Source organism: Pseudomonas sp. LS2P72 (assembly GCF_054897865.1).
This window is the reverse complement of record NZ_CM142708.1, coordinates 1251591-1478549: the sequence shown is the minus strand read 5'-3', so window position 1 is coordinate 1478549 and position 226959 is coordinate 1251591. Positions and strand designations below refer to the sequence as shown.

Here is a 226959-nt window from a genome sequence, read left to right as displayed (position 1 = left end):
TTTGAAATGAATACCCCTGTGGAAAAACCCTGGATTCTCGGCCTGACCGGCGGCATCGGCAGCGGCAAAAGCGCGGCTGCCCAGCACTTCATCGACCTGGGCGTGCACGTGGTGGACGCCGACCATGCGGCACGTTGGGTGGTGGAGCCGGGGCGTCCGGCGCTGGCCAAAATAGCCGAACACTTCGGCCCCGGCGTATTGCAAGCCGACGGACAGCTGGATCGCGCGGCGCTGCGCAAACTGATCTTCGAAGTGCCAGACGAACGCCGCTGGCTCGAAGCGTTGCTGCATCCGCTGATCGCCAAGGAAATCGCCGATCATCTGGCCAAGGCACAATCGCCTTACGCGATTCTGGTTTCGCCGCTGCTGATCGAGTCCGGGCAGTACGCCATGACCCAACGGGTTCTGGTGATCGATGCCCCGGAACAACTACAGATTGAGCGCACCCTGCAGCGTGATCAGACCAGCGAGCAACAGGTCCAGGCGATCCTCAAGGCCCAGTCCAGCCGACAGGACCGCGTGAGCCATGCCGACGATGTGGTGGTCAACGACCGCGACCTCGCCTGGCTGCACAGCGAGGTCGAACGCCTGCATCACTTTTACCTTACTTTGCGTGGAGGCCAGTCATGAGCCAAATCCCGACCGTCGATTGCCCAACCTGCGGCGCCCCTGTTGAATGGAGCCCGGAAAGCAGATTCCGGCCATTCTGTTCGGACCGTTGCAAGCTGATTGACCTGGGCGCCTGGGCCTCGGAAGAACACAAGATTCCAGTCAGCCCGGATGCCGAAGACGACCTGTTCAGCGAAGACTTCGAGCCGCGTCACTGATCTTCAAGGCCGCATAAAACCGTAGTCCTGGTCGTCATCGAGGTTTTCCGCAAGAAAACGCAACTCATCGGCCAGGTCTTCGGCGCTGCGCACTGCCTTGCTCTGTTGCACCACTGCACTGAGCAAGGCGCGCAGGCTCAATCCCGGATCAAAGCCCACTTCCTGCGCCCCATTCAGACTTTGACGCAACTCCTGCCTTGCCCATTCGTAGACACTCATTTCGATGCTCCTGAAGATTTTCCAGAGCATGAATTCGTGAGCGATTTTTGCCTTTGATGTGGATCAAGATTTGGGATCGTCGTCTTTCCAGGGTGCCGAAAGGTAGCGCGTGCGATTGAACGTCTCCAGCCACTCGGGGCAAAACACCACCAGCGCACTGACCACCATGCCGTTGATGAACGCTTCGGGGAAAATCAGCAGCCACAGATATCCGACAAAATCTTCCAGCCAATAGGGCATGGCAAAACGTTCGTTGAACCACAGCAACCACAGCGCCAGCAGCAGACACAACAACGCCGACAGCGCCGCTGCAAAAAATCCGGACACGAAGATATACACAAAGGGATTACGCGGTTGCGCTCGCTCCACCAGGATCGCGCAACACTCGGTGACCAGCACCGGCAGCAGAATCAGCAGCGCGCCGTTGACCCCCATCGCCGCCAGATCCTGCCGCCCGAGCAGCACGAGTCCCACTTGCGCGACCAACCCGCCGACAATCGCCAGCGGCCAGTCGAGCAGCAGGGTCACCGCGGTCATGCCGATAAAGTGGTAGGACACGCCGGTGTCGAAGTCTTGTCGCACCAGCCAGAGCATGAACAGCGCGAACACCGTGCCGAACAACAGATGCTGGCGGCGACTGTCGCTGAACAATTCGACCCACGGTGCTCGCGCAACGGCCCAGATCAGCACCGGCACATAGATCAACCACCCCGCCGTGAGGGTTTCAGGTGACAGCAGTTCGGCGCCAATCATGGCCGTGCCTTCTTCGGCGCCAGGGCCCATATAAGCGCAAGACTACACAGCAACACTGTTCTATATTTCACGCGTGTCTCCCGTGGTGATAGCTCTCAGTCTATACCGGCGTCTCTGACTGGCTGCGTCGCGCGTCTACCCCGGCGAATAGAGAACCCGAGGGAACGAAAAAAGTTACGCAAACTTTACGAGACAAAATGACAAGCCGATCGATACTGCGCGGCGCTAACAAGACAGGCGTTGTTTATGTCCTTTGCGGTACTGCGGCTTATCGGTTTCATCCTGGGTATTTTTTTGATCACATTGGCAGTGAGCATGGCGATACCCATGCTCACGCTGGTGATCTATGAACGCAACGATGATATGTCGGCCTTTCTGTGGTCGAGTCTGATCACGGCGGTGTCCGGACTGCTGTTGATTAACAAGGGACGTCCTGAGGACGCTCAGTTGCGCCCCCGCGATATGTACATGCTGACGACCGCCAGTTGGGTAGTCGTCTGCATGTTCGCCGCATTGCCCATGGTCCTGATCCAGCACATCAGCTACACCGACGCGTTTTTTGAAACGATGTCCGGCATCACCACCACCGGATCGACCATCCTGACCGGCCTGGATACCGCCTCTCCCGGATTGCTGATCTGGCGTTCAATGCTGCATTGGCTGGGCGGGATCGGCTTCATCGGCATGGCCGTGGCCATCCTGCCGCTATTGCGGGTCGGGGGCATGCGGCTGTTTCAGACCGAATCATCCGATTGGTCAGAGAAGGTCACACCACGCTCCCACGTCGCCGCCAAATATATTCTTGGGCTGTATATCGGGCTTACCGGTCTCTCCACGCTGGCCCTGTGGATAGCCGGGATGACGCCGTTCGAAGCCGTTAACCATGCAATGTCATTGATTTCCACGGGAGGTTTTTCGACCTCCGATGCTTCTCTGGCCCACTGGCCACAACCGGCCATTCATTGGGTGGCGGTGGTTGTCATGATTCTCGGCAGCCTGCCTTTTACGCTGTATGTGAGCACGTTGCGCGGGAATAAACGGGCCTTGCTCAACGATCACCAGGTACGCGGGTTCATTGGCTTTTTGCTCATTACCTCGCTGCTGGTCGGCACCTGGTTGTGCTTGCACAGCCAGTACGGCTGGTGGGAGGCGTTTCGGATCGTGGCGGTCAACGTGACTTCGGTGGTCACGACGACCGGTGTGGCGCTGGGGGATTACACGTTATGGGGCAGTTTTTCCGTGTTGCTGTTTTTTTATCTGACCTTTGTCGGCGGCTGCTCCGGCTCCACCGCTGGCGGTCTTAAAATCTTCCGTTTTCAAGTGGCGGGCGCCCTGCTCATGGGCAGCCTGAAACAATTGATTCATCCTCGCGCCGTCATCCAGAAAAAATACAACAACCACCCCATCGACGAAGATATCGCCCGTTCGCTCCTGACGTTTTCTTTCTTTTTCACCATCACCATCGGGGCGATCGCCATGGGCTTGGCGCTCATCGGCCTGGACTGGACCACGGCATTGAGTGGCGCGGCCACCGCCGTCTGTAACGTGGGACCTGGCGTTGGCTCGATCATTGGCCCGGCAGGTAACTTCTCGACACTGCCCGATGCCGCCAAATGGCTGCTGACCATTGGCATGCTGCTGGGAAGACTGGAGATCCTCACCGTTCTGGTGCTGTTCATCCCGGTTTTCTGGAAATACTAGTCCCAACGACCAATGGTGATTCATTGCCTGGACTCCGCTTGTCCACCGCGTTTGCGCACTTGCGCTGGGTGCGTCGAGCCCGGTAAGCCGAACACCCGCAAGTTATTGAGCAGATCCCTAATCACTGGCACGCTGCAGGACTCACACGATCATTCGTTTCGCCTGTTTTTTTTCAGGGTTCATAGCAGCGTCCATGTGTAGCTGAGGATCAAGCGGTTCTCGTCGATATCACTGCGGTAGTTGGAGCGAGCCATCGCGTTGCGCACGCGGATCCCGAGGCCTTTGAGGCTGCCGCTCTGCAGCACATAGCCGATGTCCAGATCACGCTCGCGGTCCTTGCCCTCGAACCCTTTGCCGGTATCGACATTGTTGCCGGTGATGTAGCGCACGGTGCTGGTCAGCCCCGGCACGCCGAGGGCCGCAAAATCGTAGTCGTAACGCGCCTGCCAAGAGCGCTCATCGGTGAAGGCGAACTCGTAGGTCGGCACCTCGTTACCCAGTGGGCTGATGTTGGCAAACACTCGCGGGAAGGCGCTGTCGCCGAACATGCCCTGATAGCCGACATAGAACGTGTGACCGCCGCGCTTGGCCGACAGCAAGGAGAAGAACGCCTGGTTGTCGATGTTGCCCAGCAGTTTTTTACCGTCTTCGCGCGAATCGTAATACCCAAGGTTGGCGCCCAGAATCCAGTTACCGAGTGGCTCGCTGTGCTTGAGGCCGAGAAATCGCTGGTTGTAAATATTTTCCAGTTGCCCGAACCAGGCGCTGACCGAGCTGCGTTTATCGTTGAAAGCGTAATCGGCGCCGGCAAAGTTGAAGCCATCGCTGCTGACCTGACGCTGCGGTACATGACCGAGCATGGCTTGCATCTTTTCGTCGCCAGCCTCGTTGCGCAGGCTGGTCGAATTCAAGTGACCACCTTGCAACGTCAGGCCATTGATCTCGTTCGAGCTGATGCTCGCGCCCTGATAGCTGGGCGGCAGCAAACGGATATCGCTGAAGGCCAGCACCGGCAGGTTGGGTTGCAGCTCACCCACCTTCAATTCGGTTTTGGAGAAACGCACCTTCAACGCGCCTTCCAGTCGGCTGTAATCATTCGCCGCGCGCCCGTCATCCTGCACCGGAAGCAAACCGGTATTGACCCGGTCCGGGCTGCTGTCGAGTTTGAGGCCGAGCAGGCCAATGACATCCACACCAAAACCGATGGGACCCTGGGTGTAACCGGATTTGACGTTGAGAATGAAGCCCTGCGCCCACTCTTCAGCCTTCGATTGTTGGTTGGCCCCGACGATGTCGGAAAAGTCCCGGCTGAAGTAGTAATTGCGCGCTTGCAAGGTGGCGGTGGTGCCTTCGATGAAGCCACTCTCGGCCGCCATCGCACCGGCGGAGAAACTCGAGACGACAGCCATGGACAACACTGAACCGGTTGTTGGAAGAATCTGTTTCATCGTTTTATCTCTTATTTTTATTGATCGACAGGTTGAAGTGCTTCAGCCACAGCGGATTCGCGGCGGGGAACGGGACGACGGGCGTTTAACAACACGTGCGTGACCATGCCGAAAATCAGCCCCCAAAAAGCAGCGGACAAACCCAGCAACGACATGCCCGACGCGGTGGTCAGAAAAGTCACCAACGCGGCTTCGCGATCATTCGGCACGGCCATTGCGCCAGCCAACGCCCCGGCAATCGCAGCAAACAGCGCCAGCCCGGCCAAGGCCGCGATCAGTTCTTTGGGGAACGCCGAAAACAGTGAAACCAGGGTGGCGCCGAAGATCCCCAGCACCAGGTAACACAGCCCGCCCACAACCCCGGCCACATAGCGTTTGCCGGGGTCTTCATGGGCCTCGCGCCCGGTACAAATCGCCGCGGTGATGGCGGCCAGATTCAGTCCATGGCAACCGAACGGCGCCAACAGCGCCGTGCCCACCGCACTGCTGGCGATGATCGGGCCGGCCGGTGTTGCGTAACCGCTGGCGCGCAGCACTGCCATGCCGGGAACGAACTGGCCGGTCAGCGCCACCATCACCAGCGGCAAGGCGATATTCAGGGTCGCGCTCAGGCTGAACGCGGGCGTGATCCACACCGGCGTGGCCAACCCGATCACCAACGCCTCGCGGTGCAAATCACCGGCGAGAAAAGCCATCGAGCAGCCCACCAGCAGCACCATCAACACCGCATACCGCGGCATCACCCGCTTGCAGATCAGGTACGTGGCGAACATCGCCAGCACCAGCAGCGGCTTGCCCTGCAACGAGACGAATAACCCGGTACCGAAGCTGAACAGAATCCCCGCCAGCATCGCTGCCGCAATCGCCGCCGGCAGTTTTCCGATGATCCGGTCAAACGCCCCCGACACGCCGACCAGAAAGATAATCAGGCTGCTGACCAGATACGCGCCGACCGCTTCCGGCATGGAGATTCCCGGCAACAGCGCCACCAGCAACGCCGAGCCTGGTGCTGACCACGCGATGATCACCGGGACGCGGTAACGCAGGCTCAGACCAATGCCGAGCACGGCACTGCCGATGGAAATCGCCCAGACCCAGGAAGACAGCACCTCCCGCGAGAGGTGTGCGGCCTCGGCGGCCTGAAAGATGATCACCAACGGGCCTGCGTAGGAAATCACCGTGGCGATAAATCCGGCGACTGCCGCAGACAGGGAAAAGTCCCGGACGAACGCTCTCATGAAACGTCGCCAACAGACCCGTCGAGCGAACCGTGGCGCAGGCCCGACAGCGCTTGTTTAGCATTGCGCCGACTGCTGATGGCGAACACGGTCATGGCGATGGCGGCCACCGCACCGGGCAAGGCAAAGGCCATGAAGTTCAGTTGCAGCGGCAGGCTGATCCCGAGCAACGCACCGCCCAGCAGCGGTCCGACGATGGCACCGTTGCGCCCGATACCCGAGGCCCAACCCAAACCGGTGGAGCGAATGGTCATGGAGTAGAACTGCGCGGCGCAGGCGTACAACAGGATCTGCGAGCCGATGGTGGTGGCGCCGGCAATGGCGATCAGCAAGTACAACAGCGGCATCGGGCTGTTGAAACCCAGCAAGGTGATCGACACCGCAGCCACGGCGAAGAACACCGCCAACACCCGTGGCAGGTTGAGTTTGTCTCCCAGCACCCCGCCGCCAACCGCACCGAAAATGGCGCCGAAGTTGAGCACCAGCAGGAACGACAGACTCGAGCCCAGGCTGTAACCGGCGTTGGCCATCAGTTTCGGCAGCCAGGAACTCAAGGCGTAGACCATCAGCAAGCAGCAGAAAAACGCCAGCCACAACATCAGCGTGCGCAGCGCACGACCTTCGCGAAACAGTTGCAACACCGGGGTGCCGGTGCCCTTCACCTCGCTCATGTGCAGCTGATCGCCGGTTTGCGCGACGTAAGCCGGGTCAACCCGCTGCAGGATGTTGCGCGCCTCTACATTGCGCCCCTGACGCAGCATGAAACCCACCGACTCGGGCAGGAAGTACATGATCAGCGGCAGCAACAGCAACGGCAGCACCGCCACGTAAAACACCGACTGCCAGCCAAAGCTCGGGATCAGCACGATACCGAGCCCCGCCGAGAGCATGCCGCCCACCGAGTAGCCGCTGAACATGATCGCCACCAGCGTGCTGCGGATTTTCTTGGGCGCGTACTCGTTCATCAGCGCCACGACGTTGGGCATCACCCCGCCAATGCCAAGCCCGGCAATGAACCGGCACAGACCAAACTCGGTGGGGTTGCGGGCAAAACCATTGAGCACGGTAAAACCGCTGAACAGCATCACGCAGATCGTGATGGCTTTTTTGCGGCCGATCCTGTCCGACAGCGGGCCGAAAAACAGCGCGCCGAACATCATTCCGAACAGTGCATAACTGCCCAGTGCGCCCGCTTGCAGGGGACTGAGCCCCCACTCTTTCATCAGCATCGGCAGCACCACGCCGTAGATCACCAAATCGTAACCGTCGAAAATGATGATCAGGGCACACCAGAACAGCACCATCCAGTGAAAGCGGTTGAATCGTGCGTTGTCGATAACCTCATGTACGTCGATCTTGCGCATGGCATTTATCTCTTGTTGTTATTTTTTAAGAGCGTCGGCAACACGGCTAACGTCCGTACAGCCGAGGGTAAAGGCGACAGGCACGGGGCAATATCCGCTTTGCGCAGATCGCTATCCGTTTTGTGCAATGCCCTGAACCGGGCGTGGGATGAGGAGTGTTGCGGGGATGGCAGACCGCAGATCCGGCAGGTCTGACCCTCTCCGATAAAACTGTCTTCTTTGCGACCGCATTTGAACGCTAAGCTTGGGCTTATGGATGACTCAGATTATTTACGCCTGCTGACCATCGCGGCCGAGCAAGCCAACGCGTTCCTGTCCAATGCCCGCAAATGGGAGCGTGAGCGTTGGGTCTGCCAGCGCCTGCTGCAAGGCCTGAACATTCCCTATCGCGCCGACGAATTCGCCCCGGCCGGGGAGCCGCCGGACGTGCTGTTTCGTGACGCCAGTTTCGAAGTGTTTTTCGTGCTAGATGAAGGCCGGCGCCTCAACGACGAATGGCGCGATGAACTGCAACGCCGGCGCAGCGCGTTTTCCCTGAGTTCGCTGGTGCGCCGCGAGGCCAAGCCCCGGCGCATTCCTGCCAATGAATTCTTGATGAGGCTGGCACCGACTTTGCGCAAAAAAGCCCACAACTACAAAGAACGCGGCATGGACCTGGGCGAACTGGACATCATCGCCTTCGCCAGTCTCAAGCGCGAAGTGCTGGACCTCAACAGCCACTTCCCGCCGCCGACCGAATACCTGCGTCAGGGCTGGCGCTCGTTGTCGCTGGTCGGTCCGACCTTCGCCCGTGTGCTGTTCGCGCACCCGGACGCACCGGATTTCCTGCGCAGCAACCTGGGTCGCAGCATTGTTTTCGACGTCGGGATCAGCCTGTGAGTCCATTGCAGGAGCTGATTGCCGAAGTGCCGCAAACCGGTCGCGTTCGCTGGATCGGCGTGCGGCCACAGTCACGTTCTCAAATGATCGAACTCGATGCCGTGGAGGCGAGGCTTGAAGCCGGTTTGACCGGCGATCACGCGCGTCCCGGCATACGCAACGCGCGGCAGGTCACGCTGATTCAATGGGAGCATCTGGCGGTGATCAATTCACTGATGGGCCGGCCGGAAGATAAACCGGTATTGCCTAATGATTTGCGACGCAACCTCGTTATCAGCGGTATCAACCTGTTCAGCCTCAAGGGCCGTCGCTTCAGGATTGGCCAGGCGATTTTCGAAACCACCGGCTGGTGCCAACCCTGCGCCCGCCTCGAGAACAACCTCGGCCCCGGGACCTTTCAGGCCGTTCGCGGACATGGCGGAATCACTGCCCGGGTGTTACAAAGTGGAATCATTCGCCTGGACGATACGGTGAGCGTCGAGCCCATTCCTGCCAGCGGCTATGCTCCGTTCAATGTGGGCTAACGTGTTGCACAGCAGCCTGCTTGTAGCTTCTACACATTTAGCAACGTCTACCCCTGACGAGGCCCAATATGACCAGCCGCCTGAACCCCGACGACCAAAAGCATGTCGAAGAGTACCTGCAACTGTCCCAGCACCAAGTCGAGCGCCGGCCTTTTCGGCCGTGGATGCTCCTGGTGGTGGTGTTGGCAGTGACCATTGGTTTAGGCCTGTTGAGCCGATTTATCAGTTACCTGACGCTATGAGCTGCATCGCGCTCGCTCGGGTAATTGCACCGATTTCTTTTAGCCTTGCGAGATATCCCCATGACTCATCGTATTGTCATCGTTGGCGGCGGCGCCGGCGGTCTGGAGTTGGCTACCCGTCTGGGTAAGACTCTGGGCAAGCGCGGCACGGCCAGTGTGATGCTGGTCGACGCGAACCTGACCCACATCTGGAAACCGCTGTTGCATGAAGTGGCGGCAGGTTCCCTGAACTCTTCCGAAGACGAACTCAACTATGTTGCCCAGGCAAAATGGAACCACTTCGAGTTCCAGCTGGGGCGCATGAGCGGGCTTGATCGCGCACAGAAAAAAATCCAGCTGGCCGCCACCTACGACGAAGCGGGCATTGAATTGGTCCCGGCGCGCGAAGTCGGTTACGACTCGCTGGTGATCGCGGTCGGCAGCACCACCAACGATTTCGGCACACAGGGCGCGGCGCAACACTGCCTGTTCCTCGACACCCGCAAACAGGCTGAGCGCTTCCACCAGCAATTGCTCAACCACTACCTGCGCGCCCATGCCGGGCAGACCGACAAAGTCGAACAGATCAGCGTGGCGATCGTCGGCGCGGGTGCTACCGGGGTCGAGCTGGCCGCAGAACTGCACAACGCCGCGCATGAATTGGCCGCTTATGGTCTTGACCGGATCAAACCGGAAAACATGCACATCACGCTGATCGAAGCCGGGCCACGGGTGCTGCCCGCCCTGCCGGAACGTATCGGCGGGCCTGTGCATAAAACCCTGGAGAAACTCGGGGTCAACGTCATGACCAATGCCGCCGTCAGTGAAGTGACGGCCGACAGCCTGATTACCGCCGATGGCAAAGTCATCAACGCCAGCCTGAAAGTCTGGGCCGCCGGGATTCGTGCACCGGGTTTCCTCAAGGACATCGATGGCCTGGAGACCAACCGGATCAATCAATTGCAAGTGCTGCCGACCCTGCAAACCACCCGCGACGAGAACATCTTCGCCTTCGGTGACTGCGCGGCCTGCCCGCAGCCGGGCACCGATCGCAATGTGCCGCCGCGCGCGCAGGCGGCTCATCAGCAGGCTTCGTTGCTGGCCAAATCGCTGAAACTGCGGATCGAAGGCAAACCTCTGCCTGCGTACAAATACACCGACTACGGCTCGCTGATCTCGCTCTCGCGTTTTTCGGCTGTGGGTAACTTGATGGGCAACCTCACCGGCAGCGTGATGCTTGAAGGCTGGCTGGCGCGGATGTTTTACGTGTCGCTGTATCGCATGCACCAGATGGCACTGTATGGCGCGTTCCGTACGGCGATGTTGATGTTGGGGAGCAAGATCGGGCGCGGGACTGAGCCGCGACTGAAGCTTCACTAACACCCAATCCCCTGTGGGAGCGAGCCTGCTCGCGATAGCGGCATGACATTCAGCGTATGTGTTGAATGTTAGTGCCAATCGCGAGCAGGCTCACTCCCACAGTTGATCTCCATTGATTTGGAGATCTGTGTCTCACTGTATCTCCCCCGCCGTTTCATCCCCTTCGCTTACAAACTCCCCCTTGCGCGACACAGTAGCGATACACCACGCCCGCTAAATGGCCACACCCGAGCAAGGCACCCCGCCCGCTACGGTTGTCGCCGCACTTACGTGGCGTCCTTTATCGAACGGTTGTGTCGTGCAACCCAGGAGTATTGAAATGTCCCGTACCACCAAAAACACTATCGGTTTGCTCGGCGCTGTTTTGGCCGGTGGCATGATGTTGTCCGGCTCTGTGTTCGCCGCGCAACCTCTGACTCAGGGCTATCTGTTGGCCTCGGCCGAACAGGTCGTGAAGACGCCTGAAGGTAAATGTGGCGAAGGCAAGTGTGGCGATGCGTCGATGGCTAAAACCGACACCGATGACGACGGCAAGGTCTCCCGTGCGGAATTCCTGAAAGTGGCGCCCAAGGCCAACTTCGACAAGATCGACACCAACCATGACGGCCAAATTGACGAACAAGAGGCTTTTGATAACGTGAAAGCCAACTACGAAAGCAATGGCAAAAAAATGCCGAAGGGCTTGTTCGAGCACCTGAAAGACAATAGCTAAGTTGCTGTAGTCCAGGCCCTGCTTCTTCATCGAGAAGCGGGGCTTTTTTTATTTCGCCAGCCCGTCGCCTCGTTATCGGCAAGATTTCTCGAAGACAAAAAAAATCCCCGTATCTTTCGATACGAGGATTTTTAATATGGTCGGGGTAAGGGGATTCGAACTCCTGACATCCTGCTCCCAAAGCAGGCGCGCTACCGGACTGCGCTATACCCCGGTAATAAAAAGGCGACTTTTAAAAAGTCGCCTTCTTCGATCAGTGCTTTTGGCCTCTGATCTTAAGATCTGATCCCAGCGTGAACTGGTTTCAAAAATGGTGGGTCGTGTGGGATTCGAACCTACGACCAATTGGTTAAAAGCCAACTGCTCTACCAACTGAGCTAACGACCCAAAAATGGTCGGGGTAAGGGGATTCGAACTCCTGACATCCTGCTCCCAAAGCAGGCGCGCTACCGGACTGCGCTATACCCCGGCTTGAAATTGGCTCCGTGACCAGGACTCGAACCTGGGACCCAATGATTAACAGTCATTTGCTCTACCGACTGAGCTATCACGGAACTACATATTTCAATTTACAACGATGAAGCTTTACTGCGTTCTCTTCGACTCGTTCGCATCGCTGCGTTCGTGTGTCTGAGGCGCGCTATTCTACAATCTTAAGCACCTCTGTCAACCCCCTAAATTGCTTTCAAGTTAATGATTTGCAACTTATTTCAGATTCCTGCTTGGGGAGCTGGAACCCTTCAGGGCGACTTACTGCGGGGCGCACTTTACAAGCCTTTTCCTTTCAGTTCAACAGCCTGGCGAAAAAAAGGCCTCGCAATGCGAGGCCTTCTTTTATTGCACTGCCGCCGAGCGTCAGACGAAAACGATTTCGTCGTTTTCCACGGTGCCCTTGGCGGTATCGCCCGGCATGAAACGACCGGACAGAATCAGCTGCGCCAGCGGGTTCTCGATCCAGCGCTGGATCGCTCGTTTGAGCGGCCGTGCGCCGTAAACCGGGTCGTAACCCACCGCGATCAGCTTATCCATGGCCTCAGGACTGAGATCAAGCTTCAACTCGCGCTCGGTCAGGCGACTGCGCAGGCGACCCAACTGGATCTCGGTAATGCCCGCGATCTGATCCCTAGCCAACGGCTCGAAGATCACCACTTCGTCGACCCGGTTGATGAACTCCGGCCGGAAGTGCGTGGAAATCGCATCCATTACCGCCGCACGCTGCGCCTCGCGATCACCGACCAGTTCCTGGATCTGCACCGAACCCAGGTTGGAGGTCATGACAATCACGGTGTTCTTGAAATCCACCGTGCGGCCATGACTGTCGGTCAGTCGGCCATCTTCCAGCACTTGCAGCAAGATGTTGAAGACGTCCGGGTGGGCCTTCTCGACCTCGTCCAGGAGGATCACCGAATACGGCTTGCGACGCACCGCCTCGGTCAGGTAACCGCCCTCTTCATAGCCTACGTAGCCTGGTGGCGCCCCGATCAGACGAGCCACGGAATGTTTTTCCATGAACTCGGACATGTCGATCCGCACCATCGCCTCTTCCGTATCAAAGAGGAACTCGGCCAGCGCCTTGCACAGCTCGGTTTTACCGACACCGGTCGGGCCGAGGAACATGAACGAGCCGCTCGGGCGATTCGGATCGGACAACCCGGCACGGGAACGCCGCACGGCATTGGAAACGGCAATCACCGCTTCGTCCTGGCCGATCACACGTTGGTGCAACAGGCTTTCCATCTTCATCAGCTTGTCGCGCTCGCCTTCGAGCATTTTCGACACCGGAATGCCGGTCCACTTGGACACGACTTCAGCGATCTCTTCTTCAGTCACCTTGCTGCGCAGCAACTGGTTTTCAGTTTTGCCGTGCTGGTCGACCATTTGCAGGCTGCGCTCCAGGTCCGGGATGATCCCGTACTGCAACTCGGCCATGCGGTTCAAGTCGCCTTTGCGGCGCGCGGCTTCCAGTTCCTGACGGGACTGTTCGATTTTCTGCTGGATCTGCGCAGAGCCCTGTACTTCGGCTTTTTCCGCGCTCCAGATTTCTTCGAGGTCCGAGTACTCACGTTCGAGGCGGACGATTTCTTCCTGGAGTTTTTCCAGACGTTTTATCGCGGCTTCGTCGCTTTCTTTCTTCAGCGCCTGGGATTCCACCTTCAACTGAATCAGACGACGCTCCAGACGATCGAGCACTTCCGGCTTGGAGTCGATCTCCATGCGGATGCGGCTGGCCGCTTCGTCGATCAGGTCGATGGCTTTGTCCGGCAGCTGACGGTCCGTGATGTAGCGATGACTGAGCTTGGCCGCTGCGATGATCGCGCCGTCGGTGATCGCCACCTTGTGGTGAACCTCGTAGCGCTCTTTCAGGCCACGCAGAATCGCGATGGTGTCTTCTTCGCTCGGCTCGTCCACCAGCACTTTCTGGAAGCGCCGTTCGAGGGCGGCATCCTTCTCTATATATTGGCGGTACTCGTTGAGCGTGGTCGCGCCGACGCAGTGCAACTCACCGCGCGCCAACGCCGGCTTGAGCATGTTGCCCGCGTCCATCGAGCCTTCGCCCTTACCGGCGCCGACCATGGTGTGCAGTTCGTCGATGAACAGAATGATCTGCCCTTCCTGCTTCGACAGTTCGTTGAGCAGGGATTTGAGGCGTTCTTCGAACTCGCCACGGTACTTGGCACCGGCAATCAGCGATCCCATGTCCAGGGACAGCAGGCGTTTGCCTTTCAGTCCATCCGGTACTTCGCCGTTGATGATGCGCTGGGCCAGTCCTTCGGCGATGGCGGTCTTACCCACGCCAGGCTCACCGATCAGCACCGGGTTGTTCTTGGTGCGGCGCTGCAGGACCTGAATGGTCCGGCGAATTTCGTCATCACGGCCGATCACCGGATCGAGCTTGCCTTCTTCGGCACGCTTGGTCAGGTCGACGGTGTATTTATCCAGTGCCTGGCGCGACTCTTCGTGGTTGGCGTCATTGACGGCCTCACCACCGCGCAGGTTGTTGATCGCGTTTTCCAGGGCTTTTTTGCTCACACCCTGGCCGAGCAACAATTTGCCGAGCTTGCTGTTCTCGTCCATGGCGGCGAGCAACACCAGCTCGCTGGAGATGAACTGGTCGCCCTTCTGCTGGGCCAGGCGATCGGCCTGATTGAGAAGGCGCGCCAGATCCTGCGACATGTTGACGTCGCCGGTCGGGTTCTGGATCTTTGGTAGTTGGTCGAGCTCTTTGGTCAGCTCTTTGCGCAGGCTGTTGACGTCGAAGCCCACCTGCATCAACAGGGGTTTGATCGAACCACCCTGCTGTTCAAGCATGGCTTGCATCAAGTGCGCCGGTTCAATGCCCGGATGATCGAGGCCGACGGCCAGGGATTGGGCGTCGGACAAGGCTAACTGCAACTTGCTGGTTAAACGGTCTATACGCATGGGTCACCTTCCTTTTGAGCAGGCCGGACCTATAAAACATCCTGAATGAAGAAACCTGCCAGATACCGTTATAGATGCGGTCGATTCTGGAAGATTCAAGCGTCAGACAGTTGATGCAGATCAGCGAAGTCTAGCGTTCGTGCCCGGTCTCACGAATACGTTCCTCTTTTGACGAGTGGCTGTTGTCGTCAGGCAAGGCGCCGCGACGAGTCATAGCTCGCTATGGCGAGGAGCGGCAACGCAGCATGACGGCAACAGATGCCGTCAAAAAGGAACAGTATTCGTGAGACCGGGCACTACAGCCAGATCAGGGAGGCAAACCGGCCGGTGCGTGGGCTGCGGCGGTAAGAAAAGAAGCGAGGATCGGTCACGGTGCAGAAACCGCCACCATAAACAGCGGTGACATCTCGAGCCGCCAGACGCAAGCGCGCCAGCTCGTAAATGTCGGCCATGAATCTGCCAGCATTGGCACTGGGCACAAAGGCTTTGGCGGCTTCGGGCAATTGCTCGACGAAGGTTTCGCGCACTTCCGGACCGACTTCAAAGGCATGTGGGCCAATGGCCGGACCGAGCCAGACCAGCACTTCGTCTGATGGCACGGCCAGCGTGTCTAGAGTCGCTTCCAGCACACCCGCCGCCAACCCGCGCCAACCGGCATGGGCTGCCGCGACGCGAGTGCCGGCACGGTCGCAAAACAATGCCGGCAGGCAATCCGCGGTCATCGCCGTGCAGGCGATACCGGGCGTTGCCGTCCAGCTGGCATCGGCAGTGGCCGTCAGGCTTGGGTCTGCGTGGGCCACAGCAATGCCGTGAACCTGCTTTAACCAGGCCGGCTGAATAGAAAAATGATCGGTGAGGCGACGGCGGTTTTCGGCAACAGCTTCGGGGCTGTCATCGACGTGATCGCCGAGGTTGAGGCTGTCGAACGGCGCCAGACTGACGCCGCCCGCACGGGTGGTCACACAGGCTTTCACCCCGGCAGGCGCAGGCCAGTCGGGAATCAGCCAGTCACTCATCCGATGAACGCCTCGCGGTCTTGCTTGAGCAGCGTCAGCAACCAGACGAAATCGTCCGGCAGTGGCGATTCCCAGCTCATGCGTTTACCGGTCGTCGGGTGATCCAGCTCCAGGAACCGCGCATGCAACGCCTGACGTGGAAACGCCTTCAACGATTCGATCATGGTCACACTGGCTGCCGGCGGAATACGGAAACGACCGCCGTAGGCAGGATCTCCGACCAACGGGAAGTTGATGTGAGCCATATGCACACGAATCTGGTGCGTACGACCGGTTTCCAGCTTCACCCGCACGTGGGTGTGGGAGCGGAAACGCTCGAGCACGCGGTAATGGCTGACGGCTTGCTTGCCACCTTCCATCACGGCCATGCGCTGGCGTTGCTGACCGTGACGACCGATCGGCGCGTTGATCTTGCCGCCGGCAGTCACCACACCGATCACGATGCACTCGTAGATCCGGCTTACGCTGCGGCTCTGCAATTGCGTGACAAGCTGTGTCTGCGCCTGAATGGTCTTGGCCACCACCATCAGACCGGTGGTGTCTTTGTCCAGGCGATGCACGATACCGGCGCGGGGCACATTGATGATGTCCGGCACGTGGTGCAGCAAGGCGTTGAGCAAGGTGCCATCAGCGTGACCGGCGGCAGGATGCACCACCAGACCCGCGGGTTTGTTGATCACCAGGATGTCGTCGTCTTCATAGACGATGTCCAGCTCGATGTCTTGAGCGATCCATTCGCCCTGAGCTTCCTGCTCGGCAGTGAGTTCAAGAATGGCACCACCGTGAACAATGTCTCGCGGGCGGATAACCGCCCCATCCACAGTCAGGCGGCCGTCTTTGATCCAGGCGGAAAGGCGCGAGCGCGAGTGCTCAGCGAATAATTGTGCGGCGACTTGATCGAGGCGTTGGCCGCCCAATTCGGACGGCACCTCTGCGCGAAGTTCAATTTTATCGGACATGCTCAGACTAGGCGTCGGCACAGCCTTTGGTTTCGGCTGCGCGCTTGTGGTTAAATACGGCGTCTTTTGCCCCGAGGCTATTCAACGGGGCGCTCATCATAACAGGACGGCCCCGCCCAAGACAGCGGCCGTCATAGGGACGCAAGCCGCCATGCAAGTGAAACACCTGCTGCTGATCGCCATCCTCGCATTGACCGCTGCTTGCTCATCGAAGGAAGTCGTAGACGAAAACCTGAGCGAGGTCGAGCTGTACCAGCAGGCTCAGCACGATCTGGACAACAATAGCTACACCGCCGCCACAGCCAAGCTGAAGGCGCTGGAGTCGCGTTATCCGTTCGGTCGCTACGCCGATCAGGCTCAACTCGAGCTCATCTATGCCAACTACAAAAATACCGAGCCTGAAGCTGCGAAGTCCGCCGCCGAGCGCTTCATTCGCCTGCACCCGCAGCACCCGAACGTGGATTACGCGTATTACCTCAAGGGTCTGACTTCTTTCGACCAGGACGTCGGCCTGTTATCGCGCTTCCTGCCGTTGGACATGACCAAGCGTGACCCGGGCGCCGCTCGCGACTCCTACAACGAGTTCGCCCAGCTGACCAGCCGCTTCCCCAACAGCCGCTACTCGCCGGACGCCAAGCAGCGCATGATCTACCTGCGCAACCTGCTGGCGGCCTACGAGATTCACGTTGCCGACTACTACCTGACCCGTCAGGCCTATGTCGCCGCCGCGAACCGTGGTCGCTACGTTGTGGAAAACTTCCAGGAAACCCCTTCGGTCGGTGATGGCCTGGCGGTGATGACAGAGGCTTACCAGCGTCTGCACCTGGACGACCTGGCAGCCACCAGCCTCGAAACCCTGAAGCTCAACTACCCGAACCATCCAAGCCTTGAAGACGGTCAGTTCAAGCCTTCGGTGGCCGAAGCTGACAACCGTTCGTGGTTGAGCAAAGCCACCTTGGGCCTGATCGAATCCCGTCCACCGCTGCCGCCGGGCGAAACCCGCGCCAACCAGGACGTGCAGAGGCAGTTCCGGGACGCCAAGGACGCGATTCCGAACGATCTCAAGCCTAAAGATGAAAATGGTGACGTGATCGAAGAAGAGGAACACGAGTCCGAAGCCAATAACAGCGACCGCTCGTGGTTCAGCTACATGACCTTCGGCGTGTTTGATTGACACATCGGGTTGTACAAAAAGGAGCCTTTCGAGGCTCCTTTTTTGTGGGCTCGATTATTACGCTGTGCGCTGGTCATGTCCTTGGCTAAACTGGCTCATCACTCGTCGAATAGCTGCTCATCATGCTTCGTTTACTGTTCTGGATCGCCCTGATTGCCGCTGCGGTATGGTTCTGGCGCAAGTTCAAGGGCCAGGCTTCCGTGCCCAAGTCTTCTGCCGAGCTAGAAGCGGCCCCCATGGTCCGCTGCGCCCATTGCGGCGTACACCTGCCACGCGACCGCGCGCTGAGCCTTCAACAACAGTGGTATTGCAGCCAGGCTCATCTTGAGCAAGGCCCGGGTTCCAGTGATCGCTGAGACCTCCCGTCCCGGCAGCAAACAGGCCCAGCGACTGCTGCGCCTCTATCACCTTTACCGTTTGAGCATCGGCATCACCCTGGTGCTGTTGATCTCCAGCAACATGGACAACCAGTTGCTGACGTTCAGCAATGAGGACCTGCTGCGCAGTGGCAGCTGGTTTTACCTGGTGCTGAATATCCTGCTGGTGGTATTTCTCGGGAACACCCGGCGCCCGGCGCAACTGTTCAGCCTGGCGCTGACCGACGTCCTGCTGCTGTGCGGTCTGTTCTACGCCGCCGGCGGTGTGGCCAGCGCCATCGGCAACTTGCTGATCGTATCGGTAGCCATCAGTAACACCTTGTTGCGAGGGCGCATCGGCCTGCTGATTGCCGCCGTTGGCGCGCTTGGCATCGTCGGGCTGAGCTTCCTCCTGAGTTTCAGCCATCCCGCCACCCCCAACGACTATCTGCAAGTCGGCACGCTCGGCGCCCTGTGTTTTGCTGCGGCATTGCTGGTGCAAGGGCTGAGCCGACGCCTGGAGGTCAGCGAAACCCTCGCCGAACAACGGGCCAGCGAAGTCGTCGGCCTGGAAGCCCTCAACGCCCTGATCCTGCAACGCATGCGTACCGGCATCCTGGTACTCGACGACAAGCGGCAGGTTCAACTGGCCAACCACAGCGCCTTGAACCTGTTAGGCAGGGAAGATCTTGCAGGCCAGCTGATCGACGACTACCTGCCCAGCCTGGTCGAACGCCTGCAACTGTGGCTCAACAATCCGACGCTGCGCCCCCAGAGCCTGAAAGTCGCCAGTAGCGGTCTGGAGCTGCAACCGAGCTTCATTGCCCTGGACCAAAGCCCTCACCACCAGACCCTGGTCTTTCTCGAAGACCTCGCGCAAATCGCTCAACAAGCCCAGCAATTGAAGCTCGCCGCCCTCGGTCGCCTGACCGCCGGTATCGCCCATGAAATCCGCAATCCACTGGGCGCCGTTAGTCATGCCGCGCAGCTATTGCAGGAATCAGAGGAACTGAACCGCGCGGATCGACGTCTGACACAGATTATTCAAGACCACTCTCAGCGAATGAATCGGGTAATCGAAAACGTCCTGCAACTGTCACGCCGCCAGCAAACCGTAGCGCAACGGCTTGATCTGAAGCCGTGGCTGGAACGGTTCGTCAACGAAACCCGCGAGGGGGCGACCGAGCATCAGCAGATTCATTTGCGCATCGGTTCAGGAGACTTCAAAACCCTGATGGACCCAGTTCAGCTGACCCAGATCCTCGACAATCTGTTGCGCAATGCCTGGCGCCATAGCGCCTTGAATCACGACTTGGCGCAGGTCTGGCTTGAGTTGTTCGTCGACCCGGACAGCCAGCTGCCAGTACTCGATATCCTCGACGATGGCCCTGGTGTGGCACCGGAGCATCACGTGCATTTGTTCGAACCGTTCTTCACCACTAGCCCCCAAGGCACCGGCCTGGGGCTTTATCTGTCCCGTGAGCTGTGCGAAAGCAACCAGGCCCGCCTAGACTTCAAACCACGCCAAGGCGGCGGCTGCTTTCGTATCACTTTTGCTCACGGACGGAAACAAAGTTGAACATGAGCCCACGGCAAAAAGTCCTGATCGTCGACGACGAACCGGATATCCGCGAACTCCTGGAAATCACCCTGGGACGGATGAAACTCGACACCTTCAGTGCCCGCAACCTCGGCGAAGCCCAGGCCATGCTCTCGCGAGAGACGTTCGACCTGTGCCTGACCGACATGCGCTTGCCGGACGGCACCGGCCTTGAGCTGGTGCAACACATCCAGCAACGCTACCCGAACGTACCGGTGGCGATGATCACCGCTTATGGCAGCCTGGAAACGGCGATCAACGCCCTCAAGGCCGGCGCCTTCGATTTCCTGACCAAACCGGTGGACCTCACTCGCCTGCGGGAACTGGTCAGCAGCGCGCTTCGGTTGCCTGCGCCGGGCGGCACCGGCATCGCCATCGATCGCCGGCTGCTGGGTGATTCGCCACCCATGCGCGCCTTGCGCAAACACATCGACAAACTGGCCCGCAGCCAGGCGCCGGTGTACATCAGCGGCGAATCCGGCAGCGGCAAGGAATTGGTCGCGCGACTGATCCATGAGCAAGGACCGCGCGCCAGCCAACCGTTTATCCCGGTCAATTGCGGGGCGATTCCGTCTGAATTGATGGAGAGCGAATTTTTCGGGCATCGCAAAGGCAGCTTCAGCGGTGCTATCGAAGACAAACCCGGACTGTTCCAGGCGGCCCATGGCGGCACCCTGTTCCTCGACGAAGTGGCTGATTTGCCGCTGGCGATGCAGGTCAAACTGCTTCGGGCAATACAGGAAAAAGCCGTTCGCGGTGTCGGCGAGCAACAGGAGACCGTGGTCGATGTGCGTATCCTTTGCGCCACCCACAAAGACCTCGACGCCGAAGTCTCCGCCGAACGTTTTCGCCAGGATTTGTACTACCGGTTGAACGTGATCGAACTACGGGTGCCGCCCTTGCGCGAACGCCGTGACGACATCGAATCCCTCGCCAGCCACGTGCTCAAACGCCTGGCCATCAGCACTGGCCAGCCCGCTGCAAAACTCCACCCTCAAGCCCTCGACGCGCTGAAAAGCTATCGCTTCCCCGGCAATGTGCGGGAACTGGAGAATGTGCTCGAACGGGCGCACACGTTGTGCGAAAACAAACAAATTGAAGCCAGCGACCTGCGACTGGCCGAAGGCAACTGCAACCCGGAAGGCGGTGTGCCGGACCTGACGCAGATCGACAACCTGGAAGACTACCTGGAAAACGTCGAACGCAACCTTATCCTCCAGGCCTTGGAAGAAACCCGCTGGAACCGCACGGCGGCGGCTCAGCGGTTGAATCTTTCATTCCGGTCGATGCGCTACAGGCTCAAGAAATTGGGACTCGATTGAGTCTCAGATCCGTCCAGCCGGTGCATACGGCGCCGGATCAATGATCGGCTCACGCCCCAGCATCACATCCGCAAACAACTGACACGACGCCGGCGCCAGCACCAAACCATTACGGTAATGCCCGCAATTGAGCCAAAGTCCTTCGAACCCTGGCACCCGACCGATGTAGGGAATGCCTTCCGGTGAGCCCGGTCGCAACCCGGCCCAGTGCCCCACGACCTCGGCATCCGCCAGTGCAGGAATCAACTCCACCGCCGACGCCTTCAGGCTCTCCAGGGCAGATGCGGTCGGCGTCTTGTCGAAGCCTTGATGCTCCAGCGTACTGCCGATCAAAATGTGCCCATCGCGCCGAGGAATCGCATAACGCCCCTTGGCCAGGACCATGCTCGGCAGGAAATCCGCTGCGCATTTGTAGAGAATCATCTGCCCTTTCACCGGCTCGACCGGCAGGTCCAGGCCCAGGCTTCTGAGTAAATCACCGCTCCAGGCGCCCGCGGTCAGCACCACCTGATCGCTATGAATCGCTCCCGCCGAGGTCTGCACCCCGACCACCGTAACGCCTTCACGGATAAACCCGTTGACTTCACACTGCTCATGAATCGTCACGTTCGGCAGCGCCAGCAATGCAGCCTTGAGGGACTTCACCAGCCGCGGATTTCGCACATTGGCCACATCGGCCATGTAGATCGCCCGGGAAAAACCGCTCCCCAAAACCGGCACCGCGTCGTGAGCCGCCGAGATATCCACAGCCCGCAACGGACGGTTTTCCCGCTCAGCCCAGGCCAGCGCTTCGGCCTCATCATCCAGGTCCAGCCAGTACAACCCGGTGGTATGCACCTCGGGATCGACACCGGTGGCGGCAAACAGTCGCTCACCCAGCTGTGGATAAAAATCCTGTGACCAATGCGCCAACGCGGTGACTGCCGGGCTGTAGCGCCACGGGTAGAGCGGCGAAACAATGCCGCCACCTGCCCAGGACGACTCCTGACCGACGTTCGAACGATCCAGCAGCACAACGCTTTGCACTTCTGACGCGAGATTGAACGCCGTCAGCAGGCCAATCACCCCGCCGCCGACAATCACCACTTGCTGTTGCCTGGTCATGTTCTGATCCAACCGTTAAATAGCCAGAGGACGCAAAAGGCGCCCGAAAAAGGAACTCAGCGACCCCAGCAATCCTTGGTCGTGGCCGTTGCATTGACCATGCTTCTGACGCCAGTGTTGGTGATGGTGAAATCACCGCACTTGTCAGCCGCCATGGCCTTGCCGGGCTTGCGCACCGCCGTCAGCAGGAAGGTCTGATCGGTCAGTGTCTGGGTAATGGTGTAGAAGTCATTGCCTGGGCTCAGGCCAGCAACGCCGGTGTAAACATTTTTCTGCGAATAAAAACGTTCGAGGATCTGCGCCTGCTCGGAGAGCAGGCCGGCGACTTCAGTGCGGCGGCCCTTATTCACATACTCGGTGAGGCTCGGGTAGCCAATGGTGATTACGATCCCGATGATCGCAATCACGATCATGATTTCGATCAGGGTAAAACCTCGGTTGGATCTGCGCATTCCTCAACTCTCACTTACTGTATTTGTCGCCACATGATGCGACGGCTGCCGCCACCGCCCTTTTCGTCCAGTTTGGTCACCGCGCCACTGGTATCGCCCACGAACTTTTTGGTTCCACCGTCGACGATGGCGTTCAAAATCGGAATTCCACCCGTCATGATCACACCACTGGAAATAGAGTCCTTGCTATCGATCAGGCCATCGCTCGTGGTATCGAGCACCGCGTAGTTGAGCATCTTACCGCTGAACGCATCCAGTTCGACCAGTTTGCCAGTGCCGAAACTGGCGCAAGGATCCGTGGTATCCACAACGGCCGTGGTAAATACGATTCGCCCCAGCACCAGCGCCGCCTGGTTAATCACCCGCTCACCGGTTAACACGTTGTTGTATACCAGCGGCAGGTACCAGCCTTTTTTCGCCGGATAGGTCACGTCGTTCTGGCTGGTGGTGATGAATTGCCCACTGCTACCCGAGAACACCCCAGTCACCGACTGTGCCTGCAAACTGGATGTTGTGATTCGTCCTGAGCCACCTTCCGCATCCCACACGGCATAGAAAGCCTGAAGGTCTTTGTTGGTCTTGTCGGCCGTCTCATTGAATTTACCGGTACCGAAAAACACCTCCTTCCCTCCCAACGAATTGTCCGCCAGCAATGGTTGCGCGGTAATCGGCTGGGTGATGCCACCTGCGGTGGTAAACAGCGGATTGCGGGAAAACGCCAGATCCCACGACTCCGGGGCGGTGGCGCTCAAATCAAACTTCCACAGCCTCCCCTTCAAATCACCGCCGTAAGCGGCCTGCACCACATTCTGCGAGTTGACCCGAAGTTTTACCGACGACAGGCCGTTGGTCGTCTCGGTGCCGTCGACCACGATTTTCTTGATCAGCGTGCCGTCGCGAATGTCGACCACGTACAACGCTGCCACCCCGGAGTTGCTGCCATAACCGTTAGAGATGAATGCCGCCCATCGACCGTCGGCCAAGCGTGCCACTTCCGGGCGCGCATAGGCATAACCCAGATCATTGAAAACGTTCGCCGTGTTTGCTGTGGCCGGAGCGCTGATCTCCCACAAGGCCTTCGTTACGTTACCGGCCGATGCGTCGAACAGTTGCAGCGCATAGAAGGTCCGCCCTCCCGCCCCTGTCCCGCCCAATACAAGGGTTTTCCAGGCGCTGTTGAGCTGGGCATCGAACACGCCCACCTGGCCATCCACCAGAAACTTGTGGCTCACCCCGTTTATGTAAGTGGGGTCGGCGATGTAGCGCAGTGACGGCAACACGCTGGACGGCATAAAAGCGTAACGTCGTGTGCCGTTGGCCGTGCTGATGACATTTACAAAGCCGTCGTTGGCGTTCACCACGAGGCTGGCGTTCATGCTTGCCGCTTTGGTTGCCAGATAGGTGCTGTAAGTGGTGTCGCCTGACAGATCGGAGGCGGTTTTATCCGTGGGCGATGCCAGGGCCAACGGCGAATTGATGATGTCGCCAAGCAGCACACTGCGCACCTTCAGGCCGGCCTTGTTGGCGCCCTTGCTCCACTCCACCAGATCGCTGCCGGTGATGCCGGTGGGTAAACTTTGGCTGAGGGATGTTTGCTGGGCAGGGGAAAAATTGGCGTAGGCCAGCGTCACGGCCGCATTGGTGAGTGTGTTCCAGGATTGATAGGTCGGCGCCGTGGCACCGGGCACGATGGCGGTATCGGTTGTCCATAACACCGAGGCGGTGTTGACCGCACCACTGGAGGTAAATCCGTAGGACTTGATCGTGCCGCGCCAATCCTTGGGATCGAAACTGGTCTGAAAGTAACTCGAACCGCTGGTCAGAGTGGTCCCGCTGGTGACGCCACTGCCACCGGAGCCGGCCTTGGAGGTGATATCGCTCAGGGCGGACGAGAGTGCACTGTTGAGGCCTGCACTGTCGGTCGCCTGATAATACTTGCCCTGCCCGTAAGTCGCCGCGTCCGACAACATCTGGTTCGCAACGGCGAACCCCACGGTGTAGGTGTTCATGTTCTGTTTGGGAAAATCCACTGCGTCCCAGTTTTTGCCCGCAGCATCAGTGCCGGTCGTGCGCATGTCGATGTCGAAGGCGAACTTGGCGATGTCATCCAGGTACAGGGTGTCGCCCTCATCGTCGCCGGAGAGTTTGGCGCCATCGTTGCTGCTGATCCCGTCCCAGTTCGGTAACCGGCTGCCACCCAGCGGATCGTTGGCCGGAAAGGTTCGGTCGTAGGTCGGCAGACCATCGGTAATCACCACCCCGTAATTTTTCTGGCAACGGTACTGAATCGGACTGGTATAGGTGGTGGGCGTCGAGTTGTTGTAGGGCGCCATGCCACGGAAATAGCGGGTGATTTCGTAATAGGCTTCTGCCAGCGGTGTATTGGCTTTCGCGCTCAGTTCATTGATCGCGTCGATCAGTGCGTTGTAGTTGGTATTGGCCTGAGCCTGGGTCACGGTGCCGCTGACCGCCGACATATCACTGACCGAACGGGCAATGTAACCGCCGTCATTCTTGTGGTTGCCGACCGCCAGATTGAACGTCGACAGGCCGATGCGCAACGCGCGGTTGCTGGCCACCAACATCTTGGAAACGTTGCGCGCCACATTCATCCGGTAATCATTGGGGATCGAGCCATCGGTGTAATCCCGGTCGGAATGGTTGGCCAGGCTTATCAGATACGACAAATATTTCGCTGTATATCGCGTGTCCTCGCCCCCCACCGGATCGGGAAGCTTGAGGCAAAGCGAATCCAGATCGGAAGAACTGTTGTTATAAAAACCGTACCAATCTTTCAAGCATGTTCCTCGAGTCAAACTCGACAACGCAATATTGGTGTCGGTCATATTAAGCTCGCGGCCTTTCTTGCACGTACCATTGGAGAGGCAAATAGTCACCGGAGTACGCGCGATCGTCGGGTCGAAGCCTGCCGCCCAGATAATGTTGTTCATACTCCCCGAGTCATCGAGTAACAACATCACATTGGGGGCCACGGCGGCGGCGTTCAACAGCGGCGAATCCGAGGGCGTGAAGGCGTAAGTCGGCGCTGCCAGATAAAGGCTCAACGCCGCGCCGCAGAACAACTGCAACAACCAACGGTGCCAGCCTGTGCGGGTCTCAGTACTTCGCATAGATACTCTCCACCACACTGCGCGAGTTGCCCGCGATGCCGACTGCGGTCACCCGGTACAGCGTTGTCGAGGTGTTGCTCGGCACATTCACGGCGGTCAAGGTGGTGCCGATGTTCTGCACCCCGTAAAAACCGCTGCCGGAGGCGATCCAGGTTACCCCCGAGGTGGAATGGAAGCCGGCGCCGGTGACTGTCGACGACTCGGCGGGTGGCGCGCATTGGGCGGTGCCGCTGCAAACCGGCAACGAAAAGGTCTCCAGTTGCACCGCGCTTTCACCTACGCGCAACGCCGACTCGGCGCCCTGGAACGACTGATTGCGCAAGGTCACGCTGGCAGCCATTTTTTCCTGCAGGGTGGCGTTTTGCATCGATGAAAGACCGATCAGTGTCAACAACAGAAGAAACACCAGGCTAACCAGCAGCGCCATGCCACGCTGCGCATGAGGGCTCACGGGAGAAATACTCATCGGCCATCCCCTCATTGCAAGCGGTTGCGCAGAGCGGCAACCACGTTGAAGGTTTGATTGCCTACCCGGTTGTTCGGGTCGGTGAGGGTCAACGTCAGGCGAACACTACGGATGCGCGCCGGATCAGAGGGGTTGCTGCTGTAACTGGAGGCGGCCACATCAGTGGCCGAACTGGCGAGGCCGAAGCTCACGTTGAAGGCACCGACGTTGTTCACCAGCACCGCCTGAGCCGGCGTGCCGGTGCCGACACCCATTTTCAGTTGATCGTTGCTGAAACTGTAGATCAAGCGCCGGATCGGAAACGCCAGCTCGCCCGACGCCGGAACTCGGACGCCCATGTGGGCCGTTGCATTGTTCCGACAATCGGAAACCACCGTCCAGGTCGGTACTCCGCCACTGCCGCCGACATCCGCAGTCACCAGAGTCAGTTTTTGGTTTTCGTTGTCCCAACTGATGGGCGTTGTCTGGCTGGCATTGAAGTCCACCGTCGAGCTCGAATCGGTGATCGTCCCCAAACATCCGAACATGCCAACCATGCGGATTTCCTGAATCATCTTGCTCAGCACGAAACGCGCATCTTCCTGCATGGCGGCAGCGATGTTCTGGCTGACATAGGTGTTCTTGGCCGCGATGAAAATCTGCGCCACGCCCAGCACCACGACCAGACTCAATGCCAGGGCGATCAGTAACTCGATCAGGCCGAAACCTCTGTTGGCCTGGTTCATGGCGTCGACACCGGATCAACGGTGGCGCGACTGGTCAGGACGAAACTGCGCCGCGAATTGGCGATGTTTGCAGCTCGCGAGTCATCCCAGGTGATGGTGATGGTGTACACCCGCTGATTGAGCGTAACGCTGCCAGTAGCCGTGGCGCCGCCGAAATTGACAATGTTGGTGGTGAAGTCGTAGAGGTCCTGATCCCGGGCGACGCTCAGGTTGCCTGAGGTCGGAGGCGTGACGGTGTAGTCGGCACCGGAGTTGGCGCGAATGCGGTCCATCATGTCGTAGGCAATAAAACTCGCCTGGCTGGTCATCCGCGCGCTGTCAGTGTACTTCAGCGCATTGAGCTGAATCGCCGCAGCCCCCAACAGCCCCACCGTCAGAATCAATAACGCAACCAAGACTTCGATCAGCGTCATGCCCTCCTGTGCACGCTTGGTCCATCCCCTCATCCGCAACTTCCACCCAATAGAATTCGTCCGTTCAAACACACATTCAGCGTTCTGCTTTGCGCTCCCCGTACGTAGCTGATCACCACCGCCGTGGACGGTGCCGACAACCCGCCAAGGTTGTTGAAATCGATGGCGGTCACTCCTGAGGTTAGCGTCAGAGTCGCGCCGCTGCTCATCGCTGGAACAACCCGCAATACATTGGCCGGATTGCCAGTACCGTCAAAGACCGTTAATTCTCCGTTCCATACGCTGCCGCCGGCCGTCGGGCGCAGCCGGGTGGTGACACCACGGTCGATGGCCTCCAGTCGGGCGAAATTGAGTCCGCGTTGCAGATCGCCGATTTCGGTGTCGGCCTTGGTGATTTGCACCGAACGGGTAAACGCCGGTACGGCCAGAGTGATCAGGGCCAGAAACACCGCGAGCGCGATCAGCAACTCGATCAGCGTGAAACCTTTTGTACGATGATCCATCGGTGCCCTCCGTTGCCGTCGGCTATACCTGCTTCTACACGCTAGAACATTCGACCGTCAGGTGTTCGGTTGTTTTGCCATTACTCGCGCAGGGATCGCGTGGGCCGCAGCACTCCAGGGAGGGAGATGACATGCATCAGCGAGGTTTCAGCCTGATCGAACTGCTTATGGGACTGACAATTGTCGGGATTGTTCTGCTGTTGGTCAGTCCGGCGTTCGCGGCACTCACCGAATCGAACCATCGCGAGGAGGCCGCGCAATCGCTGATCAGTGGGATACGTAACGCCAGAACCGTTGCCATCACACGCAACCAGAGCGTTGTGATTCACGGAATCAACGACGACTGGAGTCAGGGCTGGCGAATCATTCTGGATATCAGTGGCAAAGGCGCGGAGGACAACAGCAATCCGCTACTGGTTGAGCGCGCGAGTGGCACTCGGGTGCCGATTGTCGGCAACGGGCCGGTCAGGCGATACATACGTTTCAACAGTATTGGCGAGCCACAGATGCCCGGACGGGCCTTTCAAGCCGGGACATTGCACATTTGCGCAGCCCGCGAACCGGTCACTCAGCTCCAGGTGGTGCTGGCCGCGACCGGCCGCGTCAGCCTGCGCAGCCATAAGGCTGAGCAGGCGCTGTGCCCTGGGGGCAAAAGCGTTAAAGCAGTGAACGCACGCGCAACTCTTTAGGCATGGAGAAGGTGATGTTCTCCTCGCGACCGGCCAGTTCATCGGCGCCGGTAGCGCCCCACGCCTGCAGCTGCTGGATCACGCCACGCACCAGCACTTCCGGTGCGGAGGCGCCAGCGGTGATGCCGATTCGCTCGACACCGTCAAACCAGCTCTTTTGCAGGTCTTCGGCGCCGTCGATCAGGTAGGCCGGGGTGGCCATGCGTTCGGCCAGTTCACGCAGGCGATTGGAGTTGGAGCTGTTCGGGCTGCCGACCACCAAAACCACGTCGCATTCGTCGGCGAGTTGCTTGACCGCGTCCTGACGGTTTTGCGTGGCGTAGCAGATGTCGTCCTTGCGCGGGCCACCGATCGCCGGGAAGCGCGTACGCAGGGCGTCGATGACGCGGCTGGTATCGTCCATGGACAGGGTGGTCTGGGTCACGAACGCCAGTTTTTCAGGGTTGTTCACCTGCAAGGCGGCGACGTCTTTCTCGTCTTCGACCAGATAAATCGCGCCACCATTGCTGCCATCGTACTGGCCCATGGTGCCTTCGACTTCCGGGTGACCGGCGTGGCCAATGAGGATGCATTCACGGCCGTCGCGGCTGTAGCGTGCCACTTCGATGTGTACCTTGGTCACCAGCGGACAGGTAGCGTCGAACACCTTCAGGCCACGACCGGCAGCTTCGGTGCGCACGGCCTGGGAAACTCCGTGGGCGCTGAAGATCACAATGACGTCGTCCGGCACCTGATCCAGTTCTTCGACGAAAATCGCCCCGCGAGCACGCAGGTCTTCGACGACAAATTTGTTGTGGACCACTTCGTGGCGCACGTAGATCGGCGGCCCGAAAACTTCCAGGGCGCGGTTGACGATTTCGATCGCCCGGTCCACACCGGCGCAGAAGCCACGGGGGTTGGCGAGTTTGATTTGCATGCTGTGCCTCGTGTCTTGCGCGCAAGAAATAGCGAAAACAGTGAAAAACCTATTGTGGGAGCGAGCCTGCTCGCGAAAGCGGTGCGTCAGTCAACATTGATGTTGATGTGATGACGCCATCGCGAGCAAGCTCAGCTCCTACAAGTTACAGCGATTTGACGTTGATGATCTCGACGTCAAAGGTCAATGTCTTGCCGGCCAGTGGGTGGTTGAAGTCGATGGTCACTTGCTCGTCATCGAATACCTTCACCACACCGGGCAACTCAGTATTGGCCGCATCGTTAAAGATCACCAGCAAGCCCGGCGACAGTTCCATGTCCTTGAATTGCGAGCGCGGGATGATCTGTACGTTCTGCGGGTTGGGTTGGCCAAAAGCGTTTTCCGGCTGAATCGTCAGCGTACGCTTGTCGCCAGCCTTGAAGCCGAACAGCGCTGCTTCGAACCCTGGCAACAGGTTGCCGTCACCGACCTTGAAGGTCGCCGGAGCTTTGTCGAAGGTGCTGTCGACGGTGTCGCCGTTCTCCAGGCGCAGTGCAAAGTGCAAAGTGACTTCCGTGTTCTGGCGGATGCGTTGCTCAGCCAATACCTGTTCAGTCATGAACGGCTTCTCCGGTCTTTTTACTTTTGAACATGTCCAGCGCAAGCATTACGGCACCGACAGTGATCGCACTGTCGGCAATGTTGAACGCCGGGAAATACCAGCGGTTCTGCCAATGCACCAGAATAAAATCGATCACATGGCCCAGGGCAATGCGGTCATACAGATTGCCCAGCGCGCCACCCAACACCAGCGCCAAAGCGACGGCCAGCCAGGTTTCGTTGCGCCCCAGACGCTTGAGCCACACCACCAGCACCGCACTGACCCCGACCGCGATCAGGGCAAACAACCAGCGTTGCCAGCCGGAGCTGTCGGCCAGGAAGCTGAACGCCGCGCCCGTGTTGTAGGCCAGGGTCCAGCTGAACAAATCGGGGATCACCACGATTTGCTGGTACATCTCGAGCTTGCCTTCGAAGTAGAACTTGCTGGCCTGGTCGATGACCAGGACCAGCAAACTCAACCAGAGCCAGCTCAGCCGTCCGAAACGGCCAGCCGCGTTAGGCATAGTGACGAACCTCGCCAGCGCCGCTGATGTTGTCGACGCAACGACCGCAGATTTCCGGATGCTCCGGGTTCACGCCGACGTCTTCACGGCAGTGCCAGCAACGGGCGCACTTGGCATGACTCGACTTGACCACTTGCAGTTTCAAACCGGTGACTTCGGTGACTACCGCATCCGCCGGTGCCTGAACGAACGGTGCAACGGTAGCGGTCGAGGTGATCAGTACGAAGCGCAGTTCGTTGCTCAGCTTCGCCAGATCGGCGCTCAGCGCGTCTTCGGCGAACAGCGTCACTTCGGCTTGCAGGTTGCCACCCACGGCCTTGGCCGCGCGCTGGATTTCCATTTCCTTGTTGACCGCAACCTTCACCGCCATGATCCGCTCCCAATAGGCGCGGTCCAGCTCGACGTTTTCCGGCAGCTCGGTCAGGCCTTCGTACCAGGTGTTGAGCATTACCGACTCGTTACGCTCGCCCGGCAGGTATTCCCACAGTTCGTCAGCGGTGAACGCGAGGATCGGCGCGATCCAGCGCACCAGCGCTTCGGAGATGTGGTACAGCGCAGTTTGCGCCGAACGGCGGGCCTTGCTGTTGGCGCCAGTGGTGTACTGACGGTCCTTGATGATGTCGAGGTAGAAACCGCCCAATTCCTGCACGCAGAAGTTGTGGATCTTGGAGTAGACGTTCCAGAAGCGGTATTCACTGTAGTGTTCTTGCAGCTCGCGTTGCAGCAGCAGGGTACGGTCCACCGCCCAACGGTCAAGCGCCAGCATTTCTTCGGCCGGCAGGATGTCGGTGGCCGGGTTGAAGCCGGTCAGGTTGGAGAGCAGGAAACGCGCGGTGTTACGGATACGCCGGTAGGCGTCCGCACTGCGCTGCAGGATCTGCTCGGAAACCGCCATTTCACCCGAGTAATCGGTGGAAGCGACCCACAGACGCATGATGTCGGCGCCCAGGGTGTCGTTGACCTTTTGCGGCGCGATCACGTTGCCCAGGGACTTGGACATCTTGCGACCGGACTCGTCGACGGTGAAGCCGTGAGTCAGCAGCTCGCGGTATGGCGCGTGATTGTCGATGGCGCAACCGGTCAGCAACGACGAGTGGAACCAGCCACGGTGCTGGTCCGAACCTTCCAGGTACAGGTCGGCACGGGGACCGGTTTCGTGGCCCATCGGGTGCGAACCGCGCAGAACGTGCCAGTGCGTGGTGCCCGAATCGAACCAGACGTCCAGGGTGTCGCTGATCTTGTCGTATTGCGGCGCTTCGTCACCGAGCAACTCGGCGGCGTCCATCTTGAACCAGGCTTCGATGCCTTCGACTTCGACGCGCTTGGCGACTTCTTCCATCAATTCAGCGGTACGTGGGTGCAGCTCGCCGCTTTCCTTGTTCAGGAAGAACGGGATCGGCACGCCCCAGTTGCGCTGACGGGAGATGCACCAGTCCGGACGGTTGGCAATCATCGAGTGCAGGCGCGCCTGGCCCCAGGCCGGAACGAACCTGGTCTCTTCGATGGCTTTGATCGCCCGCTTGCGCAGGGTGTCGCCGGTCACAGGTTCTTTGTCCATGCCGATGAACCACTGCGCGGTCGCACGGTAGATCAGCGGGGTCTTGTGACGCCAGCAGTGCATGTAGCTGTGTTCGATGATGCTGGTATGCAGCAGCGCACCCACTTCGGTCAACTTGTCGACGATGGCCGGGTTGGCTTTCCAGATGAACTGGCCGCCAAAGAACTCCAGCGACGTCGCGTAAACGCCGTTGCTCTGTACCGGGTTGAGGATGTCGTCGTTGACCATGCCGTACTTCTTGCAGGTCACGAAGTCGTCTACGCCATAGGCTGGCGAGGAGTGAACCACGCCGGTGCCAGCGCCCAGTTCAACGTACTCAGCGAGGTAAACCGGCGACAGACGGTCGTAGAACGGGTGACGGAAGGTGATCAGCTCCAGCTCTTTACCTGTGGTGGTCGCAATGACCGAGCCTTCCAGGCTGTAACGGGCCAGGCACGACTCGACCAGCTCTTCAGCCAGCACCAGCAGTTTGTCGCCGACGTCGACCAGGGCGTAGTTGAATTCCGGGTGAACGTTCAACGCCTGGTTGGCCGGGATGGTCCACGGGGTGGTGGTCCAGATCACGATCGAGGCAGGTTTGCCCAGCGACGGCAGGCCGAAAGCGGCCGCCAGCTTGGCTTCGTCGGCAATCGGGAACGCTACGTCGATGGTCGAAGACTTTTTGTTCTCGTACTCGACTTCTGCTTCAGCCAGGGCCGAACCGCAGTCGAAGCACCAGTTCACAGGCTTCAGGCCCTTGAACACGAAACCGCCCTTGACGATTTCTGCCAAGGCACGGATTTCACCGGCCTCGTTTTTGAAATCCATGGTTTTGTACGGGTTGGCGAAATCGCCCAACACGCCCAGACGGATGAATTCGGACTTCTGGCCTTCGATCTGCTCGGTGGCGTAGGCACGGCACAGTTCGCGGGTCTTGTCCGCGCCCAGGTTTTTACCGTGGGTCACTTCGACTTTGTGCTCGATCGGCAGACCGTGGCAGTCCCAGCCCGGAACATAAGGCGCGTCGAAACCCGACAGGGTTTTCGAACGGATAATCATGTCCTTGAGAATCTTGTTCAGCGCATGACCGATGTGAATCGTGCCGTTGGCGTACGGAGGACCGTCGTGAAGTACGAACTTCGGACGATCCTTGCCAATCTCGCGCAACTTACCGTACAGGCCAATGCTGTCCCAGCGCTGCAGAATCTGCGGTTCGCGCTGAGGCAGGCCGGCCTTCATTGGGAAGGCGGTGTCCGGAAGGTTTAGCGTGGCTTTATAGTCGGTCATTTAAGGCTCTTCATTAGCGATTGGCGCTAGGTGCGACAGGGCACGGGCGGCGGCAACATCCGCATTGATCGCCGTCTTAAGCGCCTCCAGAGAGGCGAAACGCTGCTCTTCACGCAGCTTGTGGTGGAAAACCACCGTCAAACGCCGGTCATACAGATCGCCGGCAAAATCTAAAAGATGCACTTCGAGGTGGGCTTTGCCATCACCTTGAACGGTTGGCCGCACGCCAATGTTGGCGACGCCTGGCCAGGTCTTGCCGTCGATATCGACGTTGACCAGGTAAACCCCGGTCAGCGGCACGCGACGACGCTTGAGCTGTATGTTGGCCGTGGGCGTACCCAACTGGCGTGCCAGCTTCTGGCCATGCAGGACCCGCCCGGCAATCCGGAACGGACGCCCGAGCAGTCGCTCGGCCAGGGCAAAATCGGCAGCGGCCAGGGCATTGCGAACCTGCGTACTGCTGACGCGAATACCATCCAGCTCGACGGTTTGCGCCGCTTCGACGGTAAAGCCTTGCAGGACGCCGGCCTGTTGCAGGAAATCGAAATCCCCTACCCGGTCGCAGCCGAAACGGAAATCGTCACCGACCTCAAGGTGTTGTACACCGAGGCCGTCCACCAGAATGGTGTCGACGAATTCGGCGGCACTGAGCTTGCTCAAGCGCTGGTTGAAGGCCAGGCACAGGACCCGGTCGACACCTTCCTCGGCCAGCAGCTGCAGTTTATCCCGCAGCCGGGCCAGACGGGCCGGTGCCGTGTCCGGCGCGAAGAACTCTCGCGGCTGCGGCTCAAAAATCACCACGCAGCTGGGCACGCCCAACTCGAGCGCACGCTCACGGAGCCTCGCCAGGATAGCCTGGTGGCCACGGTGAACACCGTCAAAGTTGCCAATAGTGGCGACACAGCCCCGATGCTGGGGGCGCAAGTTGTGGAGGCCTCGAACCAGCTGCATAACGCGCTTCTTGCTCATAAAGTGGTCGATTATAACCACACCCGGCGGCCGACGACAGGCAACACCGTAACCCAAAGTGATCGAGCCGACAAAACCGTCGATTCGCCCGTGTTTATCGAGGTCATGACCTCAGCTCAGCGCTTTGCGATTGAAGTCTCGCAAACGGAAGCCCATCAACAGCAACATGCCGAAATAAGCCACCACACCGGCAATGACCAATGCGCCCAGACGCAGGAACCGCTCCAGCATATGCCCCTGATCCCAGGCTGGCATGAAATGCATTCCGACCAGCAACACAGCAGACATCACCAACACTGCAATCACTAGCTTGAAACCGAACTTCGCCCAACCCGGTTGCGGCTCATACATCTGCTGCTTGCGCAGCTGATAGAACAGCAGGCCGGCGTTAATGCACGCGCCGATGCTGATGGCCAGCGCCAGACCGGCGTGGGCCAGCGGGCCGATCAACACCAGGTTGAACAATTGGGTAACGATCAGGGTGAAAATCGCGATTTTTACCGGCGTACGTATGTTCTGTTGCGCATAAAAGCCCGGCGCCAGCACTTTGATCACGATAATCCCGAGCAAACCGACCGAATAAGCGATCAGCGCCCGCTGGGTCATGGAGGCGTCAAACGCGCTGAACTGGCCGTACTGAAACAAAGAAACCGTCAACGGCTCGGCGAGAATCCCCAACGCCAGGGAGCACGGCAACACCAGCATGAAACACAGGCGCAGCCCCCAATCGAGGATCCGCGAGTATTCCTGGCGATCCTTGCTGGCGTAGGTCTTGGCCAGGGTCGGCAGGAGAATCGTACCCAGCGCCACACCCAGAACACCGGACGGTAATTCCATCAAACGGTCGGCGTAGTACATCCATGACACGGAACCCGCGACCAGAAACGAGGCGAAAATGGTGTTGATGATCAGCGAAATCTGGCTCACGGACACACCGAGAATCGCCGGCAGCATTTGTTTCATGACCCTCCAGACGCCGCTGTCACGCAGGTTCAGTCGCGGCAACACCAGCAGGCCGATCTTTTTCAGGTGCGGCAGCTGATAGAGCAATTGCGCCAGACCACCCACCAGCACTGCCCAGCCCAGCGCCATGACCGGCGGATCGAAGTACGGCGTCAGGAACACCGAAAAGATGATCATGCTGACGTTGAGCAGGGTAGGCACGAAGGCCGGAACCGAAAAGCGGTTATAGGTATTGAGGATCGCCCCGGCCAATGAAGACAGGGAGATCAGCAATATATAAGGAAAGGTTACGCGCAACAGGCTGGCCGTCAGCTCGAATTTTTCCGGCGTATCGGTGAAACCCGGCGCGGTCGCCCAGATGACCCACGGCGCAGCGATCATGCCCAAAGCGGTGACCAACGCCAGCACCAGCGTCAGCAGGCCCGAGACGTAGGCAATGAAGGTTCGCGTCGCCTCCTCGCCCTTCTGGTTTTTGTATTCAGCAAGAATCGGCACGAATGCCTGGGAAAAAGCCCCCTCGGCAAAGATCCGCCGCAGCAGATTGGGCAATTTGAAGGCGATAAAGAAGGCGTCAGTCGCCATCCCGGCGCCAAATGTGCGCGCAATGAGAGTGTCACGAACGAACCCCAGAATCCGGGAAAGCATCGTGATAGAGCTGACGGCGGCCAACGATTTGAGCAGATTCATTGAAAGAGTTTGTGCCTGTCGATAAACAGCAGGCGAACAAAGCGCCTACTTATGCGATACTCCGCGCCGCAGCAGCACAGAGCCAAAGCTCGCGAGTTTACAGGTCAAGCGCCGGAAATAAATATCCCGCCTCTTTATACCTACCACTTAGCGGAACGTCTCAACCGCCCTTGACAAGACATCAACTCATCGGCATGATTCGCGGCCTATTTTGTTTGCTATTTCCTAAAAAGTCTTTCGAGGAGCTCGACGGTGGCCAACACACCTTCCGCCAAAAAACGTGCAAAACAGGCTGAGAAGCGTCGCAGCCACAACGCCAGCCTGCGTTCCATGGTTCGTACCTACATCAAGAATGTAGTTAAAGCCATCGACGCAAAAGACGCTGAAAAAGCTCAAGCTGCTTACGTTCTGGCCGTGCCAGTTATCGACCGTATGGCCGATAAAGGCATCATCCACAAGAACAAGGCTGCTCGTCATAAGAGCCGCCTGAACGGTCACGTCAAGGCTCTGAACCTTGCTGTTGCCGCATAAGCGATAAGCTTGTTAAAAAACCGACCCTAGGGTCGGTTTTTTATTGCCTGCGATTCAGTAAATCCAGCGCAAAAAAAATGGGAAGGGGCAGCCCCTTCCCACACCTTTGATCTTCTTTAGATCACTGAGCCTGCGCCCACGGCAAAATCGGAATCGCCGTCACCGCATTCTGCGGACTACCCTCGATCACACGATCGCTATAGACCAGGTACACCAGCGTATTGCGCTTCTTGTCGAGGAATCGCACCACCTGCATGGTCTTGAATACCAACGACGTGCGCTCCTTGAACACCTCGTCGCCATCCTTCAACTCGCCTTTGAAGCTGATCGGCCCGACCTGACGACAAGCGATAGACGCTTCTGCGCGATCTTCAGCCAACCCCAAACTACCCTTTACGCCACCCGTCTTGGCCCGCGACAGGTAGCAGGTCACACCCTCAACCTTTGGATCATCAAACGCTTCGACGACGATGCGGTCGTTCGGACCGACAAACTTGAACACCGTCGACACCTGACCAATCTCCTCGGCCGAGGCCAGCAGCGGCATCGCCAACAGCAGACCCAACAATCCTTTTGCCACGCGCATTCAGGTATTCCTTCAGACCAGGATCAGGTTATCGCGGTGAACCAGTTCCGGCTCCGCCATGTAACCCAACAGACCGACAATCGCCTCAGACGACTGACCGATGATTTTTTGTGCTTCCAGCGCGCTGTAATTGGCCAGGCCCCGGGCGATTTCACGACCGTCCGGCGCCACGCAAACCACCATCTCACCACGACGGAAGCTGCCCTGGACCAGCTTGACACCCACAGGCAGCAAACTTTTGTTGCCTTTGGACAGCGCCGTCACCGCACCGGCATCCAGCACAAGCGTGCCGCGGGTTTGCAGGTGCCCGGCCAGCCATTGCTTGCGCGCTGCCAACAAGCCGCGCTCAGGCGACAGCAAAGTGCCGATGCGCTCGCCCGCCTTGAGGCGATCCAGCACACGGTCAATACGCCCGCCAACGATGATGGTATGCGCACCGGAACGAGCCGCCAGCCGCGCAGCACGCAATTTGGTCTGCATGCCGCCACGACCCAGCGCACCACCCGTACCGCCCGCCACCGCATCCAGCGCCGGATCATCGGCGCGCGCTTCGTAAATCAGGTTGGCGTCAGGGTTGTTGCGCGGATCGGCGTCGAACATGCCATCGCGATCGGTAAGGATTACCAGCAAGTCAGCTTCGACCAGGTTGGCCACCAGCGCCGCGAGCGTGTCGTTGTCACCGAAACGAATTTCATCAGTGACCACGGTGTCGTTTTCGTTGATCACCGGAATAACGTTCAACTCAACCAACGCGCGCAAGGTGCTACGGGCGTTCAGGTAGCGCTTGCGGTCGGACAAGTCGTCGTGGGTCAGGAGAATCTGTGCGGTATGCCGGCCATGCTCGGCAAAGCTCGACTCCCAGGCCTGCACCAACCCCATCTGACCGATGGCGGCAGCAGCTTGCAACTCGTGCATCGCACTGGGTCGTACGGTCCAGCCCAAGCGGCTCATGCCGGCCGCCACTGCCCCGGAGGACACCAGCACCAACTCGACGCCAGCCTCATGCAAAGCCACCATTTGCTCGACCCAAACACCCATTGCCGCGCGATCGAGGCCCTTGCCGTCCGCCGTCAGCAAAGCGCTGCCGATCTTCACGACCCAACGCTGCGCACCTGTCACCTTGCTCCGCATCATCTTCAACCTTAGCTTGAGGACAGCGCGACCTGGCACTGCCCGTAACGTTATTCGTGGTTATTCGTGACCAACTACCGATTTCCAGATACCAAAACGCCGCTCGATTGAGCGGCGTTTAAGTTTACTGCAACGAATCAGTCACGCACGTAAATGATTTCCGGACCGTCTTCGTCATCCACATCTTCTTCGTCCCAATCATCGTCGCCGATGTCGTGGACCGACTTCACGCCGCTACGGCGCAGGGCACGCTGGTCATCCAGGGCTTGCAACTGAGCACGGGCTTCGTCTTCGATGCGCTGATCGAGTTCGGCCAATTCTTCTTTGTAAACCGGGTCGTTAGCCAGGCGATCAGCGCGGTCTTCCATGTAACGCATGATGTCGTGGCAAAGACGCTCGGTGCCCAGCTTGGAGATGGCCGAGATCACGTAGACCGGACCGGTCCATTCCAGGCGATCAACGATTTCCTTGACGCGAGCATCGTGCTCTTCCTCAAGGATCTGGTCGCACTTGTTCAGCACCAACCAACGATCACGCTCAGCCAGGGACGGGCTGAACTTGGTCAGCTCGCTGACGATCACTTCCGCAGCATCCGGGGCGCTGGCGTCATCGAGCGGCGCCATGTCCACGAGGTGCAACAGCAGACGCGTACGCGACAAGTGCTTGAGGAAACGAATCCCCAGGCCCGCGCCATCGGAAGCACCTTCGATCAGACCCGGAATGTCCGCGACCACGAAGCTTTTCCAGCGATCGACACTGACCACACCCAGGTTCGGCACCAGCGTGGTGAACGGGTAGTCGGCGACTTTCGGCTTGGCGGCCGACACCGAACGAATGAAGGTACTTTTGCCAGCGTTCGGCAAGCCCAGCAGGCCGACATCAGCCAACACCTTCATTTCCAGCTTCAGATCACGCGCCTCACCCGGCTTGCCCGGAGTGGTCTGACGCGGAGCACGGTTGGTACTGGACTTGAATCGGGTGTTACCCAGACCGTGCCAGCCGCCGTGAGCCACCAGCAGTTTCTGGCCAGCCTTGGTCAGGTCGCCAATCACTTCCTGAGTCGCGGAGTCGATAACCGTAGTGCCGACCGGAACACGCAGGACCAGCTCCTCACCTTTCTTGCCGGTGCAGTCGGTGCTGCCGCCGTTGGAACCACGCTCGGCATCAAAGTGCCGGGTGTAACGGTAATCCACCAAAGTGTTGAGGTTTTCGTCGGCGATCATGTAGACCGAGCCGCCATCACCACCGTCACCGCCGTTCGGGCCGCCGTTTTCAATGAATTTTTCGCGACGGAAGCTCATGCAACCGTTGCCGCCGTCGCCGGCCTTTACTCGAATAGATACTTCATCAACAAACTTCATAACAAAACGCCTCTCGTCATACGGACGAGCCGAAAAACACTAAGACATAAGACTCTTGCAAAAATGAGCGTAGCGACCTCAAGCAACTACCGCAATTCCAGCTGCTTTCGCCCATCACAAACAGCTTTGCAAGAGACTCACCCCACAAACGAAAAAGCCCCGTCGCGAGACAGGGCTTTTCCAGCAACTACGTAATTATGCCGCGACGACTTCAGTCTTCGGGACAATGCTTACGTAACGGCGGTTGAAAGCGCCTTTTACTTCAAACTTGATCACGCCGTCGATTTTAGCGAACAGAGTGTGATCTTTACCCATGCCAACACCGTAACCGGCGTGGAATTGGGTGCCGCGCTGACGCACGATGATGTTGCCCGGAATGATAACCTGGCCGCCATACATCTTCACGCCAAGGCGTTTGGCTTCTGAGTCGCGACCGTTACGGGTACTACCACCAGCTTTTTTGTGTGCCATGAGTCAATTCTCCTAGTGAGGAATTAGGCTGAAATTAAGCCTGAATACCGGTGATTTTGATCTCGGTGTACCACTGGCGGTGGCCCATACGCTTCATGTGGTGCTTACGACGACGGAACTTGATGATGCGGACTTTATCGTGACGACCTTGGGAGATCACTTCAGCCACAACGGTAGCGCCGGCAACAACTGGAGCGCCGATGTTCACGTCATCGCCATTGGCGACCAACAGAACGCGATCAAAAGTAACGGATTCGCCGGTAGCGATTTCCAGTTTTTCGATCTTCAGGTATTCACCTGGGGCGACCTTGTATTGCTTGCCACCAGTAACAATTACTGCGTACGACATGGTATTTCTCCGATAATCCTGCTCACCCAGCTCTTTATAAGAAGAGGTATTGGCTGGCATGGCTGCATTGGGCTGGAAGGCCTGTTTGCAATTGCGTAAGGCAGGTGCTGCCCAGGAAGTTCAGGGTGCGCGATTGTACGCAAGCTGCCGGGGCGATGCAAGAGGCCGTCCATCGTACCTTGACACCCGCCGACGTGGGTCCTAGCATGCCGCGCAACCCTTCTGGAGCAACTGTCGCTGATGCAACCCCAAGCTTTCTACCGCGCGGTGGCGGACGATTTTAGCGCCGTCGACGGCATCATCAAGAAGCAACTGACTTCCCGAGTGCCGTTGGTATCGAAAATCGGCGATTACATTACCTCGGCTGGCGGTAAACGCCTGCGCCCTCTATTAGTGTTGCTGTGTGGCAAGGCTCTGGGTCGCGAAGGCGATGACCTGCGCCTGCTGGCCGCGACCATCGAGTTCCTGCACACCGCCACCTTGCTGCATGACGACGTGGTCGACATGTCCGGCATGCGCCGTGGCCGCTCGACGGCCAACGCCATGTGGGGCAACGCCCCTAGCGTGCTGGTGGGCGACTTCCTGTATTCGCGGTCCTTCGAAATGATGGTCGAACTGGGCTCCATGCCGGTGATGAAAATCCTTTCGCAAGCCACGCGCATCATCGCCGAAGGCGAAGTGTTGCAGCTGTCCAAGGTTCGTGACGCCAGCACCACTGAAGAAACCTACATGGAAGTCATCCGCGGCAAGACCGCGATGCTCTTCGAAGCCTCGACACACAGTGCTGCAGCGCTCTGCGAAGCGACATCGGAACAGTCAGAAGCCCTGCGTACATTCGGCGATCATCTGGGCGTGGCGTTCCAATTGGTCGACGACCTGCTGGATTACAAAGGCGACGCCGAAACCCTGGGCAAGAACGTCGGTGACGATCTGGCTGAAGGCAAACCGACCCTGCCGCTGATCTACACCATGCGCGAAGGCACGCCGGAGCAGGCTGCACTGGTGCGCAAGGCGATCCAGAAAGGCGGTATCGAAGACCTGGAAAGCATCCGCGAAGCCGTGGAAGCGTCTGGTTCGCTGGATTACACCGCGAAACTGGCCCGTGACTACGTGGCCCGCGCGATCAAGTGCCTCGACGCGCTGCCCGCCAGCGAATACCGCGATGCTCTGGTCGAATTGAGCGAATTTGCGGTCGCCCGTACGCACTAACACGCCCCCTGTAGGAGCAGAGCTTGCTCGCGAAGGCGATCTACCAGTCGACACCCATCTGACTGATAGATCGCCTTCGCGGGCAAGTCGGGACGCCGCACCGCTCGCTCCTACAAATCATGCGTCGCCCCTCGCCCGCCTAAAACCCTATATAATGTGCGACTTTTAGCGGTCCTCAATCCAAGGAGCTTTAGTGAGCACGTTGCCACCCTGCCCAAAATGCAATTCCGAATACACCTACGAAGACGGCGCCCAACTGATCTGCCCTGAGTGCGCCCACGAGTGGTCCGCCAGCGGCGAAGCCGAAGCAGTGTCCGATGACACCGTGAAAAAGGATTCGGTCGGCAACGTCCTGCAGGACGGCGACACCATCACCGTGATCAAGGATCTCAAGGTCAAAGGCACGTCGCTGGTGGTCAAGGTCGGCACCAAGGTCAAGAACATCCGCCTGTGCGATGGCGATCATGACATCGACTGCAAGATCGACGGCATCGGCCCGATGAAGCTCAAATCCGAGTTTGTCAGAAAAGTCTGAGCCTGCTGTATTCCATCCCGCGTCCTGCGTGGGAGGGTGCTTCACCCTCCCCCGCTTCGCCCAACAATCCCTCGCAATAGCCAAACGCCAGCCGTTTTGACCTTATGCAACCTTTACCCTTAAAAAAGCACAAACCGCCAATAGGTCCTTGCTATTTGATGAATAAGAATTATTCTCATTGAACCCTTCAATGGAGATGAGACCCATGACTTATTTGATCGACGCCTGGCTGGACCGCCCACACCCTTACCTCAGGATCCTGCATCGGGAAACCGGGGAAGTCTGTGCGGTGCTTGAAGAAGAAGCCTTGAACGAGCTGCAGGATCAGGGTGATCTGGACGTCAACGGCTTAAGTTCCAGCGAGCCGGTGGTGCTCAAGGAACTGGTGCGTAATCTGTTTCTGTTCTGCTATGCCCGGGCATTGCGCCCGACGAGCGAACTGCACCACAAGATCGAAATATGAAAATCAGCGCAAAAAACTGTGGGAGCTAGCCTGCTGGCGATTGCGATCTGACAGCCAACATTGCTGCTGACTGACACGCCGCTATCGCGAGCAGGCTCGCTCCCACATTAGCCCGATGTGATATCGGGGTCTTACAGAACGTCGAGCAGTTCGACGTCGAATACCAGTACGCTGTGCGGCGGAATGCTGCCAACGCCTTGAGCGCCGTAAGCCAGTTCGCTCGGCACGTACAGGCGCCATTTGCTGCCGGCGTTCATCAGTTGCAGGGCTTCGGTCCAGCCAGCGATCACGCCGCCAACCGGGAATTCTGCAGGTTGACCACGATCGTAGGAGCTGTCGAACACAGTGCCGTCGATCAGAGTGCCGTGGTAGTGGGTGCGCACTTGATCTTCACGGGTTGGCTTGGCGCCTTCACCTTGAGTCAGCACTTCGAATTGCAGGCCGGAAGCCAGGGTGGTGATGCCGTCACGCTTGGCGTTTTCAGCCAGGAATGCCAGGCCTTCGCCAGCAGCGGCTTCAGCTTTGGCAGCCGCTTCAGCTTGCATGATTTCGCGAATGACCTTGAAGCTCGCGGACATTTCTTCCTGACCCACACGGCTTTCCTTGCCGGCGAAAGCGTCGGTCAGACCTGCCAGGATTGCGTCCAGGCTAACGCCCGGTGGCGGGTTGTCGCGCAGTTGGTCGCCCAGCTGACGGCCAATACCGTAGCTGACGCGGGTTTCGTCGGTGGACAGATTTACTTCGGACATGACACTGCTCCGCTGTGCGGACGGCCCTGGAACTTGCCGTGCGTACACAGCGCGCCCCGGAGCGCCCGGAACCAAAAGGGCCAGCAGACTAGCACAGATGCCATTGTGTGATGAGGGGCGTCAGTGTTGACACCCGATCGGGACCTTCAGACTCTCTTCGGTGCTCCCCCCCAACCCGCACATTTCATCATGAACCGAGGTGTGCACAAGGTTGAATGGCAAGTTGGGGAAGGAATGAAGCAATTCACGCGCATGCTCGATCGATCGCAGATGAAACGTCTGGCCGTGGGTATCACTCAGCGGATACGCCGCGCCGTGCATCCGTGCTTCCAGCAGGTAGATCCCGCCTTCCATCGAGATCAGGTTGAGCTCATCGATCTTCCCGGCGATGGCATAGGCATTCAACTCTTGCAGGTTCATGAACACACCTCACACAGTGGCGAGCCAAGATCCTTACAGGCATAAGCCTCGGCGCATCAAAGTACAAGCCACAAACGACACCGCCCGTCTGTTTACCACCCGACTGTAGGAGCAAAGCTTGCTCGCGATGACATCACCGCGGTTACCTACAAACCGCAGTGATGCCATCGCGAGCAAGCTTTGCTCCCACAGGGGTTGTGCGAATCAGTGCTTGGTCAGCTTATCCAGATAACCCATGGCAAACGCCGAAATCACGAAGGTCATGTGGATGATCACGTACCACTTCAAATGCTCGGGATCGATGTTCTTGGCGTCCATGAAAACCCGCAGCAGGTGGATGGACGAAATCGCCACGATGGAAGCGGCCACCTTCATCTTCAATGAAGAGGAATCCATGGTGCCCAACCAGTTGAGCTTCTCCTTGCCTTCGTCGATATCCAGTTGGGAAACGAAGTTCTCGTACCCGGAGATCATCACCATCACCAGCAGGCCGCCCACCAGCGCCATGTCGATCAGCGACAGCAGCACCAAAATCAGATCCGACTCTGCCATCGAGAACACGTTAGGGATGACGTGGAAGACTTCCTGGAAGAATTTCAGCGCCAGGGCCAGCAGCCCGAGGGACAGACCGAAGTAGATCGGCGCCAGCAGCCAGCGGCTGGCGTACATTGCATTTTCGATAAAGCGTTCCATTGACTCTCACACGTGGGGTTGAAAATGGCTGCGAGTATACCAGCCGCCTGTCTGTACCCAGAAGCAGCCAGAAACCGTCGGGAAATCCGCAACCTGCGTGTGTGTGACAAGGTTTTTCTGCTAGTGTCCAAAGCATCAAAAGCTCAGCGACATCGGACAGGAAGACGGGAAATGGATGTGCGATTGCCTTTAACGAGCGCCGGCATTTGCCTGGCTTTGCTGATGAGCGCCTGCTCACCCAGCGATGAGAAGCGCCAGGTCAGCCTCGAGGAAAAGACTGCACAGTTCGAGAAGTCCCTGGATGCGATTCAGGACCCAAAACTCAAGGATGCCGTGGCTGAACTCGGCGGCTCACTGTTGTTGCTCGAGCGTGCGCAACTCAAGCTCGACAGCAAACCGGTGGAAACAGAATATGGCGAAGACGCCCTCGCCGTCCTCAAGCACTATCCGACGCCCCAGGCTTTGGTCGACACGTACATCAACGGTCTGTTCGTGCTGCACAAGGATTCCAGTTCCGACTATCTGACCGATCTGCAACCGGTGTTCCCCTTCAACTTCAACATCCCGATCGCGTTTCTCTTCCCCCATAGTCTTGAATGGCAATCGGTGACTTTGAGCAACAAACGCGTCATCCCGTTTCAGCCGGAATGGTCAGAAACCGATCCTGGAATTCAACTGAGCCCATCGAGCTCAAACCTGACCAACCCCGACGACCTGACGGTGACCTACCCCTTCATCGATGGCCTGGGGGTCGAAAACATGAACCAGCCACAACCGGTGAGCCTGCAAGGCAAGGTGGAAGTGATCGCGCCAGGCCGGCTCTACAGCTTCGACCTGACGAAAAAAGATGTCGGCCAGACTCGCATCAACGACAACCTCAGCGTCACCCTGCTGAACCTTGCAAACAACTACGCCGAAATCGAGTTCAACAACAGCGCGCCACCCGCCCCCGAAGTCGGCGAAACACCGCTGAACCCGCTGATCGTCCAGGCCAAGGACAGCACCGGGCAATTTCTCTCGCGCGCAGGCTCGATCAACGAAAACGCCGCACAAATAGCCTTCTATCAAAAGCAACTGGCGAAAATGCAACAGCAGAAAGCCTGGAGCGAGAGTTTCGAAAAACAGTTCGAGGAAGAGCAGCGCGCCTTCGAGAAGCAACAGAGCCACCATTATTCCAAGGTGTACTTCAACGGGCCGATCGAAACGCTTGAGGTCAGCGTACTGGACTTTTCAACCGCCACGGTGACCCGCAAAGACCTGAACTTGCCAGTCCGTCGCTTCGACCCACACACCACGGAAAAAACCATCCAGCCACTGACGTTGCCGGTGGTGGTGTATGACGACCAGGCCCCGGCATGGCTCAAAGGCGCAACGCTTGGCGAGGGACAACTGAAAAAGACAGTCCGCATCAGTCAGTCGGTCGAAGACCCCAGTGCCGCGCGTATCGAGTTCGATCACCTGAAAAGCTTCAATGATGAACTGCTCGGCACCTCCTTCAACCCTGGTGAAAGCCCGGTCAGCTTCTTTACCGAGGACGGTAACGGCAAACGCGATGAGCCGATCGAATTGCCGCCAGAGGCTTACCAGGTCGACCCCCTGCGCGGCACCATCACCTACGACTTGAACCTGTTTCCAGAAACCCCGGCTTACGCGGTGGGCTCCATGCCGCTGTTTCTCGCCACCGTCGAAAAGAAAACCATCGACGCCCACCAGTTGCCCAAAGGGCTGGTACTCAAAGGCAATGCGCTGGTGGTTGATCTGAAGCAGTTTCCCGCCCAGGACTGGCGTTTCTTCGCCAAGGACGACAGCGGCAATTATCTGAAGGAGATTGTTTCGGTCAGCCACGATGCGAGCGCAGAAGGCCCGGCATTATTGGGGGTGCATTACTTCTACGGGCAGCCAACCCGTCTGGAAACCTATCAACGAACCGACCTCTCCACCGTGCAATATGGCTTCGAGGTCAAACTCGACAAGGCGGACACGTCCAACCTTGTTCAATAGCCTGTTCAGTGCTCGGGCCGAAACTCGAAACCTCCAGGGTTGCGGCAGCGGCCACCATTGATTTCCCGCAGCTGAGCTTGCAGGTGCAGGCACCAGATTTGCGGATCATCGGCCAGCTCATAGCCGTGCAGGGTGAGACTTTCAACGATGGTGTCGAGGATCGACTCAGCCACAAAGGGACCATGGAACGGGCCCTGGGCTTTGATGGCAGAAGGTTGTTCGCCGGCCATTCCAGCGGCGAAGAGTAAGGTCCACATGCCCGTATCCCCCGCCAATGGGCGGATGGCACACTCGATACGGGTCACAAGGCCCAGGCATTGACGGGTGAGGCAGAGGTTGCGCGACATGGCGGCGACCCTCGGTAGATCCGGTGTTCAGCCCCCACGGGAGGGCTGTCTCGATCCAGTGATTACTGTCGATATCCTTGACCTGAGAATAGAAGAAAAGTCTGACTAGCACGTCAAGTGAGACCAGAAGGCGCCGAATGGTCACTGTGTGAATATTGACGCCAGACTGATGGCACTTTTTCGGAGTGCACCGGATACAAATGTGGGAGCGAGCCTGCTCGCGAAAGCAGTGTGTCTGGCGACATTGATGTCAACTGACACTCCCTCTTCGCGAGCAAGCTCGCTCCCACAGTGGATCTATGTGATCCTCAAATTGTTTCTGTATCAGGCAGGCTTGGTTTCCACCAAGGCTTCCTGCGCCATCTCTTTCTCGGCTTCCTTGAGGTCTTCTTCGCTGATCATTTCTGCGATGACCCGCAAGCGCTCCACCACCCGCGCGTTAACGCTGCCTTCAGGGAACTGGCCATCGGCGTCCGGCGCACCGGCCGGCTCGCCGACCAACAGGCTCAGGGCTTCATCAGCCTGGCGCACAGCGTAGACGTGGAACTGCCCCGCGCGCACCGCCGTCAGCACTTTCTCGTCGAGCATCAGCGTGGCAACGTTGGCGTGGGGAATGATTGCGCCCTGCTCCCCGGTCAACCCGCGGGCTTCGCAGAGCCGGAAGAAGCCTTCGATCTTCTCGTTGACCCCACCCACCGCCTGCACTTCACCGAACTGGTTGATCGAACCGGTGATCGCAAAACACTGCTTGAGCGGGGTTTTCGACAGCGCCGAAATCAGCGTGCAAGCCTCGCCCAACGATGCACTATCACCATCGACGTAACCGTAGGACTGCTCCAGGGCGATACTCGCGGAAATCGCCAGCGGGAATTCCTGGGCGTATCGGCTGCCCAGATACCCCGTGAGGATCATCACGCCTTTGGAGTGAATCGGCTGACCGAGGTTGACCTCGCGCTCGATGTCGACGATGCCGCTACCGCCCGGATAAACCGTGGCGGAAATCCGCGCCGGCACACCGAATGCCGAGTCGCCGACCTCCAGCACTGTCAGCCCGTTGCATTTGCCCACCGCCGCGCCGTCCGTGTCGATCAGGATGATCCCGGCCAGCATGTCATCGAGAATCCGCGCCGAGACGCGCCCGGTACGCGTGGCCTTGGCCTTGAGCGCACGTTCGATGTGCCCGGCGTCGGTCATTTCGTCACTGGCCAGTTGGCGAATGAAATCCGCCTCGCTGACCAACTGGAACAGATCACCGATCCGCGCCGACAAACGCCCCTGGTGCTCAGCCAGGCGAGCACTGTAAGTCGCCAGACGCGCCACCGCATCAGCGGTCAATGGCGCCATGCCTTCCTCGGAGGTGCGGGTCTTGAGCAACTGGGCGAACTGCTCCAGGCTTTCGTCGACCATCGGGATGTCTTCGTCGAAGTCCACCAGGACGCGGAACATCTCCTGGAAGTCCGGATCGAGGTCCTGCAGCGTGTAGTAGAGCTGCCTGGCGCCGATGATGACGACTTTGACCTGCAACGGAATGTGTTGCGGTGTCAGGGTCACCGTGGCGAAACGGCCCATCTCGCCCAGCGGCGATTCCATTTTCAACTTGCGCGATTGCAGCGCGCGTTTGAGCGCATCCCACACGAACGGCTCGCTGAGCATTTTTTCCGCTTCAAGAATCAGGAAGCCGCCGTTGGCGCGGTGCAGCGCACCCGGACGCAACTGTCGATACGTGGTGTAGAGCGCGCCCTGATCGGTGGTGTACTCAATGCGGCCGAACAGGTTTTCGTAAGTCGGGTGCGGCTCAAAGACCACTGGCGCACCGCCGCTGAATGGATGACCGACCACCAGGCTCGGCGCGTATTGCTCTTCCAGCAGCTTGCGGGCGATGGCGTCTGCCTTGCTGTCGTCCACCAGTTGCTCGACCACGGTCTTGAGCAGATACACCTGCATCGCTTGCAGGTAACCGCAAACACCGGCGTTTTCCGCGTACTTTTCCGACAGCGGCGCGAGCAAGGGTTGCAAGGCCAGGGTGATGGTTTCTTCGTTGAGCTGGCGCAGTTGATTGCTCGACTCACGCTTCCATTGCGGCAGGCTGGCGAGCTCTTCGTTCAGCCGCTCTTCCAGCCACGAAATATCCTCGTGAAAACGCTCGCGATCGACTTCCGGCAACTGGGCAAATTCGGCTTCGTCCACAGCCTTGCCTTCGCTCATCGGCGTGAAGGCGATATTGGTGCTGTCGCGGTACAGCGCAACGTCCTTCTCCAGCGCCAGGCGCTCGATCACATCCAGCGCCTTGTCGTAACGCTGGTTGAAGGCGCGGTCGATGGCGCTTTTCTTCTGCTGGTAGGACGGGTGCTCGAACACGGCCGGAAAAGTCGCCAGCAGGTTGTCGATCAAACCGTTGATGGCATCGATAAAGGCGCCGGCGGTGCCCGACGGCAACTCCAGTGCACGAGGTTCGCGAGGATCCTCGAAATTGTTGACGTAGACCCAGTCCGCCGGGGTCTGCAGGCGTTTGCCTTCGGCTTTCAGGTAGCGTTTGACGAACGAAAACCGGCCGGTGCCGGGCTCGCCCATGACGAAGACGTTGTAACCGGGGCGTGGCATTGCCACACCGAACTGCAAGGCTTCGACCGCACGTTCCTGGCCAAGCACACCGCGGAAGGGCTCCAAATCATTGGTGGTAGAGAAGCTGAACTGTTCAGCGGAAAACGGACGGGTCAGCGCTTCGGGCGCTAGACGCAAGCTGGCAGCAACAGGATCAGGCATCGGGCTTCCTTACATCAGGCGGGGCAGATAGCGGCATTCTGGCGCTGCCCATACCTCACTTGCAAGGCGCGCCTCTAGCCAAAGTTCAGACAAAGCGTCAGCCCCGGGCCGAGAGGGTCAAAATCAGTGTTTTCAAGGAATGTTTCGCAAAAGATTACGAAACCCCAGGAACATGCCTAAACTCCAAACTGCGCGGCTGGAACAATAACCGGCCCACTGGCGCCAGATCGGGCCAGACCCCTGTCCATTGGTATGCACTTAAAGAGAACAAAGCTATGAAACGGATTCTTCTCGGTACTCTCTTCACCGCTGTATCCATCAACGCCATGGCACAGGCGCCAGGCGGCCCGGATTGCGGTTGGGGCAACATGCTGTTCGAAGGTCAGCGTGGCACCCCGGCTCACTTCCTGGCATCCACCACAAACGGCACTTCCGGCAACGCAACGTTCGGTATGACCTCGGGTACCAACGGTTGCTCCACCAATGCGTCGCTGACCTATGGCGGCAAATCCTGGATTGCCATGAATGGCATGATGAACGAGCTCTCTGAAGACATGGCTAAAGGTCAGGGCGAAGCGCTGACCACTTACGCCGTGGTACTGGGCGTGGCGCCGGAAGACCGTGCGCATTTCGCCGCCGTCACTCATCAGCACTTCCAGCAGATCTTCAGCAAGGCTGACGTGACCGCTGACGATGTGCATACCAACACCCTGGCCGTTCTGAAGAGCGATCCTCGTCTGGCCAAGTACGTTACTCAAGCTTAAGCTCGACCCGCCCGCTCCTCTTGGGGAGCGGGTTTTATTTTTTGGACCTGTCCCTCTTTGGGTCTTTGTTTCTTTCGACTTAAGTTGCTCACTATGCTCAAACGCCTTGTCTGGCTGGCGCTCTGTGTCTGCGCCCCGCTGTCTGCCACGCCCAAAATCGACAATCAACGTTTGCAGCAATTGGCCAATGACCCCTTCTGGATTTCCCTGGGTCACTACGAAACCGCCAAACTCGGCGGCTGGCGCAGCTATGTCAGCGACAGGAAATTCTTCCTCGCCGCCGACGGCAATGAACATCCTGACCGTGAACTGGGGGCGACCGTGCAAGCGCTGTACGCCCCGGCCAGTGCTGGCGAAAAGCATGCGCAATGCGTCTACCCGGCCCGCACTCGCTGGCTCAAAGCACAGCTCAACCTGAGCGATCTGCCGACGCTTCCCTGCACTGAATTCAAGCAATGGTTCAAGGATGTTTCGCCCCACAGTGCGGTGATGATTTTCCCGGCGGCGTATCTGAACAGTCCGTCATCGATGTTCGGCCACACATTGCTGCGCATCGACCAGGCCAATGTACAAAGCGATCAAACTGCCCTGCTCAGTTATGCGATCAACTTCGGCGCGTACATCGAAGGCTCGGACAACAGCATCCTGTATGCCTGGAAAGGCTTGATGGGCGGCTATCCCGGTTTGTTTGCGCTGGTGCCTTATCAGGAAAAACTCTCGGAGTACCGCAGTCTCGAGAACCGCGATCTGTGGGAATACCGCCTGAACCTGACTCAGGCAGAAACCGAACGCATGGTCGAGCACGTCTGGGAGCTCAAGCAGATCCAGTTCGACTATTTTTTCTTCGACGAAAACTGCTCTTATCGTCTGTTGGAACTGCTGCAAGTCGCCCGCCCGAGCCTGCGATTGACCGAACAGTTCCCGCTGACCGCGATTCCTACCGACACTGTCAAAGCAGTGAAAGAAGCCGGACTGGTGGAGTCCATTCAGTATCGACCGTCTCGCGAACGTGAATTGCTGAGCCGCGCCGAGCCGTTGACCCATGAAGAACAGGAGTGGGTGCTGAAAGTCAGCGCCGACCAGAAGCAATTGCAGGAACCGGCGTTCAAGGCTCAGCCCAAGGAGCGTCAGGCGCTGATCATCGACGCGGCCTATCGCCTGGAGCGCTACCGCGCCAACGGCCAGGAACGCGACCCGCAACGGGCGCAGCGCAGCTTCGAATTGCTGCGGGCGATCAACCAGAATCCCGCGCCGGAGCTGGACATCCCGCAACCCGGCTTGCCCGAGGACGGCCATGAATCGCGCACTTGGCAGGCCGGCATCGGCACTCGGGGCGACAAGGCCTTTGGCGAATATGGCCTGCGCATGGCGTATCACGACCTCAACGACAACGCCGAGAGCTTTCCCCTCGGTGCGCAAATTGAAATCCTGCAAATGAAACTGCGCCAGTACGAAGGCAATCACTGGCAGTTGCAGCAATTTGACCTGGCGACCATCCGCTCCCTGACCCCGCGCAATGAGTTGCTGCAACCGCTCTCGTGGCAAGTCACCGGCGGCCTGGAGCGCGTGCCGGGCAAGCATGACGACGAAACCCTGGTCAGTCACGTCAATGGCGGTGGCGGCGGAACCTGGCAACTGGGCGACGACATGCTCGGCTTTGCTTTGGGCACCGTGCGCGTTGAACACAACAACGACTTTGCCGGCTTCATCGCGCCGGCGGCAGGCTTCAACAGCGGCATGCTGTGGAAAAACCCGCTGGGCAACTTCAGCCTGGAAGCCAAGGGCGACTTCTTCACCAACGGCGAAGTGCGCCGTAGCGTGAGTCTGAATCAGCAGTGGGAATTGTCGCGCAACCTGGGTTTACGCCTGAGTGCCCAGCGCGAATTCAGCCACCTGGCGTCGCCCGAAAACGAAGTGATGCTTGAGCTGAAGTGGTATCACTACTAACCGCCCCGCTTCACCTGTAGGAGCACAGCTTGCTGGCGATGGTATCGACGCGGTTATTCGGATAGAACGAGGTGATGCCATCGCCAGCGAGCTGTGCTCCTACAGGGCTGCGATCTTTTGATCTTTCTTTCACATCCCGCTCACGACTCCACTCCTAGACTTCTCCCATAGGCCGTTGACGGTCGGGAGTCTGAGATGTGGCGTTGCGTGGGTGTGGTGGGTTTGCTGATGTTGATCGCGGGGTGGTAGACGACCTGCTTTTCGCTCGCAATCAGTCGCCCACAGACATCTGTGGAAACTAAAAGCCTGCGACCATGGCCCAAACCCTATAACGGGAGAAAACCATGAGTCGCGCCTTCGTCAATGAAGATAACGCCGCCGCGCAAGCCGATCAGCCTGTCGAACGGCAGGTCAGTGCGCAGCCCAATTACGTCACGCCCACGGGACTGACCCAGTTGCAGGTGAAAGTCGCCGAATTGCAACACCTGCACAGCGAGCAATCGGCCAAAGGAGAGCACGCCGACAAGCAGCGCCTGGCCGACCTTGAACGGGATTTGCGGTATTTCAAGCAACGCCTGCAAAGCGCTCAGGTCGTGACCGCCGCCACCTCAACGCAAAAAGTGCAGATCGGCAGCCGTGTGACCTTCGCCGACGAACACAGCACCGAGCAAACCGTGCAACTGGTCGGTGAAGATCAGGCCGACGCTTCTGCGGGCCTGATCAATTGGGGTTCACCGCTGGGCCGGGCGCTACTCGGGGCGCAACTCGGCGACGAGGTGCTGTGGCAACGTCCGGCTGGCGATCATCTGATCGAGATCATCCGTATCGAACCGGGTTAAACAACGCCTTGGGCGAGCATCGCGTCGGCAACCTTGACGAAGCCGGCGATGTTCGCGCCTTTGACGTAGTTGATCCGGCCATTCTCTTCGCCGTAATGCACGCAAGCGTGGTGGATCGACTGCATGATCGCGTGGAGTTTGCTGTCCACTTCACCACCGGTCCACAGCAGGCGCATGGCGTTCTGCGACATCTCCAACCCGCTCACCGCGACCCCGCCCGCGTTAGACGCCTTGCCCGGCGCGAACAGAATCCCCGCCTCGATAAAAAGGTCTACAGCTTCAAGGGTGGTCGGCATGTTCGCGCCTTCCGCCACGCAGATGCAGCCGTTGCGCAGTAACGTGCGGGCCGCCTCGGCATCCAGTTCGTTTTGTGTCGCGCAGGGCAGCGCGATGTCGCAACTCAGCGCCCACGGGTGCTGGCCAGCCTTGAACTCCAGGCCAAAACGGCCGGCCAGTTCACTGATGCGCCCGCGCTGGACGTTTTTCAGCTCCAGCACCGCCAGCCACTGTTCTTCGCTCAAACCGCTTTCGCAGTACAGCGTGCCTTCGGAGTCGGACAAGGAAATCACTTTGCCACCCAGGTCCATGACCTTGCGCGCCGCGTATTGCGCCACGTTGCCGGAACCGGAGATGGCCACGCGTTTGCCTTCGACGGTTTCACCGCTGCGCTTGAGCATTTCTTCAGCGAAGTACACACAGCCGAAACCGGTAGCTTCCGGGCGAATCAGGCTGCCGCCATAGCTCGGGCCCTTGCCGGTCAACACGCTGGTGAACTGGTTGCTCAGGCGCTTGTATTGGCCGAACAGGAAACCGATCTCGCGGGCACCGACGCCGATATCACCGGCCGGAACATCAACGTCGGCACCGATGTGACGATACAACTCGCTCATGAAGGCCTGGCAGAACCGCATGACTTCAGCATCGCTTTTGCCTTTTGGATCGAAATCCGAACCGCCCTTGCCACCGCCCATCGGCAACGAAGTCAGCGAGTTTTTGAAGGTCTGCTCGAAGGCAAGGAACTTCAACACGCCAAGGTTCACCGAAGGATGGAAACGCAGCCCACCCTTGTACGGACCGATGGCGCTGTTCATCTGGATGCGGAATCCGCGATTGACCTGCACTTTGCCTTGATCGTCGACCCAGGAAACCCTGAAAACGATCGCACGCTCCGGCTCGCAAATCCGCTCCAGAATGCCCGAAGTCAGGTAGTGCGGATTGGCTTCAAGAAACGGCCACAGGCTACGCAGGACTTCCTCCACGGCCTGATGGAATTCAGGCTGGTCAGGGTCACGTTTTTTCAGGCGGGCAAGGAAGGATTCAACGGATTCGATCATGGAAAAGTCTCGGCAAATTTATTGTCGTTGGAAGAGATTGGGCCGGACTTTAGCAAACTGATTGCGCACCACGACAGCGCAAAATGTCGCACTTATGAAAATAAATGGTGCGCTGGATATAAATTCATCGGCTTTTTGCGAGTTTTTTGCACCCGAACAGGGATTTGTATCTGGAGTCTTGCACCACAAGGTAAACCGCCATCGCGAGCAGGCTCGCTCCCACAATAGACCGGGTTTTACCTGCTGACACTGCCCCCCTGTGGGAGTGAGCCTGCTCGCGAAGGCCGCGCTACGGCCTATCTGAAACCCCATAAAAAACGGAGCCCGAAGGCTCCGTTCTTTCATGCAACCCACCTGAAATCAGGCCAGTTTCTTGTGCCGTACACGGTGCGGCTGAGCAGCCGCTTCGCCGAGGCGTTTGCGGCGATCGGCTTCGTACTCTGTGTAGTTGCCTTCGAAGAACACCGCTTGCGAGTCGTCTTCGTACGCCAGGATGTGAGTCGCGACGCGGTCAAGGAACCACCGATCGTGAGAGATCACAATGGCGGCGCCCGGGAAGTCCAGCAGGGCTTCTTCCAGGGAACGCAGGGTTTCAACGTCGAGGTCGTTGGACGGTTCGTCGAGCAGCAGGACGTTGCCGCCCTCTTTCAAGGTCAGTGCCAGGTGCAAGCGACCGCGCTCACCACCGGACAAGTCCTTGACGAACTTCTGCTGATCGCCACCCTTGAAGTTGAAACGACCGACGTAGGTGCGCGACGGGATCTCGTAGTTGCCGATGCGGATCTGATCCGAACCGTCGGAGATTTGCTGGAACACAGTCTTGCTGCCGTCCAGGTCGTCGCGGCTCTGATCGACGCACGCCAGTTGCACGGTTTCGCCGACTTCGATGCTGCCCGAATCCGGTGTTTCCTTGCCCATCAGCATGCGGAACAGGGTCGATTTACCCGCGCCGTTACCGCCGATCACGCCAACGATGGCGCCTTTAGGCATGGAGAACGACAGGTTGTCGATCAGCACGCGATCGCCATAGCCCTTGGAAACGTTCTTGAATTCGATGACCTTGTCGCCCAGCCGTGGACCGGCCGGGATGTAGATCTCGTTGGTTTCGCTGCGCTTCTGGAATTCCTGCGATTGCATTTCTTCGAAGCGTTGCAGACGAGCCTTGGATTTGGACTGACGGGCCTTGGCGCCTTTGCGCACCCACTCCAGTTCTTCCTTCATGGCTTTTTCGTGGGCCGACTGCTGCTTGGATTCGGCAGCCAGACGATCGGACTTGGCTTCAAGCCAACCCGAATAGTTGCCCTCGTACGGGATACCGGCGCCGCGGTCGAGTTCGAGGATCCAGCCGGCAACGTTGTCCAGGAAGTAACGGTCGTGCGTGATCGCGACCACGGTGCCCGGGAAATCGTGCAGGAAGTGCTCCAGCCAGGCGACGGAATCGGCGTCCAGGTGGTTGGTCGGTTCGTCGAGCAGCAGCATGTCGGGTGCGGACAGCAGCAGGCGGCACAGGGCCACACGACGCTTCTCACCACCGGACAGGAATTCGACTTTGGCATCCCAGGCCGGCAGACGCAGCGCATCGGCGGCGACTTCCAGTTGGCGATCCAGGTTGTGACCGTCGCTGGCCTGCAGGATGGCTTCGAGCTTGGCCTGTTCAGCGGCCAGTTTGTCGAAGTCGGCATCTTCATCAGCGTAAGCCGCGTAGACCTCGTCCAGGCGCGCCTGGGCGTTCTTGATCACGCTGACCGCCTCCTCGACCACTTCACGCACGGTCTTGGTCGGGTCCAGGATCGGTTCTTGCGGCAGGTAGCCGATGTTCAGCTCCGGCATCGGACGGGCTTCACCCTCGAACTCGGTGTCGACGCCGGCCATGATTTTCAACAGCGTGGACTTACCCGAACCGTTGAGGCCGAGTACGCCAATCTTGGCGCCCGGGAAGAACGACAGCGAAATGTTTTTCAGGATTTCCCGCTTCGGCGGAACAACTTTACCCAGCCGATGCATGGTGAATACGTATTGAGCCATGGAGAACCTAGGGTCAGTGAACGATGAATGATTGGGGCGCGGGCGATGCCCGGCCAGGCCGTGCGCGTCGTCCGATTGATAGCTATCAATACGTGCGCGCTGAAAAAGCCTGATTCTAGGAGCTGGAACGCTCCCGCGTAACCGGCAAAGCTACCTGATTGACGGAAGGCAGTCCAGCCGAGCGGGACTGGCACTTTGCCACAACTCAGGGCATGCTAGCCGCCCTCCGGGCGTCCGGCTTATAGTGCACGTCGCGCCAGTCCAGCCAAACCGCAGGATTACAGTTTGTCTAATGTCACTCCCTCATCTTCCGTGAGCGCACTCAATCCTGCGACCGGCTCACCCCTGCGTGGGTCCTTGAAGGGCACGCTGGCGGCGCTCGCCCTGTTGTTGCTCGCGCTGCTGTTCTGGCAGTTGCTGGATCAGCTTCGCGATGCCCAACAACACCAGCGTCAGTACACCATCGACTACACCGCCGATCTGGCCTCGCAAGTCAGCCTGAACATGGCGCTCAACGCCCAGATCGCCCTCAACCTGCTACCGATCGTCGAACAACCGCAAAGCGCCGACGAACAGCAGGCGCTGCTGCGCAAACTGCAAAAATCCTTGCCCGACGTGCGCAGCCTCGCGTTGCTCAGCCCTTCCGGGAAAGTCCTCACCGACAGCGCCGACAACAGCGATGACGCCGACTACCTGAGCGAACTGGTCCGTCGCAGTCACGCCCAGGCCCATTATTTCAGCAACGCCAATGACGGTTCGGTGGTGCATCTGCTGCTGCATCAAGCCAGCGGCAGCACCCGCGGCTACTGGGTTCTGCGCCTGACGCCGACATTTTCCTCGTCGCTGACCAAACCAAACGAAACCGCTATTCGCCCGCTGTGGGTGGTGGAAAACCGCGTCAATCACCAGATCATCAGCCGCGACGATGCGCAGCCCTCAGCCACTCCGACGGTGTTGACCGCGGATGAGCTGGCCAACAGCGTGCTGACCGTGCCCCTGAGCAGCAGCGACTGGCAACTGCGCGGGTTGTTCGACCGACAACAGGTGATCGAACAGCTACTGCCGGCGTTCATCGGCAAATGCCTTCTGGGCCTGGCCTTCTCGTTGCTGCCGTTCATCGCGCTGCTGAACATGCGCCGCCGCCAGCGCCAGGTGCACGAAGGCCGTCGACGCTACCAGGACATTTTCGAAGGCACCGGCGTCGCCTTGTGTGTACTCGATGTGTCCGGGCTCAAAAGCGTCTTCGACAAGGCTCAACTGCACAGCAGCGAACACCTGAAGGCCTGGCTGGATACACCGCAACAACGCCAGCACCTGCTGCAGGAACTGCGCATCACCGAGGTCAACCTGGTCGCCCTGCAATTGCTCAACGTCAACACCTGCGAGCAAGCCTGGAAACTGCTGATCGACGGTAACCCGCAGGACGGCACCGCAATCGGCGATCAAGTGCTCGACGCGGTGCTCAACCAGCAGAAACAGCTGGAACTGGAAATCAAACTGCAAGACGCCAATGGTCGCGACCAGCACGTGTGGCTGGTCCTGCGTCTGCCGGAAGACCAGGACGACTATAAAGCGGTGATCCTGAGCATCACCGATATCACCAGTCGCAAGCTTGTCGAACTGTCGCTATTGGAGCGTGAAGGATTCTGGTCTGACGTGGTGCGCACCGTGCCGGATCATCTTTACGTGCAAGACGTGATCAGCCAGCGAATGATTTTCAGCAACCACCACCTGGGCCAGACGCTCGGTTACAACCGTACCGAACTGCACCAGATGGGCGAGTACTTCTGGGAAATTCTGCTGAACCCCGAAGATGCCGATTTCTACCACCGCTCACGCCAAACCCAGCGCCAGGCCGGTTACAGACAATTGATGCAATGCCAGCTGCGCTTCCGCCACCGGGACGGTAAATGGCGGCGTTTCGACATCCGCGAACAGGCGCTGGCGCGGGACAAGCACGATCAGGTGACGCGAATCATCGGCGTGGCCAAGGACATCACTGATCAGATTGAAGCCAGTGAGTCCCTGCGCGACAGCGAGCAACGCTACCGGATGCTCGCCGAAAGCATCAGCGACGTGATTTTCTCGACCGACAGCAAGATGGCCCTCAACTACGTCAGCCCGTCGGTGCAAGCCGTGCTGGGCTACGACGCCGACTGGATTTTCCAGAACGGCTGGCAATCGACCATCGCCAACCCGCAACAGCTAGCCGGCATTTACAGCCTGATGGACCGGGTCAGCAAAGCGCTGAACAAACCCGAGCAACTGGCGCAATTGCGCAGCCAAGTGCAGACCCAACTGTTTTTGTTCGATTGCCTGCGGGCCGACGGGCGCAAGATTCCTATCGAACTGCGGCTGGTGCTGGTTTGGGACGAACACGGTGCATTCGAGGGCGTGCTGGGCGTCGGTCGCGACATCAGCCAGCAACGCCGGGCCGAAAAAGACCTGCGCATGGCCGCGACCGTATTTGAGCACTCGACCTCGGCGATCCTGATCACCGACCCTGCCGGCTATATCGTTCAGGCCAACGAAGCCTTCAGCCGTGTCAGCGGTTATGCGGTGGAGCAGGTGCTCGACCAGTTGCCGAACATGCTGACCGTCGACGAACAGCAGGAAGCGCATTTGCGTTACGTGCTCAAGCAATTGCATCAGCACAGCACATGGGAAGGCGAAGTCTGGCTCAAACGACGCAATGGCGAGCATTACCCGGCCTGGGTCGGGATCACGGCAGTGCTGGATGACGAAGGCGATCTGGCCAGCTACGTGTGCTTCTTCAGCGACATCAGCGAACGCAAGGCCAGTGAGCAGCGGATTCACCGCCTCGCCTATTACGACGCCCTGACCCACTTGCCCAACCGCACGCTGTTCCAGGATCGCCTGCACACGGCGCTGCAATCGGCTGAACGGCAGAAGTCCTGGGTGGTGCTGATGTTCCTCGACCTGGACCGATTCAAACCAATCAACGATTCCCTGGGCCACGCCGCCGGCGATCGCATGCTCAAGGAGATGGCCACGCGCCTGCTCGGCTGTGTCGATGATGACGACACCGTGGCGCGCATGGGCGGCGATGAGTTCACCTTGCTGCTGCAACCGCGCGCCAACCGTGAAATTGCCTTGAACCGGGCGATTCATGTGGCCGAACAGATTCTCGCCAGCCTGGTGAAACCGTTCGTGCTTGAAGGCCGCGAGTTCTTCGTCACCGCCAGTATCGGCATCGCCCTGAGCCCTCAGGACGGTAACGAACTCAGCCAACTGATGAAAAACGCCGACACCGCGATGTATCACGCCAAGGAGCGTGGCAAGAACAACTTCCAGTTCTATCAGGCCGACATGAACGCCAGTGCCCTGGAGCGTCTGGAGCTGGAAAGCGACTTGCGTCATGCCTTGGAGCAAGACGAATTTGTGCTGTATTACCAACCGCAGTTCAGCGGCGACGGCAAACGCCTGACCGGCGCTGAAGCCTTGTTGCGCTGGCGCCATCCGCGACGCGGTCTGGTGCCGCCGGGAGATTTCATTCCGGTGCTCGAAGAGCTCGGCCTGGTGGTGGATGTCGGCGACTGGGTGATCAGCGAGGCCTGCCGTCAACTCAAGACCTGGCATCAGGCCAAGGTCCGGGTGCCGAAGGTGTCGGTGAACATTTCGGCCCGGCAATTCTCCGACGGCCAACTCGGGACGCGGATCGCCACCATCCTCAGGGAAACCGGCCTGCCGCCGGCATGCCTGGAGCTGGAACTGACCGAAAGTATTCTGATGCGCGAAGTCAGCGAAGCGATGCAGATTCTCGCCGGGCTGAAAAATCTCGGCCTGAGCATTGCGGTCGACGACTTCGGCACCGGTTACTCATCGCTCAACTACCTCAAGCAGTTCCCGATCGACGTGCTGAAAATCGACCGCACCTTCGTCGACGGCCTGCCGTCGGGTGAGCAGGATGCGCAGATCGCCCGCGCGATCATCGCCATGGCCCACAGCCTCAATCTGGCCGTTATCGCCGAGGGCGTGGAGACCCACGAGCAACTCGACTTCCTGCGTGAGCATGGTTGCGACGAGGTTCAGGGGTATCTGTTCGGTCGGCCGATGCCGGCGAACCGGTTTGAAGCGCAGTTCAGCAATGATGCGCTCTTCATGTTCGACTGAGATTTTGTGGGGAGGCCATCGCCAGCAGGCTGGCTCCCACAAGATTTTATGTCGGTCAGGGAATTTGCAGGCTATCGCAATTACTGTGGGAGCCAGCCTGCTGGCGATTGGGCCAGCACGATCACCGCTGATCCCGTCATGAAGCCCACTTGTCTGCGACATGATGTCCTTTCATATGCCATCTAAAACCCATTGGGTTAGAATGCCCCCCTTTTCTGCCCCGATCCTTGAGGACCGCCATGTTCAGCCGTGATTTGACTATTGCCAAGTACGACGCCGATCTCTTTGCCGCCATGGAGCAAGAAGCTCAGCGCCAGGAAGAACACATCGAGCTGATCGCTTCGGAAAACTACACCAGCCCTGCGGTCATGGAAGCTCAAGGCTCGGTACTGACCAACAAGTACGCCGAAGGCTACCCGGGCAAGCGCTACTACGGTGGTTGCGAGTTCGTCGACGTGGTCGAGCAACTGGCCATCGACCGTGCAAAAGAACTGTTCGGCGCTGATTACGCCAACGTTCAACCGCACGCCGGTTCGCAAGCCAACAGCGCCGTTTACCTGGCTCTGCTGCAAGCGGGCGACACCATCCTGGGCATGAGCCTGGCGCACGGCGGTCACCTGACCCACGGTGCCAGCGTTTCCTCCTCTGGCAAGCTGTACAACGCCGTTCAGTACGGTATCGACGGCAACGGCCTGATCGACTACGACGAAGTCGAGCGTCTGGCGGTTGAACACAAGCCGAAAATGATCGTGGCCGGTTTCTCTGCCTACTCGCAGATCCTCGACTTCCCGCGTTTCCGCGAAATCGCTGACAAGGTTGGCGCTTACCTGTTCGTTGACATGGCCCACGTGGCCGGTCTGGTCGCCGCTGGCGTCTACCCGAACCCGGTGCCTTTCGCTGACGTCGTGACCACCACCACGCACAAGACCCTGCGCGGTCCACGTGGCGGCCTGATCCTGGCTCGCGCCAACGCCGACATCGAGAAGAAACTGAACTCCGCAGTATTCCCGGGTGCCCAGGGTGGCCCGCTGGAGCACGTGATCGCCGCTAAAGCGATCTGCTTCAAGGAAGCGCTGCAACCTGAGTTCAAGACCTACCAGCAACAAGTGGTGAAAAACGCCCAGGCCATGGCCGGCGTGTTCATCGAGCGCGGTTACGACGTGGTGTCGGGCGGTACTCAGAACCACCTGTTCCTGCTGTCGCTGATCAAGCAGGAAATCTCCGGTAAAGACGCTGACGCCGCTCTGGGCAAAGCGTTCATCACCGTGAACAAGAACTCCGTGCCAAACGATCCACGCTCCCCGTTCGTCACCTCCGGCCTGCGCTTCGGTACTCCGGCTGTGACCACTCGTGGTTTCAAGGAAGCAGAGTGCAAAGAACTGGCCGGCTGGATCTGCGACATCCTGGCGGACCTTTCCAACGAAGCGGTGATCGACGCCGTTCGTGAGAAGGTCAAGGCCATCTGCAAGAAGCTGCCGGTATACGGCGCTTAATCAGCCCGCTAAACCGCAGCAATGAAAAACCGGCCAGTGATGGCCGGTTTTTTTTCGTCCGCAATTTTTTCAAACCGCGAAAAGGCTCAAGGTCGGGGGGTTGCGTCCAACTGGTAAGACCGGACATGCCAATTTTTCAAAATACACTTGCGATCACCCAAAAACAGCGCCTAGACTGCGCCTGCACTGGACATACCGGTAAGACCACAATAATTAAGTCCTGAATCTGATGCGCGAAGCGCACGGCAGCCAGGACACCGACCAGGATTCCTCCCATGCTCAGATGGTGCTCGCGTTCAATCTTCCTCCAAGTGGTTCTCGGACTGGTGCTCGGTATCGTCTGTGGGCTGACCCTTCCTGAATACTCCGCCCAGCTCAAACCGCTCGGCGATGGCTTCATCAAACTGATCAAGATGCTCATCGGTCTGATCGTGTTCTGCGTAGTGGTCAGCGGCATCAGCGGTGCCGGCGACCTGAAGAAGGTCGGACGCATCGGCCTGAAATCGGTGATCTACTTCGAAATCCTGACCACCATCGCCTTGGTGATTGGTCTGGTGTTCGCTTTCACCACCGGCATCGGCAGCGGCGCGAACATTCATCTGGATCAGCTTTCCGCTGCCGACATGGGCGACATCGCCCAGCGCGGTCAGCACATGCAAACCACCTCCCAGTTCCTGATGAACCTGATCCCGACCTCGGTGATCGGCGCCTTCGCGGAGAACAACATTCTGCAAGTGCTGCTGTTTTCAGTGCTGTTCGGCAGTGCGCTGAACCTGGTGGGCGAAGCAGCGTCGGGTATTTCCCGGCTGATCAATGAGCTGAGCCACGTGATCTTCCGCATCATGGGCATGATCGTGCGTCTGGCGCCGATCGGCGTGTTCGGCGCCATCGCTTTCACTACCAGCAAATATGGCCTGGATTCGCTGCAGCACCTGGGCAGCCTGGTTGGCCTGTTTTACCTGACCTGCGTGGCGTTTGTAACATTGATTCTCGGCCTGGTGATGCGCCTTTCGGGCCTGAAGATGTGGCCGTTGCTCAAGTACCTGCGCGAAGAACTGCTGATCGTCATGGGCACCGCCTCCTCCGACGCCGTGCTGCCGCAAATCATGCGCAAGCTTGAGCATCTGGGCATCGGCAGTTCGACAGTCGGGCTGGTCATTCCTACCGGTTACTCGTTCAACCTGGACGGTTTCTCGATCTACCTGACCCTCGCCATCGTGTTCATCGCCAATGCCACCGGCACGCCGCTGGCCATGACCGACCTGCTGACCATTCTGCTGGTGTCGTTGATCACCTCCAAAGGTGCCCACGGGATTCCCGGCTCGGCGCTGGTGATTCTCGCGGCGACACTGACGGCGATCCCGGCGATTCCGGTGGTCGGCCTGGTGCTGGTGTTGGCAGTGGACTGGTTCATGGGCATCGGCCGGGCGCTGACCAACCTGATTGGCAACTGCGTCGCCACCGTGGCCATCGCGCGCTGGGAAAAGGACATCGATATTCAACGGGCGAACAAAGTACTTTCTGGCCAGGTGGGTTATACCTTCCAGCCGAGAAAGCCTGTCGGCCCTGCACATCAGCAGGAATTCTGAATAATCGCCGTGTCTGCCCACGGGCAGGCACGGTCATCAATCATTTTGGATGCTCATGGAGCGAACAGTGATCACCTCGTCAACCGTCGTCAATTCAGTCGTAGAGAAACTCCGGGCCGCTTTGGCCCGTGGTCAGTGGCGCTCCGGCGAAATGCTGCCGGGGCAGCGTGAGCTGGCCGAACAACTGGGCATCAGCCGCCCGAGCCTGCGCGAAGCCGTCATCGTCCTGGAAACCCTCGGGCTGGTGCGCTCCATGCCGGGTAAAGGCGTGGTGGTGCTGGAGGCCAATCTCAGCGACAGCCAAAGCCACGACAGCGCAGTCGCCGGTGCGAGCCTGGAAGACGTGCTGCAACTGCGCTACACGCTGGAACCGTTCATTGTCGGCCTGGTGGCGCAGTCGATCAGCAGCAAGGAAGTCGGGCAACTGCGCCTGACCCTGATGGACATGCGTGAAGCGCTGGAAGCCAACGACAGCGAAGCCGGCGTGAACGCCTACATCGCGTTCCACGAAGAGCTGTTCACGCTGACCTCGAACCCGATCTTCCAGAGTGTGGTGCAACAGACCAGCAACGCCCTCAAGCAAAGCGCCGACGTGCTGCGCAACTCCCCGGAGCATTTGGCTGAGCGCCTTGAGGAGAACGAAGCCGTGGTGCGCGCTATTCGCAGCAAAAACAGCGCCCAGGCCAGCGCCGAGATGCGTCGGCACATCCTTCGGGAAGGCCAGCGGATGGGCATCGAATTGAACATTCCGGACGACAACCTCGCCAGTTGAGTCCGCTTCGCACTGGAGACAAGCCATGAACAGCTTCGCCTCACCGCAAACCCTCACTGCCCTGCCCTTCCCGCGAGCGAACACCGGGAAGCCGTCGGCGGATGATCTCTACTCACGGATATTCGATGCCATTCTCGAACAGCGCATCCATGCAGCCAGTCGCTTTACTGAAGACAGCCTGGCGCAGATGTTCAGCGCTCGACGCAGTGACATTCGTAGCGCGCTAACGCAGCTGTCCCATCAGCAGATCATTATCCTTCGGACCCACCATCGTCCCCGGGTCGCCGCGGCAGATGTCGAGCAGACTCGGCAGACGCTTCACGCCCGGCGACTGACCGAGCTCACGCTGGTACGGCTGGCCTGTCAGCAGCCTCGCCCGCAAGACTTCAATCGTCTGCGCGACTTGATCGATAGCGAGCGCCGGTGTCTGGAGCGCGATCAGCGTGGCCCAGCGATTCGGTTGTCCGGGGAGTTTCATTTGCAGTTGGCCGAAATGGCGGGGAATGCACCTTTGGCGCATTTTCTTGGCAGTCTGGTGCCGCTGACGTCATTGGCGATTGCGCAGTTCGATGCGCAGGCGGAGGGTTATTGCGTGTGGCAGGCGCATGAGGGGCTTCTCGATGCAGTTGAGCGTGGGGATGCTCGGAAGGCCGAGACGCTACTGAGCCGGCATTTGGATCTGCTGGAGGAAACATTGCTAAACACTGTTTCGGTTTCTAGCCAAAATCGTGTTGCCGGTTAAATCGCCATCGCGAGCAGGCTCGCTCCCACAGTTGATCCGCGGCGTGCACATACTCTGTGTCCACAGGAGATCCAATGTGGGAGCGAGCCTGCTCGCGATGGGGCCATAACAGACGCCGCCAATGCTTCAGGTTGCAGCCACCCGCGCAAACCCCTCACGGATTTTCTCTTCCGGCAAATCGTCGGCAATGAACACGATCACGCTTTCGCGCGTTTCATCGTCTGCCCATTCCGTGTCCCAATCGAATCCGTACAACTTCAACACCCCCTGAAACACCATGCGCCGCGGCTCGCCAAGGATGTTCAACACGCCTTTGTAGCGCAGCAATTGCTTGCCATGGTCTTCCAGCAGTTCGTTCATGAACTCGCTGAGTTTGTCGATATCCAGCGGCTTGTCGGTGCGCAGCACCAGGCTGGAAATGCGGTCGATGGACGGTGCTTTGCTCACCGGGCGCAGGCTGACGCCGCCACCCAGGTCGGCATTGAGATTGAAACCGCGCACGTCGAGCAATTCGGCCAAGTCGATCTTGCCGTGCTCGACCACACGGATCGGTGCGCGACGGTTGATGCGGGTCAGGCGCTCGCTCAGCGCGGTAAAGGTCGCCTCATCCACCAGATCGCGCTTGCTCACCAGCAAGCGGTCAGCGAAACCGATCTGCGCCTGGGCAATGGTTTGAGTCAGGTGAGTGTCGGCGTGCGCCGCATCGACCAGGGTAATGATGCCGTCGAGGATGTAGCGATCGCGCAGCTCTTCATCGATGAAAAAGGTTTGGGCCACAGGTGCCGGGTCGGCCAGGCCGGTGCATTCGATCACCAGACGGTCGAAGGCGATTTCGCCGTTGTCCAGCCGTTCGAGCAGCAGGTACAAAGCCTTGGTCAGGTCGGTGTGGATGGTGCAGCAGACGCAGCCGTTGGACAGCGTCATCACTTGCACCGGTTCGTCGCCCAACAGCTGGGTGTCGATACCGGCGTCGCTGAATTCGTTCTCGATCACGGCGATTTTCAGGCCGTGTTCGGCTTTTAGCAGGTGGCGCAACAGCGTGGTCTTGCCGGCGCCGAGGAAGCCGCTGAGGATTGTTACCGGGATAGGGGGTAGCAAAAGAAGGTCTCCCATACACTGAAAAAACTGTAGGAGCCTGGCTTGCCAGCGATGGCGTCTTCAAGATCGCTATCGCCGGCAAGCCGTGCTCCTACAGTGGTGTGTTACCTAAGCCTCGTGCTTCAACAGCACTTCGGCCCACCCTTGCCACCGTAACGAGCCTCTTGGCGTTCCCGGAAGAACATCTCGTAAGTCATCACCGGTTTGTCCGGGTGTTTGGTTTGCATATGCTCGACGTAATTGTCGTAGTCGGGCATCCCGACCATCAGGCGCGCGGCCTGACCGAGGTATTTACCGAGGCGACTCAGGTCATTGAACATGCTGCAATCCTCGATTACGCATCCGGCAGAGCCTGGAATGGCGCTTCTTTATCCGTACGTTCCTTGCTGCCCCAGGCGGAGATACCGACCTTGAGTGCATAGAACAGGATACTGAATACCACGAACAGGAACAGCGCGGTCAGCGTTGCGTTGGTGTAGGCGTTGAAGATCACGTGCTGCATTTGCGTAATGTCCTTGGCCGGGGCGAGGATCTGACCGTTGGCCAGCGCATCGCTGTATTTCTTGGCCAGCGACAGGAAGCCGATCGCCGGGTTGGCGTCGAACAGCTTGATGAAGCCGGCGGTGGTGGTGCAGATCAGCAGCCAAACGGCGGGCAGCATGGTCACCCAGACGTAGCGCTGGCGTTTCATTTTGATCAGCACAACGGTCGCCAGCATCAGCGCGATACCGGCCAGCATCTGGTTGGAGATACCGAACAGCGGCCACAAGGTGTTAATGCCGCCCAGCGGATCGATCACGCCCTGGTACAGCAACCAACCCCACATCGCCACGCAACCGGCGGTTGCGATCAGGTTGGCGGTCCAGGATTCAGTGCGTTTCAGCGCTGGCACGAAGGAACCGAGCAAGTCCTGCAGCATGAAACGCCCGGCACGGGTACCGGCGTCGACGGCGGTCAGGATGAACAGCGCTTCGAACAGAATCGCGAAGTGGTACCAGAACGCCATGGTGTTTTCACCCGGCAAGACACTGTGCAGGATCTGTGCAATACCGACCGCCAGGGTCGGCGCACCGCCGGCACGGGCCAGGATGGTGGTTTCACCGATGTCCTTGGCCACCGCTTGCAACGCTTCCGGGGTAATTGCAAAGCCCCAGCTGCTGACGGTTTGAGCCACAGCCACCACGTCACTGCCGACGACTGCCGCCGGGCTGTTCATGGCGAAGTACACGCCTGGTTCGATCACCGAAGCCGCCACCATCGCCATGATGGCGACGAAGGATTCCATCAGCATGCCGCCGTAACCGATGTAACGGGCGTTGACTTCGTTATCCAGCAGTTTCGGCGTGGTGCCGGAGGAGATCAGCGCGTGGAAACCGGAGACCGCGCCACAGGCGATGGTGATGAACAGGAACGGGAACAGACCGCCCTTCCACACCGGCCCCGTGCCGTCGATAAACTGGGTGAGTGCCGGCATTTTCAGCTCAGGCATGGTGATCAGGATGCCGATCGCCAACGCCACGATGGTGCCGATTTTCAGGAAGGTCGACAGGTAGTCACGCGGCGCCAGAATCAGCCAGACCGGTAACGAGGCGGCCACGAAACCGTAACCGACCAGCATCCACGTAATCTGCACGCCAGTGAAGCTGAACGCCTTGGCCCAGACCGGATCAGCGGCAATCTGCCCGCCAAGCCAGATCGAACCCAGCAGCAACAGCACGCCGACAACGGAGATTTCACCGATGCGGCCCGGGCGGATGTAGCGCATGTAAATGCCCATGAACATCGCGATCGGGATAGTCGCCATCACCGTGAAAATCCCCCACGGGCTCTCGGCCAGGGCCTTGACCACGATCAGCGCCAGCACCGCGAGGATGATGATCATGATCAGGAAGCAGCCAAACAGCGCGATGGTGCCGGGGATGCGGCCCATTTCCTCACGGACCATGTCGCCGAGGGAACGGCCGTTGCGGCGGGTGGACATGAACAGGACCATGAAGTCCTGAACGGCACCCGCCAGCACCACGCCGGCAATCAGCCACAGCGTGCCAGGCAGGTAACCCATCTGCGCCGCCAGGACCGGGCCGACCAGCGGCCCCGCGCCAGCGATGGCCGCGAAGTGGTGACCGAAGAGGATGTGTTTGTTGGTGGGGACGTAGTCCAGACCGTCATTATTGAGCACGGCGGGGGTGGCCCGTCGCGGGTCGAGTTGCATCACGTTATTAGCGATGAACAGACTGTAGTAACGATACGCAACCAGATAGATGGCCACAGCGGCGACCACAATCCACAAGGCGTTGATCGCCTCGCCTCGGCGCAATGCCACTACACCAAGGGCGCACGCCCCTACGATTGCCAGCAGCAGCCAGGGTAGGTGGCGTAGCAGGCTATTATTATTTTTCATTTTATGATTCCAGCCAGGGTGGACAAGAAAGACAGCCATCCCGAGTTTAGCGCTAACGGCCGCAAAGGCCATCCCCGACATGGGTTGAGCCATCACTTTGCTGGCAGCCTTTGACAATGCGGGTCTATAGTCAGCGAACATTTACGAGGATTGCGCCATGAGCGAGCACCCTGCCGATCGCCGCCGCTTCAAACGTATTGCGTTCGATGCCCGAACCGAGCTGAGCCAAGGGGAATTCATCTGGCCGGTGAAGTTGATCGACCTGTCCCTCAAGGGACTGTTGATCGAAAAGCCCGAACCGTGGCTGGGAAATCGGGAGTGGCATTTCCTGGTCGATATTCATCTCAACGAGGACGTCGCCATCAAGATGGATGTGCAACTGACCCACGATGATCATGGTCAGCTTGGGTTCGTCTGCCGACATATCAGCCTGGAATCCATCGAACGCTTGCGGCGATTGGTTGAACTCAACCTTGGCGACCCGCAAGAGCTCGAACGGGAGCTGGGGGCGCTGATCGAAATCTGAAGGCCAATCCCCGTACCCATGTGGGAGCGAGCCTGCTCGCGAATGCGATCTGACATTCAACATTTAAGTCGACTGACATACTGCTATCGCGAGCAGGCTCGCTCCCACAGGTTTTGTATCGACCTGAAAGTTACTCGAAGAGGGCATCCAGCGCCTGTTCCAGACGCGTTACGGCAATAATCTGCAACCCCGGCGGCGCTTCTTTAGGCGCATTGCCCTTGGGCACGATGGCGCGCTTGAAGCCGTGCTTGGCGGCTTCTTTCAAGCGCTCCTGGCCACTCGGCACCGGGCGTACTTCGCCGGAAAGCCCGACTTCGCCGAACACCAGCAGATCGTGGGGCAGTGGCCGGTTGCGCAAACTGGACATGACCGCCGCCATCAGCGCCAGATCGGAGGCCGTTTCCAGCACTTTCACCCCGCCAACCACGTTGAGAAACACATCCTGATCGTGGGTCGGAATGCCGCCGTGACGGTGCAGCACCGCCAACAACATCGCCAGTCGATTCTGGTCCAGCCCCAGCGTTACCCGACGTGGATTGGCCAGATGGCTGTCATCCACCAGTGCCTGGACTTCCACCAGCATCGGCCGCGTCCCTTCCCACGTCGCCATGACCACACTGCCCGGCACTTCTTCCTGCGCACGGGTGAGAAAAATCGCCGAAGGGTTGGAGACTTCTTTCAGCCCCTTGTCGGTCATACCGAATACGCCCAGTTCGTTGACGGCGCCGAAACGGTTTTTCACCGCTCGCAGCAAACGCAAACGCCCATCGGATTCGCCTTCGAAATACAGCACCGTGTCGACCATGTGCTCCAGCACTCGTGGCCCCGCCAATGCACCTTCTTTCGTCACGTGACCGACCAGGAAAATAGCCGTGCCGCTCTGCTTCGCATAGCGCACCAGCAACGCCGCGCTTTCCCTGACCTGGGACACGCCGCCCGGTGCCGATTGCAGTTGCTCGGTGAAGATCGTCTGGATCGAGTCGATCACCATCACCTTGGGTTTTTCCTGCCGGGCCGTGGCGATGATGGTCTCGATGCAGGTTTCGGTCATCACCCGCAGTTGATCCTGGGGCAAGCCGAGACGGCGAGCGCGCATGGCCACTTGCTGCTGGGATTCTTCGCCGGTGACGTACAGTGCCGGCATGACTTTGGCGAGGTTGCACAAGGTTTGCAGCAGAATGGTCGATTTGCCGATGCCCGGATCACCGCCGATCAACACCACCGAGCCGTCCACCAGGCCGCCACCCAACACCCGATCCAGCTCGCTGGACGCTGTGGAAAAACGCGGGATTTCTTCGACGCTGACTTCGGCCAGGGTCTTGATCTGTGCCTGTTGGCCGGTCCAGCCGGTGCGACCGCTGGGGGCTGCGGCGCCACCGCTCTCCACCATGGTTTCGGTCAGGGTGTTCCAGGCCCCGCACTCACCGCACTGGCCAGCCCACTTGGGGAAGGTTGAGCCGCACTCGGTGCAGCCGTACATGCGCTTGGCCTTGGCCATCTGAACTCCCGACAAAAACCGCGATGATAGCTCAGCTGGTGCGGATCAGCGCGGCGAAGTTACCCAGCGGATCTTCGGTAGCAACTTGTTCAGTCCCTGGAATATATCCACCGCACTACCAATCATAAAAACTTGTACAACTTATCACCCCAACATACCCAACCAAATACTGTTCTTGCCCAATGAAACAAAAATCGAAACCTGTACAAACCCTTATCACTTAGAACTTGAACGTACAATCCAACTGTTAAGCCAATTTTACAATACGAACAACCAAGCTAATTGCAATGTAATGGCATTCTCCACATCGAACACAAGGAGTTTGTTTGAGTGCGAGTCCGTACACCCTGTAAACCATTAACATAAAACTTCATATACGGCACATTGCCCTGCATCAACCCAGTGGTGCTAAAGCCCCTACTTTCTATGTTTTTTATCCTGCACCTCCCTCCACTCAGCAGAGATAAGCGATCGATGGGTAAAATGTCCTGCGGGCACGCTGGAGGCCCTACGTTAAAGCGGCCACCCCGAGCAAGAGTGATAGCATTCTCAAACTTTTTACCGCTGAGAAGGTCGGTAGCAGGCAAGCTCTGTAAGCAGTTGTTTCGAGCGCGATGCATCATGCTGATTTACACTGCGCGCACCAACCTCATCTGTAACAAGGAAATAACCTATGGGCGTGATAACTGAGTTCAAGGCCTTCGCGGTCAAAGGTAACGTGGTCGACATGGCCGTCGGTATCATCATCGGCGCCGCCTTCGGCAAGATCGTTTCATCGTTTGTCGGCGACGTGGTGATGCCACCCATTGGCCTGCTGATCGGGGGGGTGGACTTCAGTGACCTGGCCGTCACGCTCAAAGCAGCCAACGGCGATATCCCGGCGGTAATGCTGGCGTACGGTAAATTCATCCAGAGCCTGATTGACTTCATCATCGTCGCCTTCGCGATCTTCATGGGCGTCAAAGCCATCAACCGCCTGAAACGCGAAGAGGCCGTTGCGCCAACGCTGCCGCCGGTTCCGACCAAGGAAGAAGAGCTGCTGGAAGAGATCCGCGATCTGCTAAAGGCTCAGAACAATCGGCCTTGAACGCGTTAGTGAAATAAGAAACGGCGCCCTTGAGGCGCCGTTTTTTTACCAGTAGTTTTCCACCGCCACTTGCCCGGGTCGGCGACTGAGGCTCAAGTGCATGTGGCGCTGTTTGAGTAATTTGCGCGTGTCATCGATCATCTGCGGATTGCCGCAGAGCATGACTCTTGAATACTCGGCCGTCAGCGCCAGGCCTGCCGCCCGCTCCAGTTCGCCATTTTCGATCAGCGTAGTGATCCGGCCGCTCAGAGCGCCATGATGCTGCTCGCGCGTGACCGTGGTGATGAACTGCAGCTTGTGCGCAAACTCCGCTAAATAGTCGCGCTGGGCCAACCCGCTGACGAGGTCCTGATAAGCCAGTTCCCGGGCTTCGCGCACACTGTAGACCAGGATGATTCGTTCGAATTTCTCCCAGACCTCGAAGTCCTGCAGGATCGACAGAAACGGCGCCAGGCCGGTGCCTGTGGATAACAACCAGAGATCACGGCCGTCGACAAAGCGATCCAGCGTCAGGTAACCAAAGGCCTGACGCTCGACCAGCAGCGTATCGCCGACTCCCAGCCGACTGAGCTCACTGGTGAACTCCCCCCCCGGCACCACAATGGAGAAGAATTCGAGGAACTCGTCATAGGGCGACGACACCATGGAATAGGCCCGCCATACGGTGCTGCCGTCAGCCTTGGTAACGCCCAGCCGGGCGAATTGACCTGCGCGAAAACGAAAACCCGGATCCCGGGTGGTCCGCAGGGTGAACAGACTGGGGGTCAGCGATTGGACGTCGAGCAAGGTCTGGCGAGTGAATTTTTCTGCACTGGCGGTCATGGGGTGCTCCATTCAACAGATAGCCACAGTGTCCCGCAAACTGGAGGGCTTAAACACCGTTGATTTGTAGTGGTTTTAGCCAGGGCCTCATTCGCATTAACTTCACAGTACGACTTAACATTAACCACCCAGTTAACACACAAATCCAAGCCTGATTGTAATAAACCCGATATGTCGTTATCTACGCCAGTACTCCCTGACGTTAGAACCAGATACTTGCTTAAAAATCGCAAACAAAGCCAAAAATTCTCACACGAACACAGGAAACATCCTACACTCGGCTCGTGCCAGATCATTGGATCCAAAAAAGCACCCAAGTAACGTCACACCTGGAGAGACACAATGGAGAGGTGGAAGGAATCACAACTCAACCAATTATCGCGAACAACGGAGATTGATATTGCCTACCGGATATCACTGGGTTTCGCAAAAAATATAGGCTTTAAATTTTTCGCCTTTTCAACAACATACCCAATAAAAACTGACCACTTTAATACAGTCCAGCTCAACAACTACCCTACGGACTGGAACATTGAATATGAACAAAAAAATTTCAGCGCAATAGACCCGGTAGTGGCTCACTGCAATCACTCCAGATTGCCTGTCCTTTGGAGCGAAGAACTTTTTTCCAAGACCCCGTGCTTGTGGGATGCGCTTGAGAAACAAGGATTGCAGCACGGCTGGTCACAATCGGTCCATGACGAGGACAGTGGTGTTTGCAGCATTCTGAGCCTGGCCAGAAGCCATTGCCCGATCACTGCGTTTGAGCTGTATGAAAATCTCGGTTTTTCAGTGTTCATAGGGCGCCACCTGCATGCGTTGATCGCACAGACACTGCCCAGGAAATCGACCAAGCCATCCGTGCCGCATTTGTCCCCCCGCGAAATCGATGTATTAAAACTGGCGGCTGATGGCAAGACGGCGTATGAGAGTGCCATGATCCTCAACCTCAGCGCACGCACGGTCAATTTCCATGTGCAAAGCGCAATTCTGAAACTGGGGATCAATAACAAGATTTCGGCAGTCATCGCCGCCACCAAGGACGGAATTCTCAACAGCAGTGCGATACGCTGACCCAAAAAACCTGCAAGTAATCCAAAAGAAAAAAACGTACCATTTGCGGTCCTTCTTGAGTGTTGACGTGAGAACCTTCACGACGCAGTGCACTCGGACGGTCTCGCCCGCTACAACGCCCTTGGGCCGCGGGACACCTGTTGATGACCCCGTTGATTACCCAGAGCCCCGCCTCATGCCCTTGCTCGAAACACCCTTCGCCCGACTCGACCTGATCCGTCAGCCCGAACAGCAGAACGAACCGCTGCAGGCATTTGATGCCGCAGACGAATACCTGCTCACCCATCTGGCTGACCAACAGCCCTCGGCCGACACTCGGGTTCTGGTGCTCAACGACAGCTTTGGCGCATTGGCCGCCAGCCTGGTCGGCAAGGTTCAAGTGATCAGCAGCGGTGACTCGTTCCTGGCCTTTCAGGGACTGGAAAAAAATCTGATCCGTAATGGCCAGGCGTTTGATGCGGTGCCAAGCGTACCTGCCAGTGAGGTTTTTTCAGGCCCCTTTGACCGGGTACTGATCCGGGTCCCGAAAACCCTCGCCTTGCTGGAAGAGCAATTGATTCGTTTGCAGGGTCAACTGGCGCCGGGGGCTCAGGTGATTGCTGCAGCGATGATCAAGCATTTGCCCCGAGCCGCGGGCGATCTGCTGGAACGCTATATCGGCCCGGTGCAAGCGTCGTTAGCGGTGAAGAAGGCTCGGCTATTGATCGCGACCGCTGAAGTCAAAGCGCCCGTTGTGTCCCCCTACCCGACCCGCTATCAACTCGACACCCCTGAGATCGAACTGCTGAATCACGCCAATGTGTTCTGCCGCGAAGGCCTGGATATCGGCACGCGAGCGTTTTTGCCGCACCTGCCAAAGAACCTCGGCTCCGCGCGGGTTACCGATCTGGGATGTGGCAACGGGGTTTTGGCCATCGCCAGCGCCCTGCAAAATCCCGAGGCCCACTACACGCTCGTGGACGAGTCGTTCATGGCCGTGCAATCGGCGGCCGAAAACTGGCGCGCGGCGCTCGGTGATCGGGAAGTGATCGTACGGGCTGACGATGGTTTGGCAGGTCAGGAACCTCAGTCTCTGGACGTGGTGTTGTGCAACCCACCGTTTCACCAACAACAAGTCGTTGGCGACTTCCTGGCCTGGCGCATGTTCCAGCAGGCCCGAGAGGCTCTGGTCGTCGGCGGTGCGCTGTACATCGTCGGCAACCGTCATCTGGGTTATCACAGCAAGCTTGCGCGGTTGTTTCGCGGCGTCGAGCAAGTGGCGGCCACACCCAAGTTCGTGATCCTTAAAGCCCGAAAATAATCCCAGACAAAAAAAACCTCCAGCACAGGAGGGTTGTAAATCCGTGCCGCAAGGCAACGGGATGGGATCAGGCGCAAAAAATCAGTGGGTCGTCAGGCCCGCGGCATTCATGAACATGCGCATCAGGCTGGCCACGATGAACAGCGCCACAACGCTGCCGGTCCAGATCATCACCAACCAGCCGAGTCGCTGCCAGAGCGGCTTTTTCTCTGCTGCTTCGATTTCCTGCAAGGAATGTTTACCCGTCTTCATCGCAATCTCCTCTGAAGAAATGACGCAGGTATCAGCCCTGCGCCACTGTCGCGCGTTCTAGTGATAGCCATCTTCGTGGGTGACCTTGCCGCGGAACACGTAGTAGCTCCAGAAGGTGTAACCCAGGATGAACGGGATGATGAACAGCGTGCCCACCAGCATGAAGCCCTGGCTTTGCGGCGGTGCGGCGGCGTCCCAGATCGAGATCGACGGCGGCACGATGTTCGGCCACAGGCTGATGCCCAAACCGCTATAGCCGAGGAAGATCAGCACCAGGGTCAGCAGGAATGGCGTGTAGTTCGCATTGCGAGCCACCGCGCGGATCAGACCGTACATGGTCACCAGCACCAGAATCGGCACCGGCAGGAACCAGAACAGGTTTGGCAGGGTGAACCAGCGGGCGGCAATCTCGGCATGGGCCAGCGGGGTCCAGATGCTGACAATACCGATCACGGCCAACACCACGAAAGCCAGCGGTCGAGCCAGGTCATGCATCTGTTCTTGCAACTTGCCTTCGGTCTTCATGATCAGCCACGTGCAACCGAGCAGCGCATAAGCCACCACCAACGCTGCGCCGCAGAACAGGGTGAACGGCGTCAACCAGTCCAGTGAGCCACCGGCAAATTGGCGATTGACCACCGGCAACCCATCAATGAACGCACCCAACGCAACGCCCTGGAAAAAGGTGGCGGCGATCGAGCCACCGATGAATGCCTTGTCCCAGAGATGGCGCTTGTCGTCCTTGGCCTTGAAGCGGAACTCGAAGGCCACGCCACGGAAGATCAACCCGATCAGCATAAAAATCAACGGCAGGTACAACGCCGAAAGCACCACCGAATAAGCCAGCGGGAAGGCGCCGAACAACGCCGCGCCCCCCAGCACCAGCCAGGTTTCGTTACCGTCCCAGACCGGTGCGACGGTGTTCATCATCACGTCACGATCGGTCTTGCCCGGAATGAACGGGAAGAGAATCCCGATCCCCAGGTCGAAACCGTCCATGACCACGTACATCATGATGCCGAAGATGATGATCACGGCCCAGATCAGCGGAAGATCAATACCCATGAGTCAAATCTCCTTGGTCAGGCTGGGGCTGTGGTCGCTGTCACCGTTGTCATCGGCGGCGGACAGCGGACGGGCCGGCGTGCGTTTCTGGCCAGGCCCACCCTCGTTGGTTTCCTTGCCTTCGTCGATCTTCGGCCCTTTACGCACCAGGCGCATCATGTAGCCCAGACCGGCACCGAACAGCGCGAAATACACCACGACGAACAGGACCAGCGTGATGCTCATCTGCATGAAGCTGTGATTGGAGGACGCGTCTGCCGTGCGCATCAGGCCGTAGATCACCCACGGCTGACGGCCGATTTCAGTGGTGAACCAACCCGCGAGGATCGCGATCAGACCGGACGGCCCCATCCACAACGCCAGATACAGAAACGGTCGCGAGGTATACAGCTTGTCGCGTTTGCGCAGCCACAGGCTCCACAAACCGGTGAAGATCATCAGGAAGCCGAGCCCGACCATGATCCGGAACGACCAGAACACGATGGTCGAATTCGGTCGGTCTTCAGGCGGGAATTCCTTGAGCGCCGGGACCTGTTTGTCCAACGAGTGCGTGAGGATCAGGCTGCCCAGATACGGGATCTCTACCGCGAATTTGGTCCGTTCTTCTTTCATGTCCGGCCAGCCGAACAGGATCAGCGGGGTCGGCTCATCGCCGTGGTTTTCCCAGTGACCTTCGATCGCGGCGATTTTCGCCGGCTGATGCTTGAGCGTGTTGAGGCCGTGGAAGTCACCGATGACCGCCTGAATCGGCGCCACGATCAAGGCCATCCACATGGCCATCGAGAGCATGGTGCGGATCGCCGGATTGTCCTTGCCGCGCAGCAAATGCCAGGCCGCCGAAGAACCGACAAAGAAGGCAGTTGCGACAAACGCCGCCGTCGACATGTGTAACAGACGGTAAGGGAACGACGGGTTGAAAATCACCGCCAGCCAGTCCACCGGAATCACCTGGCCATTGACGATTTCGTAGCCTTGCGGTGTTTGCATCCAGCTGTTGGAAGCGAGAATCCAGAAGGTCGATATCAATGTGCCGATGGCGACCATGACCGTGGAAAAGAAGTGCAGATTGCGCCCGACCTTGTTCCAGCCGAACAGCATGACCCCGAGGAAGCCGGCTTCGAGGAAGAAAGCGGTGAGTACTTCGTATGTCAGCAGCGGCCCGGTCACGGAGCCGGCGAAGTCCGAGAAGCGGCTCCAGTTGGTGCCGAACTGATAGGCCATGACCAGCCCGGAGACCACGCCCATGCCGAAGTTGACCGCAAAGATCTTCGACCAGAAGTGGTACAGGTCGCGGTACGTGTCGTTATGGGTTTTCAGCCACAGACCTTCGAGCACCGCCAGGTAACTCGCCAGGCCAATGGTGATGGCGGGAAATAGAATGTGAAACGAAATGGTGAACGCGAACTGAATCCGGGCGAGATCAAGTGCCTCCAAACCGAACATAAGTCTTCCTCTGTCAGGTAATACCGGCTGAAGGCTTGTGGCCTACACCCACTGCCCCCACGGATATGGAGTGTGGCGAATTTGAATTCGTTCTTTTTTTACAAACATCACAACGTAGGGAGTCTGGCCATCTGGCCGCCGGATCAATTCCACGAGCGGTCTTGATCTGGATCAAGCAACGCTAAAAGAGTAGTCCCATTTTTGACGATGGACGGTGTGGTCTTTTGCCGCGTGACAGGTTGCCTCATACCGTCGCCGACAGCCCTGTAATTGAATGGACTCGCCCACGCCGAGGCGTCAATGCGCCACGGTGGCAGTCTAAACAGCCAACGACAGCGAGGGCGAGTCCATGAAAAAGCATACTTCGATTGATCAATCCTTGTCTTCTGCCGATTTATCGGCCTGCACTACCGTGGCGGTCGACCTGGCCAAGCATGTTTTCCAGCTCGCCGGCGAAGACGCCCTCGGCAAGGTGCATTATGAGCAGCGGATCAAGTCGCGCGAGGCGTTCTATGAGTTTCTCCGCCAGCTGCCGCCTCATGTCGTGGTCCTGATGGAGACCGGCCCGGGCGCTCAAGCTTGGGCCCGGCAGCTGCAGGATCAAGGCAACCTGGCGCGGATCCTTCCTGCCGGTCTGGTGGCCAAGCATCGCAGCGGCCCTAAAAATGATCGTAACGATGCGCTGGCAATCCTGCGTGCCGGTCGCGACGAAAAGATCTGCGCAGTGCCGGTCAAAAGTGTCGCAGCGCTGGCCATGCAGGCACTGCATCGCGCTCGTCAAGGTTACGTGCGTCGCCGCACCGCCGTGAGTAATCAGATGCGCGGCCTGCTGCTGGAGCACGGGATTGCGCTGGCACAGGGCGACGTCGCGATCAGCCAGAGAATCCCGCGGATATTGGAGGATGCCACCCAGCCGGTGCCTGCCCTGTTGCGCGAGCTGATCGACGAACTGCTGGCCGAGTGGCGCCATTTGGGCGAGCGCATCAACGTCCTGACGGGACGCCTGGAAGTGGCCGCGAACGCCGACAATACAGCCAAACGGTTGATGACCGTGCGCGGTATCGGCCCCATCACCGCTACGGCGCTGGTGGCCAAGGAAACCAAGCCGGAGCGCTTTGCCGATGCTCGCATGTTCGCCGCGTACTTCGGCATGGTCCCTGATCAGCACAGCAGCGGGAAGACGATTCAACTGGGGGACATGACCAAGCGAGGCGATAGCTATTTGCGCAGCCTGATGATCCAGGGTGCCCACGCGGTATTGCAGCAGTTGCGACCTGATTCCCAACAGCCCGACGACCGCCGTTTGTTGCGCTGGATGAGCCGATTGGGCCGCAAGGACGCGGCGGTCAGGTTGGCCAATCGCAACCTGCGCATCGTCTGGGTGCTGTTACAGAATGACCAGACTTATCGTCGCCAGCCCGCCGACGGCCAGCAAGCGACGATGAGCCACTGATCCACCGAGTTCTGCCACCGAGGTACCTACTGACCAACCTGTTGCTGAAAAAACATTGACCCCTGGTAAGACCGGCGTGGATAGATGCCTAAGCTGCTAGTGGCCTTCGAGGCCTGACTGTAATCGGCATGCCACGAGCTCTTCCAATTTTGGCCAGAAGCCGACGACGGCTTCCTCGAGTAGGCCTAATACATAGATGCAACGGGGCGGCAGTTTTTTTAAAAGCGGGTAGACAGTGGGGGCGAGTCCATACATAGCAGCTGCCGAAGGCTGCGTTCGGTTCGGGCCGCGTTCGGACGCAGCAGTCGCAAACCCGGCTGGCTCGAATTAACTGATACACCCACCGCGCCTGATTTCACGACTGCTGCGCAGCCGAACGCAGCCTTCGGCAGCTGCTACAAGGCTTATGAGCCCCGATCGGTGTCTAGCTAACGAAATTTCCCAGCCCTGCAACTTTTGGTTACAGCTTGGTGATAATCTCGCCCCACCCCTCGCTCAAGACCGGCCCTCAGATGCCCAGCCAAGCGCCCTTGCTGTTACGTCATCACCGCCCATTTATCGCGTTTTGGCTGGCTCGGGTGTTTACCGCCAGCGGTTTCCAGATGCTCACGGTGGCCATTGGCTGGAACCTCTACCAACTGACCGGCAATGTGCTCGATCTGGGTTTGGTCGGTCTGGTGGAGTTCGCCCCGCGGGTGCTGTTCATGCTGCACACCGGGCATGTCGCGGACCGCTATGACCGGCGCAAGGTCGCGGCTATTTGTCAGTCCCTGCAAGCATTGATTGCCCTGTCGCTGGCCATCGGCAGCGCGACCGACAATGTCACCCGGGAGATGATCTTCATCCTCGCGTTCCTGCTCGGTGCCGCCCGCTCCTTCGAGATGCCGACCACTCAGGCCCTGTTGCCGAGCATCGTGCCCAGCGCGCTGTTTCCCCGCGCCGTCGCCGCCGCCCAATCCGCACAGCAATCGGCGACTATCGTTGCCCCGGCCCTCGGTGGGTTGCTTTACGCCTTCGGCAGCGTCTGGGTCTACGGCCCGACGGTGATCCTCTACATCATCGCCTGCGTGCTGATGCTCAACCTGCCTGCACGGCAGACACCGCTGAGCAAGGGCAAGGCAACCCTGGATTCGCTGCTGGCGGGCATCCGTTTCATTCGCAGTCGTCCGGACATTCTCGGGGCGATTTCTCTGGATCTGTTTGCGGTACTGCTCGGTGGCGCGACGGCGTTGCTGCCGGTGTTCGCCAAGGACATTCTGCTGACCGGCCCTTGGGGCCTTGGCCTGCTCCGTTCAGCGCCGGCAGTCGGTGCGCTGCTGATGTCGCTGTACCTGGCGAGATTTGCCGTAGAGCGCAAAGTCGGACGGGTCATGTTCACCGCGGTGGGTGTCTTCGGCGTCGCGACCATTGCGTTCGGCCTGTCGACCTCGTTCTGGTTTTCCCTGGCGGTGTTGGTGGTGTTGGGCGCGGCGGACATGATCAGCATGGTGATCCGCGCCTCCTTCGTGCAACTGGAAACCCCGGATGAAATGCGCGGCCGGGTCAGTGCCGTGAACGGTCTGTTCATCGGCGCTTCGAACCAGTTGGGCGAGTTTGAATCAGGCTTGACCGCCCATTGGTTCGGCACCGTGCCAGCGGTGGTCATGGGCGGTATTGGTACGTTGGTGGTGACCGGAGCGTGGATCAAACTGTTCCCGACCCTGGCTAACCGCGACCGCATGCATGTGCCGGTGGAAGAAGTGAAGGTATAGAGCAGTTGCCAATCACACTTTTGCCGAGCGGGTGCAATACATAGATAGTGCAGCTGGTGTAATGTATCGCCTTACACTTATCCCATGATCAAATCCTTTCAGCACAAAGGCCTTCGTGGCTTCTATGAAACAGGTTCGACTCGTGGGATCCGCGCAGACCATGCGAAGCGTCTGTCTCGAATGCTTCAGTTCATGGACCGCGCAACGCTACCTGGCGATCTGGACCTTCCGGGATGGCGATTACACCCACTCAAGGGAGAGATGAGCAAATATTGGTCACTGAGCGTTTCGGGGAACTGGCGAGTTATTTTTCGTTTCATCGGTTCAGACATCGAACTGGTCGACTATCTGGACTACCACTGACAGGAGGCAGGACATGCCCATGCACAACCCGCCACACCCTGGCGAAACCCTTTTGATGGATGTATTGCCTGAACTTGGTATCAGCGTCACAGAGCTGGCCCGGCACCTGCGATTTGCGCGCCCGCATCTATCGCGAGTGCTGCATGGCCACGCGCCGATCAGTCCTGATTTGGCGGTGCGCCTGGAGCGGGCCGGAATTGGCAAGGCCAGAATGTGGCTAGGTGTTCAGACTGACTACGATCTCTGGCAAGCAGAGCAGCGAGAGCAACCGGTCATCGAACCCATTGCCGTCCACGCCTGACACTCTCTAGACCACCATCTCCCCCGCCACCGCCGCTCGCGTGGCTTTGCCGCAGAGTTGTTCCACCAGTGTCAGGGCGAATTGCAACGCCGCCCCGGAACCCTGCGCGGTGATGCAGTTGCCATCGACCACCACCGGTTGATCGACGAAGTTGCACCCCAACAGTTGATGGCTGGCCGAGGGCAGGCAAGTCATGCGTCGCTGACGCAGTACGCCAAAGGCTTGCAGCGCCAGCGCCGGGGCCTCGGCGATGCCGGCGAACAGGCGCCCGGCCGCCACCTGGTCCTTGATCAATTGTTGCAGGGGTTGATGCGCAGCCAGATGTTGCGCCCCTACGTCACCACCGGGCAGGACGATCAGATCGAACGGCTGGGCCAGCACGTCTACCAGCATCGCATCGGACGTCACTCGGGTGCCGCGCGCGCAGGTGAGCATGCGCCGCCCTTCGATGCTGGCCACCACCACTTCAACCTTGGCACGGCGCAGCACATCGATCAGGGTCATTGCTTGCAGGTCATCGATGCCCTCGGCGAGGGTAATCAGAGCTCTAAAGGTCATGGGCGCAGTCCACAGGATGATCTTTAAAGCGTAGTCAGCTTTCCTGCGCCTTGTTCGAACCGGCCGTTACTTGATGTAAAGCTGCGTCGACAGCGTATTGCCGGGCGCGTTGATCGAGGTGTTACTGAAGGTGAACGTGCCTTCCTGTTTACCCGTCAGATCGAAGACATACAGATAGCCGACGGTTTTTTTCCCGACTGTGCACTCAGTCAGGTTGCCATTATCAAAAGCACAGACCGGGGTCCGAGTGCCGTTCACCTCAAAACCATCCAGCCCGACATGCGCGCTACGACCGTAACCGACTTCCAGCACGTAGACCTTGATGTTCGGTCCGCTGTGATTGCAGCGGGTCTGCGCCTGCCCCTCGGCAATATCTTCAAAACCACAGCCCGGCGATTCGACCTTGAGTACCTTCACCTGACTCAACGGCGCCGCCGATGCAGCCGAAGCGGTGTGTGCCCCCAGGAACAAGGCGATCGCCATTGCGAATACGGCAATCAGGCGTTTATTCATGCAATACATAAGTACCCCCCAAAACCAGCGCGCAGTATGGCGCACTTGGCTTTACCGCAAAACATCGACGACGATCGCAGCCATAAGCAGCCATAGCCCCACGCTGCTGGTATGATGCGCGGCTTTTTCCGACCTACAGAAATTACCAGGCGCCTGCAGCGGTCTGTGCTTTGCTGTTGAGGTCGATACATTCACGGCGCCTGGCGCGCCACGGGGAGCAGACATGCTGGAAAGGCTGTTTCAACTCAAGGCACATAACACCAACGTGCGGACCGAGATTCTGGCGGGCTTCACGACCTTTTTGGCCATGGCCTACATTCTGTTCGTCAACCCGAGCATCCTCGGCGAGACCGGCATGGACAAGGGCGCGGTGTTTGTCGCCACGTGTCTGGCAGCTGCCATCGGCTCCACGGTAATGGGCCTGATCGCCAACTACCCGATCGCTCTCGCGCCGGGCATGGGCTTGAATGCCTTCTTTACCTACACCGTGGTCCTGCACATGGGCCACACCTGGCAAGTAGCACTGGGTGCGGTGTTCATCTCGGCGGTGATGTTTTTTCTGTTGTCGATCTTCCGCATCCGCGAATGGATCATCAACAGCATTCCGCTGGCGCTGCGCTCGGCGATTGCCGCCGGTATCGGCCTGTTCCTGGCCCTGATTGCCCTGCACAACGCCGGCATCGTGGTGAGCAACCCGGCAACCATGGTCGGTCTCGGCGATTTGAAACAACCCGCCCCGATCCTCGCGACCCTCGGCTTTGCCCTGATTGTGGCGCTCGAAGCGCTTAAAGTGCGCGGCGCGGTACTGATCGGCATTCTGGCCGTGACCATCGCTTCGATCGTGATGGGCTTCACCCCCTTCGCCGGCGTAATGTCGATGCCACCGTCCCTGGCCCCGACCTTCCTGCAACTGGACATTATGGGCGCCCTGGACATCGGTCTGGTCAGCGTGATCTTCGCTTTCCTGTTCGTCGACCTGTTCGACAACTCCGGCACCCTGATCGGCGTCGCCAAGCGCGCCGGCCTGATGGGCAAGGACGGCCACATGCCGAAAATGGGCCGCGCCCTGATCGCCGACAGTACCGCGGCCATGGCCGGTTCGCTGCTGGGCACCTCGACCACCACCAGCTACATCGAATCCGCAGCTGGCGTGAGTGCCGGTGGCCGCACCGGCCTGACCGCCGTTGTCGTAGCGATTCTGTTCCTGTTGGCGCTGTTTTTCTCGCCATTGGCGGCCAGTGTTCCAGCCTTCGCTACCGCACCTGCACTGCTGTTCGTCGCGGTATTAATGACATCCGGCCTGGCCGAAATAGACTGGGACGACATCACCGTCGCCGCACCGGTCGTGGTCACTGCTCTGGCCATGCCGTTCACTTATTCCATCGCCAACGGCATCGCCTTCGGTTTCATCTCCTGGACCGCAATCAAGTTGCTGTCCGGCCGCGGCCGTGAGCTGAACTCGGCACTGGTGATTCTGTCGATTCTGTTTGTGATCAAGTTGGGTTGGTTCAACGCATGACTTTTGATTCCCAGGCTTACGCCGTTCAGCTCGAAGAGAAGGTCACGCGCCTGCGTGACCTGTTGGCCCCGTTCGGTGCGCCAGAACCTGCGGTATTCGACTCGCCGCTGAAAAACTTCCGCCTGCGCGCCGAGTTCCGCCTTTGGCGCGAAGCCGGTGAGCGTCACTACGCGATGTTTTCCCAGGAAGACAAACGCACGCCGATCCTGATCGAAGAATTCCCGATTGCCAGCCTGCGCATCAACGAGTTGATGCCGCAGCTGAAAGCGGCATGGCAAGCCAGTGCGGCCCTGAGCCACAAGCTGTTCCAGGTGGAGTTCCTGACCACCCTGGCCGGCGATGCGATGATCACGCTGTGCTATCACCGCCCGCTGGACGAGCACTGGCACGTGGCGGCGTCGAAACTGGCAGCTGACCTGAACGTCAGCGTCATCGGCCGCTCCAAGGGCAAACGCGAAGTGATCGGCCTCGATTACGTGGTCGAGCAGATGGACGTCGGCGGTCGCACCTTCAGCTATCGCCAGCCGGAAGGCGCGTTCACCCAGCCCAACGGCACCGTGAACCAGAAGATGCTCAACTGGGCTTACGACTCACTCGGCGATCGCTCCGACGATTTGCTGGAGCTGTATTGCGGCAACGGCAACTTCACCTTGCCGCTCGCGACGCGCGTGCGCAAAGTGCTGGCCACCGAAATCAGCAAGGCGTCGGTCAACGCCGCGCTGAGCAACCTCAGCGAAAATGCGGTGGATAACGTCACCCTGGTGCGCTTGTCCGCCGAGGAGCTGACCGAAGCCCTGAACGAAGTTCGTCCTTTCCGTCGTCTGCACGGTATCGATCTGAAGAGCTACGAGTTCGGTAGCGTCTTCGTCGATCCGCCTCGTGCTGGCATGGATCCGGATACCTGCGAGCTGACCCGTCGCTTCGACAACATCCTCTATATCTCCTGCAACCCGGAAACCCTGGCGGCCAACATCGCCCAGTTGCACGACACCCACCGCATCACCCGATGCGCAATGTTCGACCAGTTCCCGTGGACCCACCACATGGAATCCGGGGTGTTGTTGACCCGCCGGTAATTGCCGACGCCAGATACAAATCAGCCGTCATCACGACGGCTTTTTTGTGCGTGCTTAAACGGTGATATCTGTCTTGCGCGGACGCCCGCCCTTACGGCCATTCGCCCGCGCAGCCTCTGCTTTGGCGGCGCTGCTTTGGCGACCATTACGCGAGGCGATGACCGACGCGGCCATATCCATCAGCGGCTTGCTGGCCGAAACCATCCCGGCGATGGAGACCTGCAGATCCTTGCCCTCGTGGCAAAGGGCTGTCCCGGAAAAGCCGACTTTCAGGTCTGCGAAATCCTCGACGTCGAAATCATCGAACTCCGGATAGTGCTGCACGGGCAACAGCACGCCACTGCCATCAATGAAATTGACCGCCAGGCACGGTTCCACAAAGGTCACCGAAGTCGCCCGCAAACCACCTTTGTGGCGCACTTGGCCACGTTGGATGGCTTCATCCAGCGCGGCTTCGGTTACGGGCCGATCCACCAACATTTTTGCTGTTATCGTTTTCATAGTTCGATCTCCACGCCCTCCGGAACGCCCATCAGCGCCAGTAGGGTCTTGTTCGTCTCGGGCTCATAGCAAGCCGAGCCAATCATGCAGCTCGTACTGGCGACCCTTTTTACCACCACGACTTCGCTGGTTTGCCAGTCCCATATCTGATGATCGAGGCAGACCGTGTGCAGCTTGTCCCACCAGATACACCGAGCGCGGCGCAAATGAGCGGGTTGTCCGAGCGCGTGACGCAACCCTTCCAGCTCCGCCACAGGTGGCCTGCGAGAATGAGGAACCACGTCCCACAGCTCGACACTGTTGTGCCAGAAGCTGAATTTGAAGCGCGCACTCCAGGTTCCGGCATCCACATGTGCATGCGGCGGGCAGTGCTCATCGCGCAACATGATCACCATTGAAAACCCTTTGTAGCTGAATAATCTCATGCTAACCCATCCGTTAGGTTAATGAGCCCGAAGACCCGACATTCCCTGGAAAATCCGATAACTGGCGCTGTGAATTATCACTGCGACTTTTGAGACTAGCGCCAAGGTTCAGCTCGGGCCGGCGGATAACACCGCAAAATGGTAAGCAATCCTTTCCTCGCGTCTAAAAAAAAGCCGTCCCGAGGACGGCTGTCCTGGCTTGTCAGGAAATCAACCCGACTGGTTTTTTCGATACTCGGTGGTGGTGATGCCCGCATACCCCCAGTTATCCGTGTCGACTTCCTCGATCACAATGTGGGTCAGCTCCGGAGGCTTACCGAGGACGCGCTTCAAGGTGTCGGTGATTTCGGCGATGACCTGGGCCTTCTGCTCCCGGGTTACACCATCGCGAGTAATACGTACGCTGACGAAAGGCATGCTGGTTCTCCTGCTTGCTGGTTAAGAAAGGTTTAGTGCTTGCCGCTGCTCATCACGAACTCACTGTATCTGTGTGCATGCATCTGATAAATACGACTCACACACTTCATTTGATCCCCGGTGTCATCAATCATGCAGCGACAATTCGACGATCTTCAACTGGGCAGCATCGAACTGTTTTGTCTGGCAGCCGAAGCTGGCAGCTTTACCGCCGCCGCGCTGGTGGCTGGCGTGACGCCGGCAGCCGTGAGTCGCTCGGTGTCGCGCATGGAGGAACGCCTGGGCGTGCGGTTGTTCGCCCGCACCACCCGCAGCGTCAAACTGACCGACAGTGGTCGGCGGTATTACGAGGAATGTCGCCAGGCGCTGGCGCAACTGGTCGAGGCCCAGCGAGAGGTTATGGGCCAGCAGCAACAGCCGTCCGGCACCTTGCGCATCAGCATTCCCACCACCTATGCCCATCACCGGATTCTGCCGTTGTTGCCGGCATTTCGGGCTCGCTTTCCGGCGGTGAAGGTCGAGTCGCACATCAGCAATCGCAACATCGATTTCGTCGGCGAAGGCTATGACATGGCGATCCGCGTGCGGGCGATTCCGGATTCCGGCCTGATCGCCCGACACTTGGAAGACGCCGCGCTGGTGATGATTGCCAGTCCTGACTACCTCAAGCATGCGGGCATTCCACAGACGCTCGATGATCTCAAACAGCACGAGTGCATCCAGTACGAATTGCCCAGCAGCGGTCGGCGGATTGCCTGGCTGTTCAACGACAATGGCGAGCATCGGGAGATTCTGGCCGAGGGCAATCTCAGTTGTTCCGACGACGTGCTGGGCGGCGTGACCCTGGCCAAACACGGGGCGGGACTGTTTCAGACCTATCGCTTCATCGTCGAAAACGAACTGGCCGATGGCTCGCTGGTGGAAGTGCTCAAGCCTTATGGCGGACGCTCGCGACCGTTCACCCTGCTCTACCCGCAAACTCGCCATATGCCGCTGCGATTAAGGGCATTCATCGATTTTCTGGTGGAGCATCTGCCTCGCTGAAAAGCCGAAACTGTCCGATCACCGCACACATTAACCCTGAGAACCGCCTCTTCAATTGACCAAATTAACCAGCTAGTACAATTTATCTCCACCGGCTGAAACCCTCGGCCAATGCCAAAAACAAAAAGTGGAGAAACTCCGATGCCCCCTATCGTTCTGGTGCTCAACGGCCCGAATCTGAACCTGCTCGGCACCCGTGAACCGGCGACTTACGGCCACGAAACCCTGGCCGACATCTCAGCGATGTGCGGTCGTGCCGCCGAAGAGTTCGGCCTGGCGGTTGAGTTTCGCCAGACCAACCATGAAGGCGAACTGCTCGACTGGATTCACGCCGCGCGCGGCCGTTGCGCCGGGATCGTCATCAACCCGGCCGCCTGGACCCACACCTCGGTCGCGATCCGCGATGCGTTGGTCGCCAGCGAATTGCCGGTGATCGAAGTCCACCTGTCCAACGTTCATGCCCGCGAGCCCTTCCGCCACCACTCTTTTGTGTCGGCCATTGCCACGGCGGTGATGGCCGGATTCGGCAGCCACGGCTATCGCCTGGCACTGGAGCATTTCAGCCAACGTTTGAAGGGGTGAACACCGTGACTCAGACCAAAGCTGTACTGGCAGGGCTGATCGGTGCCGGCATCCAGGCTTCTCGCACCCCGGCCTTGCACGAGCATGAAGGCGATGCACAGGGTTTGCGCTACCTCTATCGTCTGATCGATCTGGACCCGTTGAAACTCGACAGCGACGCCCTGCCCGACCTGTTGATGGCCGCCGAGCGGATGAACTTCACCGGACTGAATATCACCTTTCCGTGCAAGCAGACGATCATCCCGCTGCTCGACGAGTTGTCACCAGAATCCCGAGGCATTGGGGCGGTGAACACGGTCGTGCTGAAGGACGGCAAACGCATCGGCCACAACACCGATTGCCTGGGTTTCGCTGAGGGCTTTCGTCGTGGCTTGAAGGGCGTTGCCCTTGAGCGCGTCGTACAAATGGGCGCTGGTGGCGCTGGCGCGGCAGTGGCCCATGCCCTATTGAGTGAAGGCGTACACCAACTGAGCATTTTCGATGTGGAAATCAGCCGCGCCCAGAGCCTGGCGGACAATCTCAATCAACATTTCGGCGTCGGCCGGGCTGTGGCGGGCCATGACTTGCCGAGCACCCTGGCCCAGGCTGACGGTCTGGTAAACACCACTCCGATGGGCATGAAAAAACTGCCGGGCATGCCAGTGCCGGTGGAGCTGCTGAGAGGTGAATTGTGGGTGGCGGAGATCGTTTACTTCCCGCTGGAAACCGAACTGCTGCGCAATGCCCGCGCGTTGGGTTGCCGAACGCTGGATGGCGGCAACATGGCTGTGTTTCAGGCGGTGAAGGCGTTTGAATTGTTCAGCGGCGTGGTGCCTGATGCGCAGCGGATGCTCGAGCATTTTCAGAGCATGAATGGTTAAACATCAAAAGATTGAATCAGGCCTGCAGATATCGCAAAACCGACTCGCAAATCATCTCGCGATGACGCTGCTTGATGCTATCGCTCGGCAAGTCGACCTGAAAGATCTCACCGAGGGTATGGCGGTTCGACACGCGATAGAAGCAGAACGAACTAATTAACAGATGCACATCCAATGGCTCGAGCCCCGCGCGGAACACGCCCTCCTCAGCACCGCGACGCAAAATCTCGCCCAGTGAATCGAGGATGGTGTTGTTCATCGCCTTGATCGCACCGGAGCGCTTCACGTATTCAGCGTTGTGAATGTTCTCGATGCTGACAATCCGCACAAAGTCGACATTGTGATCATGGTGGTCGAAAGTGAATTCCACCAGCCGCCGAATCGCTTCCACCGGTGCCAGCTCAGTCAGATGCAGACGGTTTTCGGTGCTGCGGATATCGCCGTAGAGTTTCTCCAGCACCTCGACATAGAGCTGTTCCTTACTGCCGAAGTAGTAATAGATCATGCGTTTTGAGGTGTGGATGCGCTCGGCAATCGCATCGACGCGAGCGCCCGAAAGCCCCTGCTGGACGAACTCGACTATCGCCTCTTGAAGGATATTCTCGCGGGTCTTTTCCGGGTTGTTCTTGCGACTCTTGCGCGGCTCGACAATCGGCTCGTCGGGCGCTGCGGAGAGATCTGAAGTTATCGTCATTGCGGGCTCACGGCCATCACTGCACAGGTTGGCGATTATGGGCCGCGCCGCACAGTGAAGGAAGCCGCGCGGCGGCGGTTTGTACCCGTGTTTACGATTTTCCTACAACTTTGCCTGACGTACGGCGCCGCTTCGAGACTTGGCCATGGCCGCCAGTCGCACCGCGACGTTGGCGGCGCCGTAACCTGCGTAACCGTTCTTGCGCTGGATAATTTCAAAGAAGAACCGCCCTTCAAACGGCTCGGTGTACACGTGAAACAGCTCGCCACCCTGGGCATCACGGTCGTAGAGCACGTTGTAATAGGCCAGTTCACTGAGGAACTCGTCGTCGAAATCGAACCGCGCGGCGAGGTCATCGTAGTAATTGAGCGGGATATCCAGCAGCGGTACGCCCGCCTCTTTGGCCCGGCTGACTTCGGCAAAGATGTCGTCGCAATCAAAGGCGATGTGATGCACGCCGGAACCGCGATAACTCGACAATGCATGTGAGATCGCGGTGTTGCGGTTCTCGGAAATGTTCAGCGGCAAGCGGATCGAACTGTCCCGGCTGCGCAGCGCCCGACTCTTTACCAGACCGTACGGGTCAGGCAGCACCACTTCATCGTCGGCTTCGAAATCCAGCAGGCTTTTATAGAACAGCACCCAACTGTCGAGGCTGTCGGCCGGCAGCGCCATGGCCATGTGGTCGATGCGCTTGAGGCCGCCGCTGGCCGCGGCGGCGGGTTGCAGATTGAAGTCGGTGCCGTAGACGTCGGCGTCCTGGTCCACCAGATAAATCAGACTGCCATCCGGCGCGCGCACGGCAGCGAGCTCCAGCTCATTGGGGCCGACCAGCCCGCGATACGGCTGACCTTTATAGGCCACGGCCCGGGCCAGCGCACTGGCGCTGTCCTTGACCCGCACGGCGGTGGCGCACAGCGAGGGGCCGTGAGCTTCGAAAAAACTGTGGGCGAACGAGTAAGGCTCGGAGTTGAGGATCAGGTTGATATCACCCTGCCGCAGCAGGCTGACGCTCTTGGAACGATGTTGTCCTGCTTTGACGAAACCCAGCCGCTCCAGCCAATGCGACAGCTTGGCGCCAAGGCTCTCGTCCACGGCGAACTCGAGAAATTCAATGCCGTTGTACTCGCTGGCCGGGGGCGTCTCGAACAGAATGTCGACAGTGGCCGGTGGCGTGGCTTCTTGCGCCAGACGCTCGCGGGTTTTCTCTTCCAGGTACAGCAACGAGCGCAAACCGTCGGCGGCATTGGCCCGTGGCGGCGCGGCGCGGAAGCCGTCGTTGAAGATCTCCAGCGACAACGGCCCGGTGTAACCGCTCTTGATGATCGGCGCGAGGAAACCCGGCAGATCGAATTCGCCCTGGCCCGGGAAACAGCGGAAATGCCGGCTCCACTCCAGCACGTCCATGGCCAGGATCGGCGCGTCGGCCATTTGCACGAAGAAAATCTTGTCGCCGGGAATCTCGGCAATCGCGCTCGGATCACCCTTGAGGGACAGCGTGTGGAAGCTGTCCAGCAACACGCCGAGGTTGGGGTGATCGGCCTGACGGACGATGTTCCATACCTGTTGATAAGTGTTCACGTGGCGGCCCCAGGCCAGCGCTTCATAGCCGATCCGCAAACCACGGGTACCGGCGTGTTCGGCCAGCAGGCGCAAGTCGTCGATCAGAATCTGTTCGTCACCGATGGCGTCGGCCGAGGCGTTGCTGCACACCAGCACCAGGTTCGTGCCCAGTTCCTGCATCAGGTCGAACTTGCGCTCGGCCCGCTCCAGGTTGCGCGGCAGGCGGTCGCGGCGGCAGCCCTCAAAATCACGGAAGGGTTGAAACAGCGTGATCGCGATCCCGAGATCGGCGCACATCTGTTTGATTTCCCGCGGACTGCCGTCGTAGTAGAGAAGGTCATTCTCGAAAATCTCCACCCCGTCGAAACCGGCGGCGGCGATGGCTTCAAGTTTTTCCGGCAGGGTACCGCTCAAGGAAACGGTGGCAATGGAACGCTGCATATTTCGACTCCCGGTGGTGGAGACAATCTTGTTATCGACATCGCACGCTTCGTGTAGGAGCACGGCTTGCCGGCGATGGCGATCTCGAGGGCGCCATCGCCGGCAAGCCGTGCTCCTACAGGGACCGCGTTTTTGTTGAAGTGAATTATTGGCTGCAAGATCCCGCACAGCAATCCAAAGTGTACTATCCGGTTAGTTTTGCGTGCGATTATCGAACACAATGGCCCTTGGCGAATTGACGATTTTTCGTCCACTGCGCAACATCGACACCACATTGGGTCCCGTCATCAACCACGGGCCTCGGTTACCAAAGACCCAGAACACCACATAAAAATAATCGGTGGCCTACATGACTCCTTCTCAAAGCTCTCCCGTGGAGCGCTCCTCCATGACTCCTGCCACTGGCGGCATCGGCGACAAGATCCGCGGCGCGATGGCGGTCGGCAAAACCCGTTGGGGCATGCTGGCGCTGGTGTTCTTCGCCACCACCCTGAACTACATCGACCGCGCCGCACTGGGCGTGATGCAGCCTATCCTCGCCAAGGAAATGAGCTGGACGGCGATGGACTACGCCAACATCAACTTCTGGTTCCAGGTCGGCTACGCCATCGGTTTCGTGCTGCAAGGCCGGTTGATCGACCGGGTCGGCGTCAAGCGCGTGTTCTTCTTCGCCGTGCTGCTCTGGAGCCTGGCGACCGGCGCCCATGGCCTGGCCACTTCGGCCGTCGGCTTCATGGTCTGCCGATTCATTCTGGGGCTGACGGAAGCCGCCAACTACCCGGCATGCGTGAAGACCACCCGGTTGTGGTTCCCGGCCGGCGAACGCGCCGTGGCCACCGGGATCTTCAACGCCGGGACCAACGTCGGTGCGATGTTCACCCCTATGTTGTTGCCGCTGATCCTGCATGTCTGGGGCTGGCAGGCCGCGTTCCTGTGCATGGCGTCACTGGGCGGGATCTGGTTGCTGTTCTGGGGTTTGAAGTACTTCAACCCGGAAGATCACCCGAGCGTTAAACAATCGGAACTGGATTACATCCAGCAGGAAGTAGAGCCGGAACAATCCCGCGTACCGTTCTTTAAAATCCTGCGCATGCGTGGCACCTGGGCCTTCGCCCTGGCTTACTCGATCACCGCGCCGGTGTTCTGGTTCTACCTCTACTGGCTGCCGCCGTTCCTCAATCAGCAATACAACCTTGGAATCAACGTGACCCAGATGGGTATCCCGCTGATCATCATCTACCTCACAGCCGATTTCGGCAGCGTCGGCGGCGGGATCCTGTCCTCGTTCCTGATCGGCCGCGGGGTCAACCCGATCAAGGCGCGGCTGATGTCCATGTTCCTGTTCGCCTGCTGCATCATCGGCGTGATCATGGCTGCCGGATCAAGCAACCTGTGGGTCGCCGTGTTCGCCATCTCCCTGGCCATCGGTGCGCACCAGGCCTGGACCGCGAACATCTGGAGCCTGGTGATGGACTACACGCCTAAACACATGATGAGTACGGTGTTTGGCTTCGGTGGCATGTGCGCGGCCATCGGCGGGATGTTCATGACCCAGTTGGTCGGCCACATTCTGACGATCACCAATAACAACTACACCGTGCTGTTCACCATGATTCCGGCGATGTACTTCATCGCGTTGATCTGGATGTACTTCATGGCACCGCGCAAGATTCCGACCGTCACCCCGTAACCCCCCTCCCCCGGCAGGCCTGATTCCAGGCCTGCCCTGCTGCTCTCACCGACGACTCTGCTGCCAGGCGGCTGCCAACCCGCTGCAACAAATCACCGCGATCCCGACCACCGTGGTCAGGGTCGGCGTGTGAGAAAACAGCAACCAGCCCAGCAAACCGGCAAAGACAATCTGGCAATAACCGAACGGCGCCAACAACGCGGGGGCGGCGTGGCGGAAGGCTTGCGTCAGAAACAGGTGAGCCGTCATCCCGCAGGCACCCAGCGCCACCATCATGAATCCATGGCCCAGGCTGGGGACTTGCCAGAAGAAAGGCACCAGCGCACTCATCACCAACGTGTTGCACAGGCCGGCGAAGAAGTTGCTGGTGGTCGGGCTGTCGATGTTGCTGAGCTTGCGGGTGAGCAACTGATAGAAGCAGAAAAACAGCGCCGAGCAGAGCGGCAGCAACACTGCTGGGGTAAAGAGCTCCCCCCCGGGATGGACGATGGTCAACACCCCGATGAATCCGCAAATCACCGCAATCCACTGGCCACGCGTGACGTGCTCGCGCAGCAGTGGCACCGACAGCGCAGTCACCAGAACCGGCGCGAGAAAGTTGACCGCCGTGGCTTCGGCCAAGGGGATGTACTGCAAGCCAGTGGTGAAAAACAGACTGGTGCCCAACAGACACAACGCCCGCAGCAGCTGAAGTAACGGCCGTTTGGTTCGTAGGACACCCAGCCCGGATTGCGGCAGAAAAATCCCGGCCATCAGTAAGGTATGAACCACATACCGAGCCCAGACCACCATGACGATCGGGTAGAAGCCAGAGAGGTATTTCGACAAGGCGTCGTGACTGGAAAACAGAAAGGTCGCAACGACGATCAGCAGAATCCCTTTGAAGGGTTGGTTTACGCCGGAGAGCGGAGTGCTGACGGTCATTTGATATCCCTTGTGTTTTGCATCAACTACTACGTCGCTCGTTACGGGCCTGGCGCAGAATCGCGGCCATGTCCATCGGTCGAGGCCCGGCAACGTCGCACAGCTGGACATACCGTAACCGTGACGGGGCAACTCTGGCCAGAGCTTCCAGCCGTAAACCCGAACGGTCGAAGTGAGAACGCTGATCGCCGGTTTGCCCAAGCGCGAGCGCCAGGTCAATCCAGACTTTGCGCCAGTGTGGGATGCGTTCGACCGGTGATTCCCTCGAAGCAGGCCGTCGCCTGTTCGATAAAAACCCGTCGCCTGAAGGAATTAGATGGGTTGTCCGTGTTCAATACGAGTCAGGAAGACTCCCGGCCGGCCACCACAGGTTGCCGGGAAGGCTGCTGTGCGTAACAAAAGATGGACGACCGGACTGGCGCCGCTCCCACTCAGCAGCAACACTCATCCCCACGGACAATCAGAGGATTCCCACATGCTATGGAAAAAAGGCCGACGCAGCGACAACGTGGTCGATGCCCGTGGTGATAGTGTCGGCGGCGGTGGCGGAATGCGCTTTGGTGGCGGCAAGGGCCTGAGCCTGACGGCGATTATCTTGATCGTCGGGATCGGCTGGATCACCGGCCAGGACCCGCTGCAAATCCTCGGGCAACTGACCGGTCAGATGAGCGAGCAGACGGCACCGGCACCGACTCAAACTCGCAAGGCACCGCCGGCCACTGATGAAGGAGCCGAGTTCGTGCGCTCGATCCTCGGCGATACCGAAGACACCTGGCGTCAGATTTTCCAGCAGGCCAGTCGTCAATATAAGGACCCGACCCTGGTGCTGTTCAGCAACCGCGTCAATTCGGCTTGCGGCCTGGCGACATCGGCGACCGGTCCGTTCTATTGCCCGGCGGACCAGAAGGTCTACCTGGACATGAGTTTCTTCCAGGAAATGTCCCAACGTTTTTCCGCCGCAGGCGACTTCGCTCAGGCCTACGTGATCGCTCACGAAATCGGACACCATGTGCAGACCTTGCTCGGTGTTTCGGCGAAGATTCAGACCGCCCGCCAACAGGGCCGTCAGATGGAAGGCGACAGTGGTTTGCTGGTACGCCAGGAACTGCAGGCCGATTGCCTGGCCGGAGTCTGGGCCAACAATGCGCAGAAACGGCTGAACTGGCTGGAACCCGGTGACATCGAAGAAGCCTTGAACGCCGCCAATGCCATCGGCGATGACCGCTTGCAACAGCAGGGTCAGGGACGCGTGGTGCCGGACTCGTTTACTCATGGTACGTCGGCGCAAAGGGTGCGCTGGTTCAAAATCGGATTCGCGCAAGGCCAGGTCGGCCAGTGCGATACCTTTGCAGCGAAAAACCTATAAATGAACAAGTGGCTGTTAGCTCTACTGATTACCTGCGCAAGCGCCCAGGCTGCCGAGCATGCGGTCAAGGAAGTCAGCCCCGGACGCCTGCTGCTGACCGCAGGTGAAATCGCGGTGGGCATCGGTCCGGCGCCGAAAAAAATCGAACGCGTGCTGATCATCATCCATGGTCGATTGCGCAATGCCGACACCTATCGCCAGAGCGCCATGCACGCGGCCGAACAGGCCGGGCAAAGCGCGAGCACCTTGGTGCTCGCCCCACAATTTCTCAATGAAACCGACGTCGCGGCCCATCCCGTGGCTGACAGCGTATTGCGCTGGCAGGGCAATGACTGGATGGCGGGCGGTTTATCCACCGCTCCGTTTTCCATGAGCTCCTACGCGGCGCTCGACGAAATCATCACCCGAATCGGCGATCGAAAACAGTTTCCGGATGTGAAGCAGATTGTCATCGCCGGCCATTCCGGTGGCGCTCAGGTGGTGCAGCGATACGCGTTGCTGGGCCACGATCAGCCAGCGCTCAAGGCCGCCGACATTCAGGTGCGTTACGTCATTGCCAACCCGTCGTCTTATGCGTACTTCGATGAACGACGGCCAGTGGCGTTCAGCCACGCCGGTTGCCCGAATTTCAATCGCTGGAAATATGGACTGGCGAATTTGCCCGCCTATGCCGAAGGGCAAACCGCCAAGCAGTTGAAGGAAAACTACGTCAGACGCGATGTCGTTTACCTACTCGGGCAGCAGGACAACGACCCGAAGCAGCCGGCGCTGGATAAAAGCTGTGAGGCCCAAGCACAGGGAACCAATCGATTGGCTCGAGGGCGCTATTATTTTGCTTATCTGAAGCGGCTGCAGCCTCAAGGTTTGAATCAGCAACTGATTGAAGTGCCCGGGGTCGGGCATGACGGGGATGGGATGTTTAACTCGCCGCAGGGGCAGAAGGCGTTGTTCGGTCAGTGAGTTGTGAGGCGTCTGACCTGACGCCATCGCGGGCAAGCCTTGCTCCTACGGGTCCGCGGTGTAAGTGCAATCGCGTGCACACTACAATCCCGTAGGAGCAAGGCTTGCCCGCGAAGGGGCCCTCAAGCCGACAACATTTCCCGCAACACCACGCAATCCGCGGCATGCCAATCGGTCAATTCCGGCCAGGGATTATCCGGCAGGTTCACCAACACCGTCCGCGCCCCTGCCGCCCGACCGCAATCCAGATCAAAGCGGTAGTCACCGACCATCACCATCTCACTGGCGGGGACATTCCACGCCTGGGCCAACTTCAACAAACCACCGGGATGCGGTTTTGGCGGTGCTTCATCGCGGCCCAGCACATCCTCCACCGCGAAGCAGTCGGCCAGGCCGATCGCCTCCAGCGTGACGTGCGCCAGTTCGCGAGCATTGCGCGTGAGAATGCCCAGGCGATAACCGCGCCCGGCCAGCTCACGCACCAGTTCTACCGCGCCCGGCGCCGCTTTCGAACCGAGCGCCAGGTCTCGTTCGTGTTCCAGCAACCACGCATGTTTGGCGGCGGCTTCATCGGCCGGCAGCGCGGCGAGGTGGGTCAGGATGTCGTGTTCGGCAGGAATCGCCAACGCCACGCGGATCGCCGCGAAGTCATGCACGGCCACCGTCAGGGTGCCGTCCATGTCGAACACCCAGTGCCGCACCTCAGCCAGGCTCATGCCCAATCCTTGCGGTGACGAATCAAACCTTCCTGAGTGACCGACGCCACCAGTTGCCCGGCGCGGTTGAACACGCTGCCACGGGAGAAACCGCGCGAGTTGCCCGCCCAAGGGCTGTCCATCGCGTAGAGCAACCAGTCATCGGCACGTAGATCCTGATGGAACCACAGCGCGTGATCGAGGCTGGCGACCTGCATGTCTTTCTGCCAGACCGATTTGCCATGGGGCTGCATCGACGTGGTCAGCAGGCCGAAATCCGAGGCGTAGGCCAGCAGGTATTTATGCAGCGCCGGGGAGTCGGCCAAGGCACCGTCGGCGCGAAACCAGACGTATTTGATCGGATCGGACGGCTGCGGGTTGTACGGATCTTTCTCAGTGATCGGGCGGAACTCGATCGGTTTCGGGCACAGAAATTTTTCGCGCATGTGCTCGGGGATCAGGTGTGCGCGCTGCTGAGTGAGTTCCAGCTCCGACGGCAGGTTCTCCGGGCCGACCACAACCGGCATCTCGGCCTGATGCTGGAAGCCTTCTTCGTCGTACTGGAACGACGCACTGCAGGTGAAAATCGGGTTGCCCTTCTGGATCGCCGTCACTCGACGCGTGCTGAAACTGCCACCGTCGCGCACCCGATCAACCTGATAAACCACAGGCAACGCGGAATCGCCGGGACGCAGGAAATAGCCGTGCATCGAATGCACGTGGCGCGCTTCTTCGACCGTCTGACTGGCCGCCGACAGGGACTGACCAATCACCTGACCACCGAACAGCTGACGAAAACCCAGGTCCTGGCTGCGGCCACGGAACAGGTTTTCTTCGATTGGTTCCAGGGTCAGCAGGTCAACCAGATCATCCAACACTTGGCTCATTCAGACTCTCCTCACACAACGCATGCCGCGCAGTCTTGGCTGCGACGGTCGATTCAATTTCTGGCCAGGGCCCACGGGAGCCATTGTAAACGTCCGTGCCGGCTTATCCATGCAAGGTTTGCAGCCATTGTTCACGGGTGATGCGGTACAGCGCATGGTGACGCAGGGGATGATCGTCCGCGAGCATCGGGTGGTCGAAATCATCGGCTGAATCATGGTGCATGCCGATTGCCTGCATGACTTTCTGCGACGGCGTGTTGGTTTCGGTGGTGAAGGACACGACCTCTTTCAGCGCCAACCGGTCAAACCCGCAGCGCAGAGCGGTCCACGCCGCTTCACTGGCGTAGCCAAGGCCCCAGTGCTCGCGGGCCAGGCGCCAGCCGATTTCGGTGGCCGGGGTAAAACGCGCGTCGAAGCCGACCTCTGCGAGTCCGGTAAAACCGATAAATGCCCCGGTGTCCTTGCGTTCCAGCGCCCAGAGACCGAAACCATGCTCGGCAAAATGGCCACGAATCCGTCCGATCAGCGAGGCACTTTCCAGCCGACTCAAGGGCGCCGGGAAATATCGCATCACCTGTGGATCGGCGCACATCGCCGCAAACTCCGGCAAATCGTCATCGCGCCACTGCCGCAACAGCAGTCGCGCGCTCTCGAGTTCCAGTATCGGTTCCATCATGCCCCCCGTTCCCATGCCGCAAGTCTACATCGCTGGTAGGATCCTTCACTCATTCCTGCCGACCGTCCTGTATAAATCAGCCATGCCCCTGCCCTTGATCTACCACGAAGACTACAGTCCCGAGTTCCCGGCGGATCACCGCTTCCCCATGGACAAGTTTCGCCTGCTGCGCGATCACCTGGTGGACAGCGGACTGACCCGCGACGCCGACCTGCTGCGCCCCGACCTCTGCCCGCCAGAGATTCTCGCCCTCGCACATGACCCTGCGTATATCGAACGCTACATGAGCGGCGAGTTGTCCCGCGAAGACCAGCGACGCCTCGGCCTGCCGTGGAGCGAAGCCCTGGCCCGACGCACAGTACGTGCGGTTGGCGGCTCGCTGCTGGCCGCCGAACAGGCGCTGGAACATGGTTTGGCCTGTCACTTGGCCGGCGGCACTCATCACGCGCATTACGACCATCCCGCCGGGTTCTGCATCTTCAATGACCTGGCCGTGATCAGCCATTTCCTGCTGGAAAGCGGTCGTGTGAATCGGGTGCTGATCTTCGACTGCGATGTGCATCAGGGCGACGGGACTGCACGGATCCTGCACAACACCCCGGAAGCGGTGACCGTTTCCCTGCATTGCGAAAAGAACTTTCCTGCACGCAAAGCCGAAAGTGACTGGGACATTCCACTGCCCAAAGGCATGGGCGACGCCGATTACCTGAAGGTGGTGGACGATGCGCTGAATTATTTGCTGCCGCTCTACCAACCTGACCTGGTGTTGTACGACGCTGGCGTCGATGTGCATAAAGATGACGCGCTCGGCTACCTGAAGCTGACAGACGAAGGCGTCGCCGCCAGGGATGAAAGTGTTATGCGCCATTGCCTGGGCCGGGATATTCCAGTGGTCGGGGTGATCGGCGGCGGCTACAGCAAGGACCGCCAGGCGCTGGCGCGCCGTCATGGGATCCTGCATCACAGCGCGCAACGGGTCTGGCAGTCATCAGGTTGTCATTGAGGTGTGAGTCTTTACCCACAATGCCTGTGGAACTGCCTGTGGATAACCTGAGTGAAAGGTCCTACAGACCATGAGGGGCATAGGTTACAACTCGGTGGTTATTTTTTAACCACATTCAAAAGCATCAATCATCCCTGTGGGAGCGAGCCTGCTCCGGGCGGCGTTCCGACGATAGCGATTTAACAATCAACATTGATGTCGACTGACCCGCCGCTTTCGCGAGCAGGCTCGCTCCCACAGCGGACTGGGCTGGTAGAATGCCCGGCTTATTCCACCAAACCGCAGCGCACTCCATGACTCAGCCTTCGACAACTTCCTCTTCTCACGTTGCCATCATCGGCGGCGGCCCCGCCGGTTTGATGGCGGCCGAAGTGCTGAGCCAGGCGGGGATCAAGGTCGATCTGTACGACGGCATGCCTTCGGTGGGGCGAAAATTCCTGCTGGCCGGTGTGGGAGGCATGAACATCACCCATTCCGAAGCCTACCCGGCATTTCTCTCACGCTACGCCGAACGCGCGCCGCAGATTGCGCCGCTATTGCGGTCATTTGGCGCTGATGCGCTGTGCCAATGGATTCATGACCTGGGCATCGAAACCTTTGTCGGCAGTTCCGGCCGAGTCTTTCCTACAGACATGAAAGCCGCCCCTCTGTTGCGCGCCTGGCTCAAACGTCTGCGAGACAGCGGCGTTGTTATCCACACCCGTCACCGCTGGCTCGGCTGGGATGACAGCGGTGGATTGCGTATCGACAGCCCCGAAGGCGAAAAAACCGTCAAGCCTGACGCAACCTTGCTGGCCCTGGGTGGCGGCAGCTGGTCGCGGCTCGGCTCGGACGGCGCCTGGATGCTGCCACTGGAACAACGCGGCGTAGGACTCGCGCCGCTGCAACCGAGTAATTGCGGCTTTGAGGTGCAGGCCTGGAGCGAGTTGATGGTCAGCAAATTCGCTGGCGCACCGCTGAAAAACATCGCCATCGGCCTCAATGACGACGTGCCGCGGCTCGGGGAATGTGTGATCACGGCAACCGGGATTGAAGGCAGTTTGATCTACGCCTTGTCGGCGCCGATCCGCGAAGCTATCAACCTGCACGGCTCGGCGAGCATTCATCTCGACCTGTTGCCGGGTAAGCCTGTGGATAAAGTTCAGGCAGCGCTGAGCAAACCGCGCGGTTCACGCTCCATGGCTAAACACCTGCACAGCCAGCTCGGGGTCGATGGTGTGAAAGCGGCGTTGCTGCGCGAACTCACTCCGGCGGAATGCTTCACTGATCCGGCGCTGCTGGCCAAAGCGATCAAAGCGCTGCCACTGACACTGGTGAAAACCCGTCCACTGGACGAGGCCATCAGCACTGCGGGTGGCGTGATGTTCGAGTCGATGGATGAGCGTTTGATGCTCAAGCAACTGCCTGGCGTGTTTTGCGCGGGGGAAATGCTGGATTGGGAAGCGCCGACGGGCGGCTATCTGCTGACGGCTTGTTTCGCCAGTGGGCGAGCGGCAGGGTTGGGGATGGTGGAGTGGTTGAAGCGAATGGCGTGATTTGTTGGCCACACGTACTTCTACAGCCTTCAATATCCACCCCTCATCGGAGCGCCGCCCGCCCATCCCTCCCGAAACGTCGGACCGCCCCAGTGGGGAGAGGGGGAAAGGGAGCAGATCCCCATGCTTTTCAAACCTGAGTTCGACTCGATTTCTCAGGTCGATGTAGCTCGAAAGAACAACTGGGTCAGTCCCCTCGCCCCTTGGGGAGAGGGTTAGGGTGAGGGGCTGGATCTCAAGCCGATCACACCATCAAGGCTTCTTCTTACGCGGTCCAGTATTAAACACCGGCACCTTCCGCACAGGCTTGATCGAAGGCTCCGGCGCCGAAGCATCCCCACTCTCGACCCATTTACCCAGGTTGCGTTTACCGCCACCGGAAGTCTTCGGCTTCTTCGGTTTTTTCGGCTTCTTGACCACCTGACCGCTGGCATCGGTATCCGGCACCCGGTGCTCAGGCTCGAAATCATGCTCCATCTGGCGAGGCAATGTCTGACGGGTCAACGTCTCGATGGCCGACAGCAGATTCACTTCATCAGCGCAGACTAGCGAAATCGCCTGCCCGGTTGCTCCCGCGCGACCGGTACGACCGATCCGGTGGATGTAGTCCTCCGCCACGATCGGCAGGTCGAAATTGACCACCAGTGGCAAATCTTCGATATCCAGACCACGGGCCGCAACGTCGGTGGCCACAAGAATCTGCACTTCACTGGCCTTGAAACGGTCCAGCGCACGCTGACGGGTTGCTTGAGGTTTGTCGCCGTGGATGCCATCGGCATTGACGCCAAGGCCCTGGAGTTTTTCCACCAGCGCGTCCACGCCATTACGGGTCTTGGCGAACACCAGCACCTGCTTCCACTTGCCCTTGCGCAGCAAATGGATGAACAGCTCCGGCTTGCGCTTCTTGTCGACCGTCACCACCCATTGCTTGACGGTGTTGGCAGCCACGTTGCGCGGGCTGACTTCAATGCTCAGTGGATCGTTGAGCATTTGCCCGGCCAGCAAGCGGATCGCGTCGGAGAACGTCGCGGAGAACAATAGCGTCTGACGTTGCTTGGGCAGCACGCGGTAGATATTCCCCAGTTCCTCGGAGAAACCCAGATCAAGCATGCGATCGGCTTCGTCCAGAATCAGGGTTTGCAACTGATTGAACTTGAGGGCCTTCTGGCGATACAGGTCGAGCAAACGACCCGGCGTCGCCACCAGCACGTCAACCCCCTTGCGCAGCTTCATCATTTGCGGGTTGATGCTGACGCCGCCGTACACCGCGTAAGTGCTCAACGGCAGGTTCTCGGCGTACTGACGCACGGCTTCGTGAACCTGTTCGGCCAGTTCGCGGGTCGGCACCAGGATCAGTGCGCGCACCGAGTTAGACACCACTTTCGGCCCTTCCATGGCCAGCAATTGCAGGAGCGGCAGCGCGAAGCCGGCGGTCTTGCCCGTCCCGGTCTGGGCGGCGGCCATCAGGTCGCGACCGGCCAGCACCGCCGGAATGGCTTGCGCCTGAACCGGCGTCGGGGTCTGGTAGCCGAGCGTCTCGAGAGAGCGCAGCAAGGGTTCGATCAGGCCAAGGGAGGCGAAAGTCATGGGATTACCGTAGGAAAATTCAGCGCGGGTTTTTCAAAACAAGTGTGCAAAACAAGATGCAATGGCGCGCAGTTTACCCTAATTCACGCTCGATTCTGTCTGCACCACGGCAGCAGGTCGTACCGGAGCCCGGCGCCACTGCGGCAAACCGATCAACACCACGGCGCTGATGATCACCAACATGGCCAGCGCTTCTTCGATCCCGATGGTCTCGCCGACAAACACGATCCCCAGCAACACCGCCACCGCAGGGTTGACGTAGGCATAGCTGGTGGCCGCCGCCGGCCGCACGTTTTTCAACAGATACATGTAGGCGTTGAAAGCGATGATCGAACCAAAGAAAGTCAGATAGGCCAGGGCCGCCCAACCTTCGATCGGCGGCATGGCCTCCAGATGCTCACCGCTCAATGCACTGCCGATCAACAGGACCACGCCGCCCATGAGCATTTCCACAGCGCTGGCCATCGCGCCCTGAGGCAGCGGCAAGTGTTTGCTCCACACCGAACCGAATGCCCAGGAAGCGGCGGCGAATATCAGCAACGCGGCACCCAACGGGCTCGATTGCAAGTTGGAACCGAGGTTGAGCATGGCAATGCCGATCAGCCCGAGCACAATCCCGGCCCATTCGAGACGGGTATTACGCGCGCCCCAGAAGTATCCGCAGAGCAAGGTAAACAGCGGCACCGTCGCCACCGCCAACGCAGCCACACCCGAGGCGACACCCATGTGTTCGGCCACGCTCACCCCGCCGTTACCGCACGCCAGCAGCAAAACCCCGATGATCCCGGCGGCTTTCCACTGCGCCCAGGTCGGTGCCGGAGCCCCGCGCCAACGCAGGAACGCGTACATCAACGTCCCGGCGATCACGAAGCGGATACCGGCGAGCAGCAACGGCGGCCAGTACTCAACGCCGATGCGAATCACCAGGTAAGTCGAGCCCCAAATCACGTACAAGGCGAAAAAGGCAGCGATCAACGGTAAGGGAAAACGACGTAAGCCAGGCATGGGGTAGCTCGTAGGCAAGACAAGTGAACAGCTATTCTAGAAAGGCCAGCGGCGTAAAATAAGTTACAAAACCTGTTTATAGCGCCGGTACACTTTTCAAAACACGGAGATCACCGCTATAAACCGTGTTTTCGAAAGTCAGTCATTTTTCAGGAATCCGACGATGGATAAATACGACCGCATGCTCCTCAGCGCCCTGTTGGAAAACGGTCGTGCGTCCTACGCCGACCTAGCGCGCAAAGTGAACCTGTCCGCTCCGGCCGTGGCCGAGCGCGTCGCCAAACTGGAAGCCTGCGGGGTCATCACGGGTTATCAGGCGAAAGTCGACATGGCCAAGCTTGGATTGCCGATCCAGTGCGTCATCGAACTGCGCCTGAACCAGCACGGTAATCAGAAGGCCTACGACGACCTGATCAAAATCCCACAACTGACCGAGTGCCATCGGGTGACGGGTGATCCGTGCGTGATCATGCAGGCTGCGGTGGGTTCGATGCCGGAGCTGGAAGAGTTGATCAACCGGATCGCCAAGTTCGGGTTCAGCAAGACGTCGATTGTGCTGTCGAGCGCCATCGAGAAGCGCGTGCCGCTGGGACAGCTGGAGGGGAATGGCAAATAGTTCTCCTGTAGGAGCTGAGCTTGCTCGCGATGGCGGCGTGTCAGTCACCATCAATGTTGACTGTTAAACCGTCATCGCGAGCAAGCTCAGCTCCTACAGGGGATTTGTGGTGGGTCTTAGAACCCGCGATAGCGTTTGAGATGTTCGCCTACTTTCGCCGCCGGCACTTTCTGCAAGCTGACCAGCAGATCATGGGACAACTCCCGCAACCCGTGCTTTTGCCGCAGTTCCTGGGCCAAATGCGCCGTCAGGTTGGCGGCCATTTCCGCATCGGCCATGGCCCGGTGAGCCTGACCGGTGTGAGGCAATTTGGCGTACGTGGTAAGCGTGCCGAGCTTGTGGTTCGGCGCAGCGGGCATCAAACGGCGGGCGAGTAGCAGCGAGCAGGCAAAGTTCTGCAAGCGTGTGCGTTTGATACGCCCCAGCTCAAAGTCCCAGAACTTCTGGTCGAACGCGGCGTTGTGGGCCAGCAGCGGTGTGATGCCGACGAATTCGTTGACTTCGTTCATCACCTGCTCGGCCGATGGCGCGGTGCGCAGCATGGCGTTGCTGATGCCGGTGAGTTGTTCGATAAAGGCCGGGACGCGCACGCCGGCATTCATCAGGCTTTGGTAACGCTCGACAATGCGCCCCTGTTCAAGGATCACCACGGCAATTTCCGTGGCCCGGCAGCTGCTGCTCGGGGAGATCCCGGTGGTTTCAAAGTCGATGACTGCTATGCGTTCCAAACCTGTTTCAACTCCGTAAAAATCAATTCTTGAGCAGCAACGCGCCTTCGATCGGCACGTAGCGGCTGGCGGCGCGGATCAGCGAGTTGGCCGTCAGGCCCGGCACGCCGTAGGCCACGGCTTGCACCCCGTGCTTGGTGATGATGCGCTCCAGCAACATGTCGAAATCACCGTCACCGGAGGCCAGCACCACTTCGTCGACATGATCGGCGGCGTCCATGATGTCGAGGGTGATGCCCACGTCCCAGTCGCCCTTGGCCGAGCCATCGCTGCGCTGGATGTAGGGCTTGAGCTTCACGACGAAGCCGAGGTTGCGCAGGATCTGCTGGAATTGCTGCTGTTTGCTGTCGCCGCGATCGATGGCGTAGGCATAGGCCTCGACGATATCGCCCTGCTTGCTGATATCAGCCCACAGCGCGGCATAGTTGAAATGGCAACCATAGGCCTGACGCACGGTGTAATAGAGGTTCTGGACATCGGCGAACACTGCGATTTTTTTCACCGGTCATCCTCGTTGGCGCGCCGGAGCGCGGGCAGGATCAGGCACCAGGCCCGAAAAGTTGCCCAGTATGCCAGCCTGAAGGATTGTTCCGCGAATAATCGGCCCGAAGCGCCGCAGCGCTCCGGACGAATGGCGTATCAGACGAAGGAATCGTCGTCGCCGCCGAAGAACGATGAGCTGTCATCGCTGTAGTCGGCGTCGGTAAAACCGCCCTGGTCATTGGAGTTGTCAGCCACGCGCAGATCTTCGCCCGAGCCGTTGTCACCGCTCTGATCGTTGACCTGAGCCGGTTCTTCCTTGATCACTTCAGCTACTTCCGGCTGCTGATTTTGATGGAACAGGCTGCTGATGCCTTGCGCCAGCATCACGCCACCGGCCACACCAGCGGCGGTTTTCAGCGCACCACCGAGGAAGCTGCCGCCGACAGGCTGTTGCGGCGCGTAATTCTGCTGAGGCGGCGCTGCACCGAAGTTTTGCTGAGGTGGCTGCGAGTTGAACGACGACCGCGCCGGTTCACGCCAGCCGCCACCGCTCGATGCCGGTGCGCTTTGGGTCGGCGCTGGCTGCGGATCACGGGAACCGCCACCAAAGATGCTCGACAAGAAGCCACCGCTGCTCGGCGCCGCAGCAGCCGGCTGAGCCTTGGCCGATTGCAGTTCGGCCTGCAATTGCTGGACTTGTTGGGCGAGCTGTTTGTTCTGTTCGTCGAGGCTCTTGATGGCTGCCTCTTGCACCAGAATCGCCTGGGTCATGAAATAGCCCGCCGCAGGCTGGCGAGTCAGGTGTTCCTTGATCCGCACCTCGGCCTGGGCGTCGCGCGGGGCTGAGTCCGTTTCGGCCTGTTGCAGCCGGGAAAACAGTCCATCGATCAGGGTTTGTTCTTCGCTGTTCATGGCGACCTCGTAGATTGCCGGGAATATCGTCGCCCTTGTCCACTGTGGATAAGGTGCTCATCCGTAATGGAGGCTGATACAGGATGTTTCAATGGTCTTTACCGAACGTTTACGTTTGCGCCCCAAAGCGCTTCATCGGTTAAAGTGGGCCACTGCTTTCAACCTGCGATACCGACTGATGAATTCGTTAGATGTGCTGCGTGACTCTCTATATTTCTTCAAGCGCAATCTGGGCCAGATCGTGCGGCTGTGCCTGCCGCTGGTGATCTTCGAAGCGCTGGTGCAACAAATGGTCGATCACTCCACCGAGCCGGACAGCTTTCCCGGTATCAGCGTGATGGTCGGTTTGCTGGTTTATCCGCTGTACACCGCCGCGCTGATCCTGTTTCTCGATGCCCGCAGTCGTGGCGAAACGCCGCGCAATCGCGACCTGCTGGCGAGGGCCGCCTACCTGTGGCCGCGCTTCGCTTTGCTCACCGCCCTCAACACCCTGCTGATTCTGATCGGCCTGTCGCTGTATTTCCTGCCGGGCATCTGGCTGATGGTGACCCTGGCGTTTGGCGAGTACCTGCTGGTGTTGCGGGGCTTCTCACCATTGGCGGCAATGAAGGAAAGCCTGCGCCTGACCCGCGGCAACTTCCTGCGCATTCTGGTGTGCATTCTCTGTGTGATGGGCCCGTTGTGGGTGCTTAAGGGCGCGACCCTTGCGGTCTATCCCGAACCGCAGAACCCGGTGATTTCCCTGCTGATCGACAGCGCTCAGAGCTTCCTGCAACTGTTCGTCAGCGTGGTGCTGTTCCGCTTGTTCATGCTGATCGACGATGTGCCCGAGAAAATTGACGGCCCGCTCTGACTAGACGACGCGCAACTTGTAGCAGCTGGCGAAGCCTGCTGCTACAAAGGGAACTCGTTTCGGCCAATTGATGTGCAGGCCGTTTCACTCTTGGGATTAAACCCGACGCTCGGTTATGCTCGGGGTCAACTTTTGTAACGCTATAAGCCGAGCCATGACCCGTCTACTGCGCTACACCCTGCTGGGCCTGTTGACCGTGACCGGCCTGATTGCCCTGATCTACAACCTGACCTGGCGCCCCGAAGCCAAGGAAGCCTTACCGGTCAGTTGCAACGCCCAGGCACCGACGCTGGTGCCCGGTCAGGCGCTGAAGGTGATGACCTGGAACGTCCAGTACCTGGCGGGAAAACGCTACGTGTTCTGGAATGACCTGGCGGGCGGCAATGACGAAAAACCTACGCCCGAAGACATGGCCTTCAGCCTCGATGAAGTGGCGCGGGTGATCCGCGACGAGCAACCGGATGTCGTGCTGTTGCAGGAGCTCGATGAAGGCGCCAAGGCCAGCGATTACCAAAACCAGTTCAAGCTGCTTCAGGAGCGAGTCGCGGACTTGTATCCGTGCAGCGCTCACGCCTTCGACTGGAAAGCCGATTTTGTGCCTGAGCCGCACATCTTTGGCAGCGTCGGCCGGCAGCTGGCCACCCTCAGCCGCTACCAGATCGAACATGCCGAACGCCTGCAATTACCGGTCGGACCGGCCAATTTCATCTCCCGCCAGTTCAAACCGAAAAACGCCTTGTTGGTCTCGTATCTGCCGTTGAGCGGCGGCGGTCAGATTGCGGTGCTCAACACCCATCTGGACCGCGTTACTTCGACAGACGAAACGCTGCAATCTCAGGTGACAGCCATGGTCAAAGTCCTCGACAAGTTCGAAAGCCGCGGCACGCCGTGGTTGATCGGAGGGGACTTCAACCTGTTGCCGCTCGGGCAATATCGACGCCTGCCCGACCAGCAACGTACGCCCTACTCCGCCGACAGCGCGCTGCATGTGCTGTGGGACAAATACCCGATGATCCCGACCAACAACGAAGCCAGCGGCATCGACCGGGCGCGGTGGTTGACCCATTACCCGAATGATCCGGGCTTGAACGGCCCGGACCGAACTGTCGACTACCTGTTCTACAGTCCGCGGATCAAACGGGTCGAGGCAACGGTGAGACAGGACGACACCTTGCGAATCTCCGATCACTTGCCGGTGATTGCCCGTTTCCTGCTGCCTGCAACTCCTTAACAACTGGAACCTGTAGGAGCCGAGCTTGCTCCGGGCGGCGCTCCGACGATAGCGGTGTGTCAGCCAACATCAATGCTGAATGTCCCGGCCTCATCGCGAGCAAGCTCGGCTCCTACAGGTATTGGGTGCATCTCAATGCTCTTCCTCCAGCTCGTCGTGCAATAGCCCGAAGATCTTGCGCTTCATGTCGATGAACGAGCGCTCCATGACCATGTCCAGGGTCCGTGGGCGTTCGATCGGCACGTCCAGAATCTGCTTGATCCGACCCGGCCGCGCGCCCATCACGTAGACCCGGTCGCCCAGCAGAATCGCCTCGTCGATATCGTGGGTCACGAACAACACGGTCTTCTTGCTGTTACCCCAGACCCGCAACAACAGTTGCTGCATTTGCAGACGCGTCTGGCTGTCGAGCGCGCCGAAGGGCTCGTCCATCAGCAGGATTTGCGGATCGTTGGCCAGCGCCCGAGCAATGGCCACACGCTGCATCATGCCGCCGGACAGCTGCTTGGCGTAGTTGTCGGCAAACCCGGTCAGGCCGACTTCATTGACGTAGTAATCGACGATTTCCTTGCGCTGAGCGGCCGCCATGCCGCGACGTTTGAGGCCGAACTCGACGTTCTGCCGCACGGTCAGCCACGGGAACAGCGTGTAGCTCTGGAACACCATGCCGCGATCCGCACCCGGCCCTTGAACTTGCTGGCCACCGACGTAGATCTCGCCTTCGGTGGGCTCGTTCAATCCGGCGGTGAGGTACAGCAAACTCGACTTGCCACAGCCCGACGGCCCCACCAGCACGGCGAATTGCTGATCCGGCACTTCAAACGACACCTTATCCAGCGCGGTGAACACACCACCGTCGGGCTTTTGATAGCGAAGGCTGACCTTGTCCACTTGCAGTCTTGGCGCGGCATGCACCGGGACTGCTTGTGGCGTGACGAAACGAGGGTTGACGGCGCTTACTGAGCCCATGCGGCGATCCTCAGACGGAGAAAACGGAACAGTTGATCGGTGACCAGGCCCAGCAGGCCGATGATCGCGATGGCCAGGAAAATCACATCCACCTGAAAGCCGCGCATGGCTTTAAGGCTCAAGTAACCCAGACCACTGGAAGCCGCGACCAACTCGGCAACCACCAGGTAAGTCCAGGCCCAGCCCATGGTCACGCGCAAGGTGTCGAGCACACCCGGCAACGACGCCGGGGCGATCACATGCAGCACCGCATCGCGACGGTTCGAACCCAACGTGTAAGAGGCGTTGATCAGGTCTTTGGAGATGCCTTTGGACACGTCAGCGATCATCACCAGTTGCTGGAAGAACACGCCGAAGATGATCACCGAGACCCGCTGCTCCAGACCGATGCCGATCCACAGAATGAACAGCGGCACGAACGAAGTTACCGGCAGGTAGCGGATGAAATTGACCATCGGTTCAAGGAACGCCTGAACGATACGGAAGCTGCCCATCAGCAACCCCAGCGGCACCGCCACCAGCGACGACACGATGAAACCGACCATCACCACTTCGAGGCTGGCCCACACGTGCAGGCCGAGCGTGCCATCGCGGCTCAGGCGGACGGCGGCCTCAACCACCGCGCCCGGTGTCGGCAAGAACATGCCCGGCACCACGCCGCCATAAGACAACCCGGCCCATAGGCCGACCAACAACACCCAGGCCAGACCGCTCGCGCTCCAGATCACCGACACCGGCAAACCGGTCTTGGGCGTGATGCAGCGGCTCAGCCATGAATTGCGCTTGAACATGCAAACCTCCTAGAGCGGGCTGACGAAGCGGTTGTCGATCAGGTCGTCATTGCTGACGTTGTAGGGTTTGCCCTGCAATTCACTGGCGGTCTCGTTGGCCAGTTTGATCAGCCGTTCGCTGTCGCCCGGTTTGCCCGGCGAGCCGAGGAGTTTTTCGCTCATGGCCTGATCGTAGAAGCGCACGCCTTGCGCAGCTGCGGCCAGTTCCTTCGGATCGGCGAGGTAACCGCCGACGCCTTTGGCCATGATTTTGTAGGCTTCTTCTGGATGGTCCTTGGTGTACTGAACCGCTTTGTACAGACCGGCCACCAATGCCTTGACGTCTTCCGGTTGCTTGTCGATGACCGTGCAGTTGAGCGCGACCACGTCGACAATCACTCCCGGTGTACTGCTGCTGTCGATCAGCACCTTGCCTTGTTGCTTGTTGCGAACCATCGACAGATGCGGCTCCCAGGTCACCGCGGCTGGCACGCGACCGGCGATGAACGCAGTGGCGGCATCGTCGGCCGTCATGTTCTGCACGGTGATGTCGCTCATTTTCATACCGTGTTTTTTCAGCAGGTAAGACAGCCAGAACTGCGAGGTCGAACCTTCGTTCACCGCCACGGCTTTGCCTTTTAGCTCCTGCAGACTCTTGACGTCCTTGCCGACCAGAACACCGTCGCCACCATGGCTGTCGTCCAGTGCAGCTACAGCCTTGAAGCAGAATTGCGGGCGGTACTTGAGCACTTCGTCGATGGTCGACGCCGAGCCCGACAATTCACCCGAGGCTTGCGCGGCCATGTACATCGAAGCTTCTTCGACGACGGGCAATTCGACGGTCAAACCGTTTTCCTTGAAATAGCCCAGGTCCCGAGCCAGGTAGAGCGTGCCGTAACCGACCCACGTGGTGTGGCCGATAGAGAGGGTGCCGGCCTGGGCGCTGGTGGCGACCGTCGCGGCGATGGCGGTGACCGCCAGTGGATGAGTGATGCAGTTCAGCAAGGACTTGATCATGGAGCACTCCCAAAGCTGTTGATTTAGTTTTGTCATGGGCAGTACGGCCAGCCGCCTTGGAGAAGTGCTGCCACCTGAGGTCTCTGATGGACCTTTCGGCGAGCAGCGTTTGGCTGACTGGCGAGGTCGATGTTGGCCCAAGGCGGGGATTAGGAAAAATAGGAAATATGTCGATGGGAGTGATGAAAAAACTGGGTAGTGCGCGCTGCGAAAGGGCGGGGTTGACGGGGACGCACGGGATGGGTGCAAAAGGTTAGAAGTGTGTTGAATGGGCTAACGCAATCGCGGGCAAGCCTTGCTCCTACAGGTGTTGTGTCGACCGCAAAATTTGCGTTCAACACATCACCTGTAGGAGCAAGGCTTGCCCGCGATAAGGTCCGCAGGACCTTCAGACAATCTCAGAGCCGGCCGTATTCCTGCGCCGTACGATCGATAGCTTTCAGGGTTTTGCCGACCAGTTCATCCACCTCTTCACGGCTGGCAATCAACGCCGGCGCCATGATCATCCGCCCCAGTGTCGAGCGAATAATCACTCCCTCTTCAAAGCCAATCGTGCGGCAGCGCCAGGCAATGTCGTTCTCATTGGCAAAGCGCTTGCGACTGGTTTTGTCTTCAGCCAATTGCAGCGCCGCCACCATGCCGACACCCTGAATATCGCCCACCAACGGGTGCTTGCCGAACACCTCGCGCAAGCACTGTTGCAGGTACGGCCCGATGTCATCCTTGACCCGCGTCACCACCCCTTCATCACGCAATGCCGTGAGGTTGGCGATGGCCACCGCCGCTGCCACCGGGTGCCCGGAGTAGGTCAAGCCGTGGGCAAACACCCCGCCCTGCTCCACCAGCACCTGAGCCATTTTCTTCGACAGAATCAGGCCGCCCATGGGGATGTAACCCGAGGTCAAACCCTTGGCGATGGACAACGTGTCCGGCTCGAAACCGAAGTGCTCGTGGGCGAACCATTCGCCGGTGCGACCGAAGCCGCCGATCACTTCGTCAGCGCACAACAGCACATCGTACTTGCGGCAGATCCGCTGAATTTCCGGCCAGTAACTCTCAGGTGGAAAGATCATCCCGCCAGCGCCCTGGAACGGCTCGGCGATAAACCCGGCGACCTTGTCCGCGCCCAGTTCGAGAATCTTCGCTTCGAGTTGCTGCGCCGCCCGCAGGCCAAATTCTGCCGGGGTCAGGTTGCCCTCGTGGGCGAAAAAGTACGGTTCATCGATGTGTTCGATGTCCGGAATCATGCCGCCCATTTCGTGCATGAACTTCATGCCACCGAGCGCCGTCGCTGCCAGAGTCGAGCCGTGATAACCGTTCCAGCGACCGATCATGACTTTCTTCTCGGGCTTGCCAAGGATCGTCCAGTAACGGCGCACGGTGCGGATCAGCACCTCGTTGGCCTCGGAGCCGGAGTTGGTGTAGATCGCGTGGCTGTAGTGCCCCGGCAACAGGCTGAACAGCAGCTCTGACAGCTCGATCACCTGCGGGTGGGTGGTGTGGAAAAACATGTTGTAGTACGGCAATTGCTCCAGCTGCCGAGTCGCGGCAGCGGCCAGGTCCTTGCGCCCGTAACCGAGGTTGGTGCACCACAGCCCGGACATGCCGTCGAGGTAACGCCGACCATCGCTGTCCCACAGGTGCAGGCGCTCGCCACGAACCATCACCCGAGGTCCTTCATCGTTGAGCGCTTTCTGATCGACGAATGCGTGGATGTGGTGCGCAGCATCGGCGGCCTGGTAGTCGCGGGTTTCACGTGGTGTGGTCATCGCCAGTTCTCCGTTTTGTTATTAGCGGCTGTTATGAGCGCAGCTGAAACCAGGTGGTCTTCAACTGGGTGTATTTATCGAATGAATGCAGCGACAGGTCGCGGCCGAAACCGGATTGCTTGCCGCCCCCGAAAGGCACGGTCACGTCCAGCGCATCGACGCTGTTGACCGACACCGTGCCCGCCCGCAATTGCCGCGCCACGCGGTGGGCGCGATTGAGGTCGTCGGTCCACAGCGACGCGGCCAAACCGTAGACGCTGTCGTTGGCCAATTGCAAGGCGTGGGCCTCGTCATCGAACGCCGTGACCGCCAACACCGGGCCGAACACTTCATCGCGAAACAGCGGCATGTCCGGCGTCACGCCGGTGAAAATCGTCGGCTGAATGAAGTTGTCGGAGCCGTTGAAAATCGACTGTCGACCACCACAAAGTTTCGTTGCGCCTTGGCGTTCTGCCTGCTGGATGAACGTCATGATGCGCGCGGTCTGGCGGCTGTCGACAATCGCCCCGGCGCGGCTCGACGGGTCCACCGGATCGCCCGGTTGCCAGCATTCAGCGTGCGCCTTGAGGCGCTCGACGAACTCGTCATGAATCGAACGCTGCACCAGCAACCGCGAGTTGGCCGAGCAGACTTCACCCTGATTGAAGAAGATCCCGAACGCGGCTTTCTCGGCGGCCAGATCCAGGTCCTGACAATCCGCAAACACCAGATTGGCGCTCTTGCCGCCGCACTCCAGCCACACCTGTTTCAGGTTCGATTGCGCCGAGTACTGCATGAAATATTTGCCGACTTCGGTGGACCCGGTGAACACCAGGCAATCGACGTCAGGGTGCAGACCGAGGGCTTTGCCGGTCTGCTCGCCGAGCCCCGGCAGCACGTTCAACACGCCTGCTGGCAGGCCGGCTTCCAGCGCCAGCTCGGCCAGACGCAGGGCGGAAAACGGTGACTGCTCGGCGGGTTTGAGGATCACCGAATTGCCCGCCGCCAGCGCGGGTGCGAGTTTCCAGGCAGCCATGTCCAGCGGGAAATTCCAGGGCACCACGGCAGCAACTACGCCCAACGCTTCGCGGGTGATCGTCGCCAATACGTTCTGCGCGCTGGGGGCGATCTGGTCGTAGAGTTTATCGAGGCTTTCGGCGTACCAGCGAAACACCCCGGCGGCGCCCGGCACGTCGATGTTGTAGGCGTCCATCACCGGTTTGCCCATGTTCAGCGAATCGAGCAGCGCCAGTTCTTCGCGATGGGTCATGATCAGATCGGCCAGGCGCAACAGCACTTGCTTGCGCTCATTCGGCGAACGCGCCGACCAGGTGCCGGCCTCGAACACTTGCCGCGCATTGCGCACCGCGGCGTCCACGTCTTCATCGCCGCACGCGGCCACGTTGGCCAGGCACTGGCCGGTGGCGGGGTTGATCGCCGCGAAGGTCTGCCCCGACTGCGCCGCAAGGGGTTTGCCGTCGATCACGGCTTGATCGGGAAACCGCAGCGTAGCGGCTTTGTTTTGCCAGAATGTAAGCTCGAACACGTTCAGATGCTCCATGGGCTTTCTTGTGGATTGGATGGTGGCCCAGGCCTGTGTCCAGGAAAAATAGTAAAAATGTCTTCGCAGACCATGAAAAAACTGGGCAGTCGATCTCCCCGGTGGCGCGGTATGTGGTTATTGTTCAGGCACAACAACACCGTCGTCAGAACGGATGCAGTCGGCGCGAAAATTGCCTGGATGTCGAAATCATCCACCCCGAGGTTTGCCGTGGCTGCCTACAACCTGCGTCAATTGAAGTACTTCATCACCACCGTCGAATGCGGCAGCGTCGCCGAGGCGTCGCGCAAGCTGTACATCGCCCAGCCGGCGATTTCCACGGCGATCAAAGGCCTGGAAGACAGCTTCGGCGTGCAACTGCTGATCCGTCATCACGCCCAGGGCGTGTCCTTGACGCCCAGCGGCGCACGCTTCTACCGCAAGGCCCAGGAACTGCTGCGCATGGCCAAGGAGTTCGAACAGAACGCCCTCGCCGACAACGATGTGGTGGCCGGGCAAATCGATATTGGTTGCTTCGAAACGGTCGCGCCGCTGTACCTGCCGCAGTTGATTGCCGGGTTCTCGGCGCTGTACCCGGGGGTGAAAATCCGCATCCGCGACGGCGAGCAACAAGAGTTGGTGCAAGGCCTGACCTCGGGCACCTTCGACCTGGCGATCCTGTATGAGCACGACCTCGACGCCACCATCCAGACCGAACCCCTGATGCCGGCGCAGCGACCTTATGCGTTGTTGCCGGCGGATCATCGCTTTGCTCAGCTCAAGCAAGTGTCGCTGCGCGATCTGTGCCTGGAGCCAATGATTCTGCTGGACGTGCAACCGAGCCGGACCTACTTCGTCAGCCTGTTCGAAGAGTTGGGACTGACGCCGAACATTGCCTTCAGCTCACCGTCGATCGAGATGGTCCGGGGCATGGTCGGGCAAGGGTTCGGCTTCTCGATCCTGGTCACCCGGCCGCATTCGGAATGCACCTATGACGGCCAGAAAGTGGTGTGCGTGGACATCGTCGAAGACGTCACCGGCTCAGGGCTGGTGGCGGCGTGGCTCAAGCGCGGACAGTTGACCAAACCGGCGCAGTTGTTTGCCGACTATTGTCGGGAGCAGCTCACCGCGAAGGCAGCCTCTTGAACATCAACGTCAAAAGATCTTCAGCTTTTACGCGGCTTGATACGCGCCGTCGCCTCGGCCACCAGCGGATCATCCGGCCAGTAGTGCTTCGGATACCGCCCCTTTAAATCCTTCTTCACCTCGGCATACGTGCTGCGCCAGAAGTTGGCCAGATCCTGGGTCACCTGCACCGGCCGGCGCGCCGGGGACAGCAAATGCAGTTTGACCACTTGCCGGCCACCGGCAATCCGTGGGGTCTCGGCCAGACCGAACAACTCCTGCAACCGCACCGCCAAAATCGGCGGTTGCTCGCTGTAATCCAGACGAATCGACGAACCGGACGGCACGCTCAAATGATGCGGCGCCAACTCATCGAGCCTTTGCGGCAGCGGCCATGGCAACAGGTTGTGGACGATGCTCGAGAGGTCCAGATTGGCGAAGTGACTGAGCCGCGAGACTTTGCCCAGATACGGCATCAGCCAATGTTCGAGGCTTTTGAGCAATGCAGCATCGCTGACATCCGGCCATTCACTCTGATCTTTACTGCTGAGGTCCAGCTGTCGCAGCAACGCCACTCGCGCCTGCCACTGACGCAGCTCCGGAGTCCACGGCAACAGCTCCAGACCTTTACGTCGTACCAGATTCACCAGCGCCTGGCTGCGAGCAGTCTCATCGAGTCCGGTCAGGGGTTCACGGCTGAGGATCAACTCACCGACCTTACGCTGACGCTCCGCGCGCAATACGCCTTCACGCTCGTCCCAATCCAGTTGATCGACGCAGCGCACCTGTTCGGCCAACACTGAGTCGAACAGCGCCGGATCGAAATCCGCCGCCAGATAAATCCGTTCTTCACGCTGGCCCTGACGACTGCCGAGATCGGCGACCACCAGCCACGGCTGCTTCATCAAACTGTCAGCTTCGGCGAACAGTGCTGCGCGACCGTTGGCCAGGCGATACTCCGCGCCACCGGCCCGCCGCTGTTGGGCAACTCGATCGGGATAGGCCAACGCCAACAGCGCGCCGAGCCAGCGCGGATGATCCGGATCGCTGACCGGTTCCGACGCCTTGCCTCGCAGGTAACCGCGATACTGCCGCGCCAGTTGCCGGGCACGTTGCACGCCACCCTGAGCGCCGCGTGCGGCGCGTTCTTCGCCGGACAACACCACCAATCGGCTGTGCAGATCCGCCCCGGCGCCACGCAAAATATCTCGCTCGCCGAGCAAGGCCGCGACATCGCAGGCCATGTCGGCCAAGCCGAGCGCCTGACCGCGCAACAGCAAATGCGCGATACGCGGATGCGCCGGCAGTTCGGCCATCGCCTGACCGTGGCGGGTCAACGCTTCGCCGTCCAATGCGCCCAGGCGTTCAAGCAAGTCCTGAGCCTGCGCATAAGCCGCCGCGGGCGGCACGTCGAGCCACACCAATTGCCCCGGCGTCACGCCCCAGCGGCCGAGTTGCAACGCTAATCCGGCAAGGTCTGCCGAGAGGATTTCCGCGCTGGCGTAGGCCGCCAATTGTTCGTGCTGATCCTGCGACCACAAGCGATAACACACGCCCGGTTCCAACCGCCCTGCCCGGCCCGCGCGCTGAGTGGCGCTGGCTTTGGAAATACGCTGAGTATCGAGGCGGGCCATGCCGCTGCCGGGGTCGAAACGCGGTACCCGCGCCAACCCCGCGTCGATCACCACGCGCACGCCATCAATGGTCAGGCTGGTCTCGGCAATGTTGGTCGCCAGCACCACTTTGCGTTTGCCGGCGGGGGCCGGATCGATCGCCGCGCGTTGCGCGGACAGATCCAATTCACCGTGCAACGGGCAGAGCAGAACCTGTGTGCTCTCGCCCAGCGCATCGGCGAGTTGCTGATGCACGCGACGGATTTCCGCTTGCCCCGGCAGGAACACCAGCACGCTGCCGGTTTCATCATTCAAGGCTTCGAGGATGGTCTGCACCAAACGCGGCTCGATGAATTCACCCGGTTGAAACGGCCGCCCCCAGCGCATCGCCACCGGGTACATGCGGCCTTCGCTGCGCAGGATCGGCGCGTCATCGAGCAACCCGGCCAGGCGTTCGCCTTCCAGCGTGGCCGACATCAACAGGATTTTCAGCGGTTGATCGTCACGAAACAGCTCGCGGCCATTCAGGCTCAGGGCCAACGCCAGATCGGCGTCGAGGCTGCGCTCGTGGAATTCGTCGAAGATCAGCAGGCCAACGCCTTCGAGCGCCGGGTCGTCCTGCAAGCGTCGGGTCAGAATCCCTTCGGTGACCACTTCGATACGGGTTTTGGGGCCGACTTTGCTGTCGAGACGAATGCGATAACCGACGGTTTCGCCGACCTTCTCGCCCAACTCACTGGCCAGACGCTCCGCTGCTGCCCGCGCGGCCAACCGCCGCGGTTCGAGCATCAGAATGGTCTGCCCGGCCAACCAGGACTCGTTGAGCAAGGCCAACGGCACGCGGGTGGTTTTACCGGCGCCGGGCGGTGCTTCGAGCACGGCCTCGTGGCGTGTCGCCAAGGCTTCACGCAGGGTGGGTAAAACTTCATCAATCGGCAAAGAAATCATGCTGGCTCCCAAACAGAGGGCCGAGTATAACGGCGAACTGCTTGTCGCTCGTTGCTGTCCTAATTCATATCGACGACGCTTCGTTTTCCAGATGACTCAGGAGATTTCATATGCGTGTTCCCTTTCGCTTGATTGGCGGTGTATTGGTCGCGACGTTGCTGACCCAGGTGACCGCTTGCGGATCGATTTTCTACCCTGACCGTCGCGGTCAGATTGACGGCAAGATCGACCCGGCCATCGCCGCGCTGGATGCCGTGGGTCTGCTGTTCTACATCATTCCCGGACTGATCGCGTTTGCCGTGGACTTCGCCACCGGCGCCATTTACTACGCGCCCGGCGAGACCGCACAGGTGGCCCCGGAAAAACTCAAGGAAGCCATCGGCGCCGACGGCAAGGTCGATAACCACAAGTTGCAGACTATTCTCGAAACCGAACTGGGCCGCAGCTTCCCGCTGGATGACCCGCGCCTGATCCAGCACAAGGGCAGCGCCCAGCAATTGGCCATGTTAGGCCTGCAACCTGCCGCATAAACCGTGCACTTGAAGGAATAGTCGCACTTATGATTTCCAGCTCCGAACACGCCCGCCTGCTGCGGCTGGCGACCCGTGCCTCGGTGGCGGTGGCGTGCACGCTGATCGTCGCCAAAGCCATCGCCTGGTGGTTGAGCGGTTCGGTGAGCATGCTCGCCGGGCTGACCGACTCGGCCCTCGACGGCGTCACCTCGCTGCTCAACCTGCTCGCGGTGCATTACGCCTTGCGCCCGGCCGACGATGATCACCGTTACGGGCACGGTAAGGCCGAATCGCTGGCAGGCATGGCTCAGGCGTTGTTCATTGGCGGCAGTGCGGTGCTGATTGCTTTACAGGCGATTGATCGACTGAAACACCCGGAACCGGTGGGGGCGCCGTGGATCAGCATCGGGGTGATTGTGTTTTCCCTGGCGCTGACCTTGGCACTGCTGATGTTGCAACATCGGGTGGTCAAGGCGACCGGCTCCAGCGCGGTGCGCGCCGACTCCCTGCATTACCGTTCGGACATGCTGCTCAACGGCAGCATTCTGGTGGCGCTGGTGCTCGCCGGGTTCGGTTGGCATCAGGTCGACCCTTGGTTCGGATTGGGGATTGCCGCCTACATTCTCTGGAGCGCGATTCAGATCGGCCGCGAAAGTTTTACCGTGCTGATGGATGAGGAACTGCCATCGGACGTCAGCCAGCACATGCTCGAACTGGCCTGCAGCGTACCGGGAGTATTGGGCGCGCATGACCTGCGTACTCGGGTTTCCGGCAACCTGTGGTTCGTGCAGTTGCACCTGGAATTGCCGGGGGATTTGACCCTGTCAGTCGCTCACGGCATCAGCGACCAAGCCGCCGATGCGATTCACGCGGCTTATCCACGAGCCGAAGTGCTGGTGCACGCCGACCCGCAGGAAGTGGTGCTGGCAAGCAGGGCTCAGAAAGAAACCTGATAGCCGCGACAGCTCAGGCAGTTGCCCTGGGCCTGTCGGTAGACTTGAACCACCGACGGGTCTGGCTGGTAGGTGGCCGTTCGTGGATCTAAGCCGCTCTGCTGCACCGCGTATTGATAGCACTCGTAACCGTCCTGGTTGACCTGTTCTGGCGACTGACCGTTGGCCGGATACGCCACCACGTCATAACCATTGCTGACCGGTTGCGGCTGCGGTTGCACGGGCGGCTCGAGCACGACGTAATCCTGAGTGCTTTCCTGATAGGCGTAGTAAGAACCGGCCGCCAGGAACAACAGCGCACCGTCGATCCACACTTCACGCGCGTAATCGGGCAAGTAGCTGACGCGAATCCCGCGTGGCGGCTTCACCACCACATAACGCGGGCCTTGTGGGCGATACCAGTAGCCGCCGGAGTAGAAGTAATCCTGACCACGGTATGGCACACGGTAATCACGGTCGGGGAAGCGATCAATCACATGACCGGGACGGTACTGCGGGCCGGGGCCCCAGCCATTGCCATGCCCATCCGGGCGACCGGCCCAGCGATGGTCATCGGGACGCGGACCGTTGTTCTGCCATTGCGGGTTGTTATCGTAGCGCCGCGGCACGTCCTGATAGTAACCACGCTGCGGCTGCTGGGTCTGGCGCACGGTGTCGGGCCGGCCCTGAATCGGCAGATCATTGGCCGGTGGCGGTGGTTGAACCGGATTGTTGTAGTCGTGCAGCGGCCGCGGCTGGTTGTTGTCGCCTTGACCCTGATTGTTTCCCTGGTGGCCATCCGAGCCGCGTTGCCCGCCATCGGGGCCACGGTTTTGCGGTTCATCGGCCAGCGATTGCGCAGTGACACTGATACACAACAAACCAACACCGGCCAAACGCCAGATGCGCGACTTCATGCTTTTCCTCACTGCGGGTCAGGGCCTGTACGTAAGACTGGAAAGCACAGGCCGGTTCTGCAACAGGTTATCAGTCGCGAAACTTATTTATTGAGCGCCGTCGTCAAATTGCACGCAAAAGAAAAGGGAGACCCGTCGGCCTCCCTTTGAGAACTTCGTCCGTGCTCGACGCTTATGACGTCGGCTCACCTCACGCCGTCTTCTGGACAGTGTGTAGCTCGGGGGCCGGCACATCCCCGGTGGGGGTGGCGACCGCAGCTGGCCTGATTGGGCGAGCCGCACTGGACTGTTTGTCCGAGCAGTGATTCTGGTGATAAGAATAGGCTCGCGGCGCCGGCAGAGGATTGCGAAGATTGCTCAAATAAACATCACTTGCGCAATTTTTAACCCTGGATAGATAATCCACCGCAATAGTTATGACAAAGGCCTGATTGATGAGCAAACTCGACCGATACGACCTGAGCATTTTGGCGGAATTGCAGCGTGACGCGCGCATCTCCAACCAGGAGCTGGCCGAACGCATCGGCCTGTCGCCTTCGCCATGCTCGCGGCGGGTCAAGCAGCTGGAAGATGATGGTTACATCTCCCGGCAGGTGGCCCTGCTGGACCGCAAGATGCTCGGCCTGAGCCTGACGGCTTACGTGTTGATCGGCATGGACCGGCATACACCGGAGCGCTTCGAGAACTTCGAAGCGGCGATTCGTACGTTGCCGCAGGTGCTGGAATGCAGTTTGGTGACCGGGATGGATGCGGACTATCAGCTTAAAGTCGTCGTGCCGGACATGGACCATTACCAAAAATTGCTGCTGGGACACCTCACCCGGATTGAAGGGGTGACGAGCGTGCGGTCGAGTTTTGTGTTGAATCAGGTGCTCAACAGTACCGAGTTGCCGCTGACTCATCTGCGTAGCTGAGGACGCCTTCGCGGGCAAGCCTCGCTCCTACAGGTCTTGCACAAACTCTGTAGGAGCGAGGCTGTTGTGGTCGAATGTTTTTAGACCATGATGTAGGAGCGTCGATCTAAGGAAGCATCATGGGTTATCGGGTTGTAACGTCAGAGGAAAAAGCAGAAGCCATTCGCTTGGTTGTGGAGATGCATTACTCCGTACCTAAAGCCTGTGAAGCTACTGGGGTAGGCCCTACAGCCCTGCGTCGCTGGGTTTTACGTTGGCGTCGGGAGCAGGACGGAATAGCGCAGCCTCCACGACTGCAGGATCAGGAGCTGATCGAGTCGCTACAGGCAAAACTGACGCTACTTGAAGCCGAGAACCAAGTCCTAAAAAAGCAATTGCCCTCTCATCTAAAGGTTCTGTTCTCTCGAACCAAATGATTGATGGCGTTAAAGGTGCAATGTCGATTCGGCGCATGTGCGCTGTGCTTGGCATTGCCCGAAGCAGTTATTACATAAAGCGAAAATCCAAGCGTCTGAAGCCTGGCCTGCGTTGGCTGAGACGCAAACTTCGTGCATTGCATAAAGAACATCGTGAGGCGTTAGGTACTCGTGGGCTTTGCAAAGAGCTAAGAAAAGAGGGGGGGTTCATTGGCCGCTATCGAATGCGTACCTTGATCAATGCCTTTGGCCTGCACCGACGCAGGCCACGTTATGCCCACTATCGCCGCGCCACGAAGCCGGCGATCGTAGCCCCGAACATACTTGATCGTCGCTTTAATCCAAGCCGGCCAGATACGCTTTGGGCAGGCGATATTACCTACATCAGAGTTGGCAATAGCTGGCTTTACCTGGCGGTAGTGATGGATCTGTTTTCACGCAGGATTGTGGGTTGGGCGTGCTCACGAACGGCCGATGCTGAGCTGTCTGTAAAAGCACTGAGGTTGGCAGTGTCTATACGGCGCCCGATGCCTGAGCTGCTATTTCACTCAGACCAAGGCTGTCAGTACACCGCTGATCGATTTGTTGCCTGTTTGGCAGAAACCCGGATCGTTCAGAGTATGAGCCGTCGAGGCAACTGCTGGGATAATGCGGTAGTGGAGCGCTATTTCAGGACGTTGAAGCACGATTGGATGCCGGAAAACGGCTACCAGAATCATTTCGAAGCGGAGAAGGATGTGATGGAATTCATCTCGCATTACAACCATCGCCGTTGCCACTCCGCCTCGAACCACTTGCCGCCTGCGCTGTTCGAGCAACAGGCGGCTTAATACTCCTACGCGATGGTTTAAAAAAACTGAACCACTACAGGCTTGCCCGCGAAGGGGCCGGCACAGGCGACGAATAGCTGCGACACGCTGCCGCAGGTCAATACTTCGCCAATCCCCCATGCCGTATACTCCAGCGCCTTTTAGCCCCGCTCGCGCTGGAGATGTTCGATGGATCCTGCAGTATTCGAAGAGTGGATGATGACCGGACTGGTCAGCATTCTGATCATTTTCATGGGTTTCATCGTCTGGGATCTGGCGAAGAAATCCAAGGCCGGACGCTTCGGCTCTTTCATTCTGTTCTTTGTGCTGGGCCTCGGCGTGGGCGCGTTCGTGATCAAAAGTGTGGTCATCGGCCTGATCGAATCCGGCACGTTATAAACGCGCCGGCACTTCCTTCCACTGGCCCTGATCGAGCCCTTCGATCGACCAGTCGCCGATTTTGACCCGCACCAGACGCAACGTCGGCAAGCCGACCGCTGCAGTCATGCGCCGCACCTGACGGTTGCGCCCTTCACGAATCACCAGCTCCAGCCAACTGGTCGGCACACTTTTGCGAAAGCGCACCGGCGGGTTGCGAGGCCACAGTTCAGGTTCTTCAAGCTGCCGCGCTTCAGCCGGTAGCGTCATGCCATCGTTCAGCTCCACGCCATCGCGCAGACGTTGCAATTGCTGGGCGCTCGGCTCGCCTTCCACCTGCACCCAATAGGTCTTCGCCAGTTTGTGTTTCGGGTCGGCGATCCGCGCCTGAAGCTGACCGTCATTGGTCAGCAGCAGTAAACCTTCGCTGTCGCGATCCAGCCGTCCTGCCGGGTAAATCCCGGGGATCTCGATGTAGTCCTTGAGCGTCGCCCGCCCTTCTCCGTCGCTGAATTGCGTCAGCACATCGAACGGTTTGTTGAACAGAATCAGCTTCGGCTCGGCCGGCGGCGCTTTGGCGACACGGCGCGGGGCTGAGGACGATGGCGCAGGCTTCACGCCAGGGTGGCGGGAAACGGGACGTTGAGGACGAGACATGGGAAAAGGAACATCTAACGGTCAGGGCTGCTAATGCTAGTGCCCTGACCGCTAAATGACCATGAGAACAATCAGCGGAACGGCGGCTCGTCGAAGCTGCGCAGTTTGCGCGAGTGCAGCGAGTTGAGTTCGGTGCGCAACAGATCCACCGCCTCGATGCCGATCTTCAAATGCTGGCTGACCGCACGCTCATAAAAGGCGTTGGCCGAACCCGGCAATTTGATTTCGCTGTGCAACGGTTTGTCCGAGACACAGAGCAATGTGCCGTACGGGACCCGCAAGCGATAACCTTGCGCCGCGATGGTGCCGCTTTCCATGTCCACCGCCACGGCGCGAGACAGGTTGATCAGCGGACGCTCCTGAGCCCAGCGCAATTCCCAGTTACGGTCGTCGTAGGTCAGCACGGTGCCGGTGCGCAGGCGTTTTTTCAGCTCGTCGCCCTTCTCGCCAGTGATATTGGCCGCCGCTTGCTGCAACGCCATCTGCACTTCGGCCAGGGCCGGAATCGGAATATTCGGCGGCACGACCCGATCGAGAATCCCGTCGCGGCGCATGTAAGCGTGCGCCAGCACGTAATCGCCAATCGTCTGCGACTGACGCAAACCGCCACAGTGGCCGATCATCAGCCAGCAATGCGGACGCAGCACCGCCAGGTGGTCAGTGATGTTCTTGGCGTTGGACGGGCCGACGCCGATGTTCACCAGGGTCACGCCATGGCCGTCGGTGGCGATCAGGTGATAGGCCGGCATCTGATAGCGGTGCCAAACCACACCGGCGGCAATCGCCGAGGCTTCGCCGTGGTCCATGCTCTTTTCGATGATCACGTTGCCCGGCAAGACCATGCGCACGAAACGCGGATCGCTGCGCAACTGTTCCAGGCCATGGACGATGAACTGGTCAACGTAGCGGTGGTAGTTGGTCAGCAGAATCCACGGTTGCACATGACGCCAGTCGCTGCCGGTGTAATGCACCAGACGGCGCAGGGAGAAATCCACCCGGGCGGCGTCGAACAGGGCCAGCGGCAGCGGGTCGGTATTTTCCCAATCGTACAAACCGTCGGCGATGCCATCGGTCGCGGCCGACAGGTCGGTACTCGGGAACACCCGCGCCAGCGTCGCTGCGGTGACGCCGGAGCCGGCCAGTTCATCGCCCTGCTCAACCACGTACGGATAAGGAATGTTTTGCTGGCTGATACCGACTTCCACCGTCACGGTGAAGTCGTGCATCAACGGCACCAACTGTTCCAGCAGGTATTTACGGAAGGCGGCGGGATGGGTGACGGTGACGCTGTAGGTCCCCGGCAATTGAACCTTGGCATAGGCGCGCGTGGTCTGTGGGACTTCGCCCTGGCAAAGGTAGGTCAGACGCAGCTCGGGATAACGAAACATCGCACGCTGTTCGGCGTCCGGTTCGACTCGATCCTTGAGGTAACGCTTGAGCGCCTGGTTCAGCGCGGTGGTTGCACGGTTGTGCAAGAGCGCAAGCCGGTCCACGGCTTGCTCGGCGGTTTGAACGACAATAAAAGCTTCGGTCACGATCAGCATCCTGTGTTCTGACTTGCAGGCCTTCATCTTGCCTGCATCGTCGTCTAACGGGAACAGTGGCGTGCTGATGCACAACTACTCTGCACACCCCAGATCCAATGTGGGAGCGAGCCTGCTCGCGATAGCGGACTGTCAGCCGACATCAATGTCGAATGTTAAATCGCTTTCGCGAGCAGGCTCGCTCCCACAGGGATACGGTGTTGTTCACACAAACGGGGTTGAGCGGGCGACAATCGCTTCCAAATCCAGCCCACGTGGCAACGCGCCATACACCCGACCGGCCGAACCCAGGCGGCTGGCGATGAAGGCATCACTGACAGCGCCGTTGCCCGCTTCCAGCAACAGTTTGGCCTGAAGGCCCAAGGCGATGTCTTCGGTGAGCTGGCGGGCGCGGTACTGAATGTCGCTGGTGTCCTTGAACGCTGTCTGCAATTGAGTGATGTGTGCGGCCAGGCGTTTGTCGCCATGACCATCACCCAGTTCGCTGAACAGTACGTCGAGCACACCCGGCTCCTTGGACAACGCTCGCAGCACGTCAAGGCATTGCACGTTGCCGGAACCTTCCCACGTCGAATTGACCGGTGCCTCACGGTACAACCGCGGCAGGATGCTGTCTTCGACATAACCGGCGCCACCCATGCATTCGGCAGCTTCGTTGATCATTCCGGGCGCGCGTTTGCAGATCCAGTACTTGCCCACCGCCGTGACCAGCCGAGCGAATTTGGCTTCATGCTCATCATCCAGATGATCCAGCGCCCGGCCCATGCGCAGGCTCAAGGCCAGGGCGGCTTCGCTTTCCAGGGCCAGGTCGGCCAGTACGTTCTGCATCAAAGGTTGTTCGCTGAGCAACTTGCCGCCGACCTTGCGGTGAGCGCAGTGATGGCTGGCCTGGGTCAAGGCCTGGCGCATCAGCGAACTGGAACCGACCATGCAATCGAAGCGGGTCATGGCGACCATTTCGATGATGGTCGGAACGCCCCGGCCCTCTTCGCCAACCATCCATGCCAGCGCACCACGGAACTCCACTTCGCTGGATGCGTTGGAGCAATTGCCGAGTTTGTTCTTCAGACGCTGTATGTAGAACTGATTGCGCGTGTCGTCCGGGCGATGGCGCGGCAGCAGGAAACAGGTCAACCCCTTGTCAGTCTGGGCCAGGGTGAGGAAGGCATCGCACATCGGTGCCGAACAAAACCATTTGTGGCCCACCAGCTCATACGCCTGGCCCGGACCACTGGCGCCGACCGGAAAAGCCTTGGTGGTGTTGGCCCGCACGTCGGTGCCGCCCTGTTTCTCGGTCATCGCCATGCCGATGGTGACCCCGGCCTTGTGGGCCATGCCGACGTTGCGCGGATCGTATTCGGTAGAGAGGATTTTCGGCAGCCACTGCTCGGCCAGGTCCGGTTGCAGGCGCATCGCCGGGACGCTGGCGAAGGTCATGGTCAGCGGGCAACCACTACCGGCTTCGGCCTGGCTGTGCAGGTAGGTCATGGCGGCGCGGGCGACGTGGGCGCCGGACTGCGGGTGCGCCCAGGGCAACGAAGTCAAACCGTGCTCGACCGCCGTGCGCATCAACTCGTGATACGCCGGGTGAAACTCCACCAGGTCGATGCGATGGCCGTAACGATCATGACTGCTGAAAACCGGCTTGTTCTGATTGGCCAGAAATCCCGCTTCCATCAGCGGCCCGCCGGCCAGTGCGCCGTAAGCGTCGATCCGCGACTCGGCCCAGCCGGCCCCAAAACGCCGCGACCACTCCTGCAACGGCAGGTCGATGCGATACAGGTTGGCGCCGTCCAGCGACGGTGGCTGGTTGGTGACTTCGTGGGTTTCGGCGAACTGATGCAGGTTCATGACGGGGCTCCTTTGGTTAGCCAAGGGACTTCAGTTAAGCACCGCCCCCCGGCTGAACAAAGTGTCATATCTGCCTAACTGTCGGCGCTTTCGCCTTGCTTTGGACATAACACCCGGCGATAGAGCGCTGCCTGCAGGTCCTCGAATTTCACCGGTTTGCTCAGGTAATCGATCAAGGCGCCGGTTGGGCAGCGTTCCCGATCAATGCTCAAGGCAATCACGAATACCGGCAGTTCGGCGCAGCCCGGCAACGCGCGGATCTGGCAACAGAGGGACGCGCCACCCAGAGATGGAAGCTGGCAATCGAGCAATACCGCATCGAAGGTTTCGCGCTGCAAGTGATCGAGCGCGCCAGCCCCGTTGTCGGCGGTGCGCACCCGGAAGCCCAGCTTGAGCAGCATGCCGCGCATCACCAACTGATTGATGCTGTTGTCATCGACCAGCAATACCGCGCAGTCCTGAGGCAGTCGCAGGCGAGGAAATTCCCGGGTCATCAAGGGCACTGACGGCCGTTCTACTACGGGCAGTTCAAACTCGACATCGAGCTGGAAGCGGCTGCCACGACCAGGCTCGGAGCGGTGGGTCAGTTTTCCACCGAGCAGTTCGACGAGCTGCCGACAGATCGCCAGGCCGACGCCCAGACCGCCGTATTCACGGGTCATCGAGCCGTCGAGCTGGAAGAACCGCTGATACAGTGTCGCCTCCCCCAGATCGGTGAAGCCGATGCCGGTGTCGATCACCGCAAAGGACAGCGCCAGTCGATCGGGTGCAACGGGTTTGCCCGTCACCCGCAGCGCCAGTCCGCCGATCCGCGTGAACTTGATCGCGTTATCCAGCAGGCATTCCAGGCATTGCGCCAACTTGGCGCTGTCGCCGTGCAAGCGATCCGGCAGACCCGACGTGATCTCGACGTTGAAGTCCAACGACTTGCTCGACGCGTTGCCCTCGAACTGCAGGCGCAAAGCCTCGACCACGCCGCGCAAACTGAAAACGGCGGGATAGGGCTTGAGCTTGCCGGCCTGCAACTCGGTCAGGGTGAGGATGCCGTTGACCATGCGCATCATGTCTCGTGCGGAACCGGCGGCCGTTTGCTGATATTGCTCCAGCTCCGGGTCCATCTCGACGGTCTGCATCAGCTCCAACGAGCCGATCACACCGTTCATGGGCGTGCGCAGTTCGTGGGTCAGGGTGGCGAGGAATTCGTCCTTGAGCTTGTTACTGTGAGCCAGTTGCTGGTTCAGCACTTCAAGTGTTTGACCGGCATCAAACAGGGTCTGTGCCTGTTGCTCGCGCATGGCGTTAATGCGATCGGCCAGCGCCAGGGACAGCAGCGCGACTTCAATCGCCGAGCCGATCTGGCTCGAATACATGGTCAGGAACACGTTTGGCAGGTAACCCAGCACCATCAGGGTGTTGACGATGCCGCCGAGTAAAAACGCCGACCAGGCAATGATGAAATAACGCGCCACTCGCAGGCCACGCAGCCAGGCAAAAATCCCTGCGGCAAAAATCACTACGGTGAAGGTCAGTGCCAGCGCCGTCGCCAGGCGCAGGGCCAGGGCGTAACTGGTCATCAACGACAACCCGACCACCACTGCGCTAAACGCGATCAACGCCAACAGCAAGCGGTCGAGCCAACGACTGTGGGTTGCCGTCTGCAAGAAGCTGCGCGCGAACTGGCTGCCGAACAGGCCTGAGCAACCGATGAAAAACGGCGTCGCGGCGTTGGCCCACCAAGGATTGTTCGGCCAGAAATACTCCACGGCCGCGCCGTTCACTGACAGCTGATACAAGCCGAACGAGGCGATATAGAAGATGTAATAGAGGTAGCTGGTATCGCGCACGCTGAGATAGATGAACAGGTTGTACACCAACATTCCCAGCAATACGCCGTAGATCAGCCCCAGCACATACAGTCGGATCGGTTGTTCTTCCAGGTAGGCAGTGCTCGACCAGAGCGTGACCGGCGCCTGGATCGACCCTTCACTTTGCAGGCGCAGGTACAGGGTTTGCGCTTGATCAGGGGTGAAGTTCAGATCGAACAGGTAGTTGTTCTGGCGGATCTCGCGGCTGTCGAACGGCAAGGCATCACCGGTCTGACGTGCCAGTTGATAGCCACCGCCCGCATCGGGCAAATAGAGGTCAATGTGATCGAGGGGTGGATAGGCCAGTTCCAGCAACCAGGTGTGCTGCACCGCGGGGTTGTTCGGGCGGTAATGCAGGTCGATTTTCAACCAGAACACTGAACGCGAGTAACCGGCGTTGAGGGTGGCTTTGTCGTGGGGCTTGAAGTTTCCGGCCGCGGCTTGTGCACGGACATCGGCGATGGTCGCCTGACCGCCCGCGTCTTCGAACACTTGCAGGGTTCGGCCCAAGGGAAGGCTTTGAGTGAATTCGTCGAATTCGACGGCACTCGCCATGAGGGGCAAGCACAACAGCAACATCAGCAAATAGCGCATTTAAGCCCCAGCGTGGCCTGTCCGGTTATCTCAGGAAGCCCCTCATTCCTTTTGAGTAGACGTAAAACCGGCATTACCTGTTATTGGTTTGGATCCACTCTAGCATAGCCGTTGATGGCCATTGAACACTATTGAAATTTTTCCTACAAAGGCTCTAGCACGGGCGTTCCAGCTCAATGCATTGGGCTAGAGCTGTTTCGCCGGTCAGTTTGTGACAACGCCCTATTCCCTGTAGCAGCTGGCGAAGCCTGCGTTCGGCTGCGAAGCAGTCGTAAAACCTGAACACGCGGTCTGCCTGATACACCGCAGCGACTGACTTCACGACTGCTACGCAGCCGAACGCAGCCTTCGGCAGCTGCTACATGACCGCCTTATGAATTGGGGGGGGCATCCGAAAAAAGATGTTTGGTGGTAAGCTCGCGCACCATGAATATCTACAGCTCTCGCCCCGTTGTCCTCTGTCTCTCCGGCCACGACCCAAGTGGTGGCGCCGGCTTGCAGGCAGATATCGAAGCCCTGCTCGCTCAGGGTTGTCATGCGGCCCCGGCCGTCACTGCCCTGACCGTGCAAGACACGGTCAACGTCACTGACTTCCGCGTCCTCGACCGTGAGTGGGTGTTGGCCCAGGCCAATGCCGTGCTCAACGACTCCGAAGTCGCCGCGGTGAAACTGGGCATGCTCGGGTCCCTGGAAATGGTCGACACTGTCGTCGAACTGCTCCAGGCGCACCCGCATTTGCCGGTGGTCTGCGACCCGGTGCTGCGCGCCGGCGGCGGCGGACGACTGGGCAAGGACGAAGTCGGCTACGCCATGCGCGAGCGCCTGTTGCCTCTGTCGATCATCGCCACACCTAACCTTCCCGAAGCCCGCATCCTCGCCGAACTGCCCGAAGGCACCGCGGACGAGTGCGCTGAAAAACTCCTGCCATTCGTCAAACACCTGCTGATCACTGGCGGGCATGGCGATGAACACGAAATCCACAATCGCCTGTACAGCCGCGACGGTCACCGCGAAACCTTCACCTGCCAGCGCTTGCCCGGCAGTTATCACGGCTCCGGTTGCACGCTGGCCAGTGCGCTGGCCGGTCGTCTGGCCCTCGGTGAAAATCTCGCCAGCGCCGTGCAGACCGCGCTTAACTACACGTGGCGCACCCTGCGTGATGCGGAGCAGTTGGGCAAAGGCCAGTTCGTGCCACGCCGCCTGCCGCTGGATTTCTGTTCGTAACTGTCCATGCGTAAAGCAAAAAGGATTGCCCGATGAAGCTACGTGGCCTGTACGCCATTACAGATAGCCAACTGCTGGCAGGTAAATTTCTTTCGTACGTGGAGGCGGCGCTGGAAGGCGGCGTCACCCTGCTGCAATACCGCGACAAGAGCAGCGACGAAGCCCGCCGCCTACGCGAGGCCGAAGCCTTGCGCGATCTGTGCGAACGCTACAAGACCCCGTTGATCATCAACGACGATGCCGAACTCGCCGCACGCCTGAACGTCGGCGTGCACCTGGGCCAGACCGATGGCCCGCTGACCCCGGCCCGTGCGCTGCTCGGTCGCCAGGCCATCATCGGCTCGACCTGCCACGCGCAACTCGAACTCGCCGAGCAAGCAGCGAAGGAAGGCGCCAGTTACGTCGCCTTCGGTCGTTTCTTCAACTCCAACACCAAACCCGGCGCACCGACTTGCAGCCTCGAATTGCTCGACCAGGCCCGCAGCAAACTGCACCTGCCGATCTGCGCGATTGGCGGCATCACCCTGGAAAACGCCGCGCCACTGGTGGCCCACGGGGTCGATCTGCTGGCGGTGGTGCATGGCCTGTTTGGCGCCGAGAGCACGGCTGAAGTGACACGCCGCGCCCGCGCCTTTAACGAATTGTTCAAATCCTGATTTTTTGAGAGCCCGATCATGTCTCGTTCCGAAACGCTGTTTGCCAATGCCCAAAAACACATTCCCGGTGGCGTGAACTCGCCTGTTCGCGCATTCAAAAGCGTTGGCGGCACGCCATTGTTCTTCAAACACGCGGAAGGCGCCTACGTCACCGACGAAGACAACAAGCGTTATGTGGATTACGTCGGTTCCTGGGGACCGATGATTCTCGGCCACAGCCACCCCGACGTGCTGGACGCCGTGCGCAAACAGCTTGAGCACGGACTGTCCTACGGCGCGCCGACCGAGATGGAAACCCAGATGGCGGACCTGGTCTGCTCGATCGTGCCGTCGATGGAAATGGTGCGCATGGTCAGCTCCGGCACCGAAGCGACCATGAGTGCTATCCGTCTGGCCCGTGGTTTCACCGGCCGAGACAGCATCATCAAGTTCGAAGGCTGCTACCACGGTCACTCCGACAGCCTGCTGGTCAAGGCCGGCTCCGGCGCCCTGACTCAAGGCGTGCCGAGCTCGGCCGGTGTGCCGGCGGCCTTCGCCAAACACACCCTGACCCTGCCGTTCAACGACATCGACGCCGTCGAAACCATGCTCGCCGAAGTCGGCCAGGACGTGGCGTGCATCATTGTCGAGCCAGTGGCCGGCAACATGAATTGCGTACCGCCGGCACCAGGTTTCCTCGAAGGCCTGCGCACCCTGTGCGACAAGCATGGCGTGGTACTGATTTTCGACGAAGTAATGACCGGTTTCCGTGTCGCCCTTGGCGGCGCACAAGCCCACTACGGCGTGAAACCCGACCTGACCACCTTCGGCAAAATCATCGGCGGCGGCATGCCGGTGGGCTGTTTCGGCGGCAAGCGTGAAATCATGTCGCACATCGCACCATTGGGCCCGGTCTATCAGGCGGGCACCTTGTCGGGTAACCCGTTGGCCATGGCTGCTGGCCTGACGACCCTGCGCCTGATCAGCCGCCCGGGTTTCCACGCCGAGTTGACTGACTACACCAGCCGCCTGCTCGATGGTCTGCAGCTACGCGCCGATGCGGCGGGTATTCCGTTCGTGACCACACAGGCCGGCGGCATGTTCGGCCTGTACTTCAGCGGCGCCGACGACATCGTGACCTTCGATGACGTGATGGCCAGCGACGCCGCCCTGTTCGGGCGCTTCTTCCACTTGATGCTCGAAGGCGGCGTGTACCTGGCGCCGAGCGCCTTCGAAGCAGGCTTCACCTCGATCGCCCACGGTGAAACCGAGCTGAACCTGACGCTGGATGCCGCTGAGCGCGCATTTGCTGCATTGAAATAACGCTGTGCCGCTGACGTTGGCGGTTGCCAGCGTCAGCTTTCACCTGCATTCGCGCCCTTATTCCTACGCTTCTGCTCAAAATCCCCAGCAAATCGGGCGATATATTCCCCGCGCAGCAGAAAAACGAGTAAAGACTTTGTAAGGTTGGCCCTGCTTATTTCATAATGCGCGCTTATTGGATCCCTCGACGGGTCCGCGCGCCCTTCAGAGGTAAGTCGATTCCCATGAACCGCACCGGCCGCGCCCTTGCATTGGGCTGCCTGTTGCTCCTTCAGCCCCTGCTCGCGCTCGCACAAGCAGGCGGCAACTCGTTGTTAATTCCAGCGATGGGTCGCTGCACCCTCAATACTCAGCCGCAAGACCTGGCACAGGCTCTTGCGGCCTGCCAGAAAGCGTCGGATGAAGGGGATGCGCAAGCGCAATACGAGTTGGGCGAGTTCTACTACGACGGCAAAAATACGCCGCGCGACCTCAAAAAAGCCCTGGGCTACTTCGAAAAGGCCTCGTTGCAAGGCCATGCTCAGGCGCAATTCAAACTCGGCTCCATGTTCTTCCACGGCGAAGGCGTACCGGCCAATAACGTTCAGGCATATATCGTGCTGAAAATGGCTGCGGTCAATGGCGCTGAAGAAGCATTGGACACCGCCGACGAAGTCGCCGAGAAAATGCCCCGCGAAGAACTTGAAGTGGCTACCCAGGTACTGGGGCAAATCTTCCGAAAATATCTGATGGAATTGCAGAGCGCCGATGGGCGTACGCCGTTCTCACCACTGCCCTGATTTCTGTTTCGATCTGACTGGCCCCATCGCGAGCAGGCTCGCTCCCACATCTATTCGATCTTCTGTGAATACAAGATATGTAAACGCCAGAGATTAACTGTGGGAGCGAGCCTGCTCGCGATGGGGGCAACTCGGTTCCGCGGCTTACTTCTCAGGCATCGGCATCGGAAACGGCATGACATTGCCGACCGCGCCGCGGGCTTCGCTGATTTTCGGCGTGCCGAGGCGCTCGACCTCGTCGATCCGCACGATCGAATGCATTGGCACAAAGCTGCGCACAACGCCTTCGAACTGAGCCTTGAGCTTCTCTTCGCTCGGATCGACGACCACTTGCGTGCGCTCGCCAAAGACGAACTCTTCCACTTCCAGGAAGCCCCACAGATCACTTTGATAGATCTGCTTGGCATACATTTCGTACACCTGGCCCTGGTTGAGGAAAATCACCTTGTAGATTGGAGCTTCACGTTTGGTCATGGTGGGCGAGCAACACATCGGGGATAAAAATGAGGGCGCGAACTATAGCATAGCCACCGGACGCACAGCGGTAGGAACCTTGGGTCATGTTCCCTATAATGCGCGGTTCTTTGAATCACGTGATGACTCTTTCCATGGCCAAGAAGCTTTACATCGAAACCCACGGTTGCCAGATGAACGAGTACGACAGCTCGCGCATGGTCGATCTGCTGGGCGAACATCAGGCCCTGGAAGTCACTGCTCGCGCTGAAGATGCCGACGTGATCCTGCTCAATACCTGCTCGATCCGCGAACGCGCCCAGGACCGGGTGTATTCGCAGCTCGGGCGCTGGCGCGAACTGAAACTGGCTAACCCGGACATGGTGATCGCCGTTGGCGGTTGCGTGGCCAGCCAGGAAGGCGCTGCAATTCGTGATCGCGCCCCTTACGTGGACGTGGTCTTCGGCCCGCAAACTCTGCACCGCCTGCCGGAGATGATCGACGCCGCGCGCGCTACCAAGCTGCCGCAAGTCGACGTTTCGTTCCCGGAAATCGAAAAGTTCGACCACTTGCCCGAGCCGCGCGTCGATGGCCCAAGCGCCTACGTGTCGGTCATGGAAGGCTGCAGCAAGTACTGCACGTTCTGCGTGGTGCCTTACACCCGTGGTGAAGAAGTCAGCCGACCTTTCGATGACGTGATCGCCGAGATCATCCACCTGGCTGAAAACGGCGTGCGTGAAGTGACCCTGCTGGGGCAGAACGTCAACGGCTATCGCGGCATCACGCATGACGGTCGTCTGGCTGACCTGGCCGAACTGATCCGCGTCGTCGCCGCCGTCGATGGTATCGACCGCATCCGCTACACCACCTCACACCCGCTGGAGTTCTCCGACAGCCTTATCCAGGCCCACGCCGACGTGCCGGAACTGGTCAAACACCTGCACTTGCCGGTGCAATCGGGCTCGGACCGGATCCTCTCGGCGATGAAGCGCAACCACACCGCGCTGGAATACAAATCCAAATTGCGCAAGCTGCGCGCCGCTGTACCGGGGATCTGCATCAGTTCGGACTTCATCGTTGGCTTCCCGGGCGAGACCGAAAAAGACTTCGAACAGACAATGAAGCTGATCGAAGACGTTGGTTTCGATTTCTCCTACTCGTTCGTTTATAGCCAGCGCCCGGGTACTCCGGCTGCCGATCTGGCCGACGAAACGCCGGAAGCGCTGAAAAAAGAACGCCTGACCGCCCTGCAACATCGCCTGAACCAGCAAGGTTTCGAGATCAGCCGACAAATGGTCGGTTCGATCCAACGGATTTTGGTAACTGATTATTCCAAAAAGGACCCCGGCGAGCTGCAGGGCCGAACCGAGAATAACCGCATCGTCAACTTCCGCTGCGACAACCCGACGTTGATTGGTCAGTTCGCCGATGTGCACATCGACGCCGCTCAGCCGCACTCGCTGCGGGGCTCGTTGTTGTAGGAGCGATGCTCGCTCGCGAAGGTCGCGCCGCTATCTGTCTGACGGATCGCGTTATCGTTCTTCGCGAGCAAGCTTTGCTCCTACAGGTCCGGTGTTCGACGTTGGGTTATTTAAGACCTTTCGCACCCAGGCCACTGGCGTTATCCTTGATTTCATCTTAATTGCCCCAGGGCGGCTAAATACGACCTTGAACGCACCCATAGAACCACATCGTTTTATCCTCGAGCCTTTTGAAGCTCGCCGCTTCGCCAATCTGTGCGGGCAATTCGACGAGCATCTGCGCTTGATCGAACAGCGCCTGACCATCGAGATCCGCAACCGCGGAAACCAGTTCGAACTGATCGGCGAGCCTAAACACACCACCTCCGCGGAAAAGCTCCTGCGCCGTCTGTACCGGGAAACCAAGGGTACCGAGCTGTCGCCGGACATGGTTCACCTGTTCCTGCAGGAATCGGCCATCGAAGAGCTGGACAACGTCTCCCCCTCCGAACCTTCCGTCGCCCTGCGCACCAAAAAAGGCATGATTCGCCCTCGCGGCTTGAATCAGTTGCGCTATGTGAAGGAAATCCTCGGTAACGACATCAACTTCGGCATTGGCCCGGCCGGTACCGGCAAGACTTATCTGGCCGTTGCCTGTGCGGTAGACGCGCTGGAACGCGAACAGATTCGTCGCATCCTGCTGGTGCGCCCGGCGGTTGAAGCGGGCGAAAAGCTTGGCTTCCTGCCCGGCGACCTGTCGCAGAAGATCGACCCGTACCTGCGCCCGCTCTACGACGCACTCTACGAAATGCTCGGCTTCGAACACGTCGCCAAGCTGATCGAGCGTCAGGTGATCGAAGTTGCGCCATTGGCCTACATGCGCGGTCGCACCTTGAACAACAGCTTCATCATCCTCGACGAAAGCCAGAACACCACCGTCGAGCAGATGAAGATGTTCCTGACCCGGATCGGCTTTGGCTCTACCGCAGTCATCACCGGTGACATCACCCAGGTCGACCTGCCGAAAGGCACCAAGTCCGGGCTGCACCATGTGATCGAAGTGCTCAAGGACGTACCGGGCATCAGCTTCACCCATTTCATGCCCAAAGACGTCGTGCGCCATCCATTGGTGCAGCGCATCGTCGAAGCCTACGAGCGCTTCGAGAATCGTGTAGCCGACGAACCGGCGAAGCTCTCGTCCAAGGACAACCGCCACGATGCTTGAGCTTGATCTGCAACTGGCTACCGACGCGCCTGCCCCAAGCGAAGCCGAGTTCCGCCAATGGTGCGAACTGGCGCTGCGTCAGCGCACGGCTGACTCCGAGATGACCATTCGCCTGGTCGATGAAACCGAAGGTCGTGAGCTCAATCACACCTGGCGGCAAAAGGACTACGCCACTAACGTTCTGTCGTTCCCCGCAGACGTTCCCGACGAATTCCTGGATATCCCGCTACTGGGTGATCTGGTGATTTGCGTGGCGGTGGTCGAGCGCGAAGCCGCTGAACAAGGCAAGGCACTCAAGGCCCATTGGGCTCATCTGGTCATTCACGGCTGCTTGCATCTGTTGGGTTACGACCATATAGATGATGACGAAGCCGAAGAAATGGAAGCACTGGAACGAACGTTGCTTGCAGAGTTGGGCTATCCCGACCCGTATGCGGACGACGACACAGACACATCCCCTATCGTTACAACAAAGGATTCAGAGTAATCGCTATGAGCGAAGATCGATCGAGCAACGGGCAAAAGTCATGGCTGGGTAAGCTCACCCAGGCTTTTGCCCACGAGCCGAAGAACCGCCAGGAGCTGCTGGAGCTGCTGCGCGATGCACACCAAAACAAGTTGCTGGACAGCGAAGCGCTGGCCATCGTCGAAGGCGCCATCCAGGTTGCTGACCTGCAAGTACGGGACATCATGGTCCCGCGCTCGCAGATGATCAGCATCAAGGCGACCCAGACACCCCGCGAGTTCCTGCCAGCCGTGGTCGACTCGGCCCACTCCCGCTACCCGGTGATCGGCGAAAGCCACGATGACGTGATGGGCGTGTTGCTGGCCAAGGACTTGCTGCCGTTGATCCTCAAGGAGAACGGCGACAGCTTCAACATCAAGGACTTGCTGCGCCCGGCCACTTTCGTGCCCGAGTCCAAGCGTCTGAATGTGCTGCTGCGCGAGTTTCGCGCCAACCACAACCACATGGCCATCGTCATTGACGAATACGGCGGCGTGGCGGGTCTGGTGACCATCGAAGACGTGCTGGAACAAATCGTCGGCGACATCGAAGACGAGCATGACGTCGAAGAAGACAGCTACATCAAGCCGCTGCCCAGCGGTGATTTCCTGATCAAGGCCCTGACGCCGATCGAGAACTTCAACGAGTTCTTCGACAGCCAATTCTCCGATGACGAATTCGATACCGTCGGCGGTCTGGTGATGAGCGCGTTCGGGCACCTGCCGAAACGCAACGAAATCACCGAAATCGGCGCCTATCGCTTCCGCATCCTGAACGCCGACAGCCGTCGGATTCACCTGCTGCGCCTGACACCCATTGCCCGTTAAGGATTGACATGCTCCGCGTAACCCGCCCCGGCTGGCCCGGTAACCTGCTGGCCGTGGTGGCCGGTGCAATCACTACCCTGGCCCTGGCGCCGTTCGATATCTGGCCGTTGGCGTTGCTGGCGGTCGGTTTCTTCTATGCCGGCTTACGCGAACTGAACCCACGTCAGGCCCTGGGCCGTGGCTGGTGTTTCGGTTTCGGCCTGTTTGGCGCTGGCACCAGTTGGATCTACTACAGCATTCACCACTTCGGCGGCGCTTCGGTGCTATTGGCCGGTTTCCTGATGCTGATCTTCACGGCGGCGATCGCCTGGTTCTTCGCCCTGCCCGCCTGGATCTGGGCGCGCTGGCTGCGCCGTAACGAAGCACCGTTGGCCGACGCCCTGGCGTTCGCGGCGTTGTGGGTTGGCCAGGAAGCCTTTCGCGGCTGGTTCCTGACCGGTTTCCCCTGGCTTTATTCCGGCTACAGCCAGCTCGACGGCCCATTGGCCGGGCTCGCGCCAGTCGGCGGAATGTGGCTGATTTCCTTCACCCTGGCCCTGACGGCCGCGCTGATCTATAACGCTATGCGTCTGATGCGCACGGGCCGCAAAGGTTTCATCGCCGCGGGTGTGTTGCTGCTGGTCGGCCCTTGGGTCGCCGGCATGGCGCTCAAGGAACACGCCTGGACAACCCCGTCGGGTGCTCCGCTAAGTGTCGCGGCGATTCAGGGCAACATCGAACAGAGCATGAAGTGGGACCCGGCGCAGCTCAACGCGCAGTTGGCGCTGTACCGCGACATGAGTTTCAGCTCGAAACCGGTCGACTTGCTGATCTGGCCGGAGACGGCCATCCCGGTACTCAAGGAGTCCGCCGAGGGCTACCTGAACATGATGGGAAGCTTCGCTGCAGAGCGTAAGTCCGCGCTGATTACCGGCGTACCGATTCGCGAGGAAGTCCATCACCAGAAGCGTTTCTACAACGGCATCACCGTCGTGGGCGAAGGCGATGGCACCTACCTCAAACAGAAGCTGGTGCCGTTTGGCGAATATGTTCCGTTGCAGGAAGTGTTGCGGGGGTTGATCGCTTTCTTCGACCTGCCGATGTCGGACTTTGCCCGCGGCCCGGCCGATCAGCCGATGCTGCAGGCCAAGGGTTATCAGATTGCGCCGTTCATCTGCTACGAAGTGGTTTACCCGGAATTCGCCGCCAGCCTTGCGGCGCGTAGCGATCTGCTGCTGACCATCAGCAACGACACCTGGTTTGGTACGTCCATCGGCCCGCTGCAACACTTGCAAATGGCGCAGATGCGCGCACTGGAGGCCGGTCGCTGGATGATCCGCGCCACCAACAACGGCGTGACCGGTTTGATCAACCCGTTCGGGCAGATCACCGTGCAGATTCCGCAGTTCGAACGCGGCATTCTGTACGGTGAAGTGGTGCCCATGCACAACCTGACGCCTTATCTTGAATGGCGTTCGTGGCCGCTGATCATTGTTTGCGTGCTGTTGTTTGGCTGGGCACTGATCGCAAGCCGGATGGCCAAGACCGTTTAGGTATCGCGGCGCCTGCAAAAAGATCGCAGCCTCGTTTCACTCGACAGCTCCTACAGAGTACGCAATCCCCTGTAGGAGCTGTCGAGTGAAACGAGGCTGCGATCTTTTGATCTTCAGCGGTAAAACATCGAATACCCGATCTGCCCTACCGCCTCATTCAACAACTGCCCGCTCTGCCAGATCGACTTGAATTCCGGCATCCAGCCGCCCAGTGGCCGGGCGTTGTCCACGCCTAAAAACCCCATCGGCGCGGGCACCACTTCAAAACCTGCCTTTTCGAAACTCCAGACTGCTCGTGGCATGTGCCAGGCCTGAGTGACGATCACCACGCGCTTGATCCCTTGCGGCAACAACACCTCGGCGCTGAACTGCGCGTTCTCCCAGGTCGTGCGGCTGCGCCCTTCCTGCCAACGCACGGTCACGCCGAAATCATCTTGCAACGAGTCGGCCATCAACCTGGCTTCAGTCGGCGGCGTGCCGTAATGCAGGCCGCCACTGGTCAGGACCGGCAAGCCCGATGCCTTGGCCAGCCGCGCCGCATAACGCTCGCGCTGCAGCGCCACACCCGTCGGCTGGTCATCGCCCCAGGCCAGATCGCCACGTTCACGCCCTGCGCCCAGCACTACAATCGCGTCAGCGTGCTGAGCCAATGTCGCCCATTCATCGCGAGCCAGCGGCGCTTCACGCTCCAGCGCCTTGGCGCCCCACTGCACCACCACCGGCAGGCTCATCAGCCAGAAGCCACCCACGCCCAACGCAAAGCACAACCCGGCAAGGCGCGGTCTTGAGCGACGCAACCACCAGGCAAGCACCAACAGCAGCAACAGAATGCCGGGCGGCAACAGGAGTTGTTTAACGAAATATCGAAAAGGCATCGAGCATCTCCAAAAAGATGCCCGAAGCCTAAGTGGGTTGACGCAATGCGACAACAAATACGAAAGGGCTATGCTTCACAAATACATCAGACATTGCTTCCAGTGTCCTTACTTGAATTGCAAAGACCGGACCTTTACTGCGTCCCTGCCGGGAACCTTGTCCTTGAGCCAGATGATCTTGGCCGAACGTGGTGCGTCGAGTTGCTTCACTGCTTCTGACAAGCATCCGTGTGTCTCACGTTCACTGCGATCGAGATACGCCTTGACCAGTGCAAACTCTGCGGGGCTCAAGCCACGCAATTCCAGTTCCAGCGGTCGCTCATCGCGTAACCGGTCAGCGGTTTTGGCTGCGTCCAGGGCCATTCCCAGACGATCGATCAATCTTTCGTACAGCTCCGGTTTTGTGACTTTTTGCCGTGACTCAACCATCCATCACCTCATTGAAGATAAGACTCACTCCCCATTTAGAGCTTAGCTTCCGTGAACAAACCGGCTGAATGCTGCGACCAACGGCCCTCGCAGCGGTTTTTGGGCGACCCGCAGCAGCAATCAGGGTTTCCCTCGGTAGAGTGCGGTCATGTATGCTACGGCGCTTCCTGTAACTCCACTTCCAGCTCGTCTGGGCACCGAAACGCCGATTTGGCGTGATCACCGTCCAGCGTTGCATTGAAGAGGATTAGGCCACCCCTATTCAGTTCAAAAGTAGCCATGCACGAACAATATCAGCCCCGTGAAATCGAAGCCGCCGCCCAGTCGTTCTGGGACGAGCAAAAGTCCTTTGAAGTCAGTGAACAGCCAGGCAAGGAGACTTTCTACTGCCTGTCGATGTTCCCTTACCCCAGCGGCAAGCTACACATGGGGCACGTGCGCAACTACACCATCGGCGACGTGATCTCCCGCTACCAGCGCATGCAAGGCAAGAACGTCCTGCAACCCATGGGTTGGGACGCCTTCGGCATGCCGGCGGAAAACGCCGCGATGAAGAACAACGTAGCGCCCGCCAAGTGGACCTACGAAAACATCGCCTACATGAAAACCCAGCTGCGCAGCCTGGGCCTCGCGGTGGACTGGTCCCGCGAAGTCACCACCTGCAAGCCTGATTACTACCGCTGGGAACAATGGCTGTTCACTCGCCTGTTCGAAAAAGGCGTGATCTACAAAAAAAGCGGCACCGTCAACTGGGACCCGGTCGACCAGACCGTTCTGGCCAACGAGCAGGTGATCGACGGTCGCGGCTGGCGTTCCGGCGCGCTGATCGAAAAGCGCGAAATCCCGATGTACTACTTCAAGATCACCGCTTACGCGGATGAGCTGCTGGAGAGCCTCGACGAACTGACTGGCTGGCCTGAACAGGTCAAGACCATGCAGCGCAACTGGATCGGCAAATCCCGCGGCATGGAAGTGCAGTTCCCGTACGACGTCGCGTCCATCGGCGAAGCCGGTGTTCTGAAAGTGTTCACCACCCGTCCGGACACCCTGATGGGCGCGACCTACGTTGCCGTAGCCGCCGAACACCCTCTGGCGACCCTGGCCGCGCAGAACAACCCTGAGCTGCAAGCGTTCATCGCTGAATGCAAGGGCGGCAGCGTCGCCGAAGCCGACGTCGCCACCCAAGAGAAAAAAGGCCTGCGCACTTCGCTGTTCGTCGAGCATCCGCTGACCGGTGAGAAACTCCCCGTGTGGGTCGCCAACTACGTGCTGATGCACTACGGCGATGGCGCGGTCATGGCCGTCCCGGCGCACGACGAACGTGATTTCGAGTTCGCCACCCAATACAACCTGCCGATCAAGTCGGTCGTGCGCACCAGCGCCGGCGACGAAACGCCAACTCCGTGGCAGGACGCTTACAACGAACACGGCACGCTGATCAATTCCGGCGAGTTCGACGGCCTCGACTTCGAAGGTGCCTTCGACGCCATCGAAGTCGCGCTGATCAAGAAGAACCTCGGCGCCTCGCGCACCCAGTTCCGCCTGCGCGACTGGGGCATCAGCCGCCAGCGCTACTGGGGCTGCCCGATCCCGATCATCCACTGCAACACCTGCGGTGATGTGCCAGTCCCGGAAGATCAGTTGCCCGTCATATTGCCGGAAGACGTCGTACCGGATGGCGCGGGTTCGCCGCTGGCACGCATGCCCGAGTTCTACGAGTGCAGCTGCCCGAAATGCGGCGCACCGGCCAAGCGTGAAACCGACACCATGGACACCTTTGTCGAGTCCTCGTGGTACTACGCCCGTTACGCCTCGCCGCACTATGAAGGCGGCCTGGTGGAAAAATCGGCGGCCGACCATTGGTTGCCGGTTGATCAGTACATCGGCGGTATCGAACACGCCATTCTTCACCTGCTGTACGCGCGCTTCTTCCACAAGCTGATGCGCGACGAAGGCCTGGTGAGCTCCAACGAGCCGTTCAAGAACCTGCTGACCCAAGGCATGGTGATCGCCGAGACCTACTATCGTCGCGAAGCCAACGGTGCCTATACGTGGTTCAACCCGGCGGACGTCGAACTCGAACGCGACAGCAAAGCCAAAGTCATCAGCGCCAAGCTGATCGCAGACGGCCTGCCGGTGGAAATCGGCGGCACCGAGAAGATGGCCAAGTCGAAGAACAACGGCGTCGACCCACAGTCGATGATTGACCAGTTCGGCGCAGACACCTGCCGCCTGTTCATGATGTTCGCCTCGCCACCCGACATGAGCGCGGAATGGTCCGACTCCGGAGTAGAAGGTTCGCACCGTTTCCTCAAGCGCGTCTGGCGCCTGGCCCAAGCCCACGTCACTCAGGGCCTGCCGGGCAAACTGGACGTCGCCAGCCTGAATGACGAACAGAAAGTCATTCGCCGTTCGATCCACCAGGCCATCAAGCAGGCCAGCCACGACGTCGGCCAGAACCACAAATTCAACACCGCCATCGCTCAGGTGATGACGCTGATGAACGTGCTGGAAAAAGCCCCGCAAGGCACCGAACAGGATCGCGCACTGATTCACGAAGGCCTGGAAACCGTGGTCTTGCTGCTGGCACCCATCACTCCGCATATCAGCCACGAGCTGTGGCATCGCCTGGGTCACGCTGATCCGGTGATCGACGCCACTTGGCCGGTGCTGGACGAAAGCGCGTTGGTGCAAGACAGCCTGCAACTGGTCATCCAGGTCAACGGCAAGCTGCGCGGCCACATCGAAATGCCCGCCAGCGCCAGCCGCGAAGAAGTCGAAGGCGCCGCACGGGCCAACGAGAACGTGCTGCGTTTTGTCGACGGTCTGACCATTCGTAAAGTGATCGTAGTGCCCGGGAAACTGGTCAATATCGTCGCCAGCTAATTGGATCAGGCGCCAGGTCATGCCTGGCGCCGAGTAAAACCTTTCGGGCCGCAAGATCGGCCCACATGGTTTCAAGGGGAGCAACAAGATGATCAAACGCAATTTGCTGGTGATAGGCCTTGCGGTCCTGCTGAGCGCCTGCGGTTTCCAGCTGCGCGGCACCGGCACCAATGAACTGGCGATCAAGGAACTCGACCTGAGTGCCCGCAACGCTTACGGCGAAATCGTGACGCAACTGCGTCAGGTGCTGGAAAGCAGCGGCGTCAAGGTCTACAGCGGTGCACCTTACAAGCTGGTGCTGACCAATGAGCAGGAAAGCCAGCGCATTCTCAGCTACGCAGGTGCCGGTCGTACTGGCGAGTATCAGGTGAGCACGGTGCTGGACTACGACATCCGTGGTGAGAGCAACTTGACGCTGCTGAGCGACAAGCTCGAAGTGCAAAAAATCTTTATCCACGACGGCAGCAACCTGGTGGGTTCCGACCAGGAAGCCAACGATGCCCGCAAGGAAACCCGTCGTGAACTGGTTCAACGGATGATGCTGCGTCTGCAACAGCTCACTCCGGCTCAGCTGGATCAGCTGCAACAGACCGCCAACGCCAAAGCCAAGGCTGAAGCCGATGCATTGGAAGCGGCTCAGAAGGCTGAAGCGCAAACCCCGCGCCAGTCGCCAATAGAACTGCCGCAGCAGTAAGACTTACGGGGCGCTCAGGCGCCCCGTTCGACCTCTCCTATGAAACTCGCCCCCGCCCAACTCGCCAAACACCTGCAAGGTGCCCTCGCGCCGGTCTACATCATCAGTGGCGATGATCCACTGCTGTGTCAGGAAGCCGCCGACGCCATACGTGCCGCCGCCCGGAAACAGGGGTTCGACGAGCGCCAGGTCTTCGCCGCCGACGCCAGTTTCGACTGGGGAACGTTGCTGCAAGCCGGCGCGAGCATGTCGCTGTTCGCCGAAAAGCGCCTGCTGGAACTGCGTCTGCCGTCCGGCAAACCCGGTGACAAAGGCGCTGCCGCGTTTATCGAGTACTGCTCGCGACCGGCCGAAGACACGGTGTTGCTGATCAGCCTGCCGAAACTGGATGGCAGTGCGCAGAAAACCAAGTGGGGCAAGGCGCTGGTCGAAGGTCAGCAGACCCAGTTCGTGCAAATCTGGCCGATAGAGGCCAATCAGTTGCCGAGCTGGATCCGTCAACGGTTGTCCCAGGCCGGGCTTTCCGCCAGCCAGGACGCCGTCGAACTGATCGCCGCACGGGTCGAGGGCAACCTGCTGGCGGCGGCCCAGGAAATCGAAAAGCTCAAACTGATGGCCGAAGGTGGTCAGATCACCGTTGAAACCGTGCAAGCGGCGGTGGCCGACAGTGCGCGCTTCGATGTCTTTGGCCTGACCGATGCGATTCTCAACGGCGAAGCGGCTCATGCACTGCGTATGCTTGAAGGGCTGCGCGGTGAGGGCGTCGAACCGCCAGTGATTCTCTGGGCGCTGGCCCGGGAGCTGCGTCTGCTGGCCAACCTGTCACTGCAGTACAGCCAGGGCGTGCCACTGGACAAAGCCTTCAGCTCTGCCCGACCGCCGATCTGGGACAAACGCAAACCGCTGATGAGCAAAGCCTTGCAACGCTACTCGGCGCAACGCTGGGCGCAGCTATTGCTGGAAGCACAGCGCATCGACGCACAGATCAAAGGCCAGGCCGCCGGTTCGCCGTGGATGAGCCTCAGTCGGTTGTCGTTGTTGATGGCCGGCCAGCGGCTGACCTTGCCTGCCGAGTAAACAAGCCCTATACATAGCAGCTGGCGAAGCCTGCTGCTACAGAGGTTTCCTACACTACTCACGTCCATTTGCCCTATAGACAGAACCCCAACTTCGGCAGAATATTTCCCACCGCAAAACCCACTCAATCGAGAGATCTGATCATGAGCAAAAAGCCATCCAAAAATGGCCCCAACAAGGCCAAATCCATCATCGCCCAGCCACTGTTCCGCAGCCGTCAGGAACCCGCCGGCAAGGGCAAAGGCAGCTACCGCCGCGAAGCCTTCCAGTCTAATAGCTGGGAGGCTTCTTACTTTCTGGCGGCCTGAAAGGCAAGCGATCGCTCAACATGTTAAGGTCTGCACCTGATTCGTACTCCCTGGACCCGTGCATGCCCTTTTGTATTTCCCGTCGTTGGCCCCTGCGCCAACTGATAGCTGCCTCCAGCCTCGTTTTGCTAGTCGCCTGCGCGGAAAAACCGACCGCCGCCGACGCCAAGCCGCTTCAGACCCTCCCCGTCGCGACAGCCCCTGCGATCATTCCGCCCGTGGTTCCGACCGGTGAAAACCTCGACATCCAGCCCACCCAGACCTTTGCCGAATGGCAGGCAGGTTTCCGCAAGGACGCTTTGGCCGCCGGTATCCGCGCCGATCTGTTCGACCGCGCCTTCGCCAATGTCAGTCTCGACACCAGCGTGATCCGTGCCGACCGTAGCCAGCCGGAATTTGCCCGTCCAGTGTGGGAATACCTCGACGGCGCCCTTTCGCCGCTGCGGGTACGCAAAGGCGAGGCACTGGTCAGCCAATATGCCGACATCCTGCAAAGCATCGAACAGCGCTACGGCGTCGATCGTCAGGTACTGGTTTCGGTGTGGGGCATGGAAAGTAACTTCGGGCAGTTCCAGGGCAACAAGTCGGTGATCAATTCCCTGGCGACCCTGGCCTATGAAGGTCGGCGCCCCGGGTTTGCCCACGCGCAACTGATTGCTGCCCTGCAGATCCTGCAACAGGGCGACATCGAGCCTGAGAAAATGCTTGGCTCCTGGGCTGGCGCCATGGGCCAGACCCAGTTCATCCCGACCACCTACAACACCCACGCCGTGGACTTCGATGGCGACGGCCGCCGCGACATCTGGGGCAGCCCGGCCGATGCGCTGGCCTCGACGGCGCACTACCTGCAAAGCTCAGGCTGGCAGAAAGGCCAGCCGTGGGGCTTTGAAGTGCAGCTACCGGGCAGTTTCAACTACGTCCTGGCCGATGGCACGATTCGCAAGAGCGTCGCTGAATGGCTGCAACTGGGCGTCACCCTGCCCAATGGCGGCCAGGTTCCGCCAGGCTCCGAACACCTGTCAGCCGCCCTGCTGCTGCCGGCCGGTTACCGTGGCCCGGCGTTCCTGGTCCTCGACAACTTCCGCGCGATCCTCAAGTACAACAACTCGTCGTCTTACGCCTTGGCCGTTAGCCTGTTGTCCGAGCGCTTCAACGGCGCCGGCCTGATCAACGGCACATGGCCGAAAGATGATTTGCCGCTGAGCCGTACCGAGCGGATCGAATTGCAAAGTCTGTTGAGCGCGCAGAATTATGACGCGGGCAACGCCGACGGCATTATCGGCGCCAACACCCGCAAAGCGATCCGCAGCGCCCAGCAGTCATTTGGCTGGCCGGCGGATGGGTATCCGACGCACAAGTTGCTCGAAGGCCTGCGTAACCGCTAAAAGCATCGCGGGCAAGCCTTGCTCCTACAGGTTCAGTGGTGTTCACAAAATGGGTGAACGACGCGATACCTGTAGGAGCAAGGCTTGCCCGCGAAGACTGACTATCAGGCGCTAATGAACTACCGCTTAATCACTACATCCTGCTCCAACATTAACTCCTTGTTCCCCGCATCCAGCCTCACCAGCGCCCCCATCGGCAACGTCAGGTTCGGATCGCAATGCCCGCTGCGCCACCCTGCCAGAACCGGTATCCGCAAAGGCGTAAAGGTCTGCTTGAGCAAGCGCTCCAACGAAACCGTATCAACCCCCGCCACATCCCCCACCAGAACCCCGCGCAGCTTGTGCAGCGTGCCGGCAAGACGCAGATGGGTCAGCAGCCGGTCGATGCGATACAGCGGCTCGTTAATGTCCTCGATGAACAGGATGACGCCTTCGGCATCCATCTCATATGGCGTACCCATGGTCGCGGCGATTATTGAAAGATTGCCCCCAAGCAAACGCCCGTGAGCGATACCAGGCTCGATTGTGGTCAACGGGTAAGCCGCCGGGTGCGCCAGCACGCTACCGGCCTTCACCTGTCCTCTGAGCATGTTGAAAAACGAAGACTCGGTAGGTTTTTGCTTGTCACCCAGCAGGTCGGCGTTGAGCATCGGGCCATGAAAGGTCACGAAGCCTGCATAACGGCTGATCGCCAAGTGCAGCGCGGTGATGTCGCTGTAGCCGATGAACGGCTTGGCATTGTTGCGCAGCAGTTCAAAGTCGATTCGATCGAGCAACCGCGGCGTACCGTACCCCCCACGCATGCAAATGATGGTGTCGACCTCACTGTCAGCGAACGCTGCGTGCAGGTCATTGAGCCGTACATCGTCGCTGCCGGCCAGGTAATCGTCTTTCTCGTACACGCCGGGGAAAACCCGCAGCGAGTATCCACGAGCGCGCATCCAGGCGATGGCCTTATCGGTGTCCAGCGCAGCGGGACCGGCGGGCGCGATGACGCCAATCAGCCCTTGCGACGGTAAAGCCGGAACGGGTGCGTGAGGACAAAGGGTGTGGGTCGGTCGAACGGTCATCCATGAATCTCCCTGCGTGAAAGCGTCAAGCACACAGTAGTCAGGAACGGGGACAAACAGAAGAGGGTCAGTCGCCCCGCAGGTTGCAGGAAAAGACGGTCATACCCGTAGGGCAAGGCAAAAAAACGCCCGCAAGGCGCAATGCCTTGCGGGCGTTTTCAAGTCTTGCAGCTGATCAGGACGACATCAGCTCGGCTTTAACCAGTTTCGCCTGCTCGTCGGCGTGATACGAGGAACGTACCAGCGGGCCGGAAGCGACGTTCTTGAAGCCCATCTTGTAACCTTCCTCGGCGAACCAGGCGAACACGTCCGGGTGCACGAAACGCTGGACCGGCAAGTGGCTGCGGGACGGCTGCAGGTACTGGCCCAGGGTGAGCATGTCGATGTCGTGTTCGCGCATGCGCTTCATGACTTCGATCACTTCTTCGTCAGTCTCGCCCAGACCCAGCATCAGGCCGGACTTGGTCGGAATGTGCGGCATCATCTGCTTGAAGCGTTGCAGCAGGGTCAGCGACCACTGGTAATCCGAACCCGGACGCGCCGCCTTGTACAGGCGCGGCACGGTTTCCAGGTTGTGGTTGAACACATCCGGCGGCTCGGCAGCGGTGATTTCCAGCGCAACGTCCATACGGCCACGGTAATCCGGGACCAGGGTTTCGAGCTGCACGTTCGGCGACAGCTTGCGGATCTCGCGGATGCAGTCGGCAAAGTGCTGTGCACCGCCATCACGCAGGTCGTCGCGGTCAACCGAGGTGATCACCACGTACTTGAGTTTCAGGTCGGCGATGGCGATGGCCAGGCTTTCCGGCTCGTTGGTGTCCAGTGGCTTAGGACGACCGTGGCCGACGTCGCAGAACGGGCAGCGACGGGTGCAGATGTCACCCATGATCATGAAGGTCGCGGTGCCGCCGGAGAAACATTCGCCCAGGTTCGGGCAGGACGCTTCTTCGCAGACACTGTGCAGTTTGTGTTTGCGCAGCAGGGCCTTGATGCGGTCGACTTCCGGGGAAACCGGGATACGCACGCGAATCCAGTCAGGTTTCTTCGGCAGTTCGGTGGTCGGAATGATCTTCACCGGGATACGTGCAACCTTCTCGGCGCCGCGCAGCTTGACGCCGGCTTCAACCTTGGCACGCGGGGCCGGACGCTCGGTGACATCCAGCGTCGGGATCATGGTTTGCACTGCATCAGTAGTCATATCAGTCGATTCCGCCCGTTAGGGTCGTCTGCTCAGCATAGTCGAGGTGTTTGACGAGCTGCGCGCGCAGCCGGGCACTTACCTCGGCAAATTCAATCGATCCTGCGTGATCGCTCAGCTGGGTCATCGCCAGCCCGGCGTAGCCGCAGGGATTAATCCGTCGAAACGGTTCCAGGTTCATGTCCACGTTCAGGGCCAGGCCATGAAAGGAGCAACCGTGGCGGATCCGCAGACCCAGAGAAGCGATTTTCGCCCCATTGACGTAGACACCCGGTGCATCCGGCTTGGCCACGGCGGTCACGCCGTAGCTGGCCAGCAACTCGATCAGGCATTGTTCCATGCGGCTGACCAGGTCACGCACGCCGAAACCCAGCTTGCGCACATCGAGCAACAGGTAGGCCACCAATTGGCCGGGACCGTGATAAGTCACCTGACCACCGCGATCAACCTTTACCACCGGAATATCTCCCGGGAGCAACACGTGCTCGGCCTTGCCGGCCTGGCCCTGAGTGAACACCGGCGGATGCTCGACCAGCCAGATCTCGTCCGCGGCATCGCTGCCGCGTTCATTGGTGAAGCGTTGCATGGCGTGCCAGACCGGCTCGTAAGCCATCTGGCCGAGCTCGCGAAAGCCCAGCACGGCAGACATCACAGCACCATGTGCACGAAACCGGTAGCCCGCAACTCGCTGTTGATGTCGTACAGCTGTTCTTGACCGGTGGCGATGATGTGCAGCTGGATGGTGGTGTACTTGCCGTTGGTGCTTTGACGCTCGTCGATGCGCTCATCGTTGATGGTCGCGTGTTTCTTGACGATGTCGATGATCTTGTCTTTGTTACCCGCGCCGGTATCGCTGATTACCTTGACCGGATAATCCGTCACCGGGAATTCGATCTTTGGCGCCTTTACTTCGGTGTCTGTCATGGCGTAACGGCCTCGTAAGCCGTGGCAACGGACATGGCCCCGTTCCGGATTGGAACAGGGCCATGCAGGTCCACACTAATTCAGTTGAACAAGCCGTAGAAGAATAGACGGATGCTATCCCACATGCGGCGGAAGATACCACCCTCGTCGACCGCGTCCAGAGCGATCAGATCAGCGCTATGCACGACTTTGTCGTCCAGCTTCACTTCAACTTTACCGATTACGTCGCCCTTGGCGATCGGCGCGATCAATTGCGGGTTCATGGTCATGCTGGCGGCGAGCTTTTTCAGCTGGCCTTTTGGCAGGGTCATGGTCAGGTCTTGAGCCAGGCCGGCCTTGATTTGATTGGTGGTGCCTTTCCAGACAGGAGCCTGGGCCAGCTCGGCGCCTTTTTGATAGAACGTCTGGGTTTCGAAGAAGCGGAAACCGTAGGTCAGCAGCTTCTGGGTTTCAGAGGCGCGAGCCACTTCGCTGTTGGTGCCGAACACCACGGCGATCAAACGCATGCCATCACGTACAGCCGAAGACACCATGCAATAGCCGGCTTCGTCGGTGTGGCCGGTTTTCAGGCCATCGACCGTCTTGTCGCGCCACAGCAGCAGGTTACGGTTAGGTTGCTTGATGCCGTTCCAGAAGAACTCTTTCTGCGAGTAGATCGCGTAGTGAGCCGGGTCTTCGTGGATGATCGCGCGAGCCAGCACCGCCATGTCGTGAGCCGACGAGTAGTGCTCCGGGTTCGGCAGACCGGTCGGGTTCATGAAGTGGCTGTTGGTCATGCCCAGGTCGGCCACGGTTTTGTTCATCATGTCAGCGAAGGCGTCTTCGCTGCCGGCGATGTGCTCGGCGAGCGCAACACTGGCGTCGTTACCCGACTGAATGATGATGCCGTGCAGCAGGTCGCTGACCGTGACCTGCGAGCCGACCTTGATGAACATCCGCGAACCGCCGGTACGCCAGGCGTTTTCGCTGACGGTCACCGGATCGTTTTCGCCGATCTGGCCGCGACGGATTTCCAGGGTCGCGATGTACGCGGTCATCAGCTTGGTCAGGCTGGCCGGCGGCAGACGCTGGTCACCGTTGTTCTCCACCAGCACGTTGCCGCTACTGGCGTCCATGAGTACATAGGCTTTGGCGGCCAGTTGCGGTGGCGACGGCATCATCTCGACCGCGAAAGCGGCAGGCGAGAGGAGCAGCGGGACTAGCAGGCACAGGCGTTTGGCAAAGGTGGTGATGTTCATCCGTCTCTCGAAATCGCTAATGGAAACTGCCTAAAGGCAAAACTAATCAGACAACCTTCAGGCTTTGCCCGAAAACTACCTGCGCGACGATCATGCTGCGTTAAAAACAGGCTCGGAATACTCATGTAGGTCCCCTACACTCCGCTTCCTCGCCTGTTCTTGCCTTGCCTGATCGCCGCTCGGCGAGTTTTCGAACAAACCCTACGGGTCATCGCGTGTTCAGTTGTTCACTCAGACCCTTGCCGGGCTTTTGTTCTTCAACGAGCCAACAACCAGGTCCACCCCCCAAACAGCAAGCGAACCGTCAATCAGGTACTACGTATTATTCGGCAGTGACCAGGCTCGGCGAACCGAGATTGGCCAGGCGCACACTGTTCTGCACTTGCTGGATTTCACCCGGCGAGCCGATCGGCCCCAGGCGCACCCGATGCAGCGTCTGTTGATTGCGCACGATCGAACTGATGAACACCGGAGCGCTCACCATCCCGCTGAGCTTCGATCTCAGGAGTTCTGCAGCGTCCGGGTTGGCGAACGCGCCCACCTGCAGATACTGGCCAGAGGCTGGTACAGAAGCGTTTTTTTTTGCATCGATCGGCACGGGCACAACGGCCGCGGCGTGCTGCTGCGGCGGTGGCGTCCATTGTTCGACGGTGCCGGCCGATGCCGTAATTACCGGGGCGCTATTTTGCGCGACTTTCGGCTCGTTAAGCATCAGGGGCGCCGGACGGCCTTTGGCTGCCCACCATTGCTGCGGGTCGATGCCTTCGACCTTGACCCGCGCCGTGCCGGTTTCAGCGTAGCCAAGCTTTTTGGCGGCAGCGTAGGACAAGTCGATGATCCGGTCCGAATAGAACGGTCCGCGGTCGTTGACCCTCAGGATCACGGTTTTGTTGTTGTCCAGATTGGTCACACGAACGTAACTGGGCAGCGGCAAGGTCTTGTGCGCGGCACTCATGCCGTACAAGTCGTAAACCTCGCCATTGGCGGTGTTCTGGCCGTGGAATTTGGTGCCGTACCAGGAGGCCGTGCCCGAGGCGACGTAGGTCTTGGATTCCTGCTGGGGGAAATAAGTCTTGCCGAGCACGGTGTACGGGTTGGCTTTATAAGGACCACTGTGCAGGGTCGGCGTGGCATCCGGGATGCGCGATACGTCGACGTCCCACCAGGGTGCGCCATCCTTGTGAGCCCGGTTGATATCCAGGCCTGGTGCCGAACGAACGGCGGTCGGGGACTTCTGAGTCGGCGCGCGGCTGGTCGAACAACTGGCGACCAGCACCGCCAACGCGGCGAATGCCATCAGCTTCAGGGGTTTATTCATAGGCAATGCCCGCATTACTTGACGCCCCGTGCTTGGACCAGCTGTTCAGACAGTTGATGTACAGCCATGGCGTACATCACGCTGCGGTTATAACGCGTGATTGCGTAAAAATTCGTCAGGCCCATCCAGTATTCGGGGCCATTGTCACCTTCCAGGCGGAAAGCCGTGACCGGCATATCATCACGCAGCGCATCATGACTTGACCACCCCAGCACCCGCAACTCCCCGACGGTTTTAGTCGGTTCGATGCCCGTGGTCAAACCTTCGTCTAGATGTTCGCCACGCGCATCCGCGCGGCTGACCACCGGTTCGCCGGCGACCCAACCATGACGCTTGAAATAACTGGCGACGCTGCCAATGGCATCGTCCGGATTGGTCCAGATATTAATGTGGCCGTCACCGTCAAAATCCACCGCATAGGCCCGAAAACTGCTCGGCATGAACTGCGGCAAACCCATGGCGCCAGCGTAGGAGCCTTTGAGGGTCAGCGGATCGACCTGCTCTTCCCGGGCCAGCAACAGGAACTCACGCAGTTCCTTGCGGAAAAATTCAGCACGGGGAGGATAGTCGAAACCCAGGGTCGACAAGGCGTCGATCACCCGAAAATTGCCGGTATTGCGACCGAAAAAGGTCTCAACGCCGATGATCGAGACGATTACCTGCGCCGGAACGCCGTATTCCTGCTCGGCGCGGGCCAATACCGCCTCGTGCTGACGCCAGAAGTCCACACCACGGGCGATGCGCGCGTCGGTGATGAACATCGGGCGATACTCGTTCCACTGCTTGACCCGCTCGGCCGGTTTCGAGATCGCGTCCAGAATCGACTGCTTGCGCTCGGCTTCGCGGAACACGCCCATCAGTTGCTCACCGGCGAAACCGTAGTCGCGGGTCATTTCACCGACGAATTCGGCCACCTGCGGTGAGCCTTCGTAATCGCCGGCCAACGCTTGATGCGCTGTGCCAAGGATGCTTACCAGGCCGACCCATGGCGCATATCGAGTCGCCCAGCCACGCATTACTTGCATTGAAATCTTCACCTTATTCAAACCTGAGCGATCCACTTACGATGGGTATGGATCGACATCAAAACCCCAAACGCTGACAGTAGCGTCACCAGCGAAGTTCCTCCGTAGCTAATGAACGGCAACGGCACCCCTACAACCGGCAACAGGCCACTGACCATACCGATGTTGACGAAAACGTAAACAAAAAACGTCATGGTCAGGCTACCCGCGAGCAATTTGCCGAACAATGTCTGGGCCTGGGCGGTAATCACCAGTCCGCGACCGATCAACAGCAGGTAAATCAGCAGCAGTGCGCAGATACCCACCAGGCCGAATTCTTCGCCCATGACCGCAATAATGAAGTCGGTGTGGCTTTCCGGCAGGAAGTCCAGGTGCGACTGGGTGCCGAGCAACCAGCCCTTGCCGAATACACCGCCGGAACCGATGGCGGCTTTCGATTGAATGATGTTCCAGCCAGTGCCCAGCGGATCGCTCTCCGGGTCGAGGAACGTCAGGACGCGCTGCTTTTGGTAATCGTGCATCACGAAGTACCACATGGCCACAGACACCGGCACGGCGGCAGCAATCACGCTGAGAATCCAGCGCCAGCGCAGGCCGCCCATGAACAGCACGAACGCGCCACCGGCGAGAATAAGCAGTGACGTGCCGAGGTCGGGCTGGCGCACGATCAAGATGAATGGCAACCCGATCAGAAACAGACTGACGCCCACATGCTTGAGCTGTGGCGGCAAGGAGCGCTTGGCCAGGTACCAGGCGATAGTTGCCGGCATCAGGATCTTCATGAACTCCGAGGGCTGGAAGCGGATCACCCCGGGAATGTTGATCCAGCGCGTGGCACCCATGGCGTTGTGGCCCATGACATCCACCACAACCAGCAACAGCACGCCGATCACATAACCGACGGGCACCCAGCGGGCCATAAAGCGCGGCTCGAACTGGGCGATGACGATCATCGACACCAGGCCGATGCCAAAGGAAGTCGCTTGCTTGGCCAGCAGATCCCAGCTTTTACCGCTGGCCGAATACAGCACGAACAGGCTTCCGGCCGCGAGGGTCAGCAGCAGGATCAGCAACGGGCCGTCGATGTGCATGCGTTGCAACAGCGTCGCACGGCGACGCATCACATCCTCGCTGGAGAGGATGCGATCGAAATTACTCTTCACGGGCCGTAGCCTCCGCACTGATAGGGCTGGCGTATTCGGCTTTCAGTCGGCCGTCCTGGTCCAGGAGCCAGGCGTCCATGACTTGACGCACCACAGGCGCGGCGACACCGGAGCCGGACTCACCGTTCTCGACCATCACCGACACTACGATTTTCGGATTTTCTGCCGGCGCGAAGCCAACGAACAAGGCGTGGTCGCGATGGCGCTCCTGAACCTTGGAGCGGTCGTATTTCTCGCCCTGCTTGATCGCGACAACCTGAGCCGTACCACTTTTGCCCGCGATGCGGTATTGCGAACCGATCGCGGCCTTGCGCGCGGTACCGCGGGCACCGTGCATCACCTGCTGCATGCCGTGGTTGACCTTGGTCCAGTCCGACGGGTCGCGCAGGATAATGTCCGGCATTGGATTTTCGTCCACCGGCTTCGCACCTTCGAGGGTCTTGGCCAAATGCGGACGATTCCAGACACCCTTGTTGGCCACCAACGCCGTGGCCTGCGCCAACTGCAACGGAGTGGACTGCATATAGCCCTGACCGATCCCGAGAATCAGCGTTTCGCCCGGATACCAGGCTTGACGACGGGTCGCGCGCTTCCATTCCCGGGTCGGCATCAATCCCGGCGACTCTTCGAACATGTCCAGCGAAACCTTCTGGCCGATGCCGAACTTGCTCATGTACGCCGACAACCGATCGATTCCCAGTTTGTGGGCCAGGTCATAGAAGTAGGTGTCGTTGGACCGCATGATCGCCGTGTCCAGATCGACGTAGCCATCACCGGTACGGTTCCAGTTACGGTATTTGTGATCGTAGTTGGGCAACTGGTAATAGCCGGGGTCATACACCCGACTCGCCGCAGTCACAACGCCAGCATCCAGGCCGGCAATCGCCACGGCCGGCTTGATGGTCGAGCCCGGCGGGTACAGGCCGCGCAGCACGCGGTTGAACAGTGGCCGGTCGATGGAGTCGCGCAGCTCGGCATAGGCCTTGAAGCTGATGCCAGTGACGAACAGGTTCGGATCGAAACTCGGCGCACTGACCATCGCCAGCACTTCGCCGGTTTTTGGGTCCAGCGCCACCACCGCACCACGACGACCGCCGAGTGCAGCTTCGGCCGCTTCCTGCAATTTGATGTCCAGGCTCAGGACGATGTCCTTGCCGGGAATCGGATCGGTACGCTTGAGCACGCGCAATACGCGGCCTCGAGCGTTGGTCTCGACTTCTTCGTAACCCACCTGACCGTGCAGCTCGGGTTCGTAGAAACGCTCGATACCGGTCTTGCCGATGTGGTGGGTACCGCTGTAATTGACCGGATCGAGAGACTTCAGCTCTTTCTCGTTGATCCGCCCCATGTACCCCACCGAGTGCGCAAAGTGCGGGCCCTGCGGATAGTGACGCACCAGCTGCGCGACCACTTCCACACCCGGCAGACGGAACTGATTCACCGCGATACGGGCGATCTGTTCTTCGCTCAACTCGAACAGGATCGGTACCGGCTCGAACGGCCGACGCCCCTGACGCATGCGCTTCTCGAAGATCACCCGGTCCTCGGGCGTCAGCTCCAGCACTTCGACAATCACATCGAGCACTTGCTGCCAGTCGCCGGAGCGCTCGCGGGTCATGCTCAGGCTGAAGCTGGGCCGGTTATCGGCCACCACCACGCCATTGCGGTCGAAAATCAGCCCGCGGGTTGGCGGAATCGGTTGCACATGGACGCGGTTGTTCTCCGACAGGGTCGAGTGGTACTCGTACTGAATCACCTGGAGGAAATACAGCCGTGCGATCAGCACACAGATCAGCACCACCACCGCAATTGCCCCGAACACGACGCGGCCACGCACCAGACGGGCGTCTTTTTCGTGGTCCTTGATGCGGATCGGCTGGGGCATGAGGGCAGAACTACTTGTGGTAAGGGTGGCCGGACAGAACTGTCCAGGCACGATACAGCTGTTCGCCGATCAGGATCCGCACCAGCGGGTGCGGCAACGTCAACGGTGAGAGCGACCAGCGCTGATCGGCCCGGGCACAGACTTCCGGCGCCAGCCCTTCGGGGCCGCCGACCATGAAATTCACCGTGCGCGAGTCCAGCCGCCAGCGATCGAGCTCGACCGCCAGTTGCTCGGTGCTCCAGGGCTTGCCGTGGACTTCGAGGGTCACAACGCGCTCGTTCGGCCCGACCTTGGCCAGCATGGCTTCGCCTTCCTGACGGATGAAGCGCGCCACGTCGGCGTTCTTGCCACGGGTGTTGAGCGGTATTTCCACCAGTTCCAGCGCCAGCTCGGACGGAAGACGCTTGGCATATTCATGCCAGCCTTCTTCCACCCACTTGGGCATGCGTGAACCGACGGCGATCAGTCGCAGTCGCACAGCGGTCCCTTATTGCTGGTCTTTATTGAGCTTGACGAAGTGCTCATGGGTGTTTTCCGGGCTGTGGTGAGCCGCGTTCAGCGCACGGCTCTGTTCTGCACCGGACCACAGACGCTCCAGGTCGTAAAACTGACGAGCCGAAGCGGTCATCATGTGCACGATGACGTCATCCATATCCAGCAGGACCCAGTCGCTGTCGCCCTTGCCTTCTTCACCCAGCGGCTTGACGCCCAGGGCTTTGACCGCTTCGCGGACCTTGTCCAGCATCGCGCCGATCTGGCGGTTGGACGTACCGGTAGCGATGATCATGAAGTCAGTGATGCTCTGCTTTTCACGAACGTCGATGACCTGAATGTCCTGGCCTTTCACGTCTTCCAGGGCCGCTACGGCAACCTTGACCAGCTCTTCGCCGCGCAGCTCTGGGCCGGTTGGCACTTCTACTGGCAGCGGGGCGCTCTTGAATGTGCCTTTGCGCTTTACTTTAGTTACGTCTTTGTTCGTCATATAAAACTCGTTTTGCTCGTATGTTCGGGCGCTTCGGTACACGCGTTCACGTGTTTTGAAGCGCGCCCTTTTTCAGTTCGACGCACGGTAGAGACCGTGCGCATCGATGTAGGCCAGGACCGCGTCAGGCACCAGGAAACGTACCGACTTACCGCTGGCCAGCAGTTGACGGATCTGGGTGGCGGATACCGCGAGCGGTGTCTGCCAGACGAATGCAATCTGTCCGCTCGGCCCTTTGAGGGCCAGCGGGTCGCTCACCGAGCGTGCCGCCAACAGATTGCGCAAGGCATCCGGCGGTTCGCTGTCGGCATCCGGGCGTTGCAGCACCAGGATGTGGCAATGCTGGAGCAACTCTTCCCAGCGGTGCCAAGTGGGCAGGCCGCAAAATGCGTCCCAGCCCAAAAGTAGAAAAACCTGGTCGGAGGCGGCAAGTTCTGCGCGCATCAGCTCCAGGGTGTCGATAGTGTAGGACGGTTTGTCCCGCTGCAATTCACGGGCGTCCACCACCAACGGCGCCACACCGGCCACCGCGCACTCGACCATCGCCATTCGGTCTTTCGCCGACACCTGCGGCGTACCGCGATGAGGCGGTCTGGCACTGGGTGTCAAGCGCAGCTCATCGAGCGCCAGCGATTCGGCGACTTCCAGCGCACTGCGCAAATGGCCGATGTGTACCGGATCGAAGGTTCCGCCCAGCATGCCAATGCGTCGAGGCGCAGGCTCGCTGGCGGTTACCGGGGCTGACAGGTCGAGGTCGCCCAAGTCAGTCCGACGCCTGGCCGCGCAACTGGCCATCACCGACCACGATGTACTTCTCGCAGGTCAGACCTTCGAGGCCCACCGGGCCGCGGGCGTGCAGCTTATCAGTAGAAATGCCAATCTCGGCACCCAATCCGTATTCGAAGCCATCGGCGAAGCACGTCGGGGTGTTGATCATTACCGACGACGAATCGACTTCCGCGACGAAACGCCGGGTGTCAGCAAGGTTTTCGCTGACGATCGAATCGGTGTGGTGGGAGCCGTACTTGTTAATGTGTTCGATGGCCTGGTCCAGCCCGTCGACCACACGGATCGAAAGAATCGGCGCCAGGTACTCGGTGTTCCAGTCTTCTTCGCTCGCGGCAACAGCCTCGATGATCGCCCGGGTGCGTTCGCAGCCGCGAAGCTCGACGCCTTTTTCGCGGAACTGTGCAGCCATCGACGGCAGGAAATCCTTGGCGACCGATTGGTTCACCAGCAGGGTTTCCATGGCTCCGCAGATGCCATAACGGTAAGTCTTGGCGTTGAACGCGATGCGCTGGGCTTTCGCCAAATCAGCATGGGCACTGACGTAAACGTGGCAGATGCCGTCCAGGTGCTTGATAACCGGCACGCGGGCATCGCGACTGACCCGTTCGATCAGGCCACGGCCGCCACGGGGCACGATAACGTCGACGTACTCAGGCATGGTGATCAGCGCGCCAACGGCGGCACGATCAGTGGTTTCGACCACTTGCACCACGGCGGCAGGCAGTTCGGCTTCGGCCAGACCGCGCTGGATGCAGGCGGCAATGGCACGGTTGGAATGAATCGCCTCGGAGCCGCCACGCAGAATGGTCGCGTTGCCGGACTTCAGGCACAGGCTGGCGGCATCGATGGTCACGTTCGGCCGGGATTCGTAGATGATCCCGATGACGCCCAACGGCACACGCATCTTGCCGACCTGAATGCCCGACGGCCGAAAGCTCATGTCGCGGATCGCGCCGATCGGGTCCGGCAGAGCCGCCACCTGACGCAAACCGACGATCATGCCGTCGATGCGTTCCGGGGTCAGCGCCAGACGCTCAAGCAATGCCGGCTCAAGACCATTGGCACGGCCAGCGGCCAAATCCAGTTCATTGGCAGCCGTCAGCTCGGCGCGAGCAGCGTCCAACGCATTGGCAGCAGCCTGCAAGGCGCGGTTTTTCTGCGCGGTGCTGGCACGGCCAATGACGCGAGAAGCTTCGCGGGCAGCGCGACCCAGGCGGGTCATGTAGTCAAGAACGGACTCAGTCATGGTCTGGAGTGGTCTTTGCTAAGGTCTTGGTAAAGAGTAAAGCGGCAGATTATAGCTGTCGCGTCCCGGGACTAACAGCGGTGACGGGCGGATGGTCGAAATGGAGGGCAATTTGCCGACGTTCAGCCGTGATTAAGCTGCAAATTGTTATCATCGCAACTCAATCAGCCCTGATAAACGCCGTTCATCATGACTAACCTGACTGTTCCCACGTCCGCGACGAGCCTGCCCAAGGGGCTCGCGGACGCATTTTTCGACAGAGATGCCCAAACGCTGGCCCGGGATTTACTCGGCAAAGTCATTCGTCACCGGGTCGGCGACCTGTGGCTCAGCGCTCGGATCATCGAGACCGAGGCCTATTACTTCGAAGAAAAAGGCAGCCACGCCTCCCTCGGCTACACAGAAAAACGTAAGGCTTTGTTTCTGGATGGCGGCCACATCTATATGTATTACGCCCGGGGCGGCGATTCCCTGAACTTCAGCGCCCAAGGTCCGGGCAATGCTGTGCTGATCAAATCCGCCTATCCGTGGGTCGATGACTTGAGCGGGCCGGCGAGCCTGGCGCAGATGCTGCTGAACAATCCCGATGCCCAAGGTCGCCCTCGCCCCTCGCAAAAGCTTTGCGCCGGACAGACGTTGCTCTGCAAGGCGCTGGGCCTGAAGGTGCCGGTCTGGGACGCCAAGCGCTTCGACCATGAAGTGCTGCTGGTGGAAGATGTCGGCCCGGCGCCTGTTCACATCATACAAACCACGCGCCTGGGCATTCCCCACGGGCGCGATGCGCATTTGATGTACCGCTTCGTCGATTCGGCTTACGCGCCGTATTGCACGAGAAACCCGTTGCGACGGGGGCAGGTCGAAGGTCGTGATTATTTTTTGCTGACCTGAACAATGAAAATTTCCCCCTGTGGGAGCGAGCCTGCTCGCGATAGCGGACTAACAGTCGAAGTAGATGTCGCCTGACGCTCCGCTATCGCGAGCAGGCTCGCTCCCACATGGGGCCGGCAGTGTTTTGAAGATGTGTTCGTCCCTTGGCACCGATTGATTATTTGATGGAGTTGTTTTTATGGGCCAATGGCTCGATAGCGTGACCGGTTGGTTGACGGTCAACCCGCAATGGCTGGCTGCCGCGGTGTTCATAGTGGCTTGCGTGGAATGCCTGGCGATTGCCGGGCTGATCGTACCCGGGACGGTGTTGCTGTTTGCCGTGGCGGTACTGGCCGGCAGCGGTGCGCTGTCGCTGGGTGAAACACTGTTGCTGGGGTTCCTCGGCGGCGTGCTGGGCGACATCATTTCGTACTTCCTCGGACGACATTTCCATCAGAACATCCGACGCCTGCCGGGGTTGCGCCATCATCCGGAATGGATCGCCGGGGCCGAGGCGTATTTCCAGCGTTACGGCATCGCCAGCCTGTTGGTCGGGCGTTTTATCGGCCCGCTACGGCCGATGTTGCCGATGGTCGCGGGGATGTTCGACATGCCCTTCCCGCGCTTCGCTGCCGTCAGCCTGCTGGCCGCCGCTGGCTGGACCATTGCCTATCTGCTGCCCGGCTGGGCCACGGGGGCGGCGATTCGCTTGCCTTTGCCGGAAGGCTTCTGGCCTGAGGCCGGCATTGTCGCCGGTAGCATCGTCGTCATGGTGGGTTTGAGCGCCACCAGCAGTCTGCGGCGTCATCGCAAAGCGACGATGCTGATTACCGCAATGAGCTTTCTGATTCTGGCGGGACTGTTTATCGGCTATCCGCACCTGACTGCCCTTGATCAGGGTTTGATGACTCTGGTGCAGGAACACCGCAGCCCCATGCTCGATGAAGTGGCCGTGACGTTCACGCTGATCGGCGAGTTTCGCAATATGTTGATGTTCAGCGCGCTGCTGACGGGTTTGCTGTTGCTCGCCCGGCAATGGCGACAAGCGATTTTCGCCGGGAGCACCCTGCTGTGCACCGCGCTGGGCAACACCGTGACCAAACACTTTTTCGCCCGCGTACGCCCGGAAGTGCTGAGTGATCCCCTGACCAGCTACAGCATGCCCAGCGGCCATGCCTCGGGCTCTTTTGCGCTGTTTCTGACGCTGGCCGTGCTGGCCGGCCGCGGACAACCACCGCGCATGCGCCTGACCTGGCTGCTGCTGGGTTGCTTGCCAGCGCTGGCGATTGCCATGTCCCGGGTGTACCTGGGCGCGCACTGGCCAACGGATGTGCTGGCCGGCGCGATGCTGGCAGCGTGCGTGTGTGCCGCAAGTTTGTGGCTGAATCAGCGCCCGACACCGCTCAACGCCATGCCACCGAAGGTCTGGTGGCTGGTATTGCCGGCGCTGGTGGCGCTGTTCGGGTTCTTTGCTTTGCGGCATTTGCCGCATGCGATGTTGAGATATGCGTATTGATGCCGATTAGCAGCGTGTAACAGCTGCCGAGCCTGCGAGGCTGCGTTCGGTGCGGGCCGCGTTCGGACGCAGCCGTCGTGAGATCAGCCACTGCGGGGTGTCAGGAAAATCTCGCGAGCAGGATTTACGACGGCTTCGTCCGAACGCGGCCCGCACCGAACGCAGCCTCGCGAGCTCGGCAGCTGCTACAGGGATCAGGCGAACAATTCGCCCTGCAACTCATCCAGCAGCGCCTGAATCGCATCCAGTCGCTGCTGCGGATCATCGAGTTGCAGCAGGTCGATCTTGTCCAGTTCGGCAAACGGCAACAGGTACGCCAACTGATTGGCCAGTGACTGCTGCCCGGTCGCTTCAGTACCCATGTTCAACGCTTCGACCATCGGGTGTTCGGCCAAGGCTTTGAGCAGCGCAACCAGGTCGGCGTCCTCGTCCTGCAGCGGTTGCTCAGGTTCGTCCTCCAGCCATTCGACCTCGGCGACGGTCAGCTGATCGCGCTGAATCTCGGTGCTCAACACGTGGAAACGCCGCCCGCCCTGCACCCGAATGCCCAGCAAGCCATTGTCCTGCTGTTTGAAATCAGTGATCAGCGCCTCGCATCCGACCAGCGCGTAACCCGCTGGGGCGATGCCGACTTCTTCGCCGTCAAGGATGCACACCACGCCGAAGCCGCCGCCCTGTTTCATGCAGCGACTGATCATGTCCAGGTAGCGCGCCTCGAATATTTGCAAATCGAGGATGCAGCCAGGAAACAACACCGTGTTCAGCGGAAAAAGCGGCAAGCTCATAGACATTCCCTTACACCACCATCGACACCGCCAACGGCAGGAAAACTGCCGTGGCCACGCCCATCAGACTCATCGCCAGCGCCGCGAAGGCGCCGCATTCTTCATTTTCCTGCATCGCCACCGCAGTGCCGACTGCGTGCGCCGTCATGCCCAGTGCCATACCGCGCGCCTCAGGACTGTGCACACCCAGCCGGGTCAAAAGACTCGGCCCGAATATCGCCCCGATCACCCCGGTAATCAACACGAACACTGCCGCCAGCGCCGCAACACCACCGATCTGCTCCGCCACCAGCATGGCAATCGGCGACGTCACCGACTTCGGCGCCATAGTCATCAGGATCATGTGTTCGGCACCAAACGACCAGCCCAGCAATACGCCCATGCTGGTGGCGACGACGCCACCTATCACCAGCGTAGTAAATATCGGCCAGAACAACTGCCGAATGCGCCGCAGATTGAGGTACAGCGGCACAGCCAGCGCGACGGTCGCCGGCCCGAGCAGGATGCTGAGGATCTCGGTGCTCTTGCGGTACTCGGCATAGGTCAGGCCGCAACCCACCAATACGCCGATCACCAGCAGCATTGAGACCAGTACCGGTTGCAGAAAGATCCAGCGGGTTTTCTCGAACGCCGCCAGCACCAACTGATAAGCCCCCAGCGTAATACCGATGCCGAACAACGGATGATGAATCACCGACGTCCAGGCGCCGTGCCAGTCGAAGATCATTGGCCGTCCTCACGATGAGCGTGACGCTTGATCATGCGCTGCATCAGCACGCCAGCGAAGGCCAGGGACAGCAACAGAGACAACACCAGCGCGCCGACGATGGCCCAGAAATCCGCGGCAATGTCTTTAGCGTAAACCATCACACCTACGGCTGGCGGCACCAGTAGCAAGGGCAAGTAACGCAGCAGACTGCTGGCCGCGAGGTTCAGCGGTTCGCCGACCTGGCCACGGCTGATCAGGAACACCAGCAGCAACAGCAAGCCGACAATCGGCCCCGGCAGCACCGGTAAAAACAAGTGGTTGATGGCTGTGCCCAGCAATTGGAACAGCACCAGCCAGGTCAGGCCACGTAACAACATCCGTCATCTCCCGCCAATATCATCCCGCACAAGCGGGCCGAGCATTATAAGCACGTCAACGCTATAGACCGGCATTCGCCAAAATCATGGTCAGTTGACCGGAGCCATTTGCCATGTTGATCTAAAGTGGTAATCCGGGAGGTCAAATCCCCCCACCTCAAAAACTATAAAACCGATGAACCCAAGGAGAGTCTCAATGCCCTATGTTCCAGTTGCAGAGCTCAAAGATTATGTCGGCAAGGAACTCGGACGTTCCGAATGGCTCACCATCGATCAGGAGCGCATCAACCTGTTCGCCGAAGCCACAGGGGACTATCAGTTCATCCACGTCGACCCGGTCAAAGCCGCGCAAACGCCATTTGGCAGCACCATTGCACACGGTTTCCTGTCGCTGTCGCTGATCCCCAAACTGATGGAAGACATCCTGATCCTCCCTGAAGGGGCGAAGATGGTGGTCAACTACGGTCTGGATACCGTGCGTTTCATCCAGCCAGTCAAGGTCAATTCCAGGGTACGACTCAAGGTCGACATGAACGAAGTCATCGAGAAAAAGCCCGGCCAATGGCTGCTCAAGGCCACCGCCACGCTTGAGATCGAAGGCTCGGACAAACCGGCCTATATCGCCGAACCACTGTCGCTCTGCTTCGTGTAACCCATCCCGGATGCGAAGCAGCTCATGCTGTTTCGCGCCCTCTCCTGTTTCCTGGCTATATAAGGTCAAACAGCTGCGGCATACTCGGTCGCCTAATTGCCCGGATCCCGCTATGCGCCCACTTGCACTCCTCGCTCTGACCCTGTTGCTCACCGCTTGCGGCGACGGCGAATCGCTGCTGCCCCCGGACGCCCGGTTGCCGGACGGCGGACGCTATCGCGGTGAACTGGTCAACGGATTGCTGCAAGGCCAGGGCCGTGTCGATTACCCGAACGGCAGCTGGTACGCCGGCGATTTCGACAAGGGCCAATGGCATGGCCAGGGCGAATGGCACGGCAGTAACGGCGAAGTCTATCGCGGCGGATTCAATCTAGGGCTGTTCGACGGCAAGGGCACACTGACCACTAGCGGCAGCAGCTTCACCGGCGGTTTCAAAGCCGGTCGTCGGGACGGCGAAGGCACCCTCAAAGAAAACGGCATGACCTACCGCGGTGAATTCAAGGCCGATCAATATTCAGGGCTCGGTCGTCTCGAACTCGAAGACGGCAGCTCGTATCAGGGCCAGTTCGCCCATGGCAAACCCAACGGCGAAGGCCAACGGGGCGACGCCAGCGGCAATCAGTTCACCGGGCATTTTGTCGACGGTCAGCTCGAAGGCAACGGGACTTTCAACAGCGCCGATGGCGATATCTATGTCGGCGGCTTCAAGAACAACCAACTGCACGGCAAGGGCCGCTACGAGAACGCCGACGGTGATGTCTGGCTCGGTCAATTCAAGGAAGGATCGCTGAACGGCAAGGGCGAGTTGATCGGCGCCGACGGCAGCCATTACATCGGCCAGTTCAGTGACTGGCGCTTCACCGGCCAAGGTCGATTGAACCTGTCCGACGGCAGCTTCTACATGGGGCAATTCGACAGTGACAGTTACTCGGGGCACGGCACCCTGGTGCTGACTGATGGCACGGTGCAAAGCGGTACGTGGGTCAATGGCCAGCGTGTTCGAGATGCCGATGGCAAGCTGCTGCCCGACAGCCTGGAACTCGGTTTGCTGGCTCAGGGCCGTTTGCTCGACGATGCACTGTCCAACGTGCCGGCTTCAACCCCGGCGGTCGAGTTGTACACCCTGACACTCGGTGGTGACGGCAAGCAAAGCGTGTTCCTGCGCGAATCCGATTACGTCAGCAACATGCTCAACAGTCGCTTTGGTGCGTTTGGCCAGATCCGCCTGGTGAACCATCGCGACCACCTCGTCGACCGGCCGATGGCCACCCGAGAAAACCTGCGCCGCGCCGCCGCCGCCCTGGCCGAACGCAGTGGCCCGGAAGACTTGATCTTCATCTACCTGACCAGCCACGGCACCAGCGAACACGAACTGGTGCTCGATCAGCCGCGCATGGAACTGTCCGATCTGCCGGCCGACGAACTCGCCGCGGTGCTCTCGCCGCTGAAAAACCGCGACAAGATCATCGTGATTTCGTCCTGTTACTCCGGTGGCTTCATTCCCGCGCTCAAGGATGAACGCACCCTGATCATGACCGCCTCGCGCGCTGACCGCGTGTCCTTCGGCTGCTCGGAAGAAGCCAACTTCACCTACTTCGGCGACGCGCTGTTCGCCCAGGCACTGAACCAGACCGACGACCTGGAACAAGCCTTCAAACTGGCCAAGGCCACCATCGCCGAGCGTGAACTGGCGGACAGCTTCGAAGCCTCTGAACCGCAGATCTGGGCGCCGAAAACCGTTCTCTCTCACTGGCAGCTGTTACGCAAGCAGCAAGCACGGAAGGCACTACAAAGTGTCTCCATCAGCAGCAAGGATGCAAAGAGCAACTAAGCTGAATAGTATCAAGGGGGAAACACTATGTACTTGACGCCTCAGCACGTACTGCTTGCCGGAGCTACCGGGTTGACCGGTGAACATCTTCTTGACCGCCTGCTCAATGAGCCCACGATCTCACGAGTATTGGCGCCCTCACGCCGGCCATTGGCCGAGCACCCCCATCTGGAAAATCCGGTCGGCGACCCGGCAGAGTTTTTGCCGCAATTGAACGGTCGCGTCGACATCGCCTACTGCTGCCTGGGCACCACCATCAAGAAAGCAGGCTCGGAACAGGCGTTTCGCGCGGTGGACCTGGACATGGTGGTGGCGTTCGCCAAACGCGCACGGGAGCTGGGCGCACGGCACCTGATCGTGATCAGTGCCCTGGGCGCTGATCGCAGGTCCCCTATTTTCTACAACCGGGTCAAAGGCGAGATGGAATATGCATTGCGCGCACAGGACTGGCCGCAATTGACCATTTGCCGCCCTTCGCTGCTACTGGGCGAGCGTATGGAACCGCGTATGGCTGAGCAATTCGTTGGGCCCTTGTCCCGCTTGATCCCCGGCAAATACCGCGGCATCGAAGCGTGCCAACTGGCACGCGCCATGTGGCGACTGGCGCTGGAAGAGCAGGATGGGGTGCGGATTGTTGAGTCGGATGAGTTGCGTAAGTTAGGTAAATAACTCCCTACAAAGATCGTTCCCACGCGTGGGAACGATCAGTTAGAGGCCGCCCGTCGCCTGAAAACTGACCCCGATCACCGTGAGCACCGACAGCGGCAACAGCAGCGTGTCGAGCAGCGCACTGGCCGGCAGGTCGACGCCCGGATAGCTCGGGGCTTCGGCGCCGAAGCGGTCCATGGCGCAGCAACCGCCGTTCAGGGCATACAAATCCAGACGTGTCCCTGAGTACACCACGGGTGCCCCAGGCTTGGCGGCATCAAGCGTTCGCGCCGTCGCGCAGCCAGCCAATTGCAGCGCCAGCACAATCGCCAGCAGCTTATTCATCGCTGGTCAGATGGTGTTCGCCCCAACGCGGCAGCATGTCCTGGGGAATGTTCAGCAGATTGAGAATTCGCGCCACGACAAAATCGATCAAGTCGTCGATGGTTTGCGGCTGATGATAAAAGCCTGGCGATGCCGGCAAAATCGTCACGCCCATGTTCGACAACTTGAGCATGTTCTCCAGATGAATACTCGAATACGGCGCCTCACGCGGCACCAGAATCAGCTGACGGCGTTCCTTCAACGTCACATCCGCGGCACGTTCGATCAGGTTGTTGCAGGCCCCCGTCGCAATAGCCGACAAGGTCCCGGTGGAACACGGCACCACCACCATCGCTGCTGGCGCGCCGGAGCCCGAGGCCACCGGCGACATCCAGTCTTCCTTGCCGTACACCCGAATCTGTCCGGCGGCAGCGCCGGTGTATTCAGTGAGGAAGGCCTGCATCATCTGGGTTTTCGGCGGCAACGTGACGTCCGTCTCGGTGGCCATCACCAGTTGCGCAGCCTTGGAGATCATGAAGTGCACTTCGCGGTCTTCACGAATCAGGCAGTCAAGCAAACGCAAACCATATTGGGCGCCCGAAGCGCCGGTCATCGCGAGGGTGATGCGTTCCGGGCCGTTGTTCATTGCAGCGCCTCGGCGAGTTTGCCGTGCAGGCCGCCGAAGCCGCCGTTGCTCATGATCACCACGTGAGTGCCGGGCTGGGCCTGGCTCTTCACGCGCTCGATGATGCCTTCCAGCGAATCGCTGACGATCGACGGAACGGTGCACAACGCAGCCGTAGCCCCGAGATCCCAGCCGAGGTTGGCCGGTGCATACCAGATCACTTGATCGGCATCGACCACGCTTTCCGGCAAGCCGTCGCGGTGAGCACCGAGCTTCATGGAGTTGGAGCGCGGCTCGATGATCGCAATCAACGGTGCATCGCCGATGCGCTTGCGCAGACCGTCGAGGGTCGTTGCAATAGCCGTCGGATGGTGAGCGAAATCGTCGTAGATGGTAATGCCACGAACTTCCGCAACCTTCTCCATCCGGCGCTTGACGCTTTTGAATGCGCTCAGAGCAGCGATGCCCATCGAAGGCACCACGCCGACGTGGCGCGCCGCAGCCAACGTGGCCAAAGCGTTGGCGACGTTGTGCTGACCGGTCATGTCCCACTCGACCACGCCTTGAGCGACACCTTCGAACATCACTTCGAACTTCGAGCCGTCTTCGCTCAGCAGTTTGACCTGCCACTGACCGCCGGCGCCGGTGGTTTGCACCGGGGTCCAGCAGCCCATCTCGATCACTCGCTGCAACGCAGGTTCGGTGGTCGGGTGGATCACCAGACCTTCGCTTGGGATGGTCCGCACCAAATGGTGGAATTGTCGCTCGATGGATGGCAGATCGGGGAAGATGTCGGCGTGATCGTATTCCAGATTGTTCAGGATCGCCGTGCGCGGGCGGTAGTGAACAAACTTGGAGCGCTTGTCGAAGAACGCGCTGTCATATTCATCGGCCTCGATCACGAAGAACGGTGTGCCACCTAAGCGAGCGGACACCGAGAAGTTTTGCGGCACGCCGCCGATCAGGAAACCCGGGCTCATGCCCGCGTGTTCCAGCACCCAGGCGAGCATGCTGCTGGTGGTGGTTTTGCCGTGGGTACCGGCGACGGCCAGCACCCAGCGACCTTGCAGCACGTGATCCGCCAGCCATTGCGGGCCGGAGACGTACGGCAGGCCTTTATTCAGCACGTATTCGACAGCCGGGTTGCCGCGGGACATGGCATTGCCGATCACCACCAGATCCGGGGCCGGATCGAGCTGCGCCGGGTCATAGCCTTGGGTCAACTCAATGCCCTGAGCCTCAAGCTGAGTGCTCATCGGCGGATAGACGTTGGCATCGGAGCCCGTCACGTGATGGCCCAGCTCTTTGGCCAGAACCGCCATTGACCCCATGAAAGTGCCGCAGATACCAAGAATGTGAATGTGCATTAGTCGACCTCGCAAAACATGGCCGCAGGTTAGCTTAGGGTGGGAAAATTCGCACTCTTTAGGTGAAGACTAAGATCCACCCCTCACCCCAACCCTCTCCCCAGCGGGGAGAGGGGGAAAGGGAGCAGATCTATATCGTTTTCAAAACTTGAGTTCGACTCTGAATTTTCAGGTCGCCGTATTCCGACCAGACACCTCGGTCAGCCCCCTCTACCCTTTGGGGAGAGGGTTGGGGTGAGGGGTGGATCTAACTGGCTAACGCTCAATCCCGTGTTTACGCAGTTTTCTGTAAAGGGTGTTACGGCTGACGCCAAGTTGTTCAGCCGTGTGAGTCATATGCCAACGCGTCTGTTCCAGCGCACTCAACAACGCCAGCCGCTCGGCATCATCCAGCGGATAGTCCGACGGCTCTTCAACGGCAACAACCGGAACCGGCCGAGCCTGACGAATCATCAACGGCAAATCCTCCAGCCCGATCCGCCCGCCGTCACACAACGCCGCCAACGTGCGCAGCACATTGCGCAACTGCCGCACGTTCCCCGGCCAGGCGAACGCCAGCAACGCCTGGCGTGCCGGACCGTCGATCAATACGGTTTCCCCGCCCGCCTCTTCGGCCAGCAAAAAGTCGAGCAGTTGGGATTTATCACTGCGATCACGCAGCGCCGGCAGCGCAACTTCCAGCCCATTGAGCCGGTAGTACAAATCCTCGCGGAAGCTGCCGTCCTGCACCCGCTCCAGCAAATTACGGTGAGTGGCGCTGATGATTCGTACGTTGACCGACTCCGGCTCGCCGCCGATCGGCACTACCTGACGATCTTCCAGCACCCTTAATAGCCGGGTCTGCAAAGCCAGGGGCATGTCGCCGATTTCATCGAGGAACAGAGTGCCGCCATCGGCCTGCTGCAACTTGCCGCGCATGCCTTCCTTGCGCGCGCCAGTGAAGCTGCCGCCGCGATAGCCAAACAATTCGCTCTCGATCAGGCTTTCGGGGATGGCGGCGCAGTTGAGGGCAACAAAGGCTTTTTCCGCTCGCTGGCTGGCCTGATGGACGGCTTTGGCAAACGCTTCCTTGCCGGATCCGGTTTCGCCGTTGATCAGTAGCGGTACGTCCCGCTCGAACACGCGCAAGGATTTGCGGAAGTCCTCCTGCAACCCTGTATCGCCCAGACAGATACCCGACAAGCGCGAAGGCGCGGCGATCACTGTACTTTGCACCACCGGTGCCGGAATGCTGCGTGGCTGCCCGCGCAACAGCGCAAACAGACTCCGCCCGTCGCGCGTGCGCAACGGCCAGCTGGCGCTGGCATTGACGCTGGCGCGGCCGAGCAATTCATCCAGCGAGCAATCGAAAAACGCCTCCACCGGTTTGCCCAGCAGCCCGCCGCGAATATGCCCCAGCAGGTTCAGCGCACTCTGGTTGACCGCACTGATCCGCCCTTCCCCGTCAAACGCCAGCAACCCTTCGCTGAACAGCCCGACGGATTCGGCCTGCAAATGAAAACGCAGCAACCACTGATTGTCGAAGTAGCGCAGGAAATAGCAGCTCTCGATCATCTTCGCCGAAAGATTGACCAGCGCCATGGTGTGGAATTGGCTTTGACGCGAGACCTCGTGTCGCGCCGAGGACACGTCGAGCACCGCCAGCAGTTCGCCATGCGGGTCGAACACCGGGCTCGCCGAGCAGGTCAGGCCGGTGTGACGGCCACGAAAGTGCTCGTCCTGATGGATGGTCAGGGACTGACGCTCTACCAGACAGGTGCCGATACCGTTGGTGCCTTCGCAGGCTTCGCTCCAGTCAGCCCCGAGCCAGAGGCCGGCGCGTTCGAAAATCTTCCGCTCGGCAGGCGCGGTGACGCAATTGAGGATCACGCCGCGGGCATCGGTCAGCAGGACCGCATGGCCGGCGCCGGAGAGTTGCTGATGAAGGCTGGTCATTTCGCTGCCGGCGATGTGCAGCACTTGCTGCAAGCGCTCGCGGCTTTCCAGGACGCGGCCATGTTCCAGCACCGTCGGCGCCATGGTCAGGGCCGGGTCGAGGTGATAATCCTCAAGACAGCGCAGCCAGGAACGGGCAATCGACGGATCGCTGCCGGGACCGTGCAGGTGGGATTTGCCCTGAGTGACGGTCAGGACCTGCTGGGCATGGCGACTCAAATGGTTGTCGTGCATTTCTTATTGTTCTCCCCGAGCGGTTACACCCCTGTAGGAGCTGAGCTTGCTCGCGATGACGTCCTGACATTCAACGTTGATGTTGGTTGTACAGGCGTCATCGCGAGCAAGCTCAGCTCCTACAGGTTATGCAGCAGCCATCAAAGGTGCATAGATCGCTATGACTGAGTCATATGGGCTCCGAGCATCCTCCAGCCTGGCGTGCATTGCAATGCTGGCGAGACCGCCCGGTCACAGCTTGTGCCACAGACGGTACAAACTGTCACGAAGGCTGTACCGAAACCGTCACAGACAGCGTCCGTCGGTCCGACAAAAACCGCGTAAAACCTTGATTTACCTGACCTGCAAGGCAGTGGCCCGACCTTTGCTCTACGCTTATAGCAAGCGCACATGCGCTCTCCCTTATAAGCACAAAAGCCAAGGAGAAATCACAATGCGTTACGCTCACCCCGGTACTGAAGGCGCTATCGTTTCGTTCAAGAGCAAATACGGTAACTACATCGGCGGCGAGTTCGTCGCGCCTGTCAAAGGTCAGTACTTCACCAATACCTCGCCAGTAAATGGCCAACCGATTGCCGAATTCCCGCGCTCCACGGCCGAAGACATCGAAAAGGCCCTGGACGCTGCCCACGCGGCCGCCGATGCCTGGGGCGCCACGTCCGTCCAGGCTCGCTCGCTGGTGCTACTGAAAATCGCCGACCGCATCGAACAGAACCTGGAAGTCCTGGCAATCACCGAATCCTGGGACAATGGCAAAGCCGTGCGGGAAACGCTTAACGCCGACATCCCGTTGGCCGCCGACCACTTCCGCTACTACGCCGGTTGCATCCGCGCTCAAGAAGGCAGCGCCGCCGAGATCGATGGCAACACCGTGGCCTATCACATCCATGAACCGCTGGGCGTGGTCGGGCAGATCATCCCGTGGAACTTCCCGATCCTGATGGCCGCCTGGAAACTCGCCCCGGCCCTGGCGGCCGGCAACTGCGTGGTGCTCAAGCCTGCCGAGCAAACACCGCTGGGCATCACCGTGCTGATGGAGCTGATCGGCGACCTGCTGCCACCGGGCGTGCTCAACGTGGTGCAAGGCTTCGGCAAAGAAGCCGGCGAAGCCCTGGCCACCAGTAAACGCATCGCCAAGATCGCCTTCACCGGTTCGACCCCGGTCGGCTCGCACATCATGAAATGCGCCGCCGAAAACATCATTCCGTCCACCGTGGAGCTGGGTGGCAAGTCGCCGAACATCTTCTTCGAAGACATCATGAAGGCCGAACCATCCTTCATCGAAAAAGCCGCCGAAGGCCTGGTGCTGGCGTTCTTCAACCAGGGCGAAGTCTGCACCTGCCCTTCCCGTGCCTTGGTGCAAGAGTCGATCTACGACGACTTCATGAAAGTCGTGATGAAAAAAGTGCTGTCGATCAAACGCGGCGATCCGCTGGACACCGACACCATGGTCGGCGCCCAGGCGTCCGAGCAGCAATTCGACAAAATCCTTTCGTACCTGGAAATCGCCAAGGGCGAAGGCGCCGAGCTGCTGACCGGCGGCAAGGTGGAAAAACTCGAGGGCAACCTGGCGACCGGGTATTACATCCAGCCGACCCTGCTCAAGGGCACCAACAAAATGCGCGTGTTCCAGGAAGAAATCTTTGGCCCAGTGGTGAGCATCACCACGTTCAAGGACGAAGCCGAAGCCCTGGCCATCGCCAACGACACCGAGTTCGGCCTGGGTGCCGGTCTCTGGACCCGCGACATCAACCGCGCCTATCGCATGGGCCGCGCCATCAAGGCCGGTCGTGTGTGGACCAACTGCTACCACCTGTACCCGGCGCACGCCGCGTTCGGCGGTTACAAGAAATCCGGCGTCGGTCGTGAAACCCACAAGATGATGCTCGATCACTATCAGCAGACCAAAAACCTGCTGGTGAGCTACGACATCAATCCGCTGGGCTTCTTCTAAAAGCGTCTGCCGCAGGCAAGCCACTCTCCTTGTGGGAGTGAGCTTGCCTGCACATCAGGCCTTCGCGCCAACCCGGCAACCACGCCGGTCAAAAACAATAAGAACAGGTGAACCCTATGCCTAGCGATCAAGCCAGCGTGCAGCCGGCTACCTCCTCGGTCGACTTTGAAAAAGTCGGCTCCGACTATTTCCAGCAACGTGAACTGAAAAAAGGCGCAGCAGGCTGGGTCCTGCTGGTGGGTCTGGGCGTGGCCTACGTCATCTCCGGCGATTATGCAGGTTGGAACTTCGGCCTGGCCCAGGGTGGCTGGGGCGGTATGTTTCTCGCCACGTTGCTGATGGCGACCATGTACCTGTGCATGTGTTTCTCCCTGGCGGAACTGTCTTCCATGATTCCTACCGCGGGTGGCGGCTACGGTTTTGCCCGTAGCGCATTCGGGCCGTGGGGCGGGTTTCTGACCGGGACCGCGATCCTGATCGAATACGCAATCGCCCCGGCAGCGATCGCGGTGTTTATTGGCGCCTATTGCGAGTCATTGTTCGGCATCGGCGGCTGGATGATTTACCTGGCGTTCTACATCATCTTTATCGCCATTCACATTTTCGGTGTCGGCGAAGCCCTGAAGTTGATGTTCGTCATCACCGCCGTCGCGGCCCTGGCATTGGCAGTATTTCTGATCGCGATGGTGCCGCACTTCAGCGTCGCCAACCTGCTCGACATCCCGGTGACTGACGCCAAGGGCGCCAGCAGCTTCCTGCCCTTCGGCTACGTCGGCGTGTGGGCGGCAATTCCTTACGCGATCTGGTTCTTCCTCGCTGTCGAAGGCGTGCCGTTGGCAGCAGAAGAAACCAAAAACCCGAAACGCGACCTGCCCCGCGGACTGATCGGCGCCATGCTGGTGCTGGTGAGCTTTGCCCTGCTGATTCTGGTGATCGGACCAGGCGGTGCCGGCGCCAATGCACTGCTGACCTCGGGTAATCCGTTGGTCGAAGCTTTGAGCAAGGCCTATGGCGGCTCGACCTGGATGGGCCACTTCGTCAATCTGGTGGGCCTGGCCGGGTTGATTGCCAGTTTCTTCTCGATCATCTACGCCTACTCGCGGCAGATTTTTGCCCTGTCCCGCGCCGGCTACTTGCCACGCAAACTGTCCGAGACCAACAAAAGCAAGGCCCCCGTGCTGGCGCTGATTATTCCCGGCATCATCGGTTTCGGCTTGTCGCTGACCGGTCAGGGTGACTTGCTGATTCTGGTGGCGGTGTTCGGTGCGACCATTTCCTACGTCCTGATGATGGCGGCGCACATCACGCTGCGCATTCGGCGCCCCAAAATGGATCGTCCATACCGCACGCCGGGCGGTATCTTCACCTCGGGTGTAGCGCTGGTGCTGGCTTGCATCGCCGTAGTGGCGGGTTTTCTGGTAGACCCACGCGTGGTGATTGGCGCTGCGATCATCTATGGAGTGTTAATTGCTTACTTTGCTTTCTACAGTCGGCATCACTTGGTAGCAGGCACGCCCGAAGAAGAATTCGCGGCCATTCAGAACGCTGAAAAAGCCCTGCACTAACGGCCAGAAATCACGGCGCAGGCCCTGTCTGCGCCGTCACGGAGAATCTGTATGGCAAGTTTTGCTCACACGGTCGGCGTCCAGACCTATCGCTTCGAGAGCATCAAGGACGTCATGGCCAAGGCCAGTCCGGCGCGCTCCGGGGACTTTCTGGCCGGCGTCGCCGCCCTCAACGATGGCGAGCGTGTGGCCGCTCAGATGGCCCTCGCCGACATCCCGCTCAGCCACTTCCTGCAAGAAGTACTCATTCCTTACGAGGCCGATGAAGTCACCCGACTGATCATCGACACTCACGACAAACAAGCTTTTGCGGCTGTCAGCCACCTCACCGTCGGCGGCTTTCGCGACTGGCTGCTCAGCGATGCCGCCGACGAACAGAGCCTGCGCGCCCTCGCGCCCGGTCTGACCCCGGAAATGGCCGCTGCCGTGTCGAAGATCATGCGCGTGCAGGATCTGGTGCTAGTGGCGCAGAAAATCCGTGTCGTTACAAAATTCCGCGGCACGATGGGTTTGCGCGGCCGGTTATCCACACGCCTGCAACCCAATCACCCCACCGATGAACCGGCCGGCATCGCCGCGAGCATTTTGGACGGCCTGCTGTACGGCAACGGCGACGCGATGATCGGCATCAACCCGGCCACCGACAGCATCGCCTCGATCTGCGCCATGCTGGAAATGCTCGACGCGATCATCCAGCGCTACGAGATTCCGACCCAGGCCTGCGTGCTGACACATGTCACCACGTCCATCGAGGCTATCAATCGCGGCGTTCCGCTGGACCTGGTGTTCCAGTCGATCGCCGGCACCGAGGCGGCCAACGCCAGTTTCGGTATCAACCTGAACGTGCTGCAGGAAGGCTACGACGCCGGTTTGAGCCTGAATCGCGGCACGCTGGGCCAGAATCTGATGTATTTCGAGACCGGCCAAGGCAGCGCCCTGTCAGCAAACGCCCACCATGGCATCGATCAACAGACCTGCGAAACCCGCGCCTACGCCGTGGCGCGCCATTTCAAACCGTTCCTGGTGAACACCGTCGTAGGATTCATCGGCCCGGAATACCTCTACAACGGTAAACAGATCATCCGCGCCGGCCTCGAAGACCACTTCTGCGGCAAGCTCCTGGGCGTGCCCATGGGTTGCGACATCTGTTACACCAACCACGCCGAAGCCGACCAGGACGATATGGACACCCTGCTGACCCTGTTGGGCGTGGCCGGGATCAACTTCATCATGGGCATCCCCGGCTCCGACGACATCATGCTCAACTACCAGACCACCTCGTTCCACGACGCCCTTTACGCCCGCCAGACGCTGGGCCTGAAACCGGCGCCGGAATTCGAACAATGGCTGGCGAGAATGGGCATCTTCACTCAAGCGGACGGCAAGATTCACTTCGGCGACAGCCTGCCGCCAGCCTTCCGCCAAGCGATGGCGCAACTGGGATGAGTGTTGATATGGATAAACCACCCGTTGACCCACAGAACCCGTTGCTGGAACTGCGTCGCCTGACGCCTGCGCGGATTGCCTTGGGAAGAACCGGCACCAGCATGCCGACCAGCGCGCAACTGGATTTCCAGTACGCCCACGCCCAGGCGCGGGATGCGGTGCACTTGCCGTTCGACCATGTGGGACTCAGCTCACAACTGGCTGAACGCGGGCGTGCCAGCCTGCTGCTACACAGCGCCGCTACGGACCGGAACAGTTATTTGCAACGCCCCGATTTGGGGCGAAAGCTGAGTAATGAGTCGGCGCAGACACTGCGCGATTACGCATTGGCCAATCCTGGCGCTGTCGATCTGGCAATTGTCGTTGCCGACGGGTTGTCGGCGCTGGCCGTTCATCGCCATACCCTGCCGTTTCTGGCGCGGATGGAAGATCAGATTGTGAGCGACGGCTGGTCCGTCTCACCGGTCATTCTGGTGGAACAGGGCCGGGTCGCTGTAGCCGACGAAATCGGTGAACTGCTGGGTGCAAAAATGGTGGTGATCCTGATCGGCGAGCGCCCTGGCCTCAGCTCCCCGGACAGCCTGGGGCTGTATTTCACCTACAATCCAAAGGTCGGGCTGACGGATGCCTATCGCAACTGCATCTCGAATGTACGGCTCGAAGGCCTGAGTTACGGCATGGCGGCACACCGTTTGCTGTATTTGATGCGCGAAGCCTGTCGGCGGCAGTTGTCAGGGGTCAATCTGAAGGACGAGGCTCAGGTTCTGACACTGGAGTCGGACGCTGGACCAGGCATGAAAGGTAATTTCCTACTGAGTTCATCGAATACCTGAACCGATTCCGCATTGCGTTTCTGATTCAGTTTCAGGCAGGATCGATGCACGGCCGCCAGGGTTTCCCGTCGCCGTCACCACGCAAGACAGCCACTTGAAGACGAGACCTACCATGCGGATTATTCAAGCGACCCTCGACCACCTGGACCTGTTGACCCCGTTGTTCGTCAAATATCGCGAGTTTTATGGGTCCCTGCCTTATCCGGACTCGTCCCGGGCGTTCCTTGAAAAACGCCTGCGCCGCAAGGAGTCGGTGATCTACCTGGCCCTGGCCGATGACGACAGCAACAAACTGATGGGTTTTTGTCAGTTGTATCCCAGCTTTTCGTCCCTGTCGCTGAAGCGCGTGTGGATCCTCAACGACATCTACGTCGCCGAAGAGGCCCGCCGCCAGTTGGTGGCCGACAACCTCATCCGCACCGCGAAGAAAATGGCCAAGGAAACCAACGCTGTACGCATGCGCGTTTCCACCAGCAGCAACAACGAAGTCGCGCAGAAAACCTACGAATCCATCGGGTTCAAGGAAGACACCGAGTTCAAGAACTACGTATTGCCGATCAGCGACGAGCTATAAGCCGAAAAGATCGCAGCCCCATGGGGTACGGCCAAAGGCTGCGATCTTCTCTCACTACGCTCCGTAATCCCCCGCTACAAACTCAACGCGCTTTTCACCTATCAGCCCGTATAATGCCGACCTTTCCGGCTTGTAAGAAAAACTACACCCGTCTGTAGCCTTTCGCGAAGTCATCCGCACAGGCCTGCCGAGTCGGGCCGTCACCTCAGGTGCTCTCCATGGATTTCAACCCGCTCGACCTTATCCTGCATCTCGATGTTTACCTCGATTTGCTGGTAACCAACTACGGGCCATGGATTTACGCCATTCTGTTCCTGGTAATCTTCTGCGAAACCGGTCTGGTGGTCATGCCGTTCCTGCCGGGCGATTCGCTGTTATTCATCGCGGGTGCCGTTGCGGCCGGCGGCGGCATGGACCCGGTGCTGCTGGGCGGCCTGCTGATGCTCGCGGCGATCCTTGGCGACAGCACCAACTATGTGATCGGACGAACGGCGGGGGAGCGTTTGTTCAGCAACCCCAACTCGAAAATCTTCCGCCGCGACTACCTGCAGCAAACCCACGACTTCTACGACAAACACGGCGGCAAAACGGTAACCCTGGCGCGCTTCCTGCCCATCATCCGCACCTTTGCACCGTTCGTCGCTGGCGTCGCCAAAATGCCTTACCCGCGTTTCTTCGCCTTCAGCGTCCTCGGCACTATTCTGTGGGTGGGTGGCCTGGTGACCCTCGGTTTCTTCTTCGGCAACGTACCGTTCATCAAGCAAAACCTGTCGCTGCTGGTCGTGGGCATCATCCTGCTGTCGTTGGTACCGATGATCATCGGCATCATCCGCAGCCGCTTCGGCAACGCCGCGTCCAAAACTCAATCGCGCTGATTCATCATGTGGTCCCTTAGCGCCTGGCGTCGACGACGCACCTTGGCCAAACACCCGATTGCCGACGACATGTGGCAGCGGGTGCGCCATCACCTGAGTTTTCTCGATGGCCTCAGCGCCGCTGAAGACCAGTGGCTGCGCGAAGCCAGCGTGCTATTCCTTGAAGACAAACACCTGACCGCCCTGCCCGGCGTCGAACTTCATCAGGAGCAACGCCTGCTGCTTGCCGCCCAGGCGCAATTGCCGCTGCTGCACCTGGGCGATCTGAACTGGTACCAGGGTTTCCACGAAATCGTCCTTTACCCCGACGACTTCCTCAGCCCCCAACGCCATCGCGATGCCAGCGGCGTCGAGCACGAATGGGACGGCGAACACAGCGGCGAAGCCTGGCAGCAGGGCCCGATCATCCTCGCATGGCCCGGCGTGATGGCCAGTGGTGGCTGGGAAGGCTACAACCTGGTGATCCATGAACTCGCGCATAAACTCGACATGCTCAACGGCGACGCCAACGGCCTGCCGCCGCTGCACGCCGACATGCGGGTCAGCGACTGGGCCAAGGTCATGCAAGAGGCCTACGACGACCTCGACCGGCAACTGGACCGCAATCCGGATGCAGAAACCGCCATCGACCCGTACGCTGCGGAAAACCCGGCCGAATTTTTCGCGGTCACCAGCGAATACTTCTTCAGCGCCCCGGATTTGCTGCACGAGGCGTATCCTCTGGTGTATGAGCAGCTGAAGCTGTTTTACCGCCAGGACCCGCTAACCCGGCTGCGGCAACTTCTGGCCGAGAACCCGGTCTATCAGGCACACGACTAAGGTCTCTACGACCTCTGGTACATGGCGTCGACGAAGGAATATGCCTATAATCGCCGCCACTTTTTGGTCAATCCGGCCAAGTGTTTTTGGTCAACTAACGGGGGCACCGCCCAATGAGCTACAGCAAGATTCCGGCTGGCAAAGACCTGCCGAACGACATCTACGTCGCGATCGAGATTCCGGCCAACCACGCGCCGATCAAATACGAAATCGACAAAGACAGCGATTGCCTGTTCGTTGACCGTTTCATGGCCACCCCGATGTTCTACCCGGCCAACTACGGTTTCATCCCGAACACCCTGGCTGACGACGGTGACCCCCTCGACGTGCTGGTCGTGACCCCTTACCCGGTTGCTCCAGGTTCGGTCATCCGCGCCCGTCCGGTCGGCATCCTGCACATGACCGACGACGGCGGCGGCGATGCCAAAGTCATCGCAGTCCCACACGACAAGCTGTCCCAGCTGTACGTCGATGTGAAGGAATACACCGATCTGCCACCTCTGCTGCTGGAACAGATCAAGCACTTCTTCGAGAACTACAAAGACCTCGAAAAAGGCAAATGGGTGAAGATCGAAGGTTGGGGCGACGCAGAAGCCGCTCGCACCGAGATCATGAAGTCGGTTGCTGCCTATAAAGGCTGATAGTCGTCTCTCACGAACGGCTATAACGAAGAACCCCGGTTGATCCGGGGTTTTTTGTGGGCGTTTGAAAATCACATTCAACAGCACATTTAACGGGCGGGAAACCGGTTTTTGCTTGTTTAATTTTTACAAAAGACGTCTTACATCAGGACTTAAATTTCACGCCAGATTTGAACGTTTTGTTGAATCAAAGCCTTATGCCGCACGGCTAGACTCGTGTTTATGAAAAAGAACAAAACCTGCGGACCACGATTCAGAATGCTCCTGAAAGAGCTACAAATCACGACGACGAGATTTGCCGAATTCCTGAGTATTTCAGACCCTCAAACTGTCCATAACTGGTACACCCGCGGAGTTCCTGACTACCGCATGGAAGATGTCGCCAGAAGACTGTCCGTGAACACAGAATGGCTGAAAACCGGCGAAGGACCGCAAGACGCCAGGGCATTGCATCTGGTCGACGCGTCCGGCAACACCTTCGACGCCCAGTCAATCCGAGGCACCTATCAGGTCATCGACCCAGTCGACATCGAACTACCCTTTTATAAAGAAGCGGCCACTGCCCCCGGCTCCGACAAAACCCATGTCATCAAAGACCCCAGCGAATCGATCCGCCTGCGGCGCAGCGATCTTGACTCCCTGGAAATCAACCACGCCGATGCCATCTGCGCCCGCATGGTTGGCAACAGCATGGCCGAAAAAATTGAAGATGGTTCCATCGTCGCCATCGATCGCGGGTTCACGCAAATTGTCGACGGAGAGATTTATGCAATCGAGCACGACGGCATGTTGCGCATCAAATACCTGAGTCGGGTACCAGGCAACGCGATACGCATGCGCAGCCACAACAGCTCCGAATACCCGGATGAAGTCTTCAGACCTCCGCAAATCGAAGAACAAAACATAAGGGTTCTGGGATGGGTGTTCTGGTGGTCGACCCTGAATAAACGCAGGCCACCCATACCTTTTCTGTAAACACATAACGTTGTAGCAGCTGGCGAAGCCTGCATTCGGCTCGGGCCGCAATCGCTCTAGGTCGCACACCATGCTGGGAATTCCCCCAAAAAATCAGTATGCTGCGCCCCACATTTGCGCATCGACCCGCCTCGCGGCGTCAGATCGCACCGACAAGGCAGATGATTTTCTCGCCGAGTCCCACAGCCGGACGCAAGATCCGGGTGTACGTTTTGAAGGCTGGCGCGGTTTACCAAAAATGAACCAAGCCAGTCCCCGAGAAGCCGGCCACAAGCCGGCTTTTTAATGTCTTTTTGAAAGCCACTCTCATCTACTGAAAACCGCGAGAGCCTTGCTAGATCAAGGGTTTCAGCCTATTTTCGTTCCTGTGACTTCCGTTTTGATCCGAGGCGTTCCACGCGTAAGTGGGGGAACAAGTGGGGGAACAGAGGGCGAAAAAATGGGCAAACTGACCGCCAATCAAGTCAAAAATTTGGTTGAGGCTGGGACGTACGAAGACGGTGATGGGCTTCGTCTTTTGGTGAAACCTTCAGGACGAAAAACCTGGGTACTCCGTTTTCAATTGAATGGCAAACGCAGGGAGATGGGTCTGGGGAGCTACCCTCAACTCGACCTGAAAAAAGCCCGCGCAACCGCCTATGAAAATAAAGTCCATATCCTCAACGGCACTGATCCACTCGCGAAACGACAGGCTGAACAAGCCGCTCAGCGGGAAGCCACACGCCGGGAACTGGCGCAGCTGATTACCTTCGAGAAATTGGCAACCGACTACCGAGATGCCCATGGATCGAGCTGGTCGGAGAAATGGCGCAAGGGCTGGTTGAGAAAACTCGAGCTCTATGCTTTCCCTACAATAGGGAAGCTGTCAGCTGACCAAATCGATACCAAACATCTGATCAAGGCCCTGCAGCCACTCTGGTCAACCAAAACTCGGACGGCTGACGAAGTACGTGGGCAAATCGAACAGATCCTGGATGCCGCCAGAGCTCGAGGTCTCAGGACTGGAGAGAATCCGGCACGCTGGCGCGGCCATCTGGAAAACCTGCTCAGCCGGCATGAGAAGAAGAAAGCTCGCAAACGCCAGCATCATCCTGCGCTGAAATGGCAGGACCTGCCGAAGCTCATGGAAGCCTTACTAAAGGACCCCAGCCACGTTTCTGTCGCGGCTCAGTTACTGATTCTAACCGGCGCTCGCTCGCATATGGTCCGATTCGCACGCTGGGATGAGTTTGACTTGGAGTCCGGTCGATGGTCTCTGCCTGATGAGCGCATGAAAACCCGGCAAGCGTTCGCGATCCCCCTGGCCCCAGAGGTGGTTTCACTTTTGAAGGGCCTTCCGAAAATCAACACCAGAAGTCCCTACGTTTTCCCCGGCCACGGCCGAAGCGGCGTGATGCACGCTAATGGCATTCGCAATCTGCTACATACACTGGGTTATGAGCACATCACTCGTCACGGTTTCCGTTCAACCTTCCGAGACTGGGCAGGTGAAAAGACGCCTTTCCCGAGAGATATCTGCGAACTCGCGCTGGCCCATGACGAGCGCGGGGAAACGGAAAGCGCGTACTCTCGATCAGATTTTTTTGATAAGCGGCGGGAGCTGATGAACGCGTGGGCCATATACGCTACATCCAGACCTGAACACCCGGATGAGGCTCAATGCGAAACATCGGGGGAATGATGAGGGACCGATCGCTGGGTCGGCCCCTCGGGCGTATGCATCAAGGCGACAATCCCGTAACTACGGCGCAACCAACATCGGTGTAAGACCACAAGGTCTCTGGTTACCGATTTTAAAAGCCGGGTCCCTTTAAGCAGGGATGCGTAGCCTCCCTGCTTAAAGGGACCTCACTTAAAAAATCTAAAGCCCACGCATCTGTCTGTGAAAAACCACGGATTTCCACCGGTGGATAATTTCATCCGCAGCCGTAGAATTCTCGAAAATTCGAGCCTTGACCCGAATTATCCACAGGCGTAGAAAAGATCGGGCAAAGCGCTGTCGTTGACAGCACCCCAGGTAGCCAGAACCTTTAAGGCTACGCCACACCGTGGTGGCTCTCCCAAAGTGCGATTAGCGTCCGGCGGCTCGCACGGTCACAGCGATGTGATGGATGCCTACTTTTACCAGCGTGCCCACTGCGGCAACTCATTCCCTTTCATAGCTGCCCTGCAGCAACCTATCCGCTTGGCCGTTTCATTGCGCCAACCTGCGCCCGTCTCTTTCTTCAGGAAAGAGACGGGCGCTCCTACCGCTGCTGCAGCCCACCTCGTACAGGGCTTTGCGGCATTCTCCCTCGTGACAATCGGCGTGACAAACACCGAAGTCACCAGCAACAGCGATGCAGATGATGGTGCCGCAGCTCACGGAATGGACTGCACCTGACTGACAGTCAGGCATGCCTCGGTCATCGCTTCACTGCCTTCACCTGACTCAGGATCTCGCGGCGCTGTTCTCGTCAGCCAGTGCAGCCTCCACCCGCCCACTTCCTCGGAAGTGCTCAGGAGGCCAGATCATGAGATGCCCAAGCTCCCGGTCGTAAAGAGCCGCCAGTCCCGCGTTAGTGGACAACCCTCACAGGTCGCAGGGGCCTTGATCCCTGATAACACTCAACATTCGTGGCGGGATGACGTGAGGAAAGGCTTCAACGGTTTGGTTTCGCGAGCAGTTCGATCATGGCACTGGTAGGTAAACGGGATGGGCGCAACTTTGGCTACGGCCGGCAATTGAGTTATTCCGGCCACAAGCGTTGCGGGACATGTTTGGCGGCGGCCATTACGGCACGGTCAAAGCGCACAGTGATCGCCGGCAGGCGTTTGTGCGCTGGTGTCGGTCGGAGGATGGACCAGGGTTTAACGATGCGCGACAAATTGATCAGCAGACCTTGCTGGACTACATCTGCGCCAACAAATTGAACAAGGTGAGCTGGCCATCGCCTCTGCGCAGAACCGCCTGAGCAGCGTCAACCGCACCCTTGCTGTGCTGCGTGATGATCAGTACGTCAGGATCGCTAGTCCGAGCCAGGCGTTAGGACTGCAGCGCTCGACGGTACGCACCCGCGCGCTGGATGGCCAAGACCGCCAACTGGTGCGGCGAGTGGTGGAGGGACTTGTCAAACAACAAACGACTGGGTGGCCGCGATTGTCCTGTTGACCCGAGCAACCAGAATTCACCCGCGCGACGCGATCCTGGCTGACCTGCCACGATTACTACGCGAAGCCAAACACTTAGGCATCATCAACATCCAAGACGGCACCAAAGGCGGCCGCTCAGGGGCTTCAGCGCCGCTGATGGGTCGTGGCAAATGAAGAGGTGAAGGGGCGTTGATGTTTGCTCGTAATGCGTCGCCGACCGGCAGCCGCAACTTGCTGGCCCGAGACGAAAGCTATGCTGCGGTCCTGCAACAGACCGTGCTCCCCGCCCGAGGAATACTGCATGACCAAGGACTGAAAGGCTTTCATGAACTGTGGGCGGCCTACGCCTGCGAGCGTTACGAGCAGCTGACTGGTCACGCCGCCACAGCACAAATACTTAACATTACACTAAAAATTATTTAGTCATCCCAAGGACAGCCTTAACACTATCTATTCGCTTCTTTGGAAATATCCAGCCCTTTAACGAACCATTCCATTTACCACCAAGCTCGACGAACTTATCCTTATAAGAGGTTGTATTTCCTTTTACCAAAATTGCTTTTTCACTATAATCGATAATTACTGGAGCAACGGTGAAATCGCCGACCGAAGTCGGTGTTACCTTAGGTAGCTCGACAACATTTGAACCTGCATTAGTACGCGGCGGTGGAATATCGCTCTCCTCAAATTGCCCAATAATGAGAGACAAGTGATCTTTAATTTTCGCATTAAGCTCATCAACGGATGCATAATCACCAATTAGTCCGTTTCTCATACACTCCTCTTTGAACTCGCAAAGCTCTTCGAACTGCTTTGCATTTTTTTTGTATTCATTCGGAGTCATAGGCTTGTTTGAAAAATAAACAATGACAGGTTTGCCCATTTGCATAAAAGTCTGAATTTCTTCGACCGTGCCACTCCTGGCCTCTCCAGTCGGGCTACCTAGCCTTAAGCCAAATATCGCGATAAGGATATCTGACCCTATGACTATTTGTTTATTTATAAGTTCCTGAGGACGCCCCCCCATAATTGGAACAGTATCCGTCTCCCATTTGGTAGGTAAAAACACTGTTTTCTTATCAAATGAGTTTTTAACATTCCACTCATTTAGTGCCAATGGAATGGCTTTACGCTCTTCAGCAACATCGGATGGAGAACCAATCAACACTCTGTAAACTTTTGCGGGAAATGACATTTCTGACTCCAAAGCCAAATTGAAAACTTTATTCTCTAAGAAACTCTTCATCAGCAAAACAACCACTTCACTGAAGCCCCTCTTACTGCGCAACTCTCACCCATTGATCAGGCCCTAAAGCACCCACGACACTAAATTAATTCAATATCGCCTTTCACAAAGAACTATACAGAAACAAAAATCTTTAAATCAACATCATTACTATTTGCTGTGGATATCCAACTCTGGATTAGCTGATAGGCTTGGAGCGATTCCTGACTACCATTGTGACCTTTATTCAACTGGATCTCAAAATGGGTAGCCGAAAAGCTATTTGCGGAAACTATCCAAACTTCTTTTTGCACACGACTTGATCTGCGCCGTTGAGCCACAATTTCCCAAGCCTGCTCAACTGCTCGCTCACGAGCTTCCTGATTAGGAGCTGAAAAGCGCGCACCACGTAGAAGCCTAATCCGTTCCGTCATTTGCTGTGGAGCGTTTCGCGTCGGCCAACTTGATGCCAAAATATTCCAGTTAGCAGCTTTGAGGTTTTTATTACGAGTTATCAGCATTTCAATGTTCTTGATAGCCTGCCCTCCCACCTCTGCTAATGCACCGGCTGAGGAGTGAGGCTTTACTTTGGCGCTGCCGCACTTAACGTGAACGTAAATAAGTTTACTTACCGATGAAAGTATAAAATCTGCTGGCTCGGTATCCATATCCGTACAAAAAACAAGATCGACATCCGGAATATATTTATGAAAAGGGCCAAGCTGGGATCGAGTTGGATTGGGTTGTGAATTGTCTTTTAGCTTATCAAGCAAATGAAACAAAGAACCCTCATTAAATTCTTCATTGACTACTTGAATAACTTTTTTCTCATCCTTATTGAGTTCCACATAACCTTTCTCATCGAGCAACGGACTGAGTAACTCTGGCAACCCAATGACTATATTTTCAAGACTTGAGCTCGCAATTCGAAAATCACCTTCAACTGGAAGTTTTAGTTCGTAGAATTTCCCTTGGGAATAACTAACCCCATCCTCTAGAAGAATTTTGTGCAAGTGTTCAAAGAGAAATGGGAAAAGGTCTACATATTGCTGGCCGTCTCCGTATACATCGCACAAAAAATTGCTATCTGATTCAAAGATCACGAATGGACTTTGATCGCAAAGTGAAATATTTATTTTCAGCTTTGGAAAAGCTGGATCTAAAATCACTCCACCGCTATTTTCTAGGTACACAAAACTATTATCTATAACAGCTTTGTGCCCCTCGATGAGGATGTGTACGGGCTGAGGCAAATCGCTAAAATCAAAAATTACACTTTCAATTTTCAGGTTAAGATCAACAGGAATAGGCTTCGCAAATGAATGCAAGAGATTACTACTTATAATTTTATCGGCAGAAATGGTCGCCTCCATATTTTGTAGCCATTGATCTAGCTCATCCAACATATATTGACCATCTTTTTGATCGGATATTCTTCCAGAATCGATGCCTATATAATAGCTGCTCTGTTTTGCGCCTAAATGATCAAGATTGTCACATTTCAATGTCGCGACACGATAGGAGGAATTTCGCTGAAGATCAGCTATATTTTCAAGATTACGGCCTTTCATCGAAACGCTTTCTGGCCGTTTATTGGTCGTACCAACCGACCTACTACTTGCTTCCTTAGTTACGGCCGAAGCCCCTAGAGCCATTACATTTAATAATTTATCTTGTCCTATGGGGCTTCCTATGCACATTTCCGCATCATAGTTAAATCTGCGCCCTCTACTGTCATAGATAGCAACGACGCTTGGTTGAAGCTTCTTCAGGAGAGTAACCTCGAACGACGGCTCAAAGAAAAACTCATCCTTTAAAAACCTAGATCTATTAAAGGCTATTGAAATAATTACATTTATACCTCCTGCAACCTCAAAGTGCTTAGCTAACTCCCCCGCTTGGTTGCTTCGCCAGTACAGAAGGTCGGTCGCAGCTTGAATATCAAAATTATCGAGAGTATTAAGAAAGCAGATAGATGCGGTTGGTATTATCAATGAGCTTTCAGGATTGAAAGCATTTATATCAAATTTTTTTAGAAACCTATTACCGTAATAACTAGCATCAGGAAACGAATCAAGATATATCTCAATCAGCTTATTTACATCTAAAGAAGATATAAATTTACGTGCCGCCGCGGGGGTGCTTAGTGACTTATCAAAGTACCTATAGTTAACCCACATCCTTTCGTTAGCGTTTACATTACATTCAATCACTATCGGATTAATATCTTGATAAAGTCTTACGATTCGCCCAACTGTTTGTACTAGTTCACGCCCTGAATTTACTGCATAGGTGAGAATCAGCAGCTTTGCCTGAGGAATATCAACCCCTTCATCGAGTTTACGCTGATGTATTATTACTTGATATTCAGAGTCGCGAAGATTTGCAGGCACATCAACCTTTACATTCTGCCTTGGGTCGCGAACATACTGTTCATGCACCGCTAGAATGGAGAACTTTTCATTCAAAAGTTTGTAATAGTATTCGATATCCCCGAACTCTTTACACTTTACTATGCATTTCGCACTAGGATAGTCTTGTAAGAACATCGTTATGCTTTTAATTAACTCGTCACCTTCTGCCAAGCAGAAGACGGGTTCCATCAATATCTTTTGTTCCAGCGCCTCTTCAAATGTATAGATGTAGCTGGAGCTATCATCAACGTCAAACTGGAACAAATCATTTCGATACGGAGTAGCTGTAATTACAATCTTATGTGCTCCAGCATCACGAACTAGACCTTTCCAGATTGGAGAGGGTTCGGAGTGACCTTCATCCACTATAATCAAGTCAATTTCTTTCTTAAGCCTGGCAAGCTGCTCGGGCGTAAAACTTACGAGCTTTTGAAAAGTTGATACGTAAACTCCAGGAGCGCTTGTATCATTGACATCTTCGTAAACCTCTTTCTTAGCTCCTTCATAACCAGGAACTAGTGCTTCAAAAAACCCCCCACTAATTTCTTTTATCAACTGGTCGCATACAGCTCTGCGATGACATAAAACCAATACTCTAGGCTGCGGTGATGTATGTGCCACTACAGCTATTACACCAGACTTTCCGGCTCCGGTTGGCAAGCTGATTAGGCAAGATTTTGAGCCTAGCGTCTCCACCGGCCTCTTAATATAGGTGAGAGCTGTCTCGACACTTCGCTTTTGACATTCCCTCAATCCGCTCCACAATTCCGCATTCAGTGGAAAGCCACAAATTTTAATGCTCACATATACCTCCCTGTACGTTAAAACTTATTTTTTACAAAGGCAGATTTCTGCTTTTATGAAATTAATTTTCTAAGCATGCCAAGGATAGCATAATGCCACCCTCAATGAGAGCAGCCACTTATAAACTGCGCATCTTATTCGTGCTCTGCTCTGAGTGGCGTGAGCTCTGTTGAAAACAGTCGTTGATAGTTTCGGCGGCAAAAAAATACCCGTCTGAATTTGAAATATTTACTTGATCTTGACGTAAAGAAAAACTGGCTCAGATTTCACGTAGCAGTGTTGAACACGGGCGCTCTTCAAACTCACTGTGGCGAGAGCCAGACTGCTCGGGCCGCAATCAACCGCACCGGTCGACTGCGGCCCGTCGCCGTTAGTCACTTCAAGCAAGATCCTCGTAGCAAACGAACGAGTCGAGGAAAATCAGCGAAAAATCTGCCACAAAAAAGGAAAGCTCTTACAATCTCGACCTGGATTTCTGAACCAGCTGTTCGGTCACCTTAACTGCTGGCACCAAGAGGCGAGTCTGTGAGCAAGGTAGATGGAACACCCGAGCAGTTGGTCGACGTGAAAAATCTTGAAGCATCGCTGCAACGCTTTGCGGATGATCGCGACTGGCAGCAATTTCACTCACCCAAGAACCTCCTCATGGCACTCACAGGCGAGGTAGGTGAACTCTGCGAAATTTTCCAATGGATGAGCGAGGCCGATTCAACGGGTGCAGCAAAGCGTCCCGAAACCGCTCAAGCTGTGAAGGACGAACTGGCTGACGTGCTTATGTACTTGGTCCGCTTGGCCAGTGTGCTGGGCGTCGACCTCAACGAAGCCGTGACAAGCAAGCTCACCCTGAACGGGCAGAAATACCCTGTCGACAAAGCTAAAAGCACCAGCAAAAAGTACGACCAACTCTGACCCATTGGGCTCTAAGGACCACTCGTGATCGTTTACGCTGCGACCAAACAGCAATTCCTCAAAGACAGCGATAACGACGATATTGAAGATGTGATCCTCAGGCACTTCAAAGAAGCCACCGGCAAGAAGGTAGGAGCTTCGGAGATTAGATCCTGGCAGGGTTCACTGACTTATATGGCCAAGGTGCTTCGAGACGACGGCCTACCCAATAGCGCCGGCCTGGCGATTGAGCTGCACATCCCTCAGTCATCGAAACGAATCGACTTTTTGCTGACAGGCCGCGATGAGAATCAGGCTAAAAATGCGGTATTGATCGAACTGAAGCAATGGAGCAAGGCCAGCGCAACCACCAAGGATGCGATTGTCAAAACGACGCTGGGTGGAGGTCTTGTGGAAACCATTCATCCGTCCTACCAGGTCTGGTCGTACGCCGCGCTGCTGGAGGGCTTCAACGAAGCCGTCTACGACAAAAGCATCGAAGTACGCCCCTGTGCCTACCTCCATAACTATGTCAGTGATGGCGTCATCGACTCTGCTCACTACGAAGCCTATACCAGCAAAGCCCCCTTGTTCCTCAAGGGCCCCGAAGAGCTTGCAAAGCTGCGAAGTTTCCTCAAGAAACACATCATTCATGGCGACAACAAGGAGGTTCTTTACGAACTCGCCAACGGGAAGATTCGCCCGTCCAAAGCACTGGCGGAGGCGCTGAGCGGGCTAATGAAAGGCAAGCCTGAGTTCGTATTGATTGATGATCAAAAGTCAATCTTCGAGTCGGCGCTCGCTGCGGCAAGTGAGGCCTCTGTTGAAGCGCCGAAGGTGCTGATCATCGAAGGCGGTCCGGGTACCGGAAAAACAGTATTAGCGATCAACTTGCTGGTGAGGCTCACCGCCTTGAAGCTGTTGAGCAAGTACGTCTCAAAAAATGCTGCGCCGCGCAAGGTGTACGAGAGCAAGTTGGTTGGCACCGTCAAACGTAGCCATTTCTCCAACTTTTTTTCCGGTTCGGGAGCCTTCATCGATACCGAGCCCAATACGTATGACGCACTCATCGTTGACGAAGCCCACAGGCTCAATGAGAAAAGCGGGCTTTACGGAAACCTGGGTGAAAACCAGATCAATGAGCTGATCGAATCAGCAAAATGCTCGATTTTCTTCATCGACGAAGACCAGCGCGTGACCTTGAACGACATTGGTAACAAGCAGGCTATCCGCGCCTTTGCCAAAGCCAAAGGCGCAACCGTGGAGGAATACATACTGTCTTCCCAGTTCCGCTGCAGTGGTTCTGATGGCTACCTGGCGTGGTTGGATGACGTATTGGGGATTCACGCGACAGCCAACCCGCTGCTCGATACCAGCGAGTATGAGTTCAAGGTGTTCGACTCTCCTCAGGCGATGCATGCGGCTATCGAGCAGAAAAACTACGGAAACAAGGCTCGCGTTGTCGCGGGTTACTGCTGGTCTTGGCTCAGCAAGAAAGACTCCAAGGCCGCTGACATCGTTATCGGCAATGACTACGCACGCCAATGGAATCTGGATCAGGATGGCAGCTTGTGGATCATCGCTGAAAATTCCATTGAACAGGTCGGTTGCATCCACACCTGCCAAGGGCTGGAAGTTGATTATATTGGAGTGATCATCGGACCGGATCTAGTCGTGCGTGATGGGCAGGTGGTGACGTCGCCGCATGAGCGAGACAAGCACGACAAATCGATTCGTGGCTGGAAGAGGTTGATGAAGGAGCAACCTGCTCTGGCGCAGCAGGAGACAGACCTGATCATCAAAAACACGTATCGAACATTGATGACTCGTGGGATGAAGGGCTGCTACCTATACTGTACCGATCAGGAGACCGCGCAATACTTTGAGAGTCGACTTGCCGGGTACAGCAACGACTGATGGCCCCGCGGGTTTGATGTCACTATTCGGGTTCAGCCTCACGAAAAAACCGTAGGCTGAACCACAAAATAAGCCGGTCAAATGCCGTGCAAGAACCACAAAAAAGTGGGGGAACAAATGGGGGATCAGAGCGCTTTTCAAACTATCTAACTTATTGTTTTTCAAACATATAGATCGATTAAAAGCTAACCACAAGCCGGCTTTTTAATGTCTGGAAGAAAGCATGCCTGTCTTTTGAAACTCTGAATGAGAGGTTGTCGGGCCAGCGCCGCAATTACTTTCGCGCTTTTGCTGGCGCGTGGCCGGACGCGGAATTTGTGCAAGAGGTGCTTGCACAATTGCCGTGGTATCACCAGATAGCGCTTCTGGACAAATTGTCCAGTCCTGAAAACCGCCGCTGGTATGCCGCCCAGGCCATCGAGCACAACTGGTCGCGCAACATCTTGGTAATGCAGATCGAGACCCGTCTGCTGGAACGCAGCGGCAAGGCCGTCAGCAACTTCGATAGCCAGTTGCCCAAACCGCAATCCGACCTTGCCCGCGAATCACTGAAAGATCCCTACCGTTTCGACTTCCTCGGCTTGACCCTTGATGCTCAGGAGCGCGAGATCGAGAACGCTCTGGTTAAGCATGTCACCGACTTCTTACTGGAACTGGGCGCAGGCTTTGCTTTCGTCGGCCAGCAAGTACTGTTGGATGTAGGCGGTGACGAGTTCTTCATCGATCTGCTGTTTTATCACCTCAAGCTACGCTGCTACGTGGTGATCGAACTCAAGGCTGGCAAGTTCAAACCTGAGCATTTGGGGCAACTGAGTTTTTACCTCACTGCAGTGGATGCGCAACTCAAACATCCGCAGGACGGCCCGACCATCGGCCTTCTACTATGCAAGAGCAAGAACAAGGTAGTGGCCGAATATGCGCTGCGAGATAACGCCCGCCCTATCGGCGTGGCCGAGTACGAGTTGGTGGAATCCTTGCCGGCAGAGCTTCAAACCAGCCTGCCCAGCATCGAACAGATAGAGCGCGAGCTGGCCAGTGATGACGCCTTCATGGAGGACGAATCGCAATAATCGGACAACCAAGGATCGGGGACTGCAGCTACGTAAAAACGCTGCGGTCGCTTTATTTCACCCTCACGGATAACTAAACCCCTTAACCAACGTCAACTCCCCCACCGCCCGCATCGGCACCAGAAAAGTCTCCATCTTCTCGTTCGGCGTCCCTTCTTCCGTAATCACCGTCACCTGCGCCGTCGTCAACGGCTGAACCGCCTCCTCCTGCCCCTCATCATCGCTGCGATACCCGCCCCCGAAGTAGTTCACATAAACGAGGTATTGGCCTTTGATCGGCGCAGGCATGGCGAAGATTTCCGGGCCGTAGCCCGTCGTCACGTCAACATCGAGCGCAGCCCCATTGGGAACAACGCGGTCGCCGTACCAGATGTGGGCGCCGTCGGGGGTGATGAGGTGCAAGTCGAGGTCCGTGCCGTCACTGTCCCAAGCCAGTAGCACCCGCAACTTCGCCGGAGTCGCGCCGCCGCTGGCGCTCAGGAATTGCGTGCGATGCCGTTGCTGGCCATCGGGGCTGCGGACTTCGACGCTGTTGCTGCCATTGGGGAACGAGAACGGACGATCAAATCGGCCAGTGGGATCTATCTTCAGCGGCATGCTGACGCCGTTGACGATCAACCGGCCGGGGTCACCGGATTTGGGCGTGGCTTTGATTTGCCCGGTGATGCGGGCGGTATTGGCTTGGCCGACCGGGGTGTTCACCGACGAGGCCGGGTAGTTAACGATCTGGCGAAAGCTTTCGCCTTCACCTTCAGGCGCACCGGTGCGCCAGCCGCCAACGGGAGTGTCGAGTTCGGCGGCGAACGTCGTCGGCCATACGCAAAAGGAGCAGAGGAACAGGAAGACCTGTGGATAACGGAGTTTCATGGCCTATTCCAGCAAGAGGTGGCGGGCGAGCCCTTCGATGTAGGTTTCATCCTGGCCATTGGGGTGTGCTTCGAAGGCCAGGTGCAGGTATTCGTGGGTCAGGTCGAGGCGGTCTTGCAGCGACAACACGCCGCGCACGTAAATGCGCTGGCGTTCGCGGTCGACATAGGGGCGGCCGAAGGCCAGGCGGCAGACGGCGAAGGTGCTGACTTCGTTGTAGCCAACCTCGCTTTCCAACCGCGGACGCCAGCCGCGGCGTTGGTTCAGCAGCCAGTCTTGCGCGGCGGGGAGCGCTTCGCAGGAAGCGACTGGATTGTCCCAGCGGCTGAGGCTGGCGCGCGGGTAGGCGTGGAGCAGGATGGCGTCGTAGCGTTGGCCAGCGTTGGCTTGTTCGACGGCTTGCTGCCAGGAGAGCTTGTCCGGGCCGGGCTGGTCGGAGTGGTAGGTGACGGTGCTGCCGGCGAGGACCAGGTCGCTGGTCCAGGCGGCGATGTGGCGTGATTCGGCGGTGGCTGGACGTGGGGCGACGCGTTGCCGGCTGCTGCTGTCGTCGATGCTCAAGCAGTCGCCATTGCGGGTAGCGTTTTGCAGCAGGTACGTGCGGATCGCGACGGCCAGAGCTTTGGCGGCTTCGGCGGGTTCGGGTCTGGCTTCGCGCTGGAGGACGCGGGCGACGTATTCTTCGCGGTCCAGACGGGCGATCAGTTTGTCTTTGACCAAAAACAGTTCGCCGTCGCTGTGGATATCGAGTTGGTTGCCGTTGGTGAATTCGACGCGGTAATCGCCCTGCAAAGGACCGGACGCAACGACGCGATCCCCCGCCAGAACGCGCCCGATGGGATAGCGTGAAAACAGCCCCACCTCGACACAGCGTCCCGCATTCAAAGGCCAATTCACCGGCAACACCGAAGCCAACGCCCCACCGTAGTGACGCAAGACCATTTGACTGGTCCCACGCCCACCAGCCCAAACCGGCGTACCGTCCGCCGTCCACCCAGCAAACCCGCCCTGACGCGACGAAGGGTCCTGATCCCCCAACCAGCTCCAGGTTTTCACCCGCAACCGGCCACCGAGTTCGCCCACGACATTTCCGTCAGCCGCATTCAACACCACATCCAGCAACACCCGCCGCGCTTGATCCTGCGCCGGCATCACGGCCAACATTCGCAGCAACTCAGTGACTGAAACTCGCGTGGAAGGCTGTAACGAAGCCAAATCCAGCAACCACTCCGGTGCCTGCCGCGCCTGCCAATACGAGCGCCAGTCAGCGCCAGCAATGCCCAGCCGCTGCGGTTCAAAATACAAACCGCACGACTTCACCAATGCTTGATCGCGCTCAATCTTGCCGCCCGCCGTGCAGCAATAAACTTCATCTTTCGACTGACCGCGACATTCGTAAGTCGGCTCATGGGCGTTGGTATCCACCAGCCAGCCGTACACAAATAACTTCCACACACTGCCCAGCGGAGTCTGCAGATCAGCAGGCAACGGCTCGCGCGCGATCACCTGAGCCTGGCTCAGCGACAGCAACTCACCTTTAAAGCCCAGTCGCAGCGGCTCCTCCTGCGCTGTCGCCAGCGCAGGGATCAAGCACAGCAGCCACCAGACCAGAGGTCGGGTCATGTCAGTTGACCGTGACCTGGCCGAGGGCCGGTTTCTGTTCCTGAGCCTGATGCTGTGGCGCGTAGACCTGAGTGAAACGCACCGGCGGCAGGTTGAACTGACCTTTCTGCGAGAAGCGCACCAAATGACGCAGACGCAATTCACCACTCAAGGCATCGACCGGAATGGCGTAGGCCATCTGCCCCGGCTCGAAACGCGCTTTCTCCAACGCGGACGGTTCGGTGCCGGCCTTGCCCATGAGTTTGATGCCCCACGTGGTGCGCTCGACATCGGCACCGGGTGGCAGCGGCACTTCGAGCATGCCGTAGCGCAGCGGTTTGGCGGCTTTGCTGGTGATGATCACTTCGTCCAGATACAGGCTGTCGCTGGACAACGGCTTGGTGCCGACCGCTTCCAGTTTGAAGGTGAAGGCTTCGTCGCCCGGCACCAGACGCGACAGGCGACGGGTGATGGTCACGGCCATCGGATCGATTGCCGGTTGCTTGGTCTGATAACTCAGCGCGGCGCGAAGCGGACGCTCTTGCGCACCGGTCAGCGACAACACCGCAGGCACTGGCGCAGCCCCCTGCCACGTCCAATAAGTCTCCCCGGTATCACCGTATTTTTTCTTCCAGCCTTCACCCGGTGCCAGTGCAATAGTGGGCGAAGCCTGCTCGATGCTGCGTTGCAACCAGGTCAGCGCCAATGCGCGTTCCAGAGTCGATTGCTGTGGCAACAATCGTTGCAACAACGCTTGCGCGTGAGCCTGATCGAAGGCTTGCAGCGACAGGTTCAAGACTTCGGCAAACGGCTGCGAACTGACCGCCAATCGTTGTTGCGCATCTGGCAATTGACGATTGAATGCGTCCGGCAGAGTCACCTTCGATTGCTTAGCCAACGAGGCCGTCAGCGCACGAGCGGCCGCCAGACCCAGCGCCGAATCCGGATCGCTCATGACGATGCTGTCTTCGCCATCGTCCATCAGGTTCGCCGCATTGCCCTCACCCGCTTTCGCCAGATCATCCATCAAACCGCTGAGCAAGGTGTTCACCGGCAATTGCATCTGTTTGGCAAACGACAGGATCAGCGCCCGTTGCAACAGCGGCGTGTTTTTGGCCTGCTTCGAATAGACCTCCAGCACCCGCTGCCAATGCTCCGGCGGCAGGCTCAGTTCCAACGCTTTGCTGGCGTACCAGTCGGCGTAATAGGCGTAAGCGGTGAGGAACGCATCCGGTTCACCGTCCATGCCCCACCAGGTGAAGCTTGCCGATGGACCAGCCATTTGCACCAGGCGCAGACGGCTGTTCTGCATGATCAGGCGCAAGCGATCGCGAATCTGTGGGTTCGACGACAAGGTCGGATACGCAATGCTCAGCGGCAGCAAACGACTGGCCGTTTGTTCGACGCCGCCGTACGGATAACTCAACAGATCGTCGAGTGCCGAGCGGAACAGCGCTTGCGGGCTGTCATCCAGTCGCAGGCGAATATCGCTGGCATCCGCCGGCAGGGTCAGCGGCGTATCACCGCTGGCCACGTCCAGGCTTTGGCTCTGGGTTACCTGCCAACCTTCGCCGGTAGCGGTCAGCCGCACAGCCAATGCATCAGCCGTTTCACCGTCCTGCACCAGCTCAGCCGTCCACTCGCCACTGGCCAGCGCGAACGCTGGCAGCGCGATGTAGTTGATGCCGTTATTCAGCGTCACGGGGACGCGTTGTTCGGTACCGCCGAAATGAATCACCAGCTCAGCCTTGACCGGTTTCTCGGCCTGGCTGAAAGCAAACACACCCAGATCAGGTTTGTCGCCAGCGCGGAACTTGGTAGGCCCGCCCCACTTCAGGTACAGCGGTTTTTCCGAGCGTACGAATTGCTTTTTCTGTCCGACCTGACCGTCATCAGCGATGGCCCGGGCGGTGATGCGCCAGCGGGTCAGCGAGTCCGGCATCTTGAAGGTGAAACGGGTTTTGCCGTTGGCGTCGGTGATCAATTCCGGTTGCCACGCGGCAGTGTCGACGTCTTCACGACGCGGCCGCTCCAGCACTTTCACGCCTCGCTCGCTACGGTTGGCTTTACCCGGCGCGCCAGGGCTGCCCGGCAATGCCACGTCGTAGCTGATGAACGACAGACTGGCGCTGGTGCGCACGTTGTTGCGGCGCGGGTGGTAGAAAAACTGGTCGATGGTCGGCGCGACTTCCGGTTGCAGCGCGTAAACCATTTCGTCGACCACGCTGACCGTCAGGTGTGCCGGGATCGGCTTGCCAGCGAACTGCGTGGTCAAGTCCACCGACACGGTATCGCCCGGCTGATACGACTCTTTGTCCGTGGCAATCGCCACGTCGATTTGCGGCGCGATCACCTTGATGCCGGCGTTCTGGAAACTGTATTGACCGCCCTTGGTGTAAAGCACTGAGAACGTCAGGTTCGGCGCAAAACTGTCCTTCACCGGGATCCGCGCGCGGTATTGGGTTTCGCTGAGTTTTTCCATTTTCAGCCAGTCGCCGCCCTTGGACAGCAGCGCTGTGGCCTCGACCTTGTCGCGCTCCAGCGACAGCAGTGCATCGATGATCGGCTCAGGGAACGTGATCAATGCGAGGGCTTCGTCGCCGGCCTTGTACTCGGGTTTATCGAGGACGATTTCCACGGTGCCCGGCACGGCTTTGACGCCGTCGCCCGTGACCGAATGCCCGGTGGCACCCACCACGCGGCCATGGTCATCCTTCAGCGTCAGGTTGTAAGTCCCCGGACGGTCGAAGGCCAAGGTGAAACCTTTGTCTTTCGCGGCGAGTTTGCCTTCGCCGGTGCTCTGGTCTTCCAGGCGCACCCAACTGTAGCTGCTCGGCGTGACCGCTTTGCTTTGCTCGCTGCCGCCTTCATTCAAGTAACTGAACGCAACCTTGTCGCCCACCGCGCTAAAACGCTGCGGCGCTCGCAGGCTGAAACTCGCCGCGCCACGGTCAATGAGGATTTCCTTGGTGGTCTTGACCCGATACGCCGCGCCGTCGCTGGCGAACACGGTGAGCATGTAGCGACTCGGCTTCTCGGCAGCCGGCAGATCCAGCGTCGCGTTGCCCTTGGAATCGGTGGTCAGTTCAGTGCTGGTCAACTCAACCGGGAATTGCCCGAGGTATTGCAGTTCGTTGTCGACCATCGACAGTTGTTGGGCGCGCAGGCTCAGGCTCAACTTGGCGTTGGCCACCGGTTTGCCGTCCGGGTACAGCAGCACGAGGCTGCCCTTCACCGGTTCGCCGGTGCGGTAATCCTGCTTGGCCAGGTTCAGGGAAATTTCGAAGTGCGGCTTGATGTATTCGGCGACGCGGAAGGCGCTGCTGTAGGCCTGATCCTTGTAGCTGAAACGCAGCTCATAACCGCCCGCGACCGCGTTGTCCGGCAACTGGAAACGACCTTGAGTGCCCGCTTTGGAGTCGAGTTTCAGCGCCAGCGATTGCAGCGCCGTGCCGGTGGCATCGAGCACGGTGACATTCACGTCAGCTGCCGTCGGCAACACCGAGTCGCGGGCATTCTTGAACTCACGACCGACGATTTTCAGCGACACCCAATCCCCCGGTCGATACAGCGGCCGGTCGGTGAAGGCATAGAGTTTGGTGTCGTAGATTTCGCTGTCGTAATAGAAGTTTTCGGAGACAAACACTCCGCCCTCTTCGTCCTCGCCAATCACGAACGAACGCTCGGGGCTGACGTGCTTCAGACGCAGCAATCCATCGGTATCGGTGGCGCCACTGCTCATCACGCCGAGGCCATCGGTCCACAGCACATTGACCTTCGGCACCGAACTGCCTTGGTGTTTGCGCGCGGCCCACACCAGCAATTCATCACCGGCAATCTTGCTCACGGCCACGGTGTTGGAGACGAAGACCATGGTGGTCGCACGGTACTTGCCGATCAGCGCTTCCACCAGGTACAGGCCCGGTTTCAGGTTGCCCAGCGGAATGTAAACGTTGCCCGGCGAGACACTGACGAACTCGCTGGAAGAACCGGCCAGGTTCACGCCTTCCGGCGGCTGGATCGGTTTGGCTTGCCACAGCGGATAACGGAATTGGCTAACCACCGGCAAGCCCGGAATCAGCGCGAATTGCGGCTGAGCGTCGTAAGGCGTTGGCGCGGCCATCGCGGCGCCCATCTTCAGTTCCGGCACTTCTTCGGTGACTTGCTTGCGCGATTCGTAGGAGAACGCTCGCTGCATCACCCGACGGGATTTGCGGTACCAGTTGTTCCACAGGTACGCGAGGGTGTTCGACAGGCCTTCGCCCTTGAACTGGCCATCGCTGACCACGCGGTGCAGGTTCTTCTGGCGCTTGAGGAAATCCAGCGGTTTGTCGATGCGGTACACGCGAATGTCGGCGCCGCCGTAAGGTTCCATGCGGAACCGACGGTAGTCGCGACCCGGCGCTTCGAGGCGAACCATCGCCTGTTCATCGCTGGCAAAACTGCTGTCGGCCAGCAGGAAAAAGCTTTCACCGGCCACCGGCGTATAGCCGCTTGGCTCGACGGTATCTTCGGCGTTGACCGCCGAAAAAGGCAGCACCAAGACCAACAGCAGAGGCAGAAAACGCAACATGCGGGCACCGATCATTGGGAGAGAAAGTTCAGTCGATAGACGCCGATGAAGTTGGGGTTGGCTGCGTCGGGTATCCATCGGGTGTCCTTCCATGTCATGAGTTGCTGCAGGCTTGCGGAGCGCATGCCGTTGTCAGTCGGGGGGGGTGGGGGGGAAGTGGTTGAGCCGGTGTGATAGACGATGTAGCGGCCCATCCAGATCATCAGGTGCTGGTCGTCACCCTGATCGAAAAACATCAGGTCGCCAGGCCGGGCTTGCGCCACGTCGCGGCCAACCAGATGGCTGTTGAACTGAATCAGTTTGATCGCGTTGACGTATGGCCCGACCTTGCCGCCGCCCTGCTGCCATTGCTGGGCGAGGCCGCGTTGGGCCTCGCTCAGTTGCAGCTCTGGCGGCAGGTAACGGTTGGACAGGCCATTGCTGCGCAGCCATTTGTCGTCGTGGACTTTCAGCGCTTCGTTGGCGGCGAAACGTACCAGTCCCGCGCAGTCCTGCTGATACCAGCGCGGGCTCGGGCCTTGGGTCAGTTGTTCCTGGGCGATGCGCACGAACCAGGCGCGGAACACCTGGGCTTGCTGCACGTCCAGCGGCGGCGCCTCAGTGGCAAATGCCCGGGTGCCCAGCAACATCACCAGCAGGCCGAGGCCTCGAATGAGTGCGGTCACAGGGCTTTCCATTCCAGCGGCAGCCATTGCCAGTGGCCGTCGGGCTCGCTGCCTTCCGGCAACGTCAGCGCATATTTGCCGTAGCCGCCGAGCTTGCGCAGTTTGGGGATCAGGTAGGTTTGCGCGGCGTTGTAGAACACCGGTTCCATGTCCTGCGGCAGGCTGTCGAGAGTTTCCTGTTGCATCAGTTGCGCCATCGAATCCGGGCCGAAGTAGACCGGCATCAGCAGGTCTTTCGGCACCACGTCGGCCATCGGCGGGAAGCGTTTGTCGAGAGTACCGAGGGCCTTGTCCACGAGCTTGTCATCGAGGGAGAACAGCAGCGTCGAACCGTGGCGTGCCAGGCTGACTTTCATGAACGCCTTACCGGTGATCGCGTCTGGTTGCTCGGCATCCTTGGCCTTGTAAGGACCGAAGTTGGAGCTGACCTGGCGCTGCCATTGGCGGGTTGGGCCTTCCTGTTTCTCGACCACCGGGAACGCGTGCTCTTCGACGTTGCCTTCGTAGGCGCCGACCATCGAGCCGAACAGATTGCCCAAGTCGCCGTCGAGTTTGGCGCTGTCATCATCGTTCAGGCTGGCCACCAGCAACGGCGTGTACAACCGCGAATCGGCGTACCAGCACAGGCCGGCGGCACCGGCCATGTGTTCGGTCAGGGCCTGGGCTACAGAGTCTTCGGCGCCGAGTTTTACCAGCAGCGGTTTCTGCTGTTCGGCGGCGAGCGGCAAGGCTACGCAGGCGCTGGCGCCCATGGGCATGGCTTGCCAGATCGGTTTGAAATCAAAGTCTGGCTGGTCGTCCAGTTCGTCCATGGCGAGGAAGCTGTGCCAGCCCTTGTCGTCCATGTCGAAACGCAGGCCAGCGAAGTTCGGGATGAAGCGCTGATATCCCATGGCCAGGACGCTGGAATTGACCGAGAGACGTTGTTTCACCTCTGGCGCGCGGGGTGGCAGGCCGAAGGCTTCGGGGAACAGTTTGTCGCCATTGAGCAACGCGGCGATGGCCTTGGTCGAAACGCTGCCTGGCTCTTCCGATGAGCCGCTTTGCGCATCGTAGAGTTTGGTCGGGTTCGACAGCACCACCAGTTTGTCGCCGTGGGAGGCGAACACCAGGGCTTTGCTGGCGTTGTAGTTGAGTTGATAGAGCGCCACATCGTCAGCGCCGACTTTCACGTCACCGAGCTTGGTCAGCTGCGAATCATCCAGCGCGACCTTGGCCAAAGGCTCCAGCACCTTGGCCAGCCCACCGCGATCCATCACCAACAAAAAGTCTTTCAGGCGACCATCCGCCCCACGCCACAGCGCCACATCCGCCGGCTGATCGAAGAGCTGCTCGATCAAACTGTCCTGTAACTTCAGGTCATGTTCGTAAATGATCCGCCGCAGACTGCCGATCAAACCGAGACGATCCGCATGCGCTTCGTAATAGAAGACGAAATCTTCGGTCAGGGTTTCCTTGAGGAACGGCACTGCCAGCAAGTCCTTGGGCAACTGGCTCAAGGAATGGGTTTCGAGCAAACCGTCCGGCCGGCTCATGCCCAGTTTGTCGCTGACCAACGCCGCCGGGGGCGCCTTGGGTTTGTGCATGAACCAGCCCAACCCGGCCGCGACACCGGCCACCAGGACCAGCCCGACCAGCAGCGTCGGCCAGCGGCGAGGAGTTTTGGCTGCAGGCGTTTCGGCGGCCGGAGAAACAGTGTTATCGCTCATGTTCACAAAGCCCAATTCATCCGTGGAGCGGGATGCTTAATAGTTGAAAGTCTTGACCAGCAGCAGGTCACCGATGGCCCGCAGGGGCACGATGAAGGTCTCGCGTTTTTCGTCGACGGTGTTTTCGTTGAGCACCAGGTTGATCTGCGAGGTGATCACCTCGTTCTGGTTGCTGGTCTCATCGAAGTTATAGCCGCCACTGCCGAAGTTGCCCCAATAGTTCACGTAAACCAGATAAGTGCCATGCATCGGCGCGGTCATGGTGAACATTTCCGGACCGGGACCATCGACACCGTCCGGATCCAGACCGCCGCCGTTGCTCATCGCCGGGCGAGCCCAGAACGCGTGTTGGCCGTCGGGAGTAATGATGTGCAGATCGAGTTCGGCCTTCGGGTCATCCCAGCCCAGCACCACGCGAATTCGCGCTGGGGTGCGCAGGTTGTTGGCTTCATAGAATTGAACGCGCTTGAGCGATTTGCCTTCGACGCTTCGCACTTCAACACTGTTGGAGCCGGCGCCAAACGCATACGGCCGGGCGAAGCGCCCCTGGTCGTCGGTGTACAGATTTAGCGGATTACCGTTGACGGCCAGGGTGTGCGGCCCTCGCTGGGTGCCGATAGCCTTGAGTTGGCCCTGGATCATGGTGCGATTGCGCTGCACACCGCGATCAATCGGTGGCGTGGGATAGGCGACCTGAGGATGTTCACTGCGGTCCAGCAGGCCGGAAAAACGCCAGCCACCCACCGGTTCCGACACCTCGGCCGAAGGCTCGGCCAACGCCGCGGTCGTGCAGACGAGCCCTATCAGCAATAGAAAAAATGAACGCATGTGACGCCTCCTGCCATGCATAACGAAACCTTGCGGCCGATCCTCGGCGCGTTACAGATCCAAAAACTGCGTTTCGTCAGAAAGACCCATGACTATCGGGTCGTAGAAGGCGCGAAGATTAGCCATACGGCGGTTTTTTAACAATCGGATACATCTATTTTTGCGGTGGGATTCACGCACATTTCGGGTCGTGAGCCGAATAGCGATCTTATTCGGCTCACGAAATGAGCCGAATAACCCGCTCCGTTAAACCGTAACTCGATTTGTAGCAGCTGGCGAAGCCTGCGTCCGGCTGCGCAGCAGTCGTAGAACCAGAACTCGCGGTACATCAGGCATACCGTGCACGCAGGATTGACGACTGCTGCGCAGCCGGAGGCAGGCTTCGCCAGCTGCTACATAGCGTGTGTCGTTGCTGAAAACAGTGGCCGAAACGTGGCCCTCATTTGCCCATAACCCCCATGTCTGCTAGTGTCGCGCCGGTTTAACGTCAACCGGAAATAGCCGCCATGGCCCGCAAAAAAGCTGCACTGGATTTCGAACAATCTCTCGCTGACCTGCAAACGCTGGTGGAGCGTCTGGAGAACGGCGAATTGTCGCTGGAAGACTCGCTGACGGCTTTCGAGCAAGGCATCGGTCTGACCCGCGATTGCCAGGCGGCGCTGGCCCAGGCCGAGCAAAAGGTTCAGGTGCTGCTCGAGCGTGATGGCGAGCTGGCCGAGGAACCCTTCGACGCGGATCAGCCAGAATGATTGCAGCGTATTCGGCGACCAGCCAGGCCCGCGTCAATGCTGCACTGGAAACCCTGTTCAACGCGCCGAGCCCTGAGCTCGCGCGTCTGTACGAGGCCATGCGCTACAGCGTGATGAATGGCGGCAAACGGGTTCGCCCGCTGCTGGCCTACGCCGCGTGTGAAGCGCTGGGCGGCAAGGCTGAGCAAGCCAACGGCGCGGCGTGCGCGGTGGAGCTGATTCACGCTTATTCCCTGGTGCATGACGATTTGCCGGCCATGGACGACGACGATCTGCGTCGCGGTCAGCCGACCACTCACAAAAAATTCGATGAAGCCTGCGCGATTCTGGCCGGTGACGGCTTGCAGAGCCTGGCCTTCAGCGCCCTGCTCGACCCTCGCCTGAGCAACTCTGACGCTGCTCTCACCTCCGATCACCTCCGCCTGCAAATGGTCAGTGCTCTCGCATTGGCCGCAGGCCCGGCCGGCATGGTCGGCGGTCAAGCCATTGACCTCGGTTCGGTCGGTCTGAAGCTCGATCAAAAAGCCCTCGAATACATGCACCGGCACAAGACCGGCGCGTTGATCGAGGTCAGCGTCAAACTCGGCGCCCTCGCCAGTGGTCGTGCCGAGAAGGACGAACTGAAGTCCTTGCAGACTTATGCACAGGCCATCGGCCTGGCGTTCCAGGTGCAGGACGACATTCTCGACGTCGAAAGCGATACCGAAACCCTCGGCAAACGCCAGGGTGCCGACATCGCACGCGACAAGCCGACCTACCCGGCCCTGCTCGGCCTCGACGCCGCCAAGGCCTACGCCCTGGAACTGCGCGATCAGGCCCTGCATGCGCTGCGACCGTTTGACGCGGCAGCCGAGCCGTTGCGCGACCTGGCCCGTTATATCGTCGACCGGCGCAGCTGACGGCGTATCCGCCAAGTTAAAAGCAACGCGTGGGCAGGGGGCGATGCATCAGGTAAACTGCCGCATCTTTTATACCTATAACGATTCGCCTGATGCCCACGACGTTTCATGAGATTCCCCGCAAGCGCCCGACCACGCCCCTGCTCGACCGTGCCAACACGCCGGACGGCCTGCGCCGGTTAGGCGAAGCCGAGCTGGAAACCCTGGCCGATGAGTTGCGCCTGGAATTGCTCTACACGGTCGGTCAGACCGGCGGGCATTTCGGTGCCGGCCTGGGCGTCATCGAGCTGACTATCGCACTGCATTACGTCTTCGACACCCCGGACGACCGGCTGGTGTGGGACGTGGGTCATCAGGCCTATCCGCACAAAATCCTCACCGGCCGTCGCGAGCGCATGGGCACCCTGCGTCAGAAGGACGGCGTCGCAGCCTTCCCGCGTCGTTCCGAGAGCGAGTACGACACCTTTGGCGTCGGTCACTCCAGCACGTCGATCAGCGCAGCGCTGGGCATGGCCATTGCCGCCCGCCTGCAAAACAGTGATCGCAAGGCGATCGCCGTGATCGGCGATGGCGCACTGACCGCCGGCATGGCCTTCGAGGCGTTGAACCATGCGCCGGAAGTGAACGCCAACATGCTGGTGATCCTCAACGACAACGACATGTCGATCTCGCGCAACGTCGGCGGGCTGTCGAACTATCTGGCGAAAATCCTTTCCAGCCGCACTTACGCGAGCATGCGCGAAGGCAGCAAAAAGGTCCTGTCGCGCCTGCCCGGCGCTTGGGAAATCGCCCGTCGCACCGAAGAATACGCCAAAGGCATGCTGGTTCCCGGCACGCTGTTTGAAGAGCTGGGCTGGAACTACATCGGCCCGATCGATGGCCACGACCTGCCGACCCTGATCGCCACCCTGCGTAACATGCGCGATCTGAAAGGCCCGCAGTTCCTGCACGTCGTCACCAAGAAAGGCAAAGGCTTCGCCCCGGCGGAAGTCGACCCGATCGGTTACCACGCGATCACCAAACTCGAACCGCTGGACGCTCCAGCCGCCGCGCCGAAGAAAGCGGGTGGGCCGAAGTATTCCGGTGTGTTCGGTGAGTGGTTATGCGACATGGCCGCGTCTGATCCGCGTTTGGTGGGCATCACTCCCGCGATGAAGGAAGGCTCCGATCTGGTGGCCTTCAGCGAGCGTTTCCCGCTGCGCTATTTCGATGTGGCGATTGCCGAGCAACACGCTGTGACCCTCGCTGCCGGCATGGCCTGCGAAGGCGCGAAGCCGGTGGTAGCGATTTATTCGACGTTCCTGCAACGCGGCTACGATCAATTGATTCATGACGTCGCGGTGCAAAACCTCGACGTGCTGTTCGCCATCGACCGCGCCGGTCTGGTGGGCGAAGACGGCCCGACTCACGCGGGCAGCTTCGACCTGTCGTTCCTGCGCTGCATCCCCGGCATGCTGGTGATGACCCCGAGCGACGAAAACGAACTGCGCAAAATGCTCACCACCGGCCACCTGTTCAACGGCCCGGCGGCGGTGCGTTATCCGCGCGGCTCTGGCCCGAACGCGACGATCGAGAAAGACCTCGAACCGATCGAAATCGGCAAGGGTGTGGTTCGTCGCCAGGGCAGCAAAGTCGCCCTTCTGGTGTTCGGCGTGCAACTGGCCGAGGCGCTCAAAGTCGCCGAGACGCTGGATGCCACCGTGGTCGACATGCGTTTCGTCAAACCGCTCGATGAAGCACTGGTGCGCGATATCGCTGGTAGCCATGAATTGCTGGTGACCATCGAAGAGAACGCGATCATGGGCGGTGCCGGTGGCGCCGTCAGCGAGTTTCTCGCCCGTGAAAACATCCTCAAGTCGATGCTGCACCTGGGCTTGCCGGACAGTTACGTCGAGCACGCCAAGCCTGCGCAAATGCTGGCCGAATGCGGGCTGGATGAGGCCGGGATCGAAGCGTCGGTTCGTGAGCGCTTGCAATTGCTGAACATCTAAACCTCAGACTTAAACAAAACCCTGTGGGAGCGAGCCTGCTCGCGATAGCGGACTGACAGTCAACTTATTCATTGACTGACACACCGTCATCGCGAGCAGGCTCACTCCCACATTGGTTTTCTGTGTCTTTCAAAATTTATGTTCGCCCTGAAGTGCCAACGGACTGCCGATGAAACTCTCCCGCCTCGCCCTGACGCTGACCCTGCTGCCGGCCGGCCAACTGCTGGCCGACACCTTCGAACGCGACCAGGCCCTGAAGCTTCCCGACGTGCTGATCAGCGCCAACCGTCAGGTCGAAGCGCGCAATGACAGCAGCGCCGCCAACACCGTGTTCACCCGCGACGACATTGATCGCCTGCAACCGAGTAGTGTCACTGACTTGCTGCGTCGTGTGCCGGGTGTGCAGGTCGGGCAAACCGGCGGGCGCGGCAGTCTGCCGGGGATTTACATTCGCGGCACCAAGTCGGCCCAAAGCCTGGTGCTGGTCGACGGCCAGCGCATCGGCAACGCCACCTCGGGCGACAGCAACCTGCAACACATCAACATCGAACAGGTCGAGCGCGTGGAAGTGCTGCGCGGTTCCCGCTCGGTGATTTATGGCAGCGATGCGATTGGCGGGGTGATTCAGATCTTCACTCGTCGTGGCGGTGAACCCGGCCTGCAACCGCGAATGCACGTGGGCTTTGGCAGCAACCAGAACTGGGAACGCAGCCTCGGGCTGTCCGGCGGCGACGAGCAGACCCGATTCAACCTGGGTGCCAGCCTCGATGAAACTGCCGGCATCAATCGCACCCGCGAGTCCTATTCCAGCGACGGCGATCATGACGAATACCGCAACAAATCGATGAGTTTGAGCCTGAGTCACGCCCTCACCGATGACATCGAAATCGGCGCCAATCTGCTGGATAACCGTGGCAAAAGCGAGTTCGACAATCCATTCGGCCGCTTCGACATGGACACGTTCGAGTCAGTCCAGCAACAGCCCTACAGCGACTTCGCGGTGAGCAGCGTCAGCAGTTACGTCGATGCGCGAATCAATAACCTGTGGAAAACCCGCGTCGAGTTCGGTCACAGCGAAAACCGCGAGAAGACTTTGGACAAGCTCAGCGATGAGCGCAGTGTGTTCAACACGTATCGCGACTCGGTGAACTGGCAGAACGACCTGACCCTCGATGAGCGCAACAGCCTGATCCTCGGCGGCGACTGGTATGAGGATCGAATCAACAGCAGCACGCCCTTCGACGAGGACAGCCGCTGGAACCGTGCGGCGTTCGTTCAGCATCATTACCAAGCGGACAGCTTCTCCACCGAGCTGGGCCTGCGCCGGGATCTGAACCAGCAGTTCGGCGGCCAGAACAGCTGGAGCGGCACCTTCACCCTGCCGCTGAATCCGGACAACGACGTGCTGCTGACCTACAGCGAAGGCTTCCGCGCCCCGACGTTCAATGACCTGTATTACCCCGATTTCAGTAATCCGGATCTGAAACCCGAGACCTCGAAAAGCTACGAGCTGCAATGGCGCAGTCAGCTGACCGACACCGCTCGCCTGGAAGCATCTCTGTACCGTACGGACCTGGAAGACGCGATTATTTTCGGCAGTAACAATCGCCCGGCCAACGTCGCCTCGGCACGTATCAATGGTTTTGAAGCGGCCTTGAAACAAGAGCTGTTCGGCTGGCAGAGCAACCTCGGCGCGGCGATCATCGACCCGCGGGATCGTGACAGTGGGCACACCCTGGCTCGGCGCGCGCGGCGGACCTTGAGTCTGGATCTGGATCGGCAGTTCGACCGGCTAGGGCTCGGCGCCAGCTGGCAAGCGGTGAGCAGCAGCTATGACGATGAGAACAATCAGCAGCCGTTGGGCGGGTATGCGTTGCTGGGGTTGCGCAGCAGTTGGGAATTGAATCGCGAGATCAAGCTTGAGCTGAAAGTCGATAACTTGCTGGATAAGGGTTATAGCCGGGCGCTGTACAGCCATGACGGCAGTCAGTATGGGTATCGCGAGGAAGGTCGGGCGTGGATGTTTGGGGTGACGTGGACGCCGGAGCTATAGCCAAAAATATTTGTTGTCCAGGCTGACGCCATCGCGGGCAAGCCTTGCTCCTACAGAGTTTGTGTCGTACGCCAATTTCGGCGTTCACGCGAAACCTGTAGGAGCAAGGCTTGCCCGCGATGAAAGCACCTCGGTCTCAGCGGTCAGGCGCGATCGACTGGCACAACTTGGCCGTTGCTTCGATCATCTGCCCACTCGGCCGTTCCAGCCCCTTATCGGTCACCAGCAGCAATTGCCCCTGCGCCACCGCCGCGACTTGCGGCCATGCTTTCCACGCATCGAGTTGTGCCTGGTCACTGGCCAGAATCACTTCTGGATTACGCTGCAACACCGCCTCAATACTGACCTGCGGCGCCGGCAACGTCAGGTCGGCAAACACATTGCGCGCCCCGCACACCTCTAGCGCATCGCTGATGATCTGCCCGCCGCCAACGGTGTACAGCGGTCGATCCCAGACCTGATAAAACACCCGCAATGGCACATCCCGGCGATAACGCTGGCGCAGCGAATCCAGTCGCTGACGCAAGTTTTCAGCCAATGAAACGCCACGCTCCGGACGGCCGAGCTGTGAGGCAATCGCCTCAATCTGCGACGTAAGTTGTTCGAGGTTATGGGGTTCTGCAACGTAGGTCGGGAGGTTCAACCGTTTGAGCTGTTCACGCTGGGCCGGGCCAACGCTGCCGGGCCAGAGCAACAACAGATCGGGTTTGAGACTGAGCAGCTGTTCCATGTCCAGCTGGCCGTAGCGGCCAACCGAAGGCAGGTTTTTGAGCTCGGCAGGACGCTCACCGGCATCCAGCACACCCACCAGCAGGTCGGCTGAACCCAGCTCAACAACGATTTCAGTGAGAGAAGGCGCGAGACTGACAACGCGTTCGACCGCAGCCGCCGGGCCACTGACGGCCAGCAGCAAAACCGCCAGCCAGACGGGTCGCATCAGCCGAGTTGACGCGGAATACGGTAGAGGTAGAACAGCACCAGGGTCGACAGCGACAGCAGCATCAACGGTACCGCCTCGAGGCCGACGAATACCGCCAGCGCACCGATCCACGCCGGCAGGCCGGCAGCCAGGAACGCCGCGCGACGCTTGGCAGCCAGGGCGACCCAGGCAGCAGGCTCCTCAGGGGTATCGAGGGCTTTTTGAGTGGCGATCAATGCGTGCTTGTAGCCGCCAAAGAATTTCAGGCTGACAAACATCGAGGCCACACCGGCGATGAACAACGGCATCGCCAGCACCGGCAGGATTGCCTCGCTCTGGCCAAATACGCCGTTGATCACGAACAGCGGCACCAAGGCCAGCGCCAGGTATTGCCACCAATTGACGGACAGTCGCCGCCGAACCTGACCACGGGTCACGCCCGGTCAGCCTCACCCTGATGCTCGTTGCCCATCATGTGGTCGAGCTTGCTCGCCTTGGTGGCCAGGTAGAGTTTGTTGTGCGGGTTGTGGCCGGTGTGCAGCGGCACGCGCTCGGCGACCACGATGCCCATGTCGGTCAAGGCTTTGACCTTGCGTGGGTTGTTGGTCATCAGACGCAGGGATTTCACGCCCAGGTGCTCCAGCATCGGCAGGCACATGGCGTAGTCACGTTGGTCGGCGGCAAAGCCCAGACGCTCGTTGGCTTCAACGGTATCGGCGCCGCCATCCTGCAATTCATAGGCGCGGATCTTGTTCAGCAGGCCAATGCCGCGACCTTCCTGACGCAAGTACAGCAACACGCCACGACCTTCACGGGCGATGGCCTGCAAGGCAGCCTCGAGTTGCGAGCCGCAGTCGCAACGCTGGCTGAACAAGGCATCGCCGGTCAGGCATTCGGAATGCAACCGGCCGAGTACCGGGGCACCGTCGAGGAACTCACCCAGGCTCAGCACAACGTGCTCGCGCCCGTTCTCTTCATCGAGAAAGCCGTGCATGGTGAATTGCGCAAAAGGCGTTGGCAGCTTGGAAGCGGCGACAAAAACGACAGGCACCGGTGTGCTCCTGATCAATAAGTACTGGAGATTCGCAGAGGCGGCATTGTAACAGCACGTTCCGACAGACGCTTAGGCTGAATTATGGGGCATAACAATCAAAAAGTTAGATCTCACGCCACCACAGCCCCCCTGTGGGAGTGAGCCTGCTCCGGGCGGCGTTCCGACGATAGCGGTCTGTCTTTCACCATTGATGTCGACTGATACACCATCATCGCGAGCAGGCTCACTCCCACAGGGTGAATCAAGCGCTACAGGGTTCGCGCTTAGTTTGAGTCGAATGGGTAGGGTTGTTTCCAACGCTCGAAGATCGGTTTCAGCTGGCCGCTTTTCACCAATTGCTCCATACGCTGATCGAACAGCGCCATCAGGGAGCGAGCCTTGGGGGTCTTGGCAAAGCACAGATACAGCGGCAATTCCGCGATGTGGGTGCGACGGAACTGTGACGGATCCTTGGCCGACCGGAGGACATAGTCGACCTCGGTCAGCGCATCGATGTAAAAGTCAGCGCGGTTGCGGGTCAACATCGACAAAATCCCGGTACGCCGCATGACTTCGTTATAGCGGCGTACGTTGAGCAGGTAATCCTGAAAGTCGTAGCCGCGGACCCAGGCCAGTCGATAATTGCCCAGGGTTTCCGGGGTCGGCGCGGGGTTGCTGGCCAGCCCCAAGGCATAGATGTGATCGGTATCGAAGTTCCAGCGCGGATAGAGCAGATCGCTGGACTCATCAAGATAGGAGCCGACACAGGCATCCACTTCGCCGCGCTGGGCCAGGCCCATGGAGCGGACATAAGGTTCGATGCGGATGTCCAGTTTGACCCCGGCCGGTTCGAAGATAGCCCGCAACACGTCCCAGCCAAGGCCATGCCCGTCAGCGGCGGTGTAGTCTTCCCATTCTTCGCTGGCCAGATGAATCACGGTCGGCGGCGTATCCCCCGCCTGAGCGAACGAGCAAAACATGGCGAAAATCATCAGCGCCAACCAGCGTCGAGCCATCCGAGTCCCCTGCTTCGCCCATCAGGCGAAAATCCAAACCAGCCCCTGCATCGCCAACCACGCAAACACCCCGGCCAATACATCATCGAGCATGATCCCGACGCCACCATGCACATGCCGGTCGATCCAGCGAATCGGCCATGGCTTGAGGATGTCGAAGAAGCGGAACATCAGAAACCCCGCCAGCAGCCAGTACCAACCTTCTGGCACCAACCACAAGGTGATCCACATCCCGACCATTTCGTCCCAGACGATGCCTTCGTGATCGTGTACCCGTAAATCGTCGGCGACCTTGCCGCACAGCCAGAAGCCAAACAGCATGGTGATGCCGAGCATCAGCCAGTAGCCCCAGTCGGGCAGCATCTGCCACAGCGGGATAAAAGGTAGCGCAACTAACGAACCCCAGGTGCCCGGTGCTTTTGGCAGGGTGCCCGAACCGAAGCCGAACGCCAGGAAATGCCACGGATTGCGCCAGACCGACGGCGGTACGAATTCCGCCGGGACCTGTTTGGGATGATCTGTCACGGTGTCTCCCGAAAATGTTGATAGCCCCGGGCTTGCGGGGTGATGTCTTGACCGTCGGCGTCCAGCAGCACTACGTCCTGCCCCGTCACAACACGGCCGACCACATGGATCGGCCAGCCGTCGCTCAACAATTGCGGCAACTCGACGGGCGGTAAGGTAAAGGCCAGCACGTAATCATCACCACCGCTCAGGGCCGCCTTTTCAGCACCCGACTGACCGAGGAAAGCGACTAACGCGTTCGACAATGGCAGCGTGTCCCGTTCAACCTGAATGCCGACCTTCGACGCAAGAGCAATATGCCCGCAGTCAGCGAGCAGGCCGTCGGAGATGTCCAGCGCCGAGGTCGCTTTGCCGCGAAGCGCCATTCCCAACCCAAGCTGCGGCTGCGGCGACCAGTAATGTGCCAGCAGCGGATCGGCGATGGCGGCTTCAGCCGTCTGCTGACCGAGCACCAGCGGCAATGCCCCCGCCGCGTTGCCAAGCTCACCGCCAACGCACAGCAAGTCGCCTGGCTGCGCACCGCTGCGGGTCAACGCCTGACCTGCCGGCACACGACCGAACACGGTCATCGTCAGGCTCAATGGCCCACGGGTGGTATCACCGCCCACCAGCGCCACACCACAGCGCTGCGCCATGATGTTCAAACCACGGGCGTAGGCGTCCAGCCAATCGGCGGTCACCGTCGGCAAAGTCAGGGCAAGGGTAAAGGCAACGGGCGTGGCGCCCATGGCAGCCAGATCGCTGACGGCCACGGCCAGCGAACGCTGACCGAGCAGAAACGGGTCGCAAGGATCTGCGAAATGCACACCGGCAACCAGTGTGTCGGTGGAAATGGCCAACTGCTCCCCGGGGGGAACAGCCAGCAAGGCGCAATCATCGCCGATCCCGAGGGCAACGCCTTCGCCGCCCTGCGCACAAGGCGCGGCGGCGAAGAAGTTACGGATCAGCTCAAACTCGCCCATTGGGTGTCCTGTCTCACCAATACTGTTCATTTTTTAGCGGCGTCTGGTGTCGCCATATTGCGTTGCCGCTCCTCGCCATAGCCAGCTATGACTCGTCGCGGCGCCTTGTCTGGCAACACCAGCCACTCGCTAAAAAACGAACGTATCGGCGAGACAGGACACTGCAAGCGCGAATCAGCGCTTGAACGCCTTCACTTCAGCTTCACGCAGACGCGGGGCCAGCTTGTCGAGTACACCGTTGACGAACTTGTGGCCGTCGGTGGAACCGAAGACTTTCGCCAGCTCGATACCTTCGTTGATCACAACGCGGTACGGCACGTCGACGCGCTTGAGCAGCTCCCAGGTCGACAGGCGCAGAACGGCCAGTTCAACCGGGTCCAGCTCTTCGATGGTGATGTCCAGGCACGGCGTCAGTGCAGCGTCGATCTCAGGCTTGTGAGCCGGAACGCCGTGCAGGATGTCGTGAAAGTAAGCGGCATCGACATCGCTGAAATCGTTGTCGACCCGGAACTGCGCTTCGATCTCGTTCAAAGATTGCTTGGCCATGTGCCATTGGTACAGCGCCTGAGTCGCGAGCTGCCGGGCTTCGCGACGCTTGACGCTTTTCGATGGCTTGCCGGCATCCGCAGGCTTTGGATCGCGCGGGTTGAAACGATCGCTTTCGTCGCTAATCACTTGGCCTCCAACTGTGCCAGCAGGCTGACCATTTCCAGAGCGGACAGGGCAGCTTCAGCACCTTTGTTACCGGCCTTGGTGCCGGAACGTTCGATGGCTTGCTCGATGGAATCAACGGTCAGCACGCCAAATGCGACTGGAACGCCGAACTCCATGGACACCTGGGCCAGGCCCTTGGTGCATTCGCCAGCCACGTATTCGAAGTGCGGAGTACCGCCACGAATGACCGCGCCCAGGGCGATGATTGCCGCGTATTCGCCCTTCTGAGCGACTTTCTGCGCAACCAGCGGGATTTCGAAGGCGCCAGGTGCGCGGATGATGGTGATGTCGCTTTCGCTCACGCCGTGGCGAACCAGGGCATCAACTGCACCGCTGACCAGGCTTTCAACGACGAAGCTGTTGAAACGGCCAACTACCAAAGCGTAGCGGCCTTTAGGGGCGATGAAGGTACCTTCGATGGTCTTCAGGGTCATTCGTTAGATCTCTTAAAGAGCCGGGACGCGTTTTCTACGCGTCCCTCAGTGATGTGTTAACCGCGAATCAAGGACTGGAAACAACCAGTCATTATTCGGAGGGCACGTATTCTACAACTTCCAGATCGAAACCGGATATCGCATTAAATTTCATTGGCGCACTCATCAGGCGCATTTTGCGTACGCCCAGGTCCCGGAGGATCTGCGAACCGGCACCGACGATGCTGTAGGTGGTCGGTTTTTTCGCCGGTACGTGCTCCGCGGTTTCGCGGATATGCGCCAGCAACACGTCGCCATCGAGCGGGTGTCCGAGCAACAGCACGACGCCGCTGCCGGCCTCGGCAACCGCCGCCATCGCGGCGCGCAGGCTCCAGCGGCCAGGCTGCTTGACCATCAACAGGTCGCGCAGCGGGTCCATGTTGTGCACCCGAACCAGCGTCGGCTCTTCGGCGCACACGGTGCCCAGGGTCAGGGCCATGTGCACGTCGCCTTCCACGGAATCACGATAGGTCACCAGGTTGAATTGGCCCAGTTCGCTGTCCAGCGGCTGCTCGGCAATCCGCTGAACGGTACGTTCGTGGATCATCCGGTAGTGAATAAGGTCGGCGATGGTGCCGATCTTGATGTTGTGTTCGGCAGCAAACGCTTCCAGCTCCGCGCGACGGGACATGGTGCCGTCGTCGTTCATCACTTCGCAGATCACGCCGCTCGGCTCGAAACCGGCCATGCGCGCCAGGTCGCACGCCGCTTCGGTGTGGCCGGCACGAGCGAGGGTGCCGCCAGCCTGAGCCATCAGCGGGAAGATGTGGCCGGGGCTGACGATGTCTTCAGCCTTGGCGTCTTTCGCGGCAGCCGCTTGCACTGTACGCGCACGGTCGGCGGCAGAAATGCCGGTGGTCACGCCGGTGGCCGCTTCGATGGACACGGTGAACTTGGTGCCGAAGCCGGAACCGTTGCGCGGCGCCATCAAGGGCAGCTTCAGCAGTTCGCAGCGCTCGCGGCTCATCGGCATGCAAATCAGGCCACGGGCGTGCTTGGCCATGAAGTTGATGTGTTCAGGCTGGCAGCACTCGGCGGCCATGATCAGGTCGCCTTCGTTCTCGCGGTCTTCGTCATCCATGAGGATGACCATCTTGCCTTGGCGGATGTCTTCAACCAGTTCTTCGATGCTATTGAGCGCCACAAGGCACCCCCTTGGGTCAGGATTTGAGGTAGCCGTTGGCGGCCAGAAAGCTTTCGGTGATGTTGCTGGAGGTTGGCTCTGCGGCTTTATCGCCTAAAAGCAGGCGTTCCAGATAACGTGCCAGCAAGTCAACTTCAAGATTCACCCGGCGACCTGGCTGGTAAGACGCCATGATGGTTTCGCTCAGGGTGTGCGGAATGATCGTCAGCAGGAACTCGGCGCCATCGACCGCGTTCACGGTCAGGCTGGTGCCGTCGACGGTGATCGAGCCTTTATGGGCGATGTACTTGGCCAGCTCTTTGGGAGCGCGGATGCGGAACTCCACCGCGCGAGCATTCTCCGTACGGGCAACCACTTCGCCCACGCCATCGACGTGGCCGCTGACCAGATGCCCGCCGAGGCGAGTGGTCGGGGTCAGGGCTTTTTCCAGGTTGACCGGGCTGCCGCTTTTCAGATCATTCATGGCGGTGCAGTCGAGGGTTTCGCGGCTGACGTCCGCCGCAAAGCCGTTGCCTGGCAACTCAACCGCGGTCAGGCACACGCCGTTGACCGCGATGCTGTCGCCCAGTTTGACGTCGCTCAGGTCGAGCTTGCCGGTTTCTACGTGTACCCGCACATCTCCGCCTTTTGGGGTCAATGCACGAATACTGCCGATGGATTCGATGATGCCGGTGAACATGGAGTCCTCCTCGAGAACAGGGCCGTCGCGTGGCGCAGGCCCGGAATTATACGCTCGCCGCTGGCGAAGGAATGGCGATGACTCGCCAGTCATCGCCAACCGCGCGAATTTCGGTGATTTTGAGTTCAGGCGCATCCTTCATTTGCGCGAGCGGCCAATCAAGCAACGGACGCGCAGACGAACCTAAAAACTTGCCGGCGATGAAAATCTGGAATTCGTCGACCAGCCCTTGCTGAGCGAAAGCCCCGGCGAGACGCGGCCCCGCTTCAACCAGCACTTCATTGACCCCACGGGCGGCGAGTTCGACCAGCAGTTTGCGCAGGTCGACCAAGCCGTCCTCGCCCGCCACGATCAGGCATTCCGGACCGTTGGCGTATTGCTCTTCGATCGCCATGCACGTGGCGACCAATGCAGGCCCGGCCTTGAAGAACGGCGCGTCCAGCGGCACCCGCAGGCGGCCGTCGATCAGCACACGCAGCGGCGGACGGCTCATGGCCAGGGCCGTTTGCTCAGGATCCAGGCCCAGCTCATCGGCACGCACGGTGAGGCGAGCGTTGTCTGCCAGCACCGTGTCGGCGCCGGTCAACACTACGCTGGCCTGGGCGCGCAAACGTTGTACCGCCGAACGCGCCGCAGGACCGGTAATCCATTGGCTTTCGCCGCTTTCCATCGCTGTTCGGCCGTCGAGGCTCATGGCCAACTTGACCCGCACGAACGGCAAGCCGTGCTCCATGCGCTTGAGGAAACCTTCATTAAGCTTGCGCGCTTCGCCTTCCAGCACGCCGCTTTCGATAGCGATGCCGGCTTGGGCCAGGCGCTGCATGCCGCGACCGGCAACCGACGGATTCGGGTCTTGCATCGCCGCGACTACCCGAGCCACACCCGCATGTACCAGCGCATCTGCACAAGGCGGCGTACGTCCGTGGTGGCTGCAAGGTTCGAGGGTCACGTAAGCGGTGGCACCTCGAGCTTTATCGCCGGCGGCGCGCAGGGCGTGGACTTCGGCGTGGGGTTCGCCGGTGCGCACGTGCCAGCCTTCGCCGACAATCTGCCCGTCCCGCACGATCACGCAGCCAACCCGAGGGTTGGGGTGGGTCGTGTAATGGCCTTTGCGCGCCAGTTCCAGAGCACGGGCCATGTAATGGGCGTCGAGGATGGCTTGTTCGGAAGAGGTGGTCATTCTTTCACCGGCTCTCTGGCCAGGCGATCGATCTCTTCGCGGAACTCGTTGAGGTCCTGGAAGCGTCGATACACGGAGGCGAAACGAATGTAAGCGACTTCGTCGAGCTTTTGCAGCTCGGCCATCACCAGTTCACCGACGACAAGGGATTTAACCTCTCGCTCACCGGTGGCGCGCAGTTTGTGTTTGATATGCACCAGCGACGATTCCAGGCGCTCGACACTCACCGGGCGCTTCTCCAGCGCACGCTGCATGCCGGCGCGGAGTTTTTCTTCGTCGAACGGCTGGCGGCTGCCGTCGGTTTTGATCAGGCGCGGCAACACCAGTTCGGCCGTCTCGAATGTCGTGAAACGCTCGCCGCAGGCCAGGCATTCGCGCCGGCGGCGCACCTGTTCGCCCTCGGCGACCAGACGCGAGTCGATGACCTTGGTGTCGTTGGCACCGCAGAAGGGACAGTGCATGGTGGCAGGCAACAAAAAAAGGGAGGGCCATGGTAGCGCATCCCCGTGGCAAGACAAGCCATAGGGTTTGCGGTATACAGTCGGGCTATAGAGCTAGATCCATGGATTTCACCTTGCTGGAGCCGAAAATGTCCCTAAGACCGCTCGTTTTGCTCAGTCTTTTCAGCCTGCTGGTGGCCTGCAGCAGCGATGCGCCCAAGCCCCAGCCGCCGACGCCAGGCCCCGCGCCACAGCAGGCACAGAAGAAAGCCAGGGAATCGGCCAATCTCGGCCCGCTGCCCGCGTATCAGCGTGAATTGAGCGGCACCCTGCAAGGCGTGCCGGCCGGCGCCGAAGTCGAACTGGCGCTGCTGGTGATCGACGACAAGGACCGTCCGCAACAATTGCTGGCCAGTTCCAGCCTGATCGGCACCAATCAGATTCTGCCGTTTCACCTGCGTTTCAACCCGGAATCCTTCCCGGCCGGTGCCCGCGTTGAACTGCGGGGCCGCGCCAGCCAGTCCGGGCAGCTGATTTTGCATCTGCCGTCGCAAGTCATCAGCCAGCCAACGACGCAAGTGCTGGGTCAGCTGCAATTCGTCAAAGCGCCATGATTGCACCGCTCGACCTGCAACAGGCGCTGGGTGAGTTGCTCGGTGACGCACAACTGGTTGCCTGTGAATTACCGGACACCGACCTGAAGCTTTGGCTGATCGACGGCGACAACATGGACCGCGCGTTCAGCCCGGAAGAAACCCGGCGGATTCTGCATGAGCCGCCCTATTGGAGTTTTTGCTGGGCCAGTGGGCTGGCGGTCGCCCGCTATCTCGCCCAGAACCCGCACTGGGTCGAGGGCAAACGGGTGCTGGATTTCGGCGCCGGTTCCGGGGTGGCGGGGATCGCGGCAGTCAGGGCCGGAGCGCTGGAAGTGGTGGCCTGTGACCTCGACCCGCTGGCGATCGCTGCGTGTCGGGCGAATGCCGAACTCAATGGCGTACACCTCAACTACTCGACGGACTTTTTCGCCGAAGCGGATCGCTTTGATCTGATTCTGGTGGCCGACGTGCTGTACGACCGGGCGAATCTGCCGTTGCTCGATGAATTCCTGAGTCGCGGCCAGCAAGCCCTGGTGGCCGATTCACGCGTGAGGGATTTTCGCCACCCGTTGTATCAGCGCATCGAGATGCTGGAAGCGATGACCCTGCCGGATCTGGCCGAGCCCGAAGAGTTTCGGTATGTGAGCCTCTACCACGCGCGGCGCGGCTAAAAGCTTCGCGGGCAAGCCTCGCTCCTACAGGTCCGCGCCGATATTGAACGCGACGCTAAACCTGTAGGAGCGAGGCTTGCCCGCGAAGGCAATCTGTCAGACTGACCACACTTTCAGCCACACCCCGCCAAGTCGTATAGTTGCCCCATTCACGCTTTTACGAGATCCCCCATGAGTCAGGAAACGCCGTACATCTTCGACGCCACGACTGCCGATTTCGAGCAGTCAGTGATCGAGAACTCTTTCCACAAACCGGTGCTGGTGGACTTCTGGGCCGAATGGTGTGCGCCGTGCAAGGCGTTGATGCCGATGCTGCAAACCATCGCCGAGAGCTATCAGGGCGAGTTGCTGCTGGCCAAGGTCAACTGCGACGTCGAGCCGGACATCGTGTCGCGCTTCGGCATTCGCAGCCTGCCGACGGTGGTGCTGTTCAAGGACGGTCAGCCGGTGGATGGTTTCGCCGGAGCACAGCCGGAATCCGCAGTACGCGCCATGCTCGAACCTCACGTGCAAATGCCGCCACCGGCTGCTGCCGATCCGTTTGAGCAAGCTCAGGCGCTGTTTGATGACAACCGCTTTGCCGACGCCGAAGCCACACTGAAAGTGCTGCTGGGCGAAGACAACACCAACGCAAAGGCGCTGATTCTCTACGCCCGTTGCCTCACTGAACGTGGCGAGCTGGGCGAGGCGCAAATCGTACTCGATGCGGTCACGAGCGATGAGCACAAGGCCGCCCTGGCCGGTGCCAAGGCGCAGATCCAGTTCCTCGGTCAGGCCAAGGATTTGCCGGATGCGGCAGACCTGAAAGCGCGTCTGGCGAAAAATCCGCAGGACGATGAAGCGGTTTATCAGCTGGCGATCCAGCAACTGGCCCGCCAGCAGTACGACGCTGCGCTGGATGCGTTGCTCAAGCTGTTCATCCGCAATCGCAGCTACAGCGAAGGTTTGCCGCACAAGACCTTGCTGCAGGTGTTCGAACTGCTGGGCAACGATCACCCGCTGGTGACCACGTACCGCCGCAAGTTGTTTGCTGCGCTGTACTAAGTAACCTTGTAGGAGCACGGCTTGCCGGCGATTGCGATCTCATGGACGCCATCGCTAGCAAGCTGTGCTCCTACGCTGGCTCTTGCCAGCTGTAGAGCGGCGTATCCCCGCCGCTCGTCACTTTCACATCAGAGCAGTGGCGCAAGCGCACCAGCAACCGCTTGCCCGACGCCGCGCTGCCAGTCAGTCCTTCCAACTGATCCAGCAAATCCGGCCCGCTCAATTGCCCGGCCTTGCGCAGCAAATCCCTGGCGATCTGCCACAGCGCATCATCCTGATTGATCGGTTTTGCCGGTGCCGCACCAGCCTCCGGTTTCACCACCTGCAACTGCGCACCGAGCCGTGCCCAGTCGCCGTCATCCATCTCCAGCGTCAAATCCACCGGCCAGTCGCCGATACTTCCGCGTATACGCAACATAAGTCTGCTCCTGCACATTTCTGACTTGCATGCTCCCATGGGACTTGTGCAACGCCAAGCAGGCGGTCAAACTCTCCGCACTTACGTTATAAGATTACATAACAAACTCTTCATTTTACTTTTCGGAGACCCGCCATGCGCCGTCTGCTTCTCGCTTTGCCGTTTGCCTTGTTGCCGCTGGCCGTCGTCCACGCTGCCGATGAACATGACCATGACCATGAGCACGGCAGCCTCAGCGCCCACGAACATGGTGTCGGTCGCCTGAACGCAGCGCTGGACGGTCAGACCCTGGAGCTGGAACTGGAAAGCCCGGCGATGAACCTGGTAGGTTTCGAACACGCCGCCACCACCGACGCTGACAAAGCCAAAGTCGCCGCCGTTCGTGCGCAGCTAGAGAAACCGCTGGTGCTGTTCAACCTGCCGAAAGCCGCTGGTTGCGTGGTTGCGACTCAGGAACTGGAAAGTCCGCTGTTCGGTGACAAACCCGATGCCGATGATGATCACGACGAAGCGGGCAAGGACGAGCATCACCACGACCACAGCGAAATCCACGCTCATTATCAATTCAGCTGCTCGGCACCCGGCGCGCTGAAAAACCTGGACCTGGCGAACATCTTCAACACGTTCCCGGCAACCCAGAAAATTCAGGTACAACTGATCAGCCCGAGCGGACAGCAAGGGGTCGAAGTGACGGCCAAGGCTGCCGCCCTGAAATTCTGATCCACTACCGCCCCTGTAGGAGCAAGGCTTGCCCGCGATACAGACGCTGCGGTTTTCGCGAAGACCGCGTCATCGTTCATCGCGGGCAAGCCTAGCTCCTACAGGTCATCAACATTCATGAAACTGGTTAAATGACCCAAGCACTCATCGAACTGTCCGACCTGGGCTTCAGTTGGCCCGGTCATCCGCCACTGCTGGACATCCCGGCGTTTCGCCTTATGCCAGGCGAAACCCTGTTCCTCAAAGGCCCCAGCGGCAGTGGCAAGACCACCCTGCTCGGTTTGCTCGGCGGTGTGCAGAAGCCTGATCGCGGCAGCATCCGATTGCTGGGCCAGGAGCTGACCGAACTCTCGGCCGGCGCTCGCGACCGCTTCCGGGTCGATCACACTGGCTACATCTTCCAGCAGTTCAACTTGCTGCCATTTCTTTCGGTACGCGAGAACGTCGAGCTGCCCTGCCACTTCTCCAAACTGCGTGCCGAACGGGCGAAACAGCGCCACGGCAGCGTCGATCAGGCGGCGGCCACCCTCCTCGCCCACTTGGGCCTGAAGGATGAGAGCATCCTCAGTCGTCGCGCCGATTCTCTGTCCATCGGCCAGCAGCAACGGGTGGCCGCTGCGCGCGCGTTGATCGGTCAGCCTGAATTGGTGATCGCCGACGAACCGACCTCGGCCCTGGATTACGACGCTCGCGAGAACTTCCTTCGCTTGCTGTTCGCCGAATGCCGCGAAGCCGGATCGAGCCTGCTATTCGTCAGCCATGACCAGAGCCTGGCACCGCTGTTTGATCGCCACCTGTCGCTGGCCGATCTCAATCGCGCCGCCACCCCGTCCGAGGTCTGAGATGTATTTGTTTCGTCTAGCCATGGCCAGCCTGGCTAACCGCCGCTTCACCGCGATCCTCACCGCGTTCGCCATTGCCCTGTCGGTTTGCCTGCTGTTGGCCGTGGAACGGGTGCGCACCGAAGCCAAGGCCAGTTTCGCCAGCACCATCAGCGGTACCGACCTGATCGTCGGCGCACGTTCCGGTTCGGTGAACCTGCTGCTGTACTCGGTGTTCCGCATCGGCAACGCCACCAACAACATCCGTTGGGACAGCTTCGAACACTTCGCCAACAACCCGAAAGTGAAGTGGGCAATCCCAATGTCCCTCGGCGACTCCCATCGCGGTTATCGGGTGATGGGCACCACCGAGGCGTACTTCGAACATTACCAGTACGGACATCAACAACATCTGGCACTGGCCGATGGCCGCGCCTTTGCTACTGACCCATTTGAAGTGGTGCTCGGTGCCGAAGTGGCCGATGCGCTGCATTACAAACTCGGCGACAAACTGGTGCTGGCCCACGGCGTCGCGGTGATCAGTCTGGTCAAGCACGACGACAAGCCGTTCACCGTGGTCGGCATTCTCAAACGCACCGGCACCCCGGTGGACCGCACGTTGCACATCAGCCTCGGCGGCATGGAAGCGATTCACGTCGACTGGCACAACGGTGTGCCGGCGCGCGGCAACGGTCGGATCAGTGCCGATCAGGCGCGCAACATGGACCTGACGCCGCAAGCGATCACAGCGTTCATGCTCGGCCTCAACAGCAAGATTTCGACCTTCGCGCTGCAGCGCGAGATCAATGAATTCCGGGGTGAACCGATGCTGGCGATCCTGCCGGGCGTGGCGCTGCAAGAGCTGTGGAGTTTGATGAGCACGGCGGAAAAAGCCTTGTTCGTGGTCTCGCTGTTTGTAGTGCTGACCGGGCTGATCGGCATGCTCACGGCGATCCTCACCAGCCTCAACGAACGTCGTCGGGAGATGGCGATTCTGCGTTCGGTGGGTGCCCGGCCGTGGCACATCGCAACGTTGCTGGTGCTGGAGGCGTTTGCCCTGGCGCTGTCGGGCGTGATTGCCGGTGTGGGTCTTTTGTATGTGGGCATCGCCTTGGCACAAGGTTATGTGCAAGCCAATTACGGTTTGTACCTGCCGCTGGCCTGGCCGAGCGAATATGAATGGGCGCTGCTCGGTGGCATCCTGATCGCCGCGTTGCTGATGGGCAGCGTGCCGGCCTGGCGCGCGTATCGCCAATCTTTGGCCGATGGCCTGTCGATCCGTTTATGAGGACGTTGAATATGCCCCGCGCTTTGCTTGCGCTGTTGATGCTGGTCGCCTTGCCCCTGTGGGCGGCCGAGCCGAAAGACCTGACCTGGTCGGAAATGATCCCGCCAGACGCCGCACCGGAAGTGCCGAACATGACGCCGCTGCACGACCTGTCGCAGATGGGCAACGCGTTGGCCGCCGAATCGGCGCCCGCGGCCAAGCAAGACATGCCCAATGCACCGGTGGTGAAAAGCCTCGACGGCCGGAACATTCGGTTGCCGGGCTACATCGTGCCACTGGAAGTGAGCGAAGAAGGTCGCACCACCGAGTTTCTGCTGGTGCCTTATTTCGGCGCCTGCATCCACGTGCCGCCACCGCCGTCGAACCAGATCGTGCACGTCAAAAGCGAGGTGGGTGTGAAGCTCGACGAGTTGTATCAGCCGTACTGGATCGAAGGGGCCTTGCAGGTTAAAGCGTCGACCAGCGAGTTGGCGGATGCCGGGTATCAGATGCAGGCTGACAAGATTTATGTGTATGAACTGCCGGAGTGAATCCAGCAATTCTGTGTCGCTGTCAGGCCGCCAATCGCGAGCAGGCTCGCTCCCACAGGGGATTTGTGTTGATGCACAGATTCAATGTGGGTGCGAGTCTGCTCGCGATGAGGCCATCAGAGGCGCCAACAAAATCAGGGCCATCACTGTTTCATTGAGCTGAGTCAAAAGACCGTATCAGACAGCTCCGTACCATTGGACATCAAAAATTTTAAACGTCCTTTGGAGCCCTCCATGCACAAGTCCTTGCTCAGCGCTTCGCTGTTTGCCCTCGCGCTCGCAGCACCGTTAGCCTACGCCCACGAAGCCGGCGATATCATCGTTCGTGCCGGTGCAATCACCGTCAACCCGAAAGCCGACAGCTCCAGCGTCAAGGTCGATCAAGGTCCGCTGAAGGGTGCCGATCTGGGCGGCAAGGCGACCATGAGCAGTGACACGCAACTGGGTCTGAACTTCGCTTACATGCTCAACAGCCACTGGGGGATCGAGCTGCTGGCGGCCTCGCCGTTCGAGCATGACGTGAAGCTCAAAGGCACCGCCCTCGGCGCGGCCAACGGCAAACTCGGTACGCTGAAACACCTGCCACCGACGCTGAGCATTGTGTACTACCCACTGGACGCCAAGTCTGCGTTCCAGCCGTATGTCGGCGCCGGTATCAACTACACCTGGATCTACGACGAGCACGTTGGCAGCGAAGCCAGCGCCAACGGTTTCAGCAATTTCAAGGCGGATAACTCCTGGGGCATGGCGTTCCAGGTCGGCGCCGACTACATGCTGACCGACAGCATCATGATCAACGCCCAGGTGCGCTACATCGACATCGACACCACCGCGACCGTGCAAAATAACGCAGTGGCACAGGGTACTCGCGCCAAGGTCGATGTGGACGTAGACCCGTTCATCTACATGGTTGGCCTGGGTTACAAATTCTAAGGCCCCTTCGCGAGCAGGCTCGCTCCCACAGGGGTTAGGTGATTCCTTGTGGGAGCGAGCCTGCTCGCGAAGACGTCAGCCCAGACAACAAAAATTTGGAATAAAAAAGGCGCCTCGACAGGCGCCTTTTTCATGGCCGCGGAAAACCTCAGTGCCCCAACAACCGCGCCAGGCCGACACGCATCGGTGTCTGCTCCGGGTAGGTAAAGCGCTCCAGCAAACGCTGATTGTTCGCTCGCGAGTGGCGGATGTCACCGGAGCGCGCCGGGACATAGCTCACCGGCGGCAATTGACCGACCACTGCTTCAAGGGCTTCAAGCATTTGCTTGAGAGTCGTGGCCTGGTTCCAGCCGACGTTGACCGCGCCGACTTCGACCTGCGGTTTCTCGATGGCTTGCACCAGCAAGTCGACCAGGTCTTCGACGTAGACGAAATCGCGAGTCTGCTCACCGTCACCGAACACGGTGATCGGCAGGCCCTTCTGCGCACGCTCGCTGAAAATGCTGATCACCCCGGAGTACGGCGAGGACGGGTCCTGGCGTGGGCCGAAGATATTGAAGAAGCGAAAAATCACCGGCTCCAGACCATGCTGGCGACGGTAGAAATCAAAGTAAAACTCGCTCGCCAATTTATCCGAAGCGTAGGGCGTCAACGGTGCCTTGGGTGTGTCTTCGTCGATCGACTCGCCTTCGCCATTGTTGCCATAGACCGCTGCGCTGGACGCGTACAGCACGCGCTTGACGCCGGTCTGGCGCATGGCTTCGCAGACATTCAGCGAGCCAATGAAATTGCTCTGGTGAGTCTTCACCGGATCATCCACCGACGCCTGCACCGACGCCACCGCCGCCAGGTGTGCCACAGCGCTGCAACCGAGCATCGCCTGCGCGACCAGCGCGGCATCGGCGACATCGCCCACGATCAGTTCGACGCCGGGTTTGTCCAGCGGCAAGTTGCTGCGTTTGCCGGTGGAGAGGTCATCGAGAATGCGCACCGAATGGCCCTTGGCGAGCAAGGCATCGGTGAGGTGCGAGCCGATGAAACCGGCGCCGCCGGTGATTAAAACAGGGCCGTCAGCCATGGCGATAAAACCTATCCAGTAAGCCCGGGAGTGCCGCACGCCAGGCGCGGGGCTTGATCCCGAAAGTGTGCAGAATTTTCTTGCAGGCCAGCACCGCGTGTTGCGGCTCTTCGGCGGCGTCCGGTCGCGCGGCGTGAGCCTGGGCGGTCGGCGCTTCGATGGCCAGCGGATGCAGCGCG

At 59.2% G+C, this 226959-nt stretch carries 212 protein-coding genes, 4 tRNA genes and 4 pseudogenes (2 of these 220 running past the window's edge); 101 read left to right on the top strand and 119 right to left on the bottom strand.

Features of this window, described 5'->3' with window-relative positions:
• The 3 genes in view from ACYZUA_RS06815 to yacG are tightly spaced (each overlapping or abutting the next) and all read left to right on the top strand, a layout consistent with a single transcriptional unit that may run on beyond the window.
• Positions 1 to 10, top strand: partial view of a prepilin peptidase gene (locus ACYZUA_RS06815; protein WP_461962504.1) — the 3' portion only. The gene continues 863 nt to the left of window position 1, outside the view; only the last 10 of its 873 coding nucleotides appear in the window; its start codon lies off the left edge, out of view; its stop codon occupies positions 8 to 10.
• Positions 7 to 630 carry a dephospho-CoA kinase gene (coaE, locus tag ACYZUA_RS06810; protein WP_123367804.1) on the top strand — a complete coding sequence of 208 codons (624 nt, stop codon included), beginning with the start codon at positions 7 to 9 and terminating at the stop codon, positions 628 to 630. Before ACYZUA_RS06815 ends, coaE begins: the two co-directional genes overlap by 4 nt.
• Complete coding sequence (gene yacG, locus ACYZUA_RS06805; protein ID WP_461962503.1) at positions 627 to 827, top strand: DNA gyrase inhibitor YacG; 201 nt, start codon at positions 627 to 629, stop codon at positions 825 to 827. The genes coaE and yacG overlap by 4 nt, the downstream gene beginning before the upstream one ends.
• 3 nt (positions 828 to 830) lie before the next feature.
• On the opposite strand, the gene ACYZUA_RS06800 is transcribed toward yacG, so the two are convergent.
• Together ACYZUA_RS06800 and ACYZUA_RS06795 are read right to left on the bottom strand one after the other, a co-directional pair.
• Positions 831 to 1046 (bottom strand): hypothetical protein, encoded by a 216-nt coding sequence (locus tag ACYZUA_RS06800; RefSeq protein ID WP_461962502.1) that lies wholly within the window; start codon positions 1044 to 1046, stop codon positions 831 to 833.
• A gap of 63 nt (positions 1047 to 1109) precedes the next feature.
• On the bottom strand, positions 1110 to 1799 hold the full coding sequence (locus tag ACYZUA_RS06795; protein ID WP_461962501.1) for an energy-coupling factor ABC transporter permease: 690 nt from the start codon (positions 1797 to 1799) through the stop codon (positions 1110 to 1112).
• Between the two features lie 246 nt (positions 1800 to 2045).
• Here ACYZUA_RS06795 and ACYZUA_RS06790 point away from each other — a divergent pair, with 246 nt between their 5' ends.
• Positions 2046 to 3500 (top strand): TrkH family potassium uptake protein, encoded by a 1455-nt coding sequence (locus ACYZUA_RS06790; protein ID WP_461962499.1) that lies wholly within the window; start codon positions 2046 to 2048, stop codon positions 3498 to 3500.
• Between the two features lie 179 nt (positions 3501 to 3679).
• On the opposite strand, the gene ACYZUA_RS06785 is transcribed toward ACYZUA_RS06790, so the two are convergent.
• The 3 genes from ACYZUA_RS06785 to ACYZUA_RS06775 are packed head-to-tail and all read right to left on the bottom strand — an operon-like array spanning position 3680 to position 7550.
• Positions 3680 to 4948, bottom strand: a complete 1269-nt coding sequence (locus tag ACYZUA_RS06785; RefSeq protein ID WP_461962497.1) for an OprD family porin — start codon at positions 4946 to 4948, stop codon at positions 3680 to 3682.
• Positions 4949 to 4965: 17 nt separating this feature from the next.
• Positions 4966 to 6186, bottom strand: a complete 1221-nt coding sequence (locus ACYZUA_RS06780) for a benzoate/H(+) symporter BenE family transporter (RefSeq protein WP_461962495.1) — start codon at positions 6184 to 6186, stop codon at positions 4966 to 4968.
• Positions 6183 to 7550, bottom strand: coding sequence for an aromatic acid/H+ symport family MFS transporter (locus tag ACYZUA_RS06775; protein ID WP_461962494.1), 1368 nt, complete (start codon positions 7548 to 7550; stop codon positions 6183 to 6185). The genes ACYZUA_RS06780 and ACYZUA_RS06775 overlap by 4 nt, the downstream gene beginning before the upstream one ends.
• Positions 7551 to 7802: 252 nt before the next feature.
• Between ACYZUA_RS06775 and ACYZUA_RS06770 the strand changes: the two genes are divergently transcribed.
• The 5 genes from ACYZUA_RS06770 (at position 7803) to ACYZUA_RS06750 (ending at position 11266) form a co-directional block, all read left to right on the top strand.
• A complete protein-coding gene (locus ACYZUA_RS06770; protein ID WP_461962492.1) occupies positions 7803 to 8429 on the top strand; it encodes a DUF1780 domain-containing protein in 627 nt (208 codons plus the stop codon).
• On the top strand, positions 8426 to 8953 hold the full coding sequence (locus ACYZUA_RS06765; RefSeq protein ID WP_461962490.1) for an MOSC domain-containing protein: 528 nt from the start codon (positions 8426 to 8428) through the stop codon (positions 8951 to 8953). The genes ACYZUA_RS06770 and ACYZUA_RS06765 overlap by 4 nt, the downstream gene beginning before the upstream one ends.
• Before the next feature lie 68 nt (positions 8954 to 9021).
• Complete coding sequence (locus ACYZUA_RS06760; RefSeq protein ID WP_074870992.1) at positions 9022 to 9195, top strand: DUF3094 domain-containing protein; 174 nt, start codon at positions 9022 to 9024, stop codon at positions 9193 to 9195.
• 60 nt (positions 9196 to 9255) lie between these two features.
• On the top strand, positions 9256 to 10554 hold the full coding sequence (locus tag ACYZUA_RS06755) for an NAD(P)/FAD-dependent oxidoreductase (RefSeq protein ID WP_347805664.1): 1299 nt from the start codon (positions 9256 to 9258) through the stop codon (positions 10552 to 10554).
• Positions 10555 to 10873: 319 nt separating this feature from the next.
• Positions 10874 to 11266 carry an HvfA family oxazolone/thioamide-modified RiPP metallophore gene (locus tag ACYZUA_RS06750; protein ID WP_461962488.1) on the top strand — a complete coding sequence of 131 codons (393 nt, stop codon included), beginning with the start codon at positions 10874 to 10876 and terminating at the stop codon, positions 11264 to 11266.
• Between the two features lie 137 nt (positions 11267 to 11403).
• Here ACYZUA_RS06750 and ACYZUA_RS06745 read toward each other — a convergent pair.
• From ACYZUA_RS06745 to rluD, 7 genes are all read right to left on the bottom strand, one after another.
• Positions 11404 to 11480 (bottom strand) — tRNA-Pro (locus ACYZUA_RS06745).
• 97 nt (positions 11481 to 11577) lie between these two features.
• A tRNA-Lys gene (locus ACYZUA_RS06740) sits at positions 11578 to 11653 on the bottom strand.
• A gap of 5 nt (positions 11654 to 11658) precedes the next feature.
• A tRNA-Pro gene (locus ACYZUA_RS06735) sits at positions 11659 to 11735 on the bottom strand.
• Between the two features lie 9 nt (positions 11736 to 11744).
• Positions 11745 to 11820 (bottom strand) — tRNA-Asn (locus tag ACYZUA_RS06730).
• Between the two features lie 301 nt (positions 11821 to 12121).
• Positions 12122 to 14686, bottom strand: coding sequence for an ATP-dependent chaperone ClpB (gene clpB / locus ACYZUA_RS06725; RefSeq protein ID WP_461962486.1), 2565 nt, complete (start codon positions 14684 to 14686; stop codon positions 12122 to 12124).
• Positions 14687 to 14982: 296 nt separating this feature from the next.
• Positions 14983 to 15702 carry a peptidoglycan editing factor PgeF gene (gene pgeF, locus ACYZUA_RS06720; protein ID WP_461962484.1) on the bottom strand — a complete coding sequence of 240 codons (720 nt, stop codon included), beginning with the start codon at positions 15700 to 15702 and terminating at the stop codon, positions 14983 to 14985.
• On the bottom strand, positions 15699 to 16661 hold the full coding sequence (gene rluD / locus ACYZUA_RS06715; protein ID WP_046048807.1) for a 23S rRNA pseudouridine(1911/1915/1917) synthase RluD: 963 nt from the start codon (positions 16659 to 16661) through the stop codon (positions 15699 to 15701). Before rluD ends, pgeF begins: the two co-directional genes overlap by 4 nt.
• 151 nt (positions 16662 to 16812) lie before the next feature.
• Here rluD and ACYZUA_RS06710 point away from each other — a divergent pair, with 151 nt between their 5' ends.
• From ACYZUA_RS06710 to ACYZUA_RS06695, 4 genes are all read left to right on the top strand, one after another.
• Positions 16813 to 17835, top strand: coding sequence for an outer membrane protein assembly factor BamD (locus tag ACYZUA_RS06710; protein ID WP_309676013.1), 1023 nt, complete (start codon positions 16813 to 16815; stop codon positions 17833 to 17835).
• Positions 17836 to 17957: 122 nt separating this feature from the next.
• Entirely contained in the window at positions 17958 to 18191 is a 234-nt protein-coding gene (locus tag ACYZUA_RS06705) for a PP0621 family protein (protein ID WP_008154904.1), read from the top strand.
• On the top strand, positions 18181 to 19770 hold the full coding sequence (locus ACYZUA_RS06700) for a sensor histidine kinase (protein WP_461962482.1): 1590 nt from the start codon (positions 18181 to 18183) through the stop codon (positions 19768 to 19770). The genes ACYZUA_RS06705 and ACYZUA_RS06700 overlap by 11 nt, the downstream gene beginning before the upstream one ends.
• Positions 19771 to 19772: 2 nt before the next feature.
• Positions 19773 to 21113, top strand: coding sequence for a sigma-54-dependent transcriptional regulator (locus tag ACYZUA_RS06695; RefSeq protein WP_461962481.1), 1341 nt, complete (start codon positions 19773 to 19775; stop codon positions 21111 to 21113).
• Between the two features lie 3 nt (positions 21114 to 21116).
• Here ACYZUA_RS06695 and thiO read toward each other — a convergent pair whose 3' ends face one another.
• Genes thiO through ACYZUA_RS06660 form a run of 7 tightly spaced genes read right to left on the bottom strand, consistent with a single transcriptional unit; the run spans position 21117 to position 27907 of the window.
• The gene (gene thiO / locus ACYZUA_RS06690; RefSeq protein ID WP_461962480.1) at positions 21117 to 22217 is read right to left on the bottom strand and encodes a glycine oxidase ThiO; all 1101 of its coding nucleotides are present in this window, start codon (positions 22215 to 22217) and stop codon (positions 21117 to 21119) included.
• A 56-nt stretch (positions 22218 to 22273) separates the two neighbouring features.
• Positions 22274 to 22669, bottom strand: coding sequence for a type IV pilin protein (locus ACYZUA_RS06685; RefSeq protein WP_461962479.1), 396 nt, complete (start codon positions 22667 to 22669; stop codon positions 22274 to 22276).
• Between the two features lie 14 nt (positions 22670 to 22683).
• Positions 22684 to 25800, bottom strand: a complete 3117-nt coding sequence (locus ACYZUA_RS06680) for a pilus assembly protein (RefSeq protein WP_461962478.1) — start codon at positions 25798 to 25800, stop codon at positions 22684 to 22686.
• Positions 25787 to 26266, bottom strand: coding sequence for a pilus assembly PilX family protein (locus ACYZUA_RS06675; protein WP_461962477.1), 480 nt, complete (start codon positions 26264 to 26266; stop codon positions 25787 to 25789). Before ACYZUA_RS06675 ends, ACYZUA_RS06680 begins: the two co-directional genes overlap by 14 nt.
• Positions 26267 to 26277: 11 nt before the next feature.
• Complete coding sequence (locus ACYZUA_RS06670) at positions 26278 to 26991, bottom strand: PilW family protein (RefSeq protein ID WP_461962476.1); 714 nt, start codon at positions 26989 to 26991, stop codon at positions 26278 to 26280.
• Positions 26988 to 27437, bottom strand: coding sequence for a type IV pilus modification protein PilV (gene pilV / locus ACYZUA_RS06665; RefSeq protein WP_461962475.1), 450 nt, complete (start codon positions 27435 to 27437; stop codon positions 26988 to 26990). Before pilV ends, ACYZUA_RS06670 begins: the two co-directional genes overlap by 4 nt.
• Positions 27434 to 27907 carry a GspH/FimT family pseudopilin gene (locus tag ACYZUA_RS06660; RefSeq protein WP_461962474.1) on the bottom strand — a complete coding sequence of 158 codons (474 nt, stop codon included), beginning with the start codon at positions 27905 to 27907 and terminating at the stop codon, positions 27434 to 27436. Before ACYZUA_RS06660 ends, pilV begins: the two co-directional genes overlap by 4 nt.
• A gap of 131 nt (positions 27908 to 28038) precedes the next feature.
• Here ACYZUA_RS06660 and ACYZUA_RS06655 point away from each other — a divergent pair, with 131 nt between their 5' ends.
• Positions 28039 to 28596, top strand: a complete 558-nt coding sequence (locus ACYZUA_RS06655; RefSeq protein WP_461962473.1) for a GspH/FimT family pseudopilin — start codon at positions 28039 to 28041, stop codon at positions 28594 to 28596.
• Here the strand turns inward: ACYZUA_RS06655 and ispH are convergent.
• The 6 genes from ispH to murJ all read right to left on the bottom strand — a co-directional run bounded on the left by ispH (position 28565) and on the right by murJ (position 36058).
• Positions 28565 to 29512, bottom strand: coding sequence for a 4-hydroxy-3-methylbut-2-enyl diphosphate reductase (ispH, locus tag ACYZUA_RS06650; RefSeq protein ID WP_033054296.1), 948 nt, complete (start codon positions 29510 to 29512; stop codon positions 28565 to 28567). The genes ACYZUA_RS06655 and ispH overlap by 32 nt on opposite strands.
• 145 nt (positions 29513 to 29657) lie before the next feature.
• A complete protein-coding gene (fkpB, locus tag ACYZUA_RS06645) occupies positions 29658 to 30095 on the bottom strand; it encodes an FKBP-type peptidyl-prolyl cis-trans isomerase (protein ID WP_176471593.1) in 438 nt (145 codons plus the stop codon).
• Between the two features lie 7 nt (positions 30096 to 30102).
• Positions 30103 to 30615, bottom strand: coding sequence for a signal peptidase II (lspA, locus tag ACYZUA_RS06640; protein WP_461962472.1), 513 nt, complete (start codon positions 30613 to 30615; stop codon positions 30103 to 30105).
• Positions 30608 to 33439, bottom strand: a complete 2832-nt coding sequence (gene ileS, locus ACYZUA_RS06635; RefSeq protein WP_461962471.1) for an isoleucine--tRNA ligase — start codon at positions 33437 to 33439, stop codon at positions 30608 to 30610. Before ileS ends, lspA begins: the two co-directional genes overlap by 8 nt.
• The gene (ribF, locus tag ACYZUA_RS06630) at positions 33440 to 34390 is read right to left on the bottom strand and encodes a bifunctional riboflavin kinase/FAD synthetase (RefSeq protein ID WP_008154932.1); all 951 of its coding nucleotides are present in this window, start codon (positions 34388 to 34390) and stop codon (positions 33440 to 33442) included.
• 129 nt (positions 34391 to 34519) lie between these two features.
• A complete protein-coding gene (gene murJ / locus ACYZUA_RS06625) occupies positions 34520 to 36058 on the bottom strand; it encodes a murein biosynthesis integral membrane protein MurJ (protein WP_461962470.1) in 1539 nt (512 codons plus the stop codon).
• A 252-nt stretch (positions 36059 to 36310) separates the two neighbouring features.
• Here murJ and rpsT point away from each other — a divergent pair, with 252 nt between their 5' ends.
• On the top strand, positions 36311 to 36589 hold the full coding sequence (gene rpsT, locus ACYZUA_RS06620) for a 30S ribosomal protein S20 (RefSeq protein WP_008154937.1): 279 nt from the start codon (positions 36311 to 36313) through the stop codon (positions 36587 to 36589).
• A 121-nt stretch (positions 36590 to 36710) separates the two neighbouring features.
• Here the strand turns inward: rpsT and ACYZUA_RS06615 are convergent, their stop codons facing one another.
• The 5 genes from ACYZUA_RS06615 to rplU all read right to left on the bottom strand — a co-directional run bounded on the left by ACYZUA_RS06615 (position 36711) and on the right by rplU (position 40487).
• Positions 36711 to 37175, bottom strand: coding sequence for a CreA family protein (locus tag ACYZUA_RS06615; RefSeq protein WP_309676989.1), 465 nt, complete (start codon positions 37173 to 37175; stop codon positions 36711 to 36713).
• 12 nt (positions 37176 to 37187) lie between these two features.
• Positions 37188 to 38306, bottom strand: coding sequence for a glutamate 5-kinase (gene proB / locus ACYZUA_RS06610; RefSeq protein ID WP_461963898.1), 1119 nt, complete (start codon positions 38304 to 38306; stop codon positions 37188 to 37190).
• A gap of 137 nt (positions 38307 to 38443) precedes the next feature.
• Complete coding sequence (gene cgtA, locus ACYZUA_RS06605) at positions 38444 to 39667, bottom strand: Obg family GTPase CgtA (RefSeq protein WP_010467530.1); 1224 nt, start codon at positions 39665 to 39667, stop codon at positions 38444 to 38446.
• 195 nt (positions 39668 to 39862) lie between these two features.
• Positions 39863 to 40138, bottom strand: coding sequence for a 50S ribosomal protein L27 (rpmA, locus tag ACYZUA_RS06600; RefSeq protein ID WP_003215862.1), 276 nt, complete (start codon positions 40136 to 40138; stop codon positions 39863 to 39865).
• 34 nt (positions 40139 to 40172) lie between these two features.
• Complete coding sequence (gene rplU, locus ACYZUA_RS06595) at positions 40173 to 40487, bottom strand: 50S ribosomal protein L21 (protein ID WP_003176051.1); 315 nt, start codon at positions 40485 to 40487, stop codon at positions 40173 to 40175.
• Positions 40488 to 40727: 240 nt separating this feature from the next.
• On the opposite strand from rplU, the gene ACYZUA_RS06590 reads away from it, so the two are divergent.
• From ACYZUA_RS06590 to ACYZUA_RS06580, 3 genes are all read left to right on the top strand, one after another.
• Positions 40728 to 41696, top strand: coding sequence for a polyprenyl synthetase family protein (locus ACYZUA_RS06590; protein ID WP_461962469.1), 969 nt, complete (start codon positions 40728 to 40730; stop codon positions 41694 to 41696).
• Positions 41697 to 41889: 193 nt separating this feature from the next.
• Complete coding sequence (locus ACYZUA_RS06585; RefSeq protein WP_008154270.1) at positions 41890 to 42231, top strand: zinc ribbon domain-containing protein YjdM; 342 nt, start codon at positions 41890 to 41892, stop codon at positions 42229 to 42231.
• 205 nt (positions 42232 to 42436) lie between these two features.
• Entirely contained in the window at positions 42437 to 42694 is a 258-nt protein-coding gene (locus tag ACYZUA_RS06580; protein WP_008154268.1) for a PA4570 family protein, read from the top strand.
• Positions 42695 to 42825: 131 nt separating this feature from the next.
• Here ACYZUA_RS06580 and ACYZUA_RS06575 read toward each other — a convergent pair whose 3' ends face one another.
• The 3 genes from ACYZUA_RS06575 to ACYZUA_RS06565 all read right to left on the bottom strand — a co-directional run bounded on the left by ACYZUA_RS06575 (position 42826) and on the right by ACYZUA_RS06565 (position 44556).
• Positions 42826 to 43443, bottom strand: coding sequence for an FKBP-type peptidyl-prolyl cis-trans isomerase (locus tag ACYZUA_RS06575; protein WP_046048787.1), 618 nt, complete (start codon positions 43441 to 43443; stop codon positions 42826 to 42828).
• Between the two features lie 120 nt (positions 43444 to 43563).
• Positions 43564 to 43863 carry a DUF6482 family protein gene (locus tag ACYZUA_RS06570; RefSeq protein ID WP_461962468.1) on the bottom strand — a complete coding sequence of 100 codons (300 nt, stop codon included), beginning with the start codon at positions 43861 to 43863 and terminating at the stop codon, positions 43564 to 43566.
• Positions 43864 to 44067: 204 nt separating this feature from the next.
• Entirely contained in the window at positions 44068 to 44556 is a 489-nt protein-coding gene (locus tag ACYZUA_RS06565; RefSeq protein WP_282381060.1) for a TIGR00645 family protein, read from the bottom strand.
• Between the two features lie 171 nt (positions 44557 to 44727).
• Between ACYZUA_RS06565 and ACYZUA_RS06560 the strand changes: the two genes are divergently transcribed.
• Positions 44728 to 46557, top strand: coding sequence for a hypothetical protein (locus ACYZUA_RS06560; protein WP_461962467.1), 1830 nt, complete (start codon positions 44728 to 44730; stop codon positions 46555 to 46557).
• 5 nt (positions 46558 to 46562) lie between these two features.
• On the opposite strand, the gene ACYZUA_RS06555 is transcribed toward ACYZUA_RS06560, so the two are convergent.
• Entirely contained in the window at positions 46563 to 46904 is a 342-nt protein-coding gene (locus tag ACYZUA_RS06555) for a PA4575 family protein (protein ID WP_046048783.1), read from the bottom strand.
• Positions 46905 to 47228: 324 nt separating this feature from the next.
• Positions 47229 to 49667, bottom strand: a complete 2439-nt coding sequence (locus tag ACYZUA_RS06550; protein WP_461962466.1) for a Lon protease family protein — start codon at positions 49665 to 49667, stop codon at positions 47229 to 47231.
• A gap of 275 nt (positions 49668 to 49942) precedes the next feature.
• Here ACYZUA_RS06550 and ACYZUA_RS06545 point away from each other — a divergent pair, with 275 nt between their 5' ends.
• The 3 genes from ACYZUA_RS06545 (at position 49943) to ACYZUA_RS06535 (ending at position 53217) form a co-directional block, all read left to right on the top strand.
• Positions 49943 to 50431 carry a DUF3015 domain-containing protein gene (locus tag ACYZUA_RS06545; protein WP_461962465.1) on the top strand — a complete coding sequence of 163 codons (489 nt, stop codon included), beginning with the start codon at positions 49943 to 49945 and terminating at the stop codon, positions 50429 to 50431.
• Positions 50432 to 50524: 93 nt separating this feature from the next.
• Positions 50525 to 52378, top strand: coding sequence for an Lnb N-terminal periplasmic domain-containing protein (locus ACYZUA_RS06540; RefSeq protein WP_461962464.1), 1854 nt, complete (start codon positions 50525 to 50527; stop codon positions 52376 to 52378).
• 344 nt (positions 52379 to 52722) lie between these two features.
• Entirely contained in the window at positions 52723 to 53217 is a 495-nt protein-coding gene (locus ACYZUA_RS06535; protein ID WP_461962463.1) for a GreA/GreB family elongation factor, read from the top strand.
• On the opposite strand, the gene gdhA is transcribed toward ACYZUA_RS06535, so the two are convergent.
• Entirely contained in the window at positions 53214 to 54551 is a 1338-nt protein-coding gene (gene gdhA / locus ACYZUA_RS06530; protein WP_461962462.1) for an NADP-specific glutamate dehydrogenase, read from the bottom strand. The two genes, ACYZUA_RS06535 and gdhA, sit on opposite strands and share 4 nt — an antisense overlap.
• 360 nt (positions 54552 to 54911) lie before the next feature.
• Entirely contained in the window at positions 54912 to 56576 is a 1665-nt protein-coding gene (gene ettA, locus ACYZUA_RS06525; RefSeq protein WP_461962461.1) for an energy-dependent translational throttle protein EttA, read from the bottom strand.
• 285 nt (positions 56577 to 56861) lie between these two features.
• Between ettA and ACYZUA_RS06520 the strand changes: the two genes are divergently transcribed.
• From ACYZUA_RS06520 to ACYZUA_RS06500, 5 genes are all read left to right on the top strand, one after another.
• Complete coding sequence (locus tag ACYZUA_RS06520) at positions 56862 to 60710, top strand: sensor domain-containing protein (protein WP_461962460.1); 3849 nt, start codon at positions 56862 to 56864, stop codon at positions 60708 to 60710.
• Positions 60711 to 60949: 239 nt separating this feature from the next.
• On the top strand, positions 60950 to 62203 hold the full coding sequence (gene glyA / locus ACYZUA_RS06515) for a serine hydroxymethyltransferase (RefSeq protein WP_046048774.1): 1254 nt from the start codon (positions 60950 to 60952) through the stop codon (positions 62201 to 62203).
• A 275-nt stretch (positions 62204 to 62478) separates the two neighbouring features.
• The gene (locus ACYZUA_RS06510) at positions 62479 to 63792 is read left to right on the top strand and encodes a C4-dicarboxylate transporter DctA (RefSeq protein WP_008154240.1); all 1314 of its coding nucleotides are present in this window, start codon (positions 62479 to 62481) and stop codon (positions 63790 to 63792) included.
• 67 nt (positions 63793 to 63859) lie between these two features.
• Entirely contained in the window at positions 63860 to 64564 is a 705-nt protein-coding gene (locus tag ACYZUA_RS06505) for a FadR/GntR family transcriptional regulator (protein WP_309675112.1), read from the top strand.
• 25 nt (positions 64565 to 64589) lie between these two features.
• Positions 64590 to 65306: a GntR family transcriptional regulator gene (locus tag ACYZUA_RS06500; protein ID WP_461962459.1), complete on the top strand. Its 717-nt coding sequence runs from the start codon at positions 64590 to 64592 to the stop codon at positions 65304 to 65306.
• 126 nt (positions 65307 to 65432) lie between these two features.
• Here ACYZUA_RS06500 and yjiA read toward each other — a convergent pair whose 3' ends face one another.
• From yjiA to ACYZUA_RS06485, 3 genes are all read right to left on the bottom strand, one after another.
• Positions 65433 to 66419 carry a GTPase gene (yjiA, locus tag ACYZUA_RS06495; protein WP_461962458.1) on the bottom strand — a complete coding sequence of 329 codons (987 nt, stop codon included), beginning with the start codon at positions 66417 to 66419 and terminating at the stop codon, positions 65433 to 65435.
• A 107-nt stretch (positions 66420 to 66526) separates the two neighbouring features.
• Positions 66527 to 66724 (bottom strand): YbdD/YjiX family protein, encoded by a 198-nt coding sequence (locus ACYZUA_RS06490; RefSeq protein WP_008154232.1) that lies wholly within the window; start codon positions 66722 to 66724, stop codon positions 66527 to 66529.
• Positions 66725 to 66738: 14 nt separating this feature from the next.
• Positions 66739 to 68805, bottom strand: a complete 2067-nt coding sequence (locus ACYZUA_RS06485; RefSeq protein ID WP_415759055.1) for a carbon starvation CstA family protein — start codon at positions 68803 to 68805, stop codon at positions 66739 to 66741.
• A 157-nt stretch (positions 68806 to 68962) separates the two neighbouring features.
• On the opposite strand from ACYZUA_RS06485, the gene ACYZUA_RS06480 reads away from it, so the two are divergent.
• On the top strand, positions 68963 to 69331 hold the full coding sequence (locus ACYZUA_RS06480; protein ID WP_283181750.1) for a PilZ domain-containing protein: 369 nt from the start codon (positions 68963 to 68965) through the stop codon (positions 69329 to 69331).
• 130 nt (positions 69332 to 69461) lie between these two features.
• Here ACYZUA_RS06480 and radA read toward each other — a convergent pair whose 3' ends face one another.
• Positions 69462 to 70829: a DNA repair protein RadA gene (radA, locus tag ACYZUA_RS06475; protein ID WP_008149143.1), complete on the bottom strand. Its 1368-nt coding sequence runs from the start codon at positions 70827 to 70829 to the stop codon at positions 69462 to 69464.
• A gap of 673 nt (positions 70830 to 71502) precedes the next feature.
• On the opposite strand from radA, the gene mscL reads away from it, so the two are divergent.
• Positions 71503 to 71916 (top strand): large-conductance mechanosensitive channel protein MscL, encoded by a 414-nt coding sequence (gene mscL / locus ACYZUA_RS06470; RefSeq protein WP_461962457.1) that lies wholly within the window; start codon positions 71503 to 71505, stop codon positions 71914 to 71916.
• Positions 71917 to 71961: 45 nt separating this feature from the next.
• Here the strand turns inward: mscL and ACYZUA_RS06465 are convergent, their stop codons facing one another.
• Positions 71962 to 72738, bottom strand: a complete 777-nt coding sequence (locus ACYZUA_RS06465) for a ferredoxin--NADP reductase (RefSeq protein ID WP_461962456.1) — start codon at positions 72736 to 72738, stop codon at positions 71962 to 71964.
• Between the two features lie 342 nt (positions 72739 to 73080).
• Here ACYZUA_RS06465 and ACYZUA_RS06460 point away from each other — a divergent pair, with 342 nt between their 5' ends.
• Both ACYZUA_RS06460 and ACYZUA_RS06455 read left to right on the top strand, forming a co-directional pair.
• Positions 73081 to 73812 carry a helix-turn-helix transcriptional regulator gene (locus tag ACYZUA_RS06460; RefSeq protein WP_461962455.1) on the top strand — a complete coding sequence of 244 codons (732 nt, stop codon included), beginning with the start codon at positions 73081 to 73083 and terminating at the stop codon, positions 73810 to 73812.
• Between the two features lie 175 nt (positions 73813 to 73987).
• Positions 73988 to 75112 (top strand): methyltransferase, encoded by a 1125-nt coding sequence (locus ACYZUA_RS06455; protein ID WP_461962454.1) that lies wholly within the window; start codon positions 73988 to 73990, stop codon positions 75110 to 75112.
• Positions 75113 to 75193: 81 nt separating this feature from the next.
• Here the strand turns inward: ACYZUA_RS06455 and ACYZUA_RS06450 are convergent, their stop codons facing one another.
• Genes ACYZUA_RS06450 through ACYZUA_RS06440 form a run of 3 tightly spaced genes read right to left on the bottom strand, consistent with a single transcriptional unit; the run spans position 75194 to position 77872 of the window.
• The gene (locus ACYZUA_RS06450; protein ID WP_461962453.1) at positions 75194 to 75364 is read right to left on the bottom strand and encodes a DUF2474 domain-containing protein; all 171 of its coding nucleotides are present in this window, start codon (positions 75362 to 75364) and stop codon (positions 75194 to 75196) included.
• A 57-nt stretch (positions 75365 to 75421) separates the two neighbouring features.
• The gene (gene cydB / locus ACYZUA_RS06445) at positions 75422 to 76429 is read right to left on the bottom strand and encodes a cytochrome d ubiquinol oxidase subunit II (RefSeq protein WP_461962452.1); all 1008 of its coding nucleotides are present in this window, start codon (positions 76427 to 76429) and stop codon (positions 75422 to 75424) included.
• Between the two features lie 3 nt (positions 76430 to 76432).
• Positions 76433 to 77872: a cytochrome ubiquinol oxidase subunit I gene (locus ACYZUA_RS06440; RefSeq protein ID WP_461962451.1), complete on the bottom strand. Its 1440-nt coding sequence runs from the start codon at positions 77870 to 77872 to the stop codon at positions 76433 to 76435.
• 349 nt (positions 77873 to 78221) lie between these two features.
• On the opposite strand from ACYZUA_RS06440, the gene ACYZUA_RS06435 reads away from it, so the two are divergent.
• The 4 genes from ACYZUA_RS06435 to ACYZUA_RS06420 all read left to right on the top strand — a co-directional run bounded on the left by ACYZUA_RS06435 (position 78222) and on the right by ACYZUA_RS06420 (position 81740).
• Positions 78222 to 79325, top strand: coding sequence for an IS110 family RNA-guided transposase (locus ACYZUA_RS06435; RefSeq protein ID WP_461959558.1), 1104 nt, complete (start codon positions 78222 to 78224; stop codon positions 79323 to 79325).
• Positions 79326 to 79837: 512 nt separating this feature from the next.
• Positions 79838 to 81076, top strand: coding sequence for an MFS transporter (locus ACYZUA_RS06430; RefSeq protein ID WP_461962450.1), 1239 nt, complete (start codon positions 79838 to 79840; stop codon positions 81074 to 81076).
• A gap of 84 nt (positions 81077 to 81160) precedes the next feature.
• Positions 81161 to 81439: a type II toxin-antitoxin system RelE/ParE family toxin gene (locus ACYZUA_RS06425; protein ID WP_461962449.1), complete on the top strand. Its 279-nt coding sequence runs from the start codon at positions 81161 to 81163 to the stop codon at positions 81437 to 81439.
• Positions 81440 to 81452: 13 nt separating this feature from the next.
• A complete protein-coding gene (locus ACYZUA_RS06420; protein ID WP_283181760.1) occupies positions 81453 to 81740 on the top strand; it encodes a HigA family addiction module antitoxin in 288 nt (95 codons plus the stop codon).
• A 6-nt stretch (positions 81741 to 81746) separates the two neighbouring features.
• Here ACYZUA_RS06420 and ACYZUA_RS06415 read toward each other — a convergent pair whose 3' ends face one another.
• A complete protein-coding gene (locus ACYZUA_RS06415) occupies positions 81747 to 82298 on the bottom strand; it encodes a DJ-1 family glyoxalase III (RefSeq protein WP_461962448.1) in 552 nt (183 codons plus the stop codon).
• Between the two features lie 66 nt (positions 82299 to 82364).
• Positions 82365 to 82820 (bottom strand): DUF4879 domain-containing protein, encoded by a 456-nt coding sequence (locus tag ACYZUA_RS06410; protein ID WP_461962447.1) that lies wholly within the window; start codon positions 82818 to 82820, stop codon positions 82365 to 82367.
• Between the two features lie 214 nt (positions 82821 to 83034).
• Here ACYZUA_RS06410 and ACYZUA_RS06405 point away from each other — a divergent pair, with 214 nt between their 5' ends.
• Both ACYZUA_RS06405 and trmA read left to right on the top strand, forming a co-directional pair.
• Positions 83035 to 84330, top strand: a complete 1296-nt coding sequence (locus ACYZUA_RS06405) for an NCS2 family permease (RefSeq protein WP_461962446.1) — start codon at positions 83035 to 83037, stop codon at positions 84328 to 84330.
• Positions 84327 to 85406, top strand: a complete 1080-nt coding sequence (gene trmA / locus ACYZUA_RS06400) for a tRNA (uridine(54)-C5)-methyltransferase TrmA (protein ID WP_461962445.1) — start codon at positions 84327 to 84329, stop codon at positions 85404 to 85406. Before ACYZUA_RS06405 ends, trmA begins: the two co-directional genes overlap by 4 nt.
• Positions 85407 to 85460: 54 nt before the next feature.
• Here trmA and ACYZUA_RS06395 read toward each other — a convergent pair whose 3' ends face one another.
• The 3 genes from ACYZUA_RS06395 to ACYZUA_RS06385 form a co-directional block, all read right to left on the bottom strand.
• Positions 85461 to 85907: a DUF2442 domain-containing protein gene (locus ACYZUA_RS06395; protein WP_461962444.1), complete on the bottom strand. Its 447-nt coding sequence runs from the start codon at positions 85905 to 85907 to the stop codon at positions 85461 to 85463.
• Positions 85904 to 86332: a DUF4160 domain-containing protein gene (locus ACYZUA_RS06390; RefSeq protein WP_461962443.1), complete on the bottom strand. Its 429-nt coding sequence runs from the start codon at positions 86330 to 86332 to the stop codon at positions 85904 to 85906. Before ACYZUA_RS06390 ends, ACYZUA_RS06395 begins: the two co-directional genes overlap by 4 nt.
• Before the next feature lie 210 nt (positions 86333 to 86542).
• The gene (locus tag ACYZUA_RS06385; RefSeq protein ID WP_123367741.1) at positions 86543 to 86749 is read right to left on the bottom strand and encodes a tautomerase family protein; all 207 of its coding nucleotides are present in this window, start codon (positions 86747 to 86749) and stop codon (positions 86543 to 86545) included.
• A gap of 132 nt (positions 86750 to 86881) precedes the next feature.
• Between ACYZUA_RS06385 and ACYZUA_RS06380 the strand changes: the two genes are divergently transcribed.
• The 3 genes from ACYZUA_RS06380 to ACYZUA_RS06370 all read left to right on the top strand — a co-directional run bounded on the left by ACYZUA_RS06380 (position 86882) and on the right by ACYZUA_RS06370 (position 89235).
• Positions 86882 to 87793, top strand: coding sequence for a LysR family transcriptional regulator (locus ACYZUA_RS06380; RefSeq protein ID WP_461962442.1), 912 nt, complete (start codon positions 86882 to 86884; stop codon positions 87791 to 87793).
• Positions 87794 to 87934: 141 nt separating this feature from the next.
• Positions 87935 to 88375, top strand: a complete 441-nt coding sequence (gene aroQ / locus ACYZUA_RS06375) for a type II 3-dehydroquinate dehydratase (protein WP_129441025.1) — start codon at positions 87935 to 87937, stop codon at positions 88373 to 88375.
• Positions 88376 to 88380: 5 nt separating this feature from the next.
• Positions 88381 to 89235 (top strand): shikimate dehydrogenase, encoded by an 855-nt coding sequence (locus ACYZUA_RS06370; RefSeq protein WP_461962441.1) that lies wholly within the window; start codon positions 88381 to 88383, stop codon positions 89233 to 89235.
• Between the two features lie 16 nt (positions 89236 to 89251).
• Here the strand turns inward: ACYZUA_RS06370 and ACYZUA_RS06365 are convergent, their stop codons facing one another.
• Together ACYZUA_RS06365 and quiC are read right to left on the bottom strand one after the other, a co-directional pair.
• Entirely contained in the window at positions 89252 to 89929 is a 678-nt protein-coding gene (locus ACYZUA_RS06365; RefSeq protein WP_461962440.1) for a TetR/AcrR family transcriptional regulator, read from the bottom strand.
• A 102-nt stretch (positions 89930 to 90031) separates the two neighbouring features.
• Entirely contained in the window at positions 90032 to 91933 is a 1902-nt protein-coding gene (gene quiC / locus ACYZUA_RS06360; protein WP_461962439.1) for a 3-dehydroshikimate dehydratase QuiC, read from the bottom strand.
• Positions 91934 to 92321: 388 nt separating this feature from the next.
• Between quiC and ACYZUA_RS06355 the strand changes: the two genes are divergently transcribed.
• A complete protein-coding gene (locus ACYZUA_RS06355) occupies positions 92322 to 93623 on the top strand; it encodes an MFS transporter (protein WP_461962438.1) in 1302 nt (433 codons plus the stop codon).
• A 45-nt stretch (positions 93624 to 93668) separates the two neighbouring features.
• Here ACYZUA_RS06355 and ACYZUA_RS06350 read toward each other — a convergent pair whose 3' ends face one another.
• Both ACYZUA_RS06350 and ACYZUA_RS06345 read right to left on the bottom strand, forming a co-directional pair.
• Positions 93669 to 94547: a DMT family transporter gene (locus tag ACYZUA_RS06350; RefSeq protein WP_461962437.1), complete on the bottom strand. Its 879-nt coding sequence runs from the start codon at positions 94545 to 94547 to the stop codon at positions 93669 to 93671.
• Between the two features lie 31 nt (positions 94548 to 94578).
• Positions 94579 to 94722: pseudogene (locus ACYZUA_RS06345) on the bottom strand (sugar phosphate isomerase/epimerase); the annotation flags it as partial.
• Here ACYZUA_RS06345 and ACYZUA_RS06340 point away from each other — a divergent pair.
• The 3 genes and pseudogenes from ACYZUA_RS06340 to ACYZUA_RS06330 all read left to right on the top strand — a co-directional run.
• A pseudogene (locus tag ACYZUA_RS06340) lies at positions 94717 to 94806 on the top strand (aldo/keto reductase); the annotation flags it as partial. The pseudogenes ACYZUA_RS06345 and ACYZUA_RS06340 overlap by 6 nt on opposite strands.
• Before the next feature lie 216 nt (positions 94807 to 95022).
• Positions 95023 to 95913 carry a KPN_02809 family neutral zinc metallopeptidase gene (ypfJ, locus tag ACYZUA_RS06335; RefSeq protein ID WP_461962436.1) on the top strand — a complete coding sequence of 297 codons (891 nt, stop codon included), beginning with the start codon at positions 95023 to 95025 and terminating at the stop codon, positions 95911 to 95913.
• A complete protein-coding gene (locus ACYZUA_RS06330) occupies positions 95914 to 96873 on the top strand; it encodes an alpha/beta fold hydrolase (RefSeq protein WP_461962435.1) in 960 nt (319 codons plus the stop codon). It abuts the gene before it with no gap.
• A gap of 122 nt (positions 96874 to 96995) precedes the next feature.
• On the opposite strand, the gene ACYZUA_RS06325 is transcribed toward ACYZUA_RS06330, so the two are convergent.
• The 3 genes from ACYZUA_RS06325 to ACYZUA_RS06315 form a co-directional block, all read right to left on the bottom strand.
• Complete coding sequence (locus ACYZUA_RS06325) at positions 96996 to 97589, bottom strand: HAD family hydrolase (protein ID WP_461962434.1); 594 nt, start codon at positions 97587 to 97589, stop codon at positions 96996 to 96998.
• Positions 97586 to 98455, bottom strand: coding sequence for an acyl-CoA thioesterase II (gene tesB / locus ACYZUA_RS06320; protein ID WP_008149206.1), 870 nt, complete (start codon positions 98453 to 98455; stop codon positions 97586 to 97588). Before tesB ends, ACYZUA_RS06325 begins: the two co-directional genes overlap by 4 nt.
• A gap of 103 nt (positions 98456 to 98558) precedes the next feature.
• On the bottom strand, positions 98559 to 99128 hold the full coding sequence (locus ACYZUA_RS06315) for a GNAT family N-acetyltransferase (protein ID WP_461963896.1): 570 nt from the start codon (positions 99126 to 99128) through the stop codon (positions 98559 to 98561).
• An 85-nt stretch (positions 99129 to 99213) separates the two neighbouring features.
• Here ACYZUA_RS06315 and ACYZUA_RS06310 point away from each other — a divergent pair, with 85 nt between their 5' ends.
• Both ACYZUA_RS06310 and ACYZUA_RS06305 read left to right on the top strand, forming a co-directional pair.
• Positions 99214 to 100134 carry a histone deacetylase family protein gene (locus ACYZUA_RS06310; protein ID WP_461962433.1) on the top strand — a complete coding sequence of 307 codons (921 nt, stop codon included), beginning with the start codon at positions 99214 to 99216 and terminating at the stop codon, positions 100132 to 100134.
• 293 nt (positions 100135 to 100427) lie between these two features.
• The gene (locus ACYZUA_RS06305; RefSeq protein WP_461962432.1) at positions 100428 to 101669 is read left to right on the top strand and encodes a TIGR03862 family flavoprotein; all 1242 of its coding nucleotides are present in this window, start codon (positions 100428 to 100430) and stop codon (positions 101667 to 101669) included.
• A gap of 252 nt (positions 101670 to 101921) precedes the next feature.
• Here ACYZUA_RS06305 and ACYZUA_RS06300 read toward each other — a convergent pair whose 3' ends face one another.
• Both ACYZUA_RS06300 and yedA read right to left on the bottom strand, forming a co-directional pair.
• Positions 101922 to 103256 (bottom strand): DEAD/DEAH box helicase, encoded by a 1335-nt coding sequence (locus ACYZUA_RS06300; protein WP_461962431.1) that lies wholly within the window; start codon positions 103254 to 103256, stop codon positions 101922 to 101924.
• A 78-nt stretch (positions 103257 to 103334) separates the two neighbouring features.
• Entirely contained in the window at positions 103335 to 104261 is a 927-nt protein-coding gene (gene yedA, locus ACYZUA_RS06295) for a drug/metabolite exporter YedA (RefSeq protein WP_461962430.1), read from the bottom strand.
• A gap of 163 nt (positions 104262 to 104424) precedes the next feature.
• Between yedA and ACYZUA_RS06290 the strand changes: the two genes are divergently transcribed.
• The gene (locus ACYZUA_RS06290) at positions 104425 to 104877 is read left to right on the top strand and encodes an Lrp/AsnC family transcriptional regulator (protein WP_008149219.1); all 453 of its coding nucleotides are present in this window, start codon (positions 104425 to 104427) and stop codon (positions 104875 to 104877) included.
• Positions 104878 to 104993: 116 nt separating this feature from the next.
• On the opposite strand, the gene ACYZUA_RS06285 is transcribed toward ACYZUA_RS06290, so the two are convergent.
• The 3 genes from ACYZUA_RS06285 to ACYZUA_RS06275 form a co-directional block, all read right to left on the bottom strand.
• A complete protein-coding gene (locus ACYZUA_RS06285; protein ID WP_461962429.1) occupies positions 104994 to 105605 on the bottom strand; it encodes a 3'-5' exonuclease in 612 nt (203 codons plus the stop codon).
• Between the two features lie 22 nt (positions 105606 to 105627).
• Positions 105628 to 106107, bottom strand: coding sequence for a LabA-like NYN domain-containing protein (locus ACYZUA_RS06280; protein ID WP_046048735.1), 480 nt, complete (start codon positions 106105 to 106107; stop codon positions 105628 to 105630).
• Between the two features lie 137 nt (positions 106108 to 106244).
• Positions 106245 to 107000, bottom strand: coding sequence for a DUF2076 domain-containing protein (locus ACYZUA_RS06275; protein WP_461962428.1), 756 nt, complete (start codon positions 106998 to 107000; stop codon positions 106245 to 106247).
• 178 nt (positions 107001 to 107178) lie between these two features.
• Between ACYZUA_RS06275 and ACYZUA_RS06270 the strand changes: the two genes are divergently transcribed.
• The gene (locus tag ACYZUA_RS06270; RefSeq protein ID WP_461962427.1) at positions 107179 to 107853 is read left to right on the top strand and encodes a YciC family protein; all 675 of its coding nucleotides are present in this window, start codon (positions 107179 to 107181) and stop codon (positions 107851 to 107853) included.
• Positions 107854 to 108007: 154 nt separating this feature from the next.
• Positions 108008 to 109084: an endonuclease/exonuclease/phosphatase family protein gene (locus tag ACYZUA_RS06265; RefSeq protein WP_461962426.1), complete on the top strand. Its 1077-nt coding sequence runs from the start codon at positions 108008 to 108010 to the stop codon at positions 109082 to 109084.
• Positions 109085 to 109216: 132 nt separating this feature from the next.
• Here ACYZUA_RS06265 and ACYZUA_RS06260 read toward each other — a convergent pair whose 3' ends face one another.
• The 5 genes from ACYZUA_RS06260 to ACYZUA_RS06240 all read right to left on the bottom strand — a co-directional run bounded on the left by ACYZUA_RS06260 (position 109217) and on the right by ACYZUA_RS06240 (position 115134).
• On the bottom strand, positions 109217 to 110053 hold the full coding sequence (locus tag ACYZUA_RS06260) for an ABC transporter ATP-binding protein (RefSeq protein WP_461962425.1): 837 nt from the start codon (positions 110051 to 110053) through the stop codon (positions 109217 to 109219).
• The gene (locus tag ACYZUA_RS06255; protein WP_008149230.1) at positions 110041 to 110844 is read right to left on the bottom strand and encodes an ABC transporter permease; all 804 of its coding nucleotides are present in this window, start codon (positions 110842 to 110844) and stop codon (positions 110041 to 110043) included. The genes ACYZUA_RS06260 and ACYZUA_RS06255 overlap by 13 nt, the downstream gene beginning before the upstream one ends.
• 9 nt (positions 110845 to 110853) lie before the next feature.
• Positions 110854 to 111840, bottom strand: coding sequence for an ABC transporter substrate-binding protein (locus ACYZUA_RS06250; RefSeq protein ID WP_461962424.1), 987 nt, complete (start codon positions 111838 to 111840; stop codon positions 110854 to 110856).
• 398 nt (positions 111841 to 112238) lie between these two features.
• Positions 112239 to 113609: an aspartate aminotransferase family protein gene (locus ACYZUA_RS06245; protein WP_461962423.1), complete on the bottom strand. Its 1371-nt coding sequence runs from the start codon at positions 113607 to 113609 to the stop codon at positions 112239 to 112241.
• A gap of 31 nt (positions 113610 to 113640) precedes the next feature.
• Positions 113641 to 115134 carry an aldehyde dehydrogenase gene (locus ACYZUA_RS06240; RefSeq protein ID WP_461962422.1) on the bottom strand — a complete coding sequence of 498 codons (1494 nt, stop codon included), beginning with the start codon at positions 115132 to 115134 and terminating at the stop codon, positions 113641 to 113643.
• 225 nt (positions 115135 to 115359) lie between these two features.
• Here ACYZUA_RS06240 and ACYZUA_RS06235 point away from each other — a divergent pair, with 225 nt between their 5' ends.
• Positions 115360 to 116274, top strand: coding sequence for a LysR substrate-binding domain-containing protein (locus tag ACYZUA_RS06235; RefSeq protein ID WP_095130716.1), 915 nt, complete (start codon positions 115360 to 115362; stop codon positions 116272 to 116274).
• Between the two features lie 20 nt (positions 116275 to 116294).
• On the opposite strand, the gene hrpB is transcribed toward ACYZUA_RS06235, so the two are convergent.
• Positions 116295 to 118814 (bottom strand): ATP-dependent helicase HrpB, encoded by a 2520-nt coding sequence (gene hrpB / locus ACYZUA_RS06230; RefSeq protein WP_461962421.1) that lies wholly within the window; start codon positions 118812 to 118814, stop codon positions 116295 to 116297.
• Positions 118815 to 118924: 110 nt separating this feature from the next.
• Between hrpB and ACYZUA_RS06225 the strand changes: the two genes are divergently transcribed.
• Positions 118925 to 119344 (top strand): polyribonucleotide nucleotidyltransferase, encoded by a 420-nt coding sequence (locus ACYZUA_RS06225; protein ID WP_095130721.1) that lies wholly within the window; start codon positions 118925 to 118927, stop codon positions 119342 to 119344.
• A 29-nt stretch (positions 119345 to 119373) separates the two neighbouring features.
• Entirely contained in the window at positions 119374 to 120279 is a 906-nt protein-coding gene (locus tag ACYZUA_RS06220) for a cation diffusion facilitator family transporter (protein WP_461962420.1), read from the top strand.
• Here ACYZUA_RS06220 and ACYZUA_RS06215 read toward each other — a convergent pair.
• Complete coding sequence (locus tag ACYZUA_RS06215) at positions 120264 to 121175, bottom strand: DUF6515 family protein (RefSeq protein WP_461962419.1); 912 nt, start codon at positions 121173 to 121175, stop codon at positions 120264 to 120266. The genes ACYZUA_RS06220 and ACYZUA_RS06215 overlap by 16 nt on opposite strands.
• A 434-nt stretch (positions 121176 to 121609) precedes the next feature.
• Here ACYZUA_RS06215 and ACYZUA_RS06210 point away from each other — a divergent pair, with 434 nt between their 5' ends.
• From ACYZUA_RS06210 to ACYZUA_RS06195, 4 genes are all read left to right on the top strand, one after another.
• Complete coding sequence (locus ACYZUA_RS06210; protein WP_007937367.1) at positions 121610 to 122089, top strand: Lrp/AsnC family transcriptional regulator; 480 nt, start codon at positions 121610 to 121612, stop codon at positions 122087 to 122089.
• Positions 122090 to 122208: 119 nt separating this feature from the next.
• Entirely contained in the window at positions 122209 to 122505 is a 297-nt protein-coding gene (locus ACYZUA_RS06205) for a transposase (RefSeq protein WP_461962418.1), read from the top strand.
• Complete coding sequence (locus tag ACYZUA_RS06200; RefSeq protein WP_461962417.1) at positions 122502 to 123335, top strand: IS3 family transposase; 834 nt, start codon at positions 122502 to 122504, stop codon at positions 123333 to 123335. Before ACYZUA_RS06205 ends, ACYZUA_RS06200 begins: the two co-directional genes overlap by 4 nt.
• A 168-nt stretch (positions 123336 to 123503) precedes the next feature.
• Positions 123504 to 123713 (top strand): DUF2788 domain-containing protein, encoded by a 210-nt coding sequence (locus ACYZUA_RS06195; RefSeq protein ID WP_347805715.1) that lies wholly within the window; start codon positions 123504 to 123506, stop codon positions 123711 to 123713.
• Here the strand turns inward: ACYZUA_RS06195 and ACYZUA_RS06190 are convergent.
• From ACYZUA_RS06190 to ACYZUA_RS06175, 4 genes are all read right to left on the bottom strand, one after another.
• Positions 123708 to 124349 carry a pseudouridine synthase gene (locus ACYZUA_RS06190; RefSeq protein ID WP_461962416.1) on the bottom strand — a complete coding sequence of 214 codons (642 nt, stop codon included), beginning with the start codon at positions 124347 to 124349 and terminating at the stop codon, positions 123708 to 123710. The genes ACYZUA_RS06195 and ACYZUA_RS06190 overlap by 6 nt on opposite strands.
• Positions 124350 to 124420: 71 nt before the next feature.
• Entirely contained in the window at positions 124421 to 125920 is a 1500-nt protein-coding gene (gene amn, locus ACYZUA_RS06185) for an AMP nucleosidase (protein WP_178082705.1), read from the bottom strand.
• A gap of 177 nt (positions 125921 to 126097) precedes the next feature.
• A complete protein-coding gene (locus ACYZUA_RS06180; RefSeq protein WP_461962415.1) occupies positions 126098 to 127744 on the bottom strand; it encodes an acyl-CoA dehydrogenase family protein in 1647 nt (548 codons plus the stop codon).
• 74 nt (positions 127745 to 127818) lie between these two features.
• Complete coding sequence (locus ACYZUA_RS06175) at positions 127819 to 130203, bottom strand: 7TM diverse intracellular signaling domain-containing protein (RefSeq protein WP_461962414.1); 2385 nt, start codon at positions 130201 to 130203, stop codon at positions 127819 to 127821.
• Positions 130204 to 130629: 426 nt separating this feature from the next.
• Between ACYZUA_RS06175 and ACYZUA_RS06170 the strand changes: the two genes are divergently transcribed.
• The 4 genes from ACYZUA_RS06170 to ACYZUA_RS06155 all read left to right on the top strand — a co-directional run bounded on the left by ACYZUA_RS06170 (position 130630) and on the right by ACYZUA_RS06155 (position 134164).
• Positions 130630 to 131427 carry a hydroxymethylpyrimidine/phosphomethylpyrimidine kinase gene (locus tag ACYZUA_RS06170; RefSeq protein ID WP_109786339.1) on the top strand — a complete coding sequence of 266 codons (798 nt, stop codon included), beginning with the start codon at positions 130630 to 130632 and terminating at the stop codon, positions 131425 to 131427.
• Positions 131428 to 131459: 32 nt separating this feature from the next.
• On the top strand, positions 131460 to 132083 hold the full coding sequence (thiE, locus tag ACYZUA_RS06165; protein ID WP_461962413.1) for a thiamine phosphate synthase: 624 nt from the start codon (positions 131460 to 131462) through the stop codon (positions 132081 to 132083).
• An 18-nt stretch (positions 132084 to 132101) separates the two neighbouring features.
• Positions 132102 to 133385, top strand: coding sequence for a glutamate-1-semialdehyde 2,1-aminomutase (gene hemL / locus ACYZUA_RS06160; protein WP_461962412.1), 1284 nt, complete (start codon positions 132102 to 132104; stop codon positions 133383 to 133385).
• A 224-nt stretch (positions 133386 to 133609) separates the two neighbouring features.
• The gene (locus ACYZUA_RS06155) at positions 133610 to 134164 is read left to right on the top strand and encodes a tetratricopeptide repeat protein (protein ID WP_033054173.1); all 555 of its coding nucleotides are present in this window, start codon (positions 133610 to 133612) and stop codon (positions 134162 to 134164) included.
• 144 nt (positions 134165 to 134308) lie between these two features.
• On the opposite strand, the gene ACYZUA_RS06150 is transcribed toward ACYZUA_RS06155, so the two are convergent.
• Entirely contained in the window at positions 134309 to 134638 is a 330-nt protein-coding gene (locus tag ACYZUA_RS06150) for a DUF1820 family protein (protein WP_007894425.1), read from the bottom strand.
• A gap of 134 nt (positions 134639 to 134772) precedes the next feature.
• Between ACYZUA_RS06150 and miaB the strand changes: the two genes are divergently transcribed.
• From miaB to lnt, 5 genes are all read left to right on the top strand, one after another.
• Positions 134773 to 136098 (top strand): tRNA (N6-isopentenyl adenosine(37)-C2)-methylthiotransferase MiaB, encoded by a 1326-nt coding sequence (gene miaB, locus ACYZUA_RS06145; RefSeq protein ID WP_461962411.1) that lies wholly within the window; start codon positions 134773 to 134775, stop codon positions 136096 to 136098.
• 187 nt (positions 136099 to 136285) lie between these two features.
• Entirely contained in the window at positions 136286 to 137302 is a 1017-nt protein-coding gene (locus ACYZUA_RS06140; RefSeq protein WP_461962410.1) for a PhoH family protein, read from the top strand.
• Positions 137295 to 137789 (top strand): rRNA maturation RNase YbeY, encoded by a 495-nt coding sequence (gene ybeY / locus ACYZUA_RS06135; RefSeq protein ID WP_461962409.1) that lies wholly within the window; start codon positions 137295 to 137297, stop codon positions 137787 to 137789. Before ACYZUA_RS06140 ends, ybeY begins: the two co-directional genes overlap by 8 nt.
• Positions 137790 to 137794: 5 nt before the next feature.
• Positions 137795 to 138634 carry an HlyC/CorC family transporter gene (locus tag ACYZUA_RS06130; RefSeq protein ID WP_461962408.1) on the top strand — a complete coding sequence of 280 codons (840 nt, stop codon included), beginning with the start codon at positions 137795 to 137797 and terminating at the stop codon, positions 138632 to 138634.
• Positions 138635 to 138642: 8 nt separating this feature from the next.
• Positions 138643 to 140166, top strand: coding sequence for an apolipoprotein N-acyltransferase (gene lnt, locus ACYZUA_RS06125; protein WP_461962407.1), 1524 nt, complete (start codon positions 138643 to 138645; stop codon positions 140164 to 140166).
• A gap of 113 nt (positions 140167 to 140279) precedes the next feature.
• On the opposite strand, the gene ACYZUA_RS06120 is transcribed toward lnt, so the two are convergent.
• Positions 140280 to 141041, bottom strand: coding sequence for a YdcF family protein (locus ACYZUA_RS06120; RefSeq protein ID WP_461962406.1), 762 nt, complete (start codon positions 141039 to 141041; stop codon positions 140280 to 140282).
• A 108-nt stretch (positions 141042 to 141149) separates the two neighbouring features.
• Complete coding sequence (locus ACYZUA_RS06115) at positions 141150 to 141470, bottom strand: hypothetical protein (protein ID WP_095130744.1); 321 nt, start codon at positions 141468 to 141470, stop codon at positions 141150 to 141152.
• Between the two features lie 279 nt (positions 141471 to 141749).
• Between ACYZUA_RS06115 and leuS the strand changes: the two genes are divergently transcribed.
• The 5 genes from leuS (at position 141750) to ACYZUA_RS06090 (ending at position 147820) form a co-directional block, all read left to right on the top strand.
• The gene (leuS, locus tag ACYZUA_RS06110) at positions 141750 to 144356 is read left to right on the top strand and encodes a leucine--tRNA ligase (protein WP_461962405.1); all 2607 of its coding nucleotides are present in this window, start codon (positions 141750 to 141752) and stop codon (positions 144354 to 144356) included.
• A gap of 88 nt (positions 144357 to 144444) precedes the next feature.
• Entirely contained in the window at positions 144445 to 145050 is a 606-nt protein-coding gene (locus ACYZUA_RS06105) for an LPS-assembly lipoprotein LptE (protein ID WP_461962404.1), read from the top strand.
• Positions 145051 to 145089: 39 nt separating this feature from the next.
• Positions 145090 to 146127 (top strand): DNA polymerase III subunit delta, encoded by a 1038-nt coding sequence (gene holA, locus ACYZUA_RS06100; RefSeq protein WP_461962403.1) that lies wholly within the window; start codon positions 145090 to 145092, stop codon positions 146125 to 146127.
• Between the two features lie 143 nt (positions 146128 to 146270).
• Entirely contained in the window at positions 146271 to 146435 is a 165-nt protein-coding gene (gene arfA, locus ACYZUA_RS06095; RefSeq protein ID WP_008152840.1) for an alternative ribosome rescue factor ArfA, read from the top strand.
• A gap of 62 nt (positions 146436 to 146497) precedes the next feature.
• A complete protein-coding gene (locus ACYZUA_RS06090; RefSeq protein ID WP_461962402.1) occupies positions 146498 to 147820 on the top strand; it encodes a lytic murein transglycosylase in 1323 nt (440 codons plus the stop codon).
• A gap of 119 nt (positions 147821 to 147939) precedes the next feature.
• Here the strand turns inward: ACYZUA_RS06090 and ACYZUA_RS06085 are convergent, their stop codons facing one another.
• The 13 genes from ACYZUA_RS06085 to ACYZUA_RS06025 all read right to left on the bottom strand — a co-directional run bounded on the left by ACYZUA_RS06085 (position 147940) and on the right by ACYZUA_RS06025 (position 160658).
• On the bottom strand, positions 147940 to 148890 hold the full coding sequence (locus ACYZUA_RS06085; RefSeq protein ID WP_461962401.1) for a S66 peptidase family protein: 951 nt from the start codon (positions 148888 to 148890) through the stop codon (positions 147940 to 147942).
• Positions 148891 to 149065: 175 nt separating this feature from the next.
• Positions 149066 to 150088, bottom strand: coding sequence for a lipoyl synthase (lipA, locus tag ACYZUA_RS06080; RefSeq protein ID WP_008152832.1), 1023 nt, complete (start codon positions 150086 to 150088; stop codon positions 149066 to 149068).
• A 1-nt stretch (position 150089) separates the two neighbouring features.
• Entirely contained in the window at positions 150090 to 150737 is a 648-nt protein-coding gene (gene lipB / locus ACYZUA_RS06075; RefSeq protein WP_461962400.1) for a lipoyl(octanoyl) transferase LipB, read from the bottom strand.
• Positions 150737 to 151012: a DUF493 domain-containing protein gene (locus ACYZUA_RS06070; protein WP_461962399.1), complete on the bottom strand. Its 276-nt coding sequence runs from the start codon at positions 151010 to 151012 to the stop codon at positions 150737 to 150739. Before ACYZUA_RS06070 ends, lipB begins: the two co-directional genes overlap by 1 nt.
• Positions 151013 to 151092: 80 nt before the next feature.
• A complete protein-coding gene (locus ACYZUA_RS06065; protein WP_461962398.1) occupies positions 151093 to 152250 on the bottom strand; it encodes a D-alanyl-D-alanine carboxypeptidase family protein in 1158 nt (385 codons plus the stop codon).
• Positions 152251 to 152572: 322 nt separating this feature from the next.
• Positions 152573 to 153583: a septal ring lytic transglycosylase RlpA family protein gene (locus tag ACYZUA_RS06060; protein ID WP_461962397.1), complete on the bottom strand. Its 1011-nt coding sequence runs from the start codon at positions 153581 to 153583 to the stop codon at positions 152573 to 152575.
• A complete protein-coding gene (mltB, locus tag ACYZUA_RS06055; RefSeq protein WP_461962396.1) occupies positions 153583 to 154593 on the bottom strand; it encodes a lytic murein transglycosylase B in 1011 nt (336 codons plus the stop codon). Before mltB ends, ACYZUA_RS06060 begins: the two co-directional genes overlap by 1 nt.
• A gap of 17 nt (positions 154594 to 154610) precedes the next feature.
• Positions 154611 to 155714 (bottom strand): rod shape-determining protein RodA, encoded by a 1104-nt coding sequence (gene rodA, locus ACYZUA_RS06050; protein ID WP_461963894.1) that lies wholly within the window; start codon positions 155712 to 155714, stop codon positions 154611 to 154613.
• Between the two features lie 31 nt (positions 155715 to 155745).
• Positions 155746 to 157641 carry a penicillin-binding protein 2 gene (gene mrdA, locus ACYZUA_RS06045; RefSeq protein WP_461962395.1) on the bottom strand — a complete coding sequence of 632 codons (1896 nt, stop codon included), beginning with the start codon at positions 157639 to 157641 and terminating at the stop codon, positions 155746 to 155748.
• Positions 157642 to 157651: 10 nt separating this feature from the next.
• Positions 157652 to 158119, bottom strand: a complete 468-nt coding sequence (gene rlmH, locus ACYZUA_RS06040) for a 23S rRNA (pseudouridine(1915)-N(3))-methyltransferase RlmH (RefSeq protein WP_007937439.1) — start codon at positions 158117 to 158119, stop codon at positions 157652 to 157654.
• 9 nt (positions 158120 to 158128) lie between these two features.
• Positions 158129 to 158623, bottom strand: a complete 495-nt coding sequence (rsfS, locus tag ACYZUA_RS06035; RefSeq protein ID WP_033054148.1) for a ribosome silencing factor — start codon at positions 158621 to 158623, stop codon at positions 158129 to 158131.
• Positions 158624 to 158695: 72 nt separating this feature from the next.
• On the bottom strand, positions 158696 to 159322 hold the full coding sequence (gene nadD / locus ACYZUA_RS06030) for a nicotinate-nucleotide adenylyltransferase (protein WP_461963892.1): 627 nt from the start codon (positions 159320 to 159322) through the stop codon (positions 158696 to 158698).
• Positions 159323 to 159386: 64 nt separating this feature from the next.
• Positions 159387 to 160658: a glutamate-5-semialdehyde dehydrogenase gene (locus tag ACYZUA_RS06025; protein WP_461962394.1), complete on the bottom strand. Its 1272-nt coding sequence runs from the start codon at positions 160656 to 160658 to the stop codon at positions 159387 to 159389.
• A 189-nt stretch (positions 160659 to 160847) separates the two neighbouring features.
• Here ACYZUA_RS06025 and ACYZUA_RS06020 point away from each other — a divergent pair, with 189 nt between their 5' ends.
• Together ACYZUA_RS06020 and ACYZUA_RS06015 are read left to right on the top strand one after the other, a co-directional pair.
• Positions 160848 to 161546 (top strand): DNA-3-methyladenine glycosylase, encoded by a 699-nt coding sequence (locus ACYZUA_RS06020; RefSeq protein ID WP_461962393.1) that lies wholly within the window; start codon positions 160848 to 160850, stop codon positions 161544 to 161546.
• Positions 161547 to 161724: 178 nt separating this feature from the next.
• Complete coding sequence (locus tag ACYZUA_RS06015) at positions 161725 to 163041, top strand: bifunctional DedA family/phosphatase PAP2 family protein (RefSeq protein ID WP_461962392.1); 1317 nt, start codon at positions 161725 to 161727, stop codon at positions 163039 to 163041.
• A 194-nt stretch (positions 163042 to 163235) separates the two neighbouring features.
• Here ACYZUA_RS06015 and ACYZUA_RS06010 read toward each other — a convergent pair whose 3' ends face one another.
• From ACYZUA_RS06010 to ACYZUA_RS06000, 3 genes are read right to left on the bottom strand one after another with little or no spacing between them, the layout of a single operon-like run.
• Positions 163236 to 163826, bottom strand: coding sequence for an LON peptidase substrate-binding domain-containing protein (locus tag ACYZUA_RS06010; RefSeq protein ID WP_461962391.1), 591 nt, complete (start codon positions 163824 to 163826; stop codon positions 163236 to 163238).
• A 10-nt stretch (positions 163827 to 163836) separates the two neighbouring features.
• Positions 163837 to 164553 (bottom strand): LrgB family protein, encoded by a 717-nt coding sequence (locus ACYZUA_RS06005; RefSeq protein WP_461962390.1) that lies wholly within the window; start codon positions 164551 to 164553, stop codon positions 163837 to 163839.
• Positions 164550 to 164912, bottom strand: coding sequence for a CidA/LrgA family protein (locus tag ACYZUA_RS06000; RefSeq protein WP_461962389.1), 363 nt, complete (start codon positions 164910 to 164912; stop codon positions 164550 to 164552). Before ACYZUA_RS06000 ends, ACYZUA_RS06005 begins: the two co-directional genes overlap by 4 nt.
• Positions 164913 to 165108: 196 nt before the next feature.
• Here ACYZUA_RS06000 and ACYZUA_RS05995 point away from each other — a divergent pair, with 196 nt between their 5' ends.
• The 3 genes from ACYZUA_RS05995 (at position 165109) to ACYZUA_RS05985 (ending at position 168064) form a co-directional block, all read left to right on the top strand.
• Complete coding sequence (locus ACYZUA_RS05995) at positions 165109 to 165564, top strand: MaoC family dehydratase (protein WP_123367685.1); 456 nt, start codon at positions 165109 to 165111, stop codon at positions 165562 to 165564.
• Positions 165565 to 165676: 112 nt separating this feature from the next.
• Positions 165677 to 167395: a C13 family peptidase gene (locus ACYZUA_RS05990; protein ID WP_461962388.1), complete on the top strand. Its 1719-nt coding sequence runs from the start codon at positions 165677 to 165679 to the stop codon at positions 167393 to 167395.
• 27 nt (positions 167396 to 167422) lie between these two features.
• A complete protein-coding gene (locus ACYZUA_RS05985) occupies positions 167423 to 168064 on the top strand; it encodes an oxidoreductase (RefSeq protein WP_461962387.1) in 642 nt (213 codons plus the stop codon).
• A gap of 39 nt (positions 168065 to 168103) precedes the next feature.
• Here ACYZUA_RS05985 and ACYZUA_RS05980 read toward each other — a convergent pair whose 3' ends face one another.
• From ACYZUA_RS05980 to ACYZUA_RS05965, 4 genes are all read right to left on the bottom strand, one after another.
• Complete coding sequence (locus ACYZUA_RS05980) at positions 168104 to 168388, bottom strand: YceK/YidQ family lipoprotein (protein ID WP_095130782.1); 285 nt, start codon at positions 168386 to 168388, stop codon at positions 168104 to 168106.
• On the bottom strand, positions 168381 to 169013 hold the full coding sequence (gene ubiX / locus ACYZUA_RS05975; RefSeq protein WP_046048695.1) for a flavin prenyltransferase UbiX: 633 nt from the start codon (positions 169011 to 169013) through the stop codon (positions 168381 to 168383). Before ubiX ends, ACYZUA_RS05980 begins: the two co-directional genes overlap by 8 nt.
• The gene (gene mpl, locus ACYZUA_RS05970; protein WP_461962386.1) at positions 169010 to 170359 is read right to left on the bottom strand and encodes a UDP-N-acetylmuramate:L-alanyl-gamma-D-glutamyl-meso-diaminopimelate ligase; all 1350 of its coding nucleotides are present in this window, start codon (positions 170357 to 170359) and stop codon (positions 169010 to 169012) included. Before mpl ends, ubiX begins: the two co-directional genes overlap by 4 nt.
• Positions 170360 to 170614: 255 nt before the next feature.
• The gene (locus ACYZUA_RS05965; protein ID WP_461962385.1) at positions 170615 to 172528 is read right to left on the bottom strand and encodes a sigma-54-dependent Fis family transcriptional regulator; all 1914 of its coding nucleotides are present in this window, start codon (positions 172526 to 172528) and stop codon (positions 170615 to 170617) included.
• Positions 172529 to 172961: 433 nt separating this feature from the next.
• Here ACYZUA_RS05965 and exaC point away from each other — a divergent pair, with 433 nt between their 5' ends.
• From exaC to ACYZUA_RS05910, 11 genes and pseudogenes are all read left to right on the top strand, one after another.
• Positions 172962 to 174482, top strand: a complete 1521-nt coding sequence (exaC, locus tag ACYZUA_RS05960) for an acetaldehyde dehydrogenase ExaC (protein ID WP_461962384.1) — start codon at positions 172962 to 172964, stop codon at positions 174480 to 174482.
• Between the two features lie 116 nt (positions 174483 to 174598).
• Positions 174599 to 176047, top strand: a complete 1449-nt coding sequence (gene eat, locus ACYZUA_RS05955) for an ethanolamine permease (protein WP_461962383.1) — start codon at positions 174599 to 174601, stop codon at positions 176045 to 176047.
• 51 nt (positions 176048 to 176098) lie between these two features.
• Positions 176099 to 177493: an ethanolamine ammonia-lyase subunit EutB gene (locus tag ACYZUA_RS05950; protein WP_461962382.1), complete on the top strand. Its 1395-nt coding sequence runs from the start codon at positions 176099 to 176101 to the stop codon at positions 177491 to 177493.
• A gap of 8 nt (positions 177494 to 177501) precedes the next feature.
• A complete protein-coding gene (eutC, locus tag ACYZUA_RS05945) occupies positions 177502 to 178326 on the top strand; it encodes an ethanolamine ammonia-lyase subunit EutC (protein ID WP_461962381.1) in 825 nt (274 codons plus the stop codon).
• 112 nt (positions 178327 to 178438) lie between these two features.
• Positions 178439 to 178900 carry a GNAT family N-acetyltransferase gene (locus ACYZUA_RS05940; RefSeq protein ID WP_461962380.1) on the top strand — a complete coding sequence of 154 codons (462 nt, stop codon included), beginning with the start codon at positions 178439 to 178441 and terminating at the stop codon, positions 178898 to 178900.
• 218 nt (positions 178901 to 179118) lie between these two features.
• The gene (locus tag ACYZUA_RS05935; protein ID WP_461962379.1) at positions 179119 to 179775 is read left to right on the top strand and encodes a DedA family protein; all 657 of its coding nucleotides are present in this window, start codon (positions 179119 to 179121) and stop codon (positions 179773 to 179775) included.
• Between the two features lie 6 nt (positions 179776 to 179781).
• On the top strand, positions 179782 to 180594 hold the full coding sequence (locus tag ACYZUA_RS05930; protein ID WP_461962378.1) for a M90 family metallopeptidase: 813 nt from the start codon (positions 179782 to 179784) through the stop codon (positions 180592 to 180594).
• A gap of 113 nt (positions 180595 to 180707) precedes the next feature.
• On the top strand, positions 180708 to 181235 hold the full coding sequence (gene ppa / locus ACYZUA_RS05925) for an inorganic diphosphatase (protein ID WP_028620880.1): 528 nt from the start codon (positions 180708 to 180710) through the stop codon (positions 181233 to 181235).
• 222 nt (positions 181236 to 181457) lie between these two features.
• Positions 181458 to 182210, top strand: a complete 753-nt coding sequence (locus ACYZUA_RS05920) for a S24 family peptidase (protein WP_283181819.1) — start codon at positions 181458 to 181460, stop codon at positions 182208 to 182210.
• A gap of 439 nt (positions 182211 to 182649) precedes the next feature.
• Positions 182650 to 183891: a tyrosine-type recombinase/integrase gene (locus ACYZUA_RS05915; protein ID WP_461962377.1), complete on the top strand. Its 1242-nt coding sequence runs from the start codon at positions 182650 to 182652 to the stop codon at positions 183889 to 183891.
• Between the two features lie 992 nt (positions 183892 to 184883).
• Positions 184884 to 185726: pseudogene (locus ACYZUA_RS05910) on the top strand (integrase domain-containing protein); the annotation flags it as partial.
• Between the two features lie 31 nt (positions 185727 to 185757).
• Here the strand turns inward: ACYZUA_RS05910 and ACYZUA_RS05905 are convergent.
• Together ACYZUA_RS05905 and ACYZUA_RS05900 are read right to left on the bottom strand one after the other, a co-directional pair.
• Positions 185758 to 186603, bottom strand: coding sequence for a hypothetical protein (locus ACYZUA_RS05905; protein WP_461962376.1), 846 nt, complete (start codon positions 186601 to 186603; stop codon positions 185758 to 185760).
• 98 nt (positions 186604 to 186701) lie between these two features.
• Entirely contained in the window at positions 186702 to 189785 is a 3084-nt protein-coding gene (locus tag ACYZUA_RS05900; RefSeq protein ID WP_461962375.1) for a DEAD/DEAH box helicase, read from the bottom strand.
• A gap of 525 nt (positions 189786 to 190310) precedes the next feature.
• Between ACYZUA_RS05900 and ACYZUA_RS05895 the strand changes: the two genes are divergently transcribed.
• The 3 genes and pseudogenes from ACYZUA_RS05895 to ACYZUA_RS05885 all read left to right on the top strand — a co-directional run.
• Positions 190311 to 190694, top strand: coding sequence for a nucleotide pyrophosphohydrolase (locus ACYZUA_RS05895; RefSeq protein WP_461962374.1), 384 nt, complete (start codon positions 190311 to 190313; stop codon positions 190692 to 190694).
• A gap of 24 nt (positions 190695 to 190718) precedes the next feature.
• Entirely contained in the window at positions 190719 to 192590 is a 1872-nt protein-coding gene (locus ACYZUA_RS05890; protein ID WP_461962373.1) for a DNA/RNA helicase domain-containing protein, read from the top strand.
• Positions 192591 to 192865: 275 nt separating this feature from the next.
• Positions 192866 to 193660, top strand: a pseudogene (locus tag ACYZUA_RS05885) (PDDEXK nuclease domain-containing protein); the annotation flags it as partial.
• Between the two features lie 63 nt (positions 193661 to 193723).
• On the opposite strand, the gene ACYZUA_RS05880 reads toward ACYZUA_RS05885, so the two are convergent.
• Genes ACYZUA_RS05880 through ACYZUA_RS05855 form a run of 6 tightly spaced genes read right to left on the bottom strand, consistent with a single transcriptional unit; the run spans position 193724 to position 203904 of the window.
• The gene (locus ACYZUA_RS05880) at positions 193724 to 194527 is read right to left on the bottom strand and encodes a YfaP family protein (protein WP_461962372.1); all 804 of its coding nucleotides are present in this window, start codon (positions 194525 to 194527) and stop codon (positions 193724 to 193726) included.
• Positions 194528 to 194530: 3 nt separating this feature from the next.
• Complete coding sequence (locus ACYZUA_RS05875) at positions 194531 to 196150, bottom strand: DUF2300 domain-containing protein (RefSeq protein WP_461962371.1); 1620 nt, start codon at positions 196148 to 196150, stop codon at positions 194531 to 194533.
• Between the two features lies 1 nt (position 196151).
• A complete protein-coding gene (locus tag ACYZUA_RS05870; protein ID WP_461963890.1) occupies positions 196152 to 200717 on the bottom strand; it encodes an alpha-2-macroglobulin family protein in 4566 nt (1521 codons plus the stop codon).
• Positions 200714 to 201331, bottom strand: a complete 618-nt coding sequence (locus tag ACYZUA_RS05865) for a DUF1175 domain-containing protein (protein WP_461963888.1) — start codon at positions 201329 to 201331, stop codon at positions 200714 to 200716. The genes ACYZUA_RS05870 and ACYZUA_RS05865 overlap by 4 nt, the downstream gene beginning before the upstream one ends.
• Before the next feature lie 32 nt (positions 201332 to 201363).
• A complete protein-coding gene (locus ACYZUA_RS05860) occupies positions 201364 to 203076 on the bottom strand; it encodes a DUF2138 domain-containing protein (RefSeq protein WP_461962370.1) in 1713 nt (570 codons plus the stop codon).
• 36 nt (positions 203077 to 203112) lie between these two features.
• The gene (locus ACYZUA_RS05855; RefSeq protein WP_461962369.1) at positions 203113 to 203904 is read right to left on the bottom strand and encodes a YfaP family protein; all 792 of its coding nucleotides are present in this window, start codon (positions 203902 to 203904) and stop codon (positions 203113 to 203115) included.
• 506 nt (positions 203905 to 204410) lie between these two features.
• Between ACYZUA_RS05855 and ACYZUA_RS05850 the strand changes: the two genes are divergently transcribed.
• The 4 genes from ACYZUA_RS05850 to ACYZUA_RS05835 all read left to right on the top strand — a co-directional run bounded on the left by ACYZUA_RS05850 (position 204411) and on the right by ACYZUA_RS05835 (position 209596).
• The gene (locus ACYZUA_RS05850; protein WP_007894317.1) at positions 204411 to 204653 is read left to right on the top strand and encodes an exodeoxyribonuclease VII small subunit; all 243 of its coding nucleotides are present in this window, start codon (positions 204411 to 204413) and stop codon (positions 204651 to 204653) included.
• The gene (locus ACYZUA_RS05845) at positions 204650 to 205552 is read left to right on the top strand and encodes a polyprenyl synthetase family protein (protein WP_046053219.1); all 903 of its coding nucleotides are present in this window, start codon (positions 204650 to 204652) and stop codon (positions 205550 to 205552) included. Before ACYZUA_RS05850 ends, ACYZUA_RS05845 begins: the two co-directional genes overlap by 4 nt.
• 92 nt (positions 205553 to 205644) lie before the next feature.
• On the top strand, positions 205645 to 207543 hold the full coding sequence (gene dxs, locus ACYZUA_RS05840; protein ID WP_461962368.1) for a 1-deoxy-D-xylulose-5-phosphate synthase: 1899 nt from the start codon (positions 205645 to 205647) through the stop codon (positions 207541 to 207543).
• A 169-nt stretch (positions 207544 to 207712) separates the two neighbouring features.
• On the top strand, positions 207713 to 209596 hold the full coding sequence (locus ACYZUA_RS05835) for a TonB-dependent receptor domain-containing protein (RefSeq protein ID WP_461962367.1): 1884 nt from the start codon (positions 207713 to 207715) through the stop codon (positions 209594 to 209596).
• A 136-nt stretch (positions 209597 to 209732) separates the two neighbouring features.
• Here the strand turns inward: ACYZUA_RS05835 and ACYZUA_RS05830 are convergent, their stop codons facing one another.
• From ACYZUA_RS05830 to nrdR, 12 genes are all read right to left on the bottom strand, one after another.
• Entirely contained in the window at positions 209733 to 210533 is an 801-nt protein-coding gene (locus ACYZUA_RS05830) for a cobalamin-binding protein (protein WP_461962366.1), read from the bottom strand.
• Entirely contained in the window at positions 210533 to 210952 is a 420-nt protein-coding gene (locus tag ACYZUA_RS05825; protein ID WP_461962365.1) for an MFS transporter, read from the bottom strand. Before ACYZUA_RS05825 ends, ACYZUA_RS05830 begins: the two co-directional genes overlap by 1 nt.
• A complete protein-coding gene (gene ribA, locus ACYZUA_RS05820; protein ID WP_461962364.1) occupies positions 210949 to 211566 on the bottom strand; it encodes a GTP cyclohydrolase II in 618 nt (205 codons plus the stop codon). The genes ACYZUA_RS05825 and ribA overlap by 4 nt, the downstream gene beginning before the upstream one ends.
• Before the next feature lie 266 nt (positions 211567 to 211832).
• Positions 211833 to 212564, bottom strand: coding sequence for a substrate-binding periplasmic protein (locus tag ACYZUA_RS05815; protein WP_461962363.1), 732 nt, complete (start codon positions 212562 to 212564; stop codon positions 211833 to 211835).
• A 21-nt stretch (positions 212565 to 212585) separates the two neighbouring features.
• Positions 212586 to 213089 carry a phosphatidylglycerophosphatase A family protein gene (locus ACYZUA_RS05810; RefSeq protein ID WP_003228639.1) on the bottom strand — a complete coding sequence of 168 codons (504 nt, stop codon included), beginning with the start codon at positions 213087 to 213089 and terminating at the stop codon, positions 212586 to 212588.
• Positions 213086 to 214051, bottom strand: coding sequence for a thiamine-phosphate kinase (gene thiL, locus ACYZUA_RS05805; RefSeq protein ID WP_461962362.1), 966 nt, complete (start codon positions 214049 to 214051; stop codon positions 213086 to 213088). The genes ACYZUA_RS05810 and thiL overlap by 4 nt, the downstream gene beginning before the upstream one ends.
• A gap of 174 nt (positions 214052 to 214225) precedes the next feature.
• The gene (gene nusB, locus ACYZUA_RS05800) at positions 214226 to 214726 is read right to left on the bottom strand and encodes a transcription antitermination factor NusB (RefSeq protein ID WP_008153530.1); all 501 of its coding nucleotides are present in this window, start codon (positions 214724 to 214726) and stop codon (positions 214226 to 214228) included.
• Positions 214723 to 215199, bottom strand: coding sequence for a 6,7-dimethyl-8-ribityllumazine synthase (ribH, locus tag ACYZUA_RS05795; RefSeq protein WP_003185938.1), 477 nt, complete (start codon positions 215197 to 215199; stop codon positions 214723 to 214725). Before ribH ends, nusB begins: the two co-directional genes overlap by 4 nt.
• Before the next feature lie 91 nt (positions 215200 to 215290).
• Positions 215291 to 216382: a bifunctional 3,4-dihydroxy-2-butanone-4-phosphate synthase/GTP cyclohydrolase II gene (ribBA, locus tag ACYZUA_RS05790; RefSeq protein WP_033059428.1), complete on the bottom strand. Its 1092-nt coding sequence runs from the start codon at positions 216380 to 216382 to the stop codon at positions 215291 to 215293.
• A gap of 16 nt (positions 216383 to 216398) precedes the next feature.
• A complete protein-coding gene (locus tag ACYZUA_RS05785) occupies positions 216399 to 217061 on the bottom strand; it encodes a riboflavin synthase (protein WP_008033746.1) in 663 nt (220 codons plus the stop codon).
• Positions 217062 to 217107: 46 nt separating this feature from the next.
• Positions 217108 to 218241 (bottom strand): bifunctional diaminohydroxyphosphoribosylaminopyrimidine deaminase/5-amino-6-(5-phosphoribosylamino)uracil reductase RibD, encoded by a 1134-nt coding sequence (gene ribD / locus ACYZUA_RS05780; protein ID WP_461962361.1) that lies wholly within the window; start codon positions 218239 to 218241, stop codon positions 217108 to 217110.
• Positions 218238 to 218702 carry a transcriptional regulator NrdR gene (nrdR, locus tag ACYZUA_RS05775; RefSeq protein ID WP_003228656.1) on the bottom strand — a complete coding sequence of 155 codons (465 nt, stop codon included), beginning with the start codon at positions 218700 to 218702 and terminating at the stop codon, positions 218238 to 218240. Before nrdR ends, ribD begins: the two co-directional genes overlap by 4 nt.
• 128 nt (positions 218703 to 218830) lie before the next feature.
• Between nrdR and ACYZUA_RS05770 the strand changes: the two genes are divergently transcribed.
• The 3 genes from ACYZUA_RS05770 (at position 218831) to trxA (ending at position 220992) form a co-directional block, all read left to right on the top strand.
• The gene (locus tag ACYZUA_RS05770; protein ID WP_461962360.1) at positions 218831 to 219295 is read left to right on the top strand and encodes a YbaY family lipoprotein; all 465 of its coding nucleotides are present in this window, start codon (positions 218831 to 218833) and stop codon (positions 219293 to 219295) included.
• Positions 219292 to 219948: a class I SAM-dependent methyltransferase gene (locus ACYZUA_RS05765; protein WP_461962359.1), complete on the top strand. Its 657-nt coding sequence runs from the start codon at positions 219292 to 219294 to the stop codon at positions 219946 to 219948. The genes ACYZUA_RS05770 and ACYZUA_RS05765 overlap by 4 nt, the downstream gene beginning before the upstream one ends.
• Positions 219949 to 220119: 171 nt before the next feature.
• Positions 220120 to 220992, top strand: coding sequence for a thioredoxin (gene trxA / locus ACYZUA_RS05760; protein ID WP_461962358.1), 873 nt, complete (start codon positions 220120 to 220122; stop codon positions 220990 to 220992).
• Between the two features lie 70 nt (positions 220993 to 221062).
• Here trxA and ACYZUA_RS05755 read toward each other — a convergent pair whose 3' ends face one another.
• Positions 221063 to 221410: a hypothetical protein gene (locus ACYZUA_RS05755; RefSeq protein WP_461962357.1), complete on the bottom strand. Its 348-nt coding sequence runs from the start codon at positions 221408 to 221410 to the stop codon at positions 221063 to 221065.
• A 135-nt stretch (positions 221411 to 221545) separates the two neighbouring features.
• On the opposite strand from ACYZUA_RS05755, the gene ACYZUA_RS05750 reads away from it, so the two are divergent.
• The 5 genes from ACYZUA_RS05750 (at position 221546) to ACYZUA_RS05730 (ending at position 225702) form a co-directional block, all read left to right on the top strand.
• On the top strand, positions 221546 to 222130 hold the full coding sequence (locus ACYZUA_RS05750; RefSeq protein ID WP_461962356.1) for a DUF2796 domain-containing protein: 585 nt from the start codon (positions 221546 to 221548) through the stop codon (positions 222128 to 222130).
• Between the two features lie 131 nt (positions 222131 to 222261).
• The gene (locus ACYZUA_RS05745; RefSeq protein WP_461962355.1) at positions 222262 to 222972 is read left to right on the top strand and encodes an ABC transporter ATP-binding protein; all 711 of its coding nucleotides are present in this window, start codon (positions 222262 to 222264) and stop codon (positions 222970 to 222972) included.
• 1 nt (position 222973) lies between these two features.
• Positions 222974 to 224239, top strand: a complete 1266-nt coding sequence (locus tag ACYZUA_RS05740; protein ID WP_461962354.1) for an ABC transporter permease — start codon at positions 222974 to 222976, stop codon at positions 224237 to 224239.
• Positions 224240 to 224250: 11 nt separating this feature from the next.
• Complete coding sequence (locus ACYZUA_RS05735) at positions 224251 to 224769, top strand: DUF3299 domain-containing protein (protein WP_461962353.1); 519 nt, start codon at positions 224251 to 224253, stop codon at positions 224767 to 224769.
• A gap of 234 nt (positions 224770 to 225003) precedes the next feature.
• Positions 225004 to 225702, top strand: a complete 699-nt coding sequence (locus ACYZUA_RS05730) for an OmpW/AlkL family protein (protein WP_095131430.1) — start codon at positions 225004 to 225006, stop codon at positions 225700 to 225702.
• Between the two features lie 148 nt (positions 225703 to 225850).
• On the opposite strand, the gene ACYZUA_RS05725 is transcribed toward ACYZUA_RS05730, so the two are convergent.
• Both ACYZUA_RS05725 and ACYZUA_RS05720 read right to left on the bottom strand, forming a co-directional pair.
• Positions 225851 to 226780, bottom strand: a complete 930-nt coding sequence (locus tag ACYZUA_RS05725) for an NAD-dependent epimerase/dehydratase family protein (RefSeq protein WP_461962352.1) — start codon at positions 226778 to 226780, stop codon at positions 225851 to 225853.
• On the bottom strand, positions 226773 to 226959 hold the final stretch of the coding sequence (locus ACYZUA_RS05720) for a sugar nucleotide-binding protein (RefSeq protein ID WP_046053235.1). The gene runs 698 nt beyond the window's last position; 187 of the gene's 885 nt are visible here — the last part of the coding sequence; its start codon lies off the right edge, out of view; its stop codon occupies positions 226773 to 226775. Before ACYZUA_RS05720 ends, ACYZUA_RS05725 begins: the two co-directional genes overlap by 8 nt.

What these genes read in the sequence shown, in the direction of transcription:
- coaE (WP_123367804.1), top strand. Translation starts at nt 7, where the DNA reads ATGAATACCCCTGTGGAAAAACCCTGGATTCTCGGCCTGACCGGCGGC.
- yacG (WP_461962503.1), top strand. Translation starts at nt 627, where the DNA reads ATGAGCCAAATCCCGACCGTCGATTGCCCAACCTGCGGCGCCCCTGTT.
- ACYZUA_RS06800 (WP_461962502.1), bottom strand. Translation starts at nt 1,046, where the DNA reads ATGAGTGTCTACGAATGGGCAAGGCAGGAGTTGCGTCAAAGTCTGAAT.
- ACYZUA_RS06795 (WP_461962501.1), bottom strand. Translation starts at nt 1,799, where the DNA reads ATGATTGGCGCCGAACTGCTGTCACCTGAAACCCTCACGGCGGGGTGG.
- ACYZUA_RS06790 (WP_461962499.1), top strand. Translation starts at nt 2,046, where the DNA reads ATGTCCTTTGCGGTACTGCGGCTTATCGGTTTCATCCTGGGTATTTTT.
- ACYZUA_RS06785 (WP_461962497.1), bottom strand. Translation starts at nt 4,948, where the DNA reads ATGAAACAGATTCTTCCAACAACCGGTTCAGTGTTGTCCATGGCTGTC.
- ACYZUA_RS06780 (WP_461962495.1), bottom strand. Translation starts at nt 6,186, where the DNA reads ATGAGAGCGTTCGTCCGGGACTTTTCCCTGTCTGCGGCAGTCGCCGGA.
- ACYZUA_RS06775 (WP_461962494.1), bottom strand. Translation starts at nt 7,550, where the DNA reads ATGCGCAAGATCGACGTACATGAGGTTATCGACAACGCACGATTCAAC.
- ACYZUA_RS06770 (WP_461962492.1), top strand. Translation starts at nt 7,803, where the DNA reads ATGGATGACTCAGATTATTTACGCCTGCTGACCATCGCGGCCGAGCAA.
- ACYZUA_RS06760 (WP_074870992.1), top strand. Translation starts at nt 9,022, where the DNA reads ATGACCAGCCGCCTGAACCCCGACGACCAAAAGCATGTCGAAGAGTAC.
- ACYZUA_RS06755 (WP_347805664.1), top strand. Translation starts at nt 9,256, where the DNA reads ATGACTCATCGTATTGTCATCGTTGGCGGCGGCGCCGGCGGTCTGGAG.
- ACYZUA_RS06750 (WP_461962488.1), top strand. Translation starts at nt 10,874, where the DNA reads ATGTCCCGTACCACCAAAAACACTATCGGTTTGCTCGGCGCTGTTTTG.
- clpB (WP_461962486.1), bottom strand. Translation starts at nt 14,686, where the DNA reads ATGCGTATAGACCGTTTAACCAGCAAGTTGCAGTTAGCCTTGTCCGAC.
- pgeF (WP_461962484.1), bottom strand. Translation starts at nt 15,702, where the DNA reads ATGAGTGACTGGCTGATTCCCGACTGGCCTGCGCCTGCCGGGGTGAAA.
- rluD (WP_046048807.1), bottom strand. Translation starts at nt 16,661, where the DNA reads ATGTCCGATAAAATTGAACTTCGCGCAGAGGTGCCGTCCGAATTGGGC.
- ACYZUA_RS06710 (WP_309676013.1), top strand. Translation starts at nt 16,813, where the DNA reads ATGCAAGTGAAACACCTGCTGCTGATCGCCATCCTCGCATTGACCGCT.
- ACYZUA_RS06705 (WP_008154904.1), top strand. Translation starts at nt 17,958, where the DNA reads ATGCTTCGTTTACTGTTCTGGATCGCCCTGATTGCCGCTGCGGTATGG.
- ACYZUA_RS06695 (WP_461962481.1), top strand. Translation starts at nt 19,773, where the DNA reads ATGAGCCCACGGCAAAAAGTCCTGATCGTCGACGACGAACCGGATATC.
- thiO (WP_461962480.1), bottom strand. Translation starts at nt 22,217, where the DNA reads ATGACCAGGCAACAGCAAGTGGTGATTGTCGGCGGCGGGGTGATTGGC.
- ACYZUA_RS06685 (WP_461962479.1), bottom strand. Translation starts at nt 22,669, where the DNA reads ATGCGCAGATCCAACCGAGGTTTTACCCTGATCGAAATCATGATCGTG.
- ACYZUA_RS06680 (WP_461962478.1), bottom strand. Translation starts at nt 25,800, where the DNA reads ATGCGAAGTACTGAGACCCGCACAGGCTGGCACCGTTGGTTGTTGCAG.
- ACYZUA_RS06675 (WP_461962477.1), bottom strand. Translation starts at nt 26,266, where the DNA reads ATGAGTATTTCTCCCGTGAGCCCTCATGCGCAGCGTGGCATGGCGCTG.
- ACYZUA_RS06670 (WP_461962476.1), bottom strand. Translation starts at nt 26,991, where the DNA reads ATGAACCAGGCCAACAGAGGTTTCGGCCTGATCGAGTTACTGATCGCC.
- pilV (WP_461962475.1), bottom strand. Translation starts at nt 27,437, where the DNA reads ATGAGGGGATGGACCAAGCGTGCACAGGAGGGCATGACGCTGATCGAA.
- ACYZUA_RS06660 (WP_461962474.1), bottom strand. Translation starts at nt 27,907, where the DNA reads ATGGATCATCGTACAAAAGGTTTCACGCTGATCGAGTTGCTGATCGCG.
- ACYZUA_RS06655 (WP_461962473.1), top strand. Translation starts at nt 28,039, where the DNA reads ATGCATCAGCGAGGTTTCAGCCTGATCGAACTGCTTATGGGACTGACA.
- ispH (WP_033054296.1), bottom strand. Translation starts at nt 29,512, where the DNA reads ATGCAAATCAAACTCGCCAACCCCCGTGGCTTCTGCGCCGGTGTGGAC.
- lspA (WP_461962472.1), bottom strand. Translation starts at nt 30,615, where the DNA reads ATGCCTAACGCGGCTGGCCGTTTCGGACGGCTGAGCTGGCTCTGGTTG.
- ileS (WP_461962471.1), bottom strand. Translation starts at nt 33,439, where the DNA reads ATGACCGACTATAAAGCCACGCTAAACCTTCCGGACACCGCCTTCCCA.
- ribF (WP_008154932.1), bottom strand. Translation starts at nt 34,390, where the DNA reads ATGCAGCTGGTTCGAGGCCTCCACAACTTGCGCCCCCAGCATCGGGGC.
- murJ (WP_461962470.1), bottom strand. Translation starts at nt 36,058, where the DNA reads ATGAATCTGCTCAAATCGTTGGCCGCCGTCAGCTCTATCACGATGCTT.
- ACYZUA_RS06615 (WP_309676989.1), bottom strand. Translation starts at nt 37,175, where the DNA reads ATGCGCGTGGCAAAAGGATTGTTGGGTCTGCTGTTGGCGATGCCGCTG.
- proB (WP_461963898.1), bottom strand. Translation starts at nt 38,306, where the DNA reads ATGCGGAGCAAGGTGACAGGTGCGCAGCGTTGGGTCGTGAAGATCGGC.
- cgtA (WP_010467530.1), bottom strand. Translation starts at nt 39,667, where the DNA reads ATGAAGTTTGTTGATGAAGTATCTATTCGAGTAAAGGCCGGCGACGGC.
- rpmA (WP_003215862.1), bottom strand. Translation starts at nt 40,138, where the DNA reads ATGGCACACAAAAAAGCTGGTGGTAGTACCCGTAACGGTCGCGACTCA.
- rplU (WP_003176051.1), bottom strand. Translation starts at nt 40,487, where the DNA reads ATGTCGTACGCAGTAATTGTTACTGGTGGCAAGCAATACAAGGTCGCC.
- ACYZUA_RS06590 (WP_461962469.1), top strand. Translation starts at nt 40,728, where the DNA reads ATGCAACCCCAAGCTTTCTACCGCGCGGTGGCGGACGATTTTAGCGCC.
- ACYZUA_RS06580 (WP_008154268.1), top strand. Translation starts at nt 42,437, where the DNA reads ATGACTTATTTGATCGACGCCTGGCTGGACCGCCCACACCCTTACCTC.
- ACYZUA_RS06575 (WP_046048787.1), bottom strand. Translation starts at nt 43,443, where the DNA reads ATGTCCGAAGTAAATCTGTCCACCGACGAAACCCGCGTCAGCTACGGT.
- ACYZUA_RS06570 (WP_461962468.1), bottom strand. Translation starts at nt 43,863, where the DNA reads ATGAACCTGCAAGAGTTGAATGCCTATGCCATCGCCGGGAAGATCGAT.
- ACYZUA_RS06565 (WP_282381060.1), bottom strand. Translation starts at nt 44,556, where the DNA reads ATGGAACGCTTTATCGAAAATGCAATGTACGCCAGCCGCTGGCTGCTG.
- ACYZUA_RS06560 (WP_461962467.1), top strand. Translation starts at nt 44,728, where the DNA reads ATGGATGTGCGATTGCCTTTAACGAGCGCCGGCATTTGCCTGGCTTTG.
- ACYZUA_RS06555 (WP_046048783.1), bottom strand. Translation starts at nt 46,904, where the DNA reads ATGTCGCGCAACCTCTGCCTCACCCGTCAATGCCTGGGCCTTGTGACC.
- ACYZUA_RS06550 (WP_461962466.1), bottom strand. Translation starts at nt 49,667, where the DNA reads ATGCCTGATCCTGTTGCTGCCAGCTTGCGTCTAGCGCCCGAAGCGCTG.
- ACYZUA_RS06545 (WP_461962465.1), top strand. Translation starts at nt 49,943, where the DNA reads ATGAAACGGATTCTTCTCGGTACTCTCTTCACCGCTGTATCCATCAAC.
- ACYZUA_RS06540 (WP_461962464.1), top strand. Translation starts at nt 50,525, where the DNA reads ATGCTCAAACGCCTTGTCTGGCTGGCGCTCTGTGTCTGCGCCCCGCTG.
- ACYZUA_RS06535 (WP_461962463.1), top strand. Translation starts at nt 52,723, where the DNA reads ATGAGTCGCGCCTTCGTCAATGAAGATAACGCCGCCGCGCAAGCCGAT.
- gdhA (WP_461962462.1), bottom strand. Translation starts at nt 54,551, where the DNA reads ATGATCGAATCCGTTGAATCCTTCCTTGCCCGCCTGAAAAAACGTGAC.
- ettA (WP_461962461.1), bottom strand. Translation starts at nt 56,576, where the DNA reads ATGGCTCAATACGTATTCACCATGCATCGGCTGGGTAAAGTTGTTCCG.
- glyA (WP_046048774.1), top strand. Translation starts at nt 60,950, where the DNA reads ATGTTCAGCCGTGATTTGACTATTGCCAAGTACGACGCCGATCTCTTT.
- ACYZUA_RS06510 (WP_008154240.1), top strand. Translation starts at nt 62,479, where the DNA reads ATGCTCAGATGGTGCTCGCGTTCAATCTTCCTCCAAGTGGTTCTCGGA.
- ACYZUA_RS06500 (WP_461962459.1), top strand. Translation starts at nt 64,590, where the DNA reads ATGAACAGCTTCGCCTCACCGCAAACCCTCACTGCCCTGCCCTTCCCG.
- yjiA (WP_461962458.1), bottom strand. Translation starts at nt 66,419, where the DNA reads ATGGGAGACCTTCTTTTGCTACCCCCTATCCCGGTAACAATCCTCAGC.
- ACYZUA_RS06490 (WP_008154232.1), bottom strand. Translation starts at nt 66,724, where the DNA reads ATGTTCAATGACCTGAGTCGCCTCGGTAAATACCTCGGTCAGGCCGCG.
- ACYZUA_RS06485 (WP_415759055.1), bottom strand. Translation starts at nt 68,805, where the DNA reads ATGAAAAATAATAATAGCCTGCTACGCCACCTACCCTGGCTGCTGCTG.
- ACYZUA_RS06480 (WP_283181750.1), top strand. Translation starts at nt 68,963, where the DNA reads ATGAGCGAGCACCCTGCCGATCGCCGCCGCTTCAAACGTATTGCGTTC.
- radA (WP_008149143.1), bottom strand. Translation starts at nt 70,829, where the DNA reads ATGGCCAAGGCCAAGCGCATGTACGGCTGCACCGAGTGCGGCTCAACC.
- mscL (WP_461962457.1), top strand. Translation starts at nt 71,503, where the DNA reads ATGGGCGTGATAACTGAGTTCAAGGCCTTCGCGGTCAAAGGTAACGTG.
- ACYZUA_RS06465 (WP_461962456.1), bottom strand. Translation starts at nt 72,738, where the DNA reads ATGACCGCCAGTGCAGAAAAATTCACTCGCCAGACCTTGCTCGACGTC.
- ACYZUA_RS06460 (WP_461962455.1), top strand. Translation starts at nt 73,081, where the DNA reads ATGGAGAGGTGGAAGGAATCACAACTCAACCAATTATCGCGAACAACG.
- ACYZUA_RS06455 (WP_461962454.1), top strand. Translation starts at nt 73,988, where the DNA reads ATGCCCTTGCTCGAAACACCCTTCGCCCGACTCGACCTGATCCGTCAG.
- ACYZUA_RS06450 (WP_461962453.1), bottom strand. Translation starts at nt 75,364, where the DNA reads ATGAAGACGGGTAAACATTCCTTGCAGGAAATCGAAGCAGCAGAGAAA.
- cydB (WP_461962452.1), bottom strand. Translation starts at nt 76,429, where the DNA reads ATGGGTATTGATCTTCCGCTGATCTGGGCCGTGATCATCATCTTCGGC.
- ACYZUA_RS06440 (WP_461962451.1), bottom strand. Translation starts at nt 77,872, where the DNA reads ATGTTCGGTTTGGAGGCACTTGATCTCGCCCGGATTCAGTTCGCGTTC.
- ACYZUA_RS06435 (WP_461959558.1), top strand. Translation starts at nt 78,222, where the DNA reads ATGAAAAAGCATACTTCGATTGATCAATCCTTGTCTTCTGCCGATTTA.
- ACYZUA_RS06430 (WP_461962450.1), top strand. Translation starts at nt 79,838, where the DNA reads ATGCCCAGCCAAGCGCCCTTGCTGTTACGTCATCACCGCCCATTTATC.
- ACYZUA_RS06425 (WP_461962449.1), top strand. Translation starts at nt 81,161, where the DNA reads ATGATCAAATCCTTTCAGCACAAAGGCCTTCGTGGCTTCTATGAAACA.
- ACYZUA_RS06420 (WP_283181760.1), top strand. Translation starts at nt 81,453, where the DNA reads ATGCCCATGCACAACCCGCCACACCCTGGCGAAACCCTTTTGATGGAT.
- ACYZUA_RS06415 (WP_461962448.1), bottom strand. Translation starts at nt 82,298, where the DNA reads ATGACCTTTAGAGCTCTGATTACCCTCGCCGAGGGCATCGATGACCTG.
- ACYZUA_RS06410 (WP_461962447.1), bottom strand. Translation starts at nt 82,820, where the DNA reads ATGTATTGCATGAATAAACGCCTGATTGCCGTATTCGCAATGGCGATC.
- ACYZUA_RS06405 (WP_461962446.1), top strand. Translation starts at nt 83,035, where the DNA reads ATGCTGGAAAGGCTGTTTCAACTCAAGGCACATAACACCAACGTGCGG.
- trmA (WP_461962445.1), top strand. Translation starts at nt 84,327, where the DNA reads ATGACTTTTGATTCCCAGGCTTACGCCGTTCAGCTCGAAGAGAAGGTC.
- ACYZUA_RS06395 (WP_461962444.1), bottom strand. Translation starts at nt 85,907, where the DNA reads ATGAAAACGATAACAGCAAAAATGTTGGTGGATCGGCCCGTAACCGAA.
- ACYZUA_RS06390 (WP_461962443.1), bottom strand. Translation starts at nt 86,332, where the DNA reads ATGAGATTATTCAGCTACAAAGGGTTTTCAATGGTGATCATGTTGCGC.
- ACYZUA_RS06385 (WP_123367741.1), bottom strand. Translation starts at nt 86,749, where the DNA reads ATGCCTTTCGTCAGCGTACGTATTACTCGCGATGGTGTAACCCGGGAG.
- ACYZUA_RS06380 (WP_461962442.1), top strand. Translation starts at nt 86,882, where the DNA reads ATGCAGCGACAATTCGACGATCTTCAACTGGGCAGCATCGAACTGTTT.
- aroQ (WP_129441025.1), top strand. Translation starts at nt 87,935, where the DNA reads ATGCCCCCTATCGTTCTGGTGCTCAACGGCCCGAATCTGAACCTGCTC.
- ACYZUA_RS06365 (WP_461962440.1), bottom strand. Translation starts at nt 89,929, where the DNA reads ATGACGATAACTTCAGATCTCTCCGCAGCGCCCGACGAGCCGATTGTC.
- quiC (WP_461962439.1), bottom strand. Translation starts at nt 91,933, where the DNA reads ATGCAGCGTTCCATTGCCACCGTTTCCTTGAGCGGTACCCTGCCGGAA.
- ACYZUA_RS06355 (WP_461962438.1), top strand. Translation starts at nt 92,322, where the DNA reads ATGACTCCTGCCACTGGCGGCATCGGCGACAAGATCCGCGGCGCGATG.
- ACYZUA_RS06350 (WP_461962437.1), bottom strand. Translation starts at nt 94,547, where the DNA reads ATGACCGTCAGCACTCCGCTCTCCGGCGTAAACCAACCCTTCAAAGGG.
- ypfJ (WP_461962436.1), top strand. Translation starts at nt 95,023, where the DNA reads ATGCTATGGAAAAAAGGCCGACGCAGCGACAACGTGGTCGATGCCCGT.
- ACYZUA_RS06330 (WP_461962435.1), top strand. Translation starts at nt 95,914, where the DNA reads ATGAACAAGTGGCTGTTAGCTCTACTGATTACCTGCGCAAGCGCCCAG.
- ACYZUA_RS06325 (WP_461962434.1), bottom strand. Translation starts at nt 97,589, where the DNA reads ATGAGCCTGGCTGAGGTGCGGCACTGGGTGTTCGACATGGACGGCACC.
- tesB (WP_008149206.1), bottom strand. Translation starts at nt 98,455, where the DNA reads ATGAGCCAAGTGTTGGATGATCTGGTTGACCTGCTGACCCTGGAACCA.
- ACYZUA_RS06315 (WP_461963896.1), bottom strand. Translation starts at nt 99,128, where the DNA reads ATGGAACCGATACTGGAACTCGAGAGCGCGCGACTGCTGTTGCGGCAG.
- ACYZUA_RS06310 (WP_461962433.1), top strand. Translation starts at nt 99,214, where the DNA reads ATGCCCCTGCCCTTGATCTACCACGAAGACTACAGTCCCGAGTTCCCG.
- ACYZUA_RS06305 (WP_461962432.1), top strand. Translation starts at nt 100,428, where the DNA reads ATGACTCAGCCTTCGACAACTTCCTCTTCTCACGTTGCCATCATCGGC.
- ACYZUA_RS06300 (WP_461962431.1), bottom strand. Translation starts at nt 103,256, where the DNA reads ATGACTTTCGCCTCCCTTGGCCTGATCGAACCCTTGCTGCGCTCTCTC.
- yedA (WP_461962430.1), bottom strand. Translation starts at nt 104,261, where the DNA reads ATGCCTGGCTTACGTCGTTTTCCCTTACCGTTGATCGCTGCCTTTTTC.
- ACYZUA_RS06290 (WP_008149219.1), top strand. Translation starts at nt 104,425, where the DNA reads ATGGATAAATACGACCGCATGCTCCTCAGCGCCCTGTTGGAAAACGGT.
- ACYZUA_RS06275 (WP_461962428.1), bottom strand. Translation starts at nt 107,000, where the DNA reads ATGAACAGCGAAGAACAAACCCTGATCGATGGACTGTTTTCCCGGCTG.
- ACYZUA_RS06270 (WP_461962427.1), top strand. Translation starts at nt 107,179, where the DNA reads ATGAATTCGTTAGATGTGCTGCGTGACTCTCTATATTTCTTCAAGCGC.
- ACYZUA_RS06265 (WP_461962426.1), top strand. Translation starts at nt 108,008, where the DNA reads ATGACCCGTCTACTGCGCTACACCCTGCTGGGCCTGTTGACCGTGACC.
- ACYZUA_RS06260 (WP_461962425.1), bottom strand. Translation starts at nt 110,053, where the DNA reads ATGGGCTCAGTAAGCGCCGTCAACCCTCGTTTCGTCACGCCACAAGCA.
- ACYZUA_RS06255 (WP_008149230.1), bottom strand. Translation starts at nt 110,844, where the DNA reads ATGTTCAAGCGCAATTCATGGCTGAGCCGCTGCATCACGCCCAAGACC.
- ACYZUA_RS06250 (WP_461962424.1), bottom strand. Translation starts at nt 111,840, where the DNA reads ATGATCAAGTCCTTGCTGAACTGCATCACTCATCCACTGGCGGTCACC.
- ACYZUA_RS06245 (WP_461962423.1), bottom strand. Translation starts at nt 113,609, where the DNA reads ATGACCACACCACGTGAAACCCGCGACTACCAGGCCGCCGATGCTGCG.
- hrpB (WP_461962421.1), bottom strand. Translation starts at nt 118,814, where the DNA reads ATGATTTCTTTGCCGATTGATGAAGTTTTACCCACCCTGCGTGAAGCC.
- ACYZUA_RS06225 (WP_095130721.1), top strand. Translation starts at nt 118,925, where the DNA reads ATGCGTGTTCCCTTTCGCTTGATTGGCGGTGTATTGGTCGCGACGTTG.
- ACYZUA_RS06220 (WP_461962420.1), top strand. Translation starts at nt 119,374, where the DNA reads ATGATTTCCAGCTCCGAACACGCCCGCCTGCTGCGGCTGGCGACCCGT.
- ACYZUA_RS06215 (WP_461962419.1), bottom strand. Translation starts at nt 121,175, where the DNA reads ATGAAGTCGCGCATCTGGCGTTTGGCCGGTGTTGGTTTGTTGTGTATC.
- ACYZUA_RS06210 (WP_007937367.1), top strand. Translation starts at nt 121,610, where the DNA reads ATGAGCAAACTCGACCGATACGACCTGAGCATTTTGGCGGAATTGCAG.
- ACYZUA_RS06205 (WP_461962418.1), top strand. Translation starts at nt 122,209, where the DNA reads ATGGGTTATCGGGTTGTAACGTCAGAGGAAAAAGCAGAAGCCATTCGC.
- ACYZUA_RS06200 (WP_461962417.1), top strand. Translation starts at nt 122,502, where the DNA reads ATGATTGATGGCGTTAAAGGTGCAATGTCGATTCGGCGCATGTGCGCT.
- ACYZUA_RS06195 (WP_347805715.1), top strand. Translation starts at nt 123,504, where the DNA reads ATGGATCCTGCAGTATTCGAAGAGTGGATGATGACCGGACTGGTCAGC.
- ACYZUA_RS06190 (WP_461962416.1), bottom strand. Translation starts at nt 124,349, where the DNA reads ATGTCTCGTCCTCAACGTCCCGTTTCCCGCCACCCTGGCGTGAAGCCT.
- amn (WP_178082705.1), bottom strand. Translation starts at nt 125,920, where the DNA reads ATGAAGGCCTGCAAGTCAGAACACAGGATGCTGATCGTGACCGAAGCT.
- ACYZUA_RS06180 (WP_461962415.1), bottom strand. Translation starts at nt 127,744, where the DNA reads ATGAACCTGCATCAGTTCGCCGAAACCCACGAAGTCACCAACCAGCCA.
- ACYZUA_RS06175 (WP_461962414.1), bottom strand. Translation starts at nt 130,203, where the DNA reads ATGCGCTATTTGCTGATGTTGCTGTTGTGCTTGCCCCTCATGGCGAGT.
- ACYZUA_RS06170 (WP_109786339.1), top strand. Translation starts at nt 130,630, where the DNA reads ATGAATATCTACAGCTCTCGCCCCGTTGTCCTCTGTCTCTCCGGCCAC.
- thiE (WP_461962413.1), top strand. Translation starts at nt 131,460, where the DNA reads ATGAAGCTACGTGGCCTGTACGCCATTACAGATAGCCAACTGCTGGCA.
- hemL (WP_461962412.1), top strand. Translation starts at nt 132,102, where the DNA reads ATGTCTCGTTCCGAAACGCTGTTTGCCAATGCCCAAAAACACATTCCC.
- ACYZUA_RS06155 (WP_033054173.1), top strand. Translation starts at nt 133,610, where the DNA reads ATGAACCGCACCGGCCGCGCCCTTGCATTGGGCTGCCTGTTGCTCCTT.
- ACYZUA_RS06150 (WP_007894425.1), bottom strand. Translation starts at nt 134,638, where the DNA reads ATGACCAAACGTGAAGCTCCAATCTACAAGGTGATTTTCCTCAACCAG.
- miaB (WP_461962411.1), top strand. Translation starts at nt 134,773, where the DNA reads ATGGCCAAGAAGCTTTACATCGAAACCCACGGTTGCCAGATGAACGAG.
- ybeY (WP_461962409.1), top strand. Translation starts at nt 137,295, where the DNA reads ATGCTTGAGCTTGATCTGCAACTGGCTACCGACGCGCCTGCCCCAAGC.
- ACYZUA_RS06130 (WP_461962408.1), top strand. Translation starts at nt 137,795, where the DNA reads ATGAGCGAAGATCGATCGAGCAACGGGCAAAAGTCATGGCTGGGTAAG.
- lnt (WP_461962407.1), top strand. Translation starts at nt 138,643, where the DNA reads ATGCTCCGCGTAACCCGCCCCGGCTGGCCCGGTAACCTGCTGGCCGTG.
- ACYZUA_RS06120 (WP_461962406.1), bottom strand. Translation starts at nt 141,041, where the DNA reads ATGCCTTTTCGATATTTCGTTAAACAACTCCTGTTGCCGCCCGGCATT.
- ACYZUA_RS06115 (WP_095130744.1), bottom strand. Translation starts at nt 141,470, where the DNA reads ATGGTTGAGTCACGGCAAAAAGTCACAAAACCGGAGCTGTACGAAAGA.
- leuS (WP_461962405.1), top strand. Translation starts at nt 141,750, where the DNA reads ATGCACGAACAATATCAGCCCCGTGAAATCGAAGCCGCCGCCCAGTCG.
- ACYZUA_RS06105 (WP_461962404.1), top strand. Translation starts at nt 144,445, where the DNA reads ATGATCAAACGCAATTTGCTGGTGATAGGCCTTGCGGTCCTGCTGAGC.
- holA (WP_461962403.1), top strand. Translation starts at nt 145,090, where the DNA reads ATGAAACTCGCCCCCGCCCAACTCGCCAAACACCTGCAAGGTGCCCTC.
- arfA (WP_008152840.1), top strand. Translation starts at nt 146,271, where the DNA reads ATGAGCAAAAAGCCATCCAAAAATGGCCCCAACAAGGCCAAATCCATC.
- ACYZUA_RS06090 (WP_461962402.1), top strand. Translation starts at nt 146,498, where the DNA reads ATGCCCTTTTGTATTTCCCGTCGTTGGCCCCTGCGCCAACTGATAGCT.
- ACYZUA_RS06085 (WP_461962401.1), bottom strand. Translation starts at nt 148,890, where the DNA reads ATGACCGTTCGACCGACCCACACCCTTTGTCCTCACGCACCCGTTCCG.
- lipA (WP_008152832.1), bottom strand. Translation starts at nt 150,088, where the DNA reads ATGACTACTGATGCAGTGCAAACCATGATCCCGACGCTGGATGTCACC.
- lipB (WP_461962400.1), bottom strand. Translation starts at nt 150,737, where the DNA reads ATGTCTGCCGTGCTGGGCTTTCGCGAGCTCGGCCAGATGGCTTACGAG.
- ACYZUA_RS06070 (WP_461962399.1), bottom strand. Translation starts at nt 151,012, where the DNA reads ATGACAGACACCGAAGTAAAGGCGCCAAAGATCGAATTCCCGGTGACG.
- ACYZUA_RS06065 (WP_461962398.1), bottom strand. Translation starts at nt 152,250, where the DNA reads ATGAACATCACCACCTTTGCCAAACGCCTGTGCCTGCTAGTCCCGCTG.
- ACYZUA_RS06060 (WP_461962397.1), bottom strand. Translation starts at nt 153,583, where the DNA reads ATGCGGGCATTGCCTATGAATAAACCCCTGAAGCTGATGGCATTCGCC.
- mltB (WP_461962396.1), bottom strand. Translation starts at nt 154,593, where the DNA reads ATGCAAGTAATGCGTGGCTGGGCGACTCGATATGCGCCATGGGTCGGC.
- rodA (WP_461963894.1), bottom strand. Translation starts at nt 155,714, where the DNA reads ATGCGTCGCCGTGCGACGCTGTTGCAACGCATGCACATCGACGGCCCG.
- mrdA (WP_461962395.1), bottom strand. Translation starts at nt 157,641, where the DNA reads ATGCCCCAGCCGATCCGCATCAAGGACCACGAAAAAGACGCCCGTCTG.
- rsfS (WP_033054148.1), bottom strand. Translation starts at nt 158,623, where the DNA reads ATGACGAACAAAGACGTAACTAAAGTAAAGCGCAAAGGCACATTCAAG.
- nadD (WP_461963892.1), bottom strand. Translation starts at nt 159,322, where the DNA reads ATGCTGGGCGGAACCTTCGATCCGGTACACATCGGCCATTTGCGCAGT.
- ACYZUA_RS06025 (WP_461962394.1), bottom strand. Translation starts at nt 160,658, where the DNA reads ATGACTGAGTCCGTTCTTGACTACATGACCCGCCTGGGTCGCGCTGCC.
- ACYZUA_RS06020 (WP_461962393.1), top strand. Translation starts at nt 160,848, where the DNA reads ATGACTAACCTGACTGTTCCCACGTCCGCGACGAGCCTGCCCAAGGGG.
- ACYZUA_RS06015 (WP_461962392.1), top strand. Translation starts at nt 161,725, where the DNA reads ATGGGCCAATGGCTCGATAGCGTGACCGGTTGGTTGACGGTCAACCCG.
- ACYZUA_RS06010 (WP_461962391.1), bottom strand. Translation starts at nt 163,826, where the DNA reads ATGAGCTTGCCGCTTTTTCCGCTGAACACGGTGTTGTTTCCTGGCTGC.
- ACYZUA_RS06005 (WP_461962390.1), bottom strand. Translation starts at nt 164,553, where the DNA reads ATGATCTTCGACTGGCACGGCGCCTGGACGTCGGTGATTCATCATCCG.
- ACYZUA_RS06000 (WP_461962389.1), bottom strand. Translation starts at nt 164,912, where the DNA reads ATGTTGTTACGTGGCCTGACCTGGCTGGTGCTGTTCCAATTGCTGGGC.
- ACYZUA_RS05995 (WP_123367685.1), top strand. Translation starts at nt 165,109, where the DNA reads ATGCCCTATGTTCCAGTTGCAGAGCTCAAAGATTATGTCGGCAAGGAA.
- ACYZUA_RS05990 (WP_461962388.1), top strand. Translation starts at nt 165,677, where the DNA reads ATGCGCCCACTTGCACTCCTCGCTCTGACCCTGTTGCTCACCGCTTGC.
- ACYZUA_RS05985 (WP_461962387.1), top strand. Translation starts at nt 167,423, where the DNA reads ATGTACTTGACGCCTCAGCACGTACTGCTTGCCGGAGCTACCGGGTTG.
- ACYZUA_RS05980 (WP_095130782.1), bottom strand. Translation starts at nt 168,388, where the DNA reads ATGAATAAGCTGCTGGCGATTGTGCTGGCGCTGCAATTGGCTGGCTGC.
- ubiX (WP_046048695.1), bottom strand. Translation starts at nt 169,013, where the DNA reads ATGAACAACGGCCCGGAACGCATCACCCTCGCGATGACCGGCGCTTCG.
- mpl (WP_461962386.1), bottom strand. Translation starts at nt 170,359, where the DNA reads ATGCACATTCACATTCTTGGTATCTGCGGCACTTTCATGGGGTCAATG.
- ACYZUA_RS05965 (WP_461962385.1), bottom strand. Translation starts at nt 172,528, where the DNA reads ATGCACGACAACCATTTGAGTCGCCATGCCCAGCAGGTCCTGACCGTC.
- exaC (WP_461962384.1), top strand. Translation starts at nt 172,962, where the DNA reads ATGCGTTACGCTCACCCCGGTACTGAAGGCGCTATCGTTTCGTTCAAG.
- eat (WP_461962383.1), top strand. Translation starts at nt 174,599, where the DNA reads ATGCCTAGCGATCAAGCCAGCGTGCAGCCGGCTACCTCCTCGGTCGAC.
- ACYZUA_RS05950 (WP_461962382.1), top strand. Translation starts at nt 176,099, where the DNA reads ATGGCAAGTTTTGCTCACACGGTCGGCGTCCAGACCTATCGCTTCGAG.
- eutC (WP_461962381.1), top strand. Translation starts at nt 177,502, where the DNA reads ATGGATAAACCACCCGTTGACCCACAGAACCCGTTGCTGGAACTGCGT.
- ACYZUA_RS05940 (WP_461962380.1), top strand. Translation starts at nt 178,439, where the DNA reads ATGCGGATTATTCAAGCGACCCTCGACCACCTGGACCTGTTGACCCCG.
- ACYZUA_RS05935 (WP_461962379.1), top strand. Translation starts at nt 179,119, where the DNA reads ATGGATTTCAACCCGCTCGACCTTATCCTGCATCTCGATGTTTACCTC.
- ACYZUA_RS05930 (WP_461962378.1), top strand. Translation starts at nt 179,782, where the DNA reads ATGTGGTCCCTTAGCGCCTGGCGTCGACGACGCACCTTGGCCAAACAC.
- ppa (WP_028620880.1), top strand. Translation starts at nt 180,708, where the DNA reads ATGAGCTACAGCAAGATTCCGGCTGGCAAAGACCTGCCGAACGACATC.
- ACYZUA_RS05920 (WP_283181819.1), top strand. Translation starts at nt 181,458, where the DNA reads ATGAAAAAGAACAAAACCTGCGGACCACGATTCAGAATGCTCCTGAAA.
- ACYZUA_RS05915 (WP_461962377.1), top strand. Translation starts at nt 182,650, where the DNA reads ATGGGCAAACTGACCGCCAATCAAGTCAAAAATTTGGTTGAGGCTGGG.
- ACYZUA_RS05880 (WP_461962372.1), bottom strand. Translation starts at nt 194,527, where the DNA reads ATGAAACTCCGTTATCCACAGGTCTTCCTGTTCCTCTGCTCCTTTTGC.
- ACYZUA_RS05875 (WP_461962371.1), bottom strand. Translation starts at nt 196,150, where the DNA reads ATGACCCGACCTCTGGTCTGGTGGCTGCTGTGCTTGATCCCTGCGCTG.
- ACYZUA_RS05870 (WP_461963890.1), bottom strand. Translation starts at nt 200,717, where the DNA reads ATGATCGGTGCCCGCATGTTGCGTTTTCTGCCTCTGCTGTTGGTCTTG.
- ACYZUA_RS05865 (WP_461963888.1), bottom strand. Translation starts at nt 201,331, where the DNA reads ATGTTGCTGGGCACCCGGGCATTTGCCACTGAGGCGCCGCCGCTGGAC.
- ACYZUA_RS05860 (WP_461962370.1), bottom strand. Translation starts at nt 203,076, where the DNA reads ATGAGCGATAACACTGTTTCTCCGGCCGCCGAAACGCCTGCAGCCAAA.
- ACYZUA_RS05855 (WP_461962369.1), bottom strand. Translation starts at nt 203,904, where the DNA reads ATGCGTTCATTTTTTCTATTGCTGATAGGGCTCGTCTGCACGACCGCG.
- ACYZUA_RS05850 (WP_007894317.1), top strand. Translation starts at nt 204,411, where the DNA reads ATGGCCCGCAAAAAAGCTGCACTGGATTTCGAACAATCTCTCGCTGAC.
- ACYZUA_RS05845 (WP_046053219.1), top strand. Translation starts at nt 204,650, where the DNA reads ATGATTGCAGCGTATTCGGCGACCAGCCAGGCCCGCGTCAATGCTGCA.
- dxs (WP_461962368.1), top strand. Translation starts at nt 205,645, where the DNA reads ATGCCCACGACGTTTCATGAGATTCCCCGCAAGCGCCCGACCACGCCC.
- ACYZUA_RS05835 (WP_461962367.1), top strand. Translation starts at nt 207,713, where the DNA reads ATGAAACTCTCCCGCCTCGCCCTGACGCTGACCCTGCTGCCGGCCGGC.
- ACYZUA_RS05830 (WP_461962366.1), bottom strand. Translation starts at nt 210,533, where the DNA reads ATGCGACCCGTCTGGCTGGCGGTTTTGCTGCTGGCCGTCAGTGGCCCG.
- ACYZUA_RS05815 (WP_461962363.1), bottom strand. Translation starts at nt 212,564, where the DNA reads ATGGCTCGACGCTGGTTGGCGCTGATGATTTTCGCCATGTTTTGCTCG.
- thiL (WP_461962362.1), bottom strand. Translation starts at nt 214,051, where the DNA reads ATGGGCGAGTTTGAGCTGATCCGTAACTTCTTCGCCGCCGCGCCTTGT.
- ribH (WP_003185938.1), bottom strand. Translation starts at nt 215,199, where the DNA reads ATGACCCTGAAGACCATCGAAGGTACCTTCATCGCCCCTAAAGGCCGC.
- ACYZUA_RS05785 (WP_008033746.1), bottom strand. Translation starts at nt 217,061, where the DNA reads ATGTTCACCGGCATCATCGAATCCATCGGCAGTATTCGTGCATTGACC.
- ribD (WP_461962361.1), bottom strand. Translation starts at nt 218,241, where the DNA reads ATGACCACCTCTTCCGAACAAGCCATCCTCGACGCCCATTACATGGCC.
- nrdR (WP_003228656.1), bottom strand. Translation starts at nt 218,702, where the DNA reads ATGCACTGTCCCTTCTGCGGTGCCAACGACACCAAGGTCATCGACTCG.
- ACYZUA_RS05770 (WP_461962360.1), top strand. Translation starts at nt 218,831, where the DNA reads ATGTCCCTAAGACCGCTCGTTTTGCTCAGTCTTTTCAGCCTGCTGGTG.
- ACYZUA_RS05765 (WP_461962359.1), top strand. Translation starts at nt 219,292, where the DNA reads ATGATTGCACCGCTCGACCTGCAACAGGCGCTGGGTGAGTTGCTCGGT.
- trxA (WP_461962358.1), top strand. Translation starts at nt 220,120, where the DNA reads ATGAGTCAGGAAACGCCGTACATCTTCGACGCCACGACTGCCGATTTC.
- ACYZUA_RS05755 (WP_461962357.1), bottom strand. Translation starts at nt 221,410, where the DNA reads ATGTTGCGTATACGCGGAAGTATCGGCGACTGGCCGGTGGATTTGACG.
- ACYZUA_RS05750 (WP_461962356.1), top strand. Translation starts at nt 221,546, where the DNA reads ATGCGCCGTCTGCTTCTCGCTTTGCCGTTTGCCTTGTTGCCGCTGGCC.
- ACYZUA_RS05745 (WP_461962355.1), top strand. Translation starts at nt 222,262, where the DNA reads ATGACCCAAGCACTCATCGAACTGTCCGACCTGGGCTTCAGTTGGCCC.
- ACYZUA_RS05740 (WP_461962354.1), top strand. Translation starts at nt 222,974, where the DNA reads ATGTATTTGTTTCGTCTAGCCATGGCCAGCCTGGCTAACCGCCGCTTC.
- ACYZUA_RS05735 (WP_461962353.1), top strand. Translation starts at nt 224,251, where the DNA reads ATGCCCCGCGCTTTGCTTGCGCTGTTGATGCTGGTCGCCTTGCCCCTG.
- ACYZUA_RS05730 (WP_095131430.1), top strand. Translation starts at nt 225,004, where the DNA reads ATGCACAAGTCCTTGCTCAGCGCTTCGCTGTTTGCCCTCGCGCTCGCA.
- ACYZUA_RS05725 (WP_461962352.1), bottom strand. Translation starts at nt 226,780, where the DNA reads ATGGCTGACGGCCCTGTTTTAATCACCGGCGGCGCCGGTTTCATCGGC.